A 228,440-nucleotide genomic window follows, 5' to 3' on the forward strand; every position below is an offset into this window, starting at 1 on the left:
CATCTCGCGAGACCTGGACCTGCCCTTCTACGAGTGCGACACCTTGCGGCGCCTGGGCGAGGCGCGGCTCCGCTTCGACGCCGCCCAGGCCCACGCCGACTTCACCGCCGGCAGCGACCTGGCGGCAGGCATGCACGCCCATTACACCCTGCTGCGCTGCCGACTCGGCCAGGCCCAGGCGGAGCTGGCCGGCGGTTCTGTCTCACCGGAGCTGCGCGCCGCCCTGCTCGACGCGGCGCGGGACGACCGTCAAGGGTACGGGGAACTGCGCTCCCGTGTCGCAGTGTTCACCGGCAGGCTCTGCTTGGCCGACGGTGATGCCGGGGCCGCCGACCTGTTCGTCGAGGCGCTGCATGCCGCCTCGACCTGCAATGCGGTCGCTCTGGAGCGCTGTGCGGAGGCGATCATCGCCTGCTGCGCCGACGCTGGCCGTCCCGACCTGGCCGACGATGTACGGGGGCGGTGGACGGGGGCCCTGACCGTACCCACGACGGTTTCGGCCGTCGAGCTCGCCCAGGCCCGCATCGGCGACTTGCGCCCCTGCCTGGCACCGGAGGTCATGCTGGAACGCATGAGGAGAACCAGTCGGTGAAGCGGCGGGACTGTTTCGTCGCCAACATCAGCGAACCCTTCCTGCCGTTCCTTCGGCGCGAGACCGATCCGGCGCGTCGTAACCACATGATCGCCGAGGAGCATGCTCTCTCGGAACGAACGGCACTGTGGGGCGGGGTCGACAAGATCTGCCTGCTGCCCCAGCCACCGCACACCATCGGGCTCCTCGAATCCCGGTTCGGCTACCGAGTGTCGGCCAAGGCCCTCGAAACCCCCGACGATCGTCTGAGCCGTGCCATCACACGGTCGGACGACGCGATCGCCTGGCTGGCCGCAGCCGGGCGAACCGCTCCGCTCGCCCTCAGCAGTTACGCGGCCACTGAGGACTTCGTCGACCTGGTAGCGACCCTTCGCAGCAGCGGGGTCGACTTCGCCGCAGACGACGCCACTGTGAGCCCGGAGGGCTTGAGCGTCCTGCGCCGGATCGAGAGCAAGTCTGGTTTCCGGCAGGTCGCGGCCGTCCTGCTGAACGGCTTGCCCTGTCGGCTTCCTGCGGGCACGACCTGCGAATCGCCAGGCGCCGCGCTGGGCGCTGCGCGCCGGCTGAGCCGGGCCACCGGTGCCGTGATGATCAAAGCGGACGACGGTGAAGGTGGGTTCGGCAACGTGGCCCTTTCTGCTCGCGAACTGGAGCGGATCGATACGACCCGCCTGTTGGAGGTCTGCCCGTTCCTGGGGCTTCGGTCGGTGGTCGAGCAGCTCATACCGTGCGTCGGTGCGCCGTCCGTCGAGTTCTTCGTGCCGTCGGCGCCGAGGTCGCCCGTGGTGACATACGCGTGCACCCAGATCTTCGACCGGAACAACTACTTCATCGGCGTCCGGCTGAGCCCTGCGGACCGCGACGCTGCCTGGTTCGAACCGCTCGCCGAGTTCGGCTGCCGCCTCGCGGCGCACCTGCAACAGCGCGGCTTTCGCGGCCACTTCGACATCGACGCCATCGTGACGGCCACCGGTGACCTCTACGTCGTCGAGGCGAACCTGCGCCGGACCGGCGGCACTCACGTGCATGACTTCGCCCGCACGGTCCTCGGCAGTGACTACGCGTCCCGCGTCGAGATACTCAGCCGGTCGATCACCATACCGCCGTGCTCCCCGGCCGAGGCGCTGCGCCGGCTGGAACCTCTGCTGGTCGATCCCGGATCCGGCACCGGTGTGCTGCCGGTCGTCGTCGGTACAGCTCAGGATGGCGCAGTCGAGCTGATGGTCTTCGCAAGGGACGAACACGGCCTGCAGGAGACCCTCGCGGCCGCCGTCGGAACCCTGACCGTGGGAGGCGCAGCCCATGGCTAGGGGGAATTTCCCGGCAGTCGTGTGGATCGGACCGCGCGCGGCGGACGGGGCCGTCGTCGGCGCGGGTGACCACCCGGTCGCGGTCTTCTCCGCAGATACGGCTCAGCCGCACGGGCCGGGTCGGACCGCACCGTCCCTGGAGACGCGTACCGGCGTACGGCAACGGTGGGGAGCGGCCAGCGTGGGCGACGTGGTGGCGGCCTTCGGCGCGGAGATCCGCCAGGCGGCAAGGCGAGCCGCCGCGGTGCTGCCCTACACAATGGACGAAGCGCTGCCCGCTCTGATCGGCGACACCGGCGCGAAACTACTCGGGCCCGCCCCGCGCCTGCGGCACTGGCTGGACGACAAGCGTGCGGCGCTGCAGGTCTTCGACGGCGTTGGTTCACCCAGGCTTGCCTACCGGGAGATGTCCGCGAGGCAGCTCCCGAGCCTGGCGGCAAGGGACCGCATCGGCCGCCGACTCGTGGTGCAGATCCCGCGCGCCTCCGGCGGCAAGGGCACCCACTTCGTCCGGGCGGACGCGGAGAGCCTTGGCCGACTCGCCTCACGACTGGCTGCCGGCACCGTGCTGGTCACGGACTACGAGGAGGGCTCGTACTCGCTCAACGCACACGTCGCTGTGCTGCCGGGGAGAATCCTGGTCGCCCCGATGTCGGTCCAGCTCGTCGGTATCGCGCCGTGCACGTCGCACGCGGCCGCGTACTGCGGAAACAACTTTGCGGCCATGGCGGACATCGGCGCGGGCGTGGTGAGCCGCGCACGGGAGATCACCACCAGGGTGGGCGAGTCGCTCGCGGCTCGGGGGTACCGGGGCTTCGCGGGCCTCGACCTGCTAGTCACCGCGCGCCCGGACGGGATCTTTCCCATCGACCTCAATCCCCGTCTCCAGGCATCGACGAGGGCCTTGGCTTTGGCCGAGCGCTCCGCCGGCAACGGGCCGGGCTTCGTTGACCTCGCCGTCGGCGCCGAACTAGGCGTTTACGGTCGTGAAGACCTGGACCGTTACGTGGCCCCGGGCGCACTCGCCATGGCTCAGCTGGTCTTCTACAACCGGTCCTCCTACTCACTGAGCCGGAGACCCGGGGCCGCCCGGACGACGGCAATCGTCGACGGCTGGTCGCTGACCGGTCTCGCTCCGGCAGGCGTACGGGTGGAGAGCGGAGCGGTCCTGGCCACCGCGACGCGATGCTCCTCGGACCGGGCCCCGCTCGAGACGGCAGCACAGGAGCTGGTGGTTTCGGTAGAGGACGGCTACGAAGCCGCTCAATAGCTTCGGTATGCCAGTCCTGTGGGCAGGGAAAGGACATTGTTCTGGCATCCGACGCAGGTCGGGCCGAGAACCAGCCCGGCGCCGGTCGCGATCTCCTGGCACTGCTCATACAGGTTCCAGTACTCCGGGCCGGTCAAACCCCGCCGGTCGGCCAGCGTGGTACCGGCGAGGGGCCGGAACGGCGAGATGATCGGCATGACACCGAGTTCGCAGAGCCTGGTGACCCCGCGAACGGTCTCCTCGACCGGCTCCAGCCCGGCGATGAGAATGGAACGGGCCCGGTACGGTCCGAAGAGCCGCGCCGCGTGGCTCAGCGCCTCCAAGTACCGACCCCTGCCGATCAGATCGCGTTTGCCGGGGATGAAACCGTCCCACGCGGCGTCGCTCCAGAACTCCAGGTTCATGCCGAGTTCGTCCACCCCCGCGTCGAAGAGCTCGTCGATGTGCCGGTTGTGGAGTGGTGCGGCGATCATGACGTAGACGGGGATGTCGTAGCGGCTCTTCACGATCCGGGTGAGCCGGGCGGCAAGGGACGCCCCCATGTCGTCGCCGGGCGGCGTACCACCGCCGATGAGCAGGTGGCGAGCCGGGCGAACACTGTCCGACCATGCCTGTTCCACCACCTCCAGGAAATGCCGCTCCAGCTTGCGGGAGGCGTCTGCGTCGTAGTTGAAGCCGATCGAGCAGTACGCGCAGCGCTTGTGGCGTGCCCAGAAGCTGCACCCCGGGCCGGTCATGCCAAAACATAGCCGGTCGGGCGAGCACATCTGCGCGATGCGGGAAAGCGGGATGGTGCCGTCCGAGACCGTGCGGCCGTAGTACTCCGGCTCGGGAACTCCGACGACGTCATGTCTCTTCCTGCCTGGTGCGCTGAGGTACAGCCGTCCATCGGCTGCTTCGAGGCGGTATGGGGAGGACACGGCGATCGCCTCGCGGACGGGAACGTTGACGTACAAGCCAAGGTCCTCATCGAGGGCAAGATCGAGGCCGCCAGACACGCCGGAGCGGGTTCTGAGGATTGTCGTGCCGGCACGGTGCCCGGTCCCCGATGCGAAGAGGAACGTCTCGGCGCTGGGGTCGAGCCGGGCGCCCCGAGCCAGCAGATCGAACTTCAGCCGGCCCAGCTCGGTCAGCCGCCGCCACCGTTCCGGTGACCAGCCGTCAGGATCCATCGCCATCGCCTCCCAGCGCGTGGGGACGGCGCGGCACCCAGGACACCGTGTGTTGGGGGATGGGCAGTCCCGAACTACATTGCAGCATCGCCGAGCGGCGCAGGCCAGAGGCTGGCTCCGCGAAGCAGTCGAAGGCACGATCTCGAGCCAGCCACGCACTTCTTCGCCGATCTACACCAGCGCATCGCGCAAGGCTCCGCTCCGCTGACCGCCTTCCGCAGGGCGCAACTCGCCACACGGGCCGTCTTCCCCGTATACCGGGACTGGGGGGCCTTCGTGTTCCTTAACGGCTGGCACTACACCGCGCAGGAGGCAACATGACGGCGGCGAACGGCTGGACCATTCCCTTGCAGGAGGTCCCCCTCATCCCCGAACGCACCCTGGGCACGCCACCGGTGTCCGGACACCTGGCGCGTAGGCTGTCGTTCGGCCAGGACCTGTTGCCTGTGTCCGAGACCTACGCTCCCGCCGAGTGGTGCGCCTGCACTGCGGGGCTCACCCCCGAGCGCACGTTCCGACTACGCGCGCTGGTGTGCTCCTTCTACCCGCCGGACAGTCCCTGGATCATGAAAACGGGCTCAATCGGGCTGTCCCTCAGCACGGTCGGTGAAATACCCGCCAGGGCCGTCGCTCGCCGCATCGACCCGGGTCGGCGGAGTCAACCGGTAAATTTCACACCCTCCACCTTCAACGCGGGATTGTTCAGCGCAGGGGTGGAGCACCCGATCGGGGGCTCCACCATTGGCTCAGAATGATGGCATCGCCCGGATTTTGCCGGACACGGACTCTCCCGTGGGCCCCGCGTCTGCCTGGGACCAGCACCGACGGCACAGCCTGTCGACGGGAGTCGTCTTCGGACTAGCCATGGGGTTGCGCCCCCGGGCTGACCGACGCCCTTGCCACGGCCTGCCATGATCCGCTCGGGATCGCGATACGGGTCGGGCTCATCACCGGAACGGTCATCAGCCTGCTGACCGGGGTCGCGGCAGGGCTCACCGTGTCCCACCGTTGGCGGACCGTAGTCGTGTTCGTACAGCTGTGGGCCAAGCGGGTTCTCCCGCTGCGGGCCATGCGGTTTCTGGACGATGCCTGCAGACTGGAGGTGCTGCGGGAGGCGGGCCCTTACTACGAATTCCGGCACGCGCGTCTTCAGGACTATCTGGCCCGCCCGCGGGACCGAGAGGGCGGCAATGTCGGCCAGAGCCCAAGCCGGAGCCGAACGTGAGCGCCGGACAACAGGCCACGCGAACCGACACGACGGCCGACGCCGAGGCCACGTAATCCGGCCGAGCCAAGACCACCCCCTGCCAGCGGCTCCAACGCCATGCTCCGACGACTGTCGCGAACCGCCAGCTCATAGGCCTCGCCCACCACTCCGCTCCAGGGACTTTTCAGGGACTTTCAGCTCTGTCCGAGGGACTTCCGAGGGACTTTTTGCCGCCTAACACGGCAAGCTCCTGAAAGATCGGAAAGGGCCTCCGTCGCAGATCAGAGGCCCTTTCCCAGGCGAAGCCGCAGGTGGCGGCAGACGAGTCGGGCTGTACGCCGGGTTCTGTGCCGAGGGGTCTCGCGACGTCCTCGGTGACGGCCATCCATCTAGGGCCGGCGTTGCCGCCGGCCTCGTGCGGTCTACCCGCGGACTCGGGCGGGCAGCCCTCGAACGTCCGCGCAGAAACACCTTCACATCCTGGAAGGCGCTTCCTTTTGACCTTGCTCCGGGTGGGGTTTACCTAGCTGCCCAGGTCGCCCTGGGCACTGGTGGTCTCTTACACCACCGTTTCACCCTTACCGAGGACCGAAATCCCCGGCGGTCTGTTTTCTGTGGCACTGTCCCGCGGGTCACCCCGGGTGGCCGTTAGCCATCACCCTGCCCTGTGGAGCCCGGACGTTCCTCGGGAAGTCCCGTAAGGGACTCCACGCGGCCGCCCGCCCGGCTCGTCTGCCGTGTCGACCATGGTACCGGGCGGAGGCCGCGCCTCGGGCCCGGGACGGCGTCCCGCTTCGGGCGGGAGGCCGCGTCGCGCTTCGGGCGGGAGGCCGCGTCGCGCTTCGGGCTCGACGCCGTGGCCAGGACGGAGCCGGTCAGGATCAGTGCGAAGGCCGCGAGGATGCCGGACGTCAGGGGCTCGTCCAGGAACAGGGCGCCTGCCGCCACCGCGACCGCCGGGTTCACGTAGGTGATGACCGTCGAGCGGGTGGGGCCCACCTCCCTGATCAGTTCCAGGAAGCCGACGAAGGCCACCGCCGTGCAGAGGACGCCGAGGCCCGCGAGCGCCGCCAGCACCGAGGTGGAAGGGAGCTCGGCCGGCCAGGACGCGGCCGCTGCCGGGGCGTAGACCAGTGCCGCCAGGGCCAGGCAGGGGACGATGAGCTGGAGGGTGGGGACGTCCTTGAGGCGGCGGGCCGCGATCAGGGGGGCCGTGGCGTAGCCCAGCACCGTGAGCAGGACCTCGCCGAGTGAGCGGGCGTCTCCTCCCGTCAAGTGCGGGACCGTGAGGACCCCGACGCCGGCCAGGCCCAGGGCGAGGCCCGCGACGCGGCGTACGCCCAGCACCTCCGCGTCGCCGAGGAAGCGGGCGGCCAGGACGCCGACGATCGGGACGCCCGCGATCAGCAGTCCGGCGGTGGAGCTCGACAGGTGCCGCTCGGCGTCGGTCAGGGTGAACCACGGGCCGATGATCTCGATGCACGCGAAGGCCAGCATGGGCGCCCAGTGCGCCCGCACGGTGCGGACCAGGCCGCCCTGGCGGAGCGCGAACGGGAGCAGGAGGAGGGCGCCGAGCGCGCAGCGCACGAACACCACCATGGACGGGGAGAGATCCTCCACCGCGATCTTTATCAGCAGATAGGGGATGCCCCAGATCACTCCCATGAGGGAGAACAGCAACCAGCCGCGTGCAGTCATGCCCGCAGTGTCGACGCGGCCCGGGTCACGTGTCTTGAACGCTGTTGCGGTACGCCGCCGGGGTGACGCCGAGGACGCGGCGGAACCAGCGGGTGAGGTGGGCCTGGTCCGCGAAACCGACCAGGCCGGCGACCTCTGCGGGGCGCAGCCCCGACTCCAGCAGGCCACGGGCCCGGGCGACCCGGTGCTGGGCCAGCCAGGCGTAGGGCGGCATACCGGCCGCCGTACGGAAGGCGCGCAGGAGCTGGTAGCGGGACAGGCCCAGGTCCGTCGCCAGGTCGGCGAGCGAGGGCGGGGCGAGGAGTTCGTCGGCGAGGCGGGTCCGCACGGCGCGGGCGATGTGCTCGGCGCCGGGGATCGCGTCGCACACCGGACGGGCCGTGGAGTGGCGGCGGGCGAGGGCCGTCAGCAGCCACGGGAGGCGCGACTCGGCCTCCAGCGGGTCGGGACAGGCGGACAGTTCCCTGTGCGCCCGGCGCAGGGCGGCGGCCAGTTCGGGGTCGTCGAGGAGGGGCTCACGGAAGTGCGGCACACCGCCGAGCGTGCCCTCGGTGAGGAGGGCGGGGCCGGCGTACAACGCGCGGTAGGCGTAACCGCCGACGGCGTCGCCCGGGCCGCCGGTGTGCGTCTCCCCCGGGGCCAGGACGACGATGGAGCCGGGACCGGTCCGGATGTGGCCGCCTCGGTAGTCGATGATCTCCGAGCCGCCCACGCAGACACCGACGGTGAACTCCTCGTGGGCGTGCGGGGCGTAGACGTGCCGCTCGAAGCGGGCGGTGAGCAGGTCGAGGGGCGGTCCTTGACGGCCCAGCCGCGCCCTGGTCCACGACGCCTGTTCACGACTCATCCGACGCCCCCTGCATGCTCTCGCGGCCCGCGCCCTTCGCGCCTTCGCGCCTTCGAACCTCCGGGGCTCCTGGCTCTCCCTGGGTGCCTGGGCCTCCGGACTTCCCGGATCTCGGGCTCCCCCGGCTCCCCGGCTCCCCCGGCTCCCCGGCTCCCCGGCTCCCCGGCTCCCCGGCTCCTAGCGGTGCAACGCCTTCAGGCCGCGTTTCCATGCCGCCGGGAGCTCGGCGTCGTCCGGAAACCGGCTGTGGATCTCCAGGACCACCATGCCGTGGGCGAAGGCCCAGATCGCGCGGGCCAGGTCCAGGTCGCCGTCGCAGGCCAGCAGCAGGGGCATCGCGGCCCGGTCCTCCAGGCCGGCGGGCAGGGCGGCGCGGGGCAGCGGGCGTTCCGTGGCCAGGCAGTAGAGGTGGGGGTGGGCGAGGGCGTAGGCGCGGTACGCCTGTGCCAGTGCGGGCAGGGAACCCGGCTCTCGCGCCTCGGCCGCCTCCAGCGCCTCCGCCGACTCCTGCAGCATCTGCGCGACCAGTTCGACCTCGACGGCGTGCTTGTCGGGGAAGTGCTTGTAGAGCGAGGGCGCCTTGATGCCGAGGTGGTCGGCGAGTGCGCGCATGGTGAGCGCGGCGGGCCCGGCCTCCTCCAGGAGGGTCCGGGCGGCCGCCGCGATCTCGCGGGCGCGGGGCGTGAGCCGCTCAGTCACGCTGGAAGCCCTCCTTGGTGCGCAGTCCGTAGCCGAAGGCGCGATCGTACGAGATGTGGGCGAGCCATCCGCACAGTGCCGCGAACAGCGGGGGCCAGGCGGCGAACGGCCCGAACGTGTAGAGGACCATGAGGGCGAGCGGGACGACGGCGGCGTGCATCGTGTTGTAGTACGGCACCGCCCGGGGCGGGAGCTGCCCCTTCGCCATGCGGGGCGCCTCGTCGAGGGCGACCAGGAACGTCAGGTCCGGCAGGATCAGGAAAGCGAGGGCGAGACCGCCCGCGAGCCAGCCGTGGTTCACGGACTCCAGTACCGCGAAGGCCGACCAGAACACGGCGTTCGCCAGCCAGGCCGCGCGGCGGACGCCACGGAAGCCGGAGCCCGTGCGCGTGCTGGTGCTGGTGTGGGTGCGCGAGCTGGTGGTGGCCGTGCTCATGTCTGCCCCCTGGACGTCGTCTACTGGGTCTCGGCGGTGCGACCCATCAAGCTAACAGTGTTAGCCCGCCTGTCGTCACGACGGTACGGCTAACGCCGTTAGCCGTCAAGGTGGGCACGGGGCGGGCACCGGCGAGCACTCCCGGAGATGCCGGGACGAGGACGACGCCTCCCCTCCCGCACCTCGAACGCGGCACTTTTCCGCGACCCGATGACCGTCGGCCACCTCCACCTCCACCTCCACCGCCGCGTCGGCGTCGGAGCGGGGCGGAGGCCGGTGTGCGGCACGCCGTACGCTGGCGCGGCAGAGCTCTATCGAAGGAGATGTCCCGTGCTGGTCCTGCTGCCGCCCTCCGAAGGCAAGGCGTCCTCCGGGCGCGGCGCCCCGCTCAAGCCGGAGGCCCTGTCGCTGCCGGGACTGGGCGCGGCTCGTGAGGCCGTCCTCGACGAGCTGGTCGAGTTGTGCGCGGCCGACGAGGAGAAGGCGCGCGAGGTGCTCGGACTGAGTGAAGGGCTGCGCGGTGAGATCGCGAAGAACGCGCGGCTGCGGACGGCGGGCGCGCGGCCGGCCGGGGAGGTCTACACCGGCATCCTGTACGACGCCCTCGGGCTGGCCTCGCTCGACGCGGCGGCGAAGCGGCGTGCGGCCAGGTCGCTCCTCGTCTTCTCCGGACTGTGGGGCGCCGTCCGCGTGACGGACCGGATCCCGTCCTACCGCTGCTCGATGGGCGTGCGGCTGCCGGGGCTGGGCGCGTTGGGCGCGCACTGGCGCACGCCGATGGAGTCCGCGCTGACCGAGGCGGCCGGGGGCGGGCTGGTGCTGGACCTGCGGTCGGCGGCGTACGCGGCGGCGTGGAAGCCGAAGGGCGAGGTCGCGGCGCGGACGGCGAGCGTGCGGGTGCTGCACGCGCCGACGCGTAAGGTCGTCAGCCACTTCAACAAGGCGACGAAGGGGCGGATCGTACGGAGCCTGCTGACGGCGGGAATCGCCCCGAAGGGCCCGGCCGAGCTGGTGGAGGCCCTGCGGGACCTCGGGTACGTGGTGGAGGAGCACGCCCCGGCCCGGGCGGGCGCGGCCCGGACGCTGGACGTGCTGGTGGACGAGGTGCACTGAGGGTGAGGACGGGCGAGGCGGGCACGGTGATCACATCGAAGCAGGTGACGGCGTGCGGGGCCGCCGGCGCCCGGTTCCTGGTGAGCCCCGGCTGGACGGGCGCCCTGCGGACGGCGTTGCCGGCGTCCGGGCTGCCCTTCCTGCCCGGGGTGTCGACGACGTCGGAGGTCGTGGCGCTGCTGGAGCGGGGCGTGCGGGAGATGAAGTTCTTCCCGGCGGAGGCGGCGGGCGGCGCCGCCTATCTGCGCTCGCTCGCCGGTCCGCTGCCGCAGGCCCGGTTCTGCCCGACGGGCGGCATCGGCCCGAAGAACGCACCCGACTACCTCGCGCTGCCCAACGTCGGCTGCGTGGGCGAGAGTTGAATGGTTCCGGCGGACGCGGTCGCGGCCCGGGACCGGCCTCGGATCGAGGAGCTCGCCCGGACCGCGTCCGGCCTCAGGGCCGAAGGCGTCAGGACCGCGTCCGGCCTCAGGGCCGAAGGTGGGACGTGTCGTTGAAGAGCCGGACGCTCGCGTTCCCGTCCGCGTAGTAGGCCACGGCCGACAGCGAGGCCGCCGACAGTTCCATGCGGAACAAGGACTCCGGCGGTGCGCCCAGGGCGAGCCGCACGAGCGTCTTGATCGGGGTCACATGGGTGACCAGCAGGACCGTGCGGCCCGCGTACGCGGCGACCAGCCGGTCGCGGGCGGCGGCGATCCGGAGGGCGGTGGCCGCGAAGCTCTCGCCGCCGCCGGTCGGCTCGGCCTCCGGGTCGGCGAGCCAGGCGTTCAGGTCGTCGGGGTAGCGTTCGCGGACCTCGCCGAAGGTCAGCCCCTCCCAGGCGCCGAAGTCCGTCTCGATCAGCCCGTCCTCGACGGTGACCTGCAGGCCGAGGCGGTCAGCCACGATGCCGGCCGTCTCACGGGTACGGGCCAGCGGGGAGGCGAGGACGTGCTGGACGGTGCCGCGCCGGGCGAGCGCGGCGGCGACCCGCTCGGCCTGCCCCCTGCCGACGTCGGAGAGCGAGGGATCGGTGCCGCCGCTTCCGGAGAACCGCTTCTGCGGAGTCAGCGGCGTCTCACCGTGCCGCAGCAGCACGAAGGTGGCCGGCGCACCGAGATCGGGAGCCGCACCCCAGCCGACGGTCGGCGCAACGGCGGGCTCGGCGGCGGAAGCTGCGGCTTCTACGGTGGGCAGAGCGACCGCGCGGGCGGCACGCACGTCGTCGCCGGTCTTGGCGCCAGGCTCCGCAACGGCTTCCACAACGGTTCTCCGCACATCTTCCGCAACGGCTTCCACTCGGGTTCCCGGTGCCGTGCCCACGCGACCTTGCGAAACCGCTTCCGAACCTGATTCCCCGACGGCTCCCGCGCGACCTTGCGAAACCGCTTCCGAACCTGATTCCCCGACGGCTCCCGCGCGACCTTGCGAAACCGCTTCCGAACGCGATCCCTCGACGGCTCCCAGCCCGCTTTGCCGAACCGCTTCCGAACCTGTTTCCCCGACGGCTCCCGCGCGACCTTGCGGAACGGCTTCCACGCGTTCTTCCGCGGCTGCCCCGGCACCGCCTCGCGCAGCCGCTTCCGTAATTCTTTCCGCCGCCGCCCGGGAAAGGGCCTCGCGGGCCTTCGCCGCGCCCGCGACGGCGTCGCCGGGAGGGCCGGACGGCTCGGGAGCCGCCGGGACCGCGGCGGGCGGGCGAGCGCCGAGCGCGGCTCGTGACGCGCCCTCGTCCCACTGCTCGCCCCGCTTGCCCGCGTCCATCGCCTCGTTCGCGAGGCGGTCGGCGTGCTTGTTCTGCGCGCGCGGAATCCACTCGTAGGTGACCTGCCCGGGCGGAAGCACCCGGGCAGCCTCCGCCGCAAGCGGCTTCATGTCGGGATGCTTGATCTTCCAGCGGCCCGACATCTGCTCGACGACCAGCTTGGAGTCCATGCGCACGCGCACCCTGGCCGAAGGGTCGAGTTCGCGGGCGGCGCGCAGTCCGGCCAGCAGACCCCGGTACTCGGCCACGTTGTTGGTGGCGACGCCGATGAACTCGGCCCGCTCGGCGAGGGTCTCCCCCGTGGTCGCGTCGATCACCACGCTGCCGTAGCCCGCGGGCCCCGGGTTGCCCCGTGACCCCCCGTCGGCCTCGACGATGAACTCCCGCACGTTGCAGGCCCCTTACCGGTTACAGCCCCGAGTCGGACGTGCGCACGAGGATACGGCGGCAGTTCTCGCACCGTACGACCGTGTCGGGCGCGGCCGAGCGGATCTCGTTGATGTCGGTGATGGCCAGCTCCTGGCGGCAGCCCTGGCAGGTGCGCTGGTGGAGCCGGGCCGCGCCGATGCCGCCCTGCTGCTCGCGCAGCTTGTCGTACAGCTTGAGCAGGTCGGCCGGCAGGGAGGCGGCGACGACCTCGCGCTCCTTGGTGACGGTGGCGGCCTCGCCGTCGAGCTCCTCGAAGGCGGCGTTCCGGCGCGCGGTGGCGTCGTCGATCTTGCCCTGCACGGAGCCGACCCGCTCGGTCAGCTCGGCGGCCCGCTCCTGGGCGCTCTCGCGGCGCTCCATGATCTCCAGGACGACGTCCTCGAGGTCGCCCTGGCGCTTGGCGAGGGAGACGATCTCCCGCTGCAGGTTCTCGAGGTCCTTCGGGGAGGTGACGGCGCCCGAGTCCAGTCGCTGCTGGTCACGGGTGGCGCGCTGGCGCACCTGGTCGACGTCCTGCTCGGCCTTGGTCTGCTCGCGGGCGGTGTCGCTCTCCTCGGTCTGGGCGGCCACGAGAAGGTCGCGCAGCTGGGTGAGGTCCTTGGTCAGCGACTCGATCTCGGCGTGCTCGGGCAGGGACCTGCGCTTGTGGGCGAGCTGCTGCAGTCGGACGTCGAGGCCCTGGACGTCGAGGAGTCGGATCTGGTCGGCGGGCGCGGCGTTCAGTTGGGGGCTCCCATTGAGCTAGAGGTGGCGGTGGACGCCGCGTGGGCGGTCCAGGGGTCGGTGACCGTGCGGGAGACGTGGACCCGCAGGTCCCATCCCCTCCGGTCGGAGATCTCGTCGAGCTGGGCGGCGGCCAGCTCGCACCAGGGCCACTCGGTGGCCCAGTGCGCCGCGTCGAGCAGCGCGAGAGGACTGTGGGCGCGGGCCTCGGAGACGGGGTGGTGGCGCAGGTCCGCGGTGAGGAAGGCGTCGACGCCGGCGGCCCGGACCTGCTCGAAGAGGCTGTCCCCGGAGCCGCCGCTGACGGCGACGGTCCGTACGAGCGCGTCCGGATCGCCGGCCACCCGGATGCCCTGCGCGGTGGCCGGCAGCCGCTCGGCGGCCCGGGCGGCGAGCTCGCGGACGGTGAGCGGGTGGTCGAGCTCGCAGACGCGGCCGAGGCCCCGGCGCCCTTCGCCGTCGCTCGGGTCCGGCACGAGGGGGCCGACGACCCGCAGGCCGAGCGCGCCGGCGAGGGCGTCGCTCACCCCGGGATCGGCGCTGTCGGCGTTGGTGTGCGCGACGTGCAGGGCGATGTCGTTCTTGATGAGGGTGTGCACGACGCGGCCCTTGAACGTGGAGGCGGCGACGGTGGTCGTACCGCGCAGATACAGCGGGTGGTGGGTGACGAGCAGGCCCGCGCCGATCTTCACGGCCTCCTCGACGACCTCCTGGACGGGATCGACGGCGAAGAGGACGCGGGAGACCTCCTGGTCGGGATCGCCCACGACGGTGCCGACCGCGTCCCAGGACTCGGCCCGCTCGGAGGGCCACAGATCGTCCAGCGCGGCGATGACTTCAGACAGACGGGGCACGAACGAAAGGCTACCTGGCCGTTCTGCGGGGAGGTAACCGCCGGCTCGGCATGCACACGCCTTCCGCGACCCTCAGGCGAATCGCTTCTGCACCACTCTTACGAGGGAAGAAGACCGCCCGTGGGTCCCACGCCCGTGCGTGCGAAAACTAGCTTCGTCGCCGGAGGTGGCGGAACGATGACGATGCCGGCCTGTGCGATCGAGCCCACCGCGGCGGACACGGAGGACCGGGAAGCCCCGGAGGACGGGGAGGACCCGGAGGAACGAGAGGACGAGGAGCGCCCCGAACACCCCGAGCACGCTGAGCGCCTCGAGTACACCGAGCGCCTCGAGTACACCGAGCGCCTCGAATACACCAAGTACACCGAGTACACCGAGTACACCGAGTACACCGAGCGCCCTGAACACCCCGAGTACGCCGAAGACCGGGACCACCGGGAGCAGGGTGCCGGCGAGCCCTCGCCGCCCCCACCCGCACCCGCGATCACACCCGCACCCGCAATCACACCCGCACCCGCACCTGTAACCGCGCCCACAAGCACGCCCCCGCCCACACCCGCGCCCCTGCGTCCATCCGCGCCTGTCCCGGCCCCCGTGTCCGCGGCGCACGGGCGGCGTGTGACGCCCCCGGCCGACGGGTACGGCGTCGCGCCCCCCGCCCCGTGTGTGCTGACCGCGAACGGCGCCTACGCCGCACGCCTCGCCGGGGACGGCGACTCCCTGTTCCCCGAGCGCTGGACCCTGGACGGTCCCGAGCCGTACGCCGTGCCCCTGGCCGGCAACCAGCCGGAGGAGCCCGGTACGGAGGTCCAGCCGATGGCCGACGGCCGGGTCCTGATCCGGCGGCCGACCGACGGACGACACGCGTTCTCCCTGCTGTACCCGACCGGACCCGGCACCGGCGAGCTGCCGCTGGGCGCCGTCGAGTGCCCGGACGACGGCGTCGAGCTGCGGCTGCTCCCGCCGGCCCCCTGCGGCGAGCGCGCGTACGCCCTCGCCGTCGGCCCCTGGACGACGGCCGTGTGGCTGGTGGCGGGCGGCGCCTTCGGCCCCGAGCGCGTCGCCGAGATCCCCGGCCGATGCTCCGGCGGCGCGTGGCTGGACCGCACCGGCCGCATGCTCGCGCTGGACCGTGAGACCGGCGGGCTGACCAAGACCATCGTGGTGGACCTCGAGCGCGGTGGCGAGGTGTCGCCGCTGCTGCAGATCTCCGCCGACAGCGACGACCGTCTGCTGCTCGCCGACCCGGACAGCGGACTGCTGCTGATCAGCTCGGACGCCGCCTCGCCGGGAGAGGCCCGGCTGGGCTGGGGGGTCGTGGGCAGCACGCTGCCGGTCCGCTTCCCGGAGTCCCTGCGGCTGCCCGACCACGCCCTCACGCCCTTCGCGATCCAGCCGGGTCAGGCCCTGCTGCCGGAGGCGTGCGCGGTGGCTTTGCGCATCGACGGTCCCTTCGGCGCCTGGGTGGGGGTCTGGCGTCCCACCGAACGCCGGCTGCATCAGCTGGCCGCACCTGACGGCTGGCTGACGGGCAGTGGACTGTGGACACCGGACGGCGTGCTGCGGCTGCCGTACACCACGGCCGCGGAGCCCTGCGGGGTCGCGCCCCTGACGGCTCCGGTCATGACCTCCCCGGCGGCCGTCGAGGACACCTCGCCCCCGCACCCCGGACGTCCCGAATGCCCCGGGCGCCTTGGACACCCGGACAAAGCGACGACGCCCGACGCGACGGCGTACTGGGCTGCGCCGTACTGGGCCGAACCGAGCGAGGCGGCCGGGAGAACGTCAGAGCCGGAGCCGGGGTCGGAGCTGGGGTCGGTACCGGTCGCGGCCCGTCCTGTGCCTCTGCAACAGGCCCCGCTCGGCCGCCTTGTAACGAAGTAGCGGCGGTTGGCGTGGCCGCCTGGATTCGCCCCGCGGTGTGCTGGATAAAATCGCCCGGCTGTAAAGAAAGATCATGTTGACGGGGTGAATTCTTCCGATGAGCGACACCAGCACCATGCAGGCGCCGTCCTCCGACATCCAGGAGACGGCCGGACACGGCCGCCACCGGGGCCCGGTCTCGGCCCACGAGGCCGATTCGGCCCCTCACGGCCGGCATCGCAGGCCGGCCGAGAACAGGGCCGACGACACCGGCGAAGCGGCTGCCTGACAGTACGCCGCCGGGGGCCCGGCCGGCCGTGGACGACGCTGCGTCGTCCGTGGACGGCCGGGCCCCCGCGCATGTCGTGTGCGCTCAGGCCGGCCCGCCCCTAGGGATCCCGTACGTACCGCCGCCTGTCGACGTGGACGACTGTCCGCTATCCGCGTCGCAGGCCCAGCACCTCGGCCGCCGCGAACGTCTCACCGTCCGGCCGGTCCGCGTAGTACCCGCCGAGGACGGCGTCCAGCTCGTCGAAGCTGAACGCGTCCTGCTTGCTGTCGAACTTCGCCGCCACCCGGGGCCGTTCGACGACCGCGACGACACCCCCGTGCACGACGAGCAGCTGCCCGTTGATCCGCGCGGCGGCCGGTGACGCCAAGTAGCCGACGAGCGGGGCGACATGCTCGGGTGCGAGCGGGTCGAGCCCGTCGGCCGGCTGCTCGAACCCGGCGAAGACGTCCGCCGTCATCCGGGTGCGGGCGCGCGGGCAGATCGCGTTGGCTGTGACACCGTACTTGGCGAGCGCCAGGGCGGTGGAGGTCGTCAGGCCGACGATCCCGCCCTTCGCCGCCGCGTAGTTGGGCTGGCCCGCCGATCCGGCGAGGAACGCCTCCGACGAGGTGTTCACGATCCGCCCGTACACCGGCGCGCCGGCCGCCTTGGACCGCTCACGCCAGTGCGCGGCGGCGAAGCGGGTGGTGTTGAAGTGGCCCTTGAGGTGGACGCGGATCACCGAGTCCCACTCCTCCTCCGCCATGGAGAAGACCATGCGGTCGCGCAGGATGCCCGCGTTGTTGACGACGACGTCCAGTGTGCCGAACTCGGCGATCGCCGTCTCGACGAGCTCGCGGGCCTGCCGGAAGTCGGACACGTCCCCGGTGTGGGCGAGCGCGGCGCCGCCCGCGGCCCGGATCTCCGCCGCGACCTCCTGCGCGGGCCCTGCCGACGCCTCGCCGGAGCCGTCACGGCCGGGCTGCCCGTAGTCGTTGACGACGACGGCCGCGCCCAGCCGGGCCAGTTCCAGCGCCTCGGCGCGCCCGAGCCCGCGCCCGGCGCCCGTGACGATCGCGGTCAGCCCCTCGAGCGGCACGGGTAGTGGCGATGACGGTGACGGTGGCATCCGGACGGCCGCCTCTCAGATCTCGATGCACGTACGGAGCGCCGCCCCGGTACGCATCTGGTCCAGCGCCTCATTGATCTCGGTGAGCGCCACACGGTGGGTGATCAGGCCCCCGAGGTCGATGCGGCCGGCCCGCCACAGGGCGATCGTCCGCTCGTAGGAGCGCAGGACGTCGCCGCCGCCGTACATCGAGGGCAGGATCCGCTTCTCGTCGAAGAACAGCTCGAACATGCTGAGCTGGAGGTAGTCGTCCAGGGCGCCCGCGCCGACGACGACGAGGGTGCCGCCGCGCCGGGTGTTCTCGTAGGCGGAGCGGGCGGTGGCGGAGCGGCCGACGACCTCGAAGACGTAGTCGAACCCCTCGCCCCCGGTGACCTGCTGCTTCGCGTCGGGCAGCTCGTCAGGCGAGACGGCCTTGGTGGCGCCGAACCGCAGGGCGGCCTCCCGGCGGGCGGCGACCGGGTCGACGGCGACGATCTCGGCGGCGCCCTTGAGCCGCGCGCCCTGGATCGCGGAGACGCCGACGCCTCCGCAGCCGATGACGGCGACCGACGAACCCGCTTCCACGTCCGCTGTGTTGAGAGCGGCGCCGAGTCCCGTGGTCACGCCGCATCCGATCAGGGCGGCGATGTCGAAGGGGACGTCGTCGGGGATCGGGACCGCGCAGCCGGCGTCGACCACGACCTCCTCGGCGAAGGTCCCGGTGCCGGCGAAGCCGAACACGTCGCCGCCCGGGCGGCGGAAGTTGGGGGTGCCCGCGTTCATGAAGCCGGCCAGGCACAGTTGGGTCTGGCCGCGCTTGCAGGCCGGGCAGGCCCCGCAGGCCGGCAGCCAGCAGACCACCACCCGGTCGCCCGGCTTCACCCGGGTGACGCCCTCGCCGACCTCCAGCACTTCGCCCGCGCCTTCGTGGCCGGGCACGAAGGGCGCGGGCTGGGGGAGCACGCCGCCCATCGCGGAGAGGTCCGAGTGGCACAGCCCGGTGGCCCGTACCCGGATCCTGACCCGTCCGGGGCCGAAGCCCACCGCCTCGACGTCGTCGTGGACCTCCAGCTTGTCCTGGCCGATCTCGTGCAGTACGGCTGCGCGCATGGTGCGGCTCCCCTCGGACCCCTGACGGGCGGTGTGACGGGCGGTGTTCTGACGGGCAATTCCCTTATGTGCGACGGGCGGATCGCCGGCTGTGCGACGGGCGGGTGCTCTGCGGTCGGTGTTTCGGCAGGTGCAGGGCGGTTCTAGAAGTGCTGGACGACGGTGTCGGCGAGGACCGCCGCGTCGTCCCGCTCGACCGCGCTCACCGCCGCCCGCACCTCGCCCTCCCCGCGCCACATCCGGATGCGCAGCGTCTCGCCGGGGTACACCACCCCGGCGAACCGCGTGGCGTAGGAGCGGACCCGGCCGACGTCGCCGTCGAGCAGGGTGTCGACGACCGCCTTCAGCGTGACGCCGTAGGTGCACAGGCCGTGCAGGATGGGCCGGTCGAACCCGGCGAGCTTTGCGAACTCGGGGTCGGCGTGCAGCGGGTTGTAGTCGCCGGAAAGGCGGTAGAGGAGCGCCTGGTCCTCGCGCAGGGACCGCTCGAGCGTCCTGTCGGGCTCACCGGCGGGCGGCTCGAGCCGGGCGGACGGGCCGCGTTCCCCGCCCCAGCCGCCCTCGCCGCGGACGAAGATCTGGGCGTCGTTGGTCCACAGCGGCCCGTCCGCGTCGGCGACCTCGGTGCGCATGACGAGGACGGCGGCGCTGCCCTTGTCGTAGACGGCGGCGATGCGTCCGGTGGCGGTGGCCCTGCCCTCGGCCGGGATGGCCCGGTGGATCTCCAGGCGCTGGCCGCCGTGCAGGACCCGGGCGAGGTCGACCTCGACGCCGGGCATGGACAGCGAGCTGATCACGCCGGGTGAGCCCGAGCCCGCGACGGTGGCGAAGCTCGGCAGGACGTGCAGCCGGGACTCCAGCGTGTAGCGCAGTTCGTCGGGGTCGGTGGCCGGGACGCCCGCGCCGATGCCGAGGTGGTACAGCTGGACGTCCCGGCGGTCCCAGGCGATCTCGCCGGTCCGGGGTTCGGCGGCGAGCGCCTTGGCTGCGTCGATGGGCATGGAGCTCCTGATCGTTCGGATCGGGCTGGTTCGATCTCACCGTTCGAAGACCTCGGCACGGCCGTCCGCACCGATCGGCCGCACCGAGGTCGTCACGGGGCCGCGGAACCCGCCCGAGCGAGCAGATCTAGAACGCGTTCCAGCGCGGCGACCCCCTGTATAGCCCAGGCCTCCGGAGTTGTGAAGACACCTGACGGTATGTCAGATGAGGGGTCCGGTGCGCGCCGAGCGCAGCAGTACCGCCGACATGTCGGCCGCGGCGACCGATGACATTTGTCCCGCCCCGGTCCGTACATCCGGCTCTCCCGCCGGCGGCCCGGGAAACGTAGCGTCGAAGACAGGCCCGACCCGGTGGAACGGGCGACACCACGGACCACGGACCACGGACCACGTATTGCGGACCACGGACCACGGACCACGGCTTACGGCTTACGGCTTACGGCTTACGGCTTACGGCATACGGAAACCAGCGAATCGGGGGACACCACCATGACGAGATCATCGGCGCAGTGGCCGCACGCACTCGCCCGCCGGACGGCGGCCTGGCGCTCGGCGGTGCGGACGGGGCGCGAGCGGCAGCGGTGCTGGAAGGAGGACAAGAACCGCCACAAGGCCGAGCTGAAGGCCGCCCGCAAGGCCGGGCACGTCCCCGAGGACCCCGGTCCGCCGCCCAACGGCTTCTCCCTGCTGCCCTGGCTGCTGATGGGGATGGGCGCGATCTCCCACCTCTTCCAGGGCGAGACGCCCAACCCGTGGATCGGCGGCCTCGGGCTGCTGACGTTCAACTCCCTCTACATCTACGTCGCCTTCCGCGCCTTCACGCGGCAGACCCGCGACGCGGTGTCCACGCGGGTGGCGCTGGTCCTGCTGGGCCTCGTGACCTGCGCACTCGCCCTCGGCTACGGCGGCAACTGGCTCCTCTTCTTCCCGCTGCTGGGCCTCGCGACGGGCGCGGTCATGCGCGGAGGCCGGCTGCGCGCTCTCGGCACCGCCTTGGCCGTCCTGGCGGGTGTGGTCTCCTCCGTCCACGACGGCTGGGGCGCGCTCACCATCGCCTACGCCACCTGGATCTCGACGATGGTCACGGCCGCGATCCTGTCCCTCTCCGAGGCGGTGCGGGAGCTGCGCGCCGCCCGCGAGGAGCTGGCCCGGCGGGCGGTGGAGGAGGAACGGCTGCGGTTCTCCCGTGATCTGCACGATCTGCTCGGCCACACCCTCTCCGTGATCGTGGTGAAGTCGGAGGCGGCCAGACGGCTGGCGCCGCGCGACATCGACGCGGCGCTCTCCCAGGTCACGGACATCGAGGCGGTCGGCCGTCAGGCGCTGACCGAGATCCGCGAGGCGGTCACCGGCTACCGCGAGGGCAGCCTGGCCACCGAGCTGGAGCAGGCCCGCTCGGCCCTGACGGCGGCGGGCGTCGAACCGACGGTGAACCGCTCCGGGCCGCCGCTGGAGCCGCAGACCGCGGCCCTGCTGGGCTGGGTGGTGCGCGAGGCGGTCACCAACGTCGTCCGGCACAGCGAGGCCGCCCGGTGTGCGATCACCGTGTCCCGCACCCCGGATCGGGTCCGGCTGACGGTGACGGACGACGGGGTCGGGCTCGGGCTCGGGCTCGGCAAGGACGAGGACGAGAACAAGGACGTGGGCGTGGACGTGGAGGTGGACAAGGACGTGGACGTCGAGGACTGCCGCGCACGCGGCGGCACCGGACTGACCGGTCTGCGCGAGCGTCTGACGGCGGCGGGCGGCTCACTGACAGCGGGCCGGGGACCGCGCGGCGGCTTCCAGGTCACCGCGGAGCTCCCGGCGGACGCCAGGGCGGACGCGGACGGGGACACCCTGGCGGACACGAACACGAACACGGACACCGACACGGCCACGGACGCCGACGGGGGCGCGGAGGACGGCGAGAGCCCGAGGTCCGGCGAGGGTGTTCGGACGTCCGTCGCGCCCGAGCTCCCGCGCGGGACGCGGTCGGTGGTCGGCGGCCCTAACCTGGGGCCGTGACCGAGATTCCGGGTGGGCCCGTGAACGAGATGCCCCGTGACCGACGCCCCGCCAAGTCCATCCGGGTGCTGCTCGCCGAGGACCAGGGCATGATGCGCGGGGCGCTGGCACTGCTGCTGGGCCTGGAGGCCGACATCGAGGTGGTCGCCCAGGTCGGCGCGGGCGACCGGATCGTGGAGGCGGCCCTGCTCCACCGCCCGGACGTCGCCCTCCTCGACATCGAACTGCCCGGCATCAGCGGCCTGGACGCCGCCGCCGAGCTGCGCGAGCAGACGCCCGACTGCCGGGTGCTGATCCTGACCACGTTCGGCCGGCCCGGCTATCTGCGCCGCGCCATGGAGGCCGGTGCCGCCGGGTTCCTGGTCAAGGACGGCCCGGTGGAGGAGCTGGCGGAGGCGATCCGCCGGGTGCTGGCGGGCGAGACGGTCGTGGACCCGGCGCTCGCCGCGGCCGCGCTGGGCGCCGGCCCGAACCCGCTCACCGCCCGCGAGCGCGACGTCCTGAACGCGTCCGTCGACGGTGCGACGGTCGCCGACATCGCGGCCAGGCTGCACCTGTCGGAGTCCACGGTCCGCAACTACCTCTCCTCCGCCATCGGCAAGACGGGCACCCGCAACCGCATGGAGGCCATGCGCGAGGCCCGCCAGCAGGGCTGGCTCTGAGATCCGGACGGCCGCTGGCATAGTGCCCGCATGTCCTTACCGATACGGATCCTCGGGTGTACGGCGGTCCCGGCGGCGTTTCTCACTGCGGTGTTCACCCCGACGGTGTTCGCCACAGCAGTGGTCCCCACGACGGTGGCGCCCCCCGTCGCGCCCGCAGCCGTCGCTGCCGAGGCGTCCGGGCAGGTCGCGATGCGGTTCGAGACCGTGGGGACCTACGTCATGTACAGCGCCGACGAAGGGGCCGGGGCCTCGAACGACGACTTCGTCGTCCCGGTCTACGTCGAGCCGAGCGAGGGCGCCGAACCGGCCCGCAACGTCAGGGTCGTCGTCGACGCGTCGGGGCTGGCGGGTGTCGCCACGGTCGGTGACACGCGCATGTGCGAGGCCGAGGGGACGGTCTTCACCTGCGTGTACGGCGACCTGCAGAACGGCGACGGAGAGAGCTACTCCCCCCTCTCCCTCGGCGGGGTGGACGGCGTCGAGCCGGGCGACAGCGGGACGGTGACGTACACCGCGACCGCCGACAACGCGCCCACCATCACCGGCACCACCCGGATGACCGTCGGCGGGCCGAGGCTTTCCGCGCCCGGACGGGAGAAGAGCGTGAGCGGGCTGGCGCCGGGGAAGTCCGCGAGGGTAACGGCCCGGCTGTCCAACAACACCCGTTTCCCGGCGGAACAAGGCGTCGCCCTCAAGGTCGACGCGTCGGACGGACTGACGCTCACCGCCCTGCACAGCAACTGTTTCTACGCGGGATCCGCGCCCACCTCCGCATGGTGCACGTTCCCCACGAAGGCCGCGCCGGGCACCTCGTACGCCTCCGACGCCTCGCTGGTCTACACGGTCACCGGGCCCAGGACGCTGACCGGCGAGGTGACCTACACCTGGTCGTCGGCCCCGTCCCGCCCCGCCGGTCACACGGTGCGCGGCACCGGCCCCCCGCTCGGCCTGGTCCGCACCCCGGCCCAGAACTTCGGCGACAGCGAGGGCAGCGTCGCCGTGACCACCACCGTGCAGGTCGACTACCGTCCGGTCACCGCGACCGTCCGGGGGCGCGTCGGCGACACCGTGCACGTACGGCTCGGGCTGGAGGACCTCGGCCCCGGCCGGATGACGGGCGACGAGGAACCGGGCCGGTTCGAGGTGGTCCCGCCACAGGGCACCACGGTCACCTCCGTCCCGTACCGCTTCGAGGAGGACGGCGGGAAGTGGGCCTGCGACCGGCCGGAGAAGCCCGGCGGGGCGTTCGTCTGCGAGATCGGCCGCGACCAGTTCCACGAGGTGCGGCGCATAGGCGGCACGACCGCCATCGACTTCCACATCCGTATCGACCGGCAGGTCGCGGGCGCGCAGGGCGTCATCCGCACGGACAACCCGTACGACCGCACCCCGGCCAACGACGTCGCCGTCATCCCGCTCGACGCCTCACCGGCCCCGCCGCACCGGTACGCCTGGGCCTGGGCCGCGGGCGCACTGACCGTCGTCCTCCTGGCCGCCGCCGCGTACGGGCGCCGCCGCCGGCAGGCGACCGTGTCCTGAACACGGCCCCCGCACCGGGGGCCCGGCTCTCAGATCCCCTTGCCCGTCCGACGCAGGACCCGCAGTGAGCCGGTGTCCGAGACCTCCGTGAAGGCCCCGGACGCCAGGGCGCGCAGGTAGACGCGGTAGGGGGCCTGGCCGGTGAACTCGTCGGCCGGGTCGGGGAAGACGTCGTGGATGACGAGGAGCCCGCCCTCGGCGACGTGCGGCGCCCAGCCCTCGTAGTCGGAGCCGGCGTGCTCGTCGGTGTGGCCGCCGTCGACGAAGACCAGGCAGAGGGGCGTGTTCCAGAACGCGGCGATCTGCGGCGACCGTCCGACCAGCGCGACGACGTGCTCCTCCAGACCGGCCCGGTGCAGGGTGCGGCGGAAGGCCGGCAGTGTGTCCATGAGGCCGATCTCGGGATCGACGGTCTCCGGGTCGTGGTACTCCCAGCCGGGCTGCTGCTCCTCGCTGCCCCGGTGGTGGTCGAGGGTGAGCGCGCTGACCCCGGCCCGGCGGGCCGCGTCCGCGAGCAGGATCGCGGAGCGCCCGCAGTACGTGCCGATCTCCAGCAGCGGCAGCCCGAGCGCCCCCGCCTCGACGGCGGCGGCGTACAGCGCGAGCCCCTCGTCGACCGGCATGAACCCCTTCGCCGCCTCGAACGCGGCGAGGATCTCGGGCTGGGGCACCGCGGGCATGGGGGTCCTTCCGACGGGCGAACGAACGAGCGAACAAACAAGCGAGCGAACGAGCTCACCCATGCTGCCCCACCCCGGATGAAGCCGGTGACCGGGGGTGCGGAAACGACGGGATGCGGTAACGGCGGGAGGGCTCCACGACCGCCGCCGCACCCTCTGACCGCACCCCCGTCGACAGCGCGACAGGAGGTGCGGAGGATGCGTGCGCCGAAGCGCCGGCGTGCCCACGCGGGCGGGCGGGGGTCAGACCGTGACGGTCTCGCCCGGGAGGGCCAGGTCCAGGTCGACCGGGCGGGCGTCGCCCGTGTGGGTCGCGGAGCTGGCCAGGGGGCCGTGGCCCGCGGCCTTCGCGGCGAGGACGTAGGGCCCCTGGGCCGGGACGGCGAGGGCGTAGCTGCCGTCCGGCTCCGAGAGGGTGGCGCCGGCCTGACGGCCTCGGCGGTCGATGAGGGTGACGCTGGCCCGGGCGACCGGGACGCCGTGGGCGTCCAGGACCCGTCCGCGGAAGCCCCGCAGGGCCTCCTCGGCGCGCTCCAGGTTGGCGTCCTCCTCGCTGCTGGCGCGCAGCTGCGACGCGCCGGACGGGCGCTGCTGCCGGGGCAGGAACAGCGCGAGGACCAGGCCGATCGCGACCGCGGCGGTGGCGATCAGGAAGGAGACGCGGAAGCCGTGCATGGTCGGCACGGCGACGCCGCCGACGTCGTTCGCGGTGTTGGCCAGCACCATGCCGATGACGGCGCTCGACACGGACGTCCCGATGGACCGCATGAGGGTGTTGAGGCCGTTGGCGGCGCCGGTCTCGGAGGCCGGGACCGCGCCGACGATCAGCGCGGGCAGCGAGGAGTAGGCGAGGCCGATGCCCGCGCCGAGGACGACCGCGATGACGAGGCTCTGCCAGGCGGCGCTCATCAGGCCGAGGCCGGCGCCGTAGCCGATCGCGATGATCAGCATGCCGAGGATCAGGGTGAATTTGGGGCCGTACTTGGCGGACAGCCGGGCGTAGACGGGCGCGGTGACCATCATCGTCAGGCCGAGCGGTGCGACGAGCAGGCCGGCGACGACCATCGACTGGCCGAGTCCGTAGCCGGTGGCCTTCGGCAGCTGGAGCAGCTGCGGCAGGACCAGGGAGACGACGTAGAACGAGACGCCGACCATGATCGAGGCCAGGTTGGTGAAGAGGACGGCCGGGCGGGCCGTGGTGCGCAGGTCCACCAGCGGGGCCTTCACGCGCAGCTCCATGACCCCCCACAGGACGAGGACGAAGGCTGCGGCGGCGAACAGTCCGAGGGTGGTGCCGGAGGTCCAGCCCCAGTCGCTGCCCTTGGTGATGGGCAGCAGGAAGAGGACGAGGCCGGCGGAGAGGCCGATCGCGCCGAGGACGTCGAAGGTGCCTTCCGCGCGCGCGGGGGACTCCGGGACGACGAGGAGGGTGAGGACGATGGCGAGCGCGCCGAGGCCGGCGGCGCCGTAGAACAGGGCGTGCCAGTCGGCGTTCTGGGCGATCAGGGCCGCGAGGGGCAGGGCGAGGCCGCCGCCGACGCCGATCGAGGAGCTCATCAGGGCCATCGCCGAGCCGAGCTTCTCGCGCGGCAGCATGTCCCGCATCAGGCCGATGCCGAGGGGGATCGCGCCCATGGCGAAGCCCTGGAGGGTGCGGCCGGCGATCATCGTGACCAGGTCGCTGGTGAGCGCGCTGACCAGGGCGCCGACGACCATGACGGCGAGGCTGGCGATGAGCAGGCGGCGCTTGCCGTACAGGTCGCCGAGGCGGCCCATGATCGGGGTGGCCACGGCGCCGGAGAGCAGGGTCGAGGTCAGAACCCAGGTGGCGTTGCCGGGCGAGGTGCCCAGCAGTTGGGGCAGGTCCTTGATGACCGGGACCAGCAGGGTCTGCATCACCGCGACCACGATGCCCGCGAAGGCGAGGACCGGGACCACGGCTCCGCTCGTTTCGCGAGTGGGCCGGTCGGTCGTCGTGTGCGTCATGAGGGGGTGCCTCCGGGCGGTGGTTCGGCGATTACATGGGAGCTGAACCTGTATGCACGGGCAACTATTCCGATGCTTCGGCGTACTAACGATTTCTTTGTCTTCTCTTGACCGGAGAACCGCCGGCGCCGCCCGTGCCCGGAGAACCCCCCGCACCGCTCCCCCGCCCAGCTGCTCGCGGCGCTCGCCTGGAGGGGCCGCTAGGGTGGCGGGCGTGTCGTACCCAGGCCCGCACTCCGACCCCTCCGGCTCCGATGCCTCCGGCCCGGCGGACGCCTTCGGGCCGTCCGGCTCCTTCGACTCCCCGCAGCCCCGGCGTTCCCGCCTGCGGCGTCCGCTGACGGTGGCGTTGGCGTTGCTGGTGCCCGGGGCGCTGGTGGGCTGGCTGGCGTACGAGGCGCTGGGCGCCTCGGGGAGTGCGGACGCGGGAGCCGGGGCGGCCGGGGCCGGCGCCTCCTCGAGCGCCGGCGCCACGGTACCGGCCGGCGGGGACGCGAAGTCCGGCACGCTCGCCGCGTCGCCGAGCCGGGCCGCCGCCCCCCTCGAGGGCAAGGTCGTCGTCATCGACCCCGGGCACAACCCCGCCAACGCGGAGCACGCCTCCGAGATCAACCGCAAGGTGGACATCGGCACCAACCGGAAGGAGTGCGACACCACGGGCACGTCCACGAACGCCGGTTACAGCGAGGCGAAGTTCACGCTGGACGTGGCGCACCGGCTGCGCACGCTGCTCCAGGAGCAGGGCGCCACGGTGAAGCTGACGCAGGACGCGGACCGGCCGTTCGGCCCCTGCGTCGACGAGCGCGCCCGGATCGGCAACGCGGCGCACGCCGACGCGGTCGTCTCGATCCACGCGGACGGCGCCGGGGCCGGGCAGCGCGGCTTCCACGTGATCCTGCCGGGCGCGGTGCACGAGGGCCTGGCGGACACCCGGGCCGTCGTCGCCCCGTCGAAGGAGCTGGGAAAGCTGATCGCCGGCGACTTCGCCCGTTCCACGGGCACGTCGCCGTCCAACTACGTCGGCGACGGCACCGGTCTCGTCACGCGTGAGGACCTGGGCGGTCTCAATCTGTCAACGGTTCCGAAGGTGTTCATCGAGTGCGGCAACATGCGCGATACCAAGGACGCGGCGCTGCTGACCAGCGGCGCCTGGCGGCAGAAGGCGGCACAGGGGATGTCTGAGGGAATCGTGAGTTTCCTGCGCGGGTAGTGATCAGGGCGCTGATCCCGGCGGACAGTGCGATCGTACGGGCGATATGGTCGCTCCTACGATGAGGGGCCACCCCCGCGCTTCACACCGGGGCCTGACGGCGACATGGTGACAGCGACGCCTCTACCGCTATGTACATGCGTGTACCGACGACGAGACGACTGACGAAGGACCTGAAGTGAATATCCGCTCCCTCACTCGAGGCGACGGCGTGGTGATCGGAGCAGCGGTATTGCTGTTCATCGCGTCGTTCCTGGACAACTACTCGTACGACAACGCGCCCAGCAGCCTCGACATCCCGAGCCTGTGGTCGAGCGGACCGGTCCTGCTCAGCGTCGTCCTGGCCGGCCTCATCGGAGCCGCGCTCATCGTCGTCGCCCGCAGCCTGCCGCAGCCCCGCAAGGTGGCCGGCCTGGACCTCGGCCCGTTCGGTGTCGCGTTCGCCGTGTTCGCCGCGTGGAGCGCCCTGGCCAACGTCATCGACCCGGTCGGCGGCCTGGACAACTTCGGCGGCGACAACTCGAACGCCCCGTCCGCCGGCACAGGCCTGATCCTGGCGCTCATCGCCACCCTGCTCCTCGCCGCCGCCGCTGTCGCCACCCCGCTCGCCCCGGCCCTGCAGGCCGGTCTCGTCCCGGCGCCCCGGCCGCAGGCCCCGCAGCCGTACGGCGCGCAGCCGCCCGCCGGTTACGGCTACCCGGGCGCCCCGCAGCCGTCGGGCTTCGGCGGCCAGCCGCAGCCGGGCCAGCCGGGTCAGCCGGGTCAGCCGGGTCCGCAGTCGTTCGGCGGCGGTCAGCCGGCTCCGGCGCAGCCGGCCGGCGGGGACTTCTCGCCGTTCTGGTTCGCCGTGCCGGTGCCGCGTCCGCTGTACGCGGAGGACGGCGCGCCGACGCCGATCGCCGAACTGGCCCCCGGCACCTGGTACCTGGCCGTCGAACAGGGCGCCCAGGGTCTCGTCGCCCAGACGCAGGACGGCCGGCGCGGCGTCCTGCGGGACTCCTCCGGCATCCAGCGCGGCTGAGCCCCGCACCGCACGACTCCGCACCACGCCGGTGCACGGCCCCTCGCCCTTCCGGGCGGGGGGCCGTTGCCGTACAGTCGCCCTCTCTGTCTGACACACCGTCAGGAGGCGGGCATGCGGCTCGGTCTGGCGCTCGGCTACTGGGGCCGCGGTCCCTCCCCCGATCACGTGGAGCTGGCCCGCGAGGCGGAACGGCTCGGCTACGACTCCGTGTGGACGGCGGAGTCGTGGGGCTCGGACGTCTTCACCCCCCTCACCTGGATCGCCGCTCGGACGTCGACGATCAGGCTGGGCACCGCGGTCGCGCAGATGGCGGCCCGCTCCCCCACCACGACCGCGATGCACGCGCTGACCCTGGACCACCTCTCCGGCGGGCGGGTGATGCTCGGGCTCGGGCTGTCCGGCCCGCAGGTCGTCGAGGGCTGGTACGGCCGGCCGTTCCCGAAGTCGCCCCTGACGGCGACCCGGGAGTACGTGGACGTCGTACGGCAAGTGCTGCGGCGGCAGGCTCCGGTGGAGCTCGACGGCCGCTTCCACACGCACCCCTACCGCGGCGCCGACGCGACGGGCCTCGGACGCCCGTTGAAGTCCATCACCCATCCCCTCCGCGCCGACTTGCCGGTGCTGCTGGGCGCGGAGGGGCCGAAGAACGTCGCCCAGACGGTCCGCATCGCCGACGGCTGGCTGCCGCTGTACTGGTCGCCGAACCGTCCGGACGCGTACGGGCCGGCGATGGCGGAGCTGCCGGAGGGCTTCCGGGTCGCCCCGCTGGCCCGGGTCAAGGTCTGCGACGACGTCGGCGAGGGCCTGTTGAGCGTGAAGGCCATGCTCGGCTTCTACATCGGCGGCATGGGCCACGCCACCCGCAACTTCCACGCCGACCTGATGGCGCGCATGGGCTACGAGGAGGAGGCCCGGCGTGTGCAGGAGCTGTTCCTGGCCGGCCGCCGCGAGGAGGCCGTGCTCGCCGTGCCGGACGCCTTCGCCGACGAGATCTCCCTCGTCGGCCCCCGCGAACGCATCGCCGAGCGGCTGGAGGCGTGGCGCAAGGGGCCGGTGACGGACCTGCTGGCGGTCGCACCGGACCCGACGACGCTGCGGGTGCTGGCGGAACTCAACTCCTGACGCGGCCGCTTCCGCGCCGGCCGCGCCGACCGCCCTGGCCCGCCCGGGGTTTCATCCGGAATCGAACGGCAATCCGGAGAACATGTCTCGATATCGCAGTGGTTCCAACTCCGCCGGAACGGTCATCGCGGTGGTAGCGGACGTCATGGCCGTCATCCTCGGCCTGTGGATCGTGATGTACCTGCTGGAGGCCAACCGGGGCAACGACCTAGTCCAGTTCGTCCATCACGCCGCCGACTGGCTGGCCGGCTGGTCCCGTGACCTCTTCACGTTCGACGAGGCGTGGGCGAGGGTCGTGGCCGGCTACGGTCTGGCGGCGGTGGTGTACCTGTTCGTCGGCCACGCCATCGCGAACCGCGTCCACCGCCACTGACGTCCCCGAGCGCGGTCCGCCTCCTGACCGCTCTCGGAGCCAGTCCGCGCACCCCTGATCACTCTCGGACGCCAGTCCGCGCACCCCTGATCGCTCTTGAACACAGCGGTCCGCGCCCCTGACCGCTCCCGAACGCGGCCTCAGACGCAGCAGTCCGCTTCGAGTCCTGCGGGGAGTTGCTCGCCGCCGAAGACGGCGCAGGTGGCCTCGTGGCCGCCGAGGGCCGCGACGGCGAGCAGCAGCGACCCCGCGGTCCAGGTGGTGAGTTCGCGGGGCCAGATCGCCTCGTCGTCGAAGACGAACCCGGTCCAGTACAGCCCCGAGTCCGCGTCCCGCAGGTGCTGGATGGACTGCAGGATCTCCAGCGCCCGGTCGGACTCGCCCATCGCCCACAACGCGAGGGCGAGTTCGGCCGATTCTCCGCCCGTCACCCACGGGTTGGGCACGACGCAGCGTACGCCGAGGCCCGGCACCACGAACCGCTCCCACTCGGCCTCGATACGGGACTTCGCCTCCGCGCCGGTCAACGCGCCGCCCAGCACGGGGTAGTACCAGTCCATCGAGTAGCGGTCCTTGTCGAGGAACCGCTCGGGGTGCCGTCGTATCGCGTGGCGCAGCGTGCCGGCCGCCAACTCCCAGTCGGGCTGCGCCTCTTCGCGCTGCTCGGCGATGGCGAGCGCGCAGCGCAGCGCCTGGTGGATCGAGGAGGAGCCGGTGAGCAGCGCGTCGGCCGTGGGCGTGCCGTCGTCGTCGCGCCGCCAGCCGATCTGCCCGCCCGGCTGCTGGAGCCGCAGCACGTACTCGATCGCCGCGTACACGCTCGGCCACATCCGGTCGAGGAAGGTGTCGTCCCCGGTGGAGAGGTAGTGGTGCCAGACGCCGACCGCTATGTAGGCGACGAAGTTCGTCTCGCGCCCCCGGTCGGTGACGTCGTCGTGGGCGCCGTCGGCGTAGGCGGCGTACCAGGAGCCGTCTTCGTTCTGGTGCCGGGCCAGCCAGGCGTAGGCGCGGGCGGCGGCCTCGTGCTCGCCCGCGGCGTCCAGGGCCATGGCGGCCTCGGTGTGGTCCCAGGGGTCGAGGTGGTGGCCCCGGAACCACGGGATGGCGCCGTCCTCCCGCTGCGCGGCGAGGATGCCGGCGACGGTCGCGGCGGCCTGCCCGGCGGTGAGGACCCCGGGCAGGACCAGATGCTCTGTCCGGGGAGTGGTCACCGCGCGTCCACCGCGGGCAGGTGCGGCTTGGTCGCGTAGGCCACGAAGCTCTTGCCGATCAGCGGGTTGAGTGCCTGCTCGGCGACCCGGGTGGCCAGCGGCTTCTTCATGATGTCCCAGACCAGCAGCTTGTGGTACGCCCGCACCGGCAGCGCCTTGTCGTTGTCGACGCCGAACGCGCACTTCAGCCACCAGTACGGCGAGTGCAGCGCGTGTGCGTGGTGGGTGCCGTAGGGCTTGAGGCCGGCCTCGCGGATCTTCTCGAGGAGTTCGTCCGCCTTGTAGATGCGGATGTGGCCGCCCTCGACCTCGTGGTAGGCGTCGGAAAGGGTCCAGCAGACCTTCTCGGGGCCGTAGCGCGGGACGGTGATGGCGATCCGTCCTCCGGGCCTCAACACCCGGACCATCTCGGCGAGTACGCCCTTGTCGTCGGGGATGTGCTCCATCACCTCGGAGATGATCACCACGTCGAAGGACTCGTCCGGGAAGGGGAGGGCCAGCGCATCGCCCTCCATGGCCGTCGCGGTGGCGCCCTCGGGGGCCTCGCCGGCCTCCTTCATCGCCGCGAACCACTTGGCGACCTCGCGGATCTCCTCGGCGTTCTGGTCGAGGGCCACGACCTGCGCGCCGCGCCGGTAGCACTCGAAGGCGTGCCGCCCGGCCCCGCAGCCGAGGTCCAGGACTCGGTCGCCCGGGGCGAGCGGGAACCGGGAGAAGTCGACGGTCAGCACGTGGCCCTGCTTTCGCGATCGGATGCTTCGGATACGACGTCGGCCGTCGCCACGGCCTCGGGGGTTCCGGCGGCCCCGGCGGCCTTGGAGGTTCCGGCGGCCTCAGTGATTCCGGCGGCGTCAGGGGTCCCGACGGCCTCGACGGTCCTGGCGGCCCCGACCGCATCGACGGTCCCGGCAGCGTCGGCGGCATCGGCGTCGTCGTGGGTTTCCGGGGTGCGGTGGGCACCGGTGCCGTGGGGGTCGTCGTGGGGGTCGTCGTGGGAGACGACGGCCGGGGCGTGGGCGTCGGAGGCCGGGGCGTGGGCGGCCGGGGCGTGGGGGTCGGCGGCCGGGGCGACCCGTGCGCGGCCGCCGTCGGCTATCGCCTCGCGGTACCGGGCGACGGTCCCCTCGGCGGCCCGCGCCCAGGTGAACCGCTCCAGCACGCGTTGCCGTCCCGCCGCGCCGAGCCGGGCCCGCAGGGCGGGGTCGCCCAGCAGCCGGCTCAGGCCCGCGGCGAGTGCGCCCGCGTCGCCCGGCGGCACGGCCAGGCAGGTGTCGCCGTCGCGCCCGGCGACCTCGGGGATCGCGCCGCCGGTCGTGGCGAGCAGCGGGGTGCCCGTGGCCATGGCCTCGGCGGCCGGCAGGGAGAAGCCCTCGTACAGCGACGGCACGCAGGCGACCTCGGCCGAGCGCACCAGGTCGACGAGTTCGGCGTCGGAGATGCCCTTGACGAACTCGACGGAGCCTTCCAGGCCGTACCGCTCGACCGCCTGGGCGACGGGCCCCTCCTGGGGGCGCTTGCCGACGACGACGAGGTGGGCGTGCGGATGCTCGGTGCGTACCTTCGCCAGCGCCTCGACGAGGAAGACCAGGCCCTTGAGCGGGACGTCCGCACTGGACGTCGTCACGATCCGGCCCGGTACGACGGCCACGGACGGGTCGGGCGAGAACAGGTCGGTGTCGGCGCCGATGTGGACGACGTGGATGCGGCCGTCGCGGACGCCGAGGTGGTCGGCGATCTCCTGCCGGGAGGTGCCGGAGACGGTGAGCACGGACGGCAGCCGGCGCGCCACCCGCTTCTGCATCCGGGTGAACGCGTACCAGCGGCGCACCGAGAGGCGTCGTCCCCGACCCTCGGCGGCGTCCAGCTCCAACTGCCGGTCGACGGTGATGGGATGGTGGATGGTGGTGACCAGCGGCGCGCCGACGTCGCCCAACAGCCCGTAGCCCAGGGTCTGGTTGTCGTGCACTACGTCGAACTCCCCGCGGCGGGCGCGCAGATGTCGGCGGGCGCGCAGGGAGAACGTCAGCGGCTCGGGAAACCCGCCGGTCCACATCGTCGCCACTTCGAGGGCGTCGATCCAGTCCCGGTACTCACCCCGCCCGGGGGTGCGGAAAGGGTCCGGCTGGCGGTAGAGGTCGAGGCTGGGGAGTTCGGTGAGGGTGAGGCGGTCCTCGAGGCCCGGGTCGAGCACGGGGTAGGGCTGGGAGCCGATCACCTCGACGCTGTGCCCGAGGCGGGCGAGTTCCCTCGACAGATGCCGTACGTAGACGCCCTGGCCCCCGCAGAACGGGTTCCCCTTATAGGTGAGGAGTGCGATCTTGAGCGGTCGCTCGCCGTCGGAAGCACGGTCACGCCGGGACCCCGCCTGACTGGCCTCAGCGGTCACTCCGGGCCCCCTTCTGCCTGCATTGTCCCGCGAGACTACGACGGGACGCTAATCTAGAACAAGTTTCAGACTTGATCGTTCGGGAGGCTCTGAATCTACCGGCAGGTAGGAGCGCTGAGCGCAGTGGATCAGGTGATTCACGCCACGACCGGCACCGGCCGGCCGCTCTGCCGAGCCGCATGATCACCGCCCCCTCACCGACGGTCACCACGACCGTCACGGAACGGACCGGAGCGGGACCCATGTCTGCGGATGCCACCCCACAACGCCCGGCGCAGTCGCCTCTCACCGAGCGTCAGGAGGCGCGCCGTCGCCGCATCCTGCACGCGAGCGCGCAGTTGGCCAGCCGGGGCGGCTTCGACGCGGTTCAGATGCGGGAGGTCGCCGAGTCCTCGCAGGTCGCCCTCGGCACGCTCTACCGCTACTTCCCCTCCAAGGTGCATCTGCTGGTCGCCACGATGCAGGACCAGTTGGAGCACATGCACGGCACGCTGCGCAAGAAGCCCCCGACCGGCGAGAGCGCCGCCGACCGCGTCGCGGAGACCCTGATGCGCGCCTTCCGTGCCCTGCAGCGTGAGCCGCACCTGGCCGACGCGATGGTGCGCGCGCTGACCTTCGCCGACCGCAGCGTGTCGCCGGAGGTCGACCAGGTGTCCCGTCAGACGACGGCGATCATCCTGGACGCGATGGGCCTGACCGACCCGACGCCCGAGCAGCTCTCCGCGGTCCGCGTCATCGAGCACACCTGGCACTCGGCGCTGATCACCTGGCTCTCCGGCCGCGCGTCCATCGCGCAGGTGCGGATCGACATCGAGACGGTGTGCCGGCTGATCGACGTGACCGACCCGAAGCCCCCCGGCGCGCACCCGTAGCCGCCGGCCCCCGTAGCCGCCGGGCCGGGGGGAGTCTGCGCACACAGAAGACCTACGAGGCGACCGGGGTTCCCGTCCGGCCCTGGCCTGCGGCCTTCCGGTCCCTCAGTTCGTCCGTCGACGTCGGCCCCGGCGGATGCCCCTGTCCTGCGGCGTCTCGCCCGAGTCGGCTACTCCGGTCGAACTCCCTCACTCGCCTCGTAGGCCTCTACCAGAATAGAACACACAAGACGGAATGGAACCCCCCAAAGGGGATTTTTCTCACTCGTCGGGCGGAAAGACCGCCTCGCCGTTCCCTGCCAGCGTGATCATGATCGCCTCCACCGGACAGCTCTCCGCCGCGGCCAGCACCCGCTCGTTGGCATCCGTGTCCGGGTCGGCCGGATGGGACTGCCGCGCGGTGTCCAGCCGGAAGCCCCCGGGCGCGTGGTGGACGCACTGGGCGGAGCCGATGCACAGGGCGCGGTCCACCTCGACGTGCCAGCGGTCGCCCATGACAGCTCAGCCCTCCCAGCCGGCCGGCAGGTGGATCATCTTGTGCTCCAGGTACTCGCCGAACCCCTCCGGCCCGAACTCCCGCCCCAGTCCGGAGTTCTTGTAGCCGCCGAACGGGCCGAGCATGTCGAGGCTGAAGGTGTTCACGGAGTACGTCCCGGTGCGGACCTGGCGGGCGATCTCGATGCCGTGCTCGACGTCGGCCGTCCACACGCTGCCGCTGAGCCCGTAGTCGGAGTCGTTGGCGATCTTCAGGGCGTCGGACTCGTCGCCGTAGGGCAGCAGGCAGATCACCGGGCCGAAGATCTCCTCGCGGGCGATCCGCATGGAGTTGTCGACGTCGCCGAAGAGGGTCGGCTCGACGTACCAGCCGCGTTCCAGGCCCGGCGGACGTCCGCCGCCCGTGAGGATCTTCGCGCCCTCCTCCTGGCCGATGCGGATGTAGTCGAGGTTGCGGCGCTGCTGGCGTTCGGCCACCAGCGGGCCGACCTGGGTCGCCGGGTCCAGCGGGTCGCCGACGACCAGCGCGGCCGCCGCGGCGGCGAAGGCGTCGGCGAACTCGTCGTAACGCGAGCGGGGCAGCAGGATGCGGGTCTGGGCGACACAGGCCTGGCCGTTGTTCATCCAGGCGGCCGAGACGATCCCGGGGACGGCGGTGGCGATGTCCGCGTCCGGCAGGACGACGGCCGCCGACTTCCCGCCCAGTTCGAGGGTGACCCGGGTGAGGTTGCGGGACGCGACCTCCATGACCCGCTTGCCGGCCGCGACCGAACCCGTGAAGGAGACCTTGTCGACGCCGGGATGCCCGACCAGGTACTCGCTCACCTCGCGGTCCGCGGGGAGGATCGACAGCACGCCCTCCGGGAGCCCCGCCTCCCGCGCGATGTCCGCGAGGACGTACGCGTCCAGCGGCGTCTCCGGCGACGGCTTGAGGATCACCGTGCAGCCGGTGAGCAGCGCGGGCGCGAGTTTGGCGGCGGCGACGAACTGCGGGACGTTCCAGGGGACGACGGCCGCGACCACGCCGACCGGCTCGCGCCGCACGAGGATCCTGCCGAGGACGCCGTCGCGCCGCTCCTCGTAGGTGAAGTCGCCGGCGACCTTGATCGCCGAGTCCCACACCATCATCGCGCCGAGGGCCTGCGCGAGGACGCTCCAGGAGTACGGCGAGCCGTTCTCCGTGGAGATCACCCGGGCGAGCTCCTCGTGACGGGCGAGGATGCCGTCCTTGATCCGGGTGACGACCGCGATCCGTTCGTCGAGCGGGAGCCGGGGCCAGGGCCCCTCGTCGAAGGCCTGCCGGGCGACCGCGACGGCACGGTCCACATCGGCCCGCGAGGCGTGCGGCACCCGCCCGATGACCTCCTCGGTGTGCGGCGAGACCACCTCGATGACGGCATCGCCCAGGGGGTCCGTCAACGTGCCGCCGATGAACAGCTTTCCGTGTTCCACGAGCTCGGCCATGGCCACTGCCTTCGTTTCTGACGGTATTTCAGAAACTGATACCAGTTCCGGTCACACTAAGCCAGTCCCGCCACCGAACCCGCCCCCACCAGCAGGTTCTCCGGCTCGATCAGCCGCCCGACGCGCCACCCTGCGCCATCAGCTCCTCCAGTCGCGCCAGCAGCCCCTGCAACGCCGCGATCCGCGGATCCGACGCCCCCGGCCCCTCGAGCTCAGCCCGGTCGCACCCCTCGACCACGCCGCCGAGCACCGCGAGCGCCGGCCCCGCCCACTCCCGCCTGGTCGGACAGTCAGGCCGACTGACCGACTGATGCGCATGCTCGTCCGACGTATGCGACATGACCGCCCCCCACCACCGATGCCGCTGATGCCGCTGATGCCGCCGACGTCACCGCACATTCAACCGCTCGCACGAACAGTCGACTTGGGCACCCATTGAAACCAGTTCTAGTTATAGTGGGCGATGGTCGGGCGACGGAGGGCAGATGAAGCGCAGTCAGGACGGACCCACCGGCGTTCCCGGCGACGAACCCGGCGGCGGAACCGGCACGTTCGACCACGGCGGCGGCGTCCGCTCGTTGCGGGTGCCGATCCCCGACAACCCCCTCGGTCACACCCTGGTGTACGTCGTCGACACCGACCGCGGGCCGGCGCTGATCGACACCGGCTGGGACGATCCGTCCGCCTGGGAGGCCCTGACCTCCGGGCTGGCGGCCTGCGGCACGTCCGTCGAGGCCCTGCACGGGGTGGTCGTCACCCACCATCACCCCGACCACCACGGTCTGTCCGGGAAGGTGCGGGAGGCCTCCGGGGCCTGGGTGGCGATGCACGCGGCGGACGCCGCGATCGTGCGGCGGACCAGGGGGACGAAGCCCGAGCGCTGGTACACGTACATGGCGGACAAGCTCACGGCCGTCGGCGCCCCCGAGGAGCACATCGCGCCCCTGCGCACGGCCCAGGCCCGCCGCCGCACGCTGCCCGGCCTGGCCCCCGCCCTCCCCGACCGGGAGATCGTCCCCGGCGAGTTCCTCGACCTGCCAGGACGCCGGCTGCGCGCGATCTGGACCCCCGGCCACACCCCGGGCCATGTCTGCCTGCACCTGGAGGAGGAACACCCCGCCCGGCTCGGCGGCCACGGCCGGCTGTTCTCCGGCGACCACCTGCTGCCGGAGATCACCCCGCACATCGGCCTCTACGAGGACCCGGACGACGACACCGTCACCGACCCCCTCGGCGACTACCTGGACTCCCTCGAACGCGTCGGCCGCCTCGGCCCCGCCGAGATCCTCCCGGCCCACCAGCACGCCTTCACCGACGCCCCCTCCCGTGTACGGGAGTTGCTCGCCCACCACGAGGACCGCCTGACCGGTCTTCTGGCTCTCCTCTCCGCCCCGCTCACCGCCTGGCAGGTCGCCGAACGCATGGAGTGGAACCGGCCCTGGGACCAGATCCCCTACGGCTCCCGCAACATCGCGGTCTCGGAGGCGGAGGCGCATCTGCGCCGACTCGTGAAACAGGGCCGGGCGGAGGCGGTGACGGGAAGCGATCCGGTGACGTACATGGCGGTGTGAACTCGGTAAACCGAGTCGCCGCACCGCGATCACGCCTGTTACACAGACGTATGGACCCCGTGCCACGCCTCCTCGCCGAACGCGCCTGCGAGCGCCTCGTCATCGATTTCGTCCACCGTCTCGACCTCGGCGAACCCGCCACCGTGGCCGACCTGTTCACCGAGGACGGCAGTTGGGAATGGCCGGCCGGCGAGCGGCTCGTCGTGGGACGCGCGGCCCTGCGGGAGTACTTCGGCTCGCGTCCCGCCGACCGGCTGTCCCGCCGCCTGATGGCGAACATCCTCGTCACGGCGACCGGGCCGGACTCCGCGCACGCGGTCTCGTACTTCTCGACGCACCGGGTCGACGGCTACGACGGCGTCGTCGTCCCCGCCGGGCCGCCCGTCCAGGTCGGCCACTACGAGGACGCGTTCCGGCGGGTCGACGGCGAGTGGCTGCTGGCGCGGCGGGTGCTGTTCCTGCCGTTCGGCGGGCCGACACCGCACGTGGCTACGCCGTCAGCGACCTGATCAACTCGACGCCCGGCGCGAGGAGTTCCGTCTCCTGTGAGCTCATCGTCGGGTTGGCGGCCCGTCGTCGCAGCGCCTCGGCCAGCCCCTCCTCGGTGAGGTCGGACGGGTCGGCGAGGAGCGCCGTCAGCATCGCTCGGGCCGGCGCCGCGAGCGGCTCGGCGGACACGGCGACCTGGGCGAGGATCACCGCCGACATCCCCCAGTCGAGGCCGGGGTCGCCCTCCTCCGCGTTCGCCCAGTCGATGACCCTCGGGCCGTCGGGGACGAGGATGACGTTGTCGGGGTGCAGGTCGAGGTGCAGGACGCGGGTGCCGTCCGAGACCCGCCCCGGCACCGCGTGCAGGGCGCGCAGCAGCCGGGCGAGCATCTCCCCCGCCTCCCCCGCGTCCAGCTCGCCCCCCGCGAACGCCTGGAGCATCGTCGGCCCGTCCAGCCGCTCCATCACCAGGTCGGCGGGCGAGTCAGGCGGCCGGACGTCCGGGGCCGGGTAGCCGTGGGCGCGCACATGCGCCATCACCGCCGCCTCGGCGACCGCGTCGCCCCACCCCTGCCGGTCCCGGCGCAGCACCCAGGCCTCGTCGATCTCGTACACGTCGGCCGTGCGGCCCGAGCCGAGCAGTCTCCCCGTGGTTGGCATGGGCATGAATCTACGCTCCCGGGGCACCCCTCGGGACGATTCCTACCTGCCGGTAGAGTGGCCGCGTCGTCCACGCCCGTACAGGGGGAAGCCGGTGCAATTCCGGCGCTGACCCTTCCCTGAGCCTCGGCTTCGCTCGCCGCGAGGAGGCTCCCGTCCGCAGAGCCGGATCGCCCGGTACGGGACGTGACCGGCTCGCGTGCGTCGGCAGGCCCGCCTTCGCACGGCACCGTCGAGGCATACGGAGCCGAGCCGCCGGGGTGTCCCGTGCCGCCGGCTCCCCGACCGGGAGAGGCACCCGCCGATCATGAACGTCCGCCGTAGCGCCGCGGCTCTCGCCGCCGTCACCGTCGTGCTGGGCGCTGCCGTCCCCGCCGTCGCCGCCACTCCCTCCCCCGCCGCCCCGACGGCGCGGCCCGCCGGGCTGTACGGGACCTCCGACCCGACCTACGACGGCGTCTGGCGCCAGTCGCTGGCCCTGCTCGCGCAGCACACCGTGGGCGTCACCCCGGCCGACGAGGCCGTGGCGTGGCTGACCGGCCAGCAGTGCGCGAACGGCGCCTTCGCCGCCTTCCGCGCCGACCCCGCGAAGCCCTGCGACGCGAAGGTGATGACCGACACCAACAGCACGGCCGCCGCCGTCCAAACGCTGGCCGCCCTCGGCGGTCACCGGGCCGCGGCGGAGAAGGCGGTCGGCTGGCTGAAGTCCGTCCAGAACGCCGACGGCGGCTGGGGCTACTCCGCGGGCGGGGCGAGCGACGCGAACTCGACGGCCGTCGTGGCGGGGGCGCTGACGGCGGCCGGGCAGCAGCCCGCGCGGGTGCGGAAGGCCGGGAAGTCGCCGCTCGACGCGCTCGGAAAGCTCTCCCTCCCGTGCGGTGGGAACGGCGGTGGAGCCGGCGGGGGCGCGTTCGCCTATCAGCCGGACAAGAAGGGCGCCCTCGCAGCCAACGCGGACGCGACGGCGGCGGGCGTGCTCGGCGCGCTCGGCGAGGGCTTCGCGGCGAAGGCCGGCAAGACCGCCGCTCGCACAGAGGCGGCCCCCGTGTGCGGCGGTACGCCCGGCGCGCTCACGCCGGCCGACCTCGCCCGCAACGGCGCCGCCCACCTCGTCCGGGCGGTCGCCGCCACCGGCTACCTCACGTCGTCCCTGCCCGGCGCCGCGGACCAGCCCGACTACGGCAACACAGCCGACGCGGTCGTCGCGCTCGCCGCGCAGGGCGCGGTCGAGCAGGCGAAGAAGCCCCTCGCCTGGCTGCGGCAGAACTCGGCGGCCTGGGCGAAGCAGAGCGGCCCGGCCGCCTACGCCCAACTGATCTTCGCGGCCCACGCCACGGGCGCCGACCCGCGCGCCTTCGGCGGCACGGACCTGGTCGCACAGCTCGACGCGACGGGCCCGACCCCGCAGGCCACCGCGAAGACCGGCGACCGGGCCGCCGGCGGTGACACCGCGGACGCCGACAAGACGGACGACTCGGGTTCCGGCTACAGCGTCTGGCTGATAGTCGGCGTCTTCCTCGTCGCGGGCATCGGCATCGGGTTCCTCCTCAGCGCCCGCGGCCGGAAGCAGCAGCCGTGACGCGCCGCCGCGTCGCCGTCGTCCTCGCCGCGCTGTCGCTCGTCCTCACCGGCGCGGTCGGCGTGATCGGCTCGGCCGTCCCCGCCCAGGCGGCGGGCTACCGCTACTGGTCCTTCTGGGACCGCGCCCGCGGCGGCGCCGGCGGCCACTGGACGTACGCGACCCAAGGGCCGTCCCTCGCCCGCCCGGCCGACGGCGACGTGCAGGGCTTCCGGTTCGCCGTCAGCGCGGACTCCCAGGACGCGTCGCAGCCGCGCGGCGCCGCCTCGTTCGCGGCGATCTGTGCCGGGACGCCCGCGCAGGACGGCACCAAGCGCGTGGCCCTGGTCATCGACTTCGGCACGCCGGCGGACGCCCCGGGCGGCGAGAGTCCGCCGTCGCCCGCGCAACGCACGGCGTGCGCCCGGGTCTCCCCCGCCGCGACGACGGCCGAGGCTCTCGCCGCCGTCGCCAAGCCCCTGCGCTACGACGCGAACGCCCTGCTGTGCGCGATCTCCGGCTACCCGGAGACGGGCTGCGGGGAGCAGGTGTCGACGGACGCCGCGGCGGACCGGACGAAGCAGCCCACGGCGCAGCCCAAGGCCGATGGCGACGCCGACGGCGACGTCGGCCACAGCGACAGCGACGGCGGCCCGTCGCTCGGCCTCTACGGCGGTGCGGCGGCCGTGGCCGTGCTGGCCGCGGCGGCGGTGTGGCAGGCACGACGGCGGGGTTCGCGCCGGAATGGCTGACCGCCGCTCCCGCCCGCAACTCCACCCCGCCGCCTGGTGGCTCTGGGCCCTCGGCCTCGGGACCGCCGCCACCCGTACCTCCAACCCGCTCCTCCTCGGCCTGCTCCTCGCGGTGTCCGCGTACGTCGTCGCCGTGTGCCGCCCGGACACGCCCTGGGCCCGCTCCTACACCGCGTTCCTCAGGCTCGCCCTCGCCGTGTTGGTCGTCCGGATCGTCTTCGTCGTCGTGCTGGGCTCCCCGATCCCGGGCACGCACGTCCTCGTCACGCTGCCCGAAGTCCCGCTCCCGCACTGGGCGCAGGGCATCCGGCTGGGCGGCGCGGTGACGGCCGAGGGCCTGCTCTTCGCGTTCTACGACGCCCTGCGCCTGGCCACCCTGCTGGTGTGCGTGGGTGCGGCGAATGCCCTGGCCAGCCCCTCCCGCCTGCTGAAATCCCTGCCCGGCGCGCTCTACGAGACGGGTGTGGCGGTGGTGGTGGCCATGACGTTCGCCCCGAACCTCGTCGCGGACGTCCACCGGCTGCGCGCCGCCCGCCGACTGCGGGGCCGCCCGGACCGCGGCCTGCGCGGACTCCTCCAGGTGGGCCTGCCGGTGCTGGAGGGCGCGCTGGAACGCTCGGTGGCCCTGGCCGCCTCGATGGACGCCCGAGGATACGGCCGCACCGCCGACGTCCCCGCCCCCGTCCGCCGGACGACCGCCGCCCTCACGCTGGGCGGTCTGCTCGGCGTCTGCGCGGGAACGTACGGCCTGCTCACCGCCGCCGGCGGCACGTACGGCCTGCCGGTGCTGCTCGCCGGGGTCGTCGCCGCCCTCGCCGGGCTGCGTCTGGGGGGCCGCCGTTCTCCGCGCACCCGGTACCGTCCGGACCGCTGGACGCCGCGCGCCTGTCTGGTCGCCGCCTCCGGCGTCGCCGTCGCGGCTCTTCTCGTCGTCGCCGCGTCCGCGGACCCGGCGGCGCTGCGTCCCGGCGTGGTGCCGCTGACCGCGCCCGCCCTTCCGCTCTGGCCGGCGGCTGCCGTCCTGCTCGGCCTGCTGCCCGCGTTCGCGTCCGAGGAGCCGTCGTGATCCGTTTCGAGAACGTTTCCGTGACATACGAGGGTGGCTCCGAACCCGCCGTCAGCGGCGTCGACTTCGAGATCCCCGAAGGCGAACTCGTGCTGTTGGCGGGCCCGTCGGGGGTGGGCAAGTCGACGCTCCTGGGCGCGGTCGGAGGCCTCGTCCCGCACTTCACCGGCGGCACCCTGCGAGGCAGGGTCACCGTCGCCGGCCGCGACACCCGCACCCACAAACCGCGTGAACTCGCCGACGTCGTCGGCACGGTGGGCCAGGACCCCCTCTCGCACTTCGTGACGGACACGGTCGAGGAGGAACTCGCCTACGGCATGGAGTCGTTGGGCCTGCCGCCGGAGGTGATGCGCCGCCGCGTCGAGGAGACCCTGGACCTGCTCGGCCTGGCCGGCCTGCGCGACCGCCCCATCGCCACCCTGTCCGGCGGCCAGCAGCAGCGCGTCGCGATCGGCTCGGTGCTCACCCCGCACCCCCGGGTGCTCGTCCTGGACGAGCCGACGTCCGCGCTCGACCCGGCCGCCGCCGAGGAGGTCCTCGCGGTCCTGCTCCGGCTGGTCCACGACCTGGGGACGACGGTGCTGCTGGCGGAGCACCGGCTGGAACGCGTCCTGCAGTACGCCGACCAGGTCGCCCTGCTGCCCGCTCCCGGCGCGGCTCCCGTGCTCGGCGCGCCGGCGGACGTCATGGCCGTGTCCCCGGTGATCCCACCGGTCGTGGCCCTGGGCCGGCTGGCGGACTGGTCGCCGCTGCCTCTGACGGTGCGCGACGCCCGACGAAGGGCGGCCGACCTGCGCGAACGCCTCGCCACTCGGGAAACACCCCGAAACACCGGCAACGCGCCGGGCGACGCTCACGCCGGGTCGGCGGCGGCGACACCGAAACCTGCGACTGCGCCTGCGCCTGCGCCTGCGCCTGCGCCTGCGCCTGCACCGGTCGTCGAGCCCCCGGCACAGACGCCGTCCGCGAGGCTCTGGGCCCACCGCCTCCTACGCCGCGCCCCTTCCCCCACCCCTTCCCCCGACGTGCCCACCGCTCCTCCCGCACCCCCCGCCGAGGCCCGTGCCCTGGGTGTCCGCCGAGCCGGCGTCCAGGCGTTGCGCGACGTCGATCTCACCGTCGCGCCCGGCGAGACCATCGCCCTCATGGGACGCAACGGGGCCGGCAAGTCGACGCTGCTCAACACGTTCGTGGGCCTGGTCGAGCCGACCGCCGGAACGGTCCGCGTGTCGGGCGCCGTCCCGCACCGCGCCTCGCCCCGCGACCTGGTCCGCCGCGTCGGACTGGTCCCGCAGGAGCCGCGCGACCTGCTGTACGCCGACACGGTCGCCGCCGAGTGCGCGGCCGCCGACCCGGACGCGCGGGCCGAGCCCGGCTCCTGCCGCGCCCTGGTCTCGGAGCTGCTGCCCGGCATCGCGGACGCCGTCCACCCCCGCGACCTCTCCGAGGGCCAGCGCCTCACCCTCGCGCTGGCCGTCGTCCTCACCGCGCGCCCGCCGCTCCTCCTCCTCGACGAGCCGACCCGCGGCCTGGACTATGCGGCGAAGGCCCGCCTGGTCGCCGTCCTGCGCGGGCTGTCGGCGGCCGGTCACGCGATCGTGCTGGCCACGCACGATGTGGAGCTGGCCGCGGAACTGGCCCACCGGGTGGTGCTGCTCGCCGAGGGCGAGATCATCGCGGACGGCCCGACGGCCGAGGTCGTGGTCTCCTCACCCTCCTTCGCCCCGCAGGTGACGAAGATCCTGGCCCCGCAGCGGTGGCTCACGGTCGCACAGGTGAGGGAGGCACTGCGATGACGGCCCGCCCCGGGCAGCGCCCCGGACCCGAGCGGTGCTCCGGACCCGGGCGGCGACCCGGACCCGGTGGGCGCTCCGGACCCGAACGACGTCCGCTCCCCGGGCGGCGTCCCCGTCCCGCCCGGCGTCCGCGTCCCGTCCGGCTGGGACCGCGTTCCCTCGCCGCGTTGGCGCTGGTCGGCGCGGTGGGCGTGGTCGCCTTCGGCTGGCCCTTCCTGGCCCCGCCCGCCTCCGCGCTGAACGCCCACGCCCAGGACGCCCCCTGGCTCTTCGCCGGCCTGCTGGTGCTGCTGGTGGCGGTGGTGGCGGCGACGATCTCGGAGTCCGGGCTGGGCGCGAAGGCGGTGGCGATGCTGGGCGTGCTGGCGGCGACAGGCGCGGCGCTGCGTCCGCTCGGCGCGGGGACGGCGGGCATCGAGCCGATGTTCTTCCTGATGGTGCTGAGCGGGCGGGTCCTCGGCCCGGGCTTCGGCTTCGTCCTCGGCTCGGTCACGATGTTCGCGTCCGCGCTGCTCACGGGCGGGGTGGGCCCGTGGATGCCGTTCCAGATGCTGGCAATGGGCTGGTTCACGATGGGCGCGGGCCTGCTGCCGGGCGGCCACCGGCTGCGCGGCCGTGCCGAACTGCTCGTGCTGTCGGCGTACGGCTTCCTGGCCGCCTTCGCCTACGGCACGGCGATGAACCTGGCCGGCTGGCCCTTCATGGGCACGCTGGCCTCGGGCGTCGCCTTCGATCCGGACGGGACGGTCCCGGCGAACCTGGCCCGCTTCCTGGCGTACTGCGTGGCGACGTCGCTGGGCTGGGACTTGGGCCGGGCGCTGGTCACCGTACTGCTGACGTACACGCTCGGTCCGGCGGTGCTGAAGGCGCTGCGCAGAGCGACCCGGCGGGCCGCCTTCGAGACCGCGGTCACATTCGAGGCCCCTCGGGCGACCCCTGGACCCTCGCGGACGGCCCCCGAACCCTCTCGGACGACCTCCGAACCCCGTTGATCGGTGAACCACCCCACATGACCCACATCACCTACTAACCGAACTAGTCGGGCAAATCGCAAGCCATGCGCATGCCATCATGGGGTCTGACCTGCACATTGAGAGCCAGGTCACACCGGGACCCCGCCCCCGACATACGACGTCCACTAGCAAAAGGGGTCTTTGCGGACAGCGGCCGATCCTGTTTCTGTGGATGACGTCGCACGGCGCCGACGAGCCCACGGGCCTCGGCGCCGCGGCATGCAGCCACTCACCGCACACCACGCGGTGCGGCCACGCACCGCGTGACTCCGGCATGCAGGCGACCGCCACCGTCCCCGAAAGAAAAGGTTCTTCGTGTCCGTCTCCGTCATCCGTCGCATCGCTTCCCCGAAGAAGGCCCTCACCGGCATCGCCGTGGCCGCCGCCGCCGCGGGTATGGCACTGTCCGCCGCCCCGGCCCACGCCGCGACGACGTCCGTGTCCTCCGCCTCCAAGGCCCAGGCGATCGCGCACAAGATGATCCCGGACGCCGCGCAGTACAAGGCCTTCTCCAACATCGTCAAGCACGAGAGCGGCTGGGACGTCGACGCCACCAACGCCTCCTCCGGCGCGTACGGCCTCGTCCAGGCCCTGCCCGGCTCCAAGATGGCCTCGGCCGGCTCCGACTGGAAGACCAACGCCAAGACCCAGATCAAGTGGGGCCTGGACTACATGAACTCCCGCTACGGCAGCCCGGTCGGCGCCTGGGCCTTCTGGCAGGCCAACGGCTGGTACTGAGCCCCGCCGACCACACCGCCTGCACGAACCTGCACCGCTGCACCACCTGCGCCGCCCGCACCCCTGGCACCACCCGCGTGAGCCCCACCGTGCGACCCGCGCTTCGCGCCCCGATACGCGCCGAAGGTGACGCCCCCGATCCCCCGGGCCGTCGCCTTCGGCGCACACCGCGTGCTTGCGCACCCGCGTGCGACCGGCTCAGCGGTTGAGGTCCAGCACGGGCACGCCCCGCCCCTCGTACGCCTTCGGGTCCACGGTGGCGACAAGCGCTTCCGCACCCCATTCAGGCAGGTTGTGGGCGGCATGCATGACCGCCCCGACCCCCGCCGGGACGCCGTCGCGATGCAGTCGGGCCACCGCAAGCACCGCCGTGTAATCGAGGTCCACGGTGTGGAGGACCTCCAGTTGGCCGATGTGCTCGGCGATCCCGAAATGCTCGCGGTCCGCCTCCAGGACCGACAACGTCGGCACCCACAAGCGGGTCTCCGTCTCGAAGTGCGCCCGGTGGATCAGCGCGGACACCTGCCGGTTGCCGGACAGGGCCAGAAGCGTCGGCGCGTCCAGAACGAGGTGGTGGAGGATCACGCGACGGCGTCCTGCTGCCGGGCAAAGGCCTCCCGGAGCCTGCGCCCCATGGCCGCGCTCTCGTCGTCACTCACGTCGACACCGAAGTGTTCCGCGAGGTAGTTGCGGGTCCGCTCCGCCCGCTCCCGCCGCTCCTCGTCGGTCAGCGTCGATTCCGCGAACTCCTGAACCAGGGATCGGATCGACGTCCCCCTCGACTCGGCGATCACCGCCAGCCGGTCCCGCACCTCGGCGGGAACACGAATCATCGCATCGCTCATACCGGGAGTATACGGCCGCGTATACGCCCGGCACCCGTCCCATGGCAGACCCGCCCGCAACAGACCCGCCGACAGTAGATGCGCCGGACAGCAGCCCCCTACTCCGCCGCGACCCTCAGCTCCTTCACCCCGTTGATCCAGGCCGACCGCAGCCGTCGCGGATCGCCCACCAGCTTCATGCCGGGCATGGCGTCGGCGATGGCGTTGAAGATGAGGTTGATCTCGAGGACGGCGAGCGACTTGCCGAGGCAGAAGTGGGGTCCGCCGCCGCCGAACCCGAGATGCGGGTTGGGATCGCGGGTGACGTCGAAGGAGTCCGGGTTCTCGAACACCTCCGGGTCGCGGTTGGCGGAGGCATAGAAGATCCCGACCCGGTCCCCCTTCCTGATCAGCTTGCCGCCGAGCTCGGTGTCCTGGGTGGCGGTCCGCTGGAAGGCGACGACGGGCGTGGCCCACCGCACGATCTCCTCGGCGGCGGTGTCGGGCCGCTCACGCTTGTAGAGCTCCCACTGCTCGGGGTGGGTGAGGAAGGCGTGCATCCCGTGGGTGGTGGCGTTGCGGGTCGTCTCGTTTCCGGCCACCGCGAGCATGAGGACGAAGAACCCGAACTCGTCGGAGTTGAGGTTGCCCTCGTTCTCGGCGGCCACCAGTGTGGAGACGATGTCGCGGGCGGGGCACTGCTTGCGCTCCGCTGCCATGCCCATCGCGTACGCGATCACCTCGGCGGCCGACTGCCGGCCGACCTCGGCGGTGATGGCGTACTCGGGGTCGTCGTACGCGATCATCTTGTTGGACCACTCGAAGATCTTCGCGCGGTCGTCCTGGGGGATGCCGATCAGCTCGGCGATGGCCTGCAGCGGCAGTTCTGAGGCGACGGAGGTGACGAAGTCGAAGGAACCGCCGGAATCGCCGGAACCGTCGCCCTGTTCGCGCGCCCGCTCGACGATGTCGACGGCCCGCGCCCGCAACCGCTCTTCAAGGCCCCGGATGGCCCGCGGCGTGAACCCCCGCTGAACGATCTGCCGCACGCGCGTGTGCTCGGGCGGGTCCATGTTCAGCAGGATGAACCGCTGGGCGTCGATCGAGGCGCGCTCGACGTGCTCGTTGAACCGGATGATCGCGGTGTTGAGGTAGGAGGAGAAGAGCTCGGGATGCGTGGAAACGTATTTCACATCCGCGTGCCGGGTGACCGCCCAGTACCCCTCATCCTGGAAGCCGGCGACGTTGCCCGACTGCGGGACCCAGCGGACCGGCTCGGCCTGCCGCAGTGCGGCGAACTCGGGCAGGGGCACATGGTGTTGCAGCAGGTCGGGGTCGGTGAAGTCGAACCCGTCGGGAAGCGCTGGACAGTGCATCGGCGGCTCCAGCCATCTGACGATGCCGACTGCGTTCGGCATCCCGCAGAATCTGACGTGTCATCAGAAACAGATGGCGAGAAGGTAGTTCAGGAGCCTTGAGGCTGCAAGACCCTTGCGGTGACGCACATCACGTCAGCAGACTGCACTCAGCAGAGAACTAGAACACGTACTAGTTCCGAAGGGATCCGCACCCATGGCCGCCGAACCCGTGATCGTGGAAGCAGTCCGCACCCCCATCGGCAAGCGCGGCGGCGCGCTCGCCAACCTGCACCCCGCCTATCTCCTGGGCGAGACGTACCGCGAACTCCTCGGCCGCACCGGCATCCCCGCCGACGCCGTGGAACAGATCGTCGGCGGCACGGTGACCCACGCCGGCGAACAGTCCATGAACCCCGCCCGCACCGCCTGGCTGACCGTCGGCCTCCCCTACGAGACGGCGGCGACCACCGTCGACTGCCAGTGTGGCTCCTCGCAGCAGGCTTCGCACATGACCGCGAACATGATCGCGGCAGGCGTGATCGACGTCGGCATCAGCTGCGGCGTCGAGGCGATGAGCCGCGTCCCGCTCGGCTCGGGCTCGAAGCACGGCCCGGGAAAACCGTTTCCGGACGAGTGGAACGTCGACCTCCCCAACCAGTTCGAGGCGGCGGAACGCATCGCGCGACACCGCGGCCTGACCCGGGCGGACGTGGACGGCCTCGGCGTCCTCTCCCAGAACCGGGCGGCGACGGCCTGGTCGGAGGAACGCTTCAAACGCGAGACGTTCGCCGTGCAGGTGCCCACGACGGAGGACGAGCAGGCGGCGGGCCAGGGCATGTGGCGACTGGTCGACCGTGACGAGGGCCTGCGCGACACGTCTCCGGAAGCCCTGGCAGGCCTCAAGCCCGTGATGCCGACGGCGATCCACACGGCCGGCAACTCGTCGCAGATCAGCGACGGCGCGGCGGCGATCATGTGGGCGTCGAAACGAATGGCACGTGCCCTGAAGCTGAAGCCGAGGGCACGGATCGTCGCCCAGGCCCTGGTGGGCGCGAACCCCCATTTCCACCTGGACGGCCCGATCGACGCGACCCGTGCGGTACTCGGCAAGGCCGGCATGACGCTGAAGGACATCGACCTGGTCGAGATCAACGAAGCGTTCGCGTCGGTGGTGCTGAGCTGGACGAAGGTCTTCGACGCCGACCTGTCCAAGGTCAACGTCAACGGCGGCGCGATCGCCCTCGGCCACCCGGTCGGCGCGACGGGCGCCCGCCTGATCACCACCGCCCTGCACGAACTGGAGCGCACCGACAAGGAGTTCGCCCTGATCACCATGTGCGCAGGCGGCGCACTGGCAACAGGCACGATCATCCAGCGCCTGTAACCCACTCCAGAAACCGCGAGAACCCGGCGGGCCCAACAGTCAACACCGGGCCCGCCGACGTCTTGGAATCACGAACAGCAACAACGGCACCTGCCTCAGCAACAGGCTGGGCGATTTCCACGCAGTTCCCGCCCTGGTCGCCGCTGTAGCTGGACTTACGCCAGGTCAGGGGCCCGACCGGAGCACATTCAACGCACTCCCCGCCCTGGTCGCCGCTGTGACTGGACTTACGCCACTGGATCCCCGTCAGAGTCACGTCGCTCCCCATAGCGCTCCTCCATCACTCGCCGGATCAGCTCCGCAGAATCCTTGAGGGAGAGAGCGGCAGCCCGGAGATGATCGTAACGGAGTGAACAGCAGGGCTTGATCAAGTTCCGTGAGTGTCCGGGTTGTTGGTGATGCCCAGGATGGCGAGTGCTCGTTCTGGTTCGTGGCGGAGGGCTCGGGTGGTCTTGGCGATGTTGTCGGCTCCGAGGATCTTCAGGGTGCCGATGGCGAGGTTGCGGATGGTGGCCATGGCGCGGGGTGCGGTTCCGGCGTGAATAGTCGAGGCGTCCTCAGCGAACGTGACATCTCGGATGTAGTGGGAGGAATTTTCGATTCCCCAGTGCTCGCGAATGGCGGCGGCGAGGTCGGCGGGGCGGGTTTGATGGGCGGCGAGGCTGGTGACCGCGTAGACGTTCTCGCGGGTTTCGGGCCGGCCGGTGGGCTTGCGGCGGCGGTGGACCCGGATGGCGAGGTGGGCGTGGGGGAAAGCGATGCCGCCGAGGTTGTCGGCGATGGCGCAGGTCTTGATCGAGCGGGACTCGCGGCGGCCGTGGGCGGTGGCGGAGGCGGTGTGCTGGACCTTGATCGATGTCCAGGGCAGGGCGGCGAGCTGGGCGTAGGCGGTGGGCTGGTTGGTCTTGATGACGGCGATGTAGTGGGCCTTCTTCGTCTCGACCAGCCAGGTGATGTTGGCCTTCACCGAATGGAGGGCATCGAAGGTGACGACGGTGTCGGCGAGGTCGAGTGGTGCCAGCAGGGGCTTGAAGTGGCGCACTTCGTTGGTCTTCGCACCGACTTCGACCTGGGCGATCGTGGCGACGCGGTCGTGGGTGACCGCCGAGAGCAGGTGACGGCGCGGCGTGTCCAGGCGGGCTGAGCCCTTGAGGGCCTTGCCGTCCACGGCGATGACCTGCCGCGCTCGGGCCTCGGGCACGTCCGCGGACGCGGTGATGCGGTGCCGGTCGGCCAGGTAGGCGCCAACGGCCTGGTCCAGGGCGTCGCCGTCAAGTGCCTGAAGGACGCGTCCGAGAGTGACCGGTTTGGGGCTGCGCCGCCAGCCGAGCAGGTGACGGCGTACCCCGAGGGACGCCAGCAGCGAGTTCGTGGCCCGCTCGCCGAACTCGGCGAGTTCGTCGATGCTCTTCGCGCCGCAGACGGCCGCGCAGGCGCACACCAGCAAGATCGCCGTCAGCGAGTACCACCGGCCCCGGCGTGAGCGCGGATCCGGAACCGATTCGAGGTAGGGACGCAGGTCAGCGATCCGGTCCGCATCCAGCGGCCCCAGCTTCTCCAGCACGGCAGGGATAGGGGAAGATGCAACAGCAGGCACGGGACGTCCTCGTGATCATCTGGCTTCGACACCACAATGATCACGAACCCCCGTGCCTGCTCTGGTATCCGCCCCTACCGGCCTGATCGCCAACCCTCCACGCAATCACGGAACTTGACGGAGCCCTGAGTGAACAGTCCTTGACGGTGTCCGGGTTTGCGCTCGGATAGCCGATGCCATAACCCTCGGTGTAGACGATGGCAGGGTCGCCAGTAAAGCGAAAGATGGTGAACGCGCCTTGAGTGCCAGGGTGCGCCCCGGCGGCAAACGGCAGCACCTGCACGTTGATCCGAGGGTTCCCCTCGAACGACAACAGATGGGCCAGTTGCTCGCGCATGACGGCCCGTCCGCCGATCTCCTGCCGGAGCGCCGCTTCGCTCAACACCAGCCAGAACACGGGGGGGATCCGCCTTGCCGAAAATTATGGAAGATGCTCAGATGACCAGCAACAACGTGACCGAGGCCGAGTCCGTCGAGCCGTCTGAGGCGGTGCCGGCAAAGTCTGTGGACGACCGGCCGATTGACGAGCTGATGGGGCCGGGCTCAGGCCGAGGGTCTTCAGCTGACCGGCGAGGGCGGCCTGCTCCAGCAGCTGACCAAGCGGCTCCTGGAGTCCGCTCTCGGGGGCGAGATCACCGACCATCTCGGCTATGACAAGCACGACCCGGCCGGGAAGAACGGCGGCAACGCACGGAACGGCACCCGGGCCAAGGCCGCGTTGACCGATGTCGGCCCGGTCGAGATAGCCGTGCCCCGCGACCGGGACCGCAGCTTCGGGCCCGAGGATCGTCAAGAAGCGGCAGAAGCGTCTGTCCGGCGTGGACGAGATGGTCATCTCGCTCGCGGCGAAGGGCCTGACGACCGGTGAGGTCCAGGCCCAACTGGCCAGGGTTCTTGCGAAGTCGAATCTCTCTGACGTTTGCGCTGGTCAGCGGGCGATGGCGAGGAGATCGAGCGGGCAGCGAAGGGTTCGTGGGACAGGTCGCGGACGGCTTCGGTGATGTTGGTGGTACCGGTCGCGCGGAGCCTGTTGAGGATGGCGTTGCGCAGGGTGGCCATGTTCTCGGGGCCGTGGCCGGTGTGGATCTGTGAGCGATCTTCGTCCCAGAGGTCATCCCGGATGTAGTGGATCTTGTTCTCGATCTTCCAGTGATCGCGAAGTCCCAGGGCGATGTCCTGCGGTTTTGCCTGCTGGGAGGGCAGGTCGGTGATCACGTAGACGGTCTCACGGGTTCGTTTTCCCGTCGCGGTATCGGTGCGGTGGCGGGTGACTCGGGCGACCTGGCGGACATGGGGAAAGTCCAGGTGGGAGACGCTCAGCACCTGAACGACGCGGGTCTCCTTGCGGCCGTGACCCTCGGTGCGGTCGTAGTGCTTCGTGGTGGCCTTCTTCCAGGGAAGGCGGCGGCAACTGTCGTACAGCGTCGGCTGGTTGAGCTTTACGGTGAGCAAGAAGTGGGCTGTCCTCGACGAGGAACCGCGCGGTCTCGGTCTGGGTGTGCAGCGCGTCCGCGCTGACCCAGGCGCCCTCGATGTCCAGTTCGCCGAGCACGTCGCGCAGGCAGGGAATCTCGTTCGTCTTGTCGGGGATGCGGAGCTGGGCGATGACCTGGTCGTCCTGATCGATGACGGCTGGCAGGTGAGCCGCGGTGCGGGTACGGGTACGCGAGCCCCGCGCACTCTTGCCGTCCGCGGCCAGGCGCGTCGGGCGCGACGAGGCGCCGTCGGCCGGCCGCAGGAGCGCGGCCAGCCCGTCGGGGTGCAGGCGCTCGATGATCCGCCGAAGGGTGTCCACCGACGCGGCCGTCCGGATCCCCAACGAGCCGCGGGCGGGAAATCCCAGGCGGGTCAGGGCGTCCTGGGGCGCCCGACGCAGCCAGTGTCCGATCGCCGCGTACGAGCGGGGCGCCGGTCGCCACCGCGCAGGCAGCCGCCCTGACCAGCGCGATCAACGGATACCGCCGGCCGCGACGATCACGCGGATCAACATCCTCCACCATGCCGTCACCCGACGGAACGACAGAGCACGACAACACGGACACGGACATGGAAGACTCACGAATCACTGAAGCTCCGTTGCGGGCAAGGGACTTGGTAGGTCACTTGCTGCAACGGGGCTTCAGCTCGTTCGGTCACACCCCTACCGACCAGCCACTACGCAAGATCGACTCGACCTTGCAAGAGCCCTGCAGGAAGCCCTACCAGAAACAAACTCTGGTGGGGTTTCGCGGTTTCCAATCAGTCAGGCAGCGGAGTTGCACAATCTTTGCCAGACATTAGAACCTGGAATCCATCCAACTCGCTGTCCGCCCCCATTCCAAGCCTATCGGAAAATTTAGCAGAAAAGAACGATACGTAGCCTGTGTACATGTCTGGATCCATCAAAATCGGCGCCACGGAGACGCGGGCTACTAGCGCTGATTCACACGGCAATGCATAGGCTGCATAGAGTGCATCCCAAGCAAAAGCAATACCCCGCCTCATAAGCGCATCGACACGCGCTTTACCCACCGCTTCAATATCTAGATCAGGAATCCCTCGCCCATTGACAGCCAGCTCATAACTTCCTGCATCCGCGAATGCCGACCGTTCGCCAAAGTAGGAATCGCGAAATTCGGCGAGCAGGGTGGCGCCGTCATCGGTCACCCAGCCTGCATAAACGACGGACTCCAGGGGAGAATACCTGTCCGACGCGCGAACGCCGTTCACGAAGTCGTCCCCTAGCATCTCTCGAAAATCTCGGCTGATTCTCACCATGAAGCTCCTAGCTGCAAACTGTAGCGTCACGGACAACCCGTCGCACCGAGCTGTGCGCGTCCAAATATATCAGTACCCTTGGCGAGACCCTTTGCGAAATCCGGATAATTCTTCCGCAGATCCTTCTTCAGGCTATTCGACATCCCATCGAACTCGCCAGTTTCCGGGTTAAAATGATACTTGGGAGCGGCGCTAGACTTGACGCCATTGATCTGCTCCTGGAAGTGCATTTGAACGCCGCTCGGCGAACCTTCGATATCGATTCTGTACGGTCCACGTTGCCAGACAGTCATACTCTTTCCAGTGAGATCGACTGGATCGCCACCAGCGTTGTGCACCAATACTGGCGTAGCCCCCGCCAGCACATAGTACGTGTGGAGGTCGTCGACGGTCAGGTTGTACATGTCCGCGGAGCCGACTTGGTCGTTGACCGCAACAACCTGGACGTGGCTGTCAGTAACGGTGTTGAGCAGGTGGCCCGGCCGCAGGTGAGCCGCGTCTGTCCAGGTGTGAAGAGTGTCGTTCCAGAAGGGGTGCTTGGCGGTGGTGTGGATCGTCGAGGTACGGCCATCGGCAGTACGGACTGTGACGTCAACGAGGTCGTAGTCGTGGTTAACGAGGCGGGCAATTACAGACCGTGAGCCCTTGTGTTTGCCGGTGCTCGGGTCGGCAGCCTCAACGTCGTCCCCAGGCTTTACCTTGCTGATCGCCTTGGTCTTGCCGTCTTTGAGCAGAACCGGCGTGTCGGGCGAGAAACTGCATGCAGCCTTGAGGAAGTTAGCGGCGGCCACCTCCGCCTCTGCCGCTGCCGCAGCCGTGGCAGTGGCACCTCGCGCTTTGAGTGCCTTGGCGACGGAGCGGAAGGCCGCCCCGACCAGCATGAGGACGTCGGACACAATTGCCTCGCCGCAGTCGCCGCGACCGGTGAGACAGTGAATGTTCGCCTTGATACCCCACGGGTCGTTTGCGCTGCTGTGCGGGTCCCTGATCAGCCCCGCACGAGCGGCCGTATCACAGAACGCCTCAATACCGTCGCGAATGCCGCACTTGTGTTCCGCCCAGCGCGCCAACATGTGAGCGTAGCTGTCCGCATCGGGACCACCTACCCCATACCCCCGGTAAAAGAGCTCGTCCCTTGTCGGAACGACCTCTCCGGCGACAACAAGGGGCTTGCTGCCACCACTGCCCCCCGACGCCGTACCGCTTGTAGCCGGCAGTTCGGTAAGGCCTCCCCCATTGCGCTTGCGGGCGTTGTCGCGATTCGTCGCGGTGTGGGTTCCTCCCTTGCCGCCGCTGTCGATGTAGCCGCCGCCGTTGTCGTCCGGAAAGATCTTCCTGCCGTCGGGGTCGGAATAGGTGACAGGGTTGTTGTTGGCGTAGGCGTAGCCGTTGAGGGACTGGTGCTGGTCGAGTGAGAGGACGGGGTCGACGCTGATGAACTGGCCGATGGACGGGTCGTATTCGCGGGCGCCGATGTGTGTCAGGCCGGTCGTGGCGTCCCGTGTTTTGCCGAGGAAGCCCTTGTCGTCGGGCCAGGGGCCGTACAGCGGGGCGCCGCGGTCGCTGCCGAACGGTGTCGTGTAGCGCTTGGTGAAGGTCTGGTTGGCGTCCGGGTTGAGGGCGAGCGACGAGGTGTTGTGCCGGTCGCCCGTCAGGTAGCTGAGCTTGTTGGTGCCCGACTGATTGGTGCGGACGGCCGCCGTGACATCGCCCGCCGCGTAGTAACGCTGCGCCCACATGGTGCCGTTGGCGCGAAGGTGGAGTTCCGTGGCGCCGGCGTACAGGACTCGCTCACCGTTCTGCGTGTTGCGGATCAGCAGGGAGCCGTCGGGGGAGTACAGGTAATCCGTCGACGCGCCGTTCTCCGTGAGCTTGCTCAGCTGGCCCTCGGTCGACCACGCCAAGGTCTGGGCTCCGCTCGCACCAGGGCGAACCGCCGTGTTGCCGGACTTGTCGTATGTGTAGGTCCGCTCCGGGGCTGTGCACGTGGGCTTGGTCGTGGTGCCGGTCAGGGTGTGCGGCTGGGCGGTGTTGGCGTAGCAGTAGGTCGTCTTCGTGTCGCCGGTGCCCTTGTGGACCGTCTCGCTGGTCCGCTGACCCGCTTGGTTGTACGTGTAGGACGACCAGTACGGGGCCGGGCCGGACAGGCTGGACGCGCTTCGGGCGTCGGAGCACTTCTGCGAAGCGGGTGTCCAGGCCTCCGTCATGCGCTGGTGGCCGTCGTACGTGAAGCATTGTGTGTCGGCCGAACTCGCGCCGCCCAGAAGAGCCGGATCGCTGATCGCCGTGACGTTGCCGGTCTGGTCGTAGGTGTAGTTGAGGTCCTGCAACATGTAACCGTGCGTCTGGTCCGTGACGTGGCTGCGAGTCAGGCGGCCGGTGCCTTCCTCGAAGTTGTTGGCGACGAAGAAGCTCTTGCTGTCAGTGCCGCCTGTTCCCAACTCCAACAGGTTGGGCTGCGCGAGAGGCGAGTAGTCCACGTCCCGCAGATAGCCGGTGGCGCCGCGGATCGACGTCACATGGCCCAAGGGGTCGTATCGATACTCCATGCCCTCGGACGGCAGCCCTCCGAGAGCCGGCTCCTTCACTGCCTTCAACGTGCCGTTGATGTTGTAGTACGTCTCGAATGCCAGGGTGGACGGCGCTCCGGCCTTCACGAACGGGTCGCTCGCCGGCAGTTGCAGCTGGGTGGCGGTAGCGCGGTTGAGATTGTCGTACGCGGTGACGGTCTGCGTGTACGCCGCTCCGGACTTGCCGCCCACGTACCTGGTGGAGGAGGTGGGCTCACCCTTGAGGGGGGCGTCATAGGCGAAGGCGGTGAGCTGGGTGGCGTCCGTCTTGGAGTTCTCCCAGGTACCGGTGGGGCGGCCCAGTTCGTCATAGGCGGTCAGGATGGACTTGCCTCGTGAATCCGTGGACTTCACCGGGCGGTCGAGGACGTCGTACTCGGTGGTGGTGGATCCCTTGTCTGGGTCGACTGCGGTCACCTGGCGACCGAACAGGTCGTAGCCGTATGACCATGTGACGTCGTCCGGTCCGGTGATCGTCTCCTGCTGTCCGTCCGGGCCGTAGGTCAGCTTCGTGTGGGTGTACGGAGCCCCGACAGTGCTGCCGAAGGAGGCGTCGGCCGGGCTCGTGCTCGCGTACTCACGTGTCTCGGTCGTCTGGCCGCGCACGTCGGTGATCGTGCGGTGCGCCGAGCCGCCCTCGAGCGCCGTCGTCGCGACGGAGTCACCGGTGTAGCTGGTGGCAGTGGTCCACTTCTTGACGCCGAAGACGTACAGACTGGTGCTGGTGGCTCGGCCGGCGCCGTCGAACACCGTCTCTGCCTGAGTGGGGGCCTCACCGTTCTCGGCCCTGGTGTACGTGCCGTTGGGCGTGCTGGTGTTGTCGAAGATGTCGGCGTGCGTCTCGTACGCCAGACCACGCGTGTCATACCGCGTGTCGGTCAGGAGCCGACCGCCGTCGGGAGTCGGTGACTGCGACTGCAGAGGACGCAGAAGGGCGTCGTAGAGCGTGTAAGTGGTGTTGTAGGTTTCGCCGTCGTTCTTCAGGGACGAGGACGAGACCCACGACGGCTTGGTGTTGTCCAGGTGATAGGCGAACTTCTGGTTCGGCTCCTGACTCCCGCTCACCCGGTTCGGCAGCCAGACCTGGGTTGTGCGGCCGAGCGCGTCGTAGCTCAGCTCGGTCTTCTTGCTGTTGACGTCGTAGACGCGCAGCGGTTGACCGCGGCGCGGGTCAAGGAAACTGACCGTCTTGTAGGTCTTGGGGTCGGTGGTGACGGTCCGGGTCAGCGGGCCTGCATCGACGGGAGTGTAGGCGAGCAGGGTGGGAGTGTTCGTGGTCGCGTCGCTGACGCTCAGGGGCCGGCCCAGAGTGTCGTATGTCGTGGTGGAGATCTTCTGCCATGCGCTCGGCAGACGGTCGCCGTTGGCGTCCGCGGTGGCTGCGTACCCGGTGGCGCGGCCGGTCCAGGTCGGCAGCCCCACAGTGGGCTTCTGAGACGCCGACCAGGCCGTCGCATTGTCGGTGTCGTACACGGTGCTGACGTCGGCCATCACATCGCCGCGCGTGGGCTTCGCCGGGTCCATGGCCGCGGGCAGAGCCAACGAGCTGTCCGCCGTCGCGCAGGTACGGGCGACCGCGCGGGTGCGTGACACCGCACTGGTGATGCCGACATCGGCGTTGCGGGCGTACCAGGTGCGCGTGCAGGTCTCGTCCGAGGTCTTGCCCACCTCCCCGGCGTCTTCCACCGTGACCGGCATGCCGTAGCTGTCGAATGACGTGCTGGTCAGGCGCTCGCGCCAGGTCTTGGAGGTGGTCAGGTAGGTGTAGCTGTGCACCTTCTGCGTACGGACGTAGCGTGCGACGTGGTCGGCGGCGCCGGGCGGGGTCTGCCGTGCCGTCTCCTGTGACCAGGGGTCGTTGACCGCCGCCGCGATCGCCGTGGAGCCGTCGTAGGTGACCTGTTCGCGCAGTTGCCCTGCGTACTCGGTCCTGTCGGTGACGGAAGCCGCTCCAAGGGCCGGTGCCTGCAGCGGTGCGACGGAGACGGACTTCGTGGTGCCGTCGCTCTTCTCGTCGCCGTGCATCCCCTGCAGGAAGAGGGAAACCGTCTTCGAGCGGGTTCTGTCTGTCGCGCCCGTCCATGCCGTGACCTGGGCGTATCCGCGCCATTCGGACCAGGTGCGCTCGGCCTTCTTCGTCATCGGATCGTCGTTGTGGTGCCAGGCGGCGCCGCTGTAGGAGTACGCGTTCTCGACCGTCTCGTTGGCGGCGGTCGGGTCGGAGACGGTGACGGCCAGCACCCGGTACTTGTGGAACCAGTCGATGGAGGCGTTCTCTGCGCCGTTGATGTGCCAGAACTGCGGGTAGCAGGACCGGGTGTTGGTGTCGGGCGCCGCGTTCAGCACCTGGCTGCGCACGCACTCCTCGCCCGAGAGGGTCACTGTGGTGATCGCACCGGTCTCGGAAGTGACGGTGTTGATGCGCGGGCGGGTCAGGGGGAGGATGTCGTCCGTGGCGTCGACCCGGTTGGGCCGCATGTGGTAGGTGAACGTCACCGGCGCGAGCGTGATGGCCTCGTCGCCCGCCTTCGCGGTGCGCGTGAGGGACTTCAGGATCAGTACCTGGTCGGAGCTGTCACCGATGTCACCGCCGTCCAGGTACTCCTCCGTCAGGTCCCAGGAGTCCACGGCGTCGTACGCGGTCGTGGTGGCGTTGTAGGAGAAGGTGTCGATCCCGGTCAGGCGCTTGCGGGAGAAGAAGGACGGGCTGGACGCGTCGCAATCGTCGTCGTCCTTGGAGCAGATCGCGTCGAAGGGGACGTCGGGCCAGTTCTCCGAGGTGTCCTTGGTCAGGCTGGAGCAGTCCGAGGCGGTGCAGCGTTCGGCGTAGCCGAAGGTGACCTTCGCGTCGGGCTTGTCGGTGAAGAGAGCACCCTTGCGCAGTCCGTATTCGATGCGGCTCAGGTAACCGCCGCGCGTGTAGGCCGCGTTGGCGGTCTCGGACTTGTTCTTCTTGTAGTAATTGGTTTCCTTCGCGTACCAGTAGGTGGCCGCGTTGCCTCGGGTGTCCTCGACGTAGTCGAGGTTCCACCGCCAGGCCTGGTCGAGGGCGCGGTCGGCGAAGGCGTCGCCGCCGGAGTAGCCGGGCTCACCGGAGTCGTCGCCGAACACCGGCACCGTCAAGACGGAGTTGGTGCGCTGGGCGTCGGCGCCGTCGAGCTTATTCTGGCCGAACACGTACTTGGTGCCGTCGCCGGTGACGACGGTCCAGTACTCACCGTTGTCGTCGCCGTTGTCCGCGCCGGTGGAGCGCGTCACCTTCGAGGCGTCGTCGTTCTCCAGCCGCCACAGGCCGTCGTCGTCCTTGACCAGCTGCGAGGACTTGCCGTTCAGCACGATGCGCGCGTTGTCGTACTTCCAGCAGGAGTCGAAGACGTCGTCGTGACCGTCGTCGTCGCACGATCCGTAGGAGCGCTCGATGTAGGACTCGGTGACGCCGAAGCCCTCACCGACCGAGGTGCCCTGGTTGTTGGAGGTGGCGGTACGGCCGTCCACGCTGCCCGAGTCGTACGAGAGGGACAGCGGCGGCTGCGGGCCTGCGGCCGCCGGAGGCAGCGTGAAGTCGTACGACCAGGTGAAGGAGCCCGAACTGCCACCGGACTCCCAGGACGAGGACGCCGAGAGCGGCGTCGCCGCGTAGTTTCCGGAGCCTTTCGGGGAGGCCCCGGAACCGGGTGCGGCAGCCGTCACGGCCAACACGGTGGCGGTGGGAGCAGCAGCACTGCCCGACGCCTTCATGAGTTGCGTGGCAGGTCCGCTGCCGGCCTCGGCGAGACTCACGTTGGCTGACACAGACTGACGCTCGAGGTCGTTGTCCGACACCAGCGGACGCTGCTTACGGCACTCCGGCTTCTCGGGCGTCGTCAACGCGCAGGCGGGGAGCTGCACGACACGCAGCCGCTGGGACCAGCCGCCGCCGACGGCGGAAGCGAAGCCGCTGTAGTCGACGCTGACCTTCGCGTCTCCGGCGCTGTCCGCGTCAGCGGTCAGCAGAACGCCGGTGATGCCTGCCTCGCGGGCGGCCTTCTGGTCCAGCATCGTGAGGCGCGTCTTGCCGCCCGCGGCCCCTTTCCCGGCGGTGAGCGGCGCGATCGTGACCGGGACACCGGCCGACTTGGCATCGGACGCTTTACCGGCCGTGAGTCCGAGGGTGGCCTCGCCCTCGCCCGGCCAGGCCGCTGCCTGCTCCTTACGAGCCCGGTCGGCTTGGGCCTTGTTGGTCTTCTTGCCCTCGGCCACCTTCGCACGTGCCTCTTTGGCACCGAGACCGTCCAACGCCTGGACCTTGCTCACCCGAGACTCGGGCACGTCCGGTCGTCCCAGGCCGGTGGCCTCCGTGGCCTGGGCCAGTTGCGCTGCTCCCAACGGCATCACGAGCGCCAGGGCCAGAGACTGCACGAGCATCCGGCCCATCGGGCGTCGTGTCACGTCACCCAACACTCTCGACGTGCCCCTGCCAAAGATCATGTGTTTCCGCCCCACCCGGTCCCGTTGTGAAGAGTTTTCGCAGTCGGCGCGGACTGCTGCGTGTGCCGCGCTCTGTCTGTGGGTGAGGCCAGCGGCCGCGGCCTGCTCACCCGGCGGCTATCAGTCGCCTATTGTCTGCTCGACCTGTTCGAAGCCGGCCATCGCACCGGCCCAGAGCCGCACTTCCGCGACGCCTCCCGGCAGGTAGTGCTTCCACGCGTTGCCGCTGAACCCCTTGCCGACGGCGAAGTCCCCCGTGCCGATCTTGGCGCTGAAGGCCTGTTCCTCGCCGTTCGGGACGGCTCCCAGATAGAGGCCGATCGTGCCGTCCTGGGCGTTGGCGACACCGGTCATCCTGACCATGCCGTCCAACAGCGCGTTGTCCTCGGAGGCCACCGCACTGAAGATGCCGTCGGCGTTCAGCCGGCCGAAGCGCCAGAAACCCTTCGGGACGGTTTTCTCCTCCCCAGCCTCCTCGTCGAAGACAGTCACCTTGTCCGTCAGCTCGTACCAGAAGCCCCAGGCCGAGCCGTCGGACGTCCGCTGGCCGAGCACTTGACCCGTGTAACCCGCCTGCTTGTCGAGCAACTTGGCACCGTCCACGGCCGCCAGGGCCGTGACGGTGAACGAACTGGTGTCGTCCACGACGGGACCGGCCGTGGTTGCCGCGTCGTCCACTCCGTCCGCCACGATCGACTCACCGTCCAGCGAGGCTCCACCACTGAGGGCCAGCGACTGGCCGAAGCCTGACGCGGTGTCGGCGATCGTGGTGCCGACACCCTTGTCGGCCGACCAGTCGGCGACCAGTTCCACCCCGGCGTAGTTCTTCGACCTTAATGCCCGTGCCGTCGTCGCGATCTCCTCGTTGGCCGCGGCCTCCGGCGTTTTGACGACGAACACCGGCTGGAAACTCTCCGGGGTCGCGGTCACCTGCAGATCGACATCCGGCAGGACGTCGTCGTAGACGGCCTTGGCCCCGTCCAGCCGCGGGGCGGGCAGCTTGCCCGGCCACTGCAGTTCGAGTGAGGTGCCCTCACCCGCGATCCGCGCCAGCGGAGCCTTGTCGCCTCCGGCCGAGAAGGCGATCGACACTGCGGCAGCCTTCGGCCCCACTGAGCCGTCGGAACGTTTTTCCAGTGTCGCGTTCGGCGCTTGCCAGCCACCGCCCGGCTTACTGACCCGCACAGGGACGACGGACTGCTCGAGCGTCAAGGTGAACCCGTCGGGGTTGGCGAAGGTCGTCGTACGGTCCGTACGCTCACCCGCCACCTCCACACGCTGGCCGGAATCCTCGGCCTCCGCCAACGCCTGCTGCACTTCGGTCAGGGACGCTGAGTCCGCCTCAGCGGGAGCGGCAGCGGCTAGTTGACCTGGCAGCACGAGCACACCCGACAGCACGACCAACACGGCCGTGGCAGCTGACACACACCTGCCCCGCTCTGGGCCAGGGCGTTTGGGCACGCCAGATTTCCCCCGCAAGAACCGCACAGAACCCCGCCCCCAGAGTCACAAGATCTTCAAAAAAGTAAGCGCATTCAAGCCCTCGCCTCACCTTGCGTCAAGGGCATATGACGATGCGCAATCGCGCCCGACGCGCCACTTGGCTGGAATTCGCGCCACAAAACCGAACAAGGGTCAAGCACAGAGACCACCTCACGGCGCCCGTTGGCCGAAAGCGGACTGACCTCGTCTGTGGCGGCTTCCGCGTGGCGGCAGTGTCGACCTCTGCTCTTCCCGTGGGCGGGGGCGCAGCCGTCCGCGCCGTCTTCGGACGTGACCGGGACCGCCGACCGTTGAGCGACGTCAGCGGGCGGTCTGCCGCCTCCGCCAGAACCGCCGGACCCGGACGAACGTGGTCCAGCAGGCCGCGAGGAGGCTGCCCGCGGCGACGAGGGAGAACAGGACCAGCGCCGGATTGATCCAGACCGGGACCAGGTCGTAGGACTCGTTGCATTTGTTGTGCAGGGGGAAGATCTGCATCGACTCGCGCAAGTGTTCGCCGCGGTAGGCGCCGTCATAGGGCTGTCCGCGCAGGGCGCATGTCTCTCCCACGTCCAGGCCGCCGGAGACGGCTCCCCAGATCCAGGTGAAGAACGTCAGTGCGCTGGACAGTACCGAGAGCAGGAGCCAGAGGACGGGGTTGCGCCGGCGCCCGCGGCTCGCTCCCACGCCGGCAGGTCCGGCAGCGGCCTCGACCCCGGCCTGGCCCCCGGCAGCCGCAGTGATCTCGGGCTCGTCGTCGCTCATGCCGTGGCGCCCACCCGAACTCGAACTCCCCTGTCTGCAGTCACCCGGGGGAGGGTACAGGGGGTGGGCGGCGGTAAGGAGGTGGGGTGATCATCTCGGGGCCGGGTCCTTGCGCGGCGCCGACGTCCGCGCCCGCGCTGGCGTCGGCGTCGGCGCCAACGGCGGTGCCGGATCGTCCGCCGTGCTCCCGCTCGCCGCCGAACCCGCCGCCGAACCCGCCGTCACCCCCGTCACCGCCGCCGTCTGGGCGCGGGGCCCCAGCAGCAGGTAGGACAGGCCGAAGCCGGCCAGTACCACCGCTGCGCCGCCGGCCGCGTCCAGCACCCAGTGGTTGCCGGTGGCCACGATGGACGAGGCGGTGAGGAACGGGTGCAGCAGGCCGAGGGCCTTCACCCACCGTCTCCGGGCGACGATCGCGATGACCATGCCGCACCACAGGGACCAGCCGAAGTGCAGGGACGGCATCGCCGCGTACTGGTTGGTGAGCGCGGTGAGGGTGCCGTAGTCCGGCTTGGAGAAGTCCTGGACGCCGTGGACCGTGTCGATGACGCCCAGGCCCGGCATCAGGCGCGGCGGGGCCAGCGGGTAGAGCCAGAAGCCGACCAGCGCCAGCAGGGTCGCGAAGCCGAGGGACGCGCGGGCCCAGCGGTAGTCGGCCGGACGGCGCACGTACAGCACGGCGAGGACCGTCAGGGGGACGGCGAAGTGGAAGGAGGTGTAGTAGAAGTCGAAGAAGTCCCGCAGCCAACCGACCCCGGCCACCCAGTGGTTGACCGCGCGCTCCACGTCGATGTGCAGCAACCGCTCGCTGTCGAGGATCTGCTGTCCGTGCGTCTCCGCGCGCGCCCGTCCGCCGGAGTTCGTGCCGCCGGTCGCCGCCAGCCGGACCTGCTGGTAGGCCGCGTACGTGACGCGGATCAGCAGCAGTTCCAGCAGCAGGTTGGGGCGGGTCAGGACGCGCTTGAGGAACGGCAGCAGCGGCACGCGCCCGAAGCGGGCGGGGACCGGCGGGGCGTGCTCGGCCGGAATCGGCTTCCGGTAGTAGGGGGACGTCCGCGGCAGGAAGGGGACGAGCGTGGCGGCGGCGACCGCTGCCAGCAGCACCGCGTTGTCGCGCAGCGGGTCCAGGGCCGCCGTGTGGGGCAGCAGCATGTCCCCGGGGAGCGTCATCACCATGATGACCGCCACCGGCCAGAGACAGCGGCCGGAGGCTCGCCTGCCGACCCGGCCGACCACCGCCGGCAGCACCCACAGCAGCTGGTGCTGCCAGGTCGTGGGCGAGACGGCGATGGCCGCACAGCCGGTCACGGCGACCGCCAGCAGCAGTTGGCCGTCGCGTGCGTAGCGGACCGCCCGGCGCACGCCGAGGCTCGCGACGGCCGCGGCGAGCGACAGGAACAGGCCGATCTCGAGCGGCCCGGAGAGGCCGATACGCAGCAGGGCGCCGTGCAGGGACTGGTTGGCGAGGGCGTCCGCGTCGCCGCCGAGGCCGGTGCCCGCCAGGTGGTGCACCCAGTAGATGTACGAGTCGCGCGGCATGGCCGCCCAGGTGAGCAGCGTGACGCCGGCGAAGACGGCACCGGAGGCGGCCGCGGCGCGGCGGCGGCCGGCGAACCAGAGCAGTGCGGCGAAGAGCAGGACCGCGGGCTGGAGGGCGGCGGCCAGGCCGATGAGGGCGCCGGTGGCCCGCCAGTCCCGTGCGACGAAGCAGCCGAGGACGACGAGCAGGACCGGGATGATGCTGGTCTGGCCCAGCCAGAACGCGTTGCGCACGGGCAGCGACAGCATGAGCAGGCTGGTCGCGACCGGTGCGGCGAGCAGTGCGGTCCGTCTGCCGGGCGGCCGGGGCAGGTTGCGGGCGGCGATCACGCCGAGGGCGGCGACCAGCAGCAGCGTGCCGAAGGTCCAGCCCCAGCCGAGGGCCTGCTCGGCGGCCCGGGTGAGGGGTTTGAGGACCAGCCCGCCGAAGGGGGTGCCGGTGAAGCGGGTGGAGCCGTAGAGCGAGCCGTTGACGTGCAGTACGCCGTCGGGTCCGACCCAGGTCTCCAGGTCGGTCAGCCGTTCCCCGCGCGGGGTGCCGAGGACGACAACCACCTGGCGTACGGCGAGGAGGGCCGCCACCAGCCAGAGGCCGAGGCGGACCGCACGCAGACGCGCCCCGGCAGGGTCGACCGTGACGGCCGGGTCGACCGTGACGGCCGGGTCGACCGTGGCGGCCAGGTCGACTCGGCCGGCCGGGTCGGCCCTGCCGGCCGCCGGTACGAAGGGTTCCGCCGTCCGCCCGCTGTGTTCCGCATTCGCCACGCTCTGTGGCCTCCCGCCCGTTCGTTCACGCGCGCTGCGCGGGATCGTGCGACGCCTCTCCTGAAGCGCACGTCTCCCCCACGCACACGAAGAACGCCGGCCCCCGTTCCACTCGGCGTTTTCGCTCCTTTTGCCCGGTAGAGGATAGTGCGTCCGGCGGACCGGTCGCCTCCGCTAGGCTGCTCGCCAGTTGCCCGCGAGGGGCGGAATCCGGATCGCCGAGAGAACGGAATGGGCTCTCACGCCGCACCTTTGTGGCACCCCAGGTGGGGTGGGCGTACGGAGAGTGCTGGGGTGATGTGACGTGTGGTGTGTTTACGGCGGCACTTCCACCGCCTCGCCCGCCTCGCCCGACGACCGCACTCGGGCAGCCGACCGCTCTCCTTGCTCCGAACGGGTGCATTCCGGCCGTGGGGAGCCGTACGGCGCGGGCGGACGGGCGTCGTCCGTGGCGGGCGTCGTTGACACGGCTTGTTAGCGCGTCTAACCATTTGTCACCGACATGCCGTCCGACATGTCAGGCACACGAGAGGCTGAGCCATGAGCGAGTCGCAGGTCTGGGACGCCGTCGACGCCTACTTCACCGGCCGTCTCGCCCCCGACGACGAGGTGATGGCCGCCGCGCTACGGGACAGCGAGGCCGCCGGGCTGCCGCACATCAGCGTGACGGCGAACCAGGGCAAGCTGCTGCAGCTCTTCGCGGAGGTGCAGGGGGCCCGGCAGATCCTGGAGATCGGCACGCTCGGCGGCTACAGCACGATCTGGCTGGCCCGCGCGCTGCCCGCCGACGGCCGGCTGATCTCCCTGGAGTACGAGCCCCGGCACGCGGAGGTCGCCGTCCGCAACATCGCCCGCGCGGGCCTCGACAAGGTGGTCGAGGTGCGGGTCGGCGCGGCGCTGGAGTCGCTGCCGCGGCTGGCGGACGAGAACCCGCCCCCGTTCGACCTGGTCTTCATCGACGCCGACAAGAGCAACAACGTCCATTATCTGGAGTGGGCGCTGAGGCTCACGAGCGCGGGCAGCCTCATCGTCGTCGACAACGTCGTGCGGGGTGGCCGGGTCGCCGACGCGCACAGTGACGCCGAGGACATTCGCGGCATCCGCGGCGCGATCGAGCTGATCGGCTCGCATCCGAGGCTGAGCGGCACTGCGATCCAGACGGTGGGGGCGAAGGGCTACGACGGTTTCGCACTGGCGCGCGTCCTGGCGTAGCCCCAGCCCCCGGCGTAGCCCCCCTCCGCAGCCCTTCTGCAGCCTTCTGTAAGCCCCTGCCGGGTTCCGGGACGGCGGGGCGGGTGGTTCAGCCCTCGTGGTAGAAGCCCACGTTGACGCTGCGCGGCCCGGTGCGGTCGTACACGATGATCTCGCCGGAGCCCGCCAGCGGCAGCGTCCCGCCGTACACGAGCGACTGGGTGTACTGCCCGATCACCAGCCGCACCTCGGAGGACGGCTCGTCCTGCGAGCCGCGCAGCCACGACACCTGCCAGGTGCCGTCGGGGCCGCACAGGAACTCCAGGTGCACACGGGAGACGAACAGCCAGTCGTCGGGGGTCGCGAGACGGCACACGGACCTGTCCCTGCCCACCCGCAGCACGGCGCCCGGGTCGCTCGGCGAGTCGGCCATCAGCATGCCGGCCGTGGCGCCCTCTTCCGTCCCGGAGACGGTGGCCATGGTCAGTTCGAGCACGTGCGCTCCCCTTGAGATGTCTTCGGCATGCCTGTCGGCGTCCTGTGTCCTAAGTGTGCGTGTACAGCCGACGCATGGTAAATCGCCCGGGCCCATGGCGTCCGGCACAATGGACGCATGACCGAGCGAAAGCCACCGGGTGTCCCGTTCGAGTCCTGGGTCGACAAACAGATCCGCGACGCCGAGCGGCGCGGCGATTTCGACCGACTGCCGGGCGCGGGAAAGCCGTTGCCGGCCGTTACCGACACCTCGTACGACGAACTCTGGTGGGTCAAGCGGAAGTTGGCCCGCGAGGGCCTCTCCGTGCTGCCGCCGACCCTCGCCCTGCGCAAGGAGGCGGAGGACGCTCTGGCGGCGGCGTACGCGGCTCCGTCGGAACGCCTCGTCCGGAAGATCATCACGGACGTCAACGAGAAACTGCGCGACATGATGTTCAAGCCGCCGCCCGGCCCCCCGCTGGGCATGAAGCCGTACGACGTCGAAACGGTCGTACGGGAGTGGCGGGAGCGCCGGGCGGCGGCCGAGGACGCGCCGCGGGACTGAGCGGCAGTGACACAGGCTCAGCGGGGCTGAGCCAGCCGTGCAGGGGAGCGGTCAGAGGTGCAGCAGCCGCTCCGTGAGTTCGCGGTAGTCCCGCAGGGCCAGCCGCAGTTGCTCGGTGTCGACGGTCGTGGCGGCCGCCGGCGCGCGCTCCTTGCCTGCGCCCGCCTTTGCGCCGCCTTCCTTTCCGCCGCCCTCCGGATGCCAGGAGCCGCGCAGGGTACGACGGCGGCGGTCCACGGCCTCGGTGAGGTGTCCGGCGAGCTCCTCCAGCGCCTCGTCGGCCTCCGCCACGGCGTCCCGGGGACCGTCGACGAACCCGACGACGGCGTGCCGCAGGCGGGTGGCGATCCGGTCGCACTCCTCGTCCGGGAGGAGGGACGAGGTGCTGCGGCCGTCGTGGGGACCGGCGCCGGCGGCCCCCTCACCGGCCTCGGCCGCCGTACCTCCGGCGACTCCCGTTCGGGACGTCGAGCCGGTGGTGCCCGTTGGTTCAGCGGTGCCCGTTGGTTCGGTGGTGCCCGTTGGTTCAGCGGTGCCCGTTGATCCGGCCGTGCGGTTGGTGCCGGTCGGGCCGGGCGTTGCGGGGAGCGGTGTGGCGGAGGCCGTCGTCGTGCGTCCGGAGTCCTCCGTCGCCTCCGTCGCCTTCTTCGCCTCTCCCCTCGGCGCCCGACTCGTCTCGCCCGGCAGGGCCGTCTTGTGAGTCGGCGGCTCGTGAGTCGGCGGCTCGGGGGGCCGCGGCGGCTCGTAGGGCGACGGGGTTTCGTCGCGCCGGGTGGCGGACCGGCGGTCGTCGGCCGGTTCGCGGTTCTCCGGGCCGGCGCCCTTGCTCGGTGTCATGTCCGGCATGACGGTCAGCCCTCCTTCGTCTGGTGGCGGTGGAAGCCCCACGGCAGGTGGTGGCCTGAGCTGGAGGGTTCCCGGGTCGCGGGCTGTGCCGCGCGGTCGTGGCCGGGGTCGCGGCGGGCCGGGCCGACCAGGTCGTCGAAGAGAGCGCGGGCCTCGACCATGGCGGCCCGCATGTCCTCGGTGCCGGGCGCGTGGCCGCCGTCCGTCCCCGGAGCGTCGGCCGAGCCCGCGTGACGCGTGCCGTCGCCGCCTGCCGAGAAGCGGGCGACGCGATGGACGCGGCGGTAGCCGTGGACGCGGTGCGCGTGGTGGACGGAGAGCGCGGCGAGCTGCTCCTCGTGCTGGCCGCCGTCCGGGAAGCCCCGGGCTCCGGCGACTTCCGCGATCAGCCGGTCCGCCTCGGCGACCGCTTCCCGGGGCGAGTCGACGAACCGCTCCTGGGCGGCCGTCCAACGAGCCTCGAAGCGCTCGCGTTCGGCGGCCTCCAGCGGGCGCTCGCGCAGGCCGCCGTGCCGCTCCACGAGAGCGTCGAGCTCTCGCTCCGCGGCCTTGACGTCTCCGTCGTGCCGGGCGACCGCCCGGTCGTACTCGGGCCCGAAGCGGTGCTTCAGGCTGCGTCCGCCGTGCGAGCCGCGGGCCCGCACGGCCAGGACGGCCGCGACGGCGACTACGGCCGCCACGACCACGATCAGAGCGATGATCACTCCTGTGGACATGCCTTGCCTTCCGGTGTGTCGGCCCCACGGGCCGGTTCCTGACTCGGGTTGCCCGGACGGCCCCTCCCAAACGGCCTCCCACACCGAGCGGACCTCGGAACGGGCCCCGGCACGGGCCCGGGCGCCGGCACGGGCGCGGGCGCCGGCGCGGGCGCGGGCGCCGGCGCCGGCACGGGCAAATTCGCTTGCGGGGCAGCGGTGCCGCCTTCCGACAATGTCCGCATGACGACCCCCACCCCCACCCCGGCCCCGACCTCGGGCCCGACGCCCACGCGGACCCCGACCTCGGGCCCGACGCCCACGCGGACCCCGACCCCGACGCCGCCCCCGGGCCCGACCCCGTCGCCGTGGACCATCGCCCCCGAGCCCTTCGACTCCCCCGACGCCGCGGCGCTCTGGCGGGCTTACTACACCGAGGTCAGCGACCGTTACTACCTGTTGCACGAGGGGCGCCGCACCGGACCCGCCGAGCTGGACCGGGAGATCGCCGCCCACACCGGCGCCGAACTCTCCCCGCCCACCGGGCAGTTGCTGGTAGGCCGGTACGGTGGCGAACCGGCGGGCACCGCCGGCGTACGGCTGCTGGACGCGACGACCGCCGAGCTCACCCGGGTCTTCGTGCGGGAGGGTCTGCGCGGCAGGGGCGGCGCCCCGCTCCTCGTCCGGGCCGCGGAGGACGCCGCCCGCGCGCTCGGCGCCGACCGCGTGGTGCTCGACACCCGCGCCGACCTGGCCGAGGCCCGTGCCTTGTACGCCCGGCTGGGATACGCCGAGACCGAGCCGTACAACAGCGATCCCTACGCCGACCACTGGTTCGCGAAATCTCTTGCCCCGCAGGTCAGTTGAGCCGGTTCACCGGCCGTTGGTCGTGCGGCTGCTCCCGGTCCGAGCCGCACAGCTCGCCCGTCAGCTCCCTGACCAGCTGGACCAGGTCGGTGGGGCGGTCGGGTCCCCACCAGTCGCCGAGCAGTTCGGCCAGTGACTCCTCACGGGCCGCGGCGAGCCGCTCGGCGGCCGCCCTGCCCTCGTCGGTCAGCACCATGTCCAGGCCCCGGCGGACGGCGAGACCCCGCCCCTCGATCTGCCGGGCCGCCTCGATGACCACCGCCAGCGGGACGGAGCTGCGTTCGGCCACCATCGACGGCTCCACGCTGCCGTACCGCTTGATGCGCAGCAGCAGCCAGCTCGCGGCGGGGACGAGGTCGTAGCCGGCGCGTGCGGTGATCGTCCGGTAGATCTCGCGGCGGCCCTCGCGGGTGCCGAGGACGGACAGTGCCCGGCACACCTCGTCGTACGAGGAACGTTCCACCGGGTTGCTGGCGAGGGTCTCGGTGACGTCGGGGGCGGTGACCGAGGCGCGCAGCGGGTCCTCCCGCAGGAACCAGGCGAGGACGAAGCCCACGATCGCGACGGGCGCGGCGTAAAGGAAGACGTCGGTGATCGCGGAGGCGTACGCGTCCAGGACGCTCGGACGCAGGTCGGACGGCAGGTCGGCGATGCCGCGCGGGTCGGACTCCAGCGCGTCTGCCGACACCCCGGGCGGGAGCCGGACGCCCGCGAAGGCGTCCGCGAGCTTGTCGCCGAGGCGGGCCGCGAAGATCGTGCCGAAGATCGCGACGCCGAACGAGGCGCCGATGGAGCGGAAGAAGGTCGCGCCGGAGGTGGCGACGCCGAGATCCTCGTAGGGGACCGCGTTCTGCACGATCAGCACCAGCACCTGCATGACGAGGCCCAGGCCGAGGCCGAAGACGAAGAAGCAGACGCTCATCTCGAACGTGGAGCTGTGCTCGTCGAGCCGGTGCAGGAGGAGCAGACCGAGCGCCGTGACGGCGGTGCCGGCGACCGGGAACACCTTCCAGCGGCCGGTGCGGCTGACGATCTGGCCGGACCCCGTGGAGGAGATCAGCATGCCGACCACCATCGGCAGCATGTGCACGCCGGACATGGTCGGCGAGACACCGTGCACCACCTGGAGGAAGGTCGGCAGGTAGGTCATCGCGCCGAACATCGCGAAGCCGATGATGAAGCTGATCACGGCGGAGAGGGTGAAGGTGCGGACGCGGAACAGCTTGAGCGGCAGGACCGGTTCGGCCGCCCGCCGCTCCACCGTCACGAACGCGACCGCCAGCAGAACCCCCAGTACCGCCAGCCCGACGATCTGTGACGAGCCCCAGTCCCAGGTGGTGCCGCCGAGCGAGGCCACCAGCACCAGACAGGTGGCGACCGAGGCGATGAGGAAGGTGCCCAGGTAGTCGATGACGTGTTTCGTCGCTCTGCGCGGGATGCGCAGCACGGCCGCGATGACGGCGAGGGCCACGACGCCGACGGGCAGGTTGACGTAGAACACCCAGCGCCAGCTCAGGTGCTCGGTGAACAGGCCGCCCAGCAGCGGGCCGAGGACGCTGGTGGCGCCGAACACCGCGCCGAACAGGCCCTGGTAGCGGCCACGGTCGCGCGGTGGCACGATGTCGCCGACGATCGCCATCGACAGCACCATCAACCCGCCGCCGCCCAGCCCCTGAAGCGCACGGAAAGCGATCAACTGCGGCATGTTTTGCGCCATTCCGCACAGCGCCGAACCGATCAGGAAGAGGACGATCGCCGCCTCGAACAGCCGCTTGCGCCCGTACTGGTCGCCGAGTTTGCCCCACAGCGGGGTCGCGGCCGTCGACGCCAGCAGATACGCGGTGACCACCCAGGACAGATGCTCCATACCACCGAGTTCGCTGACGATCGTCGGCAGGGCGGTCGACACGATCGTCTGGTCCAGGGCGGCGAGGAGCATGCCGAGCAGCAGGGCGCCGATCGAGACGAGAACGTTTCCGGACACGTGTTCCTGACGCGGATCCGCCGTGCGGCTGTGCGCGTCCAACGCCATGGATGCCTCCTGAGGCTCGGTGACCCTTTCATCGTGATCGGTGTGACCCGTTATGGCCTCTTGAGTCCTTCCGAATCCCAACGGAATTCGACGTTCCGGGGCCACGGACGACCGGTTGTGTGGAGGATCTGCATAATCGCTTGAAGTTTGAACAGGGAGGGCCGAAGACGTGATCGATCCGACGGGGTGGCAGAGGCGGCCGGGACGGCCCGGACTGCCGTGCCCGGAGTGCGGAGCGCTCCGCGCGCCCGACAACACCCCGTCCTGCACCTGCGCCCGGCGGGCCTCGGACGCCCTGCGCGACACGCGCACGGCGGAGGCGGCCGCCGCGGAGGACTTCGATCCGTTGCGCATACGGCCATACGTGGAGCTCGACGACGCGGAACCGGACGGCACGAACGCGCGCGGCACGACCGGCCCCGCCGACACGCCCCGCGCGACCGGTGTGCCCCGCGCGACCGACGTGACGATGCCGATGGCGGCGGTTCCGGCCGACGCGACCATGCCCCTGCGCCGCGTGGACCCCGCCGGCCCGCCGCCGGACGCCACGGCGACACTCCCCACGACGCTCACGCCACACACGCCACACACGCCACACACGCCACTTACGCCGCTCACACCTCCGGGCTCCGAGCCCAGCACGACCGATCTACGACTGTTCGGGACGGCGTATGCCGGCGCGGCCCACCCGGACGGCGAGCAAACGCGCCCCCGTCCGCGCCGCCGCCGGGTCCTGCTGGTCGCGACGACCGGCGCCGTCGTCGCCGTGGTGACGGCGGCCGGGTTCGCCGCCGGACTGTTCTCCTACGAGAAGCCGACCCGCGAGAGCGCGGCCTCCAAGGACGTGCGGGCCGCCGTGCCCGCCCCCTCCGTCAGCGCGTCCTCGGCGTCGCCGTCGGCGAGCCGCTCCGCGTCCCCGTCGGCCCCAAAGGCCCCGCCGTCGCCCTCCGAGAGGGAGAGCCCGTCGCCGTCCGCGACGCCGGAGAGCGCCTCGCCCAGCGCGTCCCCGTCGGCCGAGGCGAGCCCGGCGACTCCGACCGCCGAGGCCTCCCTCGCCCCGGGACCCGACAAGAGGGCCGACGCCGTCCAGAGAGGCTCCGCCGACGTCGTCTCCCTGCGGCGCGGCGACCAGGGCTCCGAGGTGACCGAACTGCAACTGCGGCTGACAGCGGCGTTCTTCTACGACGGCGAGGCCGACGGCACCTTCTCCGACGAGGTCGAGGAGGCCGTGCGCAACTACCAGTGGTCCCGGGGGACGACGGAGGACGGTCTGGGCGTGTACGGCCCGGTGACCCGGGCCCGCCTGGAGTCGGAGACGAAGGAACCCTAGCCGCCACTCGAAGTGGGAGCACGCCACCGAAGCACGGAAGCGGAGCACGAAAGCCGAGTACGAGAGCGGAGCCGGAAGCACGGCAGGGCCTGCGCGCAGAACAAGCCCGACACGCAGGGCAGGCCGGACGACAGCTCAGCCGACCCGGATCCGCACCTCCGCCACCCCCGGCTCCCCCGCCTCTCCCGTGCCCCTTGCGCGCCCCGCGCCCCCCACAACCTCCACCCGCACTTCGCAAAGATCCCGCACGACCGCGTCCGGCCCGTGTGCCGCCGCTCGCGGCCCCACGCCGACGACCCGCATCCCGGCCGCCCGCCCCGCCGCGATGCCCGCCCCGGAGTCCTCGAAGACGACGCACCGCGCCGGGTCGACCCCCAGCTCCGCCGCAGCCTTCAAAAAGCCCTCGGGGTCCGGCTTGCTCGCACCCACCGACTCCGCGGTCACCCGCACCTCGGGGAGTTCCAGCCCCGCCGCGGCCATCCGGGCCGTCGACAGCGGGACGTCCGCCGACGTGACCAGCGCGTGCGGGACGCCGCGCAGGGAGGCGAGGAACTCCGGCGCGCCGGGCACCGGGACGACGCCGTCCAGGTCGGCGGTCTCCGCCGCCAGCATCCGCGCGTTGTCCTCGAGGTTCAGCCGCATGGGCCGCCCGGGCAGCAGCACGGCCATCGAGGCATGCCCCTGCCTGCCGTGGGCGACCTCCATGACCTCGTCGCCGTCGAGTCCGTGTGCGTCGGCCCAGCGCCGCCAGATCCGCTCCACGACGGCGTCCGAGTTCACGAGGGTGCCGTCCATGTCGAGCAGGAGGGCGCGGGCGGTGAGGACCGGCATCAGCAGCTCCAGATACGTAAGGACAAGGCGGCCCCGCCCGCCGGTCAGGGGAAAACGAGCGGGAGCCACTTTGTTCCCCCACGGTACAAAACAATCGCCCCCGGGCGCCACCCCATCCGGGGAGCCCCTTGCCCCCACCCCGCCTCAGCCGGCGATCGCCTCCCAGAGGCTCCAGACGCCCAGCAGCAGCATCAGCAGGGCCGCGATCCGGGTGATCAGCGTCAGCGGCACCCGCTTCATCAGGGCCTTTCCGCCGACGATGCCGATGCCGGCCACCGCCCACAGCGCCAGCACCGCGCCCAGGCCCACGGAGAGCGGGTCGTCGTAACGAGCGGCCAGGTTGGCCGTCATGATCTGGGTGAGGTCGCCGAACTCGGCGACGAGGATCAGCATGAAGCCCGCCCCGGCGACCTTCCAGAAGGACTGGTCCTGCGGCCGCCGGACCTCCTCGTCGTCCTCGTCCTTCTTCAGCAGCAGCACGGCCGCGCCGCCGAGGAAGAGGACGCCGGTCAGCGCGTGCACGATCTGCTGCGGCAGCAGGGTGAGCACGCTGCCCGCCGCGACGGCCAGCGTGACGTGCAGGGCGAAGGCGGCGGCGATGCCGGCGAAGACGTACGAGGCGCGGTAGCGGGTGCCGAGAACGAGTCCGGCCAGCGCGGTCTTGTCCGGCAGCTCGGCCAGGAAGACGACGCCGAAGACGAGCGCCGTCACGGTGATGCTGATCAAGGTTCCTCTATCGGTCGGAGGCCGCCCCGCCGAGAGTGCTGCAGTCCTTGCGAAGATCCTCACGAAGACGCCTCGGCACGGCAGCACACGTCATCCGTGCCGTGCGGCACGGATGTGCACTGCTTGCCGAAGGTCTCGCTGGCGGGCCCGTCAACACGGACTCGCCTCCGGGCGCCGGCTCAGACGAGCTGAGCAGTATGTCGACGGTCCGGCGAAGAGCTACTCCCCTTCTGCGCCGTCCAGTGTACGAGATCGTTCCGTCGCAACCCTTGTCGTGTCATGCACTCGTCACTAGCTTCTCACCGGGCGCACATCTCCCCGCAACACGGCAGCACGAGCATTTCCACGCCCGTGCTGCAACACCCCGCCTCCCCAACGGAGTTCACATGTCGAAGTTCTACGCGCGTGGACGGCTGAGCGCAACAGCCGTTCTCACCGCCCTCATAGCCTCGGTCGGGCTGTTCCAGTCCCCGACCGCCTCCGCCGCCCTGCCCACCCCGGTCTCCGCCGCCACCGCCCGCACCTATCTCGCCTCGCTCACCGTGAAGGCCGAGAGCCGCACCGGCTACGACCGCGACCTGTTCCCCACCTGGATCACCATCAGCGGCGCCTGCAACACCCGCGAGTACATCCTCAAGCGGGACGGCACGAACGTCGTCACCAACTCCGCCTGCACCGCCACCAGCGGCAGCTGGTACTCCCCGTACGACGGCGCCACCTGGACCGCCGCCTCCGACCTCGACATCGACCACCTGGTCCCGCTCGCCGAGGCCTGGGACTCGGGGGCGAGCGCCTGGACCACCGCCAAGCGCCAGGGCTTCGCCAACGACGTCACGCGCCCGCAGCTGATCGCCGTCACGGACAACGTGAACCAGTCCAAGAGCGACCAGGACCCGGCCGAGTGGATGCCGTCGCGCACCGCGTACCGCTGCACCTACGTGCGCGCCTGGGTCCAGGTGAAGTACTACTACGACCTCTCGGTGGACTCGGCCGAGAAGAGCGCGCTGACGGGCTACCTCGCCGGCTGCTGACCCCACTGCTGGCCCCACCGCTGGCCCCACCGCCGGCCCCACCGCTGGCCCCACCGCTGGCCGACTGCTGACCGACTGCCGACCCGTCCGCGGCCGACCGGCACTGCCCCGGCACGCCCACGGCACTCCCCGGGACCCTCGTCGTTCCGTACCGTACGGTGCGACGGAGGAGGGCGATCACGTGGCCGGACTGCGACTGGGACCACTGCTGAGATACGCCGACGGCTCGTCCGCGACCGTATGGGTCGAGGCGAGCCGTCCGTGCGCCGCCGAGGTGCGCTGCGCCGACGGTGCGGGCGGCGCCGCCCGCACCTTCCAGGTGGCGGGCCACCACTACGCGCTGGTCGAGGTGACCGGCCTGACGGCGGGCACCGCGACGGCCTACGAGGTCTTCCTCGACGGGTCACCCGTGTGGCCGCCGCCCGACTCCCCCTTCCCGCCCTCCGAGATCCACTCCGCCGCCGCAGCAGCAGCCGCTGCCGCGACCGCCGCCGCCGAACGCGACGGGAACGGGGACAGGGGCGGCGGCGACGCCGTCCGGGTGGCGTTCGGCTCCTGCCGCTGGGCGGCGCCCCCGGCCGGCGGGAACGACCCGGTCGGCCCCGACGCCCTGGACGGCCTGGCGAGGCGCCTCGCCGCCGACCCGACCGCCGAACGCCCGGACGTCCTGCTGCTGTTGGGCGACCAGGTGTACGCCGACGAGGTCTCCGACGCGACCCGGAAGCGGATCGACGCCCGCCGCGGCCTGACCGATCCGCCGGGCGCCGAGGTCGCGGACTACGAGGAGTACACCTGGCTCTACTACGAGTCCTGGCGCGACCCCGCGGTGCGCTGGCTGCTGTCCACCGTGCCGACGTGCATGGTGTTCGACGACCATGACGTGATCGACGACTGGAACACCTCCGCGGCCTGGGTGACCGACATGCGGGCCACCGCCTGGTGGCACGAGCGGGTGCTGAGCGGACTGATGTCGTACTGGGTGCACCAGCACCTCGGGAACCTGTCCCCCGCCGAGCTGGCCGCCGACCCGCTCTACGCCGCCGTACGCGACGCACCCGACGGCACCGACGTGCTGCGCGCCTTCGCCGACCGGGCGGACACCGACCCGGCGTCCGTGCGGTGGAGCTACCGGCGCGACTTCGGGCGGGTACGGCTGCTGATCGTCGACAGCAGGGCGGCAAGGGTCCTCGACGAGAGCCGGCGCGCGATGCTCGACGAGGGCGAGCGGGCCTGGCTGCGCGCCCAGGTCCTCGACCGTCCCGGCTCCTACGACCACCTCCTCGTCGGCTCCTCGCTGCCCTGGCTGCTGCCGCATCTGGTGCACGACGCCGAGGAATGGGACGCCGCCCTGTGCCGGGGGGAGCGCGGCGCACGCTGGGCCCGCTTCGGGGAGAGACTGCGGCGCGGAGCGGATCTGGAGCACTGGGCGGCCTTCCCGGAGTCCTTCGCCGAGTTGGCGGAGCTGATCGCCGACACGGGAGCCGGGGCGGGAGCCGGAGCGGAGGCGCCGGCCACCGTGCTGGTGCTCTCCGGGGACGTGCACCACGCCTACGTGGCCGAGGCGCGCTGGCGCGAGTCGCCCGGACCGGACGCCCGGGTGCTGCAGCTCACCTGCTCTCCCGTCCACAACTCCGTTCCCCTGTCGATCCGGGTGGGCTTCCGCTTCGGCTGGAGTGCCGTGGCCCGCGCGCTCGGCCGGCGCCTGCGCCGGCACGGTCACTGCCCGCAGCCTCCGGTGACCTGGCGCAAGAAGGGCGGGCCATGGTTCGGCAACCAGCTCATGTCGCTGACCCTGCACGGCCGTTCCGCCCGGTTGCGACTGGAGCAGGCGCAGAAGGACGGGGCGCTCGGCACGGTGGCCGAATCCGACCTCACCTCCTGATGCGGCTGCCTGTCATCTGATTGCACGTCAAAAAGGGCTATAGCCAGGGGAATTGATGCAGGGGTTGGCTGTGAGCGCTCTGTGAAGGATGGCCAAAAGTTGAACTAGCAAGCATTGTTTAGGCAGACCTAACATTGACCGCTCGTCAGCACCGCCGTCCCCCGACGACGGGTCCGGCCCACTCCCCATGCGGGACCGGTCCCGCCCCACATCTAAGGAGCACCCCCCACCATGTCCGCTCGTCTCGACGCCGCACAGCCGTATGCGGTGGGTCTCTACCGCATCGTCGTCGGCCTGCTCTTCACCTGTCACGGCGCGGCCTCGCTCTTCGGCGTCCTCGGCGCGGAGGCCGCCGGCCGCACCGTCGACGCCGGCGCCTGGCCCGGCTGGTACGCGGCCGTGATCCAGCTCGTCTGCGGCAGCCTGGTGTTGATCGGCCTCGGCACCCGGCCCGCCGCCTTACTCGCCTCGGGCTCCATGGCGTACGCGTACTTCAAGGTGCACCAGCCCAACGCCCTGTGGCCGATGGAGAACGGCGGCGAGGCGTCGGCGATGTTCTGCTGGGCCTTCCTGCTGCTGGTGTTCACCGGTTCCGGCGCCCTGAGCCTGGACCGCCTGGTCGCGGGCCGTACGGCCACGAAGCGGGAGCCCGCGACGCGGCAGTCCACGGTCTCCGTCTGACACGTCCGACCTGTCTGTCGTCCGACCCGCCCCTCCCACGACCGCCCGGCCGCACGACCGCCGGGCGGTCGTGGGCGTCCCAGAGGGTGAACGTCGTGTGCCGAACACACGAGCCCCCCGTGAATCCCCTGTCACACCCCGGGCGTACGCTGTATGGCTGTCATTGGCCGCATCTGCCGCTCCCCCGCGACACAGCGGCACGGTCGGTCGTCACGGGGGAGACACGGGGAGTTCGCGGTGTTCGACAGTGTGGGGGCGTTGCTCGGCAGCCCCTGGATCTACGCGGTGGTGGGCCTGTCGGTCCTTCTCGACGTGTTCCTGCCGGTGTTGCCCAGCGGAGTGCTCGTCATCACGGCGGCCACGGCCGCCGCGGCGGGCTCGGGCGCGGCGACCGGACGGGTCCCGCACGACGTGCCGGACATCATGGTCCTGGTCCTCTCCGCGACGACCGCCTCGGTACTCGGCGACCTGGTGGCCTACCGGCTCGCCTGGCGCGGCGGCGAGCGCCTGGACCGGGCGATCTCCCGGTCCCGCCGGCTGACCACCGCGCAGGAACGTCTCGGCGAGGCGCTGGCCCGGGGCGGCGGCGCGCTGGTCGTGCTGGCCCGCTTCGCCCCGGCAGGCCGCTCCGTCGTCTCGCTCATCGCGGGCGCCGCGCATCGCCGCCCGCGCGACTTCCTCCCCTGGTCCGCGCTGGCCGGCCTCTCCTGGGCGGGCTACAGCGCAGCCCTCGGCTACTTCGGCGCCCACTGGCTGGGGACGACGTGGCTGGCGACGGGTGTGTCGGTCCTCGCCCTGTTCGGCGCGGGCGCCGTCGCCGCCTTCGTCATGCGCCGCCAGCCGGCATAACGCCCCCCGGGGCCGGGCACGCGCCCTGCGGCGCTACGAAGCCGACCGGGCGCACCGCGCCACCGTCTCCGACACGCACCACGGGCCACCGAGACGCCCCGAACGAGCACAGGCCGTCCACGCAGCACAGGCCGCCCGCGGTACAAGCCGGCCACGACGGGCGATGACGACGACGCCCGACGGCCGTGGTCGGCCCCGGTTACGACGCGTGCGTCGCGGCGGGGCGGCGGGACGCGCCGCGGACCTCAAGGCCGTCCAGGAGTTCCGCCGTGGCTGCGGCGACGGCCTCCACGGCCCGCTCGAACACCTCCCGGTTGTGCTCGGCGGGGCCCGGAAACCGGACACCTTGCGGACGTACTGCAGGGCGGCGGCGCGCACCTCGTCCTCGGTCGCCTCCTCGGGCAACGCGGGCGGACGCAACGTCTTGATACTCCGGCACATGCTCACAGTCTGCCCCCGCCCGCCCCTCCTGTGCCACGATCATCTTTCTGGCGGCCACCGCACTCGCAGGGCCGACCGACGAGAGGAACCACGGCACCATGCCGCACGACATACGCACAGTCGCCGTCCTCGGCCCCGGCGGGGTGGGCGGGCTGCTCGCCGCCCTGCTGTCCCGCGCCGGGCTCCGGGTGACCTGTCTGGCCGGCGAGGACACCGCGACCGTTCTGCGCACGGAGGGCATCCGCGTCCGCAGCGACACGTTCGGCGACTTCACCGCCTCCGTCGACGCGGACACCGAACTGCGGGCACCGGTCGACGCGGTCCTGATCGCCGTCAAGCACACGGCGCTCGACGCGGCTCTGGCCCGCGTGCCCGCCCCGGTGCTCGGCGACGGCACCCTGCTCGTGCCGTTGCTGAACGGCGTCGAGCACCCGGCCGTCCTGCGCGCGCACCACCGCCCCGACGGGGTCGCCCCCGCCGTCATCCGCGTCGAGTCCACCCGCGTCGCCCCGGGGGTGATCGAGCACGGGAGTTCGTTCGCGGAGATCGACCTGACCGGCGACGCGGTGCCGGGCCCGCGCCTCGACGCGCTCGCGCGGACGCTGACGGCGGCCGGCCCGACGGTCCGCGTCCTGCCGGACGAGACGGCCGTCCTGTGGGCGAAGATGTCGTTCCTCGCGCCCTTCGCGCTGCTCACCACCCGCCATGGGCTGCCCCTGGGGGAGGTCCGCACCCGGCATCGCGAGGAGCTGGCCGCGCTGGTCGAGGAAACCGCCGCCGTCAGCACCGCCTGCGGCGCACCCGTCGACCCGGCCGCGGCCCTCGCACGCTACGACGTCTTCGCCCCCGGCATGAAGTCGTCCATGCAGCGTGACGCCGAGGCCGGCCGTCCCCTCGAACTCGACGCGATCGGCGGGGCGTTGCTGCGCGCGGCCGAACGGCACGGGGTGGATGCGCCGGTGACGGCGCGTCTGGTGAGGGAGTTGACGGACGCCCACGGGACGGCCGCGGCCCGACCCGGCGTCATCCGACCCGGCGTCACCCGACCCCACGTCACCCGACCCGGCGCTCCTCGGTAGGAGTCGGCCGGCGGCGCAGGTCGACGTACCAGTCGTTGGAGGTGATCGGGTTCCCCCTGGGGTACTCGAACGCGACCTCCCCGAGCAGCGTGAACCCGGCTTTGCGGCACACCCAGTTGGACGCGGCATGGTCCACGGCGGGAAAGGCGTGCAGAGCCGGGCGACCGCCGTCGGCCCGCCGTACGGCGTCCACCAGGGCCCGGGCGGCCTGGGCGGCGAGCCCTCGGCCCTGGAACTCGGGCAGAATCGCCCAGCCCGTCTCCCACACCGCTTCGCCCCGCCACTCGCGTCCCCAGTAGCCGATCGAGCCGACCGACCGGGTCTCGCCGTCTGCCGCCGACACGATCCGGTACATGCGCCCGGCAGGCAGCTCGAGGTACCGCCGGTGCCGGTCCGCGAGCTTCTCCTCGCTCTCCGGCCCGCCCAGGTGGCCGGTCATCTCCGGGCTGTTGGTCCGCCGCAACAGCCAGAAGTCACCCTCAGACCAAGGCACCAGCCGTACCTGTCCCGTGCCCGTCCCCGCGTCCGTCTCCGCGTCCTCCATGGCCGTCATCCTAGGTGCGGGTACGACACCGGCCGGGCCGCGGCGGCGGGTCGTACGATCATGAAACGCCCGGGCGAACTCGGCCCCGCCGCCGCCCCGTTCACGGCCGAAGGAAGAAGCACGCATGTCCGTTCCCGTCCTCGGCGCCGTGTCGCGAGTGTCGTCGCTCGTGCGCCGCCGCGTTCCGACGTGTGTGCTCACCCACGCCGGCCCGCCGACCGCCGACGACGGTCACGCCGTCGACCGCCATGTGCCCATCGCCTCGCTGACCAAGGTCGTCACCGGCACGGCGCTGATCCGGATGGCCGCGGCGGGAGTGCTGGCCCTCGACGATCCGCTCGAACGCTGGCTGCCCGCGGTCCCCGCCACCGGCATCACGCTGCTCGACCTCGCCCGGCACGCCTCGGGCCTCCCCCGGCTGCCGCCGGGCCCCCTTCCGGGCCGGGATCCGTACGCCGCGTTCGATCTCCCCGCGCTGCACGCGCTCCTCCCCCGGCTGGACACGCTGGCCGTTCGTCCGCCGGGAAGCGAGGAGGAGTACTCCAACTTCGGCTACGCGATCCTCGGCGCGGCCCTGACCGCCGCGGCCGGGACGACCTACGAGGAGCTGGCGTCGGCGTACGTGCTGCGCCCTCTCGACATCACGGAGATGACCGCACAGCCCGCCCCCGAGCGGTGTCTGCAGGCCCCGGGGCTGTTCGGCGGGTCGCGCAGGCCCTGGACGATGGACGGCGCGATCCTGCCGGCGGGAGGCTTGTGGGCGACTCCCCGCGCCGTGGCCGACCTGGTCGTGCGGCTCCTCGTGGAGCGACGGCTGGGCGATCCCGCGCCGTCCTGGATACGGACCGGCTCGATGGTCTGGCACAACGGGGCGACCCGTCTCGCGTCGCTGTTCGCCGGGGCCCAGGACGACGGGAGTTGGGTGGTCGTCCACCGACTGAACGCGGAACCGGAGGACACGGACCGGCTGGGCGTCACACTGCTCCGCCAGGACCACCGACCGGACTGATTCGAACGGTCGTTCACACGAACACCGCAAAGGAGCTCGCTACTCAAAATCGAACAGGCGTACCATTGGCGTGTGGCTACGACCTATGACTTTCCCAGCGACCTGCGCGCCGGTCAGGAGGAGCTGCATCAGGTCCGGGCCGAGCTGTCGGCCCTGCTGAAGCGGCTCCCCTGGTCGGTCGAGCCGCTGGACGGCTACAGCGACACCGGCGGCTGGCGCAAGGCCGAGCGGCCCGCCTCGCCCGGCTGGACGGCGGACGAGCAGGCCGAGGTGGAGAAGCTGCGGCGGCGGGAGCACGAGCTCGCGGTGTTCGTGACCTGTCACCGCTTCTGGGCGGAGGTCGCCACGGCGGACCGCGTCGAGGCCCGCATGACCCTCAAGCACGCCCCCGACCCATCCCCGGACCCATCCCCGGATCCATCCCCCGAGCCCTCCCCTGACCCCGCCCCCGAGCCAGCCCCCACCCCTTCTCCGGACCCGTCCCCCGAGCCGCCCCCCAGCCCCGCCGCCGGGCAGGCCTGACCGGATACGCCGACGGCCCCCCGGGATACGGGGGGCCGTCGGCGGCGGCGACCCGGCGGGCGGGTCGTCGTCCTTGGTGGGCGCGGACGGTTTCGAACCGCCGACATCCTGCTTGTAAGGCAGGCGCTCTACCCCTGAGCTACGCACCCAGGACACGAGCCGACAGCCTACATCGCCGCGGCGCATGCCCCGCAAACCCGTATCGGGCGTATCGGGGTTACGGATCGGGGTCAATCGGGGTCATGGGGGGGTTACCCCCACCCCGGATCCGGGAGTGGGCCGGATCGTCCGCGGGCTCGCGGCTGCCTACCGTCGTAAACGCATCGTCAGGCAGCCCAGGGGGAGACCACCATGGCCCGTACGACCCGTTTCGCCCGCTCGGTCCTCGTCACCGGGGCCGTCGTGGCCCTCGCCGCCGGCGCGACCGCGTGCGGCGCCTCCGCCTCGGACGACGACCACCCCGACCACCGGACCTTCGGCGTCGCGGGCGGCACCCTCACCATCGACTCGGACGACTCGGCGCTCGAGATCGTCGCGTCGGACGACGCCGAGGCCGGCAAGGTCGACGTCACCCGCTGGTTCAAGGGCTCCGTCGTCGTCGGCGGTAAGCCGAAGGTGACCTGGTCGATGGAGGACGACCGGCTGACCCTGCGGACGCACTGCTCCGGCCTGGTCGCCGACTGCGCGGCCAAGCACCGCATCGAAGTGCCCCGGGGGATCGCCGTGAAGGTCGAGGACGACGACGGCAGCGTCCGGGCGAGCGGATTCCGGGACGCACTGAGCGTGCACGCCCAGGACGGCTCCGTGCACGTCACCGACTCCACGGGGCCGCTGGAGCTGCGCACGGACGACGGTTCGGTCCGTGCCGAGGTCGCCTCCCGCTCGGTGACCACGCACACCCAGGACGGCTCGGTGCGCCTCACCCTCAGCACCGTCCCGGACCGGGTGGAGTCCGTCAGCAACGACGGCTCGGTGACCATCGCGCTGCCCGCTGCCACCTACCGGGTGACGACCGAGACCGACGACGGCGGGGTGGACGTGTCGGTGCCGCGCGACGAGTCCAGCAGCCACGTGGTGAACGCTCGCAGCGCCGACGGCAAGGTCACCGTCCGGAACGCGAACTAGGAAACTTTCCGGCCCGTGTGTTCGTCCTTAACCGGTGGGAGAATGACACCGGGCAGGGCGGATCACAGCACGGGAGAGGGATGTGACGGCGACACGAGCACGGTCGTACTCGCCGTCGCCGCCGCGCGCGGACCGTTCCGCGCTCACGGCGCTGAAGGACTCCCTGGTCCTCCTCGCCCTCCCGCTGGCAGCCGCGCTGGTGCTGCCCGCCGCGTTCGCCGGCGGCGGCACCCGGCGCTGGTTCGGCGGGCGTGCGGAGGAGCAGCGCGCCGAGGCCCAGGCCGCGAAGGACGCGGCGGCCGCCGCGTTCTACGAACTGGACAGCGCCCAGCGGGATCTGCGGATCTCGATCGAGACCATCAAAGCGGTGGACGACTCGCCGGCCGCCCGCCGTGCGGTCTCCGACTTCGAGGCCGTCGGCGCGCGCATCGACGAGGCCAGCCACCAGTACATCGAAGCGGTGGACGCCCACGACCTCGACCGGGACGACCTGGAGGCGTCGGCGGCCGCCCAGGCGCGCGACCGGCTGACCCGCGCCAATGAGGAACTGGTCCGCGTCAAGCAGGAGCTGGACCGGTTCGCCGCCGGACTGGGCCCGCTGCTCGGCAAGGCCGAGACGCAGCTGGCCCGGCTCGCGCCGGCCGTGGAGCGGGCCCGGCAGGCGCTGCTGGCCGCCTCCGGCGCCCTGGACACGGCCCGCGGCGGCGGCCTGCGGGCGGACGATCTGGCGGCCCGGCTGGCGGCGCTCGCGCCGGAACTGACGATGCTGAACCAGGGTGCGGGCAAACACGGGGTGCCGCAGACCCTGGAGCGTGCCGAGCGGGTCGCGCGGGAGGCGGAGGCGGTCCGCGCGGAGGCCGGACGGCTGCCGGAGCGGGCCGCCGAGATCGACCACCGGCTGGTCTCGCTGCGCACGCGCGCGCAGGCGCTGACGACCCGCTCCGGCCAGGTGGATCCGGTGCTGAGCGAGCTGCGCCGGCGGTTCACGGCGGCCTGCTGGCAGGATCTTCAGCACGTTCCCGACCAGGCCGGGGAGAACGTCCGGCAGGCCGAGGCGAAGCTGGCCGAGGCGCAGGCAGCGCGGGACGCGCAGCGCTGGCCGGACGCCACCGCGCTGCTGTCCACGGTGCGGGCGCTGCTGAACACCACGGACGAGGCGGTGTCGGCCGCCGGTGACCGGCTGACCAGGCTGAACGCGGTACAGAAGGATCCGCAGGCGGAGATCGACCGGACCCGGTTCGCGATCCGGGACGCCCAGCGGCTGGCCATGGCGGGGCGCAACACCCCCGACCCGCGGCACGCACGTCCGCTGGACGAGGCGGTGGCGCGGCTGGAGCGGGCGATCGGCACGCTGGAGGACCGGCACCCCGACTACTGGCACTTCCTCACCGAGACGGAGGCCGTGCGGCAGGCGGTCGGCGGCACGGTGGCCCGGATCCGCGAGGAGCGCGGCACCGGGCACGGCACCGGGCACTGACATTGCCGCTGCCGCTCGACGGGCGGATATTGGATGACGAGGGCACGTGCGGGCATTCCGGGCAGGTGATTCCGGGCACGTGACGTCCTTCTGTCGACATGTCGGGCATGCCGGGTATGTCTCACCCATCGGGAGGCGGAGATGGCGACGCACGCACTGCGTTCCGGCTCGAAACGGCGGATCAGGATCGACGACCATCTGCCCGTCGATCACCGGCTGAACCTGGTCTACCGGATCGGCGCCGGGCTGATGGGCCTGGGTCTGGTCGTCTTCGGCGTCTTCGGGATCGTCGACAAGATCGGCTTCTTCGACACCGGTGGGGACGAGGTGTGGAGCCTCAACACCAACGGCGCGCTGAGCTGGCTGTCGGTCGCGGTCGGGCTGCTGCTCGTCGCGGGCATGGTGATCGGCGGGAACGTCGCGTCGACGCTGAACATGGTCTTCGGCGTGCTGTTCATCCTCAGCGGGTTCCTGAACATGGCCCTGCTGGAGACGGACTACAACTTCCTGGCCTTCGAGATCCAGAACTGCATGCTCAGCTTTGTGATCGGCATCCTGCTGATGGTGTTCGGGATGTACGGCAGGGTGGGGTCCGTCCTGCCGCACGACAACCCGTACTGGCGGGCCCGTCACCCCGGGGAGGGACGGGACCGGCCCGTCACCCCGGGGAGTGACGGGCCGGCCGGATCAGGGGCGGTGGGCCCCGATCAGGTGCGGTAGGCGTAGAAGTACGCCGTCGGGTAGGAGGCGACGAGGCTCGCCACCGACCTGCGCAGGGTGTTGTTCGAGTGGTACGTCACGTACGGCACGCCGCCGCTCTTGGCGGTGACGATCATCGTGTGGTCCTTGGACCCGTCGCGGTCGAAGTCCATCTGGAGGACGTCGCCGACCTCGAGCTGGTAGACGTTGGCGAGCGGCTTGGTGCGCTTGGAGTTCTGGGCGAACCAGGACCACTCGTTGACGCCGACGAACGAGTCGGACTGGATGTCGGCGTTGCCGAACCACTTGGTGTAGTCGTACACGTAGCCCGGGACGTGCTTCCAGCCGCCGGCCTTGAGAGCCTGGCTGACGAAGTTGGTGCAGTCGCCGCCGGCGCCGTGGCCGTTGTAGTCCGGGTAGTCCTTGTTGTACGTGTACACGTACTTCTCGGCGTACGCCGCCATCGCCTTGTAGTCGTAGGCGGTGCCCGTCTTCGGCACGGCGGCCGGGTTGCGGGTGGTCGCCGCCTTCGGGGCGTTCGGCATGGTGTCGTCCGCCGTCGCCACCTTCACCGTCGGCGTCGGCTTGGAGAGCGTGTTCACCGCGAGGCCACCCTGGTCGGTGTCCCGGATGGTGGTGAGCTGCCAGTCGCCGTTCCGGTCGGCCTTGAACGTCAGCTCGTGCTTGGCCTGGAATCCGGTGGTCTTGGGGGCGCTGCCGCGGGTCTGGGCGTAGGTCAGGGTCGTGGTCTCGGTGACCTCGGCCTTGGCCGTGCGGCCCGTCACGCGGGTGGCGTTCAGGGTGACGGTGGTGGCGGCCTTGCTGTACTTCTCGCCCGCCTTCGCCAGCTTGTCCTTGCGCGCGCCGAGCGTGGACAGCGCGGCGTTCTCGGCGCGGGCCGTGCCGGAGGACAGCTTGACGTCGCCCGAGAAACCGTTGGTCAGCGGCTTGGACCGGTCGCCCTGCGCGCCGGTGACGAGCGCGTCGGTACGGTCGGTGAAGACCGCGTCGGCCAGCTTCTGGAAGGTGGCCTTCGTCCTGGCGTCGACCGTGGGGTCGTCGACGACCGCGGCGCCCGCGGACCAGTTGGGCAGCAGCGCCACTCCGGCGACGACCGAGGTGGCGGCCGCCCCGAGTATCGCGACGCGGCGCCGTGTCGCCTTCAATTTCCTTGACTTCACTGATGTTTCCCCTCTTGCCCCGGCGACGGGAATGCCGAGGAGGGCATCCTTGCACGGGGTGTGTGGCTGTTGTGAAGGGGGTTGCGGTTGAGGTTTGGTTACTTCACCCGCCGTCCCCCGGCGGTCACTTGACGACCGTCGACCAGTCCGGGCTCTGCGCGGGATCCAGCGTGCGCAACCGCTCCAGAGTGGCGGGTGACTGGACGTCCATCCAGTCGGCGAGCTCCTTGAAGGACACGCACTTGACGTCCTTCTTGGTGCACACGCTCTCGATGGTCTGGTCGACGGCCTTCATGTAGATGCCGCCGTTCCATTCCTCGAAGTGGTTGCCGATGAAGAGCGGGGCCCTGCTGCCGTAGTACACGCGGTTGAAGCCCGCCATGTAGGCGTCGGCGGTCTCCTGCTGCCACTGCGGGTACTCGGCCGGGTTGCCCTCGACCTCCCCCTTGGACTGGTTGTACAGGAAGTTGAAGTCCATGGACAGGCCCTGGTACTTGCCGCCCTCGTACGGGAGCATCTGCAGCGGAAAGTTCCAGATGCCGTCTTTCTTCGCCGGCCAGATCTGGAAGTCGCCGGCGGAGGACGCGTCGTAGCGCCAGCCGTAGCTCTTGGCGGCCTTCAGCAGGTTCGCCTGACCCTCCAGGCAGGGCGCCCGGCCGCCGACGACCGCCTTCTTGAAGTCGAAGGGCAGCGGGGCGATGTCCTTGTAGCCGGTGTTGGTCTTCCAGTTCTCCACGAACTTGTAGAACTGGTCGATCTCGCTCTTCCACTCCTCGACGCTCCAGTCGCCGCCGCCCTTGGCGCCGCAGAAGTGGCCGTTGAAGTGGGTGCCGATCTCGTTCCCCTCCTTCCACGCCTCGCCGAGCTGTTCCAGCGTGGTGCGGATGTGTTCGTCGGTGGGGAAGCTGATCGCCGCCGAGCCCTTGGGGTGCTGCGGCGGGGAGTACAGGTCCTTCTTGCTCTTGGGCAGCAGGTAGATGCCGGTGAGGAAGAACGTCATGTGCGCGTTGTACTGCTCCGCCATCTTGCGGTAGTGCTCGAAGAGGCCGTCGTCGCCCATGAGGGCGCCGTCCCAGGAGAAGACCACGAACTGGGGCGGCTTCTCGCCGGCCTTGAGCGGGACCGGCTTCAGCCCGCCCTTCTGCGGTCCGGTGTACGAGGTGGATCCGTCCCCCAGGACACGCGTCCTGCCGTCCCACGCCGGCTCCTCGGTGGCCCCCGCCGACGCCTTCTTGCTGTCCCCCGAGGACGCGGTCGGCTCGGTGTTCGCCGTCCGGTTGAGCACCAGATATCCCGCCACCAGGGACGCGACGACGAGAAGCGCCGCCAGCGTCAGGAACCCCGGGTGTGTGGCAGCGGGGTGGCGCGTTGTTGCCGGGGCCTTGCGGCGGCGGCCCGACGGTGACTTCATGTGCGGCTCATTCTCCGGATTCTGGGGACGCGGACGGCCTGCTCGGTGGTCAGCCGAGCGGGCTCATGGCACCTGACCAGATGCCGTACGGGACGCTTTTCTGGGACGTGCCTGCGATGCCTTTCAGGGGAAGCGGTTCGAGGCTCTTGGTGAGGTCGATGCGGTAGACGACGACCGCCGTGGACACGGACTTGGCGGTGCCGACGAACCAGGCGGCGGTGTCCTTCTGGGTGGTGCCCGCCTTCCCGGCCACCCGGGAAGGCGTGTCGGGCGTGTCGCCGGGGTGGGCCGTGCGGAAGGAGTCGGCGAGCGCGGAGCTGACCTCCCGGGCCACGCGCGCGCTGATCGCACGGTCGGCGGTCGGGGTGTCCACGACGAGCTTGGTGCCGTTCTTGGTGATCAGCCGCACCGAGTACGGCTCGGTGTGCTTGCCGTCGGCGGCGAAGGTGGCGTAGCCGCTGGCCATCCGGATCGCGCTGGGCGTGGCGCTGCCCATGGTCAGGGCCGGCACCTGCGCCCCGAAGCTGGAGGGCAGCAGCCCGGACTTCTCGGCGGTGGCGCGCACCAGGTCCAGGCCGGTGTCCATGCCGAGCTGCATGAACGGCGTGTTCACCGACTGCTCCAGCGCCCGGTGCAGGGAGATCTGCCCGTAGGATTTGCCGCCGTCGTTCCTCGCGGCCACCTGCTTGCCGCTGCGGTCCCAGTAGGGGCCCTCGGGCGTCTTCACCGGCACATTGTCGTTGCCGTCGTACAGCGACTCGCCGGTGACGGGCGTGGTGTCCCCGTCGCGGGTCTTGTGGACGCCGTGCTCGAGTCCGGCCGCGTAGACGAACGGCAGGAAGGCGCTGCCGGCCGGGACGGTGGTGGCGTTGGACTCGTTGTAGCCCTGCGTACGGTGGTCGGGGCCGCCGTACACGGCGAGGATCCGTCCGTCGGCGGCCACCGAGGAGGCGCCGTAGTGGGCGGCCTTCGCGTCCTTCGGATCGTCCTTGAGGGCCTTGTCGCGGGCCTTGGTGACGGCCTCGGTGAGCTGGGTCTGCCGCTTCTTGTCGAAGGTCGTGTAGATCTGGTAGCCGCCGAGGTCGAAGTCCTTGTCGGAGATGTTCCCGGCCTTCTTGGCGTACTGGGCGGCGAGTTCCACCAGGTAGTCGCTCTGCTCACCGGTGTCGTACAGCGGGTTGGCCTTGAGCGGCTCGGGGAACTTCGTGTAGGTGGCGCGCTCGGCCTTCGACAGCTTGCCGATCTCGACCATCCGGTCCAGGGTCCACGACCAGCGCTCGACGGCCCGGGCGCGGTTGGCGGGGCCGAGGGTCGGGTCGTACAGGCCGGCGCCCTTGAGGAGCGAGGCGAGGAACGCCGCCTCGCTGGCGTTGAGCTCGCCGACGTCCTTGCCGTAGTAGGCCTGGGCGGCGCGTTGGATGCCGTAGGTGCCGCGGCCGAACCAGCTGGTGTTGAGGTAGCCCTCGAGGATGTCGTCCTTGCTCATCTGGTTGTCGAGCTTGAGGGAGATCATCGCCTCGGTGAACTTGCGGCTGAGCGTCTGGTTCTGGTTCAGGTAGACGTTCTTCACGTACTGCTGGGTGATCGTGGAGCCGCCCTGGGTGTCGCCCTGGCCGATGGTGCGGAACAGGGCCCTGCTGATGCCCCTGAAGGAGATGCCGGGGTCGCTGTAGAAGCTCGCGTTCTCCGCGGAGAGCACGGCCCAGCGGACGTCCTCGGGGATGTCCTTCAGCGGCATCGCCTGCCGCTGCACCCAGCCGGTGCGGGCCATCGGCGTCCCATCGGCCCAGAAGTACACGTTGTCCTGCTGTGTGGCGTACGTGTTGAGATTGTCCGGGATGTCGGTGGCGGCGTAGGCGACGACCAGGAACATGGTGCTCAGGCCCAGGGAGGTGAGGACCGCGCCGAGCCAGTGCCGCCAGGAGGGTATCCAGCGCCGCCAGTCGTCACGGCCGGGTCGCGGGTACTGCGGGCGCAGTTTGCGGGCGTACGGAGTGACACGAGACACATAGGGCGCCAGCACGGCGAGAAGCGGGACGAGTCGAGGCCCCAGAGCCGCAGATATGCGGACATGCAGGGACGGCTGGGGGGCTTTGCGCCGGTTCTTCGACGAACGCGTCTCGTCGCCGGCGCCCCCCTGGGATATGTCCGGCGCAACCGGTATGTCCGACACACGCAACTGCATGGTCTCGTCCGGCTGGAAAGCGGCCGGCACCTTCAACTGCATGGTGGCGTCCGGCTCTTGGGGCTCCTCCCCCTGCCCCGTCTGGGTCACGACCCGTCTCCCTCCCGCACTCCGTATTGCTCGCAGGCAGACGTACAGACTGATGAGGGCCTGACATGGTTGCCGTTGACGCGGCCGCAAACAGGGAACCCTCCGACCTCGGGGTTCAGCGCGGCGCTCTCAAATTACCAGCGCCCTTCGCAAATTCTCCACATAAGAAAGTGACAGAAGTGAACAGAGGTCAAACTGCTGTCACCGTCTTCGAGCACCGGGGCTTACTCTGACGGCATGCCTCGCTACGAGTACCGCTGCCGGACCTGCGGCGACACCTTCGAACTGAGCCGCCCGATGGCGCAGTCGGCCGACCCCGCCGACTGCCCTGCCGGGCACGACGATACGGTCAAACTTCTGTCAACGGTGGCCGTCGGCGGAACGAGGTCCGCCCCCGCGCCCCAGACGGGCGGCGGGGGCGGAGGCGGCTGCTGCGGCGGGGGCTGCTGCTCCTGACCGCTGTCACCGACGGCAACCCCTGGGCCACCCTTCACGGGAACCGTTACGCGGACCACCCTCCGCGGCAGCTCTTCAGGAACTCGCGCAGGATGCGCTCCCCGGCCAGCACGCCGCGCTCCGGCAGGGCCGTGATCCGCGGAGCCGCCCACGCCGCGTCGGCCAGCTCGCCATGGCCCGGCCGCCAGCCGCGGTCCGCGGCCAGCAGCAGGTCGGCGTCGAGCAGCGAGTCGCCCGCCGCCAGCGTCAGTTCGGCGCCGGTGCGGCGGGCCACCTCGCGCACGGCCGCGCTCTTGGTGAGCGGCTTCGGCACGGCGTAGATCTTGCGGCCCTGGAGGGACACGGTCCAGCCGCGGTTCTCCGCCCAGGCCGCCAGCTCCTTCACCCACTCCTCGGGCAGCAGCTCGCGCTCCACGACGAGGTAGGCGAACAGGTCCTCGGCGACCCGCTGCTTGCGCAGCCACAGCGGGTCCGCCGTCTTCGTCAGGTACTCCTGCACCTCCGCGAGCGGCGCGCACTCCTCGGCCAGCCGCGCCAGCACGCGTGCGTGCCAGTCGTGGTCGGTCGCCCCGTCGACGAGGAGATGGCCGCCGTTGGCGCAGACCGCGTACTTCGGCGGCGGCCCGGGGAGGTTGATGCGCTGGTACTGCTTGCGCGTCCGGGTGGTCGTCGGCATGAACAGCGCGGCGTCCCCGAGGTCGGTGAGCAGCTGCGCCGCCGTCTCGGTCATGAACGACAGCGGTCTCGCCTCATGCACCTCCACGCACAGCAGCCGCGGCGCCCGCGCGTCCGGCATGGTCAGTGCCAGCGCCGCCGCCGAGTAGATGAGCGTGCGGTCGAGGTCGCTCGCCACCAGAACCGGCATCAGACCGTCACCGCCTTGCCGTCGGCGCCGGTCGCGCCGCGGGTGAACTGCGGGTGGATCAGCCCCACGCAGGTGTACGGCAGGCCGCCGACCTCCTCGACGGGCACCCCTCGCTGTCCGGCGAGCAGCCGTACGTGGTCCAGGTCGGCGCCCGCGCCGGCGCGCGCCAGGATCTTCCACGGCACCCGGCGCAGCAGCACCCGGGTGGTCTCGCCGACGCCGGGCTTGACCAGGTTGACGTCGTGGATGCCGTACTCCTCGCTGATCCGCTCGACCGCCGCCCAGCCCTCCCAGCTCGGCGTGCGGTCACCGGCCAGCAGTTCCTTCACCGCGCCGCCGACGGCTTCCGCGACCTCGGGGAAGCGGGCCGACACGGCGTCCAGGAAGTCCGCCGAGACGTCCGCGCCGGCGAGTTCGCGGTAGAACTTCGCGCCGTGGAAGTCGTCCGGCCCGACCAGGTCGGCGCGCAGGACGGTCCGTGAGATCAGCCCCGAGACGGTCGAGTTGAGGCAGGCGGACGGAATGAGGAAGTCGTCGCGGGTGCCGTACGTCCGCACGCAGGAGCCCGGGTCGGCCAGCACCGCGATCTCCGGGTCGAAGCCGACCGCGCCGCCGCCCGCCTCGAACTCCTCGATCGCCGCGGCCAGTTCGCGGGTGATCGCGCCCTTGCCGGTCCAGCCGTCGACGAACACGACGTCCCGCGGGTCGTGGTGGGCCGCGAGCCAGCGCAGCGCGTTGGCGTCGATGCCCCGGCCGCGCACGATCGACACCGCGTAGTGCGGCAGTTCGAGACCGTGCCGGAACTGCGCCCAGCGGCGCATCAGCACGCCGACGGGGGTGCCGGCGCGGGCGAGCGAGACGAGGACGGGCCGCGGGGACCGTTCGGCGATCACGGTCTCCGTGACGACGCCCACGGCCTGCGCGATCCGCGCCGCCGAGGTCTGAAGCGCCGCGTGGAACAGCTCCTGGTACTGCTCGCTGGGCTGGTACTCGACGGGCAGCGACTCGGCGTAGTGCGCGCCGCCGCTCTGGATGGCCTCCTCCCGCTCCTCGGTCGGCGCCTCCAGCGTCACGTCCGAGAGGTCCTGGAGCAGCCAGCCGACCTCCTCGGGCGCGTACGAGGAGAAGGCGGGGCCGCGAAGGGGCTCGGGCAGCATGTGGGGTCTCATTTCGGGCAGTGCGGCTGCGTACAGCGGTTCGGGGACGTACGAGGGGACGACCGCGAGGACGACGTGCGGGGTGTGCGCGGCGAGCCGGGACAGAAGGCCGTCGGGGGCGTGCAGCAGCGGGGTGTCCGCCACGGAGTCCACGACGGCGACGACGGCGTCGAAGCCGCCGCCTGCGACGTTATAGGCATAGCGCTCGCCGGCGCCGTCGGCGGGGTCGTCGTGGGCGGGGAAAACGATTCGGCTGCGTATCGCGTAGCCGGGGTCGTCGACCGCGAGGACGGGCGAGCGGGTGGTGGTCGAGTAGCGCACCTCGGCGGGCAGGGCCTCCTCCAGCTCCCGTGCCAGCCGCAGCGGCGTGTACATCAGCTCCTCGAAGCCGAGGACGAGGACGCTCCGGGCGTCGTCGGGTATCGCCTCGGCGAGGCGGGCCGCCATCGCGGGCAGCGCGGTCTGCAGCCGGTGCCGGTGCTCCGGCGTGAAGCCGTGCCGGCCGCCGTCGGGGAGGCCGCGCGGCCAGTGCAGGTCCACGCGGGTGAGGCGGCCGGGGGACCTCGGCTGCCGGGCGGCGCGGTCGTCGTCCGGGCCGGGGGCGCCGTCCGGATGCGGGTCCGTCGTGGCTTGTCGCGCGGTTCCCCGCGCCCCTGGGGACGACCGCTCACCGTTCGCGGCGGCCTCGGCCTCGTGCCGGGCGACGAGTTCCTGCCCCTTCTCCAGCACCCCCTCCGGCAGGAGCACCGTGCCCGAGGCGGTGGCGACCAGGTCCACCCGGGCGCCGATCTCACGGGCGAAGTCGTCGAGGCGGCCCGCGTCGGCCGCCGAGCGCATGTCGACGAGGGCGACGACGACGTACCGGTCCCGCGGATAGCGCCCGTGCAGATCCCGGATCGTGTTCAGCACCGTGTTGCCGGTGGAGAACTCGTCGTCCACCAGCACCAGCGGGCCGTCGCCGACCAGCAGCGTCGGGTCCTTGGGCAGCAGCAGGTGGGAGGTGGCGTGGGAGTGGGACTCCTCGAAGCCGCCCGCCGTCGCGACGCCCGGGACCGGACGCCGGGTGGAGTGCAGATACGGGGCGACGCCGACGCCGTCCGCGACACAGTGGCCGAGACCGGTGGCCGTCTCCGCGTAGCCGAGGACGACGGCCTTCGCCGCTTCGTCGGGGCCGAGCAGCTCCCGCACCCGGCGGCCGAGGGCGAGGCCATGGCCGTGGACGACCGCCGGGGACTGCGGGACGTGCTTGCCCAGGACGTGGGAGACCAGCAGATGCGCCCGCTTGGGGTTGCGGCGCAGCGCCAGTCCCAGCATCTCCGGCAGCGCGTCGTCGCCCACCAGTTCCAGTCCGAGCCGCTCGGCGACCCAGCTCCCGGACCAGACCCCGTTGTTCACTGCGTTTCTCATGCGTCCCTAGATCGTTGGGTTCAGCCGGGGATGCCGGCTGCGAGCAGGTCGACGAAGCTGACGTCCTCGTGCGCGACGCCGAAGACCTCCGCGCGGAGCATGGTGCGCTCGGCCCAGGCGCGGTGCGGCTTCACCTCGTTCATCTTGTTCGTGTACTGCGACCGCAGTACACCCCCACCGCCGCGTTCCGGCCGCAGGATGTCCGCCGCGTCGCTGTACTCTTCGTGACTGACCACGGACAGCGCGTGCACGGCCGGCACGTGCGAGGGATGGATGCAGGTCTTGCCGAGCAGGCCGTTGGCCTGGTCGAGGGAGATCTCGCGCAGCAGACCGTCCATCGCGTGCTCGATCAGTCTCTCGCGCAGCTCCACCGCCTGCCCCTCCAGGAAGGGACTGTGCCGCAGCATCGGCTTGAACATGCGCTCGGGGACCCGGAAGTACTCCCACACCGGCCCGGTCACCGTGAACCCGCTGCCGTCGGCCCGGCCGAGCATGTTCACCACGTCGGCGATCACCGAGGCGACGATCTGGACGTCGTAGGCGGTCATGTCGGGCGCCCGGCGCAGTCCGTACGCGGAGCAGAAGTCGGTCACGCCGAGGCGCAGCGCGAGGACCCGGCTGCGGTACTTGTCGACGGCGCGAGCGATGCCCTCCAGGGCGTCCACCCGCGACTCGCGGTACATCAGCTCCGGCGTCTCCAGCACGGGCATGCCGAACAGGCGGTGCCCGCTCGCCGCCTCCGCGCCGGCCAGCGCCTCCAGGAACGGGATGCCCCGCTCCTCGGTGAACTTCGGGAACACGAACCCGCTGAGCAGCCTTACGGAGCCGCCGAGCCGGCGGACCAGGTCGGGGATCTGCTCGGGCGTGCGCACCCGGATGAAGAGCAGCGGCGGCTCCACGCCCGGCCGGTCCGCGAGGTCGGCGAACTGCCGGACGAGGTTCTCCTCGCCGGCCTCGACGTCGTCGTCGCCGATGGAGTCCTCCAGGCACAGCACCATCGACACCACGCCGCGCCCGGTCTGCTTGACGACGTCGTCCGCCAGCCGGGGCCGGGTGGCCGGGCTGTAGAGCGTGGCGCCCAGGGCGGCGGAGAGCAGCCTGGCCGGCGAGTCCGGGTCGAAGACGCACGGCTCCCGGTGGAAGAGGCGCTGTCGCACCTCAGGGGCGAGGTGCCCGAAATGACGCATAAATCTCCCCCGTGATGCAAGGTATGGCATGGATTCGGCAAGAGGTGGCCGGTAATAGTACGTAGGGATCCATGTCCCGGGTTCCCCCAGGGCATGAATTTCAGGTAACTCGGCCATGCAGGTCGCCGAGTACCCCGCGTTGTCGTGAGCAGGCCCGAGAAGGCAGGATGACCGCATGACGCACGCGATGCTGAAGGGGTCGAACGTCCCGCTGAAAGCCACCACGGTGCGCGCCGTGCTGCGCTGGACCCCCGGGCAGGGGGTCCCGGACGTCGACGCCTCCGCGCTGCTCCTCGGTCTCGACGGTCGTGTGCGCTCCGACGAGGACTTCGTCTTCTACAACCAGCCCCGGCACCCGTCCGGGAAGGTGTGGCGGCTCGGCAAGAAGCGGGTCTCCGAGGGCCTCACCGACACGATCCAGACGGATCTGTCCGGTGTCGAGTCCGGTGTCGGCCGTATTCTCCTGACCGCTTCGGCGGACGGCGTCACCTTCGACCGCGTACGTTCCCTCACCATCGAGCTGTATGACGCGACGCGCGACGGCGCACCGCTGGCCACCTTCGACATCCGCCCCGAGACGGGCCAGGAGACGGCCCTGATCTGCGGCGAGCTGTACCGGCGCGGGGAGGGCTGGAAGTTCCGCGCGCTGGGCGAGGGCTACTCCAACGGTCTCAAGGGGCTGGCCACCGACTTCGGCATCTCGGTCGACGAGTCCGAGGAGGCCGACGTCCCCGAGGCCGCCACGCCGGCTCCGCAGACGCCCAGCCTGTCGCAGCCGCTGCCGCCGGAGCAGCCTGCGTCGGCCGTCCCCCAGCAGCCGCCGGCCTACGGCTACCCGGCCAGCCTGCCGACCTACGGCTACGGCTACCCGGACGGCTCGTTCCGGCTGCCGCCGCAGGGACCGCAGTTCGTCGGCCGGTGACGTGAGGGGCTTCAGGCCCCGGCCCGGGCTTCAGGCCGGGCCCGGACCCTACCGGTCCGCCTTCGTCTTGTAGCCGCGCCCCCACTGCAGTCCCCACCCGTACAGCCGGTCCAGCTCCGCCTGGAAGCCGTAGACGAACCGCACCTCGCGCCGCACCATCAGTTCGCCCTTGACGTTCTCGATCATCACCACCGCGCAGGAGCGGGCCTCGGGGTGCCGCTCGTCGAGGCCGATCTCGATCCGCGGCCCGTTGCTCGGGTACAGGGTGACGATCGCGTGGGTGCGGTCGAAGGCCGGCGTCTGGTCGTAGATGTACACGAAGACGAGCAGTCGTTTTATCTCGTCCCGGTGGTCGAGGTTGACGTACATCGTCTCGCCGGACGCCGACCCGAACCGGTCGTCTCCGCTGAGCTTCACGTACGGCGCCCCGTTCACGTCCCCGAGCAGGCCGCCGAGGGGCTGCACGACGCCCTTCGTCCCGTCGGCCAGCTCGTACAGGCAGCCGAGGTCGAGGTCGACGTTGACCATGCTCTGGCTGTGCCCGACGACCTCCGGCGGCCGCAGCGCCTTGAAGGGGTGGCGCAGCAGGCTCTCCCGCTGCGGCCCGCCGATGTCGGACGTCCGCATCCGCCAGGCCAGGTTGACGCGCAGGTTGCCGGTGGCGGCCCCCTGTTTGGTGAGGGAGACCTGGCTGTGCCGTTTGGTCAGCTCGATCGCGTTCGTGGCCGCGTTGCCCGAGTCGAAGTCGGTCGCGCGGCTGCCCAGGAGCCCGTCGAAGATGCCCATTTCCCGCCCCCACGTCCACTGATGAAACCGGCGGGGCGGCCGTGGAGGACAGTTTCCTCACCGGCCGCCCCGCTCAGAGCGTTCCTCCCGCAGGAGGTGATCACACCCCGGACGAGACCTCAGTCTTCTCGTCCGGGGCCGTCGCTTTTCCCTCTGCCGCTGCCAGCGCCTTGTTGCGGCGCACGGAGGACCAGAAGGACCAGGCGATCAGGAGGACACCGACGAGGCCGGTGATGACCTCGTGGATCTGGTACTGAATGGTGATCATGAGGAGCACCGCGAGGGCGCCGATCGCGTAGTGGGCGCCGTGCTCGAGGTAGACGTAGTCGTCGAGGGTGCCCTGGCGGACCAGGTACACGGTGAGGGACCGGACGTACATGGCGCCGACGCCGAGACCGAGGGCCATCAGGACGATGTCGTTGGTGACGGCGAACGCGCCGATCACACCGTCGAAGGAGAAGGACGCGTCCAGCACCTCGAGGTAGAGGAACATGAAGAACGCGGCCTGGCCGGCGAGGACGACCGCCGGGCGCTGCTTCCCGCTGCGCGCGGCCTCTTCCTCCGCCTCGTGCTCCCGCTCCTCCTCTTCCTCGAGCTTGTCCTCGAAGTAGCCGGAGAGACCGCCGACGATCATGTACGTGATCAGGCCGGCGATGCCGGAGATCAGGACCGTCTCCGCCTTGTCGACGTGCGCCCCGCCGTGCTGATGGGCGTGGGCGGCGAAGGTGAAGGAGGTGATCAGCAGGACGATCAGCGCGATGCAGACCGACAGCATGTCGACCTTGCCGAGCTTGGCCAGCGGGCGCTCGATCCAGCGCAGCCACTGGATGTCCCGGTCCTCGAAGATGAAGTCCAGGAAGATCATCAGCAGGAACATGCCACCGAACGCGGCGATCGACGGGTGGGCGTCGGTGACGAGCTGCTGGTACTTGTCCTTGTCGTTGAGGGCGAGGTCGACCGCGTCGATCGGGCCGATCTTCGCGCTGATGGCGACGATGACGACGGGGAAGACCAGCCGCATGCCGAAGACGGCGATGAGCACACCGATCGTGAGGAAGATCTTCTGCCAGAAGGCATTCATCTTCTTCAGGATTCCGGCGTTGACCACCGCGTTGTCGAACGACAGCGAGATCTCCAGGATGCAGAGGATCGCCACGATGCCGAGGGCCTCCCACCCCCCGTAGAAGGCCGCTGCGACCAGGCCGAGCGCGGTGATCGCGAACGACCAGCCGAAAGTTTTCAGAAGCACTGGCTACCCAATCCTGTGTCGGGGGTCCCCCCAGTCGAAACTGAGGGCGGGTCTCCCCCGCGCCGTACTCGGCTTTACGAAACGTTGACTTCCAGCTGCGAAGTCTAAGGGTCGACTGCTCCGTACGGGGCGGGCGGCCCCGTACCGATCGGTAGCCGGGGCTCCGTGCGGAATGCGAAACGCTTCCAGGACAGGCCCCAGGGGTTCCTAGCAGGTCTCGGAGGCCTGGGAGGCCCTAGGAGACGTTCACCCCGAAGTCGAGCGCGATGCCCCGCAGACCCGACGCATACCCCTGTCCCACGGCTCTGAACTTCCACTCGCCCTGATACCGGTAGAGCTCGCCGAAGATCATCGCGGTCTCGGTGCCGGCGTCCTCGCTGAGGTCGTAGCGCGCGAGTTCCTGGCCGTCGGCCTGGTTGACGACGCGGATGAACGCGTTGGAGACCTGTCCGAAGGTCTGGCCCCGCTCGTCGGCCATGTGGATGGAGACCGGAAAGACGATCTTGTCGCACTGCGGCGGCACCTTGAGGAGGTTCACGATCAGCGACTCGTCGTCGCCCTCGCCCTCACCGGTGAGGTTGTCGCCGGTGTGCTCCACCGAGCCGTCCGGGCTCTGGAGTTGGTTGTAGAAGACGAACCATTCGTCCCCCATGACCCGCCCGCCGGTGCACAGCAGAGCGCTGGCGTCCAGGTCGAAGGGGGCTCCGGTGGTGGAGCGCGCGTCCCAGCCGAGTCCGACCATCACCTGCGTGAGGTTCGGCGCGGCCTTGGACAGGGAGACGTTGCCCCCCTTGGCGAGCGTGACGCCCATATTGCTTGTCCTCCCCTAGGTCATGCTCAGGCAGTCTCTTCGGTTGTTCTGCTCGGTTGTTCTGCCCTCCCCCGAAGGGGGGACCCCCGGCGCCGCCCGTGAACGGTGCGGCGCCGGACGTCGGACGATCAGGTGACTCGGGTCGTGCGTGCGGCTGCGGGTGACTCAGACGTTGACGCCGAAGTCCTGCGCGATGCCGCGCAGACCCGAGGCGTAGCCCTGGCCGATGGCACGGAACTTCCACTCGGCGCCGTGCCGGTACAGCTCGCCGAAGACCATCGCGGTCTCCGTGCTCGCGTCCTCGCTGAGGTCGTAGCGGGCGATCTCGGCGCCGCCGGCCTGGTTCACGACGCGGATGAACGCGTTGCGGACCTGCCCGAAGGACTGCTGCCGGTTCTCGGCGTCGTAGATCGACACCGGAAAGACGATCTTGTCGACGTCGGCCGGGACGGTGGCGAGGTCGACCTTGATCGCCTCGTCGTCGCCCTCGCCTTCACCGGTGGTGTTGTCACCGGTGTGCTCGACCGAGCCGTCGGGGCTCTTGAGGTTGTTGAAGAAGACGAAGTTGGCGTCACTGGCGACCTTGCCGGCGTTGTTCACCAGCAGCGCGCTGGCGTCCAGGTCGAAGTCGGTGCCGGTCGTGGTGCGGACGTCCCACCCCAGACCGACGATGACCGCGGTCAGGCCCGGGGCCTCCTTGGTCAGCGATACGTTGCCGCCCTTGCTGAGGCTGACTCCCACGAGCTCCTCCATTGGTTTCTGGGGCGGGGAGCCCCGTACTGCGTCGGATATCGGATCAACGAGTCGATCCTAGTGACGGGTTCCCGAAGCACGCAGGCCCTGGGGCCGATGAATCACAGGGTGTCGAGTGCCTTGACGTACTCGCCGAGGTCCCGGGCGTCCGGCAGGGCGTTGACGACCGTCCAGCGCACGACGCCCTCCTTGTCGATGACGAAGGTGCCGCGCACCGCGCAGCCCTTGTCCTCGGCGAAGACGCCATAGGCACGGGACACCTCGCCGTGCGGCCAGAAGTCGCTGAGCAGCGGGTACTCCAGGCCCTCCTGCTCGGCGAAGACGCGCAGGGTGTGGATCGAGTCGTTGGACACGGCGAGCACCTGGGTGTCGCGGTCGGCGAACTGCGGCAGGTGGTCGCGCACCTCGCACAGCTCCCCGGTGCAGACGCCGGTGAAGGCGAAGGGGTAGAAGAGCAGGACGACGTTCTTGTCGCCCCGGAAGTCGGAGAGCTTCACGGCCCGGCCGTGGTTGTCCTTGAGCTCGAACTCGGGGGCCTTGTCGCCGACCTGGATCGCCATCGCCTGGATGTCCCTTCGGTGGGGCTGTCTGGGTGGGACCCACCCTACGCAGCGACCGCCGAAGGCCTACGGACGGCCCGCAAGACCGCTGGACGGGCCGGAAGGCCGACGGACGGGCCGCAGGGGCCGACGGACGGACCGGAAGGCCGACGGACGGGCCGGAGGCGTGAGCCCGGCCCGTCCGCACGTCACATCACTTCTTGGACTTGGCCGCCTTGGGCGTCACCAGCCGGCTGCCGCTCCAGTCCTTGCCTACGCTGACGCTCTTGCTGGCCGACAGACCCGCAGTCGTCGCGGCTTCGGAGATGTCGCTCGGCTCCACGTATCCCGTACGGCCGGTCTTCGGCGTCAGGAGGAGGATCGACCCGCCTTCCTCGATGTACGTGGTGGCGTCCACCAGCGCATCCGTCAGGTCTCCGTCATCGTCGCGGAACCAGAGCACCACGGCGTCGGCGACGTCGTCGTAGTCCTCGTCCACCAGATCGCTGCCGATGACTTCCTCGATGGACTCGCGGAGCTCCTGGTCGACGTCGTCGTCGTAGCCGATCTCCTGGACCACCTGCTCGGGCTGGAAACCCAGCCTGACGGCAGGGCTGGTCCGCTCCTCCGCGTGGTCCGCGGTCGCGCTCACGGGTTGCCTCCTGATCTTGATTCGGATGGGGTTCCCCCGGGCCCGTCCAGGGCGTGGGGGGAAACTGAGCCACGCGCGTGCGCGAGGCATTGGCCGTAGTCCACACGGACGGGGCGGATCGCGCAAGTACCCGGCGGTTCGGACCGCCGAAACGGTGACGATCCTGGCCGTCTCGACGCAACTCCAGGCAGACGATGCGGACGGATGGTGACGTACACCACACCTATCTGCCCTGTTTGCGCATTTGAGAACCATCCAAGGGTACGAGATTCGAACGGGCTCCTGTTACCTAGGGGTAGAGATGACGTTTGCAGCGCGTAGGTACACGATGGGGCGGTGCAGGCACCCGAGGGACAGGCGGAGCCATCCGCGTGACGCCCGCGAGGCACCGCGCGAGACCCATAGCCTCACCCAATAGCTGCCCCACCACCCACCCAGCCCCCACACCGCCCCTCTGACAGGTAAGGAACAGCGTGGCTTCCGGATCCGATCGCAACCCGATCATCATTGGCGGCCTTCCGAGTCAGGTTCCTGACTTCGACCCCGAGGAAACGCAGGAGTGGCTCGACTCCCTCGACGCCGCGATCGACGAGCGCGGCCGGGAGCGGGCCCGCTATCTCATGCTGCGCCTCATCGAGCGGGCCCGCGAGAAGCGCGTGGCCGTGCCCGAGATGCGCAGTACGGACTACGTCAACACCATCCCCACCAGGGCCGAGCCGTTCTTCCCGGGCAACGAGGAGATCGAGCGCAAGATCCTCAACGCGACCCGCTGGAACGCGGCGGTGATGGTGTCCAGGGCCCAGCGGCCGGGCATCGGCGTGGGCGGCCACATCGCCACCTTCGCCTCCTCGGCGTCCCTCTACGACGTCGGCTTCAACCACTTCTTCCGCGGCAAGGACGAGGGCGACGGCGGCGACCAGGTCTTCTTCCAGGGCCACGCCTCGCCGGGCATCTACGCACGCGCGTTCCTGCTCGACCGGCTCAGCGAGGACAACCTCGACGGGTTCCGCCAGGAGAAGTCGAAGGCCCCGCACGGGCTGTCCTCGTACCCGCACCCGCGTCTGATGCCCGACTTCTGGGAGTTCCCGACGGTGTCGATGGGCCTCGGCCCGATCGGCGCGATCTACCAGGCGCGGATGAACCGCTACATGCACGCGCGCGGGATCGCCGACACGTCGAAGTCGCGCGTGTGGGCGTTCCTCGGGGACGGCGAGATGGACGAGCCGGAGTCGCTCGGCCAGCTGACGATCGCCGCGCGTGAGGGCTTGGACAACCTGACCTTCGTGGTCAACTGCAACCTCCAGCGGCTCGACGGCCCCGTGCGCGGCAACGGCAAGGTCATCCAGGAGCTGGAGTCGGTCTTCCGGGGCGCCGGCTGGAACGTGATCAAGCTGATCTGGGACCGGTCGTGGGACCCGCTGCTCGCCCAGGACCGCGACGGCACCCTCGTCAACCGGATGAACACGACGCCGGACGGCCAGTTCCAGACGTACGCCACCGAGTCCGGCGCCTACATCCGGGACCACTTCTTCGGTGACGACCACCGGCTGCGCGCGATGGTCGAGGGCATGACCGACGACCAGATCCTGCACCTGGGCCGCGGCGGTCACGACCACCGGAAGATCTACGCGGCGTTCAAGGCGGCCGTGGAGCACACCGGCCAGCCGACGGTCATCCTCGCCAAGACGGTCAAGGGCTGGACGCTGGGCCCCAACTTCGAGGGCCGCAACGCCACGCACCAGATGAAGAAGCTGACGGTCGCCGACCTGAAGGGCTTCCGCGACCGGCTGCACCTGCCGATCTCCGACAAGGAGCTGGAGGGCGGCGCGCCGCCGTACTTCCACCCGGGGCGGAACTCGGAGGAGCTCCAGTACATGCACGACCGCCGCAAGAGCTGCGGCGGCTATGTCCCGACCCGTGTGGTGCGCTCCAAACCGCTCGCACTGCCGGACGACAAGACGTACGCGTCCGTGAAGAAGGGCTCGGGTCAGCAGTCGATCGCCACGACGATGGCGTTTGTCCGGCTGCTCAAGGACCTCATGCGGGACAAGGAGATCGGCAAGCGGTTCGTGCTGATCGCGCCGGACGAGTACCGCACCTTCGGCATGGACTCCTTCTTCCCGAGTGCGAAGATCTACAACCCGCTCGGCCAGCAGTACGAGTCGGTCGACCGGGAGCTGCTGCTCGCGTACAAGGAGTCGCCGACCGGGCAGATGCTGCACGACGGCATCTCCGAGGCGGGCTGCACGGCGTCCCTGATCGCGGCGGGCTCGGCCTACGCCACGCACGGCGAGCCGCTTATCCCGGTCTACGTCTTCTACTCGATGTTCGGTTTCCAGCGCACCGGTGACCAGTTCTGGCAGATGGCGGACCAGTTGGCGCGCGGTTTCGTCCTGGGGGCGACCGCCGGGCGTACGACCCTGACCGGTGAGGGTCTCCAGCACGCGGACGGCCACTCCCAGCTGCTCGCCTCGACCAACCCGGGCTGCGTCGCCTACGACCCGGCCTTCGGTTTCGAGATCGCGCACATCGTGCAGGACGGGCTCCGCCGGATGTACGGCAGCTCCGCCGAGCACCCGCACGGCGAGGACGTCTTCTACTACCTCACCGTCTACAACGAGCCCATCCAGCACCCGGCCGAGCCGGCGAACGTGGACGCCGAGGGCATCCTCAAGGGCATCCACCGCTTCAGCGCCGGCGTCTCGGGGTCGATCCCGGCGCAGATCATCGCGTCCGGCGTGGCCGTCCCGTGGGCGCTCCAGGCGCAGAAGATCCTCGCCGAGGACTGGAACGTCAAGGCCGACGTCTGGTCGGCGACCTCCTGGAACGAGCTGCGGCGCGAGGCCGTCGAGGTCGAGCGGCACAACCTGCTGCACCCCGAGGAGGAGCAGCAGGTGCCGTACGTGACGCGCAAGCTCTCCGGGGCCGAGGGGCCGTTCGTGGCCGTCTCGGACTGGATGCGGTCGGTGCCGGACCAGATCGCCCGCTGGGTGCCGGGCACGTACCAGTCGCTGGGCGCGGACGGCTTCGGCTTCGCCGACACCCGCGGGGCGGCGCGCCGCTTCTTCCACATCGACGCCGAGTCGGTGGTCGTGGCGGTGCTGACCGAGCTGGCGCGCGAGGGCAAGGTCGACCGGTCGCTGCTGAAGCAGGCCATCGACCGGTACCAGCTGCTGGACGTCTCGGCGGCGGCCCCGGGAGCCGCCGGGGGCGACGCGTAGCCTCCGCGCGAGCAGAGCGGAGCGGAGCAGAGCAGAGCGGAGCTGGGTTGAGCCGAGCCGAGCTGAGCGGATGAAGGGCGGTGGGGCCTGCGGGCTCCACCGCCCTTCGGGCTTCCCCGGGCTCCGGCCGCCGGCCGGCCCGCCCGTGCCGTTGCGGTCCGCACCGCTGGGGTCCGTGCCGCCGCGGCCGGACCGTGAGCGGCGGGCACCTCACCCATTCCTGCCGGACCGTGAGCGGCGGGAACATCCGGACACCGGGTGACGCGCCGTGGCGGTCGTTCACGACCACGGCGGGACGGGCCGGAGGGCCGCGTCAGAGCAGCCCGTTGCCCGGGCCCGCCGCTCCCGCCAGCCAGGCGACGGCCAGCAGGGTGTCGATCGCGCCGAGCACGACCGCGACCAGGGCCGGTACCGGGCGGGGGCCCGCCCAGGTGCGGCCCATGGCCAGCCAGCCGCAGACGATCGCCGCGGGGCCGAGGACGATCCCCAGCGCGAAGAATCCGGCGACCGCGCAGACGAGGCCGATGATGCCGAGCGTCGCGCTGTCCGGCCCGGCCCCTGACCTGGTGCGGCCAGGTGAGCGGGGGTACCTGCGGGCGCCGTTTCCGAATCCGGCCATCGTCAACTCCCTGGATTCCGGGGATGTTTCGATGAACGGGTAACCCGTGACGGGCGGTCCATGCCCCGCGGTCGCCGGGCGGTCGGCGCGCTGTCCCCCTCCGACAGCGCGCCACGGCCCTGGCAGGCCCTGCCATCCGGAGGGCCTGACCCACTGTGACCTGTGACGCGTGCCGGATGCGAGAAACCTTTAGCGTTGTCACCCAGATAGGGGAAAGTCGCCGGAATCCCGTCAGATGTGACCGACGCCCGCGCCCGCCTCCGCGTTCTCCCCGCGCTTGGTGAGAAGCGCGACGAGGACGGCGACGACGGCCACCCCGGCCGCGACGAGCGAGGCCAGGCTCATGCCGGAGATGAACGTGTCGTGGGCGACGTCCGCGATCTTCGCGGCGACCGCCTCGGGGGTGCCCTTGGCCACCGGCGCCACGCCGACCTGGACGGCCTCGGAGGCCTGGTCCAGCTGGGCGGGGGTGAGTTCGGGCAGGCCCGCGTCCTTCCAGTTGCCCGGCAGGTCGCCGTCCACCTTGGAGGCCATCACGGCGCCCAGCACGGCCGTGCCGAGGCTGCCGCCGATCTGCATGGCGGCCTGCTGGAGACCGCCCGCCACACCCGACAGCTCCATCGGGGCGTTGCCGACGATGACCTCGGTCGCGCCGACCATGACGGGTGCGAGGCCGAAGCCCAGCAGCGCGAACCACACGGACATGACACCGCTGCCGGTGTCCTTCTCCAGCGTGGACATGCCGTACATGGCGATCGCGGTGGCCGCCATGCCGCCGGCCAGCGGGATGCGCGGGCCGAGCTTGGTGATCAGCACGCCCGCCACCGGGGAGCCGACGATCATCATGCCGGTCAGCGGAAGCAGGTGCAGGCCCGCGTCGATGGGGCTCATGCCGTGCACGTTCTGGAGGTAGAACGTCACGAAGAACAGGCCGCCCATGAAGGCGATCGCCATCAGCACCATGAGGACCACGCCCGCCGACAGCGGGACCGACCGGAACAGCGCCAGCGGGATCAGCGGCTCGCGCACCTTCGACTCCCACACGGCGAAGGCCGCGAAGAGCACCACGGAGCCGAGCAGGAACGCCCACGTCCGACCGTCGCCCCAGCCCCAGGCCGGAGCCTTGATCAGGGCCCAGACGAGGCAGAACATCGCACCGGAGAGCAGGGCGATGCCGGGGATGTCGAAGGAGCGCGGGGCGTTCTCCGCACGGTGGTCGAGCAGGATCAGCACGCCCAGCGCGAGAGCGAGGGCGCCGACCGGCACGTTGATGAAGAACACCGACTGCCAGTTGACGTGCTCGACGAGGACGCCGCCGAGGATCGGGCCGCCGGCGGTGGAGGCGCCGATGACCATGCCCCACAGGCCGATGGCCATGTTGAGCTTCTCGGCCGGGAAGGTCGCGCGCAGCAGGCCGAGCGCGGCCGGCATCAGCAGGGCGCCGAACAGGCCCTGGAGCGCCCGGAAGGCGACGACCGCGCCGATGCTGGAGGACAGGCCTATCGCGCCGGAGGCGGCGGCGAAGCCGACCACGCCTATCAGGAACGTCTGGCGGTGGCCGAAGCGGTCGCCGAGCTTGCCCGCGGTGATCAGGGCGACCGCGAGGGCGAGGAAGTAGGCGTTGGTGATCCACTGCACCTCGGCGAAGGTGGCGCCCAGGTCACTGGCGATGGCCGGGTTGGCGATGGCCACGATGGTGCCGTCGAGGGCCACCATCATGACGCCGACGGCGACGGTGATGAGGGTGAGCCACGGGTGGCCGCGCAGTCCCTGGGCGGACGGTCCGTCCGACGGGTCCGCCGGCGCCTTGCCCCCCGGACCCGTCGAGTCGATGGTGGTCTGACTAGTCATGCGTTCGAGGCTAGTGACAGCCACTGACAATTGACAAACGAGTTCACAAGTCGGTAACTGACACATATGCCGACAACACCGCCGACACTGCGCGAACGCAAGAAGCAGCGCACCCGGGACGCACTGCTGCGGGCCGCCGTGGAACTGTTCACCTCCCAGGGGTACGAGGGAACGACCGTCGACCAGATCGCCGAGGCGGTCGACGTCTCGCAGCGCACCTTCTTCCGCTACTTCGCCGGCAAGGAGGAGGCGGCGCTCGCCCTGGTGGAGATGACGGTGGACCGGTTCGTGGCGGCGGTGCGCGAACGCCCGCCGCACGAGCCGCCGTTGGAAGCGCTGAGGCAGGCCGTGCTGGACGGCTGGCACTCGATCAACGAGGTCGTGGAGTCGGTCGCGCCGGTGGAGCTGTATCTGCGCATGTACCGGGTGATCGAGTCGACGCCGGTCCTGCTCGCCGCCCACCTGCGGCGCTCCACGGAGGTGGAGGAGGAACTCGCGGGGGTGATCGCCGAACGCGAGGGGCTCGACGTGGACGCCGATCCCCGGCCCCGGCTCGCGGTGGCCGTCTTCAGCGGCGTGATGCGGGTGACGGAGCGACAGTGGTCCACCGGCGACGACTTCAGCCTGGAGGCGATCCGCTCGCTCACCGCGGAGTACCTCGACGGGGTGGGCCCCGCCCTGCTGGGGAACTGGCGCACGCCCTGAGGGACTTCGAGGCGTGCGGGCCGGACCGTCAGGGTTTGAGAGCCTTCGAGGCCTGGAAGTCCTTATGACCCTTCCCACGCCGAACGAAACGTGATCCCCATCACTTGGGTCACTCGAGACCGTCTCGTTCTCCTAGTGTGTCCTTTCAGTGACTTCCTTCGACACCTCCCCGCAACTCGGCGTCTGGCGCACCCTGGCGACCCTGGCCGTGGTGTTCGTGATGCTGGCGACCACCGGCTGGACCGCCGTTCGCCAGCAACGGGACACCAGCGCCCTGCACACCTCGCGCACCGCGTGGGAGCACGGCCGGCTCGCCGGCCACCCGCTTCCGGACCTCGATTCCGGCTCCGCGCGGCTCACCCGCTTCTTCGCCTCGCTCACCGCGGCGCAGCGCACCTCGCTCGCGCAGGAGTACGCGCTCGCCGTCGGCAACATGAACGGCGCCCCCGCCCGGCTGCGCTACCGCGCCAACCGGGTCGCGCTGATGCGGCAGGTGACGATCGAGCGGACCCGGACCCACGACAGCCGACTCTCGCCCGCCGGGCAGCAGTTGGCCGAGCGCCGAATGCACCGCTACGAGGCGCTGAGCGCCCCCCACCGGCAGATCCTCGCCTTCGACCCGGCGGGCTCCGGCCGGGTCGCCGAGGTGTTCGGCGGCCTCGACGAGGCGGACCGGATCTCTGTCGTCGTCCCCGGCGTCGACACCGACCTGCTCACCTTCGAGCGCACCAACCGCAGGTACTCGGCGCCGGTCGGCATGGCCCAGGCGCTGTACGCGGCCGAGCGCGAGGCGAGCCCCTCGACGCGCACGGCCGTGATCGCCTGGGCCGACTACACCTCCCCCGACGGGCTGGGCATCGACTCGGCCACCGCGATGCGCGCCGTGAACGGCGCCGTCCGGCTGAACGCCCTCGTCGACGCGCTGCCGGGCAACGCGCCCGTGTCGATGTTCTGCCACAGCTACGGCTCCGTGGTCTGCGGGGTCGCCGCCCGCACGACGCCCGGGCGGGTGGCCGACATCGCGGTGGCCGGCAGTCCCGGGATGCGCGCGGAGAACGCCGCCGAGCTGGGCACCGACGCCCGCGTGTGGGCGATGCGGGACGCGGACGACTGGATCCAGGACGTGCCGCATCTGGAGGTCGGCGGCCTCGGGCACGGCGAGGACCCGATGGCGCGGGAGTTCGGCGCGCGGGTGCTGTCGGCTCGGGACGCCGAGGGGCACGGCGGCTACTTCGAACCGGGCACCGACAGTCTGCGCAACCTCGCGGAGATCGGTACCGGCGCGTACACGTCGGTGGAGTGCGCCGACGGCGATGACGCCTGCACGACGGATTTGTCCGACACGACGAAGGCCGGACGCGCGTAGAGACGCACGAATCGCGGTGCGCGCGGGGAGGGGACGAAGAATGGGTGTCCCGCATACGATGAGCCGCATGGGTGACGTACTGGCCGGATTTCATGCCGCCTGGGAGTTCGAGTCCGACTCCGTCCTCATCCGTCACGAACGGGGGCTGCGCACGCCCAAGCTGCTGGCGGCGCTCGGTGAGCGCCGCATTCCGGTGGCGGCCATCGCCCGGGTGACGCTGACCCCGGGGCGGCGCGGGACGGTCGTCCTGCGCGCGGAGCCTCGGCCCGGCGCCGATCCGCTGATGGAGGCGGCCGCGGGGCAGCTGACGGAAGCGTGCGATCCGTACCGGCTGGTGCTGCCCGCCGAACGGGAGACGCTCGCCGAGTACTACGCCGACGAGCTGCGGGCGAGGCTGACCGGGTCCGGTCCCGCGGACCGCTTCCTGGTGGACGCCCCCGAGGGGCCGCTGTCGTTCAAGGCGTACGACGGCAAGGCCTCGTTCGACGGCCGCACGGTGCGCTTCCGCTGGTTCTGGACGGGCGCGTCGTCGGCCAAGTGGAAGGCCGGCGACCAGAGTTTCGCCCTGTCGGAGCTGACCGGGGTGGAGTGGCGCTCGCCGGAGCTGTTCGAGGGGCATCTGCGGCTGCTGCGCGGCGAGCCCACGGCGGCGCCGGCCGACCAGGACCCGGCGACGGTCGTCTTCGGTCTCGGCTACGGGCCGGTCCACGAGTCGCTGCCGTTCGCGGCGGCGGTCCTGGCGGCCGTGCGCGGCCGGGGGCCCGCGGCCATGGTGCCGGCCATGGCGGCGGCCGCGGTCCCCCGTCGCGATCCCTCCGACATCGCCGAACGCATCCGTCACCTCGGGGAGCTGCACCGGGCCGGACTCGTCACCGACGAGGAGTTCTCCGTGAAGAAGGCGGAACTGCTGTCGGAGCTGTGATCACTCGCGGCCGGCGGACGCGAACGACATGTCCGCGTAGCGGTCGCCGGCCACCCTGCCCGCGAGCGGCTCCAGCAGCTCCAGCTCCTGCCGTGTCAGCTCGACGGCCGTCGCCGCCGCGTTCTCCTCGACCCGGCCCGGCGTGCGGGTGCCCGGGATGGGGACGACCGGCAGGCCGTGCACCCGGGACCGCTGCTGGACCCAGCCCAGGGCGATCTGCGCCGGTGTCAGCGAGTGGGCCTCGGCCACCGCGCGGATCGGCTCCAGGAGCACGGCGTTGGCGGCCGCGTTCGCACCCTGGTAGCGGGGCTGCTGCCGGCGGAAGTCGCCGTCGGTCAGGTCCGTCGCGGCGTCGGCGAAGGAACCCGTGAGGAAGCCCCGGCCGAGCGGCGAGTACGGCACCAGCGTCACGCCGAGCTCCCGGGCCGCCGGGACGACCTGCGCCTCGATGTCCCTGCTGAACAGCGACCACTCCGACTGGACGGCGGCGATGGGGTGCACGCCGTGCGCGGCCCGCAGCTCGGCGGCGGTCACCTCGCTCAGACCCAGCTGCTTGACCTTGCCCTCGCGCACCAGCTCGGCCATCACGCCGACGGTCTCCTCGATCGGCACGCTCACATCACGCCGGTGCATGTAGTAGAGGTCGATGACGTCGACGTCCAGCCGCCGCAGGCTCGCCTCGACGGCCTCACGGATGTAGGGCGCGTCGTTGCGGATGACACGCCGCGTCGGGTCGTCCGGCGGGATCGCCAGGGCGAACTTCGTCGCGATCACGACCTCGTCGCGGTGCGCCTTGAGGAACGGGGAGAGGAACCGCTCGTTCTCGCCCGCGCCGTACGCGTCCGCCGTGTCGTAGAGCGTGACGCCGAGCTCGAGGGCGCGCTCCAGGGTGGCCCGGGAGGTGTCGGCGTCGGCGGGGCCGTACGCGAAGCTCATCCCCATGCAGCCGAGCCCCTGGACGCCGACCTCGGGGCCGCGCTCGCCGAGTGGTGCCGTCGGTATCCTGCGGTCGGTCATCGGGCGGTCCTTTCGCCTTCGTGGGTGCGGGCGGCGTCCCCATAGAACATGATCTTCCGGTCGAGCACGGCCAGCGTGTCCTGGAGTTCGGCGATCCGGGCCCGGACGTCCCGCCGGGTCGCCTCGAGGAGCTCGTGCCGTTCGCCGAACGTGCTCTCGCCCTCGCGCACCAGCTCGGCGTACCGCACCATGTCGGCGACCGGCATGCCGGTCAGCCTGAGCTTGCCGACGAGGTCCAGCCAGTCCAGGTCGCGGTTGCTGTAGCGACGCTGGCCGGTGTGCGAGCGGTCGATGTGGGACATCAGCCCGATCCGCTCGTACCAGCGCAGGGTGTGGGCCGTGAGCCCGGTGAAGGCGACGACCTCGCTGATCGTGTAGCTGTCCTGTCCGTCGGGGCGCGGGTGCCGCGGGGGTGGCGCGGAGCAGACGTCTGCGGGGCTAGGGGTTTGCTCGATGGTCACGGGCGTGGTCTGCAACACCGTCATGACCACCACGCTATGGCCTTGGAGTGCGCTCGAAGCAAGCGAACCCGGTAAGAAAACCGGGCGACGCGGCGTGATCGCGCCGCTGTACGCGTCGCTCGGCTTCCGCCCCGAGCCCGACCCCTTGATGGAGCTGCTGCTGTGAGACGCGCGGAGCGGACGGCATAGGCTCGTCCGCATGTCGCTGAAGAGCCTCGCGTTGATCGACAACTGGCCGGTTCCCTCCGCCGCGGCGGGCGTCGTACGGGCCGACGGCACCGTCCTCGGGACCCACGGTCCGGTCGGCCGGCGTTTCCCGCTGGCCTCGGTCACCAAGCCGCTCGCCGCCTACGCCGCCCTCATCGCGTACGAGGAGGGCGCGGTGGAGCTGGACGAGCCCGCGGGGCCGGCCGGTTCCACGGTGCGTCATCTGCTCGCGCACACCTCCGGGCTGGCCTTCGACGAGCACCGAACGACCGCCGCCCCCGGTGAGCGCCGGCTGTACTCCAACGCCGGTTTCGAGCAGCTCGGCGACCACATCGCGAAGGCGGCGGACATCCCGTTCGCCGAGTACCTGCGGCAGGCGGTGCTGGAGCCGCTGGGGATGACGCAGACCTCCCTGGAGGGCTCGCCGGCCAAGGACGGCGTGTCGACCGTCACGGACCTGCTGCGGTTCGCGGCCGAACTGCAGGCGCCGCGGCTGCTGGATCCGCGGACGGTGGCGGCGGCGATGACCGTGCAGTACCCGGGGACGAAGGGCGTCCTGCCGGGTTACGGACACCACAACCCCAACGACTGGGGACTCGGCTTCGAGATCCGCGACTCCAAGTCGCCGCACTGGACCGGGAGTTCGTCGTCGCCGCGCACATTCGGGCACTTCGGCCAGTCCGGCACGTTCCTGTGGGTGGACCCCGAGGCGGGCGTCGCGGCCGTCGCGCTCACCGACCGTGCCTTCGGCCCGTGGGCCGTCGAGGCATGGCCCCCGTTCACGGACGCGGTGCTGGCCGAGGTGTAGGGCGCGGGCGGGCTACCCGGCCATCTCCCAGACCAGCAGCTCGGCGTCGCTCAGCCCCACCGCCTCGAGGTTCTTCGCTGCCGTGACGCGGGCCGCGTCGCCCGGTCCCAGCTTCTCGCCGTCCAGCCGCACCTCGCCGCGCACGACGTGCACGTACACGTGCTCCCCGTCCGGGACGGCCGTCCGCTCGCCCGCGCCGAGGCGCCGTACGTGCAGCATCGCGCCGGCCTCGGGGACGGCGTACGGGGTGGAGTCGGCGATGCCGCGGACGATCTCGTAGGCCGGGTCGCCGCCGGCGTCCAGCGGGGCCAGCCACATCTGCACGAAGGCCAGCGGGACGTCGGCGTCGTTGCGCTCCACGTGCCGTACGCCGGCCGCGGAGCTGAGCCGCTGCACGTCGCCGGAGCGGACCCGCGTCTCGTGGCCGGCCGAGTCGCGGTGGGTCAGCTCCCCCTCGATCACCCAGGTCACGATCTCGGTGTGGCTGTGCGGATGCTCGTCGAAGCCGGCGCCGGGCGCGAGGCACTCCTCGTTGCAGGCGATCAGCGCGCCGAAGCGAAGGTTGTCGGGGTCGTAGTGGGGGCCGAAGGAGAAGGCGTGCCGGGTGTCGATCCCGGCCGCCCGGTCCCCGCCCCGGAAGCGCTCGTCGGCGCGCCGTACGTCCATCACACGCCCACGGTAGACCCGTCGGCGGGCCGCGGGGGCCGGGCCGCGACGGGCGCGCGGAGGGAAACGCCGGGAGAGGGCCGGGAGAGGACCTTCCGGCCGCGACAAGACGTCCCCACCTGCGACCCGGCGGCACACGCGGCCGCCCCGATGAGGCAGTCTTGTCCCGTGCCCGAACCCGAAACCAGTCATCCCGAACCCGCGGCGCACGCCGTCCACTCCCACCCCGCGACGCTGAAGCGGCTGGTGAAGTCCTCCGGGAGCCTCGCCGCCCAGGCCATCGCGAGGATGGACGAGACACTGCCGTGGTACCGGGCGATGCCACCGGAGAACCGTTCCTGGATCGGGCTGGTCGCCCAGGCGGGCATCGCCGCCTTCACCGAGTGGTTCCGGCATCCGGACGCCCCGCAGGCCATCTCCACGGACGTGTTCGGCACGGCGCCGCGCGAACTGACCCGGGCCATCACGCTGCGGCAGACGGTGGAGATGGTGCGCACCACCATCGAGGTCATGGAGTCCGCAATCGACGAGGTCGCGGCCCCCGGTGACGAGAACGTGCTGCGCGAGGCGCTGCTGGTGTACGCCCGGGAGATCGCGTTCGCCACCGCCCAGGTCTACGCCCAGGCCGCCGAGGCCCGCGGCGCCTGGGACGCCCGGCTCGAGTCGCTCGTCGTGAACGCCGTGCTGAGCGGCGAGGCCGACGAGGGGGCCGTGAGCCGGGCCGCCGCGCTCGGCTGGAACTCGCCGGAGCATGTCTGCGTCGTCCTCGGCACCGCCCCGGACGGCGACTCCGAACTGACCGTGGAAGCCATCCGGCGGGCCTCGCGGCACTCCAAGCTCCAGGTGCTCACCGGGGTCCTCGGCTCCCGGCTGGTGGTGATCGCCGGCGGCAGCGACAACCCGCTGGCCGTCGCCAAGTCCCTCATCGGGCCGTTCGCCGCCGGCCCGGTGGTGGCCGGCCCTGTCGTGCCCGACCTGCTCGCCGCGACCCGGTCCGCACAGGCCGCCGCGGCGGGGCTCAAGGCGTGTTCCGCCTGGCAGGACGCACCCCGGCCGGTCCTGGCGGACGATCTCCTCCCGGAGCGCGCGATCGCCGGCGATCCCGGCGCGCGCGAGCAGTTGGTGGAGGAGATCTACAGACCGCTGGAGGAGGCGGGGTCGGCGCTCCTGGAGACGCTCTCCGTCTATCTCGAACAGGCGTCCAGTCTCGAAGGGGCCGCCCGGATGCTCTTCGTGCATCCGAACACCGTGCGCTACCGGCTTCGACGTGTGACTGACGTCACCGGCTGGTCGCCTTCGGATGTACGCTCCGCGTTCACGCTCCGGATCGCGCTGATCCTGGGGCGTCTGGTCGACGGAGATCCTCAGAGCTAGCTTTTTGTCGGGGGTCCACAAAACCCCCTGCCGTTCTTCGTCCCTGTCCCCACGGGCGGCTTCGGCCGTCCCCAAGAGAGAGTGTGAGAGTGCTCGTACTCGTCGCTCCCGGCCAGGGCGCCCAGACGCCCGGCTTCCTGACCCCCTGGCTCGACCTCCCCGGTGTCGAGGACCGTCTGCGTACCCTGTCGACGGCCATCGACCTCGACCTGGTGCACTACGGCACGAACGCCGACGCGGACGAGATCCGCGACACCGCGATCGCCCAGCCGCTGCTCGTGGCGGCCGGACTCGTCTCCGCCGCGGCGCTCGGCGACATCACGCCCGGCGCGGTCGCGGGCCACAGCGTCGGCGAGTTCACCGCGGCCGTCTTCGCCGGCGTCCTCGACGACACCGCCGCGCTGGGCCTGGTCCGCAGGCGCGGCCTGGCCATGGCGGACGCCGCCGCGATCACCGAGACCGGCATGTCCGCGCTGCTCGGCGGCGACCCCGACGTCTCCGTCGCACACCTGGAGAAGCTGGGGCTGACCCCGGCGAACATCAACGGCGCGGGCCAGGTCGTCGCCGCGGGCACGCTGGAGCAGCTCGCCGCGCTGAACGAGGACAAGCCCGAGGGCGTCCGCAAGGTCGTGCCGCTGAAGGTCGCCGGCGCGTTCCACACCCGTCACATGGCGCCCGCCGTCGAGTCCCTGGCGAAGGCGGCCGCGGAGCTCACGCCGGCCGACCCGACGGTCCGTTACGTCTCCAACAAGGACGGGCAGGCCGTGTCCACCGGCGCGGAGATCCTGGACCGGCTGGTCGGCCAGGTCGCCAACCCGGTCCGCTGGGACCTGTGCATGGAGACCTTCAAGGAGCTCGGCGTGACCGCGATCGTCGAGGTCTGCCCCGGCGGCACCCTGGTCGGCCTCGCCAAGCGTGCCCTGCCCGGCGTGAAGACGCTGGCGCTGAAGACCCCCGACGATCTCGACGCCGCTCGCGAGCTCATCGCCGAGCACGGCGTCGCCTGAGGAGCCCTGATGGCGAAGATCAAGCCCAGTAAGGGCTCCCCATACGCGCGGATCCTCGGCGTCGGCGGCTACCGGCCGACCCGGGTGGTGCCCAACGAGGTGATCCTGGAGACGATCGACTCGTCCGACGAATGGATCCGTTCGCGCTCGGGCATCGAGACCCGGCACTGGGCGAACGACGAGGAGACCGTCGCCGCCATGTCGGTCGAGGCGTCCGGCAAGGCGATCGCCGACGCCGGGATCACCGCCGAGCAGATCGGCGCGGTGGTCGTCTCGACCGTCTCGCACTTCAAGCAGACCCCGGCCGTGGCGACCGAGATCGCCGACAAGCTCGGCACGAACAAGGCCGCCGCCTTCGACATCTCGGCCGGCTGCGCGGGCTTCGGCTACGGCCTGACCCTCGCCAAGGGCATGGTCGTCGAGGGCTCCGCCGAGTACGTGCTCGTCATCGGCGTGGAACGGCTGTCCGACCTGACCGACCTGGAGGACCGTGCGACGGCCTTCCTGTTCGGTGACGGCGCGGGCGCCGTCGTCGTCGGTCCGTCCGACGAACCGCACATCGGCCCGACCGTGTGGGGCTCGGAGGGCGACAAGTCCGAGACCATCAAGCAGACCGTGCCGTGGAACGAGTTCCACATCGGGGACGTGACCAACCTCCCGCTCGACAGCAAGGGCAACGTCAAGTTCCCGGCGATCACGCAGGAGGGCCAGGCGGTCTTCCGCTGGGCCGTGTTCGAGATGGCGAAGGTCGCCAAGGAGGCGCTGGACGCCGCCGGCATCACCGCCGACGAACTGGACGTCTTCATCCCGCACCAGGCCAACGAGCGGATCATCGACTCGATGGTGAAGACTCTCAAACTGCCGGAGACGGTCACGGTCGCCCGTGACGTGCGCACCACCGGCAACACCTCGGCCGCCTCGATCCCGCTCGCGATGGAGCGGCTCCTGGCGACCGGTCAGGCGAAGAGCGGCGACACCGCGCTCGTCATCGGATTCGGGGCGGGTCTCGTCTACGCCGCCACTGTCGTTACCCTCCCCTAGGCACTCCGTGCCGGATCATCCGGTCCGGGACGGTAAACAGCCCATGCCACACCCTCTGGAACAGTAAAGAAGGAGCGCCACATGGCCGCCACTCAGGAAGAGATCGTCGCCGGTCTCGCCGACATCGTGAACGAGATCGCCGGCATCCCGGTTGAGGACGTCCAGCTGGACAAGTCCTTCACCGACGACCTGGACGTCGACTCGCTGTCCATGGTCGAGGTCGTCGTCGCCGCCGAAGAGCGCTTCGACGTCAAGATCCCGGACGAGGACGTCAAGAACCTCAAGACCGTCGGCGACGCGACGAGCTACATCCTCAAGCACCAGGCCTGATCTACCGATCACCTGGGCTGAACTGCCCCGCCACCCGGCGGTGGCGCCGTTCTCCCCGCTGAGGCGGGGGCAGTCCTCCTCGCAACGTTGGAGAAAGAATCCGTGAGCCCGACCAATCGCACCGTGGTCGTCACCGGTATCGGCGCAACCACACCGCTGGGTGGCGACGCAGCCTCTACCTGGGAGGGCCTCGTCGCCGGCAAGTCCGGCGTCAAGGCACTGTCCCAGGAGTGGGCGGCCGATCAGGCCGTCAAGATCGCGGCCCCGGTCGCGGTGGAGCCCCTCGAGGTCATCCCGCGGCCGCAGGCCCGCAAGCTGGACCGCTCGGCGCAGTTCGCGCTGATCGCGGCCCAGGAAGCCTGGAAGGACGCCGGGTTCTCCGGCAAGGCCGGCGAGGACGGCAGTGACGGCAAGGTCGACCCCGACCGGCTCGGCGCGGTCATCGCCTCCGGCATCGGCGGCGTGACCACCCTGCTCGACCAGTACGACGTGCTGAAGGAGAAGGGCGTCCGCCGCGTCTCCCCGCACACCGTGCCCATGCTGATGCCGAACAGCCCGTCCGCCAACGTGGGTCTGCTCGTGGGCGCCCGCGCCGGCGTGCACACGCCGGTCTCGGCGTGCGCGTCGGGCGCGGAGGCCATCGGCTACGCCATCGAGATGATCCGCACGGGCCGTGCCGACGTCGTGGTCGCCGGCGGCACGGAGGCGGCGATCCACCCGCTGCCCATCGCCGCGTTCGGCAACATGATGGCGATGTCCAAGAACAACGAGAACCCGCAGGGCGCGTCGCGTCCCTACGACGTCGCCCGTGACGGCTTCGTCCTGGGCGAGGGCGCCGGCGTGATCGTCCTGGAGTCCGCCGAGCACGCCGCCGCGCGCGGTGCGCGGGTGTACGCCGAGGCGGTCGGCCAGGGCATCTCCGCCGACGCGCACGACATCGTGCAGCCGGAGCCCGAGGGCCGCGGCATCGCGCACGCCCTGCAGAACCTGCTGGACAACACCGACCTGAACCCGGCGGAGATCGTGCACGTCAACGCGCACGCCACCTCCACGCCGGCCGGTGACGTGGCCGAACTGAAGGCGCTGCGCAAGGTCTTCGGCGACGACGCGGACCACTTCGCGGTCTCCGCGACCAAGTCCATGACCGGTCACCTGCTGGGCGGCGCGGGCGGCGTCGAGTCCGTCGCCACGGTGCTCGCGCTGTACCACCGGATCGCCCCGCCGACCATCAACGTCGAGAACCTCGACCCCGAGGCCGAGGCGAACGCGGACATCGTGCGCGGCGAGGCGCGCAAGCTGCCCGTCGAGGGCCGTATCGCCGCCCTGAACGATTCGTTCGGGTTCGGCGGGCACAACGTCGTCCTGGCGTTCCGGTCGGTCTGATCACCCTGATCACAGTCGTCCTGAACGGCAGTGGCCCGGACTCCCCGTGGGGGGTCCGGGCCACTTGGCGTTGTGGGTCGGCGGTGGTCTGTGCTGCGGGTCGGCTGAGGGCGGGCTGCGGGTCGGCTGAGGGTCGGCTGCGGGCCGGTGGGAGCCGACCGGGCGGTCACACCACCTGATGCAGCCAGCGCACCGGAGCTCCCTCGCCCGCGTGGCGGAACGACTCCAGCTCATCGTCCCACGGCTTGCCGAGGAGCTTGGCGAGTTCGGCCTCGAGGTCCGTCTCACCGCGCCTGCTGCGCAGCAGGGCGGCGCGCAGCCGGTCCTCCGGGATCAGGATGTCTCCGTGGATGCCGGTGACGGCGTGGAAGATGCCGAGGTCGGGCGTGCAGCTGTAGCGCTCGCCCTCGGCGGTGGCGCAGGGCTCGGCGGTGACCTCGAAGCGCAGCATCTGCCACCCGCGCAGCGCCGAGGCCAGCTTGGACGCCGTACCGGCCTCGCCCTTCCAGGAGAACTCCGAGCGCCAGGTGCCGGGCGCGGCGGGCTGCCGGATCCAGTCGAGGCTGACGCGCGTGCCGAGCACCCCGGCGACGGCCCATTCGACGTGCGGGCACAGCGCGCGCGGCGCGGAGTGCACGTACAGAACTCCACGTGTCGTCACCGGGACCTCCGGGCAGAGCGGGACAGTCTTGCAGGCTGACATGGCGGCGGTGGCAGGCAGCCGCGCTGATGGCGAGGCTACCGTGCGGCGGCGCAAGGAGTGTGACGTACCGTCGGTCCCGGTGCCGCGAAACGTCCGCCTTTCACTCGGCAGGACGCCTGTGCGGGCCTGGAGCGTTCCATCTTGTGGGTGTCATTCGCCGGGAACTCCCGAGCGTTGTCATGAGGAGAGCGTGTTCGAAGATCGGACAGAGTCGGCGAATCGAGGGGACACCAGCGGATGCGGATGCGAAACCGGCACGCACGGGCCCTGCTGGCGGGCACGACGGCGGCCGTCCTGGGACTGGCGGGGTGTGACGTCCAGGGGGGCGACGGCGCGGCCGCGCCCGGCACCCGGGCCAGGCAGGCGCAGCCGTCGCCGACGTCGCTGTGGGACTCGAGCCCCGACTCGGTGGCGGCGGTGGGCGACTCGATCACGCGCGGCTTCGACGCCTGCGGCGTCCTCGCGGACTGTCCCGAGGTGTCCTGGGCGACCGGCAGCAGCGCCGAGGTGAACAGTCTCGCCGTCCGGCTGCTGGGCGCGGCGAAGGCGGCCACGCACAGCTGGAACCATGCCGAGACCGGCGCGCGGATGGCGGACCTGACAGCCCAGATGGTGCGGGCGGCGGCACAGAAGCCGCAGTTGGTGGCGGTGATGGCGGGCGCGAACGACGCATGCCGGCGGTCGACGGCGGCGATGACGCCGGTGGCGGACTTCCGCGCCCAGTTCGAGGAGGCACTCCGCACGCTGCGGCGCGCGCTGCCGAAGACGCAGGTGTACGTGGCGAGCGTGCCCGACCTCAAGCGGCTGTGGTCGCAGGGGCGGACGAACGCGCTGGGCAAGCAGGTGTGGAAGCTGGGCATCTGCCCGTCGATGCTGGGCGACGCGGACGCACTGGACTCGGCGGCGACGCTGCGGCGGGCGACCGTCCAGAAGCGGGTGGAGGCCTACAACACGGTGCTGAAGGAGGTCTGCGCGAAGGACGCGCGGTGCCGGTTCGACGGCGGCGCGGTGTACGACTTCCGGTTCGGCACGGACCAGCTGAGTCACTGGGACTGGTTCCATCCGAGCAAGGACGGGCAGGCGCGGCTCGCGGAACTGGCGTATCGCAAGGTCACCGCGAAGACCTCGTGATCTCGTGGCGTCGTGACCTCGTGACCTAAAGTTCCGCTCATGAGCGAACACTTCGGAACACTTCCCGACAGCACCGCGGTGCACCGCTGGACCCTGGAGCGGGCGGGGACCCGGGTGCGGGTCCTGTCCTACGGCGGGATCGTGCAGTCCGTCGAGGTCCCGGACCGCGACGGCCGCCCGGCGAACGTGGTCCTGGGGTTCGCGGAGCTGGACGGCTATCTCGCCCACCCCGAGCCGTATCTCGGCGCGCTGGTCGGGCGGTACGCCAACCGGATCGCGCACGCCCGCTTCCGGCTGGACGGCCTGACGTACGCGCTGGAGCCCAACAACGCGCCGAACTCCCTGCACGGCGGCGCGCGCGGCTTCGACAAACGGGTGTGGGAGGCGGAGCCGGTCGAGCACGGGCTGCGGCTGAGCCGGGTCAGCGCGCACGGCGAGGAGGGCTTCCCCGGCCGGCTGAAGGTGTCGGCGACGTACACGCTCGACGCGTCGGGGGCGCTGCACCTCGTGTACGAGGCGGTCACGGACGCCCCGACGACGGTCAACCTGACCAATCACAGCTACTTCACCCTCGGGGGTCCCGGCAGCGGCGGCGCCGGCGGGCACGAGCTGCGGCTGGCCGCCTCCCGTTACACACCGGTGGACGCCGACCTGATCCCGACCGGGGAGCTCGCGCCGGTCGCGGACACCCGCTTCGACTTCCGCGCGTCGCGCAAGGTCGACGCCGACTACGACCACAACTTCGTGCTCGACAAGGGCGTCACGGACACGCCGGTCGAGGTGGCCGAGCTGCACGACCCCGCGTCCGGGCGGGTGCTGACGGTTGCGACGACCGAGCCGGGGCTCCAGCTGTACACCGCCGACCACCTCGGCGAGCCGTTCACGCCGGGCGAGGGCGTCGCCCTGGAGACCCAGCACTTCCCCGACTCGCCGAACCGCCCGGAGTTCCCGAGCACGGTCCTGCGGCCGGGCGGGGTCTACCGGTCGGAGACGGTGTACGGCTTCTCGGCCCGGTAGGCCACGGGAGCGGGGGGAAGGCGGGCAGGCCCGGGAACGACATTGCCCCGGTCCAGGGGTCAGGGTCCCGGACCGGGGCTGTTCAAGGGGGCGATGATCGCCTGATCACACGTTAATCGTCGCGGGGATCCCTCGGTCGGCATCAGAGCGGGCCGCCTGGATTTCGTACGAACCCTTCACAAAGAACCAGAGGTCGTCCGCCTCCTCCCCCGGACCGGTCCAGGCCCCCGCCCCGGCCCCGACCCCGACCCCGCCGAACCTGCCCGCTACTGGCCCCACTTGAGGGCGAGGGCCTTGCTCGCCGCGCAGACGAGCGCGAAGCCGAGGGCGAGGCCGTGTGCGTCGGCGGCCCAGAGGGCGACGACCCCGCTGCCGAACCACGCCAGTTCGAAGCCGGCCCGGCCCGCGCCGCGCGTCTTGAACCGGGCCCGCGGCGAGCCGCACAGTGCCCATAGCACGATCAGCGCCGCCGGGGCAGCGAGCCCCGGCAGCCAGGGGCGGGCTGTGGAGAAGCCCCAGTAGGAGACGGCCGCGAGGGTGCCCAGCTCGATCAGGAAGAGGACGCCCAGGTTGGCTGCTTTCACGGCCGGCGGTGTCACCGGTGCGGGGTGCCGGGCCGGCCGGACGTGCGGGCCGCGCCGGCGCCGTCCGTGTCGGGGGCGTAGTCCGTGTCGGGGGCGTCGTCCGCGTCGGGGGCGTCGTCCGCGTCGTCACCCTCGGAGCTCTCCTCGCCGAGCAGTTCGCGGGCGAGCAGGGTGGCGCCGGCGACCGCGCCCGGCATCAGGAACACCGCGACGAAGGGGACCAGGAAGGCCAGCCCCAGGGGCGTGCCGAAGCCCCAGATCAGCGTCTTGCGGGAGCGGAACAGGGCGAGCCGGGCGCGCAGGTCGACGTCGCGGCGCTGGAGGGCGACGGCAGCGAGCTCCTCGGTGAGGAAGAAGCCGGTGACGAAGAAGCCGAGCACCGGCACGACCGTCTGGCCGACGACCGGGATGAACCCGAGGGTGAACAGCAGCACCGCCCACATCAGCGCGCGGGCCAGGATGCGCAGGCTGTCCCGGGCGGAGATCCACAGTTCCCGCCAGAGCGGCAGCCCGGACTCGGGGGCCGTGCCGTCGGGCGAGACGTCCCGGTCGACCCGCTCGGAGAGGCTCTCGTAGAAGGGCTGCCCGATGAGCAGGGTCACGGCGGTGAAGGTCAGGACGGCGAGGAGCAGGCCGAGAGCGAACAGCACGGCGGTGAGGAAACCGCGGAACAGGCCGAGCCAGGGGCTGGACCAGTCGTCGGCGAACGGCGTCGCCCACCCCACGAAGCCCTCGCCCCACACCGCGAGCGCCACCAGGGCCGCCACGTAGAGGACGAGCGTGATCAGGCCGGGGACCAGCCCGAAGCCGTACTGCCTGCCGTGCCTGGCCACCCACCGCTGGCCCTTCAGCAGGTACTGGAAACCCACCCCGAGATCGCGCATGACCGAACTCTATCGGCCATGTTCACCTCACAACCGGGCGGGCGAGGGGGACCCGGTAGGCCATCCGGGGCATCGGTGACACCAACGCCCTCCTGCCGCAGTTGAGTCGAACAGGCACACCTCGCCGTACCGATCTCCGGAAGCAACGATCCCGGATGCTCATGTCCGAGATCGTCCGAAGGGCAGTTCCCGCAGGTCGCACAGGCGTCGATCATCAGGACACACGCAAGCAGCGGGCTGGTTGAGGAGAACGGATGACTCGATTGACTCGGACGACGAAGGAGATCCGCGGCAGCGTCGCCGACGGATTCGAAGCGGTGCGGGAGGAGTTCGCCGCGTTCGTGGCGGAGGAACAGCCTGACTACGAAGGCCAGTTGTGTGCGTATGTGCACGGCCGGCGAGTCGTCGACCTGTGGGCGTCCGGGGACGGCTCGGGACCCGACTCCCTCTACGGCGTCTACTCGTCGACCAAGGGCGCCGCCCATCTGGTGGTCGCGCTGCTGGTCCAGGAGGGCACCCTGGAACTGGACCGCAAAGTCACCTACTACTGGCCGGAGTTCGCCGCCGAGGGCAAGGGGTCGCTGACCCTGCGGGAGCTTCTCGCGCACCGGGCGGGGGTGGTCGGCACGGACGGCGGGTTCTCGCCGCAGGAGCTGGCCGACGACCGGCAGCTCGCCGAACGCCTGGCCGACCAGCGGCCGTTCTGGCGGCCGGGCACCGCCTTCGGCTACCACGCGCTGGTCATCGGGGCGCTCACCGGCGAGGTCGTCCGGCGGGCCACGGGCCGCACCTTGCAGGAGGTGTACACGGAGCGGGTGCGCGTCCCGTACGGGCTGGACTTCTTCCTGGGGCTGCCGACGGCGCACGAACCGCGTTTCCGCACCGCGCAGCCGATGACGCCGACCGCCGAGCAGCGGGCGCTGCTGGACGCCCTGCCCGGCGGCCCGCACACGCTGGCCTCCGTCGCCTTCAACCGGCACGGCGCCCAGCCGACCGACCTCGAGCTGCTGCCCAACGACCCGTTGATCCGGGCCCGGGGGCCGGCCTCGGTGGGCGGGGTGGCGTCGGCGCGTGGCCTGGCCGGCATGTACGCGGCGGCGATCAGCGAGACCGACGGGAAGGCGCCACTGCTGAAGGAGGACACGGCGGCGGAGTTCGGGCAGCTGCACTCGGTGGGCTACGACGTGGTGGCGCGCTCGCACAAGGCGTACGGGCTGGGCTTCCAGGCGACGGCGGACACCTGGTACCCGTTCCTGGGCGCCGGTGCGTTCGGGCACAGCGGGGCGGGCGGCTGCCAGGCCTTCGCGGACCCGCGCAGCGGGCTGGCCTACGGCTACACGCGCCGCCGGTTCGCCTTCCCGGGCGGCGCCGCGCCGGAGAACGACCGGCTGGCGAAGGCGGCGCACACCGCAGCCCTGGCACACGCCTGACGGCGGGGCGGCCGTGGAGGCGACAGGACGGGCGGGGCGCACCACGAGGAGATCCCACGGCCTACTGCCGAGCGCGGGCCGCGCCCCACGTCCAGGGGTGCGGCCCGCGCGGCGCGTGACGGCAGGCGTCAGAGCTTGACGATCATCTTTCCGGTGTTGTCGCCGCGCAGGACGCCGAGGAACGCCTCGAGGTTGTTCTCGATGCCCTCGACGACCGTCTCGCGGTACTTCAGCTCGCCGGAGCGAACCCAGGCGCCGACCTCCTGGACGAACTGCGGCTGCAGGTCGTAGTGGTCGCCGACGAGGAGGCCCTCGATGCGGCCGCGGGTCTGGATGAGTCGGGCGAGGTTCTTCGGGCCGGGGGCCGGCTCGGTGTTGTTGTAGACGGAGATCATGCCGCAGATCGCGATGCGGCCCTTCTCGTTGAGCGAGCCGATGGCCGCCTCGAGGTGATCGCCGCCGACGTTGTCGAAGTAGACGTCGATCCCGTCGGGGGCGGCGTCGCGCAGCTGCTGCGCCACGGGGCCGTTCTTGTAGTTGAAGGCGGCGTCGAAGCCGTACTCCTCGACCAGGAGCTTGACCTTGTCGTCGGAGCCGGCCGAGCCGATGACCCGGGAGGCGCCCTTGAGCCGGGCGATCTGGCCGACCTGGCTGCCGACGGCGCCGGCCGCGCCCGACACGAAGACCGAGTCGCCCTCCTTGAAGGAGGCGGTGCGCAGCAGCCCGGCGTAGGCGGTGAGGCCGGTCATGCCTAGGACGCCGAGGTAGGTGGACAGGGGCGCGGCGTCGGGGTCGACCTTGACGGCCTGCTTGGCGTCGAAGACCGCGTACTCGCGCCAGCCGCCGAAGTGCAGCACGTGGTCGCCGACCGCTATGCCCTCGGCCTGGGAGGCGACGACCTCACCGACCGCACCGCCCTGCATGGCCTTGCCCAGCTCGAAGGGGGCCACATAGGACTTGGCGCTGCTCATGCGGCCGCGCATGTAGGGGTCGACGGACACATACGCGTTGCGCACCAGCACCTCACCGGGACCGGGCCGGCGGATCTCCGTCTCGGCCAGCTCGAAGTCCTCGGGCTTCGGCCAGCCGACGGGGCGGCTGAGCAGACGCCATTCGCGGCCGGTGGCGGGGAGGGCCGAGTCAGTCATGGGGGGCTGCCTTTCACGTGCGGGGGTGTTCGGGATGTTCGGCGGATTGCTTCGGTGCGAAAATGCTTCACTACCTGAAACAACCATGCTCCTGAATATTTCAGGATGTCAAGTAACCGGGTACCCTGGATCCATGGCAGCCTCACATCCGACCTCTTGTCCCGCTGGTCCGACCTCCCTGCCCGACGCCCTGACCATGGAGGTCCTCGAGCTGATCGGCGAGGTCGTGGCGCGCTTCTACGAGGACTACGAGGAGGCCGCCGCCGGTCACTCCCTCACCGGGGCGCAGGCCCGGCTGCTGAGTCTGCTCTCGCTGGAGCCGCTGCCGATGCGCAAGCTGGCCCAGAAGCTGAAGTGCGAGCCGTCCAACGTGACCGGCATCGTCGACCGCCTGGAGTCCCGGGGCCTGGTCGAACGCCGTCCCGACCCGGCCGACCGCCGGGTGAAGCTGGCGGCGGCGACGGACGAGGGCCGCGCCATCGCCAAGGGGCTGCGCGAGTCGCTGCGGTTCGCCCGGGAGCCGCTGGCGGGACTGGCGGAGCAGGAGCGGGTGGTGCTGCGGGGGCTGCTGCGGCGGATGCTGGCAGCGGAGGGCGGCCAGCCCCGGCCTTGAGGGTCCCGCCCGGCCCCGTCCGGCCCCTGAGGCTCCTGCGAAACCCCGGCACCCCCTACGACCCCGGCACCCTCTACGACCCCTGCGGCCCCTGCGGCTCCTGCGGCTCCTGCGGCTCCTGCGGCTCCTGCGGCTCCTGCGGCTCCTGCGGCTCCTGCGAGGTGAACTCGTACTGCAGCTCGTAGAGATGGCCCGCCTTCACCATGACGGTCACCTCGACGGGACGGCCGTCGTCGCCGCGGACGACGCGCAGGGTGCGCAGCACCGGCATGCTGCCGGTCAGCCGGAGTGCCTGGTACTGGTGCTGGGTGGGGACGCGGGCACAGACACGGTCCGTGCGCAGCCGGGGCGGGTGACCGAGCTCGGTCAGCAGGGCGGGGGCGCCGCCCCTGATCCGGCGGCGTTCGGCCAGGGGCGTGCCGCGGGCGATGTCCAGCGGGTAGTAGGACTCGACCAGCTCGGCCGGCTCGTCGTCGACCAGGAGGATCTGGCTGCGCAGCATGGCGGCGCCGTCCGCCGGAAGGTCCAGGGCGGCACGGACGTCGGCGGGCGGGCGCCGCTCCGCGACCTCGAGGAGCTCGGTGCGGGCATGCGTGCCGTGCTTGGCGGCCTCGGTGAGCCAGCGGTACGGCGTTCCGGGGGCCGCGGGCCGCGCGAGGTCGGCGGGCCGGACCGTGCGCCGGCGGTGGGGGCGGACGGTGACGGCGGCGCCCGCGCGGCCGACCACCAGGAGCTCCTCCTTGAGGAGTCGCAGAGCCTTCTGAACCGTGGCGCTCGACGCCCCGAACCGTTCCTTCAGCTGGGCGGTGGTGGGCAGGTTGGCGCCGGGGGCGAGCTCTCCGCTCATGATGTCGTCGCGCAGATCGGCCGCGATGCGCTCATGGAGGGAGCGGCGGTCGACGGCTTCCGGTTCTGCCTTGGGCACGGTCATCCGATCCTGATCTGGTAGCGCAGCCTCTGCCGTAGGGCAGGCATCACCATACGGTCGACCTGGATCGGCCGGTCGTCGCGGTCGAGCGTGAGCCGCAGCAGCCGCAGGACCGGCTCCTCGACGGCGGTGCGCAGAGCGCGGCGCTCCTCCTCGTCGGGCATCCCGGCCGTCACGTCCTCCCGGACGAGGACGCCGACGTGGCCGAGTTCGGCGAGCAGCGTGAGGGCGCCGCCGGGGATCTTGGCGAGGCCGGCGAGACGGGTGCCGCCGGCTATGGCCACCGGGTAGTAGGTGTCGGTGAGCTCGCTGGGCTCGTCGTCGAGGAGGATCAGCCGCCGGCGCACCACGACCGGGTCGCCCTCCTCGACGCCGAGCAGCGCCGCGATCTCGGCGGGGGCGGGCGTCTCACCTGCGTGCACGATGCGCTGACCGCCGCGCCGGCCCTGTGCCGCCGCCTCGGCCGCCCAGGCGTCGCCCCGTCCGGTGTCCCATGGCGTCAGATACGGCAACGACGTGCTGACCCAACCGCTCCCACCCATGACGTCCTCCTGTACGGCCGACCGTTCCTGCGACCCTGCCGCCCTACACGGTAGGCGACTTGTCTCATCCGCCAACCGCCACCCTCAGCCACCCTCAGCCACCCCTGACGACCTTGTCGCCTTTCGCGAACAACAGTAAGGTCACGCCGCAGGACGCCCCCCTGAACCATGGAGGTGCCCCCGTGCCCCTGTCCCGGCACCAGTCACGGCAACGCCGTTTCCCTCGCACGCGCGCCTCCGTACGGGCCGCACGCGCGTTCGTCCAGCAGGTCCTCACGGACTGGGGCTGCGTCGACCGGCTCGACGACATCAAGCTGTGCGCGTCGGAACTCGCCACGAACGCCCTGCTGCACGGCGTGCCCCCGGGCAGGCAGTACTGCCTGACGCTGACCCTCGACGGCCCGCTGCTGCGGCTCGCGGTGCGCGACACCGGCGACCGGCCCGCGCCCCCGGCCCCGCCGACCGAGGACGGCTGCTCGGGCCGGGGCCTGTACCTGGCCCGGGAGCTGTCGGACGACCTGGGCGTCACCGAGCACGCCGTCGGCAAGACGGTGTGGGTCACGTTCAAGACGGACGGCGGGGCCCTCCTGTCGCCGGACGGGTGACGCCGAAAGCGGCCCCGAGCGGCCGGAAACAGCTCGCTCGGGACCGCCAGGGCACCGCTCTTCGACTCAGCCCTTCGACTCAGCCCGTCGGCTCAGCCCTTCTTCCGGGTCGTCATGAAGCGCTGGACCAGGATGAACGCGCACAGCAGCACACCGGTGGCGATCTTCGTCCACCAGGAGCTCAGCGTGCCCTCGAACTGGATGATGCTCTTGATGAGGCCGAGCACCAGCACGCCGAACAGGGTGCCCAGCACATAGCCGGAGCCGCCGGTCAGCAGCGTGCCGCCGATGACGACCGCGGCGATCGCGTCGAGCTCCATGCCCGTCGCGTGCAGCGGGTCGCCGGACTGGATGTAGAGGGTGAAGAGGAGACCGGCGAGCGCCGAGCAGAACCCGCTCACCGTGTACACGGCGATCTTCGTGCCGCCCTGCGGGAGGCCCATCAGCATGGCCGACTGCTCGTTGCCGCCGACGGCGTACACCCGGCGTCCGAAGCGCGTGTAGTGCAGGACGTAGAACGCCACGGCGAGGACCACCAGCGAGACGATCGCGCCGATCGACACGAAGCCCATCCCCAGCTGCACCTGCGTCTGGGCCATGCTGCTCACCGAGCCGTCGCTGATCGAGATCGACTCCTTGCTGATGACCAGGCACAGACCGCGGAAGAGGAAGAGGCCGGCGAGGGTCACGATGAAGGGCTGGATCTCGAAGTTGTGGATCACATAGCCCATCAGGAAGCCGCCGAAGGCCCCCACCGCCAGCGCCATGGGGATCACGACGACGATCGGCAGCCCCTGGCGCTCCACCAGCCAGGCCGTGAACATCGTCGTGAAGCCGATCATCGACCCGACGGAGAGGTCGATGCCGCCGGACAGGATCACGAACGTGACGCCGACCGCGGCGACCAGCAGGTAGCCGTTGTCGATGAACAGGTTCAGGAAGACCTGCGGTTCGGCGAACCCGTAGAACTGGTAGCGGCCGAGGCCCACCCCGTACATCACGAGGAAGAGCAGGGCCGTCACGCCGACGGGCAGCCGCCGGTCGCCGAGCAGGCGCGCGACCTTGGACGGGGTACGGCTGTCGGAGGCCGTGGGGCTCTGGGTGGTCGCGCTCATCACGACACCTCCATCTTGGGAGCGGCCTCGGTCGCCGCGGCGGGGTCCGCCGGGGTCGGGGCCGGCTTGGCGCCGCCCTTCGCGCCGAACCGGGCGGCGAACTTCGCGCCGAAGACCTTGTCGCGGAACTTCGGGGACTGCAGCAGGCAGACGACGATGACGACGGCGGCCTTGAAGACCAGGTTGGTCTGGGTCGGCACGCCGATGGTGTAGATCGTGGTGGTCAGCGTCTGGATGACGAGGGCGCCGACCACCGTGCCGCCGATGGAGAACCGGCCGCCCAGCAGCGAGGTGCCGCCGATCACCACGGCGAGGATCGCGTCGAGTTCGATCCACAGGCCGGCGTTGTTGCCGTCGGCGGCCGAGGTGTTGGAGCTGATCATCAGGCCGGCGATGCCCGCGCAGAGGGCGCAGAACATGTAGACCAGGATCTTGATGCGGCGGGACCTGATGCCGACCAGGCGGGACGCCTCGGCGTTGCCGCCGACCGCCTCCACCAGCAGGCCGAGCGCCGTACGGCGGGTCAGCGCCCCGGTGACGGCCACGACCGCGGCCACCACGAAGATGGAGAACGGCAGCGTCAGCCAGTAGCCGCCGCCGATCAGCTTGTACGGCTCGCTGTTGATGGTGATGATCTGGCCGTCGGTGATCAGCTGGGCCACACCGCGGCCGGCGACCATGATGATCAGGGTGGCGATGATCGGCTGGATGCCCATCCGGGCCACGAGGAAGCCGTTCCACAGACCGCAGACGACCGCGGCCAGCAGGCCGAGGCCCATGGCGAGCAGCACTCCGGACAGGGCGCCCTGGTCTTTCTGGTCACTGATGTAGGAGCAGGCCAGCGCTCCGGTGATGGCGACCACGGCGCCGACGGAGAGGTCGATGCCGCCGGTGGCGATGACCACCGTCATGCCGACCGCCACCAGGATGAGCGGCGACCCGAACAGCACGATCGACACGAGGCTGCCGTAGAGGTGGCCGTCCGCCATCTTGACCGAGAAGAAGTCGGGCGTGAAGGGGACGTTGACGAGCAGCAGGAGGACGAGCACCGCCACCGGCCAGAACAGATGGTGGCGGGTCAGCGCCCGCCACCGGGAAGAGGTGGTCGAAGACGTGGTCACTGGTGCTCTCCGCTCGCGATGGTCTCCAGGATCCGGCTCGTGGTGATCTCGGGCCCGTTGGCGATCTGCGCCACCAGCCGGCGGTCGCGCAGCACTCCGATGGTGTGACTGAGCCGGAGAACCTCCTCCAGCTCGGCCGCGATGTACAGCACGGACATCCCGTCCTCGGAGAGGGAGACGACGAGCTTCTGGATCTCCGCCTTCGCGCCGATGTCGATGCCGCGCGTCGGCTCGTCCAGGATCAGCAGCTTCGGCTGGGTGATCAGCCAGCGGGCCAGCAGCACCTTCTGCTGGTTGCCGCCGCTGAGCTTGCCCACCCTGGCCTCGGGGTTGGCGGGGCGGATGTCCAGGGCTTTGATGTACTTGGCGACCAGTTCGTCGCGCTGGGCGGCCGGGATGGGCCGGGTCCAGCCGCGTGAGGCCTGCAGGGCCAGGATGATGTTCTCCCGCACGGTGAGGTCGGGGACCAGGCCCTCGCTCTTGCGGTTCTCGGAGCAGAACGCGACGCCCGCGCCGATCGCGTCGTTCGGGGCGCTCATCGAGATCTGCTTGCCGTCGATGGACACCTTGCCGCTGTCCGCCTGGTCGGCGCCGAAGAGCAGCCGGGCGAGTTCGGTGCGTCCCGAACCGAGCAGGCCGGCGAGCCCGATGACCTCGCCCTTCTTGATCTCCAGGTCGAACGGCTCGATACCGCCGGTCTTGCCGAGGCCTTCCGCGCGCAGCAGCGTCTCGCCCGCTTCGGCGCGCTGCTGCTGCTCCTGGAGCTCGTCGAGCTGGCCCATGGCCTTGCCGAGCATGAGCTGGACCAGGCCGACCTGGTCGAGGTCGCTCACCATGTGCTCGCCGACGAGGGTGCCGTTGCGCAGCACCGTCATCCGGTCGCAGATCTCGTAGATCTGGTCGAGGAAGTGCGACACGAACAGGATCGCCACGCCCTCGTCCTTCAACCGCCCCATCAGCGCGAACAGTTGCAGGACCTCGTCGCGGTCGAGGCTGGACGTCGGCTCGTCGAGGATGAGCACCTTGGTGCCCGGTCCGTCGCCGCCGCCGGTGTTCAACGACCGTACGATCGCGACCAGTTGCTGCACGGCCAGCGGGTACGACGACAGCGGCGCGGAGACGTCGATGTCGAGGCCGAGCCGGTCCACCAGCTCCGCCGCCTCCTGGCGCAGCCGCTTCCACTGGATGCGGCCCATGCGGGTGGGTTCACGGCCGATGAAGATGTTCTCCGCCACCGACAGGTTGGAGCAGAGGTTGACCTCCTGGTAGACCGTGCTGATGCCGGCCTGCTGGGCCTGCAGCGGGCTGGCGATGCGCACGGACGCGCCGTCCAGCGTGATCGTGCCGCCGTCCAGGGAGTAGACCCCGGTCAGCACCTTGATCAGGGTGGACTTGCCCGCCCCGTTCTCGCCCATCAGCGCGTGGATCTCGCCGGGAAAGAGCCGGAAGTCGACGCCCGACAGAGCCCGTACCCCCGGGAACTCCTTGACTATGCCCGCCATCTCCAGGACGGGCCGCGGCTCTGCCATGGCAGCGCTCCTCTTTTCATTGGTTCAGGCCCGCAGGGAGCCCCGGGACCGATGGGGCTCGGTAGGCCGGAGGCTCCCTGCCGGTGGGTGCGTCGGTCAGTACTTGCGGGTCGGGAGCGCGTCCTTGGCCTGGTCCTGCATGAAGTCGCCCTCCTTGGTCTTGATCCAGCGCTCGACCGTCTCGCCGTTCTTGACCTTCTTCACGACGTCCATCAGCTGGGGGCCGAGGAGCGGGTTGCACTCGACGATGGCGTTGATCTTGCCCTCGGACATGGCCACGAAGCCGTCCTTCACGCCGTCGATCGAGACGATCAGGATGTCCTTGCCGGGCTTCTTGCCGGCCGCCTCGATGGACTGGATGGCGCCGATGGCCATGTCGTCGTTGTGCGCGAACAGGACGTTGACGTCCGGGTTGGACTGCAGGAAGGCCGCCATGACCTGCTTGCCGCCGGCGCGGGTGAAGTCACCGGTCTGGCTGACGACGATCTTCCAGTCCTTGTGCTCGGCGTCCATGACCTCCTTGAAGCCCTTGGCGCGCTCGATCGCCGGGGCGGCGCCGGTGGTGCCCTCCAGCTGGGCGATCTTCACCGGGCCCTTGAGGCCGGCCTTGGCGATGACCTTGTCGAGGATCTTGGCGGCGCGGCGGCCCTCGTCGGTGAAGTCGGAACCGACGAGCGTGACGAACAGGGAGTCGTCGGAGGTCTCCACGGAGCGGTCGGTGAGGACGACCGGGATCTTCGCGGCCTTGGCCTCCTTGAGGACCGCGTCCCAGCCGGTGACGACCACCGGCGAGAAGGCGATGACGTCGACCTTCTGGGTGATGTAGCTGCGGATCGCGGAGATCTGGTTCTCCTGCTTCTGCTGCGCGTCGGAGAACTGCAGCTTGTAACCGGCCTCCTTGGCCGCGGACTTCACGGAGTCCGTGTTGGCGCTGCGCCAGCCGCTCTCCGAACCGACCTGGGAGAAGCCCAGCGTGATCGTCTTGCTGCCGCCGGAGGAGGAGGAGTCGGAGGAGCTGCCGTCCTCCTTGGCGCAGGCGGTGAGGCCGCCGGCCGCCGCCACGCCGACCGCGACGGTGAGGAAGTTCCTTCTGCTGAGCATGTTCTTCTCCTTTGAAGAGCCGGTCCGGGGACGGACCTGCTGGTTCTTGAGGGGACCGGCTGTTGTGCGTCCAGCCTGTCGATCATTGTTCGGCATTTCGGCCATACGGCGACATGTTTCAGTCACCGGGTGAGTCAGCGGGGTGCGCCCTCCGATTGAACAGCCTGAGGGAACGTACTCGCGCGGACGACAAGTTGCGGTTCGATCGCGATCCGGGGCACGGTGGCCGGCGGATGCCCCTCGATCAACTCGAGGAGCAGTGCGATGCCACGCCTGCCCACCGCCGCGAAGTCCTGCCGGACGGTGGTCAGGGGAGGTGCGAAGTACTCCGACTCCGGGATGTCGTCGAAGCCGACCACCGCCACGTCCTGGGGCGTACGGACCCCCGCTTCCCGCAGGGCCCGCAACACCCCCAGGGCCATCTGGTCGTTGGCGGCGAAGACCGCGGTCAGCCCCCGGCCCACCCAGCCGGCCAGTTCCTGGCCCGCACGGTAGCCCGACAGCGGACTCCAGTCACCGCACAACGTCATCGGCGGTTCCACGCCCGCCTCTTCGAGGGTCGCCCGCCAGCCGGCGGCGCGGTCGGCCGCCTCCTGCCACTCCTCGGGCCCGGCGAGATGCCAGACGCTGCGGTGGCCGGCGGCCAGCAGATGACCCGTCGCCAGGCGTGCCCCCAGGTGCTGGTCCACGCTGACGCTCGGGATCTCCACCCCCGATCCGCCCCCCACGATCACCACGGGGAACGGATGACGCAGTTCGCTCAGCGCGTCCACCGCGGACCGCTGTGGAGCGATGGCGACCACGCCTTCGACCCCGCCCTCACTGAGGTGGTCCAGGGCCTCGGAGAGCGTCTCCATGGTCAGTTTGCGCAGACTGACCGTCGAGACGAGATACCCCTCGGAACGCGCCGCCTCTTCGAGCGCGAACAGCGTGCTGGCCGGCCCGTGGAGGGTGGTGTCGGAGGCGACCACGCCCAGCGTCCGGGTGCGCCGGGTCGCCAGGGCCCGTGCGGAGAAGTTGCGGCGATAGCCCATCTCCTCGATCGCCCGGAGCACTCTGGCCCGTGTCTCCTCCCGCACGTTGGGGTGATCCCCCAGCACACGGGACACGGTCTGGTGGGACACGCCGGCCTGGCGTGCCACGTCGGCCATGGTGGGCGGCCGAAGCCTGGTGTGTGCCACGTGCGCCCCTCCTTGGCTCTCGTTCGTGGGTACGACCTGCGACGCGGGCGGACTGTTCCGCTCCGCGGATGTCACTCCGGGGTCCCGGAGGGCCCGACGGAGGCGACGGAAACGACGCGTCGGAACGCAATGCGCACGACGCTCGGTCTCCCCTGCCGACGTTGGGCGTTGACTGGTGAACGCGGAGGTCATTGTGAGCGCTAACAATTCATGCCGGTCAAGAGGGTTGCGGACCAATGGTCGTCACGGTTCCATAACGCGATTTGGCCGAATTGTGCATCACACCAGGTCACAGCCCTGCGGGCGGGTCCGGGCGGCGTCTTCGGGCGGAGGCCCGACGAGGCTCCGCGTGGCCGCCGCGGACTTCGCCACGACCTCGCCGGACGCCGTTCGCCGCCCGGGGGACGTCCTGCGCGTTTCCCTGGACGGATGTCCAAACAGGCCGGCGAACCACACAACTGCGCACAGAATCAACCATCCACGGGGGCACCGGGACGCCCGATCGGACGCCCCACCGGACACTCGGCCGGACGCCGCGGAACGCCCCACGGGGCCCCATCGGACGCCCCACGGGACCACTGCCGAACGCTCCACCGGAGGCCACCCGGCCCCGGCACCCACCCGGAGCCTCAGGAGCACCACCACAGGAACCGGGTGCACGTCTCCGACGGCGAGGGCTTCGGGGACGAGGCCGGCGTCGACGAGCCGGAGGTCGGGGCAGAGCCCGAGTCGTCGTCCGACGGGCCGGTCGCGTCCGAGGAGCCGGGGCGGGTGCCCGACCGGGCTTCCCGGTCCGGGCCGGGCGTCGCGGTCCCGGCCGTCGAGGACGGCGAGGCCGACGCGGAGACGGACGCGGAGGCGGAGGCCGAGGGGTCCGGGGAGGGCGAGGCCCCGACCGTGTCCGCCCGGTCGTCCAGGGGCCGCCCGGACGCGCTCGGCTGCGCCGCCGAGCCGTCGATCTCGGACGACTCTCCGCCGGCCGCCGAGGGGTCGGCCGACGAGGAGAAGCCCGGGGCGTCCACGCCCAGCTCGGCCAGGCTCAGCCCGCCCGCCGCCAGGACGAAGCCGACGCCGATCAGCACCGCGCGCCTGCGGCGCCGGCGATGGGCGGAGGCCTTGCGGTCGCGACGGCTCCCGTCCGGCGCTGCGGACGCGGACACGCCGCCCGGCCCCCGCCGCCCGCCCCGGCCATGCCCACGGCGGCGCGCGGTCCGCCCCTGCGCCTCGTCGTCGTCGTCGACGACGCCGGGCTCGTCCTGAGCGCCGTGATCGTCGTCGCCGCCGCCGTACGGCTCGGGCGCGTAGGGGAGCGGTTCCGGTTCGTACTGCTCCGGCTGGTGCGCGTCCTGCGGATACGCGCGTAGCTGTTCGGCGGGTGTGCCGCACCCCGGGCAGGCGAGGGCGCCGTTGAGGTGCCGTCGGCACGGGTGGCAGTAGTCCATGACGCGGAGAGACTAGGTTCCCGGAAGTGACCATCCCCGAGCGCCCGTGTGAAAGTTGTGTGGGAAACCGGCCATACGGCGCGTCAAGTAGAGTGACCTACCCCACATGAATGCGCTTCACCGTCCGAAAGCGGCATCGAAATTGTCGAAAGCGATACCCGGCCGTCACGGTCTCGCCATTGACACCCCGCTCACGCGGTCCCTAGGGTCTGGTCAGCATTTCGAACGCGTGACGAAATCTCGAACAGTTTCGAAGGGTTAACTCCGTGCGCATCACCGGAATCAGCACGCATGTGGTCGGGACGCCGTGGCGCAACCTGACCTACGTCCTGGTGCACACCGACGAGGGCCTCACGGGCGTCGGCGAGACCCGGATGCTGGGCCACACCGACGCGCTGATCGGCTACCTGAAGGAGGCCGAGGCCAACCACATCCTCGGCTCCGACCCGTTCGCTGTCGAGGATCTCGCACGCCGCATGAAGTACGGCGACTACGGGCGGGCCGGCGAGATCGTGATGTCGGGCATCGCGGTGGTCGAGATGGCCTGCTGGGACATCAAGGGCAAGGCGCTCGGCGTGCCGGTCTGGCAGCTCCTCGGCGGGAAGGTCACCGACAAGGTCAAGGCCTACGCCAACGGCTGGTACACCACCGAGCGGACCCCGGAGGCCTACCACAAGGCCGCCAGGAGCGTCATGGAGCACGGCTACCAGGCGCTCAAGATCGACCCCTTCGGCACCGGGCACTTCGAGCTGGACCACCGGCAGAGCCTCTACGCCGTCTCCCTCATCGAGGCCGTGCGCGACGCCATCGGGCCGGACGCCGAGCTGATGCTGGAGATGCACGGCCGCTTCTCCCCCGCCACCGCCGTACGGCTGGCCAAGGAGCTCGCGCCGTTCAAGCCCGCGTGGTTGGAGGAGCCCTGCCCGCCGGAGAACCTGAAGGCCCTGGAGAAGATCGCCGCCAAGGTCGACATCCCGGTCGCCACCGGTGAGCGCATCCACGACCGCATCGAGTTCCGCGAGCTGTTCGAGAGCCAGGCCGTCGACATCATCCAGCCGGACGTCGGTCACATCGGCGGCATCTGGGAGACCCGCAAGCTCGCCGCCACCGCCGAGGCGCACTACGTGCTCGTCGCCCCGCACAACGTCGGCGGGCCGGTGCTCACCGCCGCCTCCCTGCAAGTCGGGTTCACCTCCCCGAACTTCAAGGTCCTCGAGCACTTCAACGACTTCGCCGACGCGGAGATCAAGAAGGTCGTCAAGGGCGCGCCCGAAGTGATCGACGGCTACTTCCACCTCTCCGACAAGCCCGGCCTCGGCGTCGAGCTGGACGTGGACGCGGCCGCCGAGTTCCCGCAGCAGCAGGCGCGCTTCGACCTCTGGGCCGAGGGCTGGGAACAGCGCAAGCCGAAGGCCGCCGAGCAGTGAGCACCGCCGTCGTGGTCCAGGCGCCGGGCGAGCATCGCATCGTCCGGCACGAACCGCGGCAGCCGGAACCCGGCGAGGCGCTGGTCCGCGTCCACGCGACCGGCATCTGCGGCAGCGACCGCGAGGTGTACCACGGCAACCGGCCCGAGGGGTACGTGCGCTACCCGGTGACCCCCGGCCACGAGTGGTCCGGGACGGTCGAGGCGGTCGGCGCCGGGGTCCCCCCGTCGCTCCTGGACCGCAAGGTGGTGGGCGAGGGCTTTCGCAACTGCCAGGTCTGCGACCGCTGCCACACGGGCGCGACGACGCTGTGCACGGAAGGGTACGAGGAGACCGGTTTCACCCAGCCGGGGGCGATGGCCGCCACCCTCACCCTCCCGGCGCGGCTGCTGCACCCCCTTCCGGACGACGCCGACCTCACCGCGGCGGCCCTGCTGGAACCGGCGGCCTGCGTCGCGGCCGCCGCGATCAAGGTGCACGCCCTGCCGGGCGAGCGGGTGGCCGTCGTCGGCACCGGGACGCTGGGCATGTTCGCCGTGCAGTTCCTCAAGGCGGGCTCGCCCGCCGAGCTGCTGGTCGTGGGCACGCGCGGCGACCGGGAGGAGCTCTCCCGGCAGTTCGGCGCCACCGACTTCCGCACCTGTGACCAGGATCTCCCCGACGACATCGACCTCGTCATCGAGACCGCCGGGTCCCCGACCGCCGCCCGGACCGCCGCCTCACTGCTCAGGCGCGGTGGCCGGCTGGTCCTGACCGGGATCCCGGCGCCCGGTGCGGCCGGGCTGGACCCGACGGACCTCGTCGTACGGCAACTGGAGGTGCACACCGTCTTCGGAGCTCCACCGGACGCCTGGGCCTACACGGTCCGGGTGTTCGGGGCCGGGCTGCTCGATCCGCTGCCGCTCATCACGCACGAGCTGCCGCTGACCGCGTTCGCCGACGCCATCGATCTGGTCGGCTCCGGCGATCCGAAGGTGGGCAAGGTGCTGCTCAGGCCGTAGGCCCCCGCCAAGCCGTACGCCGGCTCGGGGCGTCCTGACGCGCCCCGGGCCGGTGTACACCCAGCCCAGCACGACCTGAGCCGCGAACCTTGACCGACATATCGAACACGAAGGACGGCATGTGACCACCGACGCTTCCACCACGGCAGCTCGCCGACCTGGTGAGCAGGCGCTCGCCGCACTCGGCCTGGGCGCGCCCGCTCTCGATCCCGCCGACGCCTCCCCTCACGGGTTCCCGGGCGGCGGCCGCTGGCGCACCGAGGTCCCTTCGTGCGAGGGCCCCGAAGCGCTGACCGTCATCCTTAAAGAGGCCTCCCGCCTGGACGTGCCGATCCACCGGATCAGCCAGGGCAGCGGCGTGTGGATGCTGACCGACGCCGAGATCACCGACATGGTGGACTCCACCGCCGAGCGGGACATCGAGCTGTGTCTGTTCACCGGTCCGCGCGGCACCTGGGACATCGGCGGCTCGACCCGTACCGACTCCCGGGGCGGCGGACTGCGGGCCCGCGGGCACGACGCCGTCGCCGGGTGCGTGGAGGACGCGGTGCGAGCGACGGAGCTGGGCGTCAAGTGTCTGCTGGTCGCCGACGAGGGCGTGCTGTGGACGCTGCACCGCGCCCGCACGGCGGGCGTCATCCCGGCCGACACGACGCTGAAGGTGTCGGCGCTCATCGGCCCGGTGAACCCGGCCGCGTACGCGGTGTACGAGCGTCTGGGCGCCGACTCCGTCAACGTGCCGAGCGACCTGACGCTGGATCATCTCACGGAGATCCGGCGGGCTTCGGCCGCCCCCATGGACATGTACATCGAGGCCCCCGACGATCTCGGCGGGTACATTCGTATGTACGAGGTCGCCGAGCTGATCCGGCGCGGCGCACCGCTTTACCTGAAGTTCGGCCTCTCCAAGGCGCCGGGCATCTACCCTTACGGCCATCACATGCGCGACGTGGCGCTCGCCACAGCCCGGGAACGGGTGCGTCGCGGACGTCTGGCCCTCGACCTGCTCGCTCGTCACGGAGCGCACGGCGACATGGCCCCCCTGGGCTCGCGACTGCCCGGGGAACTGAACAGGTTCGACGCCGGGTCATAACGTTCCGGAAACCTTGCTTCACAGAAGCCGACACAGGCGCGCAGAATCCCACACATCGCTTCTCGGTCTTTCCGGCGTCGCTCCGGGAGCTCCTTCGCAGCGCGAGACCGATCCCCTGCCACTCATCAAGGATGTAGATCATGCGTAACCGCAGAGCCGCCCTCGCCGCCATAGCCGGAGCCGCCTCCCTCGCCCTCACCCTGTCCGCCTGCGGACAGTCCGGTGAGGGCGGCAGTGAGGAGAAGGCCGGCGACGCCAAGGGAGGCACCATCGGCATCGCGATGCCGACCAAGTCCTCCGAGCGCTGGATCACCGACGGCGCCAACGTCGAGAAGGACCTCAAGGCCAAGGGCTACAAGACCAAGCTGGTCTTCGGCGAGGACGACCCCGACCAGCAGGTCTCGCAGATCGAGAACCTGATCACCCAGGGCGTCAAGGCGCTGATCATCGCGGCGATCGACAACAAGTCGCTGAACAACGTCCTCCAGCAGGCCGCCGACGCCAAGATCCCGGTCATCTCCTACGACCGCCTGATCCTCGGCTCGAAGAACGTCGACTACTACGCGTCCTTCGACAACGAGAAGGTCGGCAAGCTCCAGGCCACCTACCTCGTGGACAAGCTGGGCGTGGCGTCCGGCAAGGGCCCCTTCAACATCGAGCTCTTCGCCGGCTCCAACGACGACAACAACACCAAGTACTTCTTCAACGGTGCGATGAGCGTGCTCAAGCCGTACATCGACAGCAAGAAGCTGGTCGTCAAGTCCGGTCAGACCGCCATGACGCAGGTCACCACCCTGCGCTGGGACGGCGCCACCGCCCAGAAGCGCATGGAGGACATCCTCACCTCGTCGTACAAGAGCGGCAAGGTCGACGCCGTGCTCTCGCCCTACGACGGCATCTCCATCGGCATCATCGCCGCGCTGAAGTCGGACGGCTACGGCTCCGCCGCCAAGCCGCTGCCGGTCATCAGCGGTCAGGACGCCGAGCTGGCCTCCGTGAAGTCGATCATCGCCGGCCAGCAGTCGATGACCGTCTACAAGGACCTCCGCAAGCTCGCCCAGGTCGCCACGGACATGGTCGACGCCACCCTGAACGGCAAGAAGCCCGAGATCAACGACACCAAGTCGTACGACAACGGCACCAAGGTCGTCCCCGCCTACCTGCTGCAGCCGGTGAGCGTCGACAAGACGAACTACCAGAAGGAGCTCGTCGACGGCGGCTACTACACCGCTGACCAGCTCAAGTAAGCGTCGAACCTTACGGATTGGAAGGCACGACCATGGCGGGACCCGTCCTGGAAATGCGCTCGATCGTCAAGACCTTTCCCGGCGTCAAGGCGCTGTCAGACGTCTCATTGACCGTCCGTCAGGGCGAGGTCCACGCCATCTGTGGTGAGAACGGCGCCGGAAAGTCCACCTTGATGAAGGTGCTCTCCGGCGTCCATCCCCACGGCAGCTACGGAGGCGACATCCTCTTCGAGGGGGAGGTCGTCCAGTTCAAGGACATCCGGGCGAGCGAGCAGCACGGCATTGTGATCATCCACCAGGAGCTGGCGCTGTCGCCGTACCTCTCCCTGGCGGAGAACATCTTCCTCGGCAACGAACACGCCAAGGGCGGGTTCATCGACTGGCGGCAGACCCTGCGGCACGCCACCGAGCTGCTGCGCCGGGTCGGTCTCAGCGACCACCCGGAGACCCGTGTCGCCGACATCGGTGTGGGCAAGCAGCAGCTCGTGGAGATCGCGAAGGCGCTCTCCAAGAAGGTGAAGCTGCTCATCCTCGACGAGCCCACCGCGGCGCTGAACGACGAGGACAGCGGCAAGCTCCTGGACCTGATCCTGGAGCTGAAGAAGCAGGGCATCACCTCGATCATCATTTCCCACAAGCTCAACGAGATCCGCAAGGTCGCGGACTCGGTGACGATCATCCGCGACGGGCACTCCATCGAGACGCTCGACGTGAAGTCGGCCGAGACGACCGAGGACCGGATCATCAGCGGCATGGTCGGCCGCGACCTCGACCACCGCTTCCCCGAGCGCACCCCGCACGAGGCGGCGGACAAGGACGCGGCTCCGGCCCTGGAGATCCGCGACTGGACCGTGCACCACCCGATCGACCAGCAGCGCAAGGTGGTCGACGACGTGTCGATCCAGGTGCGCCGCGGGGAGATCGTCGGGATCGCCGGCCTGATGGGCGCGGGCCGTACCGAGCTCGCCATGAGCGTCTTCGGACGCGCCTACGGCCGGCACGCGGGCGGCACCGTCCTCAAGGACGGCAAGGAGATCCGTACGAAGACGGTCGCCGAGGCCATCGGCCACGGGATCGCGTACGTCACCGAGGACCGCAAGCACTACGGCCTCAACCTCATCGACACGATCAACCGCAACATCTCGCTGACCGCCCTGAACAAGGTCGCGAAGCGGGGCGTGGTCGACGAGCACGAGGAGCGGCAGGTCTCCGAGGGCTACCGCAAGTCGATGAACATCAAGGCCCCGACCGTCTTCGAGCCGGTGGGCAAGCTGTCCGGCGGCAACCAGCAGAAGGTCGTCCTCAGCAAGTGGATCTTCGCGGGTCCCGACGTGCTGATCCTGGACGAACCGACGCGCGGTATCGACGTCGGCGCCAAGTTCGAGATCTACACGGTCATCGACCAGTTGGCCGCCCAGGGCAAGGCGGTCGTCTTCATCTCCTCCGAGCTGCCGGAACTGCTCGGCATGTGCGACCGCATCTACACGATGGCCGCCGGACGGCTCACGGGCGAGTTCCCGCGGGCCGAGGCCACGCAGGAAGTGCTGATGCGTCAGATGACGAAGGACAAAGAGGTAACGCGATGAGCACGGACGTGACCGACAAGAGCCCGGCGGCCGCGCCGCCCGGGAAGAGCGGGGGCTCCGCCTCCGGCGGCGGGCTTCTGCAGGTGATGCTCGACGGCCTGCGCCGCAACATGCGCCAGTACGGCATGCTGATCGCGCTGGGCCTGCTCGTCGTCCTGTTCCAGGTGTGGACCGGCGGCGACCTGTTGCTGCCGCGCAACGTCTCCAACCTGGTCCTGCAGAACAGCTACATCCTGATCCTCGCGATCGGCATGATGCTGGTGATCATCGCGGGTCACATCGACCTCTCGGTCGGTTCGGTGACGGCGTTCACGGGAGCCTTCGCGGCCGTCCTCACCGTCCAGCACGACGTGGCGTGGCCCGTCGCGCTGGTGCTGTGCCTGATCGTCGGCGCGGTGGCCGGCTCGGTGCAGGGCTTCCTGATCGCCTATCTCGGCATACCCTCCTTCATCGTCACCCTCGCGGGCATGCTGCTCTTCCGCGGTCTGACGGAGATCCTCCTGGAGGGCCAGACCCTCGGCCCGTTCCCGGACGGTCTGCAGAAGATGGGCAACGGCTTCCTGCCGGAGGTCGGCCCGAACACCAACTACCACAACATCACGCTGCTGCTGGGCTTCGCCCTGCTGGCCTTCGTGGTCCTCCAGGAGGTCCGGGACCGCAAGCGTCAGCAGGAGTTCGCGCTCGACGTGGTGCCGCGGAACCTCTTCCTGCTCAAGCTCGTCGCCATCGCCGCCGCGGTCCTCACGGTCACGATGCTGCTCGCCAGCTACAAGGGCGCGCCGATCATCCTGATCATCCTCGGCGCCCTGGTCGTCGGCTACGGCTACATCATGCGCAACGCCGTCTTCGGCCGTCACATCTACGCGATCGGCGGCAACCTGCCGGCGGCGAAGCTGTCCGGCGTCAGGGACAAGAAGGTCACCTTCCTGGTCTTCCTGAACATGGGCGTGCTCGCGGCCCTGGCGGGTCTCGTGGTCGCCGCCCGTCTGAACGCGGCCTCTCCGAAGGCGGGCCTCAGCTTCGAACTCGAGGCGATCGCCTCGTCGTTCATCGGCGGCGCGTCCATGAGCGGCGGCGTCGGCACGGTCCTCGGCGCGATCATCGGTGGTCTCGTCCTCGGTGTGCTGAACAACGGCATGAACCTCCTCAGCGTCGGCAGCGACTGGCAGCAGGTCATCAAGGGCCTCGCCCTGCTGATCGCGGTCGGGTTCGACGTCTGGAACAAGCGCAAGTCCGGTTCCTGAGCCGACGAGCGGGGCCCCGCCTATCAAGGCGGGGCCCCGCTCGTGTTTCCAGAAGCGGACGGCAACGGTGAGTGGAAGAAGTGGAAGGCGGGAAACAGTGCAGACGCTCTTCGGCGTGCTGGCCGACGGCACCGAGGTCTCCAGCTGGTCGCTGGAGAACGGCGGGACCCGGCTGACGGTCCTCGACTACGGCGGGATCGTGCAGTCGTTGGAGGTCCCCGACCGGGACGGCCGGTACGCCAACGTCTCCCTCGGGTTCTCCGCCCTCGACGACTACGTGGCCGGCAGCCCGTACTTCGGCGCTCTGATCGGCCGCTTCGGCAACCGCATCGCCGCGGGCCGTTTCACCCTGGACGGCGAGACCCATCAGCTGCCCCTCAACGACGGGGACCGGAGTCTGCACGGCGGCACCGAGGGCTTCGACCGGCGCGTGTGGGACGTCGAGACGTTCACCGAGGGCCCGGACGTCGGTCTGCGGCTGCGTCTGACGAGCGCCGACGGCGACATGGGCTACCCCGGCACGCTGAACGTGACGGTGACGTACACCCTCACCGGCGGCGGCGACTGGCGCATCGACTACGAGGCCACCACCGACCGGGCCACCGTCGTCAACCTCACCAACCACGTCTACTGGAACCTCGCCGGCGAGGGCAGCGGCTCGGTGCACGATCACGAACTGGAGATCGCCGCCGCCCGCTACCTCCCCGTGGACCAGAGCCTCATCCCCACCGGCGAACCGGCCGACGTCGCCGGCACCCCGTTCGACTTCCGGACCGCCAAGCCGGTCGGCCGGGACCTGCGCGTCGCCCACGAGCAGTCGCTGCACTGCAAGGGCGTCGACCACAACTACGTCCTCGACAAGGGCGTCACCGCCCGGCCCGAGCCGGTCGCCGTCCTGCGGGACCCCGCCTCCGGCCGCACCCTGAGCATCGCCACCACCGAGCCGGGGCTGCAGTTCTACTCGGGCAACTTCCTCGACGGCACGCTCGTCGGAACGAGCGGCCGGGTCTACCGTCAGGGCGACGCGCTCTGCCTGGAGACGCAAGCCTTCCCGGACGCGCCGAACCAGCCGTCGTTCCCGTCCACGGTGCTGCGGCCCGGACAGACGTACCGGACGACGACGGTCCACTCGTTCGGCCTCATCTGACCGATCCGCACCGCCATTTGACACCCGCTTCACAGTTAAACCACAATTTCTCACCGACTTCCCGTCGGTTGAACACCGTCACCCGAACCCCCGTATGTAAGGACGGCCCGTGCTCTCCGCGCGGGCCGTCCAATGACGACGGGCCCGGTCGTCCCCGCCGGGCCCGCCCCATACGGAGGTTCCATGGCCGACAACGTCTCCTCGTTGTTCCGCAACAACGCGGCGCACAGCCCGTCGATGGCGGCGCTGACACGGGAGGGCGGCGAGGGGGTCGGCCCGGTGGACTTCTGCATACCCTGCAATCCCTACTTCCCCACCCCGGCGATGTTCGACGAGATGGCGGGCCGGCTGCGCGACATCATCACGTACTACCCGAGCAGCGCCGACACGATCACCGCGGAGCTGTGCAGTCTGCTGCAACTCCCGCCGCAGGCCGTCGCCATGGGCAACGGCTCGACCGAGCTGATCACCTGGATCGACCATCTGCTGGTCCGCGAGTCGCTCGCCGTCCCCGTGCCCACTTTCGGCCGTTGGACCGACCAGCCCATGGAGACCGGCAAGCGGGTCGACATGTTCCCGCTCCAGGAGTCCAGCGGTTTCGCCCTCGACCTCGCGCAGTACGCCGAGTTCATCCGGGCGCGCGGCACCAGGGCCGCCGTCATCTGCAACCCGAACAACCCCGACGGCGGTTTCCTGCACAAGCACGCCATCGTCCAGTTCATGGACGCGATGGCCGACCTGGATCTGATCGTCATCGACGAGTCGTTCCTGGAGTTCGCGGACGCCGAGGCCGAGCCGAGCGTCGTCCAGGAGGCGATGCTGCGGCCCAACGTGATCGTCCTGCGCAGCCTGGGCAAGAACTTCGGCCTGCACGGCATCCGCTTCGGCTATCTGGTCGCCAACCCGGCGCTGGCCGGCCGGGTCCGCTCGATGCTGCCGAAGTGGAACCTCAACTCCTTCGCGGAACACGTGGTGTTCATGCTCAAGCAGCACGGCGCCGAGTACGCGCAGAGCCTGCAGCAGATACGCCGGGACCGTCTCGACATGGCGAGCCAGCTCAGCGCGCTGCCGGGCCTGACCGTCTACCCCTCCCAGGGGAACTTCCTCTTCGTGCGCCTGCCCGTCGGCGCCGAGGGCACCGTGGTCCGCGACCGGATGCTCGCCGAGCACCGCATCCTGGTCCGCGAGTGCGGCAACAAGATCGGTTCGTCGAGCCGTTTCCTGAGGCTCGTGGTGCGCCCCCAGGTGGACGTGCGCCGCCTGGTGTCCGGGCTGGAACAGGTGCTCTACGGGACCAGGAGGGGAGCCCCCGTGCCCGAGCTGAGCGCCGGCGCCGGCTACAGCTCGGGCACGGCGGCGGTGGACCGGCTGGTCACCAACGGGGCGGGCATGCCCGGCCTCGCCGCTCAGGCCATGAGCATGGCGCAGCAGGCACCGGCGGCAGCCGCCCCGGCCGCCGCCGCCGTCGCCGCGGCGATGCCCGCTCCCGCGGCTCCGACCCCGGCCCCTGCCCCGGCACGGCCCGCGCCGTCCGAGGGTGCGGGGGTGCCGCTGCCGGCCGCGGCACAGATCTTCCCCCAGTCCGTCCCCGCCCCGGCCCCGGCACCCGCTCCGGCACCCGCTCCGGCGCCTGTTCCCGCCCCGGCCCCGGCGCCGGCGCCGATGGCCCCGGCTGCCGCGATGGCCCCGGCTGCGGCCATGGCGCCTCCGCCCATGTCCCCGGCGGCGATGTCACCCGCGGCCATGTCACCCGCGGCCATGTCACCGGCCGCGCCGATGCTGTCACCGGCGGCCATGTCTCCCGCGGCGATGGCCCCCGCCATGGGCCAGCCCATGGGCCAACCCTTCGGTCAGCCCATGGGTCAACCCATGGGTCAACCCATGGCCCAGCAAATGGCCCCGCCCATGGCGCCGGTCGCTCCCGCCCCGCCGATGGGTCCGACCCCGCCCGGCGTCCCGGCCCGCGGCGGCCTCACGGCCGCCCAGGTCAGGGGCACCAACGGCCTCTCCCCCGCCGCGGCCACCGGCTGGCCCAACGCCCAGAGCTGGCCGAACGCCGCGGGGATGGGCCAGGCGGGTTAGTCCTCGCGGCCCGCGGGCCCGCGGGCCTGCGGACCCGCCGTCGCCGAAGTCCCTACACCGGGTTGAGTTTCCACTGTTGGCAGGTGTTGTTCAGCCACGTCCACTGGCGGACGTCGGCCGCGTCCGCCGTGGAACAGTTCGCGACTTCGGCGACCTTGCCGGTGGACTGGTTGACGACGCGGACGTAGCCGCCGTCCGTGACGAGGAAGCGGAAGCGCTGACAGGCGTTGTCCAGCCACGTCCACTGGCGCAGGTCGGCGCCGTCGGCGGCAGAGCAGTCGGCGGTGTCGAGCACCTTGCCGGTGGCCACGTTGACGAGTCGGCTCGTGTCGTCGCCCTGTTCCTCGATCCGCCAGCGCTGCCTGGTGCCGCCGTTGCAGGTGAACTGCTGGACATTGGCGCCGTCCGCCGTCGAACCACCGGCCACTTCCAGGCACTTGGCACTGTTGCGGTTGGTGAGCGTGTAGGTGGTGGAGGCGGCCGACGGTTCGCCGGAGGGACCGCCCGCCGACGATCCCAGGGCGACCGGGGTGCCGAGATTCGGCGTCCCGTCCGCGTTCCAGGTGAACTTCTGGGCCCGGGTCGTCCGGCCGTTGTCACAGCCGTCCGAAGCCGAGTCGTTGGCGTGGTAGACGATCCAGTTCTCGGTGCCGTCGGGCGAGGTGAAGAAACCGTTGTGACCGGGGCCGTACACCCCCGCGGAGTCGTTCCGCTGGAAGACCGGTGTGGACTTCTTCGTCCAGGAGGACGCCGAGAGCGGGTCGGAACCCGTGAGGGTGAGCTGACCGAGCTTGTAGTCCGGGGTCCAGCAGCCGCTCGCCGAGTAGATCAGGAACGTCTTCCCGCCGCGCTGGAGGATCTCCGGCCCCTCGTTGACCGAACCGCCTGACCTCTCCCAGGAGTTGGTGGGCGTCGAGATGGTCGAGAACCCGGTGGCGAGCGTGTACGGGTTGCTCATCCGGGCTGCCACCAGGTTCTGCGTCCCGCCGCTCGCGCTGCCGAACAGATACAGCTGACCGTTGATGGTGGCGACCGTCGGGTCGAGCATCCAGGCGGAGTTGAGCTGGTTCTTGTACGTGTACGGCCCGGTGGGGTCGGATCCCGCGCTCTCCAGGACGTGGGTGCGCTGGGTGGCGTTGTAGTCGGAGATGTTCTGGCCGGCGACGTAGTACAGGTACCAGCGGCCGTTCAGGAAGTGGATCTCCGGCGCCCAGATGTTGCAGCAACGCGAGGCGGCGTCACCCGTCCACACCTGCACGCTCGGCGCGGTCGCGAGGCCGGCCAGGGTGGCGGACTTGCGCATGGTGATCGCGCTCGTCCAACTGGTCGTCACCATGTAGTAGTTGCCGGCGTAGTACGAGATCCAGGGGTCGGCGCCCTTCTGTGTCTTGACCGGGTTGGTGAAGGTGGCCGCGCTCGCGGAAGGCTGTCCGATCGCCAGGGCGAGCAGTAGCGCGGTCAGCAGGGTCAGAAGGCGACGGGCCATCCGCTGCTCCAGTTCAGTAGGTTGACGCCCAGTCTGGGCGTGCCGTTGTTGTTGCCGTCGTAGTAGTGGTAGACGATCAGGTCGCCGTCCGTGTCGTGCAGGATCGACTGGCCGCCGGGGCCGATGTAGCGCCCGTGCGACTCCAGGACCGGTGTGCCGCCGTCGTCGGTCATCGCGACGCCGTTCCTGTCGCGGTAGGGCCCCGTGACGCTGGTGGCGCGGCCCACCTTGACCTTGTAGGTGGAGTTGACGCCGGCGCAGCAGGTGTCGTACGAGGCGAAGAGGTAGTAGAAGCCGTTGCGCTTCACGACGAAGGGCGCCTCGACGGCGTTCGGAGAGGTGCGGCGGGAGGCGAGCGAGCGCCGGGCGGTGTCCGAGGAGAGCTGTTTGCCGGTGGACGGGTCGATCCGGATCATCTTGATCCCCGTCCAGAAACTCCCGAACGACAGCCACCACTTGCCGTCGTCGTCCACGAAGAGGTTCGGGTCGATGGCGTTGTAGTCGCTCGAGGCGGTGGAGGTGTACACGATGCCGCGGTCGCTCCAGGAGCCCGGCAGGCCGGTGCTCGACACGGCCAGGCCGATCGCCGATCGGTTGGTCCTGAAGATGGAGACGGCGTAGTACATCAGGTACTGGCCGCCCTGGTACGAGATGTCGGGCGCCCAGGCCTCGGTGGTGCCGTAGGACGACCACCAGCCGGGCCTGCCGGAAAAGGCGTCGCCGCCCGCGCTGTACGTCCTGCGGTCGGTGGAGGTGCGGTAGGAGATTCCGCCACCGGTCGCGTAGAGCAGGTACCGGCCGCCGGAGGTCCGGATCATCGTCGGGTCGTGCACGACCGTGGCCCCGGTGACGGTGCCGGGGTCGGGGTAGGCGGAGGCGGTGGAGGGCGTCAGGGCCAGCAGGATCGCGGCCGGAACGCAGAGCAGCGCCGCCCACCGTGACCTGCGGGACGTAGCTGACAGGAGGGGTGTACGTGACGGGCGGGTGGGGCGGGACGGGTGTGAAGTGCAGGGCGTGCGGCTCATGCGAACGCTCCTTCAGTGGGGGGTCCTCGTCGTTCGCGATGCCGAACAGCAGTCGCGTCGCCGGACGGCGACCGTAGAATCGAACGCTTTGCGCGTCAATGGTTCTCACGTCACCGCGAAAGTCTTCGAAAAGCGCCGAAAAGCCGCGACGGCACGACCCTCGCCCAGGACTCCGTCTACGACGACGGAGGGACCGCGTCCGGCCTGCTCACCCTGATGGCGCTGGGCAGCTCGACCTCGTCCGGCTACGAGGGAACGCTCACCCTCGGGGGCGAGCGCTGACGCCCGCCATGTGATCGCCCCCGTCCGACTGGACGTCACCCGAGGTGCGGCGGCGTCCAGTCGGCGTGCCGGAGCGCGGCGCGCAGCATCAGCGCGGACGGCACCAGCCGCAGAGCGGCGTCGCGCAGCGCGATGGCGGCGGGATGCGTCAGCCGGTGCCCCATCCGGCCGGCCTGCCGGGCGGCGCGGGCCACGGACTGGCTGCGCGGTCGCCGTACGGCGTCGTAGCGGCGCAGCGCGGACGCGGTGGTGGGCTCGGCCGCGAGACAGGAGGCGAGCACGGCCGCGTCCTCCAGCGCCTGACTGGCCCCCTGGCCGAGGTTCGGGGTCATCGCGTGCGCCGCGTCGCCGAGGAGCGCGACCCGGCCGACGGTGAACGTGGGGAGCGGGGTGAGCAGTTCGCTGATGTCGTGGTGCAGGACGTCCTGCGGCCGGGTCGCGTCCAGGAGCGCCGGGACGGGGTCGTGCCAGCCGTGGAAGCGCCGGCGCATCTCGGCGAGGGGATCGGGGAGGCGGACGCCGGGCGGTGCGGTGAGTACCGCGTGCCACTCGGCCCGCCCGTCGGCGAACAGGATGTGCCCGAACTCGGCCCCCGCGCCCCAGGTCAGCTCCAGGTCGGCGGGCAGGTCGCGGAGCGGACGCGCGGTGATGGCCCGCAGGACCGTCGAGCCGCTGTGCACCGCGCCCGGATGCCCCGGGAACAGTTCCGCGCGCAGCCGGCTGTCGACGCCGTCGGCGGCCACGACGAGATCGGCGTCCCTGCCCGCGCCGTCGACGCCGGTCACCTCCACCCCGGTCTTCACGCATCCCGCGGGCAGCGCCTCGCGCAGGACGCGGTGCAGGTCGGCGCGCAGGACACCGCCGACCGGCACGCCGAGCCGGCGCTCGAGGGCCGCGCCGTCCATCCGGGACAGCACGCGGCCGTCGGGGGTGAGGGTGCCGCCCGTGTACAGCGGGCGCACGACGGTGCGGATCGCCTCGCCGACGCCCAGCGCGTCCAGCGCCCGCACCCCGTTGGCGTGCAGGGAGATGCCCGCGCCCACGTCGGCGAAGGCGGGCGCGCGTTCGAGGACCGTCACGTCCCAGCCGATCCGGCGCAGCCCGATCGCGGCGGCCAGCCCGCCGATGCCCCCGCCGACGACCACCGCACCGCGACCGCGATCCATGCCCCACGCCCCCTCCGCCCGCCGCCGTGGCGGACCGAGGCTCCATGCTCGCCTAGGAGACCGGCAGCCTCTTCGCCAGGGTCAGCCAGTTGGGGACGTCGACCTCCGCGCGCACCGTCTTGCCGGGTGCCGGGGCCCGGTCCAGCACCTCCCAGCGGGCGGCGAGCGCGTCGACGAGGAGCAGCCCCCGGCCGGCTTCGTCGAGGGGGCGCGGTACGGGGACGGCACCCGGTCCGGGCGGACGCGGACACGGTCCGCCGCGCGTGTCGGTGACCTCGACGCGGACGCTCCCCGGCGGAAAGGACAGCCGCAGCTCGAAGTCCCGTCCGGGCACCCGTCCGTGGGTGACGGCGTTGGTGGCCAGCTCGCCGACGATCGCCGCGACCGCGTCGGACACCTCCGCGCCGTACGGGATGCCCCAGGCGTGCAGCTGGTGCAGGGCGAGCTGCCGCGCCAGCCGGGCGCCTCGCGGGGTCGCGCTGAGCCGCTGGGTGAACACACGTACGGTGAGCAGGGGTTGGGGAGAGGGGCGTGCAGTCATGGGGCCAATGTGACGGGTCCATCCGGCGGCTCGCCAGGCCGGAGCCGCGTACGCCGCGCGAGCGTACGCGATGACGGACTGGACAGTACCGATCACCGTCCGTGACCATGGATGTGGGAGGTGACCATGGTGGTCGAGGGTGAGCCGGAGTCGTCGGACAGTATGCGAACGTTCGGGGCGGTGGTCCAGGCGTTGCGTGTGCATCACGGGTTGAGCAGGGAGGACTTCGGCAGCCGGGTCGGCTTCTCCAAGCACACGGTGGCCTCCGTGGAGCTGGGCAGGCGCATGCCCGACGAGGACTTCGTCGAGGCGGCGGAGGGAGCCCTCGGCAACACGGGCGCACTGCGGAGCGCGGCCGGTTTCCTGGAACGCCAGCCGGGCCTGGCGTCCTGGTTCCGACGGTGGGCGGGACTGGAGAGGACGGCAATCACTCTCTACACGTACGAGTGCCGGATGATTCCGGGGCTGTTGCAGACGGAGGCGTATGCGCGAGCGCTCTTCACCGAGCAACTTCCGCCGCTGGACGATGTGGAGGTCGAAGCTAAGTGGGCCGCGCGCGCCGATCGTCAGCGGTTGCTGGGAGAGCGGCCGAACACCGCCTTCAACTTCATCGTCGAGGAGCACGTTCTGCGCCGCCACACAGGCGGAGCGAGCGTCACGCGTGAAGCAATCGATCACCTGCTGGAGGTCGCCGAGTTGCGAAATGTGGAGATCCAGATCATGCCGTTGGTCCAGGAGTCTCATGCAGGGCTTGCGGGCCCGGTGCAACTGCTGGAGACGCCGAAGAACAAGTGGTTCGCCTACTGCGAAGGACAGCGGGGCGGCCTCCTCGTCTCTGACCCGAAAGAGATCAGCCTCCTGCACATGCGCTATGCCAGGATGCGTTCACAGGCTCTCACTCCCAAAGACTCCGGGAGCCTGTTGCGGCAGATGCGAGGAGACCGATGAACGCGTCCGAACTGGCTTGGTTCAAAAGCAGTTACAGCAGCGGCGGCGACGGCGATTGCGTCGAGGTCGCGCTCGACTGGAGCAAGTCCAGTTACAGCAGCAGCGGTGACGGCGACTGTGTCGAGGTCGCTGCCTGCGCCCAGCGGGTCCACGTCCGTGACTCCAAGGTCGAGGGCGGTCCTGAGCTCGCCCTCTCCCCCGCCGCGTGGGCCGAGTTGGTGGCCCACGCGGCGAAGTGACCCTAGGGTCGCGGACCGCTCACTTCGCCGGGCACTGCTGCCAGGCCATGTGGTAGACGGTGCTGAGGTCGCCGTCGGTCGAGTCCATCGTCATGAAGCTGACGCTGGCAGTTCTTGCGGACGCGGTGGGGTTGGAGCCCCCGCCGACCTGGGCGTCACCCCCAACAGGAGTTCCTGGCCGGCCCGGCGACGAAGTATCCGGTCACCGTCGACCCGTCGACCTTTTCGCCATCGAACGCCTTCGACACTTACGTTCAGCAGGGCGAGACGGTGGACTGGCCCGCCGACACCCTGTCCGGGCGAACCAGCCACGCCGGCGCATACCTCGTTCAGGTCACCGCGGTTTCCCCAGGCACAACGGGTGTTGTGACAGCGACACGCACCGCGCCGGTGCTCGACGGTGCGATCTGGGCCACGCTCGAGTCCTCGGCGTTGCGGGCGACGATCGCGGGAACGCCAGTGCCTGTCGGAACATGGCGCACCGTCCAGCCTGCGCTCTCGAAGTAGGTCTGTGCACGTGCCATCGCCCGGACCGTCTCATCTTCTGCAAGAGGCTGGGTCGACCAGGCGTGGTGGACGTAGCGTTCCTCGGAGTCCTCGTAGACGCTAATCCCGTCCCCCACCTGGGCTTGGGCATGGCGCACTTGGAGAGCGTCATAGATGCGGCTGGAATGGTCGAGCGCCCGATGCCCGGCGCGCTCGTCGACGTGCGTCCGATGGAGGGCTGCGGAGTCGGCGGTGGACCCACCGCTGGGGGCGAAGCAGGGAGAAGTCACGGAGATGGCTGCGAGACCATCCCCCTTGGCGCGGTCCACGACGCCGGTGAGGGCGGTCATCCAGAAGTCATCCGGCTCGGTACGCATGCTGACCGAAGGAAAGGGATCGGACCAGTCAGCATCTGACGACTGGAACTTGTAGCCCAGTTTCACCCAGGCATCACGGGCCTGCCGTACGAGCGTCTTTGCCTTACTGCCCGGAACTCCGGTCAACTGATAGGTAAGTCGGTACTGCACTCGGTCGTCTGAGCCGCCGTCATCACTGGCAACGCATGCCCCCAAGGGACGCAGACCAGTACGCTTGAGGGTCGGCTTGGGCGACATGCCGTCCACCGCTTGGCGAACGACTTCCTCCGCACGTTTACTTGCTTGCTGCTCGTCCATGGTGGCCTGCTTGGATTTCGTTGCGCCGTTCCCGCTGCCGTCCTGCTGGGTACCGCAAGCCGCGACTGCGACTGCCATGCAAAGCAATGCAGCAGCGGAAATCGTACAGTTCAGTTTCACGGGGTCCCTCCAGTTACGATCTTCGCCATATTGGCCAGAGAATCCCCTTCCCAGTACTGAGAATGAGCGGGCATAAGTTTCCCGTGCCAACCCGGAAGGTGCCCATCAGCAACGGCAAAGGTTTGTCCACCGAACTCATCGGATGTCGGGTCGTTTCCGTACATGACTGAGTGGTCGTTGAAAAGGCGCCAATAGGCCTTCGGTTTCAGTGGCGCCAACTGTCCTGCTGGCGGCGGGGCCATATTTACCAGGTCGTTCTTCGCCGTTGCCGCCCAGACGTGATCCGCTGGAATGTTCAGGTCCTTGGCGTGATTGACCCCCACGCCTGGGCTCCCGACCAGGATCGCATTGTCCACCGGCAGGTTCGGGTGGTCGCGCATCGTCTCGCCCGCCACAAGGGTGCCATAACTATGAGCCAGAACGGTTGAGTTGACGTGTCCTCCGTGAGTCGTGTCGATCCCGGCCAGAAAACTACTCAAGGGCTCACGAGCGTTGTCAGCCCACTTTGCGTCAGTTGCGTCCCCCATGAGGCTCTGCGGCGCATCGTAGCCAAGCCACATTATCGATGCCGTCGAATGCGTAGGGTCTGCGATCGCTGCTTGGTCCTGAATCAGCTCCGCCCTTGAAATATCACCATCAATACTGCTCAGTTTACTCCCGGTGCCCGGAACGTATGTTGCCACATTATCGGCGGTATCGGGATTCCCGATGGACATGACGACATGTCCCAGCTTCTTGTCGTCAAACCCGAGCAGATAGGGCTGGGTGGCCTCATCCCCACTGTAGTTGTCGTAGCGGCTCTGGATTGAATCCATACCATCGATTCGATCCTGGATTTCCTGCCGCTTTGCGTCCCATTCCTTCCACTCTCTTTCCGGAAGCCTCATCGGTACATCCACCGTCTCACCCGTATTAGGGTTGAGCTGGTGAACGATTGTAAATCGATCGGGCTCCTTCGCCATCCAATCATTCAATTCAACCTGTGCGACACCATGAGCCTCGGCAAGGACGGTCCGATTCGCCTCATCGCGCACAGAAGCGGGAAGCCCGTCCATCCACCCGATCGAGTCGGGGTGGACGGCGATGTAGTCCGCCTGCTGCTCGTGGGTAAGGCTCTTCCACCACTTGGCGTTTTCCTTCGGAGTGCCGTGCTTGGGTGGCTCCTGGACCGAGTCCAGGTAGTCCTCGGCCGCCTTGAGGACACCACCGGTGTCCTTCTTCACGTCCGCCCAGTCCCCGCCAGAGACTGTGAGATCATCGTCGGCCTTCAACGCCCGCAGCTTCGGCGCCCACTTCTCGTCGGCCTCCGTGGCCTCCTTGACAGCATCTGCGATCTGATCGGCGTAGTCCTGCGCACGACGGTGATGGGGATTGGGGTCAAAGTTGGCAGACTGACGGCCGACGGCCGCAGCCGTTGCGTCGGTCAGTGCGGTCACCGTGCCGCCGTCGGGAATTTTGCCGTCGACCTCCTCCCCGCCGGAGGGATAGCTGATCGAACCGTCGGAGTGCACGGTGAATTTCTCTGCCTCCGCGTTCTCAACGGCCGCGTCCAGCTTCTTCTTGGCCGACTCCAGGTCGTACGCGAACCCGTCGAGTGCCGTACCGACCAGACCACATTCCACCTGGGTGTAGTGGAAATTCTGCGCCAGTTCCTGCAGCTGCTTCTGGGCTGCGCTTGCAGCCTCGCCCTGGTTGGCGGTACGCATGGCCACGGCGATCTGCTGCTCGATACGGTCCTTTGCCGCACTGGCCATGTCGCTCGTTCTGCGATATCCGCCTGCGGAGTCCGAGAACTCCGACGGCTTCAGGGCCCTGAGGGTCGCGAAATCCATGGCTCCTCGTCACCGGCCCCCGGCTTGGCCGCCGACGGCGGGCGTGTCCTCGTACTGGACCTTCAGCCTGGCGATTTCGGCCTTGATCGCCTCATCGGTCCGCACCTGATCGTTGCCTACCTTCTCGAATACCCCCGCCAGTGCGTCGCACCGCCCGCTCACGTCCTTGACGTAGCGCTCCCAGGAGGCGTAAACGTCTCGCTGCGCGACAGCGGTCAGACATCCGGAATCCTTGCCGAGGCCCTTCTGACCGTTCTCAAGTTCGACCAGTGCCTTGTTGATGTTCTTGGTTAGCGAGCCCACGCCTTCCCCCGCCTTGGACCACGCCGCCTTGTCCGACCTCAACTTGCCGGAAGGAGCGCCAGCGCTACTCGTGCCGCCGCCTCCCTGATCGGCCAGCACATGGTTGAGCTGCATCCGCGCAGAGTGCCGCCCAGCCGCAACGGCCTTGAGCTGTTCCCACTCATCCCACGCCATGCGTGGCCCCTCCCCGTAACATGTCGTGCGCCGCCAAGCGGATGTGAACTTGTCGCCGCAGCGCTGCGGTGACCGAGACGTACGGTAACGCCTCTACATCAGTGCCCCATCCGTATCGGCCACCATGGCGTCTGAGTACAGGTACTCAGACGGGACCCGGTCCTCGATCGGACGGGGTGACACTGTCCGATGTGCCCGGAGGCGTGGACAAGGGCGGCGTTAACGCCGTTGCTGTTCGGTGGAATTGACCGGCGGCGAACGCGGACATGGGGAGTGCAGCCGCGAATGCCCGACGCCTGCGGCCCAGGGCCCCGGCGTTTGCCCGGATCGCCCCGGCCTGGGCCGGTTGATCATGCTGGCGGGCCCCGGAAGCAGATGAACACGGCACCTGTGGATCATGGAGTTCTCTACGCTGCAAGATCCACGAAGGTGCCGTGTTCGTTCCTCCATCATCCCCTGCCGTCGTTCCCGTCTCTCCGGCGCCCCGCCTGGAGGCCCTCGGCTCGGATGCCGCGCGAGACCAAGTCCGCGGCCTGGTTGCCGAGTTCGAGTCGGTCACCGATCCTCGCGGGGCGTGCGGGGTGCGCTACCGGGTCTCCTCGCTGCTGGCCCTGGTGGTCTGTGCGATGACCCCGGCGGGCCATGACTCCATCACCGCGGCGGCGGAGTGGTGCCGACGTGCGACGCCTGAGGAACTGGCCGCTTTCGGTCTGCCCTACCATCCGTTGCGCGGCCGCTACCGGATCCCGAGCGAGAAGACCTTGCGCACCGTTCTGGGGCGGCTCGATCCCGGTGAGGTCAGCGCGGCCGGCTACGACCACCTGCGGCCCCTGCTGTCCACGGTGTCCCACTCTCCCGAGCCGCTCATGCCCGACGGCGGCATCGAACGCGAACAGCGCCGCGCCCACCGGGCGGCCGCCCGCGCCGAACCGGTGCGCTCCCGGCGCCGGGCCATCGCGGTGGACGGCAAGTGCCTGCGCAGTGCGAAGCGCCCGGACGGCAGCCGCGTCTTCGTGCTCTCCGCCGTCCGGCACGGCGACGGCATCACCCTCGCCTCCCGCGAGATCGGCGCGAAGACCAACGAAATCCCCGAGTTCCAACCCCTGCTCGACCAGCTCGACGACGCCGATCTCAAGGGGGCCGTCGTCACCGCCGACGCCCTCCACGCCCAACGCGACCACGCCACCTACCTGCACGAACGCGGCGCCCACTACCTGCTGACCATCAAGAACAACCAGCGCGGCCAAGCCCGTCAGCTCCACGCCCTGCCCTGGAAGGAGATCCCCGTCATCCACCGTGACGACGCCCGCGGCCACGGCCGCCACGAACAGCGTCTCGTCCAGGTCGTCACCGTCAACGGCCTGCTCTTTCCCCACGCGGCCCAGGTCCTGCGCATCCAGCGCAGACGCCGTCTCTACGGAGCGAAGAAGTGGTCCAGCGAGACCGTCTACGCCATCACCGACCTGCCCGCCGAGGAAGCGAGTGCCGCCGAGATCGCTTCATGGGCTCGCGGGCACTGGACCGTGGAGAACACCGTCCACTGGTGTCGGGATGTGACCTTCAACGAGGACAAGTCCCAGGTCAGGACCCACAACACGCCCTCAGTCCTCGCCGCCGTCCGCGACCTGATCCGCGGTGCGCTCAAGCTTGCCGGGTACGTCAACACCGCCGCCGGCCGCCGAGCCCACACCGAACGCACCCTCGTCCTCAGCCTCTACGGCATCACATGATCAAACCGGACGACCCGGGCAAACGCCGGGGCCCTGGCCTGCGGCCGACGACGGAGCCCGCGATCGCCGCTCCGAGGAGTACGCCAGCGCCGATACCCGGCGCAACCCAGGACGTACTGCCGCCCTTGGACGCGGATGCCGTCGCGACGGAGTCGTCATGCTTTGCCGGAGCATCGACGCCTGCGGTCTCTGAGGTCTGGGGGGAGGGTGATTTCGTTGCCGCGGCTGCCAGATCGGGGAGCGGGTAGGCTTCGGCGGGGCCCGGGTCGCCGGGGTTTTGCAGGGCGATGCGGGGGCGGACGGTGCCGTAGCCGATGGAGTCGTTGCGTTTGGCGCCGTCGGTGGGGGCCCCGATGGTGTTCAGCATGACTCGCAGGATCTGGTTGTTGGTCCAGGTCGGATGCTCGGCCCAGAGCAGGGCGGCGCTGGCGGAGGCGAGGGCGGTGGCGTCGCTGGTGCCGTGGCCCCGGCACAGCCCGGTCTCGCTGTCACAGGCGTGCACCATGTCCTCGCCCGGGGCGGCCATGTCCACCTGCGACCCGTGCTCCGACTCGGCGGTCCTTCGTAGGTCCTTGCCCACCGCCGCCACACCGACCACTCCCGGCGTGGCGGCCGGGTACATCACCTCGTTGGCCCCGCCTCCATCGTTCCCCACGCCGGCGAAGATCAACGATCCCTTGCCGAGTGCGTACTTCACTGCTGCGGTCAACTGCGGCGAACCCTCCGTCGCCCCCTGGGAGATGTTGATGACCCTTGCGCCCTTGTCGGCGGCGTAGCGGATCGCCGGTGCGACAGCCTTGTTGAAACGTTTCTCGGCCTCAGCCAGGTTGGCTGCCGTCTCTGCATTGGGCAACCGGATCGGGAGAATCTTCGCGCCGGGGGCCAGTCCGAAGGCGCCGTTTCCGCCGCCGTACGCACCGGTTCCGGCGATCAGACCGGCCATGCCAGTGCCGTGACCCTCATAGTCGGTGTGTTCGTCGCCGGGCTGGTCCGGTGCAAGGTCCTTGCCCGGCAGGACGCGCCCTTTCAGATCGGGGTTGTCAGGGTTGACGCCGGTGTCGACTACAGCCACCGTGACGCCTTCGCCGGTGCTGGTCTGCCACATCTGCTCGGCCTTCATCGCGTCGAGGAACCACTGGTCCTCACGGGTCGACTCCGCGCGGGCCTGCGTGCCTGCGGCGGCCACCAGCAGCAGGCCGAGAACCGCCGATGCCGCGGCACGGCGGCCTCTGTGTCGAGTGCTGGTGCACATGACCATCGCTTTCTCCGTTCTGGATACGTCAGTCAATGACCGGCGGCACGACGCGACGGCCGCCCTGCCGCCAGGTCTCTTCATCCTCCACCGCGCGGCGCGGACGTCCGGCCCTGCCGCCAGGGCTCGCCTGGGAACTCGGCTGGGGCGCATGAGCCCCACCGACACCTTGACTTTGCCCCGGGCGCGCCGCGCTGGACGCGCCGCCCACGATTCCGCGGCCCGCCGAGCCGGAACCACCCGCCGGACCTGAGCTGCCTGGTGCGGACGCCACCGTTCGCGCACGCCCCGGTTGCGGTGGACGGCGGCTTCCCGCAGCGTCGTGCGGGAGCGGACGGCCGCCGATGACGCCACCGTTCGAGAACTGGGGACGACGGCCAGGGACCTGACTCTGCTGGCCCACCACGCGTCCCGCCGGACTGGCCGTGCCAGCGGTCGGACCCATCGGGCCGCGTGCGGCCGCGCTCTCCCCGCGTACGACCGTGCCGCGCGGGATCGCCCCGGTCTGCCTGCCCACGGACGGCGTGCCAAGGCGGCCGCCGACGATGCCGTGACTGCTGCCTGCAGCGTTGGGACCACTCGGCATGCGCACAGGAGTCGACATCGGGCCTTGGCCGGGTTGGACGAGCATCCGGCTCATGGCAGAAGCCCGCCCCCGCCCCGCTGGGCTGTTGACCGGAACACCGGCTCTGCTGCCGAACACCGGAGGAGCCAGGGCGGTCTGCGGAGTCGCTCCGGCATTTACGGGTTCCGAGCCGGGCTGGCCGCCTGCTGCAACCGCCGGAGACTGCGGACTCTGAGGCAGCATGGCCACAGAGTCGACGCCCATCCGTGTCGGCTGCTCCACGTCCACCGGCCTGTGGTGCGCGGACGAAGTCAAACCCGGGGACTGTCTCAGGTCTGGACCGCCAGCGGCACTCTCACGTCCTTGCGCCAGGTGTGCGGAGGAGATGGTGCCGGAGACCGAGGCGCTCATCACTGAACTGCCCGGTCGGGTCTCTGTGTCGTCGTGGCCGAACGAGCGACTGTCCGTCGGCACAAACGCCTTGGGCGGCGGGGGAAATCTCGGCCGCTCCAACGCATCCATCTGTGTGGCCGACCACGCATACGTCTGCCCCAGCTTCCGCATCTGCGCCGCCGCCTGCTGGCGCACCTCCTCCTTGTGCGTCGCCAGCGCCGCAAGCTCACTCGCGGACTTCGATCCCACCGCTGCCGCATCTGGATCGTTGTGCGCCGCCCGCGCCGCGTCCAGATTCGCCTGGGCGCTCCTGGCGTCGCGTGGGATCGACGCCTGTGCTTGGGCGATCGCGCCGGACGTCTCGCCCAGCCATTTCGCAGCGTCCTCGCTGAAATCGCCCAACCACAGTGTTGAGTTGGCCAGGTCGTCGGCCCAGGTACGGAACGCGTCCGCGCCCTCCCCCTTCCACTCCACCCACTGCGGACGGACCTTCAGTTCCTCGGCGATCCTCCGGATCTCCTCCGCTGCTGACACCAACCGGTCGGCAGCGGCCTGCACGGTCCCCGAGTTCGCCTGATCCAGCCAAGCCAGCATTTGCTCGTGGCTCATGTCTTCGAAGGATGCACCGCCACCGGTTCCTTTGCCGGACATCAGATCGAGCCTCCCGCGTCGCCGCTCACCGATGCCTGGCCGCCGCCGCTGTTCCGGCCCCGCTGCGGAAGCCCGGAATGATAGCTGCCGCCGTAGTGCTCGGTGGTCTCCGCACTGATCGCGGCCATGCGGTCGCGGATGTCCAGGTCGATGTTCTGGTAGCCCTTGTGCGAGGCCAGCACAGCGATGCCCATGCCCTCCATGGAGTCCGACAACAGCTTCGACAGCGTCTCCAGCTCGCTGATCACCGTCCCGTATGCGGTGAACAGCCCGGCTGCTTCCGCCCACGCCCCGTCTCCGCCGCCGAGTTGATTGCGTACGAGCTGCTCCTGCCCGATCTTGTTCGGCCCCGCGTCTGATCCCTTCAGGTCACGGATCAGTTCGTCGACGCGCGTCCGGAACTTCGCAACCGACGAAAACTCGGTGGCCATATCAGCCTGCGCGCTGACAGCGTCCCGTGTTGCTTCGAACGCACTGGACAACCACGACACCCCCGACGTGGACCCGCCGTCGCTCAGCGACACAGCGCCCTCCCCTTGCCTCGCCCCCGGCGCCCGGCGACTCGTCGAGCATGAGCCCACTCAACACCACGGCACGATCAAGTGCATGAGCGCTTGTACTCAGATGGAGCAGGACGCCCGCTCCGAACGGCCATGAAGGTACTGAGTCGCGCAGTGCCGATTCTGACCCGGTGTGTGATGGCTGGCTTACCTCCCAGCGACGTGCAGATCGAGGCCAACTGAGCTGCACGAGCCGAGCGTCAGCGGATGTTGCGGGAGCGGCCGAACACCGCGTTCGCGTGTCAGGCGGTGAAGCCGCCGTCGACATGGATCGAGGCTCCGGTGATGTACGCGCCGTCCGCACTTGCCAGGTGGGCGACGGTGGCCGCGATCTCGGCCGCTTCCGCGTAGCGGCCCACAGCCGTGAAGCCGGCGATCACCTCGGCGTTCGGCCCGTCAGCGGGGTTGGCATCCGTGTCGGTGGGGCCGGGATGCACCAGATTGACGGTGATTCCACGTGGACCGAGTTCTCGGGCCAGGCCCTTCGTCATCCCGACCAGTGCCGTCTTGCTCATCGAGTACAGCGCCAGTCCGGGGAAGACCGCACGTTCGGCGACATTGCTGCCGATGCTGATGATGCGGCCGCCCCGCCCCATGTGACGCACTGCCGCCTGGGACGCTGCGAACGGCGCCCGGACGTTCACCGCCAGGGTGCGATCGATCTCTGCCGACCCCAGGTCTTCGAGTGGGCCGACGAGGAAGACACCGGCGTTGTTGACCAGGATGTCGAGTCTGCCGAACATCGCGGCGGCCTCCTCCACCGCGGCGGTGAGTGCCTCAGGGATGGCGCTGTCGGCCTGGATGGCCAGCGCCCGGCGCCCTCTGGCCTTGATCTGCTCCACCACCTCGGTGGCGCGTTCCTCGCTGTTCTCATAGGTCAGGACGACGTCAGCGCCTTCTTCAGCCAGCCGTAACGCCACAGCTGCACCGATGCCCCGGCTGCCGCCCGTGATCAGAGCCAGGTTTCCTTCATGTCGGTTCATGACGTTGAGCATTGCTGGCACCAGCGCCGGAAGCTGGCGGGAATCCGACCTGGCGTTGGCTCTTCCCCCCGGATGGTGGACACCTCTGATCCCGGCCCCTGTGCGGGGCTGGGGAAGAGGGTGATGCCCTGGCCACCGGCCCGGTGGCGGGAGCAGCGGGGATGCGGCGACCTCCAGAGCAGCGCCAGTTCCGACCGCAGGCGCCGACCTGACGGCCTCCCGCGCCTGACCGGACCCACTATCGCGGCAGCCGTCCAGGGGTGGCAGAGCGGCCGGGCGCAACATCAGTGCTGCCGGGCCGGAACGCGCTGCCGTGCGTGCCGGCCGGCGGTACAGCACGCTCCGCCCGCGCCCCGCGTCGACCAGGAACTGCTGTGCCGGCCTTCAGCCACCTCACCTGACCCGCATGCAGCCACGGCTTCCCTGCGGCCTGCGTGCGCAGGTGCAGCAGCGCCAGCCGGGATGCTGGGAGGTGTCCGCGTTGTGGGCGGTCGGCTGGCTTGTGTCGGACGCGGCGTGGGCGGGCTTGGCGATGGTTCACTCTCCGAACGTCAAGGCAAGGCCGATGAAGCCGAGGAACAGGCAGCAGGTCATCAAGACACCTCCCACGAGCCTGAAGAACCAGGGGCCGAACCGAGACGGTTCCATAAGCGTCAGGTCCATGGTTCGGGCAGCAGTCACAGCCCGCACGGCGTTGCGGCGTTCCGCAACCTTGTCCGCGGCGCCACGCACGTTGAAGAGGAACATGGCCTCCCAGCCCGCGCCGGCCACGCCGAGCACGAGCAACATGATCCCCACACCCATAGCAACCCTTTCCCGACTCGCCGCTCAGTCACGGCCATTCCCCGGACTGTGTCAGCCGGCTGAGGAGAGATCAAGTGATCTTGCGGAGGCGCACCGGGCCTGCAACTCCAAGGGTTCGAACTGATCCTCCGCTGGCGATGCGTGGACGGAACGGCGTGTTCTGGGCGTGCCGCCCGATCTCCTTGACATGACGGTGAGTCATGTCGTTTGGTGACTTGCTGACTGTGATCTTTGCGCTATGCAGGGGTGGGGATTGTGAAGAGACAGGGGTGCCTTCGGCATGCCCGAAGGACCGTGGCGCGCTGTCAGCTATGGCGTTCGGGCTGGTGGTTCCGGTCCAAGTCGCGCAGGCCACTGTGCCTGCTTTGAACTCGCCTAGCTCGATGAAGCGCATCGTGCACTGGAGCAGGCCAAGGAATCCGGCCAGCGGGTCGAGGTCCAGGGAGAGCGTAGCGAGCGCACGAGCGTGTTTGCGAACACCGACGGATTCACCTTCACCCTGGAACAGCACTCCGTGCCGGTCCGCGTCGCCCAGCCCGGCGGCGGCTGGCAGATGCCGGACGCCACGCTGGAGCGCCGCGCCGATGGAACGGTCGGCCCGAGGGCGGCAGCGGCCGAGATGACCTTCTCCGGCGGAGCAGACGACGAACCGCTCGTCAAGATCGCTGACCAGGGGCGCTCGCTCGAGCTGGACTGGAAGGCGGACCTTCCCGCGCCGGAGATCGACGGGGCGAACGCGGTCTACCGCAACGTTCTGCCGGACGTCGACCTCAAGCTGACGGCCACCGTCGAGAGCTTCCAGCAGGTCCTCGTCGTCAAGACGCCGCAGGCGGCTGCGAACCCGGCGCTCAAGGAGCTCACCTTCGACCTGAAGACGGACGGCCTCGCCGTCCGTAAGGGCGCCGCAGGCAACCTCGCCGCCGTCGACGGCACCGGCAACACCGTTTTCCGGTCCCCGCCGGCCCAGATGTGGGACTCCGCGGGCAAGGCCGCCGCCACGGACACGGCCTCCGACGGCGGTACCGCTGCGCAGCTCGTGCAGCAGAGCGCCGGCACCGAGGACACGCAGCCGACGCCCGGCGATCCGTCTGAACAGGCAGCCTCGGGTACCGGCTTGGAGCCGGGCCAGGGCGACAACGTTTCCCGCGTGGACGTCAACGTGACCCAGGACACACTCTCCGTCGTCCCGGACGCGGACATGCTGACGACCACCGCAGCCGATGCCTATCCGATCTTCATCGACCCGACCGTCACCTGGGGCGAGTCCGAGCGCACGCTGCTCAGGTCCGACGGCTACGCGTCCTACGGCTGGGGCAACGGCACCGACGACAACGGTCAAGGTGCCGGCAAGTGCGGTTCGTGGAACGGCTACTACTGCGGGCCCGGGTACGTCCAGCGGCTCTACTTCGAGTTCGCGCCCGACAGCCTCAAAGGCAAGCGAGTGCTCGACGCCACCTTCGCGGTGACCGAACCGTGGGCCTTCCAGTGTGACCCCCGCTGGGTCGACCTGGTCCGTACCGACAACATCTCCTCCTCGACGACGTGGGCGACCCGTCCCAAGGAACTGGACTGGATGGTCGACCGGTACGTGTCCGCAGGACGCGGCTCCCTGTGTGACCCCGATGCGCCCGACGCTCCCATCGAGTTCAACGACGCCGCGGACGAGCCCAACGAGAACCTCACGCCGACCGTGCAGGACTTCGCGGCCGGCAAGTTCTCCCGGCTGACGCTCGAGGTCCGCGCCCACGACGAGAGCGACGCGTCCGCCTGGAAGCGCTTCAAGAACGACGCCGTGCTCCGGGTCGCCTACGTCGCCTACCCGGCCAAGCCGACGGGCGTCGGCATCGTCAGTGGCTCCGGCACGGTGTGCAGCACCGACGCCGCGCATCCGACCACTGTCTCCGACCCGACCCCTGCCCTGAATTCCACGCCGCAGACGGCGTTGGGCGGTGAGAGCGGAGCCAAGCTGAAGGCATGGTTCCGCATCGAGTCACAGGCCGCGGACGGCACCTGGTCCGGCTCGGGCATCGCCGCACCCTCCGGGACCGGCTTCGTCGGTGACAACGTCAAGATGACGACCTCATGGCCGAGCACCCTCAACGAAGGTCCGCTGTACCGCTACAGCTCGCTGACCCAGGCGTTCCACGACAGCGGCGCCTACTCGCAGTCCTCGGGCTATGTCAGCTGGTGCTACTTCAAGGTCGACCCGACCTCGCCCAAGGCGCCCACGGTCACGTTCAACGGCCCGTACGTCCAGTGCCTTCCCGACAACTGCCCGGAGGCCGGCGCACCCGGCGGCTTCACCTTCGGCCCCGCCGAGGGTGACACCAACAACAAGCAGTACGAGTACCACCTGAGCGAAGCAGCCGAAGGCGAGCCCGCGTCAGGCACCACCTGGACCACCCTGGCCCCGGGTGTCCCCACTGCGAGCGTCAAGCCGCCGGCGGACGGAAGGTACGTCCTCGAGGTGCGGGCGAAGGACGTCCTGGGTCGTGCGGGTGAACCCAACCCGGTCCAGTTCAAGGTCGCCAAGGGCGAAGCCCCCGTCGGTCTCTGGCACTTCGACGAGGCCGACGGTGTGGCCAAGGACAGCGCCCCTGCCGGAGGCGCCTCCGACGCCGCACTCACCGGGCCGACCACCCGCGACGGCCACGGCCGCCGCGGCCTGATCACCCATGACGCCCAAGGCCTGGAACTGAAGCCTGAGGACCGGGTGACCGACAAGGGCCTTGCCCTTGACGGCACCACCGGGTACACCGCCACCAACGGTCCGGTCCTCGGGACCGGATCGTCGTACACCGTCTCCGCCTGGGTGCGTCTGACGGACGACAGCCGCAACGCGACAGCGCTCGGCCAGGACCCTGTCATGAGCGGCGGCTGGTACAGCGCCTTCTACCTGGGTTACCGGGCTGACTCCAAGAAGTGGGAGCTGCGCACCTCGCCGAAGGACGCGACGGACGGGGACATCAGCAACCAGATCGTCCAGTCCGAGCGGCCGGCTGCCCTGAACGTGTGGACGCACCTGGCAGCCGTGTACGACAGCGACACCAAGCTGATCAAGCTCTACGTCAACGGTGAGCTCCAGGGCACCGACACGGTCGCGCCGTCCTGGACGTCGACCGACCGCTTTCAGATCGGCCGTGCCTGGTGGCGTGGCGCCTACTACGACTACTGGAAGGGCTCCATCGACGAGGTCCAGGCATGGCAGCGGGCTCTCCTTGACTCCGAGGTCGCCGGCGACGCCCGGCTGCTCATGCCTGGCGGCATGACAGGCGTGGAACTGGTCGCCGGCTGGTCCGCCGAGGGCGTCGCGGATGAGGGCACCACCGTCCCGGACACTTCGAATTACGGTCGCGCGCTGACGCTGGAGGGCGGATCGGCCGTCCGTACCGAGCAGATCGTCCTCGACGGCGTGGAGGGCGCGGCTGCCGCCGCCGGTCCGTTCGTCGACGACACGGGTTCCTTCACGGTGTCGACGCAGGTGGCGGTGGACCGCGCCGAGATCAACAAGAAGGCAGTCGGCTACATCGGCCAGGTCGTGGGGGAGCGGACGGCGGACGGCTCCTCTTGGGGGCTGTGGTTCAAGCGGACCGGCACCAAGACGTATTTCGACGATTCGCCGGAGGTGATGGAGGAGGTGACCATCCCGCTCGGCTCCTGGTTCTTCGGACGGCTGAACGCTGATGGGTCCACCTTCACCGGCATCGAGTCGGACGTGGAGGCCGCTCTCGACGCGCCCGTCCGCCTGACCGGCATCTTCGACGCTCAGAGCGGCAAGATCGCGCTCCGGGTCGGCACCGCCCTGAACGGCGACTGGACGCAGTACTCCACCCGGATCGGCACGGGTGCGATCGCCGTCGGCAAGGGCCCGGCCGGTGCGGTGTACCAGCACTACCTGCCGGCCAGGGTCTCCGACGTACGGATCTGGGCCGGCGCCATGAACAAGGAGAACCAGATCAAGGCGCAGATCGGCTCCTGATCCGAGCCGACAGGTCGGGCCGGGCGGCATCGCGCGTGCGGTGGCACCCGGCCCGGCCCTGTCACGGGCCGAGGAGCCCGACGGAAATTTCCACACGTGACGCACGCCGTCACACCTATGTGAAGGATGGGAAGAGCATCTGTGGTATTCGGCATAGGTAGTTCGGGCACACGGCAGGGGAGATCCCGCCGTAGACGCCGCCGCGCGCTCGTGGTGCTGCCCCTGACCGTGGCACTGTCGATACCGGTCGGTCTTGCACCGGTCGCGGCAGCCGACGGCACGAAGGGCGGGGTCGGGCGTCCCGATCTGCCCGCGCAGCGAGTCAGCAAGGTCAAGCCGGTCACCGGGCTCGGGGCGGAGCAGGCCCGAGAGCGCGTGGCCAAGGACCTACGGGACAACACCGCTCAGGCCCGGCGTGGGCGGACCGAGCAGCGGCAGGGCGACGCGTGGCCCAAGGCCGGCTCTGCCGACCTGACGCTGGCAGGCGCCTCGGTCGCGGCGTCGCCCGGTGGTCTGCCGGTCACGCTCACCCCCGTGCGGGGCAAGGCCGCTCTCGCCCAGGGCACAAACGCCACCGTCACCGTCCTCGACCAGAGTGTGGCGGATCGTCTCGGCGTCACCGGTGTGGTCCTCGCAGCCGAGGCCGGCGCGGCGGGCAAGGCCCGGATCGGCGTCGACTACGAGGCCTTCGCCTCCGCGGTCGGCGGCGGCTGGTCCGGGCGACTCGAGCTCGTCCGGCTGCCGGAATGCGCCCTGACCACGCCCGGCAAGGCACAGTGCCGGGTCCAGACCCCGCTCGGCTCGCACAACGACGCCGCTGAGCGGACGGTATCCGCCGAGGTCAACCTTCCCGCCAGGACCGAGGGCCCCTCGCCGCAGCTCGGCTCCACCGGCGGCACCACTGTCATGGCTCTGACCACCTCGGGCAGCAGTCAGTCGGCGAAGGGCACGGGCGACTACAGCGCCACGCCGCTCACGCCCTCGTCCTCCTGGGCGGCGGGCGGCAGCTCGGGCGCTTTCACCTGGACGTACGGGCTGTCGATGCCGCCTGCCGCGGCCGGACCCGCTCCCGGCCTGAACATCGGTTACGACTCCGGCAGCGTGGACGGCCGTACCGCCACCACGAACAACCAGCCCACCTCCGTCGGTGAGGGCTTCACCCTCACCGAGTCGTACATCGAGCGCAGCTACGGCAGTTGCGACGACGACGGCCACACGGACGTCAACGACCGCTGCTGGACGTACGACAACGCCCGTCTGGTGCTGAACGGCAAGTCCTCCCGGCTGGTGAAGACGTCGACGGCCGGCGTCTGGAAGCTGGAGGACGACGACTCCTCGACGGTGACCCGGCTCACCGGCGCCGCCAACGGCGACGACGACGGCGAATACTGGAAGGTCGTCACCAGCGACGGCACCACCTATGTCTTCGGCCAGGACAAGCTCGCCGGCGCCACCACCCAGCGCACCAACTCCACCTGGACCGTTCCCGTCTTCGGCGACGACGACGGGGAGCCCGGCTACACCGCGGGCAGCACCTTCGCGGAGCGGGCAGTCACTCAGGCCTGGCGCTGGAACCTCGACTACGTCGTGGACACTCGCGGCAACGCGTCCACGTACTGGTACGACAAGGACACGAACTACTACAAGAAGAACAAGGCCACCAAGGCCGACGCGGAATACGTCCGCAGCGGCCGCCTGAAAGAGATCACCTACGGTCTGCGCGCGGGTGAGCTCTTCACCGACAAGGCCGATGCCAAGGTCACCCTCGACTACGCCGAGCGGTGCACAGCGGCGGACTGCACGTCCCTCACCAAGGGAACGGCCGACAACTGGCCCGACGTGCCCTTCGACGCCATCTGCACCAAGGACTCCACCGAATGCCTCACCCAGTCCCCGTCGTTCTTCACCCGTAAGCGCCTCACCGGCGTCAACACCTTCTCCTGGAACACGGCGACCGGCATCTACGACCCGGTCGACACCTGGGCCTTCACCCAGCAGTTCCTCGACGGCGGCGACATCGGGGACACCTCCGACCAGGTGCTGACGCTCCAGTCGATCAAGCGGACCGCGAAGGCCGGCACCGCCATGACGACGCTGCCGGTGTCGTTCACCTATCAGATGCGGCCGAACCGGGTGGACGGCACGGACGACATCCTGCCCATGACCCGGCCCCGCATCTCCACCGTCACGTCCGAGACCGGCTCCATCACCACGGTCAGCCTGTCCGCGACCGAGTGCGTCCGCAGCCAGGTCCTCGCAGCGCCGCAGGACGCCAACACCCGCAGCTGCTATCCGCAGTTCTGGAACATCAACGGAGCACAGGACGCCTCCGTCGACTGGTTCCACAAGTACCGCGTCCTCGCCGTGGTCACCACCGACCCGGCCGGCCAGAACGACGCCGTCGAGAACGAGTACACCTACAGCGGCGCGGCCTGGCACTACAGCGACGACCCGTTCGTGCCCAAGGCCGAGCGGACCTGGTCCGACTGGCGTGGCTACCGCCAGGTGACGGCCTACAAGGGCTCCCGCAACGCCCCGGCGCGCTCCAAGACGGTGTCCCTGTACATGCAGGGCATGGACGGTGACCCCAACAAAAACGGCACGGCCAAGTCCGTCTCCGTCGTCCCGCCGGCCGAGCCCGCGATCGGTGTGGCCGCCCTCAAGGACAGCGACGAATACAGCGGCACCCTGCTGGAGCAGATCACCTACGACGGCGCCACCCCGATCTCAGCCACCAGCAGCTACCCCTGGTCGAAGGAGACGGCCCGCCAGACGGGCGTGCCCGACGCCGGCGACCACGTGGCCCGTTTCGTCCGGACGAAGAAGACCGCCTCGTACAGCTACCTGACGGGGTCGGACACCTGGCGGTCCACCGGCGCCGACACCGTCGAATTCGACGCCGAGGGCCGGCCCGTCAGGGTCCTCGACACCGGCGACGCCGCCAAGAGCGGTGACGAGACGTGCACGCAGACCTGGTACGCCGACAATGACACGGTCGGTCTGAAGAACCTGGTCTCACGCGTGCGCACCGTCGCCCTCGGCTGCACGTTCACCGAGGCGGACCTGAAGCTGGAAGCCGTCGGCGGCACCCGTGGCAACGTCCTGGCCGACACGGCGACGGCCTACGACGGCCTCCCGTGGACCACCACGATGCAGCCGACCAAGGGCCTTCCCACCTGGGTGGGCCGGGCCGGCGCCTACGGCACGGGCGGCTCCGTCACCTGGGACAAGGGCACCACCACGGACTACGACGTGCTCGGCCGGCAGATCAAGGTCACCGACGCCGACCTGAAGTCGACCACCACGGCCTACACGCCCGCCACCGCGGGGCCGCCGACCAGGACGATCCAGACCAACGCCGCAGGCCACCAGAACATCACCTACACCGACCCGCGACGCGGACTGCCCACGCGCATCTACGACGCCAACCTGAAGAAGTCGGAACTCGCCTACGACGCGCTCGGCCGCGTCACGGACGTCTGGCTGCCCAACCGTAACCGCGGCACACAGAGCCCGAACAGCAAGTACACCTACAACCTCAGCAACACCAACCCGTCATGGGTCTCCAGCGCCACCCTGAAGGCAGACGGACAGACCTACAAGACCAGCTACACGATCTACGACTCGCTGCTGCGGACCCTGCAAACCCAGCAGCCGACCCCGCAGGGAGGCAGGCTCCTCACCGACACCCGCTACGACTCACGCGACCTCGCCTACGAGACGCAGGCGGACATCTTCGACAACACCAGCACCCCCAACGGCACCTACACGCGCGCCGAGTACGGCGAGGCACCCGCCCAGACCCTGACCACCTACGACGGTGCCCAGCGGACGACCTCCAGCACCCTGCTCGTCTTCGGCGTGGAGAAGCAGAAGACCACCACCACCTACACCGGTGACTCGGTGGCCACCACCGCCCTCACCGGAGGGTCGGCCACGCGAACGATCACCGATGCCAGGGGCCAGACCACCGAAACGCGAGAGTACGCGGGCACCAGCCCCACCGACGCACAGTACGGAGGCACGCCCGGGATCGCCTACGCCTCGACAAAGTTCACGTACACCCTCGACGGCAAGCAGCAGAGCATCACCGGCCCCGACGGCTCCTCGTGGACCTACACCTACGACCTGCTGGGGCGCCAGAAGAGTGCCACCGACCCGGACAAGGGCCTGACCACCACCGACTACGACCTTCTCGACCGGCCGGTGAGGACCACCAACGGCGGGAAGACCGTTCTCACGGCCTACGACAGCATCAGCCGGCCCACCGCGACATGGTCGGGGGAGCACAAGCCCGAGAACCTGCTCACCAGACACACCTACGACGCGCCGTCCTTCAAGGGTCTCCCGGCCACCTCCACCCGCTACGTCGGCGGTGAGACGGGGGCGGCCTACACCAAGTCGGTCACCGCGTACGACGACCTCAAGCGCCCCACGGCGACGGAACTCACGCTCCCCGCGGGCGACGCGCTTGCCGCGTCCATCCCGAACGGCAAGCTGACCTACACCACGACGTACCGCATCGACGGCACCACGGGCACCATCTCCGAGCCCGCCCTCGGCGGACTGTCCGCCGAGATCGTCGAATACGGCTACGGCGACCTCGGCCAGCTCACCTCGGTCAGTGGCATCGCCGGTTACGTCCAGAACATCAACTACACGGCACTCGGCCAGGTGGGCGGGCTCACCCTGGGCCGGGGCGGCCCCGGTGACCGCAACGTCTACGTCACCAACACCTACGAGCAGGGCACCGGCCGCCTGACCAACAGCAACGTCACGGACCAGACCCACCCGTACATGCTGCAGGACCTCACCTACACCTTCGACCAGGCCGGCAACGTCACCTCGATCGCCGACCCGACCAGCCTCGGCGGCAGCAGCCGACACGAGACCCAGTGCTTCGCCTACGACGGCTACCGCCGCCTTGCCGAGGCATGGTCCCCCACGTCCACAAACTGCGCCGACTCCCGCGACGCGAGCCAGCTGTCCGGCCCGGCACCGTACTGGACCTCGTACACCTACAACACCTCGGGCCAGCGGGAAACCGAGACACAGCACGCCGCCACGGGCAACTCCACCACGAGGTACTGCTACGACGCGGACAAGCAACCGCACGCCCTGCGTTTCACGACCGCCCGAACCGAGTGCGGCACCGTCGACCCGGCCAAGGACAAGGTCTACGACTACGACACCGCCGGCAACACCACCGCGCGCCCAGGAAAGACAGCCCAGCAGGACCTCACCTGGTCCGTGGAAGGCCGACTCGACAAACTCACCGAGACCGGCAAGGCAACGACCCAGTACCTCTACGACGCTGACGGACAACTGCTGATCCGCAGCACGGACAACGGCGAGCGCATCCTCTACGCCGGCGCCACCGAGCTGCACCTGCCCCCGGGCGGAGCGGCGGCCTGGGCACAACGCACCTACACGGCGGGCGACGCCGCCGTCGCCATCCGCTCCGACGAAGGGGGCGTCCAAAAGCTCTCCTTCCTCGCTGGTGACCACCACGGCACGCAGAGCCTGAGCGTCACCGCCGACGCCTCGCAGACAGTCACCAAGCGCTTCATGAGCCCCTTCGGCTCAGATCGCGGCGGATCCGTCGGCACATGGGGAACCGACAAGGGCTTCCTGGGCAAGACGCTCGACAAGACGACCGGCCTGACCCATATCGGGGCCCGCGAGTACGACGCGGCGATCGGCCAGTTCATCAGCGTCGATCCCCTCCTTGACGCGTCCAACGCCCAGACCCTCAACGGCTACAGCTACGCAGCCAACAGCCCCCTCACCTACTCCGACCCCGATGGCCGGAAGATCTTCGAGGGCGACAACACCGGCGGGATCGACAGCGGCGGCCACGGCGGAGTGACCACCGTCAAAAACCGTGACAGGGTCCGCAACGGCGGAGGCCTCAACAGCCTGCCGGTGGACGACGACGGAGGCGACAAGGCCGACGACTGCCCCTGGTACTCGTGGTGCGGCGTCAAAAGCGGCTATCACAACACCATGAGCTGGGCTCGTGAGCACCGAGAGGTCATCTCGGTCGTGACCGAGATCGTCGTCACGGGGGCCTGCGGGGCCAGCGCCGTCACTGCCGGCATGGTCTCCGGCGGCGCCGGATTCACGGCCTTGGCCGGTTGCGGTGCGTTGGGGGGTGCCGCCGCCTCGGCCGTCGACAACGCCCTCGACCCGGGAGCAGACCACAGCCTCACCGGCCAGCTCTCGGCCCAGGCCAACGGCGCCATCTGGGGCGCCGCCAGCAACGTCACCGGAGCTGGTGTCGGAAAGGGCATCGCGAAGATCATCGGGAAGTGTCACTCGTTCCTGCCCGGCACCAAGGTCCTGCTGGCCGACGGCAGGACGAAGGACATCGAGGACGTCGAGGCCGGCGACACCGTCGTCACGACCGACGTCGAGACCGGCAAGAACGTGGAGAAGAAGGTCCTCGAAACCATCCGGACCGAGGACGACAAGGACTTCACGGAAATCACCGTCGCGACAGGCGACACCCTGTCGAGCATCGTCGCTACCGACACCCACCCCTTCTGGGTCCCCGACCTGAAGGAATGGGTCGAGGCCGGTGACCTCCAAGTCGGCCAGATGCTCCGCACCAGCGCCGGCACCCACGTCCAGATCACCGCAGCCAGCCACTACACCAAGCGCCAACGCACACACGACCTCACCATCGAGGACATCCACGCGTACTATGTGCTGGCGGGGGCCACACCGGTACTCGTTCACAACTGCGGTGGCGCGAACGGTGGGAAATACGGAGACCTGCAACCTGCGGGGGCGGGAAACGAGATCAATCACATTCCTGCCAATTCATCCAGCCCTCTCAGTAAGTACAGCGGTCCGTCGATTCGAATGGATTATGCCGACCATCGTGCCGTTTACAGCACCGGATCCTCTCTTGAGTCGAAGGCGTGGCGCATGAGGCAGAAGGAGCTGATAGATGGCGGCGACTTCCGGGGCGCTATGCAGATGGACGTGGATGATATTCGCTCCCGGTTCGGCAATAAGTACGACGAGGCGATCACGGAAATGTGGATGAGCCTTAGTCAGAACAAGGCCCTTCGGAAGTGGGCGTCAGGGCAAAACCCCTAGCTAGGAAATCGCACGGAACGAAATGGGACTCGCGTGTCGTCAGACTGGAAAGTAGAGATTGTGGAGTGCGGTGACCTCGTGCAAGACGATGACGAGGTCACCCCGCCCGGCGAGGCTGAGCGCCGCTGGAATCGGTACGTCGAGCTGGCCGATTCGGTGACTGGAAGTGAAGGGCCCTCTGGTGTCGCTGCGATCGTTTCTTCCCTGAAGGCTGAGGAGGATTACGGGGCCTACCAGGCGGCGCATGCGGCTTTGGGTCGCTTCCCTCATTCGGACCTCGGTCAGGGAGTGGCCGATGCATCCAGGGAACTTCTTTCCATCCCCCAGGATCAGAGTGGGAACGTCCTGCTAATCCTGACCCATGCTGGTCCTGCGGCAGTGAATGCCTTCAATGAAGCTATTCAGGCTGCCAATCCGGACGTTCGGGTCTCAGTTCGTGAACTTGTGGAGTTCCATGAATCCGAGGAGTGGCTCTCAGAAGGCAGCGCCCAGAACGTTCTTCTGATTCCACGGGCATAGCCTAGAAGTGAGAATTCAAAAGCCCCACCGGCAATGGCGCCGGTGGGGCTTTTGGGTGCCTTGACGGCAACGGTGACGGCAACGTCAGCGGACTACGACTGCGGCGGGTGGGTCGTCAGGGTCATCGTCCCCGGTGCCGAGGGCATCCCCCAGGGTGTCGATGGCTTGGCGCTGGAGGCGGAGCCGGACGTGGGCGTAGACGCCTGCGGTGACGCCGATATGGGCGTGGCCGAGGAGTTCCTTGATGACGACGAGGTCTATGCCCTGCTCCAGGAGCAGAGTTGCGGTCGAGTGGCGCAGGTCGTGGAACCGGATGCGGCGGAGCCCGGCACGGCGGAGGAGTCGGCCGAAGCGGCGGGTGAGGTTGGCGGGGTCGAGAGGGCCACCGGTCGGGGTGGTGAAGACGAGCCCGCTGTCCGACCAGCGCGCCCCGACGGCTCGACGTTCCTCCTGCTGGCGCTCCCGGTGATTCTTGAGGGAGTGGACGCATTCGGTGGGGAGAGCGATGCGGCGTTCGGATGCGCGGGTCTTGGTGTGCAGGGTGGTCAGGCCGCCGGTGCGGGTGCGCTGGAGGGAGCGGTGGATGTTGGCGGTACCGGCGTCGAGGTCGAGGTCTTCCCAGTGGAGGCCGAGGAGTTCGCCCTTGCGGAGTCCGGTGCGTAGGGCGAGTTCGTACAGCGCGTGCAGCCGGTCACCGCTGGCTGCCTGGAGGAACTGCCGGGCCTCGCTCGCCGTGAAGGGTTGGAAGCGCCGGGGGCGGGGCGAGGGGGTCTTGACGTTCCGGGCGATGTTGCGGGGCAGGTCGTCTTCGCGGACGGCGTGTTCCAGCGCGGACTTGAGGACCGAGTGGACGTAGGTCACGGTCAGCGGCGACAGGCGCTTGTCGCAGCATTGTCCGATGGTGCAGCAGGAGCGCCGGTCGATGTCGCGTTCCTGGGTGCAGCACTGGCAGGTGATGCGGAGGTGGTCGAGGAAGGTGCGGACGTCGCGGGCGGTGAGCCGGGCGAGTTTCTTCGCGCCGAGGCCGGGGATGAGGTGGAGGCGGATGCAGGTGGCGTAGCGGGTGTGGGTGTTCTCGCGGAGATGGTGGACGGCGACGTTCTGAAGCCAGTACGTCAGGTACGCGGCCAGGCTGCCCTGCGCAGAAGGAACGGGGACGCCGCGGTTGCTGGTGGCGATCTTCTCGGTGAGCTTGGCCAGCGCTTCCTTGCGGGTGGTGCCGTAGACGCGGACGCGCTTGCGGGTGTTACCGGGGGCGAGGACGTACCCGGCGGCCTCCCAGCGGCTGTCCTTGCGCTGGTAGACGGTTCCGTCGCCGTTGGCGCGGACGCGGCGGGAGGCGGGGGTGTCGCGGGGCGTGGTCATCATGCGGCGGCTTCCTGGTCGAGGCGGGTGCAGATGAAGTCGGCCAGCGCGTGGGCGGGGATGCGGCGGGCGCGGCCGAGGGTGATCGAGGCGAGTTGGTGGGTGCGGATGAGGTCGTAGACGGCGGTGCGGCCGAGTTGGAGGCGTTCCATGACCTGGGGGACGGTGAGGAGTTCCGCGCCGGCGGTCACGCGACAACCCCCGCCCGGACAGCACCGGTCAGCCGATGAGTGGAGTGACCGACCGGGTGACCGGCGCGGTCACCTGGGCGCTCCGAGTGCCGGGTTCGGGTTGGTTGCTCGGGTCGGGTCTGTCGCGTCGCGGTCAGGAGGTCGGCGAGGTGTTCGAGTTCGGGCAGGAGGCCGGTTCCGGCGTACTGCCAGTGCGAGATGACCAGCGTCGTGTCCGAGTCCATGCGCTGACCGGAGATGTTGCCGTGACCGAGACGGTGACCGGCGGCCAGGTCGGTGGAGTGTCTGGCGCGGTCACCGACCAGGCTGCCGCCGGTGTGACCGGGCTGCGTCTCAGCCGACGCTGGGGTTGGGGTCTGGGTGTCGGGTCGGCTGGTTCGCCAGGCGGTGCGTTCGGCTCGGAGGTGGGCGAGGGTGGTGGAGTAGTGGCGGGTGCGGGTGGAGAAGTGGCCTCGGAAGCCGAGCATGTGGGCCCATTGGCGCAGGCGGAGGTGGGCGTGCTGGGGGTGGGTGGCGAGGTTCCAGGCGGTGTGGATCAGGCGGCGGGCGTGGTCGGTGATGTCGTAATTGGCGAGTTCGGCGAGGAGGCGGAGGCGGCGGTCGAGGGTGCCGGTGGTGGTCTCGGCTCCCTTGGTGGCGTACTTGGCGATGTAGGCGGCGACGTGCCGGTCCGTGACGGGGCCGCCACCGGTGAAGTCGGTGCCGCGGATTGCCCGGACGTCGATCTGCCGCCCGAACCGGAACACCAACCGCCCCGCCCGATCTGAGACTTGAGGCTGGGACGCGGGGATGTCCCCGGCAGGGCGCGGCTGCTTCGGCGGTTCGCCCTCGTGGTGGACGCGGGTGCGTGTGGCGGCGGCGTGGACAGCGTGGTCGAGGAGCTGGGTGGTGGCCCAGGCGGGTGGGGTGCTGGTGGGGCCGGTGGGTCCGTCGAGGCGGATGACGGCGTGGAAGTGGACCTGGCCGCGTTTTTGGTACTCGGCGACCTTGGCGTAGGAGAGCGTGGCGTGGTGGCGCAGGGTCCGCTGGGTGAGGCCGGCGGCTTTGGCGATCTCCCGTCGCAGGTGGGTGGTGAAGCGGGCCCACAGCGCCGGGGCGTGCGCGTTCCACAGCACCGCGCCCATGTAGTCGTAGTGCTCGGGGTCGAGCGGGGTGCCGAGGATCGGGTCGTCGTCGGGGGGACCTGGCCGCAGTGGCAGCGGCCGGTGTCGGGCTGGTTGTGGACGGGGCCGAAGCCGGGTGCGGTGAGGGTGGCGAACACGCGCGGGTGCGCGGCGACGCTGGTAGGGACGGTCTTGCCACCGCGGAGTCCAGCGGCGATGAGTTGGTAGGTGTCGTAGCGGTAGACGGTGGAGCAGGCGGGGCAGCGAGTGGCACGGCGGTTGCCGCAGCGGACCAGCAGTTCGCCCGCCGGGAGCCGGCCGGAGTCGAAGTGGTCGAGGATCGCACCGGTCACGGTGTCCAGACGGGTGCGGTGCCCGGTCAGGCGGACAGGGCGCGCGCAGCCACCGAGTCCGGCTATCTGCCGTGCGAGGGGTGCGAATTGGCCGGTGGCGGCGAGCTTCGCAAGCTTGGCGGTGAGCCTGGCGCGGCGCTCCAGTGCCGACCGCCGTGTCGCCGCCGAGGTGGTGACGTCCGCCGGGCAGGCCGGCGTCGTCAACGCCGACGACGAGGGACGCGAGGCGGCTGGAACGGTTGCGGAGTACGGGAGTTGAAGCTGTGTGGGCATGCGGAATGGGGCCTTTCGGCGGGAGCGCGGAAGCGGTACGGCGCGCGGGGCGACATGGGCAGGCCGAAGTTGTCGGCTCACAGGGGAACGGGGGCGCCTCGAAGTTGGGCGCGGGGGCCGGACCAGCAGGGCTTGGTCGGCCGGGCGCGGTGGTGATCACCGGCGGGTGTGGGACGTTAACATCGCCTCACCGGCGCATTCAAGTGCATCCCTCCTGATTCCTTTCTTGTGGGTGGTGGGACGCGGGTAGCGTGGGGCCGGTTTCCCGGTTTGGACGGGCCGGATTTCGCTGGTAGAGGGCGTGGAAAGCGGGGGTGACCGGCGTGGTGGTGGGGCGGCGCGGGCGCAGGCCGGCGGGCAGCGGGGTGCCGCTGACGTTCGAGGTGATCGCCGAGACCCTGCGCGAGCGGATCCGCTCGGGCGGGCTGCGGCCGGGGGACGCACTGCCGACGCAGGCCGTGTTGATGCGGGAGTTCGGGGCGGCGAGCCTGACCGTACAGAAGGCCATGGCCCTGCTGAAGCAGGACGGCTGGGCGGTCTCGCGCCCCGGCAAGGGCGCCTTCGTCGCCCACCACGACCACGCCGCCGACAACACTGATGACCTCGACGGCCCGGAGACGACCGCACCCGTCGGCGGGACGACGGCCCGCGTCGAGGCGTTGGAACGGGCACTGGTCAACGCCGTCGAGCAGCTCGCTGACCTCCGTGGCCGCGTCGAGGCTCTGGAGTCAGGCGGCGGCGGGCGGGGCCACTGACCCGCCGTGCCGGGACGCTGGTCAGGGTTGTCTAGTCCCAGGTGATGTTTGACGTTCTGGTCCCAGCTGTTGCTTGACGGTGGGCCTAGACAACATCGGAAATCTTGTGGGGCTTGTTCGCCTTCACGTGGCGGACGGGGATGTCGGTGGTCCGCCGGATGACCCGGACCTGGCCGTCCAGGTCGACGCTGATCGTCGTGTCCGACACATGCACGGTCACCGTCTGCCCTGCGTAGGGGCGGCCGAGGGAGACGGTCTGTCGGCAGACCATGACGGTGCCCACCGCGCTGACCCGCCGCTGCACCCGGACCGGCTCCACGCGGGGCCGTGGCGGCGGGCCGGCGGGCCGCAGACCTCGCAGCCTACGGACTTCCTCGCTGGTCAGGGGGTTGGGTCGCACCCGCAGCAGCTCCCGCGAGGACAGGTCGAAGAACGACAGCGTCTCACCGTCGATGCGGATGCCCACCTGACGGCCTCCGAGGATCTCCGCCGCCAGCACCTGGCGCCCGCCCAGGCCCACCAGACCGCTGTTGTTCACCACCCGGTCGACCTCGACCGCCGCCCCGTCGCCGGCCGGAAGCGGGGCCGGTCCCGCCGCACGTCCGCCCCGGGCAGCCAGCCGTCCCAGATCCGCCACCGACAAGTGCGACCGCACGGTCTTGATCCGTGCTCCCGCGATCAGCAGATGGATCACCGAGGTGTCTGCCCAGAACGTCACCGTCAGCCCTGAGCGGGCCGGGCCAAGCCAGAACTGCTTGCCCGCGACCTGCAGATTCCCACTCGCCGGCACCACCCGCTCGAACTCCACCGGCCCACCGGGCTCCACCGGCACCACTGCCGGGACCACCTCAGGCAGGGCGGCGGGCACAGCCGAGGCTTCACCCGGAACCGGCTCCGGCTCCGGGTCCGGCTCCGGGTCCGGCTCCGGGTCCGGCTCCGGGTCCGGCTCCGGGTCCGGCTCCGGGTCCGGCTCCGGGTCCGCTGGAGGTGTCCGCTGCTGCGGCACCAGCGCCAGCACTCCGGGAATCTTCAGGCCCAGGACATCCCGCTCCTCCTCGGGCGCCGGCGTGAACCGATCGGCAGGAGACTGCATGTCCAGGGCCTGATGCGGTCGCATCGAGTTGTACTCCTGCACCCACCGATCCAGCGCCGCCTGAGCCGCCTCGATGCTCTCGAACGCGCCGCAGTCGTCCAGAAGTTCGCGCCGCAGTGTCTGATGGAACCGCTCGACCTTGCCCGTCGTGGTCGGCGACGCCGGCTGCGTCAGCCGGTGCGCGATCCAGTTCTCCCGGCAGATCCGGTCGAACAGCACCTCACCGCCCTGCCCGAACCGGTCGGTGAACTGCTTGCCGTTGTCGGTCAGCACCTCCTCCGGCACCCCGAACGCCTGCAAGGCCCGGACGAAGGCCGCGCAGACCGCCCGCCCGGTCGCCCGCTCCACCACCGACGCGATCACGCAGTACCGGGAATGGTCATCCACACCCGTCACGACCTTGGCCTCGGTCAGCTCCCCGGCCACCGGGTCGACCAGCATCACGCCGCCGACAATGTCCATCTGCCACAGCTGCATCGGCCGATCCCGCTGCCAGCGCTTGTAATCCGACCGCTTCCGGCGCCGCACCCCCGGCTCCACCAGCCCATGACGGACCAGGACCCGATACACGGTCATCCGCGACGGCACCGGCGTGACTGTCCCGGACCGCTCCATCACATGAGCGATCCGCCGCGGACCCCACTTCGGGTGCTTGCGCCGCAGCTCGCACACCGCCGCCTCGGCCTCGGCAGAGGCCTGATGCGGACACGACGCCGGCCTACGGGAACGATCCGCCAGCCCCGCCAGACCCGAGGCCTCATACCGGGACTTCCACCCGCTGACCGTCTGCCTGGACACACCCAGCCGGGCGGCGACCTCCGTCACCGTCGCACCCGCCAGCACGGCCAGGACAGCCCGGTATCTCTGCTCGACAACCGACAACTCCACCAGCGCCAATCCCGGCCTCCTGCCACACGCCGCAACGACGTGCACAGAAAAGCCGATCACGGCCACTGTCAACCATCAGCTGGGACCGAAGTGTCAAGCATCTCCCGGGACCGGACAAACGCTGGTCAGGCCGGTGCGTTCAGATTTTCTCTACGAGGTTCAAGGCGGGCCCCGCCCGCCGGAGCTGGCCGCCGTCGCCGACAAGTCCGCCGTTCGCTCGGAAGATCAGCGGCGCTGCAGGCGGCGAGCCGCACCGGCAGCCGGGCATGACCCAGGACTGCGGGAGCGGCAACCAGCCAGCTTGTCGGGCTGACCGGAGTCAGGCTCCTGGCAGAGCAAGTTGTCGCATACGACCGTCCCACGGCCGGATCGTACGCACAGGGGCTGACCAGGGGGCCGTCCCTCATGTTCGTCTCGCCGGTCTCACCGAGGGCGGTGGTCGGCGTTGCCTCCGGCGGGGAGCGAAACTTCCGGCCGCCCGTCGGGGCCGACTTCTCCCGCCCCGGCCCCGCGCCGCCAGACTGGGCGACGCACCAGCCCGGCCGTACGCTGCCTCTCCCGCTCGGGCCCGATCCTGCCGAAAGAAGCCGCCCCCTGCGCCGCCTCGGCAGGTTGCCGCTGGTTTGCGGGCGGTGCCGTGGCGTCAGGGCGAAGGGGGGCGACGTTGGAGTGGCTGCGGTCGCGGCGACGGCACAGATCTGAACTACGAAGTCGCGCTCTCACACCCCGTGCCATATATCATCGGCGATATGGACAGCGGGCGGTACTCGATCGAGATCGAGCCGGAGGTGCGGCTGTGGCTGGAGAACATTCCCGCCCATCACTACAAGCAGGCCGAACGCGTCGCCGACCTGCTCGCCGAGCAGCCCACCACGCTCGACGAACCGCACTCCCGCCACCTGGGCGGCAAGCTCCGCGAGCTGCGTTTCCGCCTGGGCGATGCCCATCAGCGGATCACCTACTGGCTGGCGCCCGGCCGACGTGTCGTGCTGCTCACCGTGTTTTGCAGGACCAAGATGCGTGAGCAGGCCGAAGTGGACCGCGCCCACGCCGCACAGCGATTGTGCGAGGCAGAGCATGAAGCCGCCGCTGAGCACGACCTCTACAGCCGCAACCTCAAGGAGAACCGATGAACCACAGCGAATGGAGGACCCGTCGCCACCGCCGGCTGCTGGGCGAACACCTGGACGCTGACCCCGAGTACGACCGGGTCTACGAAGAGGCCGGCCTCGCCATGACGTTGGGCAAGGCCGTCTACGACCGGCGTAAGCAACTCGGTCTGAGCGAGGCCGATCTCGCCGAGCGCATGCACGTCGACGTCGATGACATCGAAGGCATCGAGACGGCCGCCGAGCTGCCGCCCATCGCGGTCATCATGCGCCTGGCCCGCGCACTGGACCTCACGGTGGACGTGCACCTCGCCGGCGGAGACGAGCCCACCGTCACCATCGTCGCCCCCGCGGCCTGAGGCGGGGAGGAACCATGCAGGACCCGCCTTCCGCGCTCGCCCGTGAGCTTGGGCAACTCGTCCACGACCGGCGCATCGAGCTCGGGCTGTCCCAGGCCGAGCTGGCCGAGCGGTGCGGGATGAAGCAGCCGCAGATCTCCCGCTTCGAAGGCGGCGGGGCCGTGCCCACGCTTCCCCTCCTGCGCCGCCTGGCTCAGGCTCTCGGCGCCGACCTGACCATCAGCCTCACCCCGCACGACAAAGCTGCTTGACACGCATTCGGAATTCCTGGAATTCCCCAGGCGGGTATAGGCCACTGACGGCAGTAGTGACGGCAACATCAGCAGACTCCAGCGCACGAGCACGAACATCCGGCGACTGTCAAATCTCCCGCTGACCAGCAAACTTGCAGGTAGGAGCGGCCTGGCCTGCACACGTACTATGTGCTGGCGGGGGCCACGCCGATTTTGGTCCATAACTGCAATGGCGGAACTGCTCCGAATGGATCTGCCTGCTCCTGCAATGGCTCGACGAACCCCTCTAATGCGGGCCTAGTGCAAGCGATTGCCACTCGCGCTCAAGTCCGACTGGGCGGCAGCGGGGCAGTCTCGGGTACTGCTAAGCATGCTTATGCCGACACCCTCCTCACTCGCTACCAGGGCATCTATGGAAATCGTGGTCTAATTACCGAACAAAGCTACTTGGGTGGGGTGCCCGTTCCGAGAGGCACGGCGGGGAGCGCCCGACCAGATGTGTTCGATCCCGCCGCAGGTATCGTGTATGACTACAAGTTCGTCAAGAACCCCGGTCAAGGGATCGGGAAGTGGCAGGCGGACAAGAATGTCCTAAACGTCCCAGGCGCGAATCTGACAGTGGAGGTGAACCCGTGAGCAAGGTGGATGTAGCGACCGTTAAGCGGGTTACTAAGGACTGGGCGGCCCTGTATCCGGGTTTCGATGTCTGGCGGCCAATGAGACTGCTTAGGCGGATCGGCCCTGTGCTTCAAGGGGTCACCCTCGACCGATCTACCTCGGGCGATGCGTACTTCCCGACCGCGCACATCCATGCTCTCACTCGAGAGTTTCCAGTCATCTCCCTGACTCTGGGCCAGCGTCTCGTCACGAGCTCAGGAGTGCAGGAGGCCGTTACTTTCTCTCGGCACGCGGAAGATTATTCTGGCGCTGCTGGGCGACTGGCCGAGCAGGCGCGCTTGAGTTTGGATTTGCCGCCGACGGTTGAGGACGTGGTCCGAGAGTTGCGTGCCATTGCGGTCTCTCAGCAGGCTCAAGGTGGTCCGCCTGCGGTGAATGAAGTCGAGGATAGTGTCCTCATCCCTGCAGCAAGTGGCTCAGTTGATATTTCCAGGGAGAGCATCCAGCTTGCACGGGAGCTTCTGAAGAAGTGGCCGAAGTCGCGACTTCCGATCAATTGGACCTCGGCAGATGAATGGCTTGAGGGGGTATCGGAAAAGGCTGGGAATGTTGATTCTCTCCATGAGATTATCGACGGCCAGATCGCCTTCCATAAACTTTCCAAGGTGCGGCAGGAATAACCCTTAGCGATTAAAAGGAGGCCCCGCCCGAAGCACTTCGGGCGGGGCCTCTGGGCGTTGCCGAACCATCTGGACCGAGGACGACAAGGACTTCACGGAAATCACCGTCGCGACAGGCGACACCCTGTCGAGCATCGTCGCCACCGACACCCACCCCTTCTGGGTCCCCGACCTGAAGGAATGGGTCGAGGCCGGTGACCTCCAAGTCGGCCAGATGCTCCGCACCAGCGCCGGCACCCACGTCCAGATCACCGCAGCCAGCCACTACACCAAGCGCCAACGCACACACGACCTCACCATCGAGGACATCCACGCGTACTATGTGCTGGCGGGCGCCACTCCGGTATTGTTCACAACTGCGGTGGATCTCTCTATGAAGCAGGTGGAAAGCATGGCGCTACGGCCCGCTCAAGCTCCAGAGGGGTAAATAGTGCTGAGCCCCAGAATGGCCAGGCTGCCCTAGATAATTCAGTCCCAGTAAAGGGGACCTCTCCTCGGAGAGTCGGGGTCGATGCCGAAAATGGTGAGATCGTTGTCCTGGATCGGACGGTCCAGCGGCCGTGCGAGTGTGGCGGCGGCGGGACGAATGACATTTACCACGGCCACGTCCGCACATGGGGAGATCTTCATATCGACATGCAGAATGCCTTGAGGCGGGCGGGTCTCGTCGACAGGAGAGGGAGGATAGTGGGGTGACGTCACAAAATCCCGCACCATTCGGTCGAGAGTGGCGCGCTGAACTGCTGGCCGCCATTGCTAATGGTTCGGTCGATCAAGCGACTCAGGCGCTCTTGTCGTTGACGTTCGATGACCCGGACGGCGCTTGGGTGGAGAGCGTTCTCTTGGATTGCCTCGATGGAGACTTCGACGATCAAGTGAAACTCCTCGCGCTCACCTGCTTCGGGCATCTGGCGCGAATTCATGGGGCGATCCACAATCCTCGCACTGTGATGCAAGTAAAACGCATGTCTAGAATGCCGGGGTTTGAAGGGCGGGCGCAGGATGCGCTTGATGACTTCGAGACATTCCTATAGGTGCATTCTTTCTGAGCGGCGGCCGTAGAGTCCGAGCGTCGTTCGCAGTGGTGAACAAGGAGGCCCGCCAGGCACTGCCTGGCGTGCCTCCTGCGTGCGGTGACGGCAGTAGTTGACGGCAACGTCAGCGGACGAGGGCTGCGCAGGCTGGTGGTCCATCGCCGTCGCCGTAGGCCGTCTCGGTGATCTCCAAGCTGCCGAGCGTGGTGCTGAGGGTGTCGATGGCGTCGCGCTGGAGCGCGGTTCGGACGAAGGGGGGCGGTTGTCCTCTGCGCGGGCCGAGTGCCACCCATGAACGGCGTCCCGCTTGCGCGGGCCGCCGCGCACCGGCGGCCGGTGACCGCCGCCCGCTCCTGTCTGCCGCCCCGCTGGCGACGCCCACCGGCCACTCGGCGCGCAGTGGCAGGCAAGCGAGCCGACCCCGATTCCGGAAGCAACAGCATCGGCCCGCAGCGGCGCCGCCGGCCCGCTCCGCCGAACGCCGCACAGCATCACGTCAGGCCGCGGCAGCCAAATCCGCGATCGTCGTCGGCGTGCCATCACAGGCGAGGCCACAGATCGAGCAGCCCATCCCGCTGCCGAGCGGCCAGGGCGGATGCCATGACGGAAGGAAGAGGCGTGGTTGGGGCCGGTGCGGGGTTGCTGGAAGCACACGTGGCGGGTGATCTCTCGGCGCACCCGCCGTCGTGGCTGACTTTCTGTGGCTGAGCTTGAAGGTGCGACGGGGATCAGGTGACCAGCGACGGTGGTGCGAGCGTCCGTGCTCGGTCGTACAGGTCCCGGGCCGTCGCGTTCTTCAGATGAGGGCGCAAGAGACCGAACATCGCCTTCACGCGCTCGTCGGCGCGGCCGGACTGCACCTTGGGGTAGTCGTCGAGGGCCTGGTGCCAGGTGACGCAGGCCGCTTCCAGGTGGCCGAGTTCCAACTGCCGCTCTGCCAACAGGCCACGACGGTGTACTCGTGTGCGCTGGTACACGCTGGGGCGGAGCCGGTCCGCTTGCTGCATGGCTTCGACGGCTCCGGCCTTGTCACCGAGTTCGTAACGTACCTGGCTGGCGTGGTAGTTGAGCGAAGAAGGGTCGTAGGAGCCGAACGTCTTTCCGCGTGACTCGGCGCGGTCCATGGCTTCCTCGGCTTCCCGGATGTAGCGCAGCGCGCCCGTACGGTCGCCGGTCTGCGCGGCGGCGTGCGCCTGCTGGCCGACGAGGAAGGCCAGCATCCGGGGCCCGGCTTTCGGGGAGGCGGCGGCAGCGGCGTCGGCCAGCTCCATGGCCTTCGCCCCGTGGCGGAGGTCGACTGCCTGGACGCTCATGCCCCGCAGGGTGGTGCAGTACGTCAGATGGTCCTCGGCAGCGCCAGCCAGCTCCAGGGCCTTGACGTAGTAGCGCTGCGCGAGACCGTGCAGCCCCTCGTCCACAGCCATGTAGCCGGTCAGGTAGAGCAGGTCCGAGGCGGCGGACAGCATCGCCTTGCGTACGTCCTCGGACGCGTCGGCGCGCAGGTAGGAGGCCACAGTGTTGACCATGAACGAGGCCGCCATGGGGCGTGCGTGACGGCCGCCGAACTCGTCGTCCAGCTCCGAGACACGCTCGGTCATGGCGACGACCATGTCCACTTCGTTCATGCCGATGCGACTCGTGCGGCCGGACTGGACGGCGTCGGCACGCCCAACCACATCAGGCCAGCCGGGAATGGTGACGGCCACGGAGAACAGGCCGGCACCCAGGACACTGCGGCGGGACGGGTCCATATCCAGCCTCCCCAGGTCGATCACCCCTTCCACGGTATCCGCAGCCGCGGAGGAGCGATCGCGTGGAACGGGCAGCCCGGCCTCGGCATGGGTGACGGGGCGGCCGAGGTGGCGGGAGAGGGCTTCGAGGATGCATGCGCGCACCGCACCACGCGGGACGGTGCCGCCGAGCCAGTGGCTCACCGCCGACTCGTCGTAACGCAGAGGGATCCCGGTCTCCGTACCGACGCGGTTCACCGCCCGTGCGAACTGGCGGTGAGTCCAGCGGCTCTCGGCGAGCAGGCGCCCGAGCGCCGCGTTCGGTTCACGCTTGGCCATGCCCTCAACTCCCCCTGACCTTGCGAATTTTCAAGGCTTTCAAGTCCCGGTGCTGCGGCAACGGTACCGCTGAGCGTGGTCGTGCGGTTGCGTAGAGACAGCAGGCAACGGCGAGTCCTCGCCGCAGCCGTCGTCTGAAGGGCTGAGGGATGAGAAGCGAAGCACGGGCCCGTCTGGCTCGGATGACCGAGGAGCGGGGTATGGACGGGGTGTTGAGGATCGACTCCTACGAGGGCGCGGACCTGCCGCCGGGTTCGAACCGGTTCTCGCCGCGTCTCTGCCCGCAGCACGGCAGTGCCACGCCCGAGTACGGCGCGGAGAAGCTGAGCGTCGCAGTACGCGAGGCCAACCAGCGCAGCCGCGGAGAGCGGCTGTGAATCGGTTAGTCGTCGGCCGCTACACCGGACCGCTCCTGATCATCACCATCTCGGGTTCAGTCGGCTTCGTCCTGGGCGTGGCCGCCGTATCCCCACCCACCTGACTCCTCCCCGTCACGCATCCAGGCTCCCCACCTGTGACGAGGGAGGGCCCGCCGTCAGAAGCGGTGGGCACCCCGTCCGGCTGCCTTCTTCGCAAGGGTCCGGCAGCCGGACGGGGCCAACTCCGCAGCATCCGCCGCGGAGTCCACTGAAAACCGTAAGGGAGAAAGCAATGAACGTGGACGAGCTGTTCACCGGCGACCTGATCACCGGCGTCCCGGCCGTCGAGGCCGCGCTGCTCGACAAGATGCCGGGCGGCGGCGACAACAACGGCGACCACTGCAGCAAGTGATCCAGGGCTGACGCCAGGCGGGGCGGGGCCGTTCGCGGCCCCGCCCCGCCGCACGACATCGGAAGGGGGCTACATGCTGTCGATGCGTCTGCGCTTGGCCGATCTCCAGGAGCCCAAGTGGAGATCACAGGGCTGTCGTTGGATCAACGGTGAGAGCTGGATCGAGCCCGCGAACGTGTCCACTCTGGTCATGGAGGTCAACGACGACCAGACGCCGCGCGTACGGGTCCGGGTGAAGGAGTGCAAGCGGGACGAGGTCGACTTCGTCGCACTCACCATGGAGCCCGGACAAGCCCGCCTGGCGGCGGGGGTCTTCGGCACAGCCCCGCTTTATCTGACAGAGAAGGCCGGCGAGCTGCACGCCTCTTGGGACCTGACACTATTGCGACCGTATATGCAGGCCGAGCGCCTGGTGCCGCGTGTTGTCGCCCGCACGCTGACGAGGCAGCACCGCTACACGTCCGAGACGCTCCTCGAAGGCGTCTACCGCCTCACCGAACGGGCGGCGGCCACGTTCACCCCTTCGGGACTCAGCATCCACTACCCCGACCCCAGCGAACACGTACTTGAGCCACGTACGCTGCGGCCCGGCGTTGATCCACTCATGGCTCTGGACGAGTTGCTGACCGACGTGATCCGCCAGGCGCCGACGGCAACCGGATGCGTGGGTGTTGAGCTGTCCGGCGGAGCGGACTCCGGGAACGTCGCCCTGGCCGTGAAAGCAGCCCGCTTCCCCGAGGTACACAGCTTCGGCCTGCTGGTGGGAGGAAGCACCGGCAGGCAACAGGGCGAGCGGCGCCGGGCCCTTGTGGAGCACTGCGGCTTCCGGGACACGGCCACCCCCGCCATGCAGCACCCACCCTTCTGCCCCGGCGGCGTGCGCGCTCTGCGCAGGCCGCACGATCCGGCGGGAGCCTTTTACCAGGAGGCGTTCGATGTCGTGCGCGAGCAGGCAGCCGTCCGGCGGTGCGAGGTCATGTTCACGGGCAGCGGCGGGGACGAGATCAACGCCCACCACTCCAGGACACGGGCCGAACTGCCGACGCCGGAACCCGTGCTGTGGCTCGGCGACAAAGCAATCCGAGCGCTCGCCGAAGTCAACGAGCACCTGGCCCCCATTCCGGTGCTGCCCGTCCCGACCCTGATGGCGTTCGGGATGCACAACCCCGGATTCCTCCGGGCCGGAATCTGGCCGGTGAGTCCGCTCGCGCACCCGCGGATCGTGCGGTTCATGGAGCAGCTACCGCACGAGCACAAGCGAGGCAAGGCGTTGTTCCGCGAGCGGATCCGGCGGGCCGGGCTGTCCGAGTGGGTGGCCGCGCCGGCCGAACCGGAGAACTTCCTGGCCGTCCTGGAGAAGGGTTTGCGTTCCTACGGCTTGCCGGTCTTGGACGACATGCTGAAGGAGTCCATCCTGGTGGACCTCGGCTACGTTGACGGCAAGGCTCTCGCCAAGGCGGGGAGGAACGCCGACTCCGCGCCGGTCGTCCCCGATCTGCTGTGCGATGTGCTCGCCCTGGAGGTCGGGCTGCGAAGCCTCATGTGACCAGCCCCGACACGGAAGCCGAGCAAGTGGAAGCCACCAACCTCCTGTACCGCGATCCGGCACTTTACGACGTGGTCCAGTCCGACAGCGCGAGCGCCGAGATGTGCCAGACCCTGATCGAGTTGCACAGGCCGGACGCCCGGACCCTGGTCGACTTCGGATGCGGTACCGGCCGGGACCTGGAGATCCTGGCCAAGCGCTTCGAGTGCACCGGCGTGGACCTCCAGCCCGGCCTGGTCGACTACGCCCACCAGGCCCGGCCCAGGCTGGACATCCGCACCGGCGACATGCGCACCGTGCGACTCGGCAAGCGCATGGACGTGGTGACCTGTATGGGCAACAGCCTCGCCTACGTGCACGACAACGAGGCGATCAGCCAGGTCTTCGCCACCTTCGCCGCCCACGCCCGGCCAGGAGCGCTGCTCGTGCTGTGTTCCCCCGTCGCCCCGATCACCCGGACCGAGCCGACCACTGCCACGGTGGACACCCCGAGAGGCCCCGCCACCGTCACCATCCGCCACACGTGGGACCTGCGGACCCAGATCAACACCATTCATCGGCACTGGGCGCTCCCCGCCGGCGACGAGGCGCGAGACGAGATCCGCAGGCGCGTCCTGTTCCCCCGTGAGCTGGAACGCTACGCGGAGGGCGCCGGCTTCGAGGTCCTGGACATGCTCGACGGCACAGGGACAGGGCTTACCGGCCCCACCGCGTACACGGTGGCCCGGCAAACTCCGCGGTGACCGGCGGGGCGAGAAATGGCACCAGTGCCAGCCGCCCGCTCCTGACGGCAGTAGTGACGGCAACACCCACGGATTCCCCCGCACAACGACGGACACCAGCGGAACGCAAATCACGCGCTGACCTGCGAAGAAGCAGGTAGAGGGGTGCCGCGTAGCACACGTACTATGTGCTGGCAGGGGCCACGCCTGTCCTGGTCCACAATTGCGGCGGCCTCGCCGGCGGTTTCGCCGAAGAGATGGGAAGCGGAAACGTATGGAAAAGCAGCGAAGAGCTCAGTAAGGCCACCGGAAAAACGACAGCATCCAGAAATCGCCATTGATGCAATCATCATGGAAGATTTCCCGGACCTGAATTTCACCCACCGCCCCGTTTACAGTTACGGGGTCAACTCCGGCATGGCAATGCCTAACGTAGGAACGCAAATTGGATTCAAGCGCTTTGCGAGTCGGGCACTCCTTCGCACTACGATGGTCCATGAAGAACTGCATCACCGTTGGTTCGCACGCGGTCTCACTAACCATCATCCACGCGATGGCTCCGGGACATCGGAGCGATTTTACGGCATCGTCGACCGCTACATGTCGATCAGGGGCTGGTAATGACAGAACAGGCAGCCCGGCTACCCGGACCGTGCCGCGAGTGCGGCGGGGTCGGCACGGAGTGGCTGGTTCAATCCACCAACAACGGGCGCCTTGGCTGGGAAGTCGAGTGGGATTGCAACACGTGCGGAATCTCGCACGACTCGGATGAGGGCTGGGCACCGTCAAGAGTACGGAATGCGATCCTGGAGCAGCATGGACCCCATTGCCTGAGACTCGTCGACGCCGCAGCGCACGGGGGAGCACTACTGAAGTCCTTCCGAGCAGCCTTCGGTACATCAATTCAAGAAGCGAAGAGATTGTCGGATGAGCTCAAACGGTCTGGCTTCGAAGGCACTCTAGTGGAAACCGCACTCCTCTCCGAATTGTTGGAGAAAGTCGGAATCTCCAGTGTGACGCAGCCTGGTCGCTGCGGCTAGCAAGAAAGCCCAACCCTGCCAGTAGGTCGACCCTTAATCCAGACTTCCAGAGGCCCGCCGGATTTCATTCCGGCGGGGCCTCTGCGCTGTTTGACGGCAAGGCTGACGGAACGGTCATCGCCGATATTCAGGGCTAAGTGTTGCAATAGAGCAGGTATGCCAGAGGCCCCTTACGGTGGGGCCTCTGGAATGTGCTGGAGTGTCTGACGGCAGTAGTTGACGCTGAGGTTGAAAGGGTGGGGTGACAGGGTTACGGGGGCTCCAGCGTCAGTCCGGTCTCGGCGATGAAGCCGTCGAGTGCATCCGGTCGGCGTTGGATGCTGCGTAAGCGGTTCTTCACGAGCGGGGCGAGGTCTTCGATCGTGCGGGGCGCGAGGTTGGCCAGGGACTTTTTGAAGCGCTTCGAGGAGGATGCGGACGCGGTGGCGGTAGAGGCGGGTGTAGATGGGGTCTTGTTCCAGTGCGGTACGGAACTCCGTGTCCGTGGGCCACTGGCGGTGATGGCCCTGCATGGCTGAGAGCGCCTTGATGATCACCTCGTCCGCGTGCTCGGGCTGTCGGGACGCGGCTGTGACGAGGTCACGGAAGACGTTGTTGTAGTCGCGGCTGCTCAGGTTGAGGATCGCCCGGCGGACGAGGTAGCTGTCGATCGCCCGGATGGCACGGTGCCGCCGCTCCGCCGGCAGTACGGCGTCGTCGAGGCCGTACAGGAAAAGGAGCAGGGGCATCGGGGTGGAGGTCTGCATGACCTTCATCCGATAGAGGAAACGGCCCTCGACGCCGTGCAGTGGGTGCTGGTCGATCCGGTCGTAGATCTCGGCGTACCGCGCTAGTTCGGCGAAGACGTCCTCGCTGCGAGCGCTGGCCGAGTTCAGCCAGTGCTCGAACTCCTTGAACAGGGAGGAAGCGGTGAACTCGCGCCCTGTGCGCATCGTGAGCCAGTAGGTCAGGGAGACGTCGAGGCGGCTGCGTGTGATGCGGCCGGTCGTCTGCTCGGTGCGCCACTCGTCCTGGTCGAAGGGAGCCCAATACGCCTTGTAGAGCCGGTCGACGTCCGCTCCGCAGTGTTCGGCGTTGCGAAAGAGCAGGTTCTTGATCAGATCCGCATGTTCCAGGGGAGTACCGCGGCTGTTGAGCGTTTCGAAGACGACCTGCGCATCGTCGTGCTCCTCCAGGTCGATGATGACCAGACGCAACTGCTCCCGCATCGTCTGTACGAGCGTTCCGAGGCGTTCGTGCGGCTCAGGGCATTCCGCCAGCCACGCGTCGATCTCCTGCTGAAAATAGGCGACAGCCCCAGCGAGACGGCCGTCTCCTCCTTCTCCGAGCATCACGGAGCGGAACTCGTTGCGGTCGGCGTTGGTGGGCCACACTTTGTAGCGATGGTCCGGATGCCGGCCGCTGTCGAACAGGTCCTCGTCGTTCTCCAGGAACTTGCTCAGCAGTCGCACCGACCTCTCGTGGTCGAGTACCGTCGCCGACAGCCGGGCCGCGAACAGAAACAGCTGAAGTGTCGTCAGCCGCTGCTGGCCGTCGATGACCTGGCGGGTCTCCAGGTTCGACGATAGGTAGGGCGTCTCGTCGAAGACCACCGCGCCCAGAAAATGCGGCGCCACCGTGTCACCGGTCTGCGCGGCCCGTTCGACCCGCTCGACGGTGCGGCGAATGTCCTCCCACAGGGCTGCCCAATTGTCGTCCCTGGTCCATACGTACGGCCGCTGGAACAAGGGCACCGTGTACCGGATATCCCTGCCGAAGATGCGCCGCAGATCGACGGTGTCCGCTCTCATGGCCCCCCACATCACGGAGAGTGTTTTCACATCGTGGTCACCTGACCTGGAGACAGCGCGAGAATTTTCAGAGGAGTTCGGTAGTTCGGGGGCTCTGGTTCTCAGGGTTCCGCGCAGTGCAATCGATCCAAGCCGCATGAGAGTTGCCGGACAGCGAGGACTCGAAGAGCTGGAAGTCCTCATTGAGGGTCGCGTCACAGGCTGCCAGGTGAGCTGTGAATGGGGGCCATTTAGGTGACAGAATCGAAGTAGTCGTGTCCGGGAGAGGGGTTTTGAGTGTCTGGAACCAGTGCGGGTGATCTGTTTGCGCGCTATTGCTTGCCTGGGAACAGGTATAAGAAACTCCTCTCCGGGAGCTTCATGAGGGCTGGCCGTGAGCAGGCTCTTGAGTTTGGTGCGGCCTTGATGGACGACGGTCGGCAGGCGTCGGCGAGTGAGCTGGAGCAGCTCCTGGGCGGCGACTGGCGGGAGGCTCTTACGGCTTGTTGGCTCATCGGGTTTGCGCAGAGATCTGAATTTCGAGATGAGCTGCACAGGCTTATCGATGAGGGGGGCGCCAGACGCGCGGAAAAAGGCGTTGCCTTCACGCTGGCTCGGTTCTGTCAATCATCTGATGCGCATACCTTGAAGCGTCATCTGGAGCGTAGTCTGCGCGAGCTACAAAATCGGGGAAACCAGCCGTGGTGCCTTGGTGCGCTGCTGCATATCGAGAGACGTTTGGGCGTACGGCTTTCGCAAGATCTACTTGCGCCCGAAGGGTTGTGGGATCGATGGTCGGCGGCAGGCTTCCTTGAGGCTGCTGATCCTTCCCATTGGGAGAGGGAAGTGGCAGGCTGGATTGAGCTTGCCGAGAGCCTGGACTGATCACTGGCAGGCTATATCTCCACCCACTTCTGAAGGCTTCCTTTGCTGAAGCCGTTCGTGATAGCGAAACGAAGCCCCGCCGGGTGCGTCCTGGCGGGGCTTCTGCGTGGGGTGACGGCAGTAAATGACGGCAACGTCAGCGGACGATGGCGCAGGGCGGCGGTTCGTCGTTGTCACCATTGCCCGCGGTGATCGTCGGGCTGCCGAGCGCGGTACTGAGGGTGTCGATGGCCTGGCGCTGGAGTCGGAGTCGGGCGTGGGCGTAGACGCCGGCGGTGACGCCGATGTGGGCGTGGCCGAGGAGTTCCTTGATGATGACGAGGTCGACCCCTTGTTCCAGGAACAGGGTGGCGGTGGAGTGGCGGAGGTCGTGGGTGCGCCGTGAGGCGCTGTGGTTCGTGTGGAGGTGAGAGACCTTTGCCGCTGATCCCGTCGCAGCGGGGCGGTGGAGCTGAGGGCAGCCTGATGCGGGTGATGCCGGGGAGGGTGGGAGCAGCCCTGACAAAGCCGGGACAGGCCAGAACTGCCAGATGGCCTGGGTTCGGCGAGCGGGATGGAGAGGAGTACGCGAGGAACCGATGTGACAGTCCCTTTATGCGACGCCAGCTCGAAACCTGGTGGATCCGGGCCGGAAGCGGCGCGCACCCGCCGAACGTGGCGGGGAACTTCCGAGGCGGTAGGCATGAGCCGCCAGGGAGGCTGCGAGGAAGGTCTGCGGCGTACTCGCAGCGAGGCCGCGGGGACATAGTCGGGCTCCTACTTCGTCGAGCGAACCACAGTGAACACGGGAACCGTCCTGGATCCGCCCTGCCGCCCGTGGCCAACGGGATGTGCGGGGTTGGGCGCATCGACCGCCGATCGGTCTGGGACGGGGCGGAGCCGCCGTAGTACTCCGAGCCGGGGAAAGCCCGCGCACATGGGGAAGGGCGGCAGCGGTATCGAGAAGGGACGGAGACTGCAATGCCGGAAGACGCATCGCTGAACAGTGATGCTCCGCGGACCGGATACACGGGCAGACCTGGGCCTGCGTCCAGATTTTCTGTACGAGGTTCAAGGCGGCCCCCGCCCGTCAGGGCCTGGCCGCCGTCGCCGACAAGCCCCGCCGGCGGGCGAGCAGCCGACGCTCGTGCCGAGTGTCGGCGGGCTGCCGGTCCCGGGCGTGAGCGGGGCTCAACCTGGCGCTGCCGGGAGCAAGTTGTGGGCGTGAGCACTTGCGCGTCGCACAGCAAGTTGTCGCCGACGACCGTCCTACGGCCGGATCGCAGGCACAGGGTCGGCCAGGGGGCCGACCCTTCACGTCCGTCGCCGGGCTCACCGAGGGCGGTGGCCGGCGTCGCCTCCGGCAGGGGAGCGAAGCTCCCAGCGCCCCACCATCGGCCGATCCCTCCCTGCCCGGCCCCCGAAACATGCACTCGGCCGTTCGCCGCGCTCCCGGCGCGGCCCACGGACGTGCGTCGAGCCTTGAGCGACCACCGACTCAGGATCCGTCGACGGCTGGTGACCGAGCTGACCAGAACCTGGCTTCCGGCGCAGCAAGCCGTCCCGGCGGACGCGCTGATGCAGCAGACCAAGTGCCTGCCCCGTTCGCCGTCCCGGCGTACAGCGCCCCTGCCCGTACCCGACTCCACCCCAGGCAGGCCACCGGCCCAAGATCCCGCCAGCACCTACGAGGACCGGCGCACGCACGTTCGGAGATCGGCTCCGTGGGGTGAAGCCCGGTGTCAGCGCGGGGCAGCCCCCGTATGCTGGCCTCGGTAGCCACACCCCGTCCCGTGGAGGTCCCGATGAGCACACCCGACGCGGAGTACTCCGGCTACCCACCGCTTCGGCCCCGCGTTTCGGTCGAGGAGCTGCTGGCCGTGAAGAACACCCAGCCGATCCGGTCCCTGGACGACCTCGCCGCCGACACGTTCGAGTCGGACGAGGAACTGGAGGAGTTCCTGGCCTTCACGTACGCCGAGCGCCATCGCGACGTCGCCTGAGCCGCCGCCATGCAACCCGTCATCCTCGACACCGACGTCGCCTCACTGTCCCACAAGCGCAAGCTCACCGGCCCGCTCGCCACCAGGCTGATCGGCCGCAAGCCGCTGATCACCTTCGTGACCTTCGGCGAACTGACCAAGTGGACCGAGATCCGCCACTGGGGCACCCGCAGCCGCCAGGAACTCGCCGACTGGCTCTCCGGCATCCCGATCCTGCCCGGCGACGAAGCCGTCGCCGCAACCTGGGGCCGCCTGTCAGCCGCGGGCATCCAGCGCGGACGCCCACGCCCGATCAACGACATGTGGATCGCGGCCTGTGCCCTCACCTACGACCTGCCGCTGGCCACGCTCAACCTCAAGGACTACGAGGACTTCCGAGCCCACCACGGTCTGCGTATCCTCGGCGCGGAGTAGCCGCTCGCCGCTGGCGCGTCGGGGCCCAGCTTGCGGCAGGCCCAACGGAACTTCCGCGAGGCGTACTCGGCGAGTTCAATCAGTCGTTGCAACACTGGGTCGTTGGATTGAGCGTAGCTGCTCTGCAAAGACCTCGGCTGGGGTCTTCCATCCGAGGATCTTGCGGGGTCGGTTGTTGATTGCCAGGGCGACGGCCGCGAGGTCCTCGGCAGACCACCGGGCCAGGTCGGTGCCCTTGGGGAAGTACTGCCGCAACAGCCCATTGGTGTTCTCGTTCGTCGGGCGCTGCCAGGGCGAGTGCGGATCGGCGAAGAACACCTTCGTCCCGGTCTCGAGCGCGAACTGGGCGTGATCAGACAGCTCCTTGCCGCGGTCCCAGGTCAGAGTCTTGCGCAGCTGCTCGGGCAGGCGCGTCATCGACGCCGTCAGGGCGGCGTTCATCGTGGCGGCGCCGTAGCCACCGAGCGACGGGCCGTTCTTCACGGGTGGTCTCTCGCCCCAGCCCTCCAGCCGCGGAAGGGGGACCAGGATCGTCGAGCGGCTCGACCGCTCTACGAGCGTGCCGATCGCAGACCGGCCGGTGCCAATGATCAGATCGCCCTCCCAGTGCCCGGGAACGGCTCCGTCGGCCCGGTATGCCTCGGCGAGCTCGGAATCGGTGACCGGAGAGGCCCGCCACCGGTAATAGGGCTGGCGGGCCAGATTGAGCACCCGGCACGTCACCGCCACCGGAACCCGGTGAGGGGCAGCGGCGGCGGCCAGCTCGCGGACGAGCGGGTACATCATTTTGCCGGCAGGTTCGCCTGCGACAGATACGCTGCAGCCCGGCGCAGAACCTCGTTCTCCTGCTCCCGGATGCGCTTGCGGGCCTCGCGCAGCTCGGCCGACTCACCCGACGCTGTCGCGGGCCTGGCGCCCTCATCGCTGTCCGCACGGCGCAGCCACTTCGACAGAGTGATCGGGTGGACGCCGAAGTCGGCGGCGATCTGTTCCAGCGTGACGCCGGGCTCACGGTTGCGCGCGACCCGCACGACGTCCTCGCGGAACTCCTTCGGATACGGCTTGGGCACTGCAACATCCTTCCAGGCCGCCTCTCAGCAAGCCAGGTCAGGTGTCACTCATCCGTGCAGCAGTCCCCAGCAGCGGCGGCGACGGCGACGGCGACGGCGACGGCGATTGTGTCGAGGTCGCGCTCGACTGGAGCAAGTCCAGCCACAGCAGCGGCTCCAGCGACAACTGCGTCGAGGTCGCCGCCTGTCCCGCGCAGGTCCACGTCCGTGACTCCAAGGTCGAGGGCGGTCCCGAGCTCACCCTCTCCCCCGCCGCGTGGGCCAGGTTCGTGGCCCACGCGGCGAAGTGACCCTAGGGTCGCGGACCGCTCACTTCGCCGGGCACTCCTGCCAGGCCATGTGGTAGACGGTGCTGAGGTCGCCGTCGGTCGAGTCCATCGTCATGAAGCTGACCTTGCTCGGCGAGGACGAGCCGGCGTTGACGCGGAGTTCGGTGTTGATGTTGAAGTTGCGCTGGACTCCGCAGGGGGCCCAGACCAGTTGGGCCCAGTCGGTGGTGTCGGTGGCCTGCCAGTTGTCGTTGTAGGAGCCGGAGAAGTTGTGGTTCTTGAACACCGTCTGCGACGACCCCTGGAAGTAGTACGAGGCCCGCTGCACGGCGCTCGCGCCGGACTGGAGTGAGGCGTAGCCGCGGTAGTCCGCCTTGGCGATGGCGTACGTGAAGCCCGAGGGGACGTGGACGACCAGGTTGAGCTGGCAGTTCTTGCGGAAGGCCGTGGGGTTGGAGCCCCCGCCGACCTGGGCGAGGTAGTCGCTGTAGGTCACGGTGAAGGCGGTGTTGTCCTCGGACACGGCGACGGCGGCCGTGCCCGCGGGACAGCCGGAGCCGTTCACCGTGGCGACGTCGATGACGATCTTGTCCGGCGGCGGGTTGTCGAACACGGGGGACGAGTTGTGCGCGGGCACCGCGGCGGTGATCAGCGCGGCGACCGCGCCGCCCAGAAGCAGCCCGTTTGCCATGGTCACTCTCCTTGGTTCAACGGAACACCTGTGGAGTTCCTGTGAAGAACTGGGGGGGCGATGGCATCGTAGGGAGGCCAATGAGGCGCGGCCAGGTAGAACTCCGGCCATTCACCCAGTCCCGTTCACACCCCCACCGGGATGCCCGAACTCGCCTGGAAACAACGGGAGTTGACCGTTGCGTCCACGGCGGGATCCGGACAGCCCGGGGCCACGGATCTCCGCACCGCTCAGAGCAGAACCCGGCCCCCGCCCCGGCCCCTGACCCGGACCACCGTGCTCACGGGTTCTCCCAGGCCGCCGGTTCCGCCGCCAGCTCCTTCACCGGGGCCGGCAGCGCGTCGGCGGCGATGTCGGCGATCGTGACGCCCTCCAGGATGCGGCGCACGTTGGCCCGCAGCGCGATCCACAGCGGCAGCAGGGGCTGCGCGGTCCCCGTGTACGACAGCCCCGTCGGGCGTTCGCCGCGCACGGACACGATCGGGCCGTCCACCGCCCGGATGACGTCCGCGACGGTGATCGCCGCCGGGTCGCGGGCCAGCCGGTAGCCTCCGCCGCCGCCGCGCCGGCTGTCGACGATGCCGCCGCGCCGCAGGTCGCCGAGGATCCCCTCGAGGAACTTGTGCGGGATGTCCTGCTCGGCGGCGATCGCCTCCGCCTTCACCGGGTCGCCGCCTTGCCGCACGGCGAGCTCCAGCACCGCCCGCACCGCGTAGTCCGCTCTTGCCGAGATCCTCATGCGTCCATTGTGGGGTCAGCGGCCGGCCGGCCCGCCCGCCGACCCCGTCCCGTCGGTGACCCCGTCCCGCCGCCGACCCCGTCCCGGCAGTGACCGCGTCTACGCCAGCCGGATCACGTTCCACGACAGCGGCTCCAGCGTCGCCGTCAGCGCGCCGTCCGTCAGCGCGGTGCCCTCGGCCGGGTGAGGGGCGACCCGCTCGGGGTCGGCGAGGGTGTTGCGGGCGTCCGGGTCTGCGTCCGCGAGCACGCTGTGCTCGACGACCGAGGTCAGCTCCAGCCCGTGCAGGGCGACCTGGAGCGGCAGCGCGTCGGTGCGGCTGCGGTTGACGGCGAAGACGGTGACCGTGCCGTCCTCGGCGCGGACCGCGGTGGCGTGCAGCAGGTCCGTCGTGCCGTGCTTGCGCGTCTCGTACGTCGGCGAGTCCACCCGCACGTCGAGGACGGTGCCGCGGCCGTACCGGGACGCCTGTGCGAACGGGAAGAACGTCGTCTGCCGCCAGGCCGGGCCGCCCGGCTCGGTGAGGATCGGCGCGATGACGTTGACGAGCTGGGCGAGGCAGGCGACCGTCACCCGGTCGGCGTGCCGCAGCAGCGCGATGAGGAGCGAGCCGAAGACGACGGCGTCGGTGACGCTGTAGTTGTCCTCCAGCAGCCGCGGGGCCTCCGGCCAGTCGTCCTGTCCGAGGCCCTTCGCGTGCGCCTCCCACTCGCGCAGGTACCAGACGTTCCACTCGTCGAAGGAGAGGTTGATCCGCTTCGTCGACTTGAGCCGCGCGCCGACGTGGTCGGCGGTCGCCACGACGTTGTCGATGAAGGACTCCATGTCGACGGCGGAGGCGAGGAAGGAGTCGACGTCGCCGTCCTCGGGCCAGTAGTAGGCGTGCAGCGAGATGTAGTCGACGAGGTCGTACGTCTCGGCGAGGACCGTCGCCTCCCACTCGGCGAACGTCGGCATGGACTGGCTGGAGGAGCCGCAGGCGACGAGTTCGACGCCGGGGTCCAGCTGGCGCATGGCGCGGGCGGTCTCGGCGGCGACGCGGCCGTACTCCTCGGCCGTCTTGTGGCCGGTCTGCCACGGGCCGTCCATCTCGTTGCCCAGGCACCACAGCCTGATCCCGAACGGCTCCTTGTCGCCATGGGCGGCGCGCAGGTCGGAGAGGGCCGTGCCGGAGGGGTGGTTGGCGTACTCCTGGAGCTCCAGGGCCTCGGCGACGCCGCGCGTGCCCAGGTTGACCGCCATCATCGGCTCGGCCTGCGGGCCGATCTTGCGGAGGAAGGCGATGTACTCGGAGAGGCCGAAACGATTGGTCTCCGTCGAGTGCCAGGCCAGGTCCAGGCGGCGGGGACGCTCCGCTGCCGGGCCGACGGAGTCCTCCCACTTGTAGCCGGAGACGAAGTTGCCGCCGGGGTAGCGGACGGCGGTGACGCCGAGTTCGCGGACGAGGTCCAGTACGTCGGTGCGCAGGCCTTCGGCGTCCGCGGTGGGGTGGCCGGGTTCGTAGATGCCGGTGTAGACGCAGCGGCCCAGGTGTTCCACGAAGCTGCCGAAGACGCGGGGGTCGACCTCGCCGACGGTGAAGGCGGGGTCGAGGGTGAAGCGGGCGGTGCTCATCTTGGCCTTTCGGGTTCGGTCTCGTCCCTGGCGCACCGGCGGCGGCCCTCCCCGGGCCGTCCTCCGTCGTGCCGCGGCCCGGCGGGCCGGTGGGCCACTCGGTTCGGCTTTCCGTTCGGCATCCGGTTCGCCATCCCGTTCGGCATGTCGATCCGTACTCCGTTCGGCATGTCGACTTGCGATCGCGACGTCGAACGGGACCGTAGATTCGATGCGCCCGCCCGTCAAGCTTCCGGCACCACTTCTGACAGCGCTTTCTACCGTTGTCCGTGCACCGACTTACCGTGACGCGGACACAACCAGCCGCGTAGTCTCGGACAGGCCGTCGCCGGGCGGCCGGAACGGTCGGAAGGGGGAGCCGATGGACGTCGCGGGCGCGCGCGGGAGGGCGGCCCGGATCGCCTCGGCGCTGCGGCGCGCGAGGACCGGCCCGGCCATGCGCGAGCTGACCGGCGATCTCTCCGCCGCACTGCGGGCGCGGGCCGTCCGGCCGCACGGGGTACGGGAGTTGTGCCGGGCACTGTGCGAGGAACTGTCCGAGCGGCGCGGCGGACGACCGGTCGAGGTGCGCTTCGAGCGGTTCCCCGACGAGATCGAAGTGACCGGGCTCTGGGTGGAGTTCCAGGACTTCGACCTGGTAATCGTCGAGGAACGGGCCGAAGCGGTCCAGCAGTTGGTCATCCTCGGCCATGAACTGTGGCATCTGCACGCCGGGCACCGGCACCACCACCGCGGCCTGGGTCTGGGCCTGGGCCTGGGCCTGGGCCTGGGCCTCGGCACGGTCGCCGCGGGCGTGCTGGGCGGCCGCTCGGACTGGGAGTCCGCCGCCCTCGCCGTCGCCGCCCGCGACGGCTCCCGGGAGGACGACGAGGCCGAGGCCGACGACTTCGGCCACCGCCTCGCGGCCCGCTTCCGGCGCTACCTCGCCGACTCCGGGCCGACCGCCGCCCCGGGGGCCGCGGAGGCCGTCGCGGAGACCACCGCCGTCCAGCGGACCCTCGGCTACCGCGGACGCAGGGGGACCCTGCGGTGAGCCACGGGCTGTACATCTCCTTCTGGCTGCCCACGGCGGTGCTGGGCGCGGCCCTCGCCATCAAGCTGCCCAGCATCCTCAAGCTGTGGCGGGACCCGCTGCTGCGCGCGGTCGGCGGCCTGCTGGTCTTCGGCTGCGCGGTGTTCGTCTTCGCGGCCCCCGGGACCATCGCCTGGACCAACCGGGTCACCGGCGTGCCGAACATCGCCGCGCCCTGGGTGTACTCGCTGCTCACCGCGCTGTCCGCGTCCTGGCTGCTGCTGATCATCGCCTGGCGCAACGGCCGTACCGAGCGCTCGGCCCAGACCCGGCGGACGACCCGCCTGGTGGTCTGCGTCTACGCGACGGTGGTGGTCGCGCTGTGGGTGCTGTTCGCGCTCGCCGACGTCCCTGTGGAGCGGATCCGGGACCTCGACACGTACTACGCCAACACGCCCTTCATGCGTGAGGAGATCCTGCTCTACCTGGTCGCCCACACCGTGGCCTGCTCGGTCACGGCCCGCCTGGTGTGGAACTGGAGCCGCACCGACGGCCTCGACGCGTGGCTGCGCTGGGGACTGCGTTTCCTGGGGGCCGGCTATGTGACGAACCTGCTGTTCAGCGCGGCCAAGATGACGGCGGTCGGGGCCCGTTGGACCGGGCACGACCTGGACTGGCTGAGCACCGGCATCGCCCCGGCGGCGGCCTGCGTCGCCGCCACGCTCGTCGCGATCGGCTTCATCGTGCCGCACGCCGGCCAGTACCTCCAGGAGCGGGTGCGGGTGCGCCGCCGTCACCGGAGCCTGCGGCCGCTGTCCCGGCTGATGCGGACCGTCACCGGCGGCCGCGAGCCGTTCGACCTGCGCGCCACGCCGGAACTGCGGCTGATCCGCCGCGAGACGTTCATCCGCGACGCCCTCCTCCCGCTGGCCCGCCGCCTGGACGACGATCTGCGCGCCCGCGCCTACGACGCCGCCGTCGCCCTCGGCGTCGAACGCGGCCGAGCCCAGGCCCTGGCGGCCGCGGTGGCACTCCTGGACGTCGTGGAGGCGCGGAAAAGCGCACAGCAACCTCGCCCGCCGGCCCCGGAGGCGGGGGCCATGTCCCCGGCTCACGCCGCGACCCCGGGTCCCTCCACTGCCGCCACGCCGGGTCCTCCCACGGCCGCCACGCCGGGGCCGGGTCCCGTGGCCGCCACGCCTGCCCAGGCTCCCCCGGCCGCGACTCCGGCTCCCCTCGCCGCCACCCCGGGCCCCCAGGCCGCCACGCCGGCCACGGGCCCACTGGCCGTCACCCCGGCTCCCCTCTCTGCCTCGCCGGCCTTGGATCCCCTGGCTGCCTCACCGGCCCCGGGCCCCCAGGCCACCACCCCGGCCCAGGCTCCCCCGGCCGCAACCCCGGGTCCCCTCGCCACCGCCTCCCGGGCTCCCTTGGCGTCCCCCGCCTCTTCCGCATCCGCCGCCTCCGGCGCTCCCGCTCCTTTCTCCTCCGGCCCGGACACCACGTATCTCCTGCGGGAGATACAGGCCGTGTCCCAGGCCCTGCGCCATCCCGACGACATCCAGGCGGTCCGCGCCCTCGCGGCCGCCCCGGCAGAGAGCATCTCCGCGCATGACTGAACCCTCCAATCCCGCCAGAACCGCCGTAGTCCTGGGGGGATCCCATGCGGGCATGCTCGCGGCAAGCGCCCTGACCGGTCTCGCCGACCGGGTCGTCGTCATCGAGCGGGACGTCCTGCCCGAGGGCCCAGCGCCCCGCAAGGGGCTGCCCCAGGCACGTCACGCCCACATGCTGTGGTCGGGCGGGGTGCGGGCGGTGGAGGAGCTGCTGCCGGACGTCACCGGGGCGCTCCGGGCGGCCGGGGCGCGCCGGTCGCCGGTCACGACGGACATGGTGGTCCTCGGCCCGCGCGGCTGGTTCCGCCGCTGGCCCGAGTCGCACCACGTGATCCTGGCCGGCCGCGACCTCCTGGACGCGACGGTCCGGTCCCGGGTGCTGGCCGACGAACGGGTCGGACTGTGCTCGGGGGCCGAGGCGCTGGGCCTGGTGGGGGACGCGGGCGCGGTCACCGGCGTGCGGGTGCGGCAGGGCGGCGCGGAGCGCGTCGTCGAGGCGGGACTGGTCGTCGACGCGAGCGGGCGCGGGTCGCGGGCGGCGGGCTGGCTGACGGAGCTCGGGCTGCCCACGGCGAAACAGCGCGAGGTGGACTCCGGACTGGCGTACGCCAGCCGGCTGTACCTCGCACCCGGGCCGGCCCGCTCCGGCTATCCGATCGTCAACGTGCAGCCCGACCCGCGGGACGCCGGCCCCGGCCGCGCCGGGTTCCTGCTGCCCATCGAGGACGGCCGGTGGATCGTCACCCTCAACGGCACCCGGGGCGGCGAACCCTCCCCCGACAGCGACGACTTCGTGCGTTTCGCCCTCGAGGAGCTGCGTCACCCGGTCATCGGGCAGCTCCTCGAGCAGGCCGAGCCGCTGTCCGACGTGGCGTACACCCGGTCCACCGTCAACCGCCGCCACTTCTACGAGCGGATGCCGGCCTGGCCGGACAACTTCGTCGTCCTCGGCGACGCCCTCGCCGCGTACAACCCGCTCTACGGGCACGGCCTCGCGGTCGCCGCGCAGAGCGCGGTGCTGCTGCGGGACGCGGTCCGGCGGCACGGGTGGGGCGCGGCGGGGCTGTCCCGGCGCGCGCAGAAGGCGGTGGCCCGGCCCGTCGCGACCGCCTGGGACCTCGCCGTCGGCCAGGACGTGTTCTATCCCGGCGCGACCGAGACCGGCCCCACCCGGCGGGACCGGCTCGTGGCCGCGTACGTCGGCCGCCTGATGCTCACCGCCACCGGCAACGGCCGCATGGCCCGCCGGGTGACGGACGTGACGTCCCTGGAACGCGGCCCGCAGGTCCTGCTGACGCCCTCCACGCTGGCGGCAGCCGCCGTCGGCCCCCTCCGCCCGCCCCTGCCCGGCCCCCCGCTGACGGCCGACGAACGCAAGCAGGCGGGCCTGCCGTAGCCGGCCGGGGCCGCTTTCCCCGCCCCGGCGCGGCGGCCCGCCAGCCGGTGGGCCGGCCGGTCCGGTGGGCGGCGGTCAGCCGGTGAAGGGTGGTTGGGGGAGGCCCTGGCCGGCGTTCGGGAGCACCAGGAGGGAGCCCGCCGTCGGGTGGGGGGCGTCCAGGCCCACGCGGGCCGTCGTGACGTACAGGTCGGTCAGGTCCGGGCCGCCGAAGGCGCAGGCGGTGATCCGCGGGCAGGGCAGGTCGATCTGCCGGTCCAGGACGCCCGCCGGGGTGTAGCGGCGTACCGCGGCCCCGTCCCACAACGCCACCCACACACAGCCGTCGGCGTCGACGGTGAGGCCGTCCGGGAACCCGGCCCCGTCCTCGATCGCGACGAAGGGACGACGGCCCGACGCCCGCCCGTCCGCCGAGAAGTCGAGGACGTCCACGCGGCGCGTCGGCGAGTCGACGTAGTACATCAGCGTGCCGTCCGGGCTCCAGCCCGTCCCGTTGCTCACCGCCACGTCGTCGAGGACCACCTCGGTGGACCCGTCGCCGGTGAGGCGGGACAGGCCGCCGCCGCCGGGGGCCTCGTCGTAGCGCATGGTGCCGGCCCACAGCGAGCCGTCCGGGGCGACGGCCGCGTCGTTGCCCCGGCGGCCCGGCACGGGCTCGTGACGCAGCCAGCGGAAGCCGCCGTCCGGATCGAGCAGGCCCACGCCGTCCCGGAGGTTGAGGACCAGGCCGCCCCCGGCCCGGGGCTTGGCCGCACCCACGTGCTGGTGGGTCGTACGGACCGTGCGGCGGCCGGTGGCCGGGTCGTACGCGTGCAGCCGGCTGCCCAGGATGTCCACCCAGAGCAGTCGGCCGGCGGCCGCGTCCCAGGTCGGCCCCTCGCCGAGGACCGCTCCGGCCGGCACGGCCACGTCGTAGCGTGTGCTCACACCGCGCCCCGGTAGCCGAGCAGCTCGGACAGTTCGCCGGCCCCCTTCAGGGCGAGCTGCTCCAGACCCGCGCGGCGCTCCTCGCTCCAGCGGATCATGGGGACGGAGATGGACAGCGCGGCGACGACCTGTCCCGTGCGGTCGCGCACCGGCGCGGCCACGCAGCTGACGTCCGGATTGGACTCGCGGTTCTCGACCGCGACGCCCCGCTCCCGGATCTCCGCCAGGGCCGCCCGCAGCGCCTTCGGCTCGGTGATGCTGTTCGGCGTCATCCGTACGAGTTCGGCGTCGTCGGGGATGCGCGCGGTGAGCTCCTGCTCGGGGAGCGACGCCAGCAGCATCTTGCCGACGGAGGTGCAGTGGGCGGGCAGCCGGCGGCCCGCCGCCGACACCATCCGGACCGCGTGCGTGGAGTCGACCTTCGCGATGTAGATGACGTCGGCCCCCTCCAGGATCGCCACGTGCACCGTCTCGTCACACGTTTCGGCGACGGTGCGGGCGACCTGCTGACCCTCTGCGGCGAGGTCCAGCTGCTCGGCGTAGCGGCTGCCGAGCTGGTAGGGACGCACCCCGAGGCGGTACCGTCCGGGTTGTCCGGGGACGGGCACGATGTACGCCCGGGCGGAGAGGGTGGTCACGAGTTCGTGCACGGTGGTGCGCGGAAGCTGGAGCTTGCGCACGATGTCGGGGGCGGAGAGCGAACCGTCCCCGTCGAGGAAGAGCTCGAGGATGTCGAGAGCTCGGGTCACGGCAGGTACGAGGCGTCCCACGACCGGCCCCCTCCCTTAGTCTGTAGTCTCAGTGCCCGCGTTCGAGATATCAACAGGCGATCGGCATGACGAACACAGGCTGTCATAAGGTGTTGCGGCGGGCAATGGCCCTGAGTCGCCCGGTGGGCCAGGATGGGGCGCATGCCGACCCAGAAACGCCTCGCGGGCACTTTCACGCCGCTTGACTTCCAGCTCGTCCTGCTGCGCCGCATGGCCGATCACAATCCGGATCTGGTGGAGAACGCCCGCCACGAACTGGGCGTCTCCCTCACCCAGATGAGGGAGGCCAACAAGCGCTGGCAGGCGATGGTCCACTCCCCGCACGCGCGGGGCTCCCTTTCACGGTATCGCTCGGTCCTCGGCGAACCCGGGTCGAGAACCGCCCGCCGCGTCGGCGACCTCGAGTGCGAGGCATGGCTCTGGCCGCTCCCGCTCTGGCCCGACCTGCGCTTCGAGGTGCTGCTCGCCCCGAACGGCTCGGTGTGGAACGAGTGGCTGGTCCGTGCCCCGGGGGCACGGCCGCCGTTCCTGCAGTCCATGGCCGACCTCGCCCCCTGGTCCTGCACGGTCGACGAGGCCGCCCACGCCTTCGCCCCGGCCCAGCCCCTGGAGGGCACCGCCCCGAACCGCTGGGGACTGGCCTTCGCCGCGCCCGACGGACCGGGGACCCGACGGGAGGTCGTCGCCGAGTTCACCTGGGGTCTGCTCCAGCGGACGACGGTCAGGGAGTAACGGCTCCCGGATCCCGTCCTCCGTCCCTGGTGCCGTGACCGGAGCAGCGGCCCACGCCGCCGTCCCGGCTGCCACCGTCACGTCCCGGCTGCCGCCGTCCCCGCCGTGGCCGCCGCCTTCAGGATGCTCGCGACGACGTGCGGCACGGACTGCGGGTGCAGGAACAGGAAGAGGTTCGGCTCCACCAGTTCCAGCTCCATCACCCGCGGCTCCCCGTCGTCGCCGTCCACCAGGTCGACGCGGGCGTAGAGCAGCTCGGGCGCGTCCGGTACGGCGGCCAGGGCGCGCTCGGCGACGGCCAGCTCGGCCGGGGACGGCGTCCACGGCTCCAGACCGGGGTGGGCGACCTTGACCGCGTCGAAGGCGGTGCCGGGGGCGAGGACGGCCCGCTTGCGGCTGGCGTGCAGGAGGCGGCCGCCGAAGAACTGCAGGGCGCGCTCACCGCCGGCGTCGATGCCACGCACATACGGCTGCACCATCGCCGTCAGCCCCTCCGCGTGCATCCGCGCGAGGTGGCGGACGGCCGTCTCGTGGCCGTCGGGCGTGTAGCGGGCGGCGTAGCGCGCACCGGCCCCGGAGGCGGGCTTGATCACGTACTCGTCGCCGTCGGGCAGCTCGGCCGGCTCGCCTGGCGCGAAGTAGCGCGTCGGCACGGTCGGCACCCCGGCCGCCGCCAGCTCTCCCAGATACCGCTTGTCGGCGTTCCAGCGCACCACGTCGGCCGGGTTGGCCAGCCGGGTGACGGCCGCGACCTTCCGCGTCCAGGCCGCGAACTCGTCCGCGCGCCAGCTGTAGTCCCAGGTGGAGCGGATGACGACGAGGTCGTACGCGGCCCAGTCCACGCCCTCGTCGTCCCAGAAGACGCCGTCGGCCTCCGCGCCGGCCGCTCGCAGCGCGCTCAGCAGCACCGGGAGGTCGGCGTCCTTGCTCGGCTCCGGCCGGGGGTCGTAGGTGACGAGCGCGATACGGGCCACGACGGACTCCCTGTTCGTACGACTGTCCGATCACCGGAAGGCTAACAAGCCACCGTCCCCGTCCCCGTCCCCGTCCGCCCGTCGGACGTGGGCCGGTCGGTCCCGGCCGCGTCGCGGTCGAGGCGTGGTGGAACGAGCGGCGCGCGGAGGTGCAGGCGCGGCGCGTGGGGTAGGAAGCTGCTTGTCGCCATGCCGCCCACCTCAGCCGCGCAAGGAGCCCGTGCCGTGTCGCACCGTCCCGTGTCGTCTCTCTTCCCCGCCTTGACGGACGATCCGTCCGGCCGCCCCGCCCTGCGGTTCGGTGAGCGTTCCCTGTCCTACGCGGAGCTCGCCGGGGCGACCCGCGCCGTCTCCGGACATGTGCGGGAGGCGACGGGCGACCGCCCGGAAGCGCGAGGCCGGGAGCGGGCCCGGGAGCGGGGAAGGGTCGCCGTGTGGGCCACACCCGCGCTGGAGACCGCCGTGGGCGTCGTCGGCGTGCTGCTCGCCGGGGCGGCCGCCGTGCCGCTGAACCCGAAGTCGGGCGACAAGGAGCTCGGGCACATCCTGTCCGACAGCGAGCCGAGCGCGGTGCTCGCGGCCTCCGGCGACGAACTGCCCGAGCCGCTGCGCACGTTGCCGCGGATCGACGTCGACGTGGCCGAGCGCGGCGACGCGGGTCCGTCGACGGCCGGCGCGCCGCAGGACGACGAGCCGTCGGACGGCGAGGAGCCCGCCCTCATCGTGTACACCTCCGGCACCACCGGGCCGCCCAAGGGCGCGGTCATCCCCCGCCGGGCGATCGCCACGACCCTGGACGCGCTCGCCGACGCCTGGCAGTGGACCGGCGATGACGTCCTCGTGCACGGGCTGCCGCTGTTCCATGTGCACGGGCTGGTGCTGGGGGTGCTCGGGCCGCTGCGCAGGGGCGGGTCGCTCCGGCACCTCGGGCGGTTCGACACGGAGGGCGTGGCACGGGAGCTGACCGACGGCGCGACGATGCTGTTCGGGGTGCCGACGATGTACCACCGCATCGCCGAGGCCCTGCCGTCCGACCCCGGGCTCGCCGAGGCGCTCGCGGGGGCGCGGCTGCTGGTGTCCGGTTCGGCCGCGCTGCCCGTGCACGACCACGAGCGGATCGCGGCGGCCACCGGGCGGCGGGTCATCGAGCGGTACGGCATGACGGAGACGCTGATGAACACCTCGGTACGGGCCGACGGGGAGGCCAGGGCGGGCACCGTCGGGGTGCCGCTGCCGGGGGTGGAGCTGCGGCTCGTCGAGGAGGACGGGACGGTGGTGGAGGCGTACGACGGGGAGAGCGTCGGCGAGATCCAGGTACGCGGGCCGAACCTCTTCACCACCTACCTGAACCGGCCGGACGCCACCGCCGCCGCCTTCACCGCCGACGGCTGGTTCCGCACCGGCGACGTGGCCGTCCGCGACCCCGACGGGTATGTGCGGATCGTCGGACGCAAGGCGACCGATCTCATCAAGAGCGGCGGCTACAAGATCGGCGCGGGCGAGATCGAGAACGCCCTGCTGGAACATCCCGGGGTGCGGGAGGCCGCCGTCACCGGGGAGCCGGACGCGGACCTCGGAGAGCGGGTCGTCGCCTGGGTGGTGCCGGCCGATCCGCAGTCGCCGCCCGGTGAGCGCGAGTTGGCCGACCACGTCGCCCGTCGTCTCGCCCCGCACAAGCGGCCCCGCACGGTCCGCTACCTGGACGCCCTGCCCCGCAACGACATGGGGAAGATCATGAAGCGGGCGCTGCCGGCATGACGGCACAACGAGTGAGCGCGCGGGAGTTCATCGCCCTGGTCGCCGACGCATTCGACGAACTCCCGCGCGTGGAGCGGGAGTCACGTCCGGACGGGCCGCTCGGCTGGCCCGGCTACGACGCCTCGCGTGAGCGCGCCGCCCGGCGGACCGGCGAGTCGGAGTCCGTGGTCTGCGGCGTCGCCCGCGTCGAGGGGGTCCGCGCGGTGCTGATCGCCTTCGAGTTCGGCTTCCTCGGCGGCTCGCTGGGCGAACGCACCGGCGACCGCCTGGTCGCGGCGTACGCCTACGCCCGCGAACACCGGCTGCCGGTCGTGCCGTTGGTCGCCACCGGCGGCAGCAGGATGCAGGAGGGCATGCTCGCCCTCACCCAACTCCAGCGTGTGGCACGGGAGTCGGCGCTGACCCGGGAGGCCGGGCTGGCGCAGATCGCGGTCCTGCGGGATCCGACGACCGGCGGCGGCTGGGCCACCCTTGGCGCGGGGGCCGACGTGGTGCTGGCACTGCCGGGCGCGCAGGTCGGCTTCGCCGGCTCACGGGTACGTCCGCCGGACGCCGACCCGGCCGCCTACACGGCGGAGGCGCAACTCGCGGCGGGCGCGGCGGACGCGGTGGTGCCCGTGACGGAACTGCGGGACGTACTCGGCCGCTGGCTGCGCCTTCTGAAGGGAACAACACCGCACACCGCGGCCCCGCACGCGGCCGTGCCCGGCCCGCAGGCCCCGATGGAGCCCGTCCCCGGCCCGCAGGCCCCGGCGGAGCCCGCCCCCGTGCCGCGCGCCCTCGGGGCGACGGATCTGCCGCGCACCGGCCGGGACGCGGTGCGGCGGGCCCGTTCGCCGCGACGGCCGCGCGCACAGGCCTACTTGGACGCCTACTTCACCGACCGGCTCGCGATCTCCGGCGACCGGTGCGGCGGCGCGGACCCGGAGGGGATGCTGTGCGGCTTCGGCCTGCACCAGGGCCGTACGGTCGCGTACGCGGCGCAGACCGGGGCGGCGACCCGGCCCGCCGGGTACCGCACGGCCGCCCGGCTGATCCGGCTCGCCGGCCGGCTCGGCGTCCCCGTGCTGACCCTGGTGGACACGCCGGGCGCGGCCAACGACGCGGAGGCGGAGCGGCAGGGCGCCGGCGCGGCGATCGCGGACCTGTTCGGCGCGGTCGCCACCGCCCGCACGCCGCTCACCACGCTGCTGATCGGCGAGGGCGGTTCCGGCGGCGCGCTGGCGCTGGCCGCGCCCGGCCGCACCTGGGCGACGCCGGACAGCTATTTCTCCGTCATCGCACCGGAGTCGGCGGCGGCGATCCTGAAGCGGCCCCCGCAGGAGGCCGAGGCGACGGCGGACCAACTGCGCCTGCGGCCCCAGGACTTGGCGGAGCTCGGGGTGATCCGCACCGAACCGGTACCCGGAACGCAGGACAATCACGTGCACCGTCCGTGACAATGCAGGTGCGCAGAGCAGCGGCGCGGGAGGGGCGTCCGCGCGGAACACGGCTAGGGCGAACGGGATTACGGGGGAAGCGTGGACGGGCTGGTGGAGTTCAGGACGGACGACGGCGTCGTGGTCGCCGTGGAGGCGGCCGCGGAGGGGCGGCAGGGTTCCCGGCTGGTGGCCCGCGGCGACGGGACGGTGCAGGCGGCCCGCACCTTCGAGAGTGCCCTGGAGGGCGTGCGCGCGGCCGCCGAGTCCGCGCTGCGGGTGTTCCGGGACGGGACGTTGCGACCCGACGGCGTCGAGATCGAGTTCGGCGTGAAGCTGTCGGCGGAGTCGGGCGCGATCATCGCCAAGGGCACCGCGGAGGGACACCTCGTCGTGAAACTGACCTGGTCCCCCTCCTCCGACTCCCCCTCGGCCCCCTCCTCCAACTCCTCGTCCGGCCCCTCCGGGGCATGAATCGCGGGCGGACCACCGGCGTGCGGTGAACTGCCTTAGGCTGTCGGGGTTTTGAGGATTTCATGAAGATCGAGAGGTGGAATTGCGCATGCCCCGCATACCGTCCAGACGTACCGTCCTGCGCGGACTCACGGTCACCGGAGCGGCGGTGGCCGCCTTCGACACCGCGTCCCGATCCTGGGCCGCGACCGCCGCCGAGTCCGAGACCGCCGCCGGGTCCACCGCATCGGCGTCCACGACATCGACGTCCTCGACCCTCGCCAAGGTCCCGCGGCTGGACGGCACGCTCCTCACGGACGCCTCTTCGCTCACCGCCGCCGCCGACGACTACGGGCACATCGTGCACAACCGCCCGGCGGCGGTCCTGCGCCCGGGCTCGGTGCGCGACGTCGTCACCATGATCCGCTTCTGCAACGACCACCGGCTGCCGGTCGCGCCGCGCGGTCAGGGGCACTCCCCGTTCGGCCAGGCGCAGGCACCGGGCGGCCTCGTCATCGAGACCACGCCGCTCGCGGGCATCGGCTCCGTGAACACGGCGTCCAGGACGGTCACCGTGGGCGCGGGCGCCAAGTGGAGCGCGGTCGCCCGGGCCACCCTCGCCCACGGTCTCACCCCGCCCGTGTTCACCGACTACCTGGAGCTGTCCGTCGGCGGCACGCTGTCCGTGGGCGGCCTCGGCGGCCAGGCCCACCGGGTCGGCGCCCAGGTCGACAACGTGACGGAACTGCAGGTCGTCACCGGCGCGGGCGAGCTGGTGCGCTGCTCGCCGTCCCGGCGGCCCGACCTGTTCCGCGCCGTCCTGGCCGGCCTCGGCCAGTGCGCCGTCATCGTCGAGGCCACGCTGCGCCTGGTGCCCGCGCCCACGACGGTCCGCCGCTACCAGCTGACCTACAGCGACCTGGCGACCTTCCTCGACGACCAGCGCATGCTCGTCCGGGAGGGCCGCTTCGACTACGTCGAGGGGCAGGTCCAGGCGGACGCCACCGGCGCGTTCGGCGTCCACGTCCTGGAGGCGGTGGCCTACGGCCCGCCGGTCGGCCCGGTCCCCGACGACACGGCTCTGCTGCGCGGCCTGCGCCACGACCCGGCCACCGCGCACATCGTCGACCAGCCCTACTACGACTTCCTCGACCGTCTCGCCCCCGTCATCGCGGCCATGAAGGCGGCCGGCATCTGGGGCTTCGCCCACCCGTGGCTGAACCTGATGCTCCCCGGCGCCTCCGCCGCGGCGCTCGCCACACAGGTGCTGGACGGGCTCACCCCGGCGGACGCCGGCCCCGGCGCCGTCATCCTCTTCTACCCCCTGCTGCGCGAGCGCCTCACCACCCCGCTGCTGCGCACCTCCGACGACGACGTGTCGTACCTCTTCGACATCCTGAGCGCTGCCGCTCCGGACGACACGGCCGCCGTCGACCGCCTCCTGGCCGTCAACCGCTCCGCCTACGACACGGTCGCCGCGGCCGGCGGCACGCACTACCCCGTCGGCAGCATCCCCCTCACCCCCGCGGACTGGCAGGCCCACTTCGGGCCGGCGTGGGCGGGCCTGCAGTCGGCCAAGTGCACCTACGACCCGCGGGGAGTCCTGGTCCCGGGCCAGGGCGTCTTCGGCTGAGGGAACCGACACACGCGCGGGCCGGTGCGGAAGAACCCCCATTCAGCCGCGCCCCGCCCGGCCCACCTGAGAAGGCGGCCCCCTCCGCGTCCCCGCACGATGTGGAGGGAGGCCTGCCGACCGGCGGCCCCCACGGTCTGTGCTCTCGGGAGGACCTGCCATGACCGCCAGTCTGGAGCAGCTGCGCCGCTGCCACTTCGCCGTCGACCTGGGAGCGGCGCGGACGCGGGTCTATGTGAAGGGGGCCGGGCTGGTCGTCGACCAGCCGTCCGCCGCCGCCGTGAACACCCGCACCGGCGCGCTGATCGCGGTCGGCGAGTTCGCCGAGAAGATGACGGGCCGCACCCCGGACTACATCCGCGTGGTGCGCCCGGTCTCCGGCGGCACGGTCGTCGACATCGAGATGGCGCAGCGCATGCTGCGCCATCTCATCGGCGACAAGATCCGCCGACAGCTGCGCCGCAAGCCGTTTCTGCGGGCCGCGGCCTGCACCCCGCACGACGCCGACCCGCTCGCCCAGCGGGCCGCGATCGAGACGCTGGTGGGCCTCGGGTCCCGGCGCGTCGAGCTGGTCGACACCCTCATCGCCGCCGCCGTGGGCTGCGGACTGCCCGTCGAGCGCCCCGAGGCCACCATGATCATGGTGTGCGGGGCCGCCGCGACGCAGGTCGCCGTGCTCTCCCTCGGCTCCATCGTGACCGCCGAGCGGATCCCGGTCGGCGGCGAGGCCGTGGACCACGCGATCGTCCAGCACCTGCGTCACGAGCACGAGCTGATGCTGCCCAGCCAGTCCGTACGGCCGCTGCAGCTCGCCCTCTCCGGCAACGGCCTCACCGCGCAGGGGCCCGCGTCCACCGAAATCCACGGACGGGACGTCGCCACCGGCCTCGCCCGTTCCGTGCAGGTCGACACCGCGGCCGTCCGCGACGCGATCGAGACCCCGTTGACCGCCGTCCTGGACGGCATCGGCAGGGTGCTGCGGGAGTGCCCGCCCGACCTGGTCGCCGACCTCGCCGACCGCGGGATCATGATGGTCGGCGGTTCCGCGCTGCTGCCCGGCTTCGACCAGATGCTGCGGCAGGCCACCGGGATGCCGGTGCACATCGCCGAACGCCCCGACATCTGCGCCGCCCAGGGCCTGGGCGCGATGCTGGAGGGCAAGATCGAACCGCTGACGCTCGACCCCTTGGGCGCCTGAGACGGCCCGGACCGCCCCGCGCCCCGCTCCGCATGCCCGGCTGCGGGCGCCTCGCCGCGGGGCCCCGGCGGTCCAGCCGTCTTGGGCCCAGCGGCCCAGCGGCCCCACCCGCCCCCACGGCTTTACCCGCGTTACCCGTGCGAAACCTTGACGATCACCTGGCCGGGTGCCACGATTCCGGCGCCGCCATGTTTACGTAAACATCCACCATCGCAGGGGCGCGAAAGGTGTCCCGAGTTCACCGCGGTGCTCGATGTTTACGTAAACATCGTCTTGAAAGGGCATGTAGATGCGCCAGACCCCCACCGCAGCGTCCTCCGCCGCCCCCCGCCTGCGCGCCGCCTTCGCCGCGGTCGCCTTCGCCGCCGTCACCGGCGCGACCCTGGCCGGCAGCCCGGCCTCCGCCTCCCCCGCCTCTTCCGCCGCCCCGGCTTCCCCGGCCTCCGCAGCGCACCACGGGTCCCGGCCGGCCGCGGACACGACCCAGTTCAAGGGCGTGAACTGGGCCGATCCGCGCGACAACTTCGCCGACGACTACCTCCAGCTGTCCGGCCTGTCGACCAAGGACACCTACCGGCAGACCTACGCCAAGTCGAGCCGGATCATCGCCGCGTTCCGCGCGAACCTGGGCGCGAACACCGTGCGGCTGCCGATCAACCCGTACACGGTGAACGGCGCGTACTGGAAGTCGTACCGCGGAGTCATCGACGCGGCCTCCGACCAGGGCTTCAAGGTCATCGTCTCCTACTGGGAGGGCACGGGCACGCAGAAGGACGGCTTCATCGACGACACGGCCGCCTACTGGCCGATGTGGAACACCGTCGTCAAGGCCTACAAGAACGACAAGCACGTCTACTTCGAGCCGATGAACGAGCCGCACGGCTACACCGACGCGGAGTGGGCCGACATCGCGGCGAAGTGGCTGTCGACGTACTCCAAGGTGCCGCGCAACCGCGTCTTCGTCAGCGGCGCCGGCTACAACGACCACGTCACCACGGTCTGCGCGGACCCGCGCCTGAAGGGCACGTACCTCTCCCTGCACCACTACGGGTTCTGGAAGGACTACGCGACCTACGACCAGTGGGTGGCCGACCTGAAGGTGCGCATCGGCGACTGCGCGAGCCGTACCGTCGCGGACGAGTTCGGCGCCCCGATGACGACCGGCCTGAACTACAACGTGAAGACGCCGGACGACAACTTCGTCAACTTCATCCAGGCCGTCACCGACACCTTCCGTGAGCTGAAGATGGGCTCGGTGTACTGGCCGGGCCTGCGCACCGACGACACCTACTCGGTACAGACGCTCGTCGGCCCCGCCGCCCGCCCCTGGCTGGCCACCACCAACCAGTCCGGCGCCGACCGCCTCGCGTGGGCCTGGGGCGGCGGCAAGCCGGTCAAGAACTGACCGCAAGCCGCCACCCCACCCACCCCGCTCCCCCCACTCCCCCCACTCCCCCCACCCCGGAGGCTCCGTCCCGACGCTCGTCGGTACGGAGCCTCCGCGGCCTGACAGGAAGTAGGTTCCGAGCCATGACGAACACGCCGAACGACTCGAACGACTTGGACGACTTGGACGACTTGGACGAGGCGAACGAGGCGAACGAGGCGAACGAGGCGAACGTACGCATCGGCGTCATGTACGACCGCGACTGGGCGCCCGATGGCCTGCCCGGGTTCGCGCGGGAGGCCGAGGCGCTCGGCGTCGACGACCTGTGGGTGGTCGAGGATCTCGGATGGAACGGCGGGGTGTCCGCGGCCGCCGTGGCGCTGGGAGCCACCGAACGCATCCGGGTCGGCATCGGCATCGCCCCCGCCCCGCTGCGCAGCCCGGCGCTGCTGGCCATGGAACTCGCCACGCTGGCCCGGGTGTTCCCCGGACGGCTGGTCGCCGGGATCGGCCACGGGGTGCGGGGGTGGATGGAGTCGGTCGGCGTGGCGCCCCGGTCGCCGCTGGCCCTGCTGGAGGAGACGATCACCTCCGTGCGCGCACTGCTGCGCGGCGGGCGGGTCGAGCTCGACGGCCGCGAAGTGCGCCTGGACGGAATTGCGTTGGTGCATCCGCCGGCCCAGGTCCCGCCGGTGGTCGCGGGCGTCGTCCGGCCCCGCTCCCTGGAGCTCGCCGGACGGGTCGCGGACGGCGTCCTGATCGCCGAGGGCCACGGCCCGGGCGACCTGGAGAACACCCGGGCCCTGACCGCCAAGGGCGGCGCAGGACCCGACCACACCCTGACCGTTCTGTCGTTCACCTGCGTGGGCGACGACGCCGACGACGTCGCACGCACCCTGCACCCGCACACCGAGGGCCACGGCGCATGGCTCGGCCGCCCCCAGAAGGAGGTGTTCACCGTCTCCGGCACACCCGCACAGGCCGCCGCCGACGTCCGCGCCCTGCACGCCTCCGGCGCGGACACCGTCGTCCTGCGCATCGTCGGCCCCGAGCCGCTCGAACAACTCGCGACGCTGCTGACGTCCCTCGGACGCTGAGACCGCACACAACCGCAGGCAGGATGATCCGCGCACGCGGCGCGGTCGGCCACCAGAAATGCGGTATCGCTGCAGGTAGCCAGGCATCTAGCCTGTGGTCCGTGCATCAGCCCCGAAGACGCGACCGGCGCCTGGCCCGCCGTGTGCCGCCGGGGCCGGCCCGGCGCCCGGCGTCCCTGCACACGGTCACGGGCGCTGATGTGGTCCTGGTCGGCTTTTTCTCCGCGAAGCAGAAGGACTTCGAAACGGTGATGGCGTCGGCGGCCACCGAGCTGGCAGCGTGCGGCGCCCGGGTCGTCGCGCAGACGGTGCAACGCCGAGGCGTCTCGGACGGCGGCGTCCGGAAGATGGGCCTGCCCTACTCCTCGCGGACTCTGCTGAGCTACGGCAAAGTCCGTGAGGTAGCTCAGGTCTGCGACCGGGCCGGGGCCGACGCAGTGGTCTTCGTCGCCTCCCTGACCGCCCGCCAGCAACGCACTCTGACAGCCATGCTCGGCCGCCCCGCCGTGAGTCTTTCCCACATCCTCGCCGCCGACTGACCGCTCAGGAGATCCAACACGCGCTGGCTGACGCTCGCCACCGAGCAGGCCCACTACCCGTTCAATGCATCGAATGGGTGACCTGCGCGGGTGGTGCTCGTTGCTCATGGCGACGGGTTCTTCGGGTGGCTTCGGGCCGGGGGTGACAGGGGTGGGTGAGCTGCGGAGTGTCGCGGCGTCGTTCGTCGTTCCCGGTCCGTCCGGTGTGGCCGTCCGGACCCGCCTCAAGTCCCTGACGCCCGGGGATGGGAAGGTGCTGCGTCTGATGGGTGCGCATCTGGGGTCGCCGGCGGCGAAGGACCTCAAGGCGCGCTGCCGGGACGGTCTTTCGCATTCCGGTGAGGCGTGGGCGGTGAGTAGGCGGGAGCTGACGCCGTTGTCGTCTTCGCGGTGGGCGGGGGCGATCACCAAGGCCACGCACGACCAGTGGGCGCTGGCCCGCCGCTGCCAGTCGGAAAGATCGGCCACACCGGGCCGGACCTGATCGACAGGACCCTGGTCCCGACCCGGCTGATCGTCCGCGCGAGCACCGGAGCGCCGCCGCCCTCGCCGTAAGAAGCGTCGCCGCCGTCGCCGTAAAAGAGAGCGCCGCGGCGCTGAACCATGCGTTACGGGCCCGGCGAGAGAACTCGCCGGGCCCGTACGCGCCGGATCAGCCGCCGGGGGCGGCAGGCGCCGCCGTCAGCTCCTCGCCCACTGCTGGTTGGTGCTGCCGTTGCAGTGCCAGACGTCCACCGAGGTGCCGTTGCCGGTGCCCGCGCCTGCCGCGTCCAGGCAGAGCTCCGGGTTCGCGACGCTGGTCACCGAGAGGTCCGCGTTCACGTTCCACTGCTGTGCCGCCGCGCCGGTGCAGTCGGAGATGACCACCGGGTCGCCCGCCGTGGCTCCGGTGCCTCCCACCGTCATGCACTTGTTGCCGTACACGGTGAGCTGCTTGTCCGCGTTCCAGTTCCAGGACTGGTTGCCGCCGGCGTTGCAGTCCCACAGGTCGAGCTGGGTGCCGTTGGCCGTGCTGAAGCCGGGCACGTCGACGCAGCGGCCCGAGCCCACTCCGCGCAGGACCTCACCGGGAGGCGCGGGCGGCAGGTCGTTGACGGGCGCGGTCCTGCCGAAGCCGTAACCCCAGCGCAGCAGCGCGACGCCGGTGGCGCTGTTGTCCACCAGGTTGCCCTTGGCGTCCAGCGACTCGATCGAGTAGGCGTCGCCGAACCTCAGGCCCGGCCAGTACACCAGTCCCATCCCCTTGCTGCGGGCGGTGTTCGCCACGGCCGCGAGGTACGAGGTGTAGATGTTGCCGTTCCACGCGCCGTAGTTCAGACCGATGGTCATCGGGGCGCCGGCCTCGTCGATGATGGTCCGGCCGGCGTACTTGCCGATACGGGCTTCGAGGTCGGCGGTCCAGTCCGACTGCTGGGTGTAGCTGTTCCAGAACCCGTAGAAGTGCAGCGACAGCAGCGTCCCGCGCAGCGCGCGGGCCGCGCCGACGCCGGTGACGTTGTCGTTGTAGCCGGTGCCGCTGATCACGACACGGCCGCGCGGGACGTCCTTGTGCTGGGCCAGCCAGCCGCTGGTGACGGACACCCACTGGTCGAGGGTGTAGCCGTGCGGCTCGTTCATGGGCTCGAAGTAGACCCGCGGGTTGTGCCGGTACTCCCGGACCACGGTGTTCCACATCTTCTTCCAGGCGGCCGTGTCGTCGACCAGGCCGTCCTTGCTGGTGTCGGCCTCCCAGTAGCTGACGATGACCTTGTCACCGTGGGCCGTGGCGGCGTCGATCGTCGCCCTGTACGACTTCCACCAAGTGGTGCCCACGGTCGCCGGGTTGATCGGCAGGCGCAGTGTGTTGGCGCCCAGGTTCTTCTTGAAGCCGCTCACCATGCGGACCGTGGTGCGGTACACCGTGCGGTAGTCGTCGGTCACCTTCAGCCCGCTGGGCACCACCGCGTCGCCGGCGTAGTTGTCCCGCGGGTCCGCCCAGTTCACCCCGCGGAAGTCACTGGTACCGCCCTTCGGCGCGGACTTGTCCGGCGCGTACGAGCCGGCTGAGGCCTTGCCGGCCGACTGGGCGGCCTGCGGGGCGGCCGGCCGGGCGAGGGCGGGTGCGGGGGCGGTCAGCAGCATCAGGGCCGCGCCGAAGCCGGCCATGAGCACACCGGCCGGTCTTCTCGACCTCCTCGAGGTCTTGGTCATGTCGTTCTCCAGTGACGGGAATCGCGGGGAGGGAGGCCGGAAGGCGGGTTCGTCGCCCGAGCCGAGGCGGTGAGAAACCGGGTCCGGGTCCAGGTCCGGTCCAAATCCGGGTCCGGATGCAGGCACTCGGGCCCGTGTGAACCGGCCATGGTTACGTAACCATGGCCCGGACACTGGCACGCCACCGGCACCGGTGACAAGAGGCATCGCCCACGTGAAAACCCGTCGAGGCCGACGACTTCGACGTTCTCGGAACCGGCGGGACAGCACCGTCGCCGCCCGGGCGGGCCCCGACGGAACCGGCTTCACCGGTCTCTTCACCGATGCCTTCGTCGAACCCTTCGTCGAACCATTCACCGAAGTCCGTCGCCGAACCGGTTCGCGCGCGGAGGGGAAGGTAGGAGGTGACCGTGCAGGCGCCCCGACGCGTCGCGCGCGCCCCGAAGCACATCGCCACCCTCGTGGCAGCGACGCCGCGCGCCGACTCCCCACATCCACACCCACCGCGCCCACCAGGCAGAACGGCGCGCGCCACCCGCTGCCGAAGCCGCACCCCGCAGCCCGGAGCCGCGCCGGGACGGTACGTCCGCCGGGGGCGCGTCCATCAAGTGCGCCCCCCGCTCCGCCCCCTCGGAATTCCCGGACGTCGGAGGTATTGACGCGTCCCACCTCCCGCCTTTAACGTCTGCCCGACCTTACGAACACTGTGCGATATTTCGGACGCCTTGCCCCGGCTGGACAGGGAAGTCGACTGCGCAGATCTTCTTGGTCGAGGACCGCGACGACACCCCTCACGCGACACATTTCGCGCGACAGCGGTCACCACCAGGCCGAAACCGGGCCGATGCAGACATCTGCAGAACGACAGGAGACGTACATGTCCGCGCTGCGCGCACGGCTGTCGGCGATATTGGTCGCCGCGTGCCTCCTCTTCACAGGCCAAGCCCTGACCACACCGCAACCGGCGGCCGCCGCCGACCCCGGCTACCTGATGGTGCACTTCACCGGGGAGGGCTCGACCAACCAGCAGATGTACCTCTCGCACAGCACGGACGGCGTGCACTGGAGCGACCTCAACGGCGGCGGGATGGTCCTGCGGTCCACGGTCGGCACGAAGGGCGTGCGCGACCCCGCGTTCGTGAGGTCTCCCGACGGCAGCAAGTACTGGATCGTCGCGACCGACCTGTGCATCGACTGCGGGCAGACGTGGAGCCAGTCCATCAACAACGGCAGCCGCAACCTCGTGGTGTGGGAGTCGACGGACCTGGTCACGTGGTCGCAGCCGCGACTGCTGGACGTGGCCGGCGCGATCCCCGACGGACGCAACGCGTGGGCGCCCGAGGCGATCTGGGACCCGGCCAGTAACGACTACATCCTGTACTGGGCGACGAACGTGCCCCTCAACGGCGCGACGAAGCACCGCATCTACTACGCCCACACCAGCGACTTCCGCTCCATCAGCACCCCGCAGAGCTACATCAGCCGCCCCGGAGCGCAGGAGATCATCGACACCCAGATCATCGAGGTGCCGGCCGGCGTCGGCAACTACCGCTACGTCCGGGCCTCCGGCGACGGCCAGATCACCCTCGAGGGCAGCAACTCGATCCTCGGGACGTGGACCAACCTCGGCAACCTCTCCGGCATCGGCCTGACCGGATCGATGGTCGAGGGCCCGATGTGGATGAAGTTCAACGGCACCAACAAGTGGGCCCTGTACCTCGACCAGTACGCCACCAGCGGCGGCTACATGCCGGTCCTCACGACCGACCCCTCCAACCCCGCCGCCTACCAGAAGCAGGCGTCGAGCAGCTACAACATGGGCGGCACGAAGAAGCGCCACGGCTGGATCATGAACCTGACGGCCGCCGAGGAGAGCCGTGTGCTCACCCGCTGGCCCAACACCCCGGCCAACCGCCTCCAGTCGTACAACTTCCAGGACCGGTACGTGCGGCACACGAACATGGACGTGCGCATCGACCCGAACGTCAGCCCCGCCGACGACTCCCGGTTCCGGATCAGGACCGGTCTCGCGGGCACCGGCACCGTCTCCTTCGAGTCGGTGAACTTCCCCGGACACTTCCTGCGGCACTCCAACTTCGACTTCCAGCTGGCCTACAACGACGGCAGCAGCCAGTTCGCCCAGGACGCGACCTTCCGCCAGGTCGCCGGACTCGCCGACTCCACCTGGTCGTCCTTCCAGTCGTACAACTTCCCCGACCGCTACATCCGCCACTACGCCTACGAGCTGCGGCTGGATCCGATCACCAACGCGACCGGACGCGGCGACGCCACCTTCCGCGTGACGAGCTGACCCGACCGGGATGGAATGCCGGCGCTCCGCGGACGAGCGCCGGCATTCGCGACCCCGCACTCCGATCCACCGCACCAGTACCGATGGAGATCCCGGTAATGCGTCAACGATCCAGATCCCGCAACCGCCTGGCGGCCGCCCTGTGCGGCTCGTTGCTGTCGACGACCCTGCTGGCCGTGGGCCCGGGGGCCACCGCCGCCCAGGCGGCCGACGACCCCAACGCCGTCGCGCTCGACAAGGACGCGATCCTCGCCGCCAACCAGCTCGACGAGCGGCAGTGGTACAAGGACAACATCCCGTTCCTCGACACGCCCGACAACGACATCGACGACGTCTACTACTACCGGTGGAGCACCTACAAGCGTGCGCTCCGCTACACCGTGCCGGGCACGGGGTACGTGTCGACCGAGTACGACGTGCCGATCGGCTACGCCGGCAACCCGTACACGGCGCTCCCGGACGCGGCCGGCTACCACCTGCTGGACGGGCGCTGGCTGCACAACCGCGACTACGCGGGCGACTACCTGGACTTCTGGCTGCGCGGCGCGGGCAAGTCGGGTGCACGCAACTTCAGCGAGTGGATCACGAGCGCCGCCTACCAGCGCTATCTCGTGACCGGTGACGCCGCGCAGATCAAGTCGGCCCTCCCCCACCTCATCGCCCTGTACAAGGGGTGGGACTCCAACCTCACCACCGACATCACGGTGAACGGCACCCAGTCGACGAGCGACCTCTACCACCAGACGCCGCTGTCCGACGCCACGGAGTACACCGAGACGTCGATGCACAGCAGCAACTGGTTCAGCGGCGGCCGCGGCTACCGGCCCACGATCAACGCGTACATGTACGCCGCCGCCCAGTCGATCAGCAAGATCGCCACCATGACCGGGGACACGGCGACCGCGAACGACTACGACGCGAAGGCGGCGCAGCTCAAGTCCGCGGTGCAGAACTCGCTCTGGGACCCGCAGCGCGCCTCCTTCATGCAGGTCTACAACACGGACGGCACCAACGGCGCCCTGAAGGAGACCAGGACGACGTGGCGGGAGCTGATGGGCTACGCCCCCTGGGCGTTCGAGCTGCCTGACGCGCAGTACTCGTCGGCGTGGAAGCACCTGACGGACGCCAAGAAGTTCAAGGCGCCGTTCGGGCCCACGACCCTGGAGCGGACGCACGACTTCGAGGCCGAGCAGGCCGCCGTCACCCACGCCAACACCCACGACACGACGTCCGCCTCCAACGGCAAGTACGTCGGCCAGATCGACTTCGACGACAGCTCGGTCACCTTCACCGTGGACGCGCCCGGCGACGGCACGTACCCGGTCACGGTCTACTACGCCAACGGCACGTCCGGCACCTCGACGCACAACGTCGTCGTCAACGGTGACACCGCCCACCCGGTCACCGTCAGCTACGCGCCCACCGGCAGCTGGGGGAGCTTCTCGGAGTCGAAGTCCGTCACCGTGCAGGTTCCGATGAAGACCGGGGCCAACACGCTGAAGTTCGCCAAGGGAACGAGTTTCGCCGAGCTCGACCGCATCGCGGCGAACCCGTACTTCAACTACCAGGCGATTCCCGCCCAGCAGAACCGCGACGACGCCAACTGCTGCCACTGGAACGGCCCGAGCTGGCCCTACCAGACGAGCCAGGTCCTCACCGGCATGGCGAACCTGCTCCAGGACTACCCGGCGCAGAGCTACGTCACCAAGGCCGACTACGCGACCATGCTCGCCCAGTTCGCCGACCTCCAGCACAAGGACGGCAAGCCCTACATCGCCGAGGCCGCCAACGGCGACACCGGCGACTGGATCTACGACGGGCTCAACTTCAGCGAGAACTACAACCACTCCAGCTTCAACGACCTCGTCCTCACCGGCCTGCTGGGCATCAAGCCGCAGGCGGGCAACACGCTGGTGCTGAAGCCGCTGATCCCGGCGAACTGGGACTGGTTCGCGGTGGAGAGCCTGCCCTACCACGGGCACACCTACTCGATCCGCTGGGACCGTGACGGCACCCACTACGGCAAGGGCAGCGGTCTGCAGGTCTTCCAGGACGGCCAGCGCGTCCTGCAGTCGGCGACCCTCGGCAACACCACCGTGAACGTGGCCGCCCCGGTCACCCAGGCGCAGCCCGCGCGGATGATGAACGTGGCCGCGAACCCGCTGACCGCCGAGCAGGACTGGCTGGGCCGCGCCGTCACGCAGCCCTTCCCGAAGGCCTTCGCCTCCTACACCAACACCGTCTCCAACGGCCCGCACTGCCACAGCGGCCAGACCTGCAAGCCCACCACCTTCGACGCCCCGCTGCGGGCCACCGACGGCTGGATCCGCTACGACAAGACCCCCGACGACCGCTGGACCAACTCCGGCTCGCCGAACACCACCGACCACCTCGGCGTCGACTTCGGTGCGCCGCGGAAGATCAACGAGGTGAAGTTCTACACCTACGACGACGGCGCGAACATCCGCGTCCCGGCGAGCTACACGGTGCAGTACCTCGCCAACGGCTCGTGGGTGAACGTCCCGAACCAGACGAAGAGCCCGGCCGCACCCGTCGCCGACAACGCCAACGAGGTGACCTTCCCGACGATCACCACGTCTCAGTTCCGGGTCCTCTTCACTCCGCAGGCCGGCAAGTTCGTCGGCGTCACCGAGCTGGAGTCCTGGTACCCGGAGACCCCGGCCGTGAAGATCGTCAACAAGAACAGCAACCTGGAGCTCGGCATCTCCGGCTCCTCGATCAGCCCCGGTGGCGCCGCCCAGCAGCAGACGGCCGACAGCTCGGCCAACCACCACTGGACGGTCGTCCCCGCCGAGAACGGCTACTACAAGATCTTCAACACCAACAGCGGTCAGGTCCTCGGCATCAAGGACGCCTCCAAGACGGCCGGCGCCATAGCCCTGCAGTGGGGTGACACCCTCACCGCCGACCACCTGTGGTCGCTGGTGGACGCGGGCAACGGCTACTGCAAGATCGTCAACAAGAACAGCGGCATGGTCCTGGGCGTCCAGGGCATGTCCACCGCGTCCGGCGCCACGGTCCTGCAGTGGGACGACAGCGGCACCGCCGACCATCTGTGGCGCCTCGTCACGGACGACGGATCCACCCCGTTCGCCACCTCCTGACGGGCTCTCCCCCGCCGCGGCGGCGTCCCCGACGCCGCCGCGGCGGACCAGGAACAGTGCGGGAGCCTCGGCGACGCTCCCTGCGGCGGTCCCGGCGTCCGGGTCCCGTCCGGCCCACGCGGGGTGCGCGGGGGGAGTACGGTTGCGGCACTGAGCGCATCTCGCACGCCGTCACCCGTTTCGGCGTCGCCCTCGGAGAACGGCACAGGCCGGCGCCCATCGGGATCCGGCCGGAAGAGAGCCGCACCATGCCTTTTGGCTCGTACAGCCACGCCCCGTCGCGCGTCAGGTCCCGCGCGGCGCGATAGCGGAATTCCCCGGATGCCGGGATGCCTCCGAGGCATCCCGGCATCCGGCGTACGCCCCCAACCGATCAAGAGGATGCGGACGCATGTATTCACAGGACTCGATCTCCGGCCACCGCCGCGGCCGCCCCGAACCGACCCCGGAGATGCTCTCCGGGCTGGTTTGCCTCATCTGCACGACCGACTACCGCGACGCACCCGACACGGAGGCGGTGGTGGTTTCCCACCGCGACGGCAGGCAGCTTCTCGCCTGTCGCGGAACGTGCGCCCGCATGGCGTGCGGTGCGGTCGGCGGTCTGGACGAGACGCCGCTGCCGCTGGCCGAGCGCGTCCGCGGGCACCGGTCCGGCGGATCCTGACCCGTACCCCGGGCAGCCACGGCAAGCGCGGCACGAACGACGCCGGCGACGCGAACCATATGAACCACATGCAGAACATGACGAGGAAACGAATGAGCCTGTTGAGTCTCGGAGTACTCGCCTCCTCCCACAAGGAGAACGAGTTTCGCCTGCCGCTGCACCCCGCCCACCTGCACCGGATCGCCTCGGACGTACGCGAAAGGATCTTCCTCGAACAGGGCTACGGCGAGCGGTTCGGCGTCGCCGACGACGCGCTGCGACCGCTCGTGGCGGGACTACGCTCCCGCGAGCGGCTCCTCGACGAGTGCGACGTGCTGCTGCTGCCCAAGCCCCTGCCCGACGACGTCGCCGCGCTGAGCCGGGGCCAGGTGCTGTGGGGATGGCCGCACTGTGTACAGGACGCGAGGATGACGCAGCTCGCCATCGACCGTCAGGTGACGCTCATCGCCTGGGAGGCCATGAACCACTGGACGTCCACGGGCGCCTTCAGCGTCCATGTGTTCCACAAGAACAACGAGCTCGCGGGCTACTGCTCGGTGCTGCACGCCCTGCAACTCGGCGGGCTGACCGGCAGCTACGGGCGGCGTCTGCGCGCCGTGGTCATCAGTTTCGGCGCCACGGCGCGCGGAGCGGTCACGGGCCTCGGCGCCATGGGAGTCTCCGACGTCACGGTGCTCACCCAGCGCGCCGCGGCGGCGGTGGCCTCACCGATGCCGTCGGTCGTGATGAACCACTTCCAGGAGCAGGAGGACGATCCCTCGCGCCTCCAGGCACTCACCCCGGCCGGACCCGTGCCGCTCGCGGAGTATCTGGCCGGTTTCGACATCGTCGTCAACTGCGTCCGGCAGGACACCGACGCGCCGCTGACCTTCGTCACCGACGAGGAACTCGCCCTGTTCCGGCCGGGCTCCTTCTTCGTCGACGTCTCCTGCGACGAGGGCATGGGATTCTCCTGGGCCCGTCCGACCACCTTCAGCGAGCCGATGCCCACGGTGGGGCCGGGCTGCCACTACTACGGGGTGGATCACAGCCCGTCCCACCTGTGGAACTCGGCCACGTGGGAGATCAGCGAGGCTCTCCTCCCCTACCTGCGCAAGGTCATGAGCGGCCCCGCGGCCTGGGAGGCCGACCCCACGGTCGGCAAGGCCGTCGAGATCCGCGACGGCGTCGTCCTGAACCCCAAGATCCTCTCTTTCCAGCACCGCTCGGCCTCCTACCCCCACACCCCCGAGATCCCACCCCCGGCCGCCGCCCCGGTGCCGCGCTCCGCCACCCGGCCGGCGGCCTGACGCAGCGGGGACGCGGCTGCGCCGTAGCCGGAAACGGGCCGTACGGGGGGAATCCGGTCCGCACGACGGGAATGGCGGTAGCCTACAATTAACTATCCATGGAAGATGATTCTTCGGAAGACGAGTGATGGCTGACGCTGACCTGAAGTCGCTGTACCGGGAGCTGGTCTCGCTGGAGATCGAGCTGTGGGACGGCATCGAGGGGCGGTTGAAGGCCGAGTACGACCTGCCGCTGACCTCGTTCGAGGTGCTGCACCTGCTGCTGCGGCAGCCCGGGCGGCGGATCCAGGACATCGCGGAGAAGTTCTCGATCACAGTGGGCGGCACGAGCAAGGTCGTCGACCGCCTGGAGACGGCCGGCCTGTGCGAGCGGCGGGCCAACCCGAACGACCGCCGCTCCTCGATCGTCGAGCTGACACCCAAGGGGCGCAAGCTGGTGGACGGGGCGCTGAAGGTCTTCGAGGAGGAGCTGGAACTGCGCATCGGGTCGGTGATCCCCGAGCAGTCCGTACGCGAGGTGACCGCGGTCCTCAGCACGCTACGGGCAGCCGGACGCGCCCTGGACGCGGAGCGGAGGGCCGCCGCGCAGACGCCCCTACCGGCTGCGCGGGCGCCGAAGCAGCCCGGCCGCCCCGCATCGTGAGCCGGCGCCGCCCGGACCCGCTGCTTGGTCCACACAGGTGCCGCGTGGACAGGCCGACGGCAGACAGGTGGACAAGCACTTGACGCTCCCCTCCCTGAAGGGAGGAGATTCTTACGGCTCGCGCCGTGAGACTTCCTGTTTCATCGCCGACTGCCCGCCCGGAGTACTCCGTTGAGGTCTTACACCGGCTCCACAGGCCGACACCGCCCGTCCGGCGGCCAGCAGGTTCTTCGCCGCGTTCACGTCCCGGTCGTGGGTCGTGCCACAGCTGTCGCACGTCCACATGCGGACGTGCAGCGGCATCTTCTCCTGGAGGGCGCCGCAAGCGGAGCACAGCCTGGACGAGGGGAAGAAGCGGTCCACCGCGATCACTTCCCGCCCGTGCCAGGCGGCCTTGTACTCCAGCATGCTCCGGAACTGCGACCACGCCGCGTCGCTGACGGCGCGGGCCAGGGTCCGGTTCTTGACCATGTTGCGCACGGTCAGGTCCTCGATCACGATCGTTTGGTTCTCACGAACGAGTCGAGTGGTCAGCTTGTGCAGCCCGTCACGGCGACGGTCGGCGATACGGGCATGGATCCTGGCGACCTTGCGCGCCGCCTCGGCGCGATTCGCCGACCCCTTGGCCTTCTTCGCCAGACGACGCTGGGCCAGGGCGAGGCGGGAACGGTCCTTGCGCTCGTGCCTGGGGTTGGCGACCTTCTCGCCGGTGGAGAGCGTCAGGAGGTGATCGAGGCCGACGTCCACGCCGACGGCGGCATCGCTCACGGGCAGCGGCTTGAGCGTCGGGTCG

194 protein-coding genes, 1 tRNA gene, 1 other RNA gene and 14 pseudogenes (2 of these 210 running past the window's edge) are annotated in these 228,440 nt (G+C 70.4%); 107 read left to right on the forward strand and 103 right to left on the reverse strand.

Annotated features, from left to right (window positions below; all coding sequences use genetic code 11):
- The 3 genes in view from QA802_RS13160 to QA802_RS13170 are tightly spaced (each overlapping or abutting the next) and all read left to right on the forward strand, a layout consistent with a single transcriptional unit that may run on beyond the window.
- Positions 1-592, forward strand: partial view of a tetratricopeptide repeat protein gene (locus QA802_RS13160; protein WP_046913978.1) — the final stretch only. It extends 2,183 nt beyond the left edge of the window; the window shows 592 of its 2,775 coding nt (coding positions 2,184-2,775); the start codon falls outside the window, past its left edge; the stop codon is at positions 590-592.
- On the forward strand, positions 589-1,902 hold the full coding sequence (locus tag QA802_RS13165) for an ATP-grasp domain-containing protein (protein WP_046913977.1): 1,314 nt from the start codon (positions 589-591) through the stop codon (positions 1,900-1,902). The genes QA802_RS13160 and QA802_RS13165 overlap by 4 nt, the downstream gene beginning before the upstream one ends.
- Positions 1,895-3,172, forward strand: a complete 1,278-nt coding sequence (locus QA802_RS13170; protein ID WP_107082315.1) for an ATP-grasp domain-containing protein — start codon at positions 1,895-1,897, stop codon at positions 3,170-3,172. The genes QA802_RS13165 and QA802_RS13170 overlap by 8 nt, the downstream gene beginning before the upstream one ends.
- Here QA802_RS13170 and QA802_RS13175 read toward each other — a convergent pair.
- Positions 3,166-4,344: a radical SAM protein gene (locus tag QA802_RS13175; protein ID WP_159026100.1), complete on the reverse strand. Its 1,179-nt coding sequence runs from the start codon at positions 4,342-4,344 to the stop codon at positions 3,166-3,168. The genes QA802_RS13170 and QA802_RS13175 overlap by 7 nt on opposite strands.
- Positions 4,345-4,661: 317 nt before the next feature.
- Here QA802_RS13175 and QA802_RS13180 point away from each other — a divergent pair, with 317 nt between their 5' ends.
- A complete protein-coding gene (locus QA802_RS13180) occupies positions 4,662-5,099 on the forward strand; it encodes a hypothetical protein (protein WP_050398440.1) in 438 nt (145 codons plus the stop codon).
- 770 nt (positions 5,100-5,869) lie between these two features.
- On the opposite strand, the gene rnpB is transcribed toward QA802_RS13180, so the two are convergent.
- The 5 genes and pseudogenes from rnpB to QA802_RS13200 form a co-directional block, all read right to left on the reverse strand.
- Positions 5,870-6,282: RNase P RNA component class A (gene rnpB / locus QA802_RS13185), an RNA gene on the reverse strand.
- Between the two features lie 117 nt (positions 6,283-6,399).
- Positions 6,400-7,249: pseudogene (locus tag QA802_RS41540) on the reverse strand (DMT family transporter); the annotation flags it as partial.
- A gap of 25 nt (positions 7,250-7,274) precedes the next feature.
- On the reverse strand, positions 7,275-8,096 hold the full coding sequence (locus tag QA802_RS13190) for a helix-turn-helix domain-containing protein (RefSeq protein ID WP_334521571.1): 822 nt from the start codon (positions 8,094-8,096) through the stop codon (positions 7,275-7,277).
- Between the two features lie 177 nt (positions 8,097-8,273).
- Entirely contained in the window at positions 8,274-8,795 is a 522-nt protein-coding gene (locus QA802_RS13195; protein ID WP_334521574.1) for a TetR/AcrR family transcriptional regulator, read from the reverse strand.
- Positions 8,788-9,231, reverse strand: a complete 444-nt coding sequence (locus QA802_RS13200; RefSeq protein ID WP_334521577.1) for a DUF4260 family protein — start codon at positions 9,229-9,231, stop codon at positions 8,788-8,790. The genes QA802_RS13195 and QA802_RS13200 overlap by 8 nt, the downstream gene beginning before the upstream one ends.
- A 330-nt stretch (positions 9,232-9,561) precedes the next feature.
- Here QA802_RS13200 and yaaA point away from each other — a divergent pair, with 330 nt between their 5' ends.
- Both yaaA and eda read left to right on the forward strand, forming a co-directional pair.
- Positions 9,562-10,344 (forward strand): peroxide stress protein YaaA, encoded by a 783-nt coding sequence (gene yaaA / locus QA802_RS13205; protein ID WP_334521580.1) that lies wholly within the window; start codon positions 9,562-9,564, stop codon positions 10,342-10,344.
- A 17-nt stretch (positions 10,345-10,361) separates the two neighbouring features.
- Positions 10,362-10,841, forward strand: a pseudogene (gene eda / locus QA802_RS13210) (bifunctional 4-hydroxy-2-oxoglutarate aldolase/2-dehydro-3-deoxy-phosphogluconate aldolase); the annotation flags it as partial.
- Here eda and QA802_RS13215 read toward each other — a convergent pair.
- Genes QA802_RS13215 through QA802_RS13225 form a run of 3 tightly spaced genes read right to left on the reverse strand, consistent with a single transcriptional unit; the run spans position 10,813 to position 14,094 of the window.
- Complete coding sequence (locus QA802_RS13215; protein WP_334521583.1) at positions 10,813-12,477, reverse strand: bifunctional RNase H/acid phosphatase; 1,665 nt, start codon at positions 12,475-12,477, stop codon at positions 10,813-10,815. The pseudogene eda and the gene QA802_RS13215 overlap by 29 nt on opposite strands.
- 19 nt (positions 12,478-12,496) lie before the next feature.
- Entirely contained in the window at positions 12,497-13,240 is a 744-nt protein-coding gene (locus tag QA802_RS13220) for a zinc ribbon domain-containing protein (RefSeq protein ID WP_334534581.1), read from the reverse strand.
- Positions 13,237-14,094, reverse strand: a complete 858-nt coding sequence (locus QA802_RS13225) for a Nif3-like dinuclear metal center hexameric protein (protein ID WP_334521586.1) — start codon at positions 14,092-14,094, stop codon at positions 13,237-13,239. Before QA802_RS13225 ends, QA802_RS13220 begins: the two co-directional genes overlap by 4 nt.
- Positions 14,095-14,712: 618 nt before the next feature.
- On the opposite strand from QA802_RS13225, the gene QA802_RS13230 reads away from it, so the two are divergent.
- Both QA802_RS13230 and QA802_RS13235 read left to right on the forward strand, forming a co-directional pair.
- The gene (locus tag QA802_RS13230; RefSeq protein ID WP_334534584.1) at positions 14,713-15,978 is read left to right on the forward strand and encodes a hypothetical protein; all 1,266 of its coding nucleotides are present in this window, start codon (positions 14,713-14,715) and stop codon (positions 15,976-15,978) included.
- Between the two features lie 97 nt (positions 15,979-16,075).
- Entirely contained in the window at positions 16,076-16,246 is a 171-nt protein-coding gene (locus QA802_RS13235) for a hypothetical protein (RefSeq protein ID WP_319169686.1), read from the forward strand.
- Positions 16,247-16,394: 148 nt separating this feature from the next.
- Here the strand turns inward: QA802_RS13235 and QA802_RS13240 are convergent, their stop codons facing one another.
- From QA802_RS13240 to chsH3, 3 genes are all read right to left on the reverse strand, one after another.
- On the reverse strand, positions 16,395-17,357 hold the full coding sequence (locus QA802_RS13240; protein WP_334521591.1) for a 3-oxoacyl-ACP reductase: 963 nt from the start codon (positions 17,355-17,357) through the stop codon (positions 16,395-16,397).
- 15 nt (positions 17,358-17,372) lie between these two features.
- The gene (locus tag QA802_RS13245; protein ID WP_334521594.1) at positions 17,373-18,449 is read right to left on the reverse strand and encodes a Zn-dependent alcohol dehydrogenase; all 1,077 of its coding nucleotides are present in this window, start codon (positions 18,447-18,449) and stop codon (positions 17,373-17,375) included.
- Positions 18,450-18,592: 143 nt separating this feature from the next.
- Entirely contained in the window at positions 18,593-19,450 is an 858-nt protein-coding gene (gene chsH3, locus QA802_RS13250; protein WP_334521597.1) for an enoyl-CoA hydratase ChsH3, read from the reverse strand.
- 489 nt (positions 19,451-19,939) lie between these two features.
- On the opposite strand from chsH3, the gene QA802_RS13255 reads away from it, so the two are divergent.
- Genes QA802_RS13255 through QA802_RS13265 form a run of 3 tightly spaced genes read left to right on the forward strand, consistent with a single transcriptional unit; the run spans position 19,940 to position 23,661 of the window.
- Entirely contained in the window at positions 19,940-21,457 is a 1,518-nt protein-coding gene (locus QA802_RS13255; protein ID WP_334521599.1) for an ATP-binding protein, read from the forward strand.
- A gap of 29 nt (positions 21,458-21,486) precedes the next feature.
- Positions 21,487-22,119 carry a response regulator gene (locus QA802_RS13260; RefSeq protein WP_334534586.1) on the forward strand — a complete coding sequence of 211 codons (633 nt, stop codon included), beginning with the start codon at positions 21,487-21,489 and terminating at the stop codon, positions 22,117-22,119.
- 30 nt (positions 22,120-22,149) lie between these two features.
- Positions 22,150-23,661: a hypothetical protein gene (locus QA802_RS13265; RefSeq protein ID WP_334521602.1), complete on the forward strand. Its 1,512-nt coding sequence runs from the start codon at positions 22,150-22,152 to the stop codon at positions 23,659-23,661.
- A 29-nt stretch (positions 23,662-23,690) separates the two neighbouring features.
- On the opposite strand, the gene QA802_RS13270 is transcribed toward QA802_RS13265, so the two are convergent.
- Both QA802_RS13270 and QA802_RS13275 read right to left on the reverse strand, forming a co-directional pair.
- Positions 23,691-24,341 carry a class I SAM-dependent methyltransferase gene (locus QA802_RS13270; RefSeq protein WP_334521605.1) on the reverse strand — a complete coding sequence of 217 codons (651 nt, stop codon included), beginning with the start codon at positions 24,339-24,341 and terminating at the stop codon, positions 23,691-23,693.
- Positions 24,342-24,584: 243 nt separating this feature from the next.
- Entirely contained in the window at positions 24,585-26,327 is a 1,743-nt protein-coding gene (locus tag QA802_RS13275) for an MFS transporter (RefSeq protein ID WP_334521608.1), read from the reverse strand.
- Positions 26,328-26,541: 214 nt separating this feature from the next.
- On the opposite strand from QA802_RS13275, the gene QA802_RS13280 reads away from it, so the two are divergent.
- The 4 genes from QA802_RS13280 (at position 26,542) to QA802_RS13295 (ending at position 30,056) form a co-directional block, all read left to right on the forward strand.
- Complete coding sequence (locus tag QA802_RS13280; protein WP_443042103.1) at positions 26,542-27,537, forward strand: N-acetylmuramoyl-L-alanine amidase; 996 nt, start codon at positions 26,542-26,544, stop codon at positions 27,535-27,537.
- Between the two features lie 178 nt (positions 27,538-27,715).
- A complete protein-coding gene (locus QA802_RS13285) occupies positions 27,716-28,558 on the forward strand; it encodes a DUF5336 domain-containing protein (RefSeq protein ID WP_334521611.1) in 843 nt (280 codons plus the stop codon).
- Between the two features lie 114 nt (positions 28,559-28,672).
- Positions 28,673-29,683: an LLM class F420-dependent oxidoreductase gene (locus QA802_RS13290; protein ID WP_334521614.1), complete on the forward strand. Its 1,011-nt coding sequence runs from the start codon at positions 28,673-28,675 to the stop codon at positions 29,681-29,683.
- A gap of 82 nt (positions 29,684-29,765) precedes the next feature.
- A complete protein-coding gene (locus QA802_RS13295; RefSeq protein ID WP_319169696.1) occupies positions 29,766-30,056 on the forward strand; it encodes a hypothetical protein in 291 nt (96 codons plus the stop codon).
- Between the two features lie 140 nt (positions 30,057-30,196).
- Here the strand turns inward: QA802_RS13295 and QA802_RS13300 are convergent, their stop codons facing one another.
- The 3 genes from QA802_RS13300 to QA802_RS13310 are packed head-to-tail and all read right to left on the reverse strand — an operon-like array spanning position 30,197 to position 33,653.
- Complete coding sequence (locus QA802_RS13300) at positions 30,197-31,267, reverse strand: prenyltransferase/squalene oxidase repeat-containing protein (protein ID WP_334521618.1); 1,071 nt, start codon at positions 31,265-31,267, stop codon at positions 30,197-30,199.
- A complete protein-coding gene (locus QA802_RS13305) occupies positions 31,264-31,998 on the reverse strand; it encodes a class I SAM-dependent methyltransferase (protein ID WP_306952842.1) in 735 nt (244 codons plus the stop codon). Before QA802_RS13305 ends, QA802_RS13300 begins: the two co-directional genes overlap by 4 nt.
- On the reverse strand, positions 31,992-33,653 hold the full coding sequence (locus tag QA802_RS13310; protein WP_334521624.1) for a glycosyltransferase family 4 protein: 1,662 nt from the start codon (positions 33,651-33,653) through the stop codon (positions 31,992-31,994). Before QA802_RS13310 ends, QA802_RS13305 begins: the two co-directional genes overlap by 7 nt.
- Before the next feature lie 242 nt (positions 33,654-33,895).
- Between QA802_RS13310 and QA802_RS13315 the strand changes: the two genes are divergently transcribed.
- Positions 33,896-34,525, forward strand: a complete 630-nt coding sequence (locus QA802_RS13315; protein WP_319169699.1) for a TetR family transcriptional regulator — start codon at positions 33,896-33,898, stop codon at positions 34,523-34,525.
- 261 nt (positions 34,526-34,786) lie between these two features.
- Here the strand turns inward: QA802_RS13315 and QA802_RS13320 are convergent, their stop codons facing one another.
- The 3 genes from QA802_RS13320 to QA802_RS13330 all read right to left on the reverse strand — a co-directional run bounded on the left by QA802_RS13320 (position 34,787) and on the right by QA802_RS13330 (position 36,824).
- Positions 34,787-35,020, reverse strand: a complete 234-nt coding sequence (locus QA802_RS13320) for a ferredoxin (RefSeq protein WP_319169700.1) — start codon at positions 35,018-35,020, stop codon at positions 34,787-34,789.
- Between the two features lie 6 nt (positions 35,021-35,026).
- Complete coding sequence (locus QA802_RS13325; RefSeq protein WP_334521630.1) at positions 35,027-36,484, reverse strand: aldehyde dehydrogenase; 1,458 nt, start codon at positions 36,482-36,484, stop codon at positions 35,027-35,029.
- Between the two features lie 109 nt (positions 36,485-36,593).
- The gene (locus QA802_RS13330; RefSeq protein ID WP_334521633.1) at positions 36,594-36,824 is read right to left on the reverse strand and encodes a hypothetical protein; all 231 of its coding nucleotides are present in this window, start codon (positions 36,822-36,824) and stop codon (positions 36,594-36,596) included.
- A 145-nt stretch (positions 36,825-36,969) separates the two neighbouring features.
- Between QA802_RS13330 and QA802_RS13335 the strand changes: the two genes are divergently transcribed.
- Together QA802_RS13335 and QA802_RS13340 are read left to right on the forward strand one after the other, a co-directional pair.
- Positions 36,970-38,055, forward strand: a complete 1,086-nt coding sequence (locus QA802_RS13335; RefSeq protein ID WP_334521635.1) for a Strvi_7410 family MBL fold metallo-hydrolase — start codon at positions 36,970-36,972, stop codon at positions 38,053-38,055.
- Positions 38,056-38,105: 50 nt separating this feature from the next.
- Complete coding sequence (locus QA802_RS13340) at positions 38,106-38,564, forward strand: nuclear transport factor 2 family protein (protein ID WP_334521638.1); 459 nt, start codon at positions 38,106-38,108, stop codon at positions 38,562-38,564.
- Here the strand turns inward: QA802_RS13340 and QA802_RS13345 are convergent.
- Entirely contained in the window at positions 38,545-39,204 is a 660-nt protein-coding gene (locus tag QA802_RS13345; RefSeq protein WP_334521641.1) for a phosphotransferase, read from the reverse strand. The genes QA802_RS13340 and QA802_RS13345 overlap by 20 nt on opposite strands.
- A gap of 307 nt (positions 39,205-39,511) precedes the next feature.
- On the opposite strand from QA802_RS13345, the gene QA802_RS13350 reads away from it, so the two are divergent.
- The 6 genes from QA802_RS13350 to QA802_RS13375 all read left to right on the forward strand — a co-directional run bounded on the left by QA802_RS13350 (position 39,512) and on the right by QA802_RS13375 (position 46,127).
- Positions 39,512-40,783 (forward strand): SCO2321 family membrane protein, encoded by a 1,272-nt coding sequence (locus QA802_RS13350; RefSeq protein ID WP_334521644.1) that lies wholly within the window; start codon positions 39,512-39,514, stop codon positions 40,781-40,783.
- Positions 40,780-41,514: an SCO2322 family protein gene (locus QA802_RS13355; protein ID WP_334521647.1), complete on the forward strand. Its 735-nt coding sequence runs from the start codon at positions 40,780-40,782 to the stop codon at positions 41,512-41,514. Before QA802_RS13350 ends, QA802_RS13355 begins: the two co-directional genes overlap by 4 nt.
- A complete protein-coding gene (locus QA802_RS13360) occupies positions 41,507-42,580 on the forward strand; it encodes a CbiQ family ECF transporter T component (protein ID WP_334521650.1) in 1,074 nt (357 codons plus the stop codon). Before QA802_RS13355 ends, QA802_RS13360 begins: the two co-directional genes overlap by 8 nt.
- Positions 42,577-44,376, forward strand: a complete 1,800-nt coding sequence (locus tag QA802_RS13365; RefSeq protein WP_334521653.1) for an ABC transporter ATP-binding protein — start codon at positions 42,577-42,579, stop codon at positions 44,374-44,376. Before QA802_RS13360 ends, QA802_RS13365 begins: the two co-directional genes overlap by 4 nt.
- A complete protein-coding gene (locus QA802_RS13370; protein WP_443042104.1) occupies positions 44,373-45,368 on the forward strand; it encodes an ECF transporter S component in 996 nt (331 codons plus the stop codon). Before QA802_RS13365 ends, QA802_RS13370 begins: the two co-directional genes overlap by 4 nt.
- A 336-nt stretch (positions 45,369-45,704) precedes the next feature.
- Positions 45,705-46,127: an aggregation-promoting factor C-terminal-like domain-containing protein gene (locus QA802_RS13375; protein ID WP_319169710.1), complete on the forward strand. Its 423-nt coding sequence runs from the start codon at positions 45,705-45,707 to the stop codon at positions 46,125-46,127.
- A 198-nt stretch (positions 46,128-46,325) separates the two neighbouring features.
- Here QA802_RS13375 and QA802_RS13380 read toward each other — a convergent pair whose 3' ends face one another.
- The 3 genes from QA802_RS13380 to QA802_RS13390 form a co-directional block, all read right to left on the reverse strand.
- Positions 46,326-46,712 (reverse strand): PIN domain-containing protein, encoded by a 387-nt coding sequence (locus tag QA802_RS13380; RefSeq protein ID WP_334521658.1) that lies wholly within the window; start codon positions 46,710-46,712, stop codon positions 46,326-46,328.
- Positions 46,709-46,972 (reverse strand): hypothetical protein, encoded by a 264-nt coding sequence (locus QA802_RS13385; protein WP_334521661.1) that lies wholly within the window; start codon positions 46,970-46,972, stop codon positions 46,709-46,711. Before QA802_RS13385 ends, QA802_RS13380 begins: the two co-directional genes overlap by 4 nt.
- A 98-nt stretch (positions 46,973-47,070) precedes the next feature.
- Positions 47,071-48,327, reverse strand: a complete 1,257-nt coding sequence (locus QA802_RS13390) for a cytochrome P450 (protein ID WP_334534592.1) — start codon at positions 48,325-48,327, stop codon at positions 47,071-47,073.
- Positions 48,328-48,523: 196 nt separating this feature from the next.
- Here QA802_RS13390 and QA802_RS13395 point away from each other — a divergent pair, with 196 nt between their 5' ends.
- Entirely contained in the window at positions 48,524-49,693 is a 1,170-nt protein-coding gene (locus QA802_RS13395; protein WP_334521663.1) for a steroid 3-ketoacyl-CoA thiolase, read from the forward strand.
- Here QA802_RS13395 and QA802_RS13400 read toward each other — a convergent pair.
- From QA802_RS13400 to QA802_RS13410, 4 genes and pseudogenes are all read right to left on the reverse strand, one after another.
- Positions 49,677-49,961, reverse strand: a complete 285-nt coding sequence (locus tag QA802_RS13400; protein WP_334521665.1) for a DUF397 domain-containing protein — start codon at positions 49,959-49,961, stop codon at positions 49,677-49,679. The two genes, QA802_RS13395 and QA802_RS13400, sit on opposite strands and share 17 nt — an antisense overlap.
- Positions 49,921-50,049: pseudogene (locus QA802_RS41545) on the reverse strand (XRE family transcriptional regulator); the annotation flags it as partial. The pseudogene QA802_RS41545 and the gene QA802_RS13400, both read right to left, overlap by 41 nt.
- Positions 50,050-50,060: 11 nt before the next feature.
- Complete coding sequence (locus QA802_RS13405) at positions 50,061-51,257, reverse strand: ISAs1 family transposase (RefSeq protein ID WP_334518335.1); 1,197 nt, start codon at positions 51,255-51,257, stop codon at positions 50,061-50,063.
- Positions 51,258-51,330: 73 nt separating this feature from the next.
- A pseudogene (locus QA802_RS13410) lies at positions 51,331-51,693 on the reverse strand (DUF5753 domain-containing protein); the annotation flags it as partial.
- A gap of 128 nt (positions 51,694-51,821) precedes the next feature.
- Here QA802_RS13410 and QA802_RS13415 point away from each other — a divergent pair.
- A pseudogene (locus QA802_RS13415) lies at positions 51,822-52,195 on the forward strand (transposase); the annotation flags it as partial.
- Here the strand turns inward: QA802_RS13415 and QA802_RS13420 are convergent.
- The 6 genes from QA802_RS13420 to QA802_RS13445 form a co-directional block, all read right to left on the reverse strand.
- A complete protein-coding gene (locus QA802_RS13420; protein WP_334521667.1) occupies positions 52,122-52,970 on the reverse strand; it encodes an ISAs1 family transposase in 849 nt (282 codons plus the stop codon). The pseudogene QA802_RS13415 and the gene QA802_RS13420 sit on opposite strands and share 74 nt — an antisense overlap.
- Positions 52,971-53,528: 558 nt before the next feature.
- Complete coding sequence (locus tag QA802_RS13425) at positions 53,529-54,047, reverse strand: hypothetical protein (protein WP_334521669.1); 519 nt, start codon at positions 54,045-54,047, stop codon at positions 53,529-53,531.
- A gap of 26 nt (positions 54,048-54,073) precedes the next feature.
- Positions 54,074-61,030 (reverse strand): RHS repeat-associated core domain-containing protein, encoded by a 6,957-nt coding sequence (locus QA802_RS13430; RefSeq protein WP_443042275.1) that lies wholly within the window; start codon positions 61,028-61,030, stop codon positions 54,074-54,076.
- Between the two features lie 174 nt (positions 61,031-61,204).
- The gene (locus QA802_RS13435) at positions 61,205-62,491 is read right to left on the reverse strand and encodes a LamG domain-containing protein (RefSeq protein WP_443042276.1); all 1,287 of its coding nucleotides are present in this window, start codon (positions 62,489-62,491) and stop codon (positions 61,205-61,207) included.
- A 396-nt stretch (positions 62,492-62,887) separates the two neighbouring features.
- Positions 62,888-63,331, reverse strand: coding sequence for a hypothetical protein (locus QA802_RS13440; protein WP_334521678.1), 444 nt, complete (start codon positions 63,329-63,331; stop codon positions 62,888-62,890).
- A 90-nt stretch (positions 63,332-63,421) separates the two neighbouring features.
- On the reverse strand, positions 63,422-65,635 hold the full coding sequence (locus QA802_RS13445) for a bifunctional glycosyltransferase 87/phosphatase PAP2 family protein (protein WP_443042105.1): 2,214 nt from the start codon (positions 65,633-65,635) through the stop codon (positions 63,422-63,424).
- 540 nt (positions 65,636-66,175) lie between these two features.
- Between QA802_RS13445 and QA802_RS13450 the strand changes: the two genes are divergently transcribed.
- Positions 66,176-66,847, forward strand: coding sequence for an O-methyltransferase (locus QA802_RS13450; RefSeq protein ID WP_334521681.1), 672 nt, complete (start codon positions 66,176-66,178; stop codon positions 66,845-66,847).
- Between the two features lie 88 nt (positions 66,848-66,935).
- Here QA802_RS13450 and QA802_RS13455 read toward each other — a convergent pair whose 3' ends face one another.
- Positions 66,936-67,322, reverse strand: a complete 387-nt coding sequence (locus QA802_RS13455) for a hypothetical protein (protein WP_306952795.1) — start codon at positions 67,320-67,322, stop codon at positions 66,936-66,938.
- Positions 67,323-67,439: 117 nt separating this feature from the next.
- On the opposite strand from QA802_RS13455, the gene QA802_RS13460 reads away from it, so the two are divergent.
- Positions 67,440-67,865, forward strand: coding sequence for a DnaJ family domain-containing protein (locus tag QA802_RS13460; protein WP_334521684.1), 426 nt, complete (start codon positions 67,440-67,442; stop codon positions 67,863-67,865).
- A gap of 51 nt (positions 67,866-67,916) precedes the next feature.
- Here QA802_RS13460 and QA802_RS13465 read toward each other — a convergent pair whose 3' ends face one another.
- Together QA802_RS13465 and QA802_RS13470 are read right to left on the reverse strand one after the other, a co-directional pair.
- On the reverse strand, positions 67,917-68,711 hold the full coding sequence (locus QA802_RS13465; RefSeq protein ID WP_334521687.1) for a hypothetical protein: 795 nt from the start codon (positions 68,709-68,711) through the stop codon (positions 67,917-67,919).
- 5 nt (positions 68,712-68,716) lie between these two features.
- Positions 68,717-69,427, reverse strand: coding sequence for a hypothetical protein (locus tag QA802_RS13470; protein ID WP_334521690.1), 711 nt, complete (start codon positions 69,425-69,427; stop codon positions 68,717-68,719).
- A 222-nt stretch (positions 69,428-69,649) separates the two neighbouring features.
- Between QA802_RS13470 and QA802_RS13475 the strand changes: the two genes are divergently transcribed.
- Positions 69,650-70,273 (forward strand): GNAT family N-acetyltransferase, encoded by a 624-nt coding sequence (locus QA802_RS13475; protein ID WP_334521693.1) that lies wholly within the window; start codon positions 69,650-69,652, stop codon positions 70,271-70,273.
- Here QA802_RS13475 and QA802_RS13480 read toward each other — a convergent pair.
- On the reverse strand, positions 70,266-72,305 hold the full coding sequence (locus QA802_RS13480) for an MDR family MFS transporter (protein WP_334521695.1): 2,040 nt from the start codon (positions 72,303-72,305) through the stop codon (positions 70,266-70,268). The two genes, QA802_RS13475 and QA802_RS13480, sit on opposite strands and share 8 nt — an antisense overlap.
- Positions 72,306-72,474: 169 nt before the next feature.
- Between QA802_RS13480 and QA802_RS13485 the strand changes: the two genes are divergently transcribed.
- Positions 72,475-73,635: a peptidoglycan-binding domain-containing protein gene (locus QA802_RS13485; protein ID WP_334521697.1), complete on the forward strand. Its 1,161-nt coding sequence runs from the start codon at positions 72,475-72,477 to the stop codon at positions 73,633-73,635.
- Between the two features lie 135 nt (positions 73,636-73,770).
- Here the strand turns inward: QA802_RS13485 and QA802_RS13490 are convergent, their stop codons facing one another.
- Together QA802_RS13490 and QA802_RS13495 are read right to left on the reverse strand one after the other, a co-directional pair.
- Complete coding sequence (locus tag QA802_RS13490; RefSeq protein WP_334521700.1) at positions 73,771-74,466, reverse strand: HAD-IA family hydrolase; 696 nt, start codon at positions 74,464-74,466, stop codon at positions 73,771-73,773.
- Between the two features lie 144 nt (positions 74,467-74,610).
- Positions 74,611-75,192, reverse strand: a complete 582-nt coding sequence (locus QA802_RS13495) for a TMEM165/GDT1 family protein (RefSeq protein ID WP_334521703.1) — start codon at positions 75,190-75,192, stop codon at positions 74,611-74,613.
- Positions 75,193-75,578: 386 nt separating this feature from the next.
- Here QA802_RS13495 and QA802_RS13500 point away from each other — a divergent pair, with 386 nt between their 5' ends.
- The 4 genes from QA802_RS13500 (at position 75,579) to QA802_RS13515 (ending at position 79,635) form a co-directional block, all read left to right on the forward strand.
- Entirely contained in the window at positions 75,579-76,223 is a 645-nt protein-coding gene (locus QA802_RS13500; RefSeq protein WP_334521705.1) for an HNH endonuclease family protein, read from the forward strand.
- A 181-nt stretch (positions 76,224-76,404) separates the two neighbouring features.
- On the forward strand, positions 76,405-78,105 hold the full coding sequence (locus QA802_RS13505; RefSeq protein WP_334521707.1) for an alkaline phosphatase D family protein: 1,701 nt from the start codon (positions 76,405-76,407) through the stop codon (positions 78,103-78,105).
- A 231-nt stretch (positions 78,106-78,336) separates the two neighbouring features.
- Positions 78,337-78,786: a DoxX family protein gene (locus QA802_RS13510; protein WP_319169725.1), complete on the forward strand. Its 450-nt coding sequence runs from the start codon at positions 78,337-78,339 to the stop codon at positions 78,784-78,786.
- Between the two features lie 237 nt (positions 78,787-79,023).
- Complete coding sequence (locus QA802_RS13515; protein WP_334521709.1) at positions 79,024-79,635, forward strand: DedA family protein; 612 nt, start codon at positions 79,024-79,026, stop codon at positions 79,633-79,635.
- Positions 79,636-79,834: 199 nt separating this feature from the next.
- On the opposite strand, the pseudogene QA802_RS13520 reads toward QA802_RS13515, so the two are convergent.
- Positions 79,835-80,076, reverse strand: a pseudogene (locus QA802_RS13520) (DUF2277 domain-containing protein).
- Between the two features lie 98 nt (positions 80,077-80,174).
- Between QA802_RS13520 and QA802_RS13525 the strand changes: the two are divergent.
- Positions 80,175-81,155 carry a ketopantoate reductase family protein gene (locus QA802_RS13525; protein WP_334521712.1) on the forward strand — a complete coding sequence of 327 codons (981 nt, stop codon included), beginning with the start codon at positions 80,175-80,177 and terminating at the stop codon, positions 81,153-81,155.
- On the opposite strand, the gene QA802_RS13530 is transcribed toward QA802_RS13525, so the two are convergent.
- Complete coding sequence (locus tag QA802_RS13530) at positions 81,130-81,699, reverse strand: GNAT family N-acetyltransferase (RefSeq protein WP_334521715.1); 570 nt, start codon at positions 81,697-81,699, stop codon at positions 81,130-81,132. The two genes, QA802_RS13525 and QA802_RS13530, sit on opposite strands and share 26 nt — an antisense overlap.
- 124 nt (positions 81,700-81,823) lie before the next feature.
- On the opposite strand from QA802_RS13530, the gene QA802_RS13535 reads away from it, so the two are divergent.
- Complete coding sequence (locus tag QA802_RS13535; protein WP_334521718.1) at positions 81,824-82,708, forward strand: serine hydrolase domain-containing protein; 885 nt, start codon at positions 81,824-81,826, stop codon at positions 82,706-82,708.
- Between the two features lie 72 nt (positions 82,709-82,780).
- Positions 82,781-83,110 (forward strand): annotated as a pseudogene (locus QA802_RS13540) (DUF8825 domain-containing protein); the annotation flags it as partial.
- A 194-nt stretch (positions 83,111-83,304) separates the two neighbouring features.
- Here QA802_RS13540 and QA802_RS13545 read toward each other — a convergent pair.
- Positions 83,305-83,379 (reverse strand) — tRNA-Val (locus tag QA802_RS13545).
- 202 nt (positions 83,380-83,581) lie between these two features.
- On the opposite strand from QA802_RS13545, the gene QA802_RS13550 reads away from it, so the two are divergent.
- The 3 genes from QA802_RS13550 (at position 83,582) to QA802_RS13560 (ending at position 86,552) form a co-directional block, all read left to right on the forward strand.
- Positions 83,582-84,355, forward strand: a complete 774-nt coding sequence (locus QA802_RS13550; RefSeq protein ID WP_334521723.1) for a DUF4097 family beta strand repeat-containing protein — start codon at positions 83,582-83,584, stop codon at positions 84,353-84,355.
- 82 nt (positions 84,356-84,437) lie between these two features.
- Positions 84,438-85,832 (forward strand): hypothetical protein, encoded by a 1,395-nt coding sequence (locus QA802_RS13555; protein ID WP_334521726.1) that lies wholly within the window; start codon positions 84,438-84,440, stop codon positions 85,830-85,832.
- Positions 85,833-85,973: 141 nt separating this feature from the next.
- Positions 85,974-86,552 carry a DUF4383 domain-containing protein gene (locus QA802_RS13560; RefSeq protein ID WP_334521729.1) on the forward strand — a complete coding sequence of 193 codons (579 nt, stop codon included), beginning with the start codon at positions 85,974-85,976 and terminating at the stop codon, positions 86,550-86,552.
- Here the strand turns inward: QA802_RS13560 and QA802_RS13565 are convergent.
- The 3 genes from QA802_RS13565 to QA802_RS13575 form a co-directional block, all read right to left on the reverse strand.
- Positions 86,540-87,697 carry an amidase domain-containing protein gene (locus tag QA802_RS13565; protein WP_334521732.1) on the reverse strand — a complete coding sequence of 386 codons (1,158 nt, stop codon included), beginning with the start codon at positions 87,695-87,697 and terminating at the stop codon, positions 86,540-86,542. The genes QA802_RS13560 and QA802_RS13565 overlap by 13 nt on opposite strands.
- Positions 87,698-87,836: 139 nt before the next feature.
- A complete protein-coding gene (locus QA802_RS13570; RefSeq protein ID WP_334521735.1) occupies positions 87,837-89,123 on the reverse strand; it encodes a polysaccharide deacetylase family protein in 1,287 nt (428 codons plus the stop codon).
- A 49-nt stretch (positions 89,124-89,172) separates the two neighbouring features.
- A complete protein-coding gene (locus QA802_RS13575; protein WP_334534596.1) occupies positions 89,173-91,350 on the reverse strand; it encodes a transglycosylase domain-containing protein in 2,178 nt (725 codons plus the stop codon).
- Between the two features lie 285 nt (positions 91,351-91,635).
- On the opposite strand from QA802_RS13575, the gene QA802_RS13580 reads away from it, so the two are divergent.
- A complete protein-coding gene (locus QA802_RS13580; protein ID WP_334521738.1) occupies positions 91,636-91,854 on the forward strand; it encodes an FmdB family zinc ribbon protein in 219 nt (72 codons plus the stop codon).
- 46 nt (positions 91,855-91,900) lie between these two features.
- Here QA802_RS13580 and QA802_RS13585 read toward each other — a convergent pair whose 3' ends face one another.
- Genes QA802_RS13585 through QA802_RS13595 form a run of 3 tightly spaced genes read right to left on the reverse strand, consistent with a single transcriptional unit; the run spans position 91,901 to position 96,470 of the window.
- Entirely contained in the window at positions 91,901-92,719 is an 819-nt protein-coding gene (locus QA802_RS13585; protein ID WP_334521741.1) for an HAD family hydrolase, read from the reverse strand.
- Positions 92,719-95,283: a phosphoribosyltransferase gene (locus tag QA802_RS13590; protein WP_334521744.1), complete on the reverse strand. Its 2,565-nt coding sequence runs from the start codon at positions 95,281-95,283 to the stop codon at positions 92,719-92,721. Before QA802_RS13590 ends, QA802_RS13585 begins: the two co-directional genes overlap by 1 nt.
- A gap of 20 nt (positions 95,284-95,303) precedes the next feature.
- Positions 95,304-96,470, reverse strand: coding sequence for an HpcH/HpaI aldolase/citrate lyase family protein (locus QA802_RS13595; RefSeq protein WP_334521747.1), 1,167 nt, complete (start codon positions 96,468-96,470; stop codon positions 95,304-95,306).
- A 175-nt stretch (positions 96,471-96,645) separates the two neighbouring features.
- On the opposite strand from QA802_RS13595, the gene QA802_RS13600 reads away from it, so the two are divergent.
- The gene (locus QA802_RS13600; RefSeq protein ID WP_334521750.1) at positions 96,646-97,392 is read left to right on the forward strand and encodes a TerD family protein; all 747 of its coding nucleotides are present in this window, start codon (positions 96,646-96,648) and stop codon (positions 97,390-97,392) included.
- A 48-nt stretch (positions 97,393-97,440) separates the two neighbouring features.
- On the opposite strand, the gene QA802_RS13605 is transcribed toward QA802_RS13600, so the two are convergent.
- The 6 genes from QA802_RS13605 to QA802_RS13630 all read right to left on the reverse strand — a co-directional run bounded on the left by QA802_RS13605 (position 97,441) and on the right by QA802_RS13630 (position 102,182).
- Complete coding sequence (locus QA802_RS13605; protein WP_334521753.1) at positions 97,441-98,178, reverse strand: TerD family protein; 738 nt, start codon at positions 98,176-98,178, stop codon at positions 97,441-97,443.
- Positions 98,179-98,278: 100 nt separating this feature from the next.
- Positions 98,279-99,427, reverse strand: coding sequence for a DUF475 domain-containing protein (locus QA802_RS13610; protein ID WP_334521756.1), 1,149 nt, complete (start codon positions 99,425-99,427; stop codon positions 98,279-98,281).
- A gap of 235 nt (positions 99,428-99,662) precedes the next feature.
- Positions 99,663-100,238 (reverse strand): TerD family protein, encoded by a 576-nt coding sequence (locus tag QA802_RS13615; protein ID WP_107444158.1) that lies wholly within the window; start codon positions 100,236-100,238, stop codon positions 99,663-99,665.
- A 165-nt stretch (positions 100,239-100,403) separates the two neighbouring features.
- Positions 100,404-100,979 (reverse strand): TerD family protein, encoded by a 576-nt coding sequence (locus QA802_RS13620; protein ID WP_319169744.1) that lies wholly within the window; start codon positions 100,977-100,979, stop codon positions 100,404-100,406.
- A 113-nt stretch (positions 100,980-101,092) separates the two neighbouring features.
- A complete protein-coding gene (locus tag QA802_RS13625; protein WP_319169745.1) occupies positions 101,093-101,551 on the reverse strand; it encodes a peroxiredoxin in 459 nt (152 codons plus the stop codon).
- 193 nt (positions 101,552-101,744) lie between these two features.
- Positions 101,745-102,182: a DUF3052 domain-containing protein gene (locus QA802_RS13630; RefSeq protein ID WP_057583034.1), complete on the reverse strand. Its 438-nt coding sequence runs from the start codon at positions 102,180-102,182 to the stop codon at positions 101,745-101,747.
- Between the two features lie 473 nt (positions 102,183-102,655).
- On the opposite strand from QA802_RS13630, the gene aceE reads away from it, so the two are divergent.
- The gene (gene aceE / locus QA802_RS13635; RefSeq protein WP_319169746.1) at positions 102,656-105,403 is read left to right on the forward strand and encodes a pyruvate dehydrogenase (acetyl-transferring), homodimeric type; all 2,748 of its coding nucleotides are present in this window, start codon (positions 102,656-102,658) and stop codon (positions 105,401-105,403) included.
- A 313-nt stretch (positions 105,404-105,716) separates the two neighbouring features.
- Here aceE and QA802_RS13640 read toward each other — a convergent pair whose 3' ends face one another.
- Both QA802_RS13640 and QA802_RS13645 read right to left on the reverse strand, forming a co-directional pair.
- On the reverse strand, positions 105,717-106,022 hold the full coding sequence (locus QA802_RS13640; protein ID WP_319169747.1) for a small hydrophobic protein: 306 nt from the start codon (positions 106,020-106,022) through the stop codon (positions 105,717-105,719).
- Between the two features lie 231 nt (positions 106,023-106,253).
- Positions 106,254-107,873 carry an MFS transporter gene (locus QA802_RS13645; protein WP_334521766.1) on the reverse strand — a complete coding sequence of 540 codons (1,620 nt, stop codon included), beginning with the start codon at positions 107,871-107,873 and terminating at the stop codon, positions 106,254-106,256.
- A gap of 66 nt (positions 107,874-107,939) precedes the next feature.
- Between QA802_RS13645 and QA802_RS13650 the strand changes: the two genes are divergently transcribed.
- The 3 genes from QA802_RS13650 to QA802_RS13660 all read left to right on the forward strand — a co-directional run bounded on the left by QA802_RS13650 (position 107,940) and on the right by QA802_RS13660 (position 110,866).
- A complete protein-coding gene (locus QA802_RS13650) occupies positions 107,940-108,578 on the forward strand; it encodes a TetR family transcriptional regulator (protein WP_334521769.1) in 639 nt (212 codons plus the stop codon).
- A gap of 148 nt (positions 108,579-108,726) precedes the next feature.
- Complete coding sequence (locus QA802_RS13655) at positions 108,727-109,944, forward strand: alpha/beta hydrolase (protein WP_334521772.1); 1,218 nt, start codon at positions 108,727-108,729, stop codon at positions 109,942-109,944.
- 58 nt (positions 109,945-110,002) lie between these two features.
- Complete coding sequence (locus QA802_RS13660; RefSeq protein ID WP_334534598.1) at positions 110,003-110,866, forward strand: DUF4429 domain-containing protein; 864 nt, start codon at positions 110,003-110,005, stop codon at positions 110,864-110,866.
- Here the strand turns inward: QA802_RS13660 and QA802_RS13665 are convergent, their stop codons facing one another.
- Positions 110,867-111,883: an aldo/keto reductase gene (locus QA802_RS13665; protein WP_334521775.1), complete on the reverse strand. Its 1,017-nt coding sequence runs from the start codon at positions 111,881-111,883 to the stop codon at positions 110,867-110,869.
- Positions 111,880-112,368: a MerR family transcriptional regulator gene (locus QA802_RS13670; RefSeq protein WP_334521778.1), complete on the reverse strand. Its 489-nt coding sequence runs from the start codon at positions 112,366-112,368 to the stop codon at positions 111,880-111,882. Before QA802_RS13670 ends, QA802_RS13665 begins: the two co-directional genes overlap by 4 nt.
- Between QA802_RS13670 and QA802_RS13675 the strand changes: the two genes are divergently transcribed.
- Positions 112,367-112,510: a hypothetical protein gene (locus QA802_RS13675; protein ID WP_319169753.1), complete on the forward strand. Its 144-nt coding sequence runs from the start codon at positions 112,367-112,369 to the stop codon at positions 112,508-112,510. The two genes, QA802_RS13670 and QA802_RS13675, sit on opposite strands and share 2 nt — an antisense overlap.
- 33 nt (positions 112,511-112,543) lie before the next feature.
- Positions 112,544-113,359 (forward strand): serine hydrolase domain-containing protein, encoded by an 816-nt coding sequence (locus QA802_RS13680; protein ID WP_334521782.1) that lies wholly within the window; start codon positions 112,544-112,546, stop codon positions 113,357-113,359.
- Positions 113,360-113,371: 12 nt separating this feature from the next.
- Here the strand turns inward: QA802_RS13680 and QA802_RS13685 are convergent, their stop codons facing one another.
- Positions 113,372-114,025 (reverse strand): pirin family protein, encoded by a 654-nt coding sequence (locus tag QA802_RS13685; protein ID WP_334534600.1) that lies wholly within the window; start codon positions 114,023-114,025, stop codon positions 113,372-113,374.
- Between the two features lie 168 nt (positions 114,026-114,193).
- Between QA802_RS13685 and QA802_RS13690 the strand changes: the two genes are divergently transcribed.
- The 5 genes from QA802_RS13690 (at position 114,194) to QA802_RS13710 (ending at position 119,160) form a co-directional block, all read left to right on the forward strand.
- On the forward strand, positions 114,194-115,399 hold the full coding sequence (locus tag QA802_RS13690; protein ID WP_057583007.1) for a PucR family transcriptional regulator: 1,206 nt from the start codon (positions 114,194-114,196) through the stop codon (positions 115,397-115,399).
- Between the two features lie 89 nt (positions 115,400-115,488).
- Positions 115,489-116,406 (forward strand): ACP S-malonyltransferase, encoded by a 918-nt coding sequence (locus QA802_RS13695; protein WP_334521784.1) that lies wholly within the window; start codon positions 115,489-115,491, stop codon positions 116,404-116,406.
- Positions 116,407-116,415: 9 nt separating this feature from the next.
- Positions 116,416-117,447 carry a ketoacyl-ACP synthase III gene (locus tag QA802_RS13700; RefSeq protein WP_306952731.1) on the forward strand — a complete coding sequence of 344 codons (1,032 nt, stop codon included), beginning with the start codon at positions 116,416-116,418 and terminating at the stop codon, positions 117,445-117,447.
- 81 nt (positions 117,448-117,528) lie between these two features.
- Positions 117,529-117,777, forward strand: a complete 249-nt coding sequence (locus QA802_RS13705) for an acyl carrier protein (protein ID WP_057583001.1) — start codon at positions 117,529-117,531, stop codon at positions 117,775-117,777.
- 102 nt (positions 117,778-117,879) lie between these two features.
- Positions 117,880-119,160 carry a beta-ketoacyl-[acyl-carrier-protein] synthase family protein gene (locus QA802_RS13710; RefSeq protein ID WP_334521789.1) on the forward strand — a complete coding sequence of 427 codons (1,281 nt, stop codon included), beginning with the start codon at positions 117,880-117,882 and terminating at the stop codon, positions 119,158-119,160.
- Between the two features lie 166 nt (positions 119,161-119,326).
- Here the strand turns inward: QA802_RS13710 and QA802_RS13715 are convergent, their stop codons facing one another.
- A complete protein-coding gene (locus QA802_RS13715; RefSeq protein ID WP_266717252.1) occupies positions 119,327-119,821 on the reverse strand; it encodes a DUF3145 domain-containing protein in 495 nt (164 codons plus the stop codon).
- Between the two features lie 279 nt (positions 119,822-120,100).
- Here QA802_RS13715 and QA802_RS13720 point away from each other — a divergent pair, with 279 nt between their 5' ends.
- The gene (locus QA802_RS13720; protein ID WP_334521793.1) at positions 120,101-120,994 is read left to right on the forward strand and encodes an SGNH/GDSL hydrolase family protein; all 894 of its coding nucleotides are present in this window, start codon (positions 120,101-120,103) and stop codon (positions 120,992-120,994) included.
- Positions 120,995-121,033: 39 nt separating this feature from the next.
- Positions 121,034-122,011 (forward strand): aldose epimerase family protein, encoded by a 978-nt coding sequence (locus QA802_RS13725; RefSeq protein WP_334521796.1) that lies wholly within the window; start codon positions 121,034-121,036, stop codon positions 122,009-122,011.
- 266 nt (positions 122,012-122,277) lie between these two features.
- On the opposite strand, the gene QA802_RS13730 is transcribed toward QA802_RS13725, so the two are convergent.
- Both QA802_RS13730 and QA802_RS13735 read right to left on the reverse strand, forming a co-directional pair.
- The gene (locus tag QA802_RS13730; protein WP_334521799.1) at positions 122,278-122,595 is read right to left on the reverse strand and encodes a YrdB family protein; all 318 of its coding nucleotides are present in this window, start codon (positions 122,593-122,595) and stop codon (positions 122,278-122,280) included.
- 11 nt (positions 122,596-122,606) lie between these two features.
- Positions 122,607-123,479 (reverse strand): EI24 domain-containing protein, encoded by an 873-nt coding sequence (locus QA802_RS13735; RefSeq protein ID WP_334521802.1) that lies wholly within the window; start codon positions 123,477-123,479, stop codon positions 122,607-122,609.
- 254 nt (positions 123,480-123,733) lie between these two features.
- On the opposite strand from QA802_RS13735, the gene QA802_RS13740 reads away from it, so the two are divergent.
- Entirely contained in the window at positions 123,734-124,909 is a 1,176-nt protein-coding gene (locus QA802_RS13740; RefSeq protein ID WP_334521805.1) for a serine hydrolase domain-containing protein, read from the forward strand.
- Positions 124,910-125,037: 128 nt separating this feature from the next.
- Here the strand turns inward: QA802_RS13740 and QA802_RS13745 are convergent, their stop codons facing one another.
- Complete coding sequence (locus QA802_RS13745) at positions 125,038-126,057, reverse strand: NADP-dependent oxidoreductase (protein WP_334521808.1); 1,020 nt, start codon at positions 126,055-126,057, stop codon at positions 125,038-125,040.
- Positions 126,058-126,253: 196 nt separating this feature from the next.
- On the opposite strand from QA802_RS13745, the gene QA802_RS13750 reads away from it, so the two are divergent.
- A complete protein-coding gene (locus QA802_RS13750) occupies positions 126,254-126,670 on the forward strand; it encodes a MarR family winged helix-turn-helix transcriptional regulator (protein ID WP_334521811.1) in 417 nt (138 codons plus the stop codon).
- Between the two features lie 73 nt (positions 126,671-126,743).
- Here the strand turns inward: QA802_RS13750 and QA802_RS13755 are convergent, their stop codons facing one another.
- Together QA802_RS13755 and QA802_RS13760 are read right to left on the reverse strand one after the other, a co-directional pair.
- On the reverse strand, positions 126,744-127,601 hold the full coding sequence (locus QA802_RS13755) for a GntR family transcriptional regulator (RefSeq protein ID WP_334521814.1): 858 nt from the start codon (positions 127,599-127,601) through the stop codon (positions 126,744-126,746).
- On the reverse strand, positions 127,598-128,140 hold the full coding sequence (locus QA802_RS13760) for a UTRA domain-containing protein (protein WP_334521817.1): 543 nt from the start codon (positions 128,138-128,140) through the stop codon (positions 127,598-127,600). The genes QA802_RS13755 and QA802_RS13760 overlap by 4 nt, the downstream gene beginning before the upstream one ends.
- A gap of 188 nt (positions 128,141-128,328) precedes the next feature.
- On the opposite strand from QA802_RS13760, the gene QA802_RS13765 reads away from it, so the two are divergent.
- Positions 128,329-128,745 (forward strand): ATP-binding protein, encoded by a 417-nt coding sequence (locus QA802_RS13765; RefSeq protein WP_443042277.1) that lies wholly within the window; start codon positions 128,329-128,331, stop codon positions 128,743-128,745.
- 92 nt (positions 128,746-128,837) lie between these two features.
- Here QA802_RS13765 and yjfF read toward each other — a convergent pair whose 3' ends face one another.
- The 6 genes from yjfF to QA802_RS13795 all read right to left on the reverse strand — a co-directional run bounded on the left by yjfF (position 128,838) and on the right by QA802_RS13795 (position 136,234).
- The gene (gene yjfF / locus QA802_RS13770) at positions 128,838-129,860 is read right to left on the reverse strand and encodes a galactofuranose ABC transporter, permease protein YjfF (RefSeq protein ID WP_334521823.1); all 1,023 of its coding nucleotides are present in this window, start codon (positions 129,858-129,860) and stop codon (positions 128,838-128,840) included.
- On the reverse strand, positions 129,860-130,981 hold the full coding sequence (locus QA802_RS13775) for an ABC transporter permease (RefSeq protein WP_334521826.1): 1,122 nt from the start codon (positions 130,979-130,981) through the stop codon (positions 129,860-129,862). The genes yjfF and QA802_RS13775 overlap by 1 nt, the downstream gene beginning before the upstream one ends.
- Complete coding sequence (locus tag QA802_RS13780; RefSeq protein WP_334521829.1) at positions 130,978-132,510, reverse strand: sugar ABC transporter ATP-binding protein; 1,533 nt, start codon at positions 132,508-132,510, stop codon at positions 130,978-130,980. The genes QA802_RS13775 and QA802_RS13780 overlap by 4 nt, the downstream gene beginning before the upstream one ends.
- 96 nt (positions 132,511-132,606) lie before the next feature.
- Positions 132,607-133,611 carry an ABC transporter substrate-binding protein gene (locus QA802_RS13785; protein WP_334521832.1) on the reverse strand — a complete coding sequence of 335 codons (1,005 nt, stop codon included), beginning with the start codon at positions 133,609-133,611 and terminating at the stop codon, positions 132,607-132,609.
- A gap of 134 nt (positions 133,612-133,745) precedes the next feature.
- Entirely contained in the window at positions 133,746-134,792 is a 1,047-nt protein-coding gene (locus QA802_RS13790; protein WP_334521835.1) for a LacI family DNA-binding transcriptional regulator, read from the reverse strand.
- Between the two features lie 629 nt (positions 134,793-135,421).
- Positions 135,422-136,234 carry an SCO2400 family protein gene (locus QA802_RS13795; protein ID WP_334521838.1) on the reverse strand — a complete coding sequence of 271 codons (813 nt, stop codon included), beginning with the start codon at positions 136,232-136,234 and terminating at the stop codon, positions 135,422-135,424.
- A gap of 266 nt (positions 136,235-136,500) precedes the next feature.
- Between QA802_RS13795 and QA802_RS13800 the strand changes: the two genes are divergently transcribed.
- The 8 genes from QA802_RS13800 to QA802_RS13835 all read left to right on the forward strand — a co-directional run bounded on the left by QA802_RS13800 (position 136,501) and on the right by QA802_RS13835 (position 147,061).
- Positions 136,501-137,661 carry a mandelate racemase/muconate lactonizing enzyme family protein gene (locus QA802_RS13800; protein ID WP_334521841.1) on the forward strand — a complete coding sequence of 387 codons (1,161 nt, stop codon included), beginning with the start codon at positions 136,501-136,503 and terminating at the stop codon, positions 137,659-137,661.
- Positions 137,658-138,662, forward strand: a complete 1,005-nt coding sequence (locus tag QA802_RS13805; protein WP_334521844.1) for a zinc-dependent alcohol dehydrogenase — start codon at positions 137,658-137,660, stop codon at positions 138,660-138,662. Before QA802_RS13800 ends, QA802_RS13805 begins: the two co-directional genes overlap by 4 nt.
- A gap of 121 nt (positions 138,663-138,783) precedes the next feature.
- The gene (locus QA802_RS13810) at positions 138,784-139,755 is read left to right on the forward strand and encodes a hypothetical protein (RefSeq protein ID WP_334521847.1); all 972 of its coding nucleotides are present in this window, start codon (positions 138,784-138,786) and stop codon (positions 139,753-139,755) included.
- A gap of 140 nt (positions 139,756-139,895) precedes the next feature.
- Entirely contained in the window at positions 139,896-141,002 is a 1,107-nt protein-coding gene (gene chvE, locus QA802_RS13815) for a multiple monosaccharide ABC transporter substrate-binding protein (RefSeq protein ID WP_334521850.1), read from the forward strand.
- Positions 141,003-141,034: 32 nt separating this feature from the next.
- Positions 141,035-142,588 (forward strand): multiple monosaccharide ABC transporter ATP-binding protein, encoded by a 1,554-nt coding sequence (gene mmsA, locus QA802_RS13820; protein WP_334521852.1) that lies wholly within the window; start codon positions 141,035-141,037, stop codon positions 142,586-142,588.
- Positions 142,585-143,832 carry a multiple monosaccharide ABC transporter permease gene (mmsB, locus tag QA802_RS13825; protein WP_306952691.1) on the forward strand — a complete coding sequence of 416 codons (1,248 nt, stop codon included), beginning with the start codon at positions 142,585-142,587 and terminating at the stop codon, positions 143,830-143,832. The genes mmsA and mmsB overlap by 4 nt, the downstream gene beginning before the upstream one ends.
- A 67-nt stretch (positions 143,833-143,899) precedes the next feature.
- On the forward strand, positions 143,900-144,979 hold the full coding sequence (locus QA802_RS13830; RefSeq protein WP_443042106.1) for an aldose epimerase family protein: 1,080 nt from the start codon (positions 143,900-143,902) through the stop codon (positions 144,977-144,979).
- 183 nt (positions 144,980-145,162) lie between these two features.
- Positions 145,163-147,061 (forward strand): pyridoxal phosphate-dependent aminotransferase, encoded by a 1,899-nt coding sequence (locus QA802_RS13835; RefSeq protein WP_334521859.1) that lies wholly within the window; start codon positions 145,163-145,165, stop codon positions 147,059-147,061.
- A gap of 52 nt (positions 147,062-147,113) precedes the next feature.
- On the opposite strand, the gene QA802_RS13840 is transcribed toward QA802_RS13835, so the two are convergent.
- Both QA802_RS13840 and QA802_RS13845 read right to left on the reverse strand, forming a co-directional pair.
- Positions 147,114-148,547, reverse strand: coding sequence for a family 43 glycosylhydrolase (locus QA802_RS13840; RefSeq protein ID WP_334521862.1), 1,434 nt, complete (start codon positions 148,545-148,547; stop codon positions 147,114-147,116).
- The gene (locus QA802_RS13845; protein WP_334534602.1) at positions 148,529-149,509 is read right to left on the reverse strand and encodes an arabinan endo-1,5-alpha-L-arabinosidase; all 981 of its coding nucleotides are present in this window, start codon (positions 149,507-149,509) and stop codon (positions 148,529-148,531) included. Before QA802_RS13845 ends, QA802_RS13840 begins: the two co-directional genes overlap by 19 nt.
- Positions 149,510-149,725: 216 nt before the next feature.
- Between QA802_RS13845 and QA802_RS13850 the strand changes: the two are divergent.
- Positions 149,726-149,854, forward strand: a pseudogene (locus tag QA802_RS13850) (intradiol ring-cleavage dioxygenase); the annotation flags it as partial.
- 35 nt (positions 149,855-149,889) lie between these two features.
- Here QA802_RS13850 and QA802_RS13855 read toward each other — a convergent pair.
- Positions 149,890-151,020 (reverse strand): FAD-dependent monooxygenase, encoded by a 1,131-nt coding sequence (locus tag QA802_RS13855; protein ID WP_334521865.1) that lies wholly within the window; start codon positions 151,018-151,020, stop codon positions 149,890-149,892.
- Positions 151,021-151,072: 52 nt separating this feature from the next.
- Entirely contained in the window at positions 151,073-151,561 is a 489-nt protein-coding gene (locus tag QA802_RS13860; RefSeq protein ID WP_334521868.1) for an ATP-binding protein, read from the reverse strand.
- Between the two features lie 126 nt (positions 151,562-151,687).
- Between QA802_RS13860 and QA802_RS13865 the strand changes: the two genes are divergently transcribed.
- Both QA802_RS13865 and QA802_RS13870 read left to right on the forward strand, forming a co-directional pair.
- Positions 151,688-152,509 carry a helix-turn-helix domain-containing protein gene (locus QA802_RS13865; protein ID WP_334534604.1) on the forward strand — a complete coding sequence of 274 codons (822 nt, stop codon included), beginning with the start codon at positions 151,688-151,690 and terminating at the stop codon, positions 152,507-152,509.
- Positions 152,506-152,748: a DUF397 domain-containing protein gene (locus tag QA802_RS13870; protein WP_334521871.1), complete on the forward strand. Its 243-nt coding sequence runs from the start codon at positions 152,506-152,508 to the stop codon at positions 152,746-152,748. Before QA802_RS13865 ends, QA802_RS13870 begins: the two co-directional genes overlap by 4 nt.
- Positions 152,749-152,767: 19 nt before the next feature.
- Here QA802_RS13870 and QA802_RS13875 read toward each other — a convergent pair.
- The 4 genes and pseudogenes from QA802_RS13875 to QA802_RS13890 form a co-directional block, all read right to left on the reverse strand.
- Positions 152,768-152,854: pseudogene (locus tag QA802_RS13875) on the reverse strand (DUF4360 domain-containing protein); the annotation flags it as partial.
- Positions 152,855-153,077: 223 nt separating this feature from the next.
- Positions 153,078-154,028: a hypothetical protein gene (locus tag QA802_RS13880; protein WP_334521873.1), complete on the reverse strand. Its 951-nt coding sequence runs from the start codon at positions 154,026-154,028 to the stop codon at positions 153,078-153,080.
- Positions 154,025-155,860 carry an alpha/beta hydrolase gene (locus QA802_RS13885; RefSeq protein ID WP_334521876.1) on the reverse strand — a complete coding sequence of 612 codons (1,836 nt, stop codon included), beginning with the start codon at positions 155,858-155,860 and terminating at the stop codon, positions 154,025-154,027. Before QA802_RS13885 ends, QA802_RS13880 begins: the two co-directional genes overlap by 4 nt.
- A 9-nt stretch (positions 155,861-155,869) precedes the next feature.
- Positions 155,870-156,337, reverse strand: a complete 468-nt coding sequence (locus QA802_RS13890; protein ID WP_334521879.1) for a hypothetical protein — start codon at positions 156,335-156,337, stop codon at positions 155,870-155,872.
- A gap of 434 nt (positions 156,338-156,771) precedes the next feature.
- On the opposite strand from QA802_RS13890, the gene QA802_RS13895 reads away from it, so the two are divergent.
- On the forward strand, positions 156,772-158,067 hold the full coding sequence (locus QA802_RS13895) for an ISAs1-like element IS1629 family transposase (protein ID WP_006378747.1): 1,296 nt from the start codon (positions 156,772-156,774) through the stop codon (positions 158,065-158,067).
- Here QA802_RS13895 and mycP read toward each other — a convergent pair.
- The 5 genes from mycP to QA802_RS13920 form a co-directional block, all read right to left on the reverse strand.
- Positions 158,060-159,325, reverse strand: a complete 1,266-nt coding sequence (mycP, locus tag QA802_RS13900) for a type VII secretion-associated serine protease mycosin (protein WP_334521884.1) — start codon at positions 159,323-159,325, stop codon at positions 158,060-158,062. The two genes, QA802_RS13895 and mycP, sit on opposite strands and share 8 nt — an antisense overlap.
- Positions 159,326-159,347: 22 nt before the next feature.
- Positions 159,348-160,928: a translation initiation factor IF-2 gene (locus QA802_RS13905; protein WP_334521887.1), complete on the reverse strand. Its 1,581-nt coding sequence runs from the start codon at positions 160,926-160,928 to the stop codon at positions 159,348-159,350.
- Positions 160,928-161,452 (reverse strand): DUF2563 family protein, encoded by a 525-nt coding sequence (locus QA802_RS13910; RefSeq protein ID WP_334521890.1) that lies wholly within the window; start codon positions 161,450-161,452, stop codon positions 160,928-160,930. Before QA802_RS13910 ends, QA802_RS13905 begins: the two co-directional genes overlap by 1 nt.
- Positions 161,453-161,730: 278 nt before the next feature.
- Positions 161,731-162,483 (reverse strand): 3-oxoacyl-ACP reductase family protein, encoded by a 753-nt coding sequence (locus QA802_RS13915; protein ID WP_334521893.1) that lies wholly within the window; start codon positions 162,481-162,483, stop codon positions 161,731-161,733.
- A gap of 525 nt (positions 162,484-163,008) precedes the next feature.
- A complete protein-coding gene (locus QA802_RS13920) occupies positions 163,009-163,260 on the reverse strand; it encodes a hypothetical protein (protein ID WP_334521896.1) in 252 nt (83 codons plus the stop codon).
- Between the two features lie 481 nt (positions 163,261-163,741).
- On the opposite strand from QA802_RS13920, the gene QA802_RS13925 reads away from it, so the two are divergent.
- From QA802_RS13925 to QA802_RS13935, 3 genes are all read left to right on the forward strand, one after another.
- Complete coding sequence (locus QA802_RS13925) at positions 163,742-167,254, forward strand: LamG domain-containing protein (RefSeq protein ID WP_334521899.1); 3,513 nt, start codon at positions 163,742-163,744, stop codon at positions 167,252-167,254.
- Positions 167,255-167,380: 126 nt separating this feature from the next.
- Positions 167,381-174,361 carry a polymorphic toxin-type HINT domain-containing protein gene (locus tag QA802_RS13930; protein ID WP_334521902.1) on the forward strand — a complete coding sequence of 2,327 codons (6,981 nt, stop codon included), beginning with the start codon at positions 167,381-167,383 and terminating at the stop codon, positions 174,359-174,361.
- A 78-nt stretch (positions 174,362-174,439) separates the two neighbouring features.
- Positions 174,440-174,880 (forward strand): hypothetical protein, encoded by a 441-nt coding sequence (locus QA802_RS13935; protein ID WP_334521905.1) that lies wholly within the window; start codon positions 174,440-174,442, stop codon positions 174,878-174,880.
- Positions 174,881-174,964: 84 nt separating this feature from the next.
- On the opposite strand, the gene QA802_RS13940 is transcribed toward QA802_RS13935, so the two are convergent.
- From QA802_RS13940 to QA802_RS13950, 3 genes and pseudogenes are all read right to left on the reverse strand, one after another.
- Positions 174,965-176,245: a tyrosine-type recombinase/integrase gene (locus QA802_RS13940; RefSeq protein WP_334534606.1), complete on the reverse strand. Its 1,281-nt coding sequence runs from the start codon at positions 176,243-176,245 to the stop codon at positions 174,965-174,967.
- Complete coding sequence (locus QA802_RS13945) at positions 176,245-176,436, reverse strand: helix-turn-helix domain-containing protein (protein ID WP_334521908.1); 192 nt, start codon at positions 176,434-176,436, stop codon at positions 176,245-176,247. The genes QA802_RS13940 and QA802_RS13945 overlap by 1 nt, the downstream gene beginning before the upstream one ends.
- 206 nt (positions 176,437-176,642) lie before the next feature.
- A pseudogene (locus QA802_RS13950) lies at positions 176,643-178,036 on the reverse strand (replication initiator); the annotation flags it as partial.
- On the opposite strand from QA802_RS13950, the gene QA802_RS13955 reads away from it, so the two are divergent.
- Together QA802_RS13955 and QA802_RS13960 are read left to right on the forward strand one after the other, a co-directional pair.
- Entirely contained in the window at positions 178,008-178,151 is a 144-nt protein-coding gene (locus QA802_RS13955; RefSeq protein ID WP_334535207.1) for a hypothetical protein, read from the forward strand. The pseudogene QA802_RS13950 and the gene QA802_RS13955 overlap by 29 nt on opposite strands.
- Before the next feature lie 328 nt (positions 178,152-178,479).
- Positions 178,480-178,920, forward strand: a complete 441-nt coding sequence (locus QA802_RS13960) for a GntR family transcriptional regulator (protein ID WP_334521911.1) — start codon at positions 178,480-178,482, stop codon at positions 178,918-178,920.
- Positions 178,921-179,005: 85 nt separating this feature from the next.
- Here the strand turns inward: QA802_RS13960 and QA802_RS13965 are convergent, their stop codons facing one another.
- Positions 179,006-180,895 (reverse strand): IS481 family transposase, encoded by a 1,890-nt coding sequence (locus QA802_RS13965; protein WP_334534610.1) that lies wholly within the window; start codon positions 180,893-180,895, stop codon positions 179,006-179,008.
- Between the two features lie 755 nt (positions 180,896-181,650).
- Between QA802_RS13965 and QA802_RS13970 the strand changes: the two genes are divergently transcribed.
- From QA802_RS13970 to QA802_RS13995, 6 genes are all read left to right on the forward strand, one after another.
- Positions 181,651-182,034 carry a type II toxin-antitoxin system RelE/ParE family toxin gene (locus QA802_RS13970; protein ID WP_334521914.1) on the forward strand — a complete coding sequence of 128 codons (384 nt, stop codon included), beginning with the start codon at positions 181,651-181,653 and terminating at the stop codon, positions 182,032-182,034.
- Positions 182,031-182,369 carry a helix-turn-helix domain-containing protein gene (locus QA802_RS13975; RefSeq protein ID WP_334521917.1) on the forward strand — a complete coding sequence of 113 codons (339 nt, stop codon included), beginning with the start codon at positions 182,031-182,033 and terminating at the stop codon, positions 182,367-182,369. Before QA802_RS13970 ends, QA802_RS13975 begins: the two co-directional genes overlap by 4 nt.
- Before the next feature lie 14 nt (positions 182,370-182,383).
- On the forward strand, positions 182,384-182,620 hold the full coding sequence (locus tag QA802_RS13980; RefSeq protein ID WP_334521920.1) for a helix-turn-helix domain-containing protein: 237 nt from the start codon (positions 182,384-182,386) through the stop codon (positions 182,618-182,620).
- Positions 182,621-183,234: 614 nt separating this feature from the next.
- Positions 183,235-183,900, forward strand: coding sequence for a hypothetical protein (locus QA802_RS13985; protein ID WP_319168577.1), 666 nt, complete (start codon positions 183,235-183,237; stop codon positions 183,898-183,900).
- Between the two features lie 133 nt (positions 183,901-184,033).
- Positions 184,034-184,327, forward strand: a complete 294-nt coding sequence (locus QA802_RS13990) for a polymorphic toxin-type HINT domain-containing protein (protein ID WP_443042278.1) — start codon at positions 184,034-184,036, stop codon at positions 184,325-184,327.
- Positions 184,328-184,592: 265 nt separating this feature from the next.
- Positions 184,593-184,934, forward strand: coding sequence for a hypothetical protein (locus QA802_RS13995; protein WP_319168576.1), 342 nt, complete (start codon positions 184,593-184,595; stop codon positions 184,932-184,934).
- A 124-nt stretch (positions 184,935-185,058) separates the two neighbouring features.
- On the opposite strand, the gene QA802_RS14000 is transcribed toward QA802_RS13995, so the two are convergent.
- Positions 185,059-185,223, reverse strand: a complete 165-nt coding sequence (locus QA802_RS14000) for a hypothetical protein (protein WP_334521927.1) — start codon at positions 185,221-185,223, stop codon at positions 185,059-185,061.
- 439 nt (positions 185,224-185,662) lie between these two features.
- Positions 185,663-187,003, reverse strand: coding sequence for an NsdA family TPR-like regulatory protein (locus QA802_RS14005; RefSeq protein ID WP_319168575.1), 1,341 nt, complete (start codon positions 187,001-187,003; stop codon positions 185,663-185,665).
- A 200-nt stretch (positions 187,004-187,203) separates the two neighbouring features.
- Here QA802_RS14005 and QA802_RS14010 point away from each other — a divergent pair, with 200 nt between their 5' ends.
- The 4 genes from QA802_RS14010 (at position 187,204) to QA802_RS14025 (ending at position 190,663) form a co-directional block, all read left to right on the forward strand.
- Positions 187,204-187,380: a hypothetical protein gene (locus tag QA802_RS14010; RefSeq protein WP_319168574.1), complete on the forward strand. Its 177-nt coding sequence runs from the start codon at positions 187,204-187,206 to the stop codon at positions 187,378-187,380.
- A 467-nt stretch (positions 187,381-187,847) separates the two neighbouring features.
- The gene (locus tag QA802_RS14015) at positions 187,848-189,320 is read left to right on the forward strand and encodes an asparagine synthase-related protein (protein ID WP_319168573.1); all 1,473 of its coding nucleotides are present in this window, start codon (positions 187,848-187,850) and stop codon (positions 189,318-189,320) included.
- Complete coding sequence (locus QA802_RS14020; protein ID WP_319168572.1) at positions 189,317-190,063, forward strand: class I SAM-dependent methyltransferase; 747 nt, start codon at positions 189,317-189,319, stop codon at positions 190,061-190,063. Before QA802_RS14015 ends, QA802_RS14020 begins: the two co-directional genes overlap by 4 nt.
- Before the next feature lie 330 nt (positions 190,064-190,393).
- Positions 190,394-190,663 carry a hypothetical protein gene (locus tag QA802_RS14025; RefSeq protein WP_334534614.1) on the forward strand — a complete coding sequence of 90 codons (270 nt, stop codon included), beginning with the start codon at positions 190,394-190,396 and terminating at the stop codon, positions 190,661-190,663.
- A gap of 589 nt (positions 190,664-191,252) precedes the next feature.
- On the opposite strand, the gene QA802_RS14030 is transcribed toward QA802_RS14025, so the two are convergent.
- The gene (locus QA802_RS14030; RefSeq protein WP_334521933.1) at positions 191,253-192,872 is read right to left on the reverse strand and encodes a DUF262 domain-containing protein; all 1,620 of its coding nucleotides are present in this window, start codon (positions 192,870-192,872) and stop codon (positions 191,253-191,255) included.
- Positions 192,873-193,148: 276 nt separating this feature from the next.
- Between QA802_RS14030 and QA802_RS14035 the strand changes: the two genes are divergently transcribed.
- Positions 193,149-193,736 carry a DUF6000 family protein gene (locus QA802_RS14035; protein ID WP_334521936.1) on the forward strand — a complete coding sequence of 196 codons (588 nt, stop codon included), beginning with the start codon at positions 193,149-193,151 and terminating at the stop codon, positions 193,734-193,736.
- Between the two features lie 136 nt (positions 193,737-193,872).
- Here the strand turns inward: QA802_RS14035 and QA802_RS14040 are convergent.
- Positions 193,873-194,130: pseudogene (locus tag QA802_RS14040) on the reverse strand (tyrosine-type recombinase/integrase); the annotation flags it as partial.
- Between the two features lie 1,390 nt (positions 194,131-195,520).
- On the opposite strand from QA802_RS14040, the gene QA802_RS14045 reads away from it, so the two are divergent.
- Positions 195,521-195,718 (forward strand): hypothetical protein, encoded by a 198-nt coding sequence (locus QA802_RS14045; RefSeq protein WP_319168565.1) that lies wholly within the window; start codon positions 195,521-195,523, stop codon positions 195,716-195,718.
- Positions 195,719-195,727: 9 nt separating this feature from the next.
- Positions 195,728-196,132 (forward strand): type II toxin-antitoxin system VapC family toxin, encoded by a 405-nt coding sequence (locus QA802_RS14050; RefSeq protein ID WP_168488495.1) that lies wholly within the window; start codon positions 195,728-195,730, stop codon positions 196,130-196,132.
- A gap of 75 nt (positions 196,133-196,207) precedes the next feature.
- Here the strand turns inward: QA802_RS14050 and QA802_RS14055 are convergent.
- Together QA802_RS14055 and QA802_RS14060 are read right to left on the reverse strand one after the other, a co-directional pair.
- A pseudogene (locus QA802_RS14055) lies at positions 196,208-196,759 on the reverse strand (IS30 family transposase); the annotation flags it as partial.
- 155 nt (positions 196,760-196,914) lie between these two features.
- The gene (locus QA802_RS14060) at positions 196,915-197,202 is read right to left on the reverse strand and encodes a transposase (protein WP_319168564.1); all 288 of its coding nucleotides are present in this window, start codon (positions 197,200-197,202) and stop codon (positions 196,915-196,917) included.
- Between the two features lie 41 nt (positions 197,203-197,243).
- On the opposite strand from QA802_RS14060, the gene QA802_RS14065 reads away from it, so the two are divergent.
- Positions 197,244-197,492 carry a DUF397 domain-containing protein gene (locus QA802_RS14065; protein ID WP_443042107.1) on the forward strand — a complete coding sequence of 83 codons (249 nt, stop codon included), beginning with the start codon at positions 197,244-197,246 and terminating at the stop codon, positions 197,490-197,492.
- Positions 197,493-197,511: 19 nt separating this feature from the next.
- Here QA802_RS14065 and QA802_RS14070 read toward each other — a convergent pair whose 3' ends face one another.
- The 3 genes from QA802_RS14070 to arfA form a co-directional block, all read right to left on the reverse strand.
- The gene (locus tag QA802_RS14070) at positions 197,512-198,162 is read right to left on the reverse strand and encodes a DUF4360 domain-containing protein (protein ID WP_334521951.1); all 651 of its coding nucleotides are present in this window, start codon (positions 198,160-198,162) and stop codon (positions 197,512-197,514) included.
- 280 nt (positions 198,163-198,442) lie between these two features.
- Complete coding sequence (locus QA802_RS14075; protein ID WP_107444117.1) at positions 198,443-198,901, reverse strand: RrF2 family transcriptional regulator; 459 nt, start codon at positions 198,899-198,901, stop codon at positions 198,443-198,445.
- A 99-nt stretch (positions 198,902-199,000) separates the two neighbouring features.
- Complete coding sequence (gene arfA, locus QA802_RS14080; RefSeq protein ID WP_334521956.1) at positions 199,001-200,515, reverse strand: arabinosylfuranosidase ArfA; 1,515 nt, start codon at positions 200,513-200,515, stop codon at positions 199,001-199,003.
- A 361-nt stretch (positions 200,516-200,876) separates the two neighbouring features.
- Here arfA and QA802_RS14085 point away from each other — a divergent pair, with 361 nt between their 5' ends.
- The 3 genes and pseudogenes from QA802_RS14085 to QA802_RS14095 all read left to right on the forward strand — a co-directional run bounded on the left by QA802_RS14085 (position 200,877) and on the right by QA802_RS14095 (position 204,539).
- Positions 200,877-201,548, forward strand: coding sequence for a toxin-antitoxin system, toxin component family protein (locus QA802_RS14085; protein WP_334521959.1), 672 nt, complete (start codon positions 200,877-200,879; stop codon positions 201,546-201,548).
- Positions 201,545-202,591: pseudogene (locus tag QA802_RS14090) on the forward strand (MAB_1171c family putative transporter); the annotation flags it as partial. The gene QA802_RS14085 and the pseudogene QA802_RS14090, both read left to right, overlap by 4 nt.
- Before the next feature lie 607 nt (positions 202,592-203,198).
- On the forward strand, positions 203,199-204,539 hold the full coding sequence (locus QA802_RS14095; RefSeq protein ID WP_334521965.1) for an NAD(P)/FAD-dependent oxidoreductase: 1,341 nt from the start codon (positions 203,199-203,201) through the stop codon (positions 204,537-204,539).
- A gap of 75 nt (positions 204,540-204,614) precedes the next feature.
- Here QA802_RS14095 and QA802_RS14100 read toward each other — a convergent pair whose 3' ends face one another.
- Complete coding sequence (locus tag QA802_RS14100; protein ID WP_334521968.1) at positions 204,615-205,466, reverse strand: SMP-30/gluconolactonase/LRE family protein; 852 nt, start codon at positions 205,464-205,466, stop codon at positions 204,615-204,617.
- Positions 205,463-206,236: an IclR family transcriptional regulator gene (locus QA802_RS14105; protein WP_319168556.1), complete on the reverse strand. Its 774-nt coding sequence runs from the start codon at positions 206,234-206,236 to the stop codon at positions 205,463-205,465. Before QA802_RS14105 ends, QA802_RS14100 begins: the two co-directional genes overlap by 4 nt.
- A 132-nt stretch (positions 206,237-206,368) precedes the next feature.
- Here QA802_RS14105 and QA802_RS14110 point away from each other — a divergent pair, with 132 nt between their 5' ends.
- Entirely contained in the window at positions 206,369-206,968 is a 600-nt protein-coding gene (locus QA802_RS14110) for a hypothetical protein (protein WP_334521976.1), read from the forward strand.
- A gap of 77 nt (positions 206,969-207,045) precedes the next feature.
- Here QA802_RS14110 and QA802_RS14115 read toward each other — a convergent pair whose 3' ends face one another.
- Positions 207,046-207,942, reverse strand: coding sequence for an ATP-grasp domain-containing protein (locus QA802_RS14115; protein ID WP_334521978.1), 897 nt, complete (start codon positions 207,940-207,942; stop codon positions 207,046-207,048).
- Positions 207,943-208,182: 240 nt separating this feature from the next.
- Here QA802_RS14115 and QA802_RS14120 point away from each other — a divergent pair, with 240 nt between their 5' ends.
- The 9 genes and pseudogenes from QA802_RS14120 to QA802_RS14160 form a co-directional block, all read left to right on the forward strand.
- Positions 208,183-209,700 carry an acyl-CoA synthetase gene (locus QA802_RS14120; protein WP_334534618.1) on the forward strand — a complete coding sequence of 506 codons (1,518 nt, stop codon included), beginning with the start codon at positions 208,183-208,185 and terminating at the stop codon, positions 209,698-209,700.
- The gene (locus QA802_RS14125; protein ID WP_334521980.1) at positions 209,697-211,139 is read left to right on the forward strand and encodes a carboxyl transferase domain-containing protein; all 1,443 of its coding nucleotides are present in this window, start codon (positions 209,697-209,699) and stop codon (positions 211,137-211,139) included. Before QA802_RS14120 ends, QA802_RS14125 begins: the two co-directional genes overlap by 4 nt.
- Positions 211,140-211,220: 81 nt before the next feature.
- The gene (locus QA802_RS14130; RefSeq protein WP_334521983.1) at positions 211,221-211,592 is read left to right on the forward strand and encodes a CU044_2847 family protein; all 372 of its coding nucleotides are present in this window, start codon (positions 211,221-211,223) and stop codon (positions 211,590-211,592) included.
- Between the two features lie 88 nt (positions 211,593-211,680).
- Positions 211,681-213,204, forward strand: coding sequence for an FAD-binding protein (locus QA802_RS14135; RefSeq protein ID WP_334521985.1), 1,524 nt, complete (start codon positions 211,681-211,683; stop codon positions 213,202-213,204).
- A 160-nt stretch (positions 213,205-213,364) separates the two neighbouring features.
- Positions 213,365-214,402 (forward strand): rod shape-determining protein, encoded by a 1,038-nt coding sequence (locus QA802_RS14140; protein ID WP_319168550.1) that lies wholly within the window; start codon positions 213,365-213,367, stop codon positions 214,400-214,402.
- 289 nt (positions 214,403-214,691) lie between these two features.
- On the forward strand, positions 214,692-215,807 hold the full coding sequence (locus QA802_RS14145) for a glycoside hydrolase family 5 protein (protein WP_334521988.1): 1,116 nt from the start codon (positions 214,692-214,694) through the stop codon (positions 215,805-215,807).
- A gap of 230 nt (positions 215,808-216,037) precedes the next feature.
- Positions 216,038-216,886 carry an LLM class flavin-dependent oxidoreductase gene (locus tag QA802_RS14150; protein WP_334534620.1) on the forward strand — a complete coding sequence of 283 codons (849 nt, stop codon included), beginning with the start codon at positions 216,038-216,040 and terminating at the stop codon, positions 216,884-216,886.
- Positions 216,887-216,987: 101 nt separating this feature from the next.
- On the forward strand, positions 216,988-217,425 hold the full coding sequence (locus QA802_RS14155; protein WP_334521991.1) for an HflX-like GTP-binding protein: 438 nt from the start codon (positions 216,988-216,990) through the stop codon (positions 217,423-217,425).
- A 151-nt stretch (positions 217,426-217,576) separates the two neighbouring features.
- Positions 217,577-217,879: pseudogene (locus QA802_RS14160) on the forward strand (IS200/IS605 family accessory protein TnpB-related protein); the annotation flags it as partial.
- A 227-nt stretch (positions 217,880-218,106) separates the two neighbouring features.
- Here QA802_RS14160 and QA802_RS14165 read toward each other — a convergent pair.
- The gene (locus tag QA802_RS14165; RefSeq protein WP_334521993.1) at positions 218,107-219,615 is read right to left on the reverse strand and encodes a ricin-type beta-trefoil lectin domain protein; all 1,509 of its coding nucleotides are present in this window, start codon (positions 219,613-219,615) and stop codon (positions 218,107-218,109) included.
- 877 nt (positions 219,616-220,492) lie between these two features.
- On the opposite strand from QA802_RS14165, the gene QA802_RS14170 reads away from it, so the two are divergent.
- The 5 genes from QA802_RS14170 (at position 220,493) to QA802_RS14190 (ending at position 227,647) form a co-directional block, all read left to right on the forward strand.
- Positions 220,493-221,926: a glycoside hydrolase family 43 protein gene (locus QA802_RS14170; protein WP_334521995.1), complete on the forward strand. Its 1,434-nt coding sequence runs from the start codon at positions 220,493-220,495 to the stop codon at positions 221,924-221,926.
- Positions 221,927-222,024: 98 nt separating this feature from the next.
- Positions 222,025-225,051, forward strand: coding sequence for an MGH1-like glycoside hydrolase domain-containing protein (locus tag QA802_RS14175; RefSeq protein WP_334521998.1), 3,027 nt, complete (start codon positions 222,025-222,027; stop codon positions 225,049-225,051).
- A gap of 391 nt (positions 225,052-225,442) precedes the next feature.
- Positions 225,443-225,715, forward strand: coding sequence for a hypothetical protein (locus QA802_RS14180; RefSeq protein WP_334522001.1), 273 nt, complete (start codon positions 225,443-225,445; stop codon positions 225,713-225,715).
- A gap of 92 nt (positions 225,716-225,807) precedes the next feature.
- Entirely contained in the window at positions 225,808-227,004 is a 1,197-nt protein-coding gene (locus QA802_RS14185) for a N(5)-(carboxyethyl)ornithine synthase (RefSeq protein ID WP_334522002.1), read from the forward strand.
- Between the two features lie 127 nt (positions 227,005-227,131).
- The gene (locus tag QA802_RS14190) at positions 227,132-227,647 is read left to right on the forward strand and encodes a MarR family winged helix-turn-helix transcriptional regulator (protein WP_334522004.1); all 516 of its coding nucleotides are present in this window, start codon (positions 227,132-227,134) and stop codon (positions 227,645-227,647) included.
- Between the two features lie 111 nt (positions 227,648-227,758).
- Here the strand turns inward: QA802_RS14190 and QA802_RS14195 are convergent, their stop codons facing one another.
- A protein-coding gene (locus QA802_RS14195) for an RNA-guided endonuclease InsQ/TnpB family protein (protein WP_334519712.1) crosses the window boundary here: on the reverse strand, positions 227,759-228,440 show its 3' portion. 515 nt of this gene lie beyond the right edge of the window; 682 of the gene's 1,197 nt are visible here — the last part of the coding sequence; its start codon lies beyond the right edge, outside the window; the stop codon is at positions 227,759-227,761.

Source organism: Streptomyces sp. B21-105 (assembly GCF_036898465.1).
Classification (GTDB): Bacteria; Actinomycetota; Actinomycetes; order Streptomycetales; family Streptomycetaceae; genus Streptomyces.

Bases quoted from the DNA above. Each gene is read 5' to 3' on its own strand.
- QA802_RS13170 (WP_107082315.1), top strand. From the start codon at position 1,895: ATGGCTAGGGGGAATTTCCCGGCAGTCGTGTGGATCGGACCGCGCGCG.
- QA802_RS13175 (WP_159026100.1), bottom strand. From the start codon at position 4,344: ATGGATCCTGACGGCTGGTCACCGGAACGGTGGCGGCGGCTGACCGAG.
- QA802_RS13180 (WP_050398440.1), top strand. From the start codon at position 4,662: ATGACGGCGGCGAACGGCTGGACCATTCCCTTGCAGGAGGTCCCCCTC.
- QA802_RS13190 (WP_334521571.1), bottom strand. From the start codon at position 8,096: ATGAGTCGTGAACAGGCGTCGTGGACCAGGGCGCGGCTGGGCCGTCAA.
- QA802_RS13200 (WP_334521577.1), bottom strand. From the start codon at position 9,231: ATGAGCACGGCCACCACCAGCTCGCGCACCCACACCAGCACCAGCACG.
- QA802_RS13235 (WP_319169686.1), top strand. From the start codon at position 16,076: ATGAGCGACACCAGCACCATGCAGGCGCCGTCCTCCGACATCCAGGAG.
- QA802_RS13240 (WP_334521591.1), bottom strand. From the start codon at position 17,357: ATGCCACCGTCACCGTCATCGCCACTACCCGTGCCGCTCGAGGGGCTG.
- QA802_RS13245 (WP_334521594.1), bottom strand. From the start codon at position 18,449: ATGCGCGCAGCCGTACTGCACGAGATCGGCCAGGACAAGCTGGAGGTC.
- chsH3 (WP_334521597.1), bottom strand. From the start codon at position 19,450: ATGCCCATCGACGCAGCCAAGGCGCTCGCCGCCGAACCCCGGACCGGC.
- QA802_RS13255 (WP_334521599.1), top strand. From the start codon at position 19,940: ATGACGAGATCATCGGCGCAGTGGCCGCACGCACTCGCCCGCCGGACG.
- QA802_RS13260 (WP_334534586.1), top strand. From the start codon at position 21,487: ATGCCCCGTGACCGACGCCCCGCCAAGTCCATCCGGGTGCTGCTCGCC.
- QA802_RS13265 (WP_334521602.1), top strand. From the start codon at position 22,150: ATGTCCTTACCGATACGGATCCTCGGGTGTACGGCGGTCCCGGCGGCG.
- QA802_RS13270 (WP_334521605.1), bottom strand. From the start codon at position 24,341: ATGCCCGCGGTGCCCCAGCCCGAGATCCTCGCCGCGTTCGAGGCGGCG.
- QA802_RS13275 (WP_334521608.1), bottom strand. From the start codon at position 26,327: ATGACGCACACGACGACCGACCGGCCCACTCGCGAAACGAGCGGAGCC.
- QA802_RS13290 (WP_334521614.1), top strand. From the start codon at position 28,673: ATGCGGCTCGGTCTGGCGCTCGGCTACTGGGGCCGCGGTCCCTCCCCC.
- QA802_RS13295 (WP_319169696.1), top strand. From the start codon at position 29,766: ATGTCTCGATATCGCAGTGGTTCCAACTCCGCCGGAACGGTCATCGCG.
- QA802_RS13315 (WP_319169699.1), top strand. From the start codon at position 33,896: ATGTCTGCGGATGCCACCCCACAACGCCCGGCGCAGTCGCCTCTCACC.
- QA802_RS13320 (WP_319169700.1), bottom strand. From the start codon at position 35,020: ATGGGCGACCGCTGGCACGTCGAGGTGGACCGCGCCCTGTGCATCGGC.
- QA802_RS13325 (WP_334521630.1), bottom strand. From the start codon at position 36,484: ATGGCCGAGCTCGTGGAACACGGAAAGCTGTTCATCGGCGGCACGTTG.
- QA802_RS13330 (WP_334521633.1), bottom strand. From the start codon at position 36,824: ATGTCGCATACGTCGGACGAGCATGCGCATCAGTCGGTCAGTCGGCCT.
- QA802_RS13335 (WP_334521635.1), top strand. From the start codon at position 36,970: ATGAAGCGCAGTCAGGACGGACCCACCGGCGTTCCCGGCGACGAACCC.
- QA802_RS13340 (WP_334521638.1), top strand. From the start codon at position 38,106: ATGGACCCCGTGCCACGCCTCCTCGCCGAACGCGCCTGCGAGCGCCTC.
- QA802_RS13345 (WP_334521641.1), bottom strand. From the start codon at position 39,204: ATGCCAACCACGGGGAGACTGCTCGGCTCGGGCCGCACGGCCGACGTG.
- QA802_RS13350 (WP_334521644.1), top strand. From the start codon at position 39,512: ATGAACGTCCGCCGTAGCGCCGCGGCTCTCGCCGCCGTCACCGTCGTG.
- QA802_RS13360 (WP_334521650.1), top strand. From the start codon at position 41,507: ATGGCTGACCGCCGCTCCCGCCCGCAACTCCACCCCGCCGCCTGGTGG.
- QA802_RS13370 (WP_443042104.1), top strand. From the start codon at position 44,373: ATGACGGCCCGCCCCGGGCAGCGCCCCGGACCCGAGCGGTGCTCCGGA.
- QA802_RS13385 (WP_334521661.1), bottom strand. From the start codon at position 46,972: ATGAGCGATGCGATGATTCGTGTTCCCGCCGAGGTGCGGGACCGGCTG.
- QA802_RS13390 (WP_334534592.1), bottom strand. From the start codon at position 48,327: ATGCACTGTCCAGCGCTTCCCGACGGGTTCGACTTCACCGACCCCGAC.
- QA802_RS13395 (WP_334521663.1), top strand. From the start codon at position 48,524: ATGGCCGCCGAACCCGTGATCGTGGAAGCAGTCCGCACCCCCATCGGC.
- QA802_RS13400 (WP_334521665.1), bottom strand. From the start codon at position 49,961: ATGGGGAGCGACGTGACTCTGACGGGGATCCAGTGGCGTAAGTCCAGT.
- QA802_RS13425 (WP_334521669.1), bottom strand. From the start codon at position 54,047: ATGGTGAGAATCAGCCGAGATTTTCGAGAGATGCTAGGGGACGACTTC.
- QA802_RS13430 (WP_443042275.1), bottom strand. From the start codon at position 61,030: ATGGGCCGGATGCTCGTGCAGTCTCTGGCCCTGGCGCTCGTGATGCCG.
- QA802_RS13440 (WP_334521678.1), bottom strand. From the start codon at position 63,331: ATGAGCGACGACGAGCCCGAGATCACTGCGGCTGCCGGGGGCCAGGCC.
- QA802_RS13450 (WP_334521681.1), top strand. From the start codon at position 66,176: ATGAGCGAGTCGCAGGTCTGGGACGCCGTCGACGCCTACTTCACCGGC.
- QA802_RS13460 (WP_334521684.1), top strand. From the start codon at position 67,440: ATGACCGAGCGAAAGCCACCGGGTGTCCCGTTCGAGTCCTGGGTCGAC.
- QA802_RS13465 (WP_334521687.1), bottom strand. From the start codon at position 68,711: ATGCCGGACATGACACCGAGCAAGGGCGCCGGCCCGGAGAACCGCGAA.
- QA802_RS13470 (WP_334521690.1), bottom strand. From the start codon at position 69,427: ATGTCCACAGGAGTGATCATCGCTCTGATCGTGGTCGTGGCGGCCGTA.
- QA802_RS13475 (WP_334521693.1), top strand. From the start codon at position 69,650: ATGACGACCCCCACCCCCACCCCGGCCCCGACCTCGGGCCCGACGCCC.
- QA802_RS13480 (WP_334521695.1), bottom strand. From the start codon at position 72,305: ATGGCGTTGGACGCGCACAGCCGCACGGCGGATCCGCGTCAGGAACAC.
- QA802_RS13490 (WP_334521700.1), bottom strand. From the start codon at position 74,466: ATGCCGGTCCTCACCGCCCGCGCCCTCCTGCTCGACATGGACGGCACC.
- QA802_RS13500 (WP_334521705.1), top strand. From the start codon at position 75,579: ATGTCGAAGTTCTACGCGCGTGGACGGCTGAGCGCAACAGCCGTTCTC.
- QA802_RS13510 (WP_319169725.1), top strand. From the start codon at position 78,337: ATGTCCGCTCGTCTCGACGCCGCACAGCCGTATGCGGTGGGTCTCTAC.
- QA802_RS13525 (WP_334521712.1), top strand. From the start codon at position 80,175: ATGCCGCACGACATACGCACAGTCGCCGTCCTCGGCCCCGGCGGGGTG.
- QA802_RS13530 (WP_334521715.1), bottom strand. From the start codon at position 81,699: ATGGAGGACGCGGAGACGGACGCGGGGACGGGCACGGGACAGGTACGG.
- QA802_RS13535 (WP_334521718.1), top strand. From the start codon at position 81,824: ATGTCCGTTCCCGTCCTCGGCGCCGTGTCGCGAGTGTCGTCGCTCGTG.
- QA802_RS13550 (WP_334521723.1), top strand. From the start codon at position 83,582: ATGGCCCGTACGACCCGTTTCGCCCGCTCGGTCCTCGTCACCGGGGCC.
- QA802_RS13560 (WP_334521729.1), top strand. From the start codon at position 85,974: ATGGCGACGCACGCACTGCGTTCCGGCTCGAAACGGCGGATCAGGATC.
- QA802_RS13570 (WP_334521735.1), bottom strand. From the start codon at position 89,123: ATGAAGTCACCGTCGGGCCGCCGCCGCAAGGCCCCGGCAACAACGCGC.
- QA802_RS13575 (WP_334534596.1), bottom strand. From the start codon at position 91,350: ATGCAGTTGAAGGTGCCGGCCGCTTTCCAGCCGGACGAGACCATGCAG.
- QA802_RS13580 (WP_334521738.1), top strand. From the start codon at position 91,636: ATGCCTCGCTACGAGTACCGCTGCCGGACCTGCGGCGACACCTTCGAA.
- QA802_RS13585 (WP_334521741.1), bottom strand. From the start codon at position 92,719: ATGCCGGTTCTGGTGGCGAGCGACCTCGACCGCACGCTCATCTACTCG.
- QA802_RS13590 (WP_334521744.1), bottom strand. From the start codon at position 95,283: ATGAGAAACGCAGTGAACAACGGGGTCTGGTCCGGGAGCTGGGTCGCC.
- QA802_RS13595 (WP_334521747.1), bottom strand. From the start codon at position 96,470: ATGCGTCATTTCGGGCACCTCGCCCCTGAGGTGCGACAGCGCCTCTTC.
- QA802_RS13600 (WP_334521750.1), top strand. From the start codon at position 96,646: ATGACGCACGCGATGCTGAAGGGGTCGAACGTCCCGCTGAAAGCCACC.
- QA802_RS13605 (WP_334521753.1), bottom strand. From the start codon at position 98,178: ATGGGCATCTTCGACGGGCTCCTGGGCAGCCGCGCGACCGACTTCGAC.
- QA802_RS13615 (WP_107444158.1), bottom strand. From the start codon at position 100,238: ATGGGCGTCACGCTCGCCAAGGGGGGCAACGTCTCCCTGTCCAAGGCC.
- QA802_RS13625 (WP_319169745.1), bottom strand. From the start codon at position 101,551: ATGGCGATCCAGGTCGGCGACAAGGCCCCCGAGTTCGAGCTCAAGGAC.
- QA802_RS13640 (WP_319169747.1), bottom strand. From the start codon at position 106,022: ATGGCCGGATTCGGAAACGGCGCCCGCAGGTACCCCCGCTCACCTGGC.
- QA802_RS13645 (WP_334521766.1), bottom strand. From the start codon at position 107,873: ATGACTAGTCAGACCACCATCGACTCGACGGGTCCGGGGGGCAAGGCG.
- QA802_RS13650 (WP_334521769.1), top strand. From the start codon at position 107,940: ATGCCGACAACACCGCCGACACTGCGCGAACGCAAGAAGCAGCGCACC.
- QA802_RS13660 (WP_334534598.1), top strand. From the start codon at position 110,003: ATGAGCCGCATGGGTGACGTACTGGCCGGATTTCATGCCGCCTGGGAG.
- QA802_RS13665 (WP_334521775.1), bottom strand. From the start codon at position 111,883: ATGACCGACCGCAGGATACCGACGGCACCACTCGGCGAGCGCGGCCCC.
- QA802_RS13675 (WP_319169753.1), top strand. From the start codon at position 112,367: ATGACCACCACGCTATGGCCTTGGAGTGCGCTCGAAGCAAGCGAACCC.
- QA802_RS13670 (WP_334521778.1), bottom strand. From the start codon at position 112,368: ATGACGGTGTTGCAGACCACGCCCGTGACCATCGAGCAAACCCCTAGC.
- QA802_RS13680 (WP_334521782.1), top strand. From the start codon at position 112,544: ATGTCGCTGAAGAGCCTCGCGTTGATCGACAACTGGCCGGTTCCCTCC.
- QA802_RS13685 (WP_334534600.1), bottom strand. From the start codon at position 114,025: ATGGACGTACGGCGCGCCGACGAGCGCTTCCGGGGCGGGGACCGGGCG.
- QA802_RS13700 (WP_306952731.1), top strand. From the start codon at position 116,416: ATGGCGAAGATCAAGCCCAGTAAGGGCTCCCCATACGCGCGGATCCTC.
- QA802_RS13705 (WP_057583001.1), top strand. From the start codon at position 117,529: ATGGCCGCCACTCAGGAAGAGATCGTCGCCGGTCTCGCCGACATCGTG.
- QA802_RS13720 (WP_334521793.1), top strand. From the start codon at position 120,101: ATGCGGATGCGAAACCGGCACGCACGGGCCCTGCTGGCGGGCACGACG.
- QA802_RS13725 (WP_334521796.1), top strand. From the start codon at position 121,034: ATGAGCGAACACTTCGGAACACTTCCCGACAGCACCGCGGTGCACCGC.
- QA802_RS13735 (WP_334521802.1), bottom strand. From the start codon at position 123,479: ATGCGCGATCTCGGGGTGGGTTTCCAGTACCTGCTGAAGGGCCAGCGG.
- QA802_RS13740 (WP_334521805.1), top strand. From the start codon at position 123,734: ATGACTCGATTGACTCGGACGACGAAGGAGATCCGCGGCAGCGTCGCC.
- QA802_RS13745 (WP_334521808.1), bottom strand. From the start codon at position 126,057: ATGACTGACTCGGCCCTCCCCGCCACCGGCCGCGAATGGCGTCTGCTC.
- QA802_RS13750 (WP_334521811.1), top strand. From the start codon at position 126,254: ATGGAGGTCCTCGAGCTGATCGGCGAGGTCGTGGCGCGCTTCTACGAG.
- QA802_RS13755 (WP_334521814.1), bottom strand. From the start codon at position 127,601: ATGACCGTGCCCAAGGCAGAACCGGAAGCCGTCGACCGCCGCTCCCTC.
- QA802_RS13760 (WP_334521817.1), bottom strand. From the start codon at position 128,140: ATGGGTGGGAGCGGTTGGGTCAGCACGTCGTTGCCGTATCTGACGCCA.
- yjfF (WP_334521823.1), bottom strand. From the start codon at position 129,860: ATGAGCGCGACCACCCAGAGCCCCACGGCCTCCGACAGCCGTACCCCG.
- QA802_RS13780 (WP_334521829.1), bottom strand. From the start codon at position 132,510: ATGGCAGAGCCGCGGCCCGTCCTGGAGATGGCGGGCATAGTCAAGGAG.
- QA802_RS13785 (WP_334521832.1), bottom strand. From the start codon at position 133,611: ATGCTCAGCAGAAGGAACTTCCTCACCGTCGCGGTCGGCGTGGCGGCG.
- QA802_RS13795 (WP_334521838.1), bottom strand. From the start codon at position 136,234: ATGGACTACTGCCACCCGTGCCGACGGCACCTCAACGGCGCCCTCGCC.
- chvE (WP_334521850.1), top strand. From the start codon at position 139,896: ATGCGTAACCGCAGAGCCGCCCTCGCCGCCATAGCCGGAGCCGCCTCC.
- mmsA (WP_334521852.1), top strand. From the start codon at position 141,035: ATGGCGGGACCCGTCCTGGAAATGCGCTCGATCGTCAAGACCTTTCCC.
- mmsB (WP_306952691.1), top strand. From the start codon at position 142,585: ATGAGCACGGACGTGACCGACAAGAGCCCGGCGGCCGCGCCGCCCGGG.
- QA802_RS13835 (WP_334521859.1), top strand. From the start codon at position 145,163: ATGGCCGACAACGTCTCCTCGTTGTTCCGCAACAACGCGGCGCACAGC.
- QA802_RS13840 (WP_334521862.1), bottom strand. From the start codon at position 148,547: ATGGCCCGTCGCCTTCTGACCCTGCTGACCGCGCTACTGCTCGCCCTG.
- QA802_RS13855 (WP_334521865.1), bottom strand. From the start codon at position 151,020: ATGGATCGCGGTCGCGGTGCGGTGGTCGTCGGCGGGGGCATCGGCGGG.
- QA802_RS13860 (WP_334521868.1), bottom strand. From the start codon at position 151,561: ATGACTGCACGCCCCTCTCCCCAACCCCTGCTCACCGTACGTGTGTTC.
- QA802_RS13865 (WP_334534604.1), top strand. From the start codon at position 151,688: ATGGTGGTCGAGGGTGAGCCGGAGTCGTCGGACAGTATGCGAACGTTC.
- QA802_RS13870 (WP_334521871.1), top strand. From the start codon at position 152,506: ATGAACGCGTCCGAACTGGCTTGGTTCAAAAGCAGTTACAGCAGCGGC.
- QA802_RS13885 (WP_334521876.1), bottom strand. From the start codon at position 155,860: ATGGATTTCGCGACCCTCAGGGCCCTGAAGCCGTCGGAGTTCTCGGAC.
- QA802_RS13890 (WP_334521879.1), bottom strand. From the start codon at position 156,337: ATGGCGTGGGATGAGTGGGAACAGCTCAAGGCCGTTGCGGCTGGGCGG.
- mycP (WP_334521884.1), bottom strand. From the start codon at position 159,325: ATGGTCATGTGCACCAGCACTCGACACAGAGGCCGCCGTGCCGCGGCA.
- QA802_RS13905 (WP_334521887.1), bottom strand. From the start codon at position 160,928: ATGTCCGGCAAAGGAACCGGTGGCGGTGCATCCTTCGAAGACATGAGC.
- QA802_RS13915 (WP_334521893.1), bottom strand. From the start codon at position 162,483: ATGCTCAACGTCATGAACCGACATGAAGGAAACCTGGCTCTGATCACG.
- QA802_RS13920 (WP_334521896.1), bottom strand. From the start codon at position 163,260: ATGTTGCTCGTGCTCGGCGTGGCCGGCGCGGGCTGGGAGGCCATGTTC.
- QA802_RS13930 (WP_334521902.1), top strand. From the start codon at position 167,381: ATGGGAAGAGCATCTGTGGTATTCGGCATAGGTAGTTCGGGCACACGG.
- QA802_RS13940 (WP_334534606.1), bottom strand. From the start codon at position 176,245: ATGACCACGCCCCGCGACACCCCCGCCTCCCGCCGCGTCCGCGCCAAC.
- QA802_RS13970 (WP_334521914.1), top strand. From the start codon at position 181,651: ATGGACAGCGGGCGGTACTCGATCGAGATCGAGCCGGAGGTGCGGCTG.
- QA802_RS13975 (WP_334521917.1), top strand. From the start codon at position 182,031: ATGAACCACAGCGAATGGAGGACCCGTCGCCACCGCCGGCTGCTGGGC.
- QA802_RS13980 (WP_334521920.1), top strand. From the start codon at position 182,384: ATGCAGGACCCGCCTTCCGCGCTCGCCCGTGAGCTTGGGCAACTCGTC.
- QA802_RS14005 (WP_319168575.1), bottom strand. From the start codon at position 187,003: ATGGCCAAGCGTGAACCGAACGCGGCGCTCGGGCGCCTGCTCGCCGAG.
- QA802_RS14010 (WP_319168574.1), top strand. From the start codon at position 187,204: ATGGACGGGGTGTTGAGGATCGACTCCTACGAGGGCGCGGACCTGCCG.
- QA802_RS14015 (WP_319168573.1), top strand. From the start codon at position 187,848: ATGCTGTCGATGCGTCTGCGCTTGGCCGATCTCCAGGAGCCCAAGTGG.
- QA802_RS14025 (WP_334534614.1), top strand. From the start codon at position 190,394: ATGGAAGATTTCCCGGACCTGAATTTCACCCACCGCCCCGTTTACAGT.
- QA802_RS14030 (WP_334521933.1), bottom strand. From the start codon at position 192,872: ATGAGAGCGGACACCGTCGATCTGCGGCGCATCTTCGGCAGGGATATC.
- QA802_RS14045 (WP_319168565.1), top strand. From the start codon at position 195,521: ATGAGCACACCCGACGCGGAGTACTCCGGCTACCCACCGCTTCGGCCC.
- QA802_RS14050 (WP_168488495.1), top strand. From the start codon at position 195,728: ATGCAACCCGTCATCCTCGACACCGACGTCGCCTCACTGTCCCACAAG.
- QA802_RS14070 (WP_334521951.1), bottom strand. From the start codon at position 198,162: ATGGCAAACGGGCTGCTTCTGGGCGGCGCGGTCGCCGCGCTGATCACC.
- QA802_RS14075 (WP_107444117.1), bottom strand. From the start codon at position 198,901: ATGAGGATCTCGGCAAGAGCGGACTACGCGGTGCGGGCGGTGCTGGAG.
- arfA (WP_334521956.1), bottom strand. From the start codon at position 200,515: ATGAGCACCGCCCGCTTCACCCTCGACCCCGCCTTCACCGTCGGCGAG.
- QA802_RS14085 (WP_334521959.1), top strand. From the start codon at position 200,877: ATGGACGTCGCGGGCGCGCGCGGGAGGGCGGCCCGGATCGCCTCGGCG.
- QA802_RS14095 (WP_334521965.1), top strand. From the start codon at position 203,199: ATGCTCGCGGCAAGCGCCCTGACCGGTCTCGCCGACCGGGTCGTCGTC.
- QA802_RS14110 (WP_334521976.1), top strand. From the start codon at position 206,369: ATGGGGCGCATGCCGACCCAGAAACGCCTCGCGGGCACTTTCACGCCG.
- QA802_RS14125 (WP_334521980.1), top strand. From the start codon at position 209,697: ATGACGGCACAACGAGTGAGCGCGCGGGAGTTCATCGCCCTGGTCGCC.
- QA802_RS14135 (WP_334521985.1), top strand. From the start codon at position 211,681: ATGCCCCGCATACCGTCCAGACGTACCGTCCTGCGCGGACTCACGGTC.
- QA802_RS14140 (WP_319168550.1), top strand. From the start codon at position 213,365: ATGACCGCCAGTCTGGAGCAGCTGCGCCGCTGCCACTTCGCCGTCGAC.
- QA802_RS14145 (WP_334521988.1), top strand. From the start codon at position 214,692: ATGCGCCAGACCCCCACCGCAGCGTCCTCCGCCGCCCCCCGCCTGCGC.
- QA802_RS14150 (WP_334534620.1), top strand. From the start codon at position 216,038: ATGTACGACCGCGACTGGGCGCCCGATGGCCTGCCCGGGTTCGCGCGG.
- QA802_RS14165 (WP_334521993.1), bottom strand. From the start codon at position 219,615: ATGACCAAGACCTCGAGGAGGTCGAGAAGACCGGCCGGTGTGCTCATG.
- QA802_RS14170 (WP_334521995.1), top strand. From the start codon at position 220,493: ATGTCCGCGCTGCGCGCACGGCTGTCGGCGATATTGGTCGCCGCGTGC.
- QA802_RS14175 (WP_334521998.1), top strand. From the start codon at position 222,025: ATGCGTCAACGATCCAGATCCCGCAACCGCCTGGCGGCCGCCCTGTGC.
- QA802_RS14180 (WP_334522001.1), top strand. From the start codon at position 225,443: ATGTATTCACAGGACTCGATCTCCGGCCACCGCCGCGGCCGCCCCGAA.
- QA802_RS14185 (WP_334522002.1), top strand. From the start codon at position 225,808: ATGAGCCTGTTGAGTCTCGGAGTACTCGCCTCCTCCCACAAGGAGAAC.
- QA802_RS14190 (WP_334522004.1), top strand. From the start codon at position 227,132: ATGGCTGACGCTGACCTGAAGTCGCTGTACCGGGAGCTGGTCTCGCTG.